Origin of the sequence: uncultured Methanospirillum sp. (assembly GCF_963668415.2) — an archaeon.
Classification (GTDB): Archaea; Halobacteriota; Methanomicrobia; order Methanomicrobiales; family Methanospirillaceae; genus Methanospirillum.
In genome coordinates this window covers 863540-1094225 of record NZ_CAXXDL010000001.1, presented here as the reverse complement: position 1 = coordinate 1094225, position 230686 = coordinate 863540, and the positions used below count along the sequence as shown (strand labels likewise).

General features: G+C 44.9%; 205 protein-coding genes, 2 tRNA genes and 3 pseudogenes (2 of these 210 cut by a window edge). 92 read left to right on the top strand and 118 right to left on the bottom strand.

Annotated features, from left to right (window positions below; genetic code table 11):
- Positions 1-447, top strand: the 3' portion of a protein-coding gene (locus ACHZA2_RS05030; RefSeq protein ID WP_319578791.1) for a Nif3-like dinuclear metal center hexameric protein. Its footprint begins 354 nt before the window's first position; the window shows 447 of its 801 coding nt (coding positions 355-801); the start codon falls outside the window, past its left edge; the stop codon is at positions 445-447.
- On the opposite strand, the gene ACHZA2_RS05025 is transcribed toward ACHZA2_RS05030, so the two are convergent.
- Entirely contained in the window at positions 435-1052 is a 618-nt protein-coding gene (locus ACHZA2_RS05025; RefSeq protein WP_319578790.1) for a flavodoxin family protein, read from the bottom strand. The two genes, ACHZA2_RS05030 and ACHZA2_RS05025, sit on opposite strands and share 13 nt — an antisense overlap.
- A 150-nt stretch (positions 1053-1202) precedes the next feature.
- Between ACHZA2_RS05025 and ACHZA2_RS05020 the strand changes: the two genes are divergently transcribed.
- The 3 genes from ACHZA2_RS05020 (at position 1203) to hmdC (ending at position 4208) form a co-directional block, all read left to right on the top strand.
- Positions 1203-1715 (top strand): UPF0254 family protein, encoded by a 513-nt coding sequence (locus ACHZA2_RS05020; protein WP_319578789.1) that lies wholly within the window; start codon positions 1203-1205, stop codon positions 1713-1715.
- 181 nt (positions 1716-1896) lie between these two features.
- Complete coding sequence (locus ACHZA2_RS05015; RefSeq protein ID WP_319578788.1) at positions 1897-2574, top strand: hypothetical protein; 678 nt, start codon at positions 1897-1899, stop codon at positions 2572-2574.
- 116 nt (positions 2575-2690) lie between these two features.
- The gene (gene hmdC / locus ACHZA2_RS05010; protein ID WP_319578787.1) at positions 2691-4208 is read left to right on the top strand and encodes a 5,10-methenyltetrahydromethanopterin hydrogenase cofactor biosynthesis protein HmdC; all 1518 of its coding nucleotides are present in this window, start codon (positions 2691-2693) and stop codon (positions 4206-4208) included.
- 177 nt (positions 4209-4385) lie between these two features.
- On the opposite strand, the gene ACHZA2_RS05005 is transcribed toward hmdC, so the two are convergent.
- The gene (locus tag ACHZA2_RS05005) at positions 4386-5849 is read right to left on the bottom strand and encodes a response regulator (RefSeq protein ID WP_319578786.1); all 1464 of its coding nucleotides are present in this window, start codon (positions 5847-5849) and stop codon (positions 4386-4388) included.
- A gap of 213 nt (positions 5850-6062) precedes the next feature.
- Positions 6063-6983 carry a DUF4198 domain-containing protein gene (locus ACHZA2_RS05000; protein WP_319578785.1) on the bottom strand — a complete coding sequence of 307 codons (921 nt, stop codon included), beginning with the start codon at positions 6981-6983 and terminating at the stop codon, positions 6063-6065.
- A 199-nt stretch (positions 6984-7182) separates the two neighbouring features.
- Here ACHZA2_RS05000 and ACHZA2_RS04995 point away from each other — a divergent pair, with 199 nt between their 5' ends.
- On the top strand, positions 7183-7815 hold the full coding sequence (locus tag ACHZA2_RS04995) for a type IV pilin N-terminal domain-containing protein (protein ID WP_319578784.1): 633 nt from the start codon (positions 7183-7185) through the stop codon (positions 7813-7815).
- Position 7816: 1 nt separating this feature from the next.
- Positions 7817-8344, top strand: coding sequence for a type IV pilin N-terminal domain-containing protein (locus ACHZA2_RS04990; RefSeq protein ID WP_319578783.1), 528 nt, complete (start codon positions 7817-7819; stop codon positions 8342-8344).
- Positions 8345-8952: 608 nt separating this feature from the next.
- On the opposite strand, the gene ACHZA2_RS04985 is transcribed toward ACHZA2_RS04990, so the two are convergent.
- The 3 genes from ACHZA2_RS04985 to ACHZA2_RS04975 form a co-directional block, all read right to left on the bottom strand.
- Complete coding sequence (locus ACHZA2_RS04985; RefSeq protein WP_319578782.1) at positions 8953-9441, bottom strand: methyl-coenzyme M reductase operon protein D; 489 nt, start codon at positions 9439-9441, stop codon at positions 8953-8955.
- 264 nt (positions 9442-9705) lie between these two features.
- Positions 9706-9861 (bottom strand): hypothetical protein, encoded by a 156-nt coding sequence (locus ACHZA2_RS04980; RefSeq protein ID WP_319578781.1) that lies wholly within the window; start codon positions 9859-9861, stop codon positions 9706-9708.
- A 697-nt stretch (positions 9862-10558) separates the two neighbouring features.
- On the bottom strand, positions 10559-11620 hold the full coding sequence (locus ACHZA2_RS04975; RefSeq protein ID WP_319578780.1) for an alpha/beta hydrolase: 1062 nt from the start codon (positions 11618-11620) through the stop codon (positions 10559-10561).
- 920 nt (positions 11621-12540) lie between these two features.
- Here ACHZA2_RS04975 and mcrB point away from each other — a divergent pair.
- From mcrB to mcrA, 4 genes are read left to right on the top strand one after another with little or no spacing between them, the layout of a single operon-like run.
- Positions 12541-13842, top strand: coding sequence for a coenzyme-B sulfoethylthiotransferase subunit beta (mcrB, locus tag ACHZA2_RS04970; protein WP_319578779.1), 1302 nt, complete (start codon positions 12541-12543; stop codon positions 13840-13842).
- Positions 13843-14379 carry a methyl-coenzyme M reductase operon protein D gene (gene mcrD / locus ACHZA2_RS04965; RefSeq protein WP_319578778.1) on the top strand — a complete coding sequence of 179 codons (537 nt, stop codon included), beginning with the start codon at positions 13843-13845 and terminating at the stop codon, positions 14377-14379.
- A gap of 8 nt (positions 14380-14387) precedes the next feature.
- A complete protein-coding gene (mcrG, locus tag ACHZA2_RS04960; RefSeq protein ID WP_319540736.1) occupies positions 14388-15158 on the top strand; it encodes a coenzyme-B sulfoethylthiotransferase subunit gamma in 771 nt (256 codons plus the stop codon).
- A complete protein-coding gene (gene mcrA, locus ACHZA2_RS04955; protein WP_319578777.1) occupies positions 15155-16861 on the top strand; it encodes a coenzyme-B sulfoethylthiotransferase subunit alpha in 1707 nt (568 codons plus the stop codon). The genes mcrG and mcrA overlap by 4 nt, the downstream gene beginning before the upstream one ends.
- Positions 16862-16926: 65 nt before the next feature.
- Here the strand turns inward: mcrA and nikR are convergent, their stop codons facing one another.
- The 3 genes from nikR to cbiM form a co-directional block, all read right to left on the bottom strand.
- Positions 16927-17385, bottom strand: a complete 459-nt coding sequence (gene nikR / locus ACHZA2_RS04950; RefSeq protein WP_319540738.1) for a nickel-responsive transcriptional regulator NikR — start codon at positions 17383-17385, stop codon at positions 16927-16929.
- A 316-nt stretch (positions 17386-17701) separates the two neighbouring features.
- Positions 17702-18043, bottom strand: coding sequence for a PDGLE domain-containing protein (locus tag ACHZA2_RS04945; protein ID WP_319578776.1), 342 nt, complete (start codon positions 18041-18043; stop codon positions 17702-17704).
- Positions 18040-18681, bottom strand: coding sequence for a cobalt transporter CbiM (gene cbiM, locus ACHZA2_RS04940; protein WP_319578775.1), 642 nt, complete (start codon positions 18679-18681; stop codon positions 18040-18042). Before cbiM ends, ACHZA2_RS04945 begins: the two co-directional genes overlap by 4 nt.
- A 236-nt stretch (positions 18682-18917) precedes the next feature.
- Between cbiM and ACHZA2_RS04935 the strand changes: the two genes are divergently transcribed.
- Positions 18918-19781, top strand: coding sequence for a hypothetical protein (locus ACHZA2_RS04935; RefSeq protein ID WP_319578774.1), 864 nt, complete (start codon positions 18918-18920; stop codon positions 19779-19781).
- A 359-nt stretch (positions 19782-20140) separates the two neighbouring features.
- On the opposite strand, the gene ACHZA2_RS04930 is transcribed toward ACHZA2_RS04935, so the two are convergent.
- Positions 20141-21112, bottom strand: coding sequence for a cobalamin-binding protein (locus ACHZA2_RS04930; RefSeq protein ID WP_319578773.1), 972 nt, complete (start codon positions 21110-21112; stop codon positions 20141-20143).
- Positions 21113-21172: 60 nt separating this feature from the next.
- On the opposite strand from ACHZA2_RS04930, the gene ACHZA2_RS04925 reads away from it, so the two are divergent.
- Together ACHZA2_RS04925 and ACHZA2_RS04920 are read left to right on the top strand one after the other, a co-directional pair.
- Positions 21173-22126, top strand: coding sequence for an iron chelate uptake ABC transporter family permease subunit (locus tag ACHZA2_RS04925; protein ID WP_319578772.1), 954 nt, complete (start codon positions 21173-21175; stop codon positions 22124-22126).
- Positions 22123-23391: an ATP-binding cassette domain-containing protein gene (locus ACHZA2_RS04920; RefSeq protein ID WP_319578771.1), complete on the top strand. Its 1269-nt coding sequence runs from the start codon at positions 22123-22125 to the stop codon at positions 23389-23391. Before ACHZA2_RS04925 ends, ACHZA2_RS04920 begins: the two co-directional genes overlap by 4 nt.
- 14 nt (positions 23392-23405) lie before the next feature.
- On the opposite strand, the gene ACHZA2_RS04915 is transcribed toward ACHZA2_RS04920, so the two are convergent.
- Positions 23406-24383: a hypothetical protein gene (locus tag ACHZA2_RS04915; protein ID WP_319578770.1), complete on the bottom strand. Its 978-nt coding sequence runs from the start codon at positions 24381-24383 to the stop codon at positions 23406-23408.
- A gap of 198 nt (positions 24384-24581) precedes the next feature.
- Here ACHZA2_RS04915 and ACHZA2_RS04910 point away from each other — a divergent pair, with 198 nt between their 5' ends.
- The 5 genes from ACHZA2_RS04910 (at position 24582) to ACHZA2_RS04890 (ending at position 29701) form a co-directional block, all read left to right on the top strand.
- On the top strand, positions 24582-25244 hold the full coding sequence (locus tag ACHZA2_RS04910; protein WP_319578769.1) for a response regulator: 663 nt from the start codon (positions 24582-24584) through the stop codon (positions 25242-25244).
- A gap of 88 nt (positions 25245-25332) precedes the next feature.
- A complete protein-coding gene (locus tag ACHZA2_RS04905) occupies positions 25333-26430 on the top strand; it encodes a transposase (RefSeq protein ID WP_319578768.1) in 1098 nt (365 codons plus the stop codon).
- A gap of 174 nt (positions 26431-26604) precedes the next feature.
- Positions 26605-28446, top strand: coding sequence for a PAS domain S-box protein (locus ACHZA2_RS04900; protein WP_319578767.1), 1842 nt, complete (start codon positions 26605-26607; stop codon positions 28444-28446).
- Positions 28447-28705: 259 nt separating this feature from the next.
- The gene (locus tag ACHZA2_RS04895; RefSeq protein WP_319578766.1) at positions 28706-29068 is read left to right on the top strand and encodes a hypothetical protein; all 363 of its coding nucleotides are present in this window, start codon (positions 28706-28708) and stop codon (positions 29066-29068) included.
- 12 nt (positions 29069-29080) lie between these two features.
- A complete protein-coding gene (locus ACHZA2_RS04890) occupies positions 29081-29701 on the top strand; it encodes a cob(I)yrinic acid a,c-diamide adenosyltransferase (RefSeq protein WP_319578765.1) in 621 nt (206 codons plus the stop codon).
- A 149-nt stretch (positions 29702-29850) separates the two neighbouring features.
- Here the strand turns inward: ACHZA2_RS04890 and ACHZA2_RS04885 are convergent, their stop codons facing one another.
- A complete protein-coding gene (locus ACHZA2_RS04885; RefSeq protein WP_319539829.1) occupies positions 29851-30012 on the bottom strand; it encodes a hypothetical protein in 162 nt (53 codons plus the stop codon).
- Between the two features lie 61 nt (positions 30013-30073).
- Here ACHZA2_RS04885 and ACHZA2_RS04880 point away from each other — a divergent pair, with 61 nt between their 5' ends.
- Both ACHZA2_RS04880 and ACHZA2_RS04875 read left to right on the top strand, forming a co-directional pair.
- Positions 30074-32251 carry a nitrogenase component 1 gene (locus ACHZA2_RS04880; RefSeq protein WP_319578764.1) on the top strand — a complete coding sequence of 726 codons (2178 nt, stop codon included), beginning with the start codon at positions 30074-30076 and terminating at the stop codon, positions 32249-32251.
- On the top strand, positions 32229-33539 hold the full coding sequence (locus tag ACHZA2_RS04875; protein WP_319578763.1) for a nitrogenase component 1: 1311 nt from the start codon (positions 32229-32231) through the stop codon (positions 33537-33539). Before ACHZA2_RS04880 ends, ACHZA2_RS04875 begins: the two co-directional genes overlap by 23 nt.
- Before the next feature lie 224 nt (positions 33540-33763).
- Here ACHZA2_RS04875 and ACHZA2_RS04870 read toward each other — a convergent pair whose 3' ends face one another.
- On the bottom strand, positions 33764-34027 hold the full coding sequence (locus tag ACHZA2_RS04870; protein WP_319578762.1) for a hypothetical protein: 264 nt from the start codon (positions 34025-34027) through the stop codon (positions 33764-33766).
- A 194-nt stretch (positions 34028-34221) separates the two neighbouring features.
- Positions 34222-35382, bottom strand: coding sequence for an adenosylcobinamide amidohydrolase (locus ACHZA2_RS04865; RefSeq protein WP_319578761.1), 1161 nt, complete (start codon positions 35380-35382; stop codon positions 34222-34224).
- Between the two features lie 164 nt (positions 35383-35546).
- Between ACHZA2_RS04865 and ACHZA2_RS04860 the strand changes: the two genes are divergently transcribed.
- The gene (locus ACHZA2_RS04860) at positions 35547-35720 is read left to right on the top strand and encodes a hypothetical protein (RefSeq protein ID WP_319578760.1); all 174 of its coding nucleotides are present in this window, start codon (positions 35547-35549) and stop codon (positions 35718-35720) included.
- 98 nt (positions 35721-35818) lie between these two features.
- Here ACHZA2_RS04860 and ACHZA2_RS04855 read toward each other — a convergent pair whose 3' ends face one another.
- From ACHZA2_RS04855 to ACHZA2_RS04830, 6 genes and pseudogenes are all read right to left on the bottom strand, one after another.
- Positions 35819-36328 carry a type IV pilin N-terminal domain-containing protein gene (locus ACHZA2_RS04855; protein ID WP_319578759.1) on the bottom strand — a complete coding sequence of 170 codons (510 nt, stop codon included), beginning with the start codon at positions 36326-36328 and terminating at the stop codon, positions 35819-35821.
- A complete protein-coding gene (locus ACHZA2_RS04850; RefSeq protein ID WP_319578758.1) occupies positions 36325-37032 on the bottom strand; it encodes a type IV pilin N-terminal domain-containing protein in 708 nt (235 codons plus the stop codon). The genes ACHZA2_RS04855 and ACHZA2_RS04850 overlap by 4 nt, the downstream gene beginning before the upstream one ends.
- A gap of 391 nt (positions 37033-37423) precedes the next feature.
- Complete coding sequence (locus ACHZA2_RS04845) at positions 37424-38749, bottom strand: DUF4143 domain-containing protein (protein WP_319578757.1); 1326 nt, start codon at positions 38747-38749, stop codon at positions 37424-37426.
- Between the two features lie 1433 nt (positions 38750-40182).
- Positions 40183-41082, bottom strand: a complete 900-nt coding sequence (locus tag ACHZA2_RS04840) for an NHL repeat-containing protein (RefSeq protein ID WP_319578756.1) — start codon at positions 41080-41082, stop codon at positions 40183-40185.
- Positions 41083-41145: 63 nt separating this feature from the next.
- Positions 41146-42168 (bottom strand): annotated as a pseudogene (locus tag ACHZA2_RS04835) (NHL repeat-containing protein); the annotation flags it as partial.
- 43 nt (positions 42169-42211) lie between these two features.
- On the bottom strand, positions 42212-43504 hold the full coding sequence (locus tag ACHZA2_RS04830; protein ID WP_319578755.1) for a Yip1 family protein: 1293 nt from the start codon (positions 43502-43504) through the stop codon (positions 42212-42214).
- A gap of 224 nt (positions 43505-43728) precedes the next feature.
- On the opposite strand from ACHZA2_RS04830, the gene ACHZA2_RS04825 reads away from it, so the two are divergent.
- Positions 43729-44556 (top strand): DUF4013 domain-containing protein, encoded by an 828-nt coding sequence (locus tag ACHZA2_RS04825; protein WP_319578754.1) that lies wholly within the window; start codon positions 43729-43731, stop codon positions 44554-44556.
- 1289 nt (positions 44557-45845) lie between these two features.
- On the opposite strand, the gene ACHZA2_RS04820 is transcribed toward ACHZA2_RS04825, so the two are convergent.
- The 11 genes from ACHZA2_RS04820 to ACHZA2_RS04770 form a co-directional block, all read right to left on the bottom strand.
- Positions 45846-46574 carry an ABC transporter permease gene (locus ACHZA2_RS04820; RefSeq protein WP_319578753.1) on the bottom strand — a complete coding sequence of 243 codons (729 nt, stop codon included), beginning with the start codon at positions 46572-46574 and terminating at the stop codon, positions 45846-45848.
- Complete coding sequence (locus ACHZA2_RS04815; protein ID WP_319578752.1) at positions 46571-47554, bottom strand: ATP-binding cassette domain-containing protein; 984 nt, start codon at positions 47552-47554, stop codon at positions 46571-46573. Before ACHZA2_RS04815 ends, ACHZA2_RS04820 begins: the two co-directional genes overlap by 4 nt.
- A gap of 70 nt (positions 47555-47624) precedes the next feature.
- The gene (locus ACHZA2_RS04810) at positions 47625-48416 is read right to left on the bottom strand and encodes an ABC transporter ATP-binding protein (protein ID WP_319578751.1); all 792 of its coding nucleotides are present in this window, start codon (positions 48414-48416) and stop codon (positions 47625-47627) included.
- A gap of 10 nt (positions 48417-48426) precedes the next feature.
- Complete coding sequence (locus tag ACHZA2_RS04805; protein ID WP_319578750.1) at positions 48427-49512, bottom strand: iron ABC transporter permease; 1086 nt, start codon at positions 49510-49512, stop codon at positions 48427-48429.
- A gap of 70 nt (positions 49513-49582) precedes the next feature.
- Positions 49583-53410 (bottom strand): cobaltochelatase subunit CobN, encoded by a 3828-nt coding sequence (cobN, locus tag ACHZA2_RS04800; protein ID WP_319578749.1) that lies wholly within the window; start codon positions 53408-53410, stop codon positions 49583-49585.
- A 27-nt stretch (positions 53411-53437) separates the two neighbouring features.
- Complete coding sequence (locus ACHZA2_RS04795; protein WP_319578748.1) at positions 53438-54565, bottom strand: ABC transporter substrate-binding protein; 1128 nt, start codon at positions 54563-54565, stop codon at positions 53438-53440.
- Positions 54566-54569: 4 nt separating this feature from the next.
- Positions 54570-55664, bottom strand: coding sequence for an ABC transporter substrate-binding protein (locus ACHZA2_RS04790; RefSeq protein WP_319578747.1), 1095 nt, complete (start codon positions 55662-55664; stop codon positions 54570-54572).
- A gap of 57 nt (positions 55665-55721) precedes the next feature.
- Complete coding sequence (locus ACHZA2_RS04785; protein ID WP_394698492.1) at positions 55722-56297, bottom strand: type IV pilin N-terminal domain-containing protein; 576 nt, start codon at positions 56295-56297, stop codon at positions 55722-55724.
- Between the two features lie 11 nt (positions 56298-56308).
- Positions 56309-57070 (bottom strand): type IV pilin N-terminal domain-containing protein, encoded by a 762-nt coding sequence (locus ACHZA2_RS04780; RefSeq protein WP_319578745.1) that lies wholly within the window; start codon positions 57068-57070, stop codon positions 56309-56311.
- A gap of 261 nt (positions 57071-57331) precedes the next feature.
- Positions 57332-59230 carry a putative cobaltochelatase gene (locus ACHZA2_RS04775; RefSeq protein ID WP_394698491.1) on the bottom strand — a complete coding sequence of 633 codons (1899 nt, stop codon included), beginning with the start codon at positions 59228-59230 and terminating at the stop codon, positions 57332-57334.
- A gap of 72 nt (positions 59231-59302) precedes the next feature.
- Positions 59303-60355: an AAA family ATPase gene (locus tag ACHZA2_RS04770; protein WP_319578743.1), complete on the bottom strand. Its 1053-nt coding sequence runs from the start codon at positions 60353-60355 to the stop codon at positions 59303-59305.
- 132 nt (positions 60356-60487) lie between these two features.
- Here ACHZA2_RS04770 and ACHZA2_RS04765 point away from each other — a divergent pair, with 132 nt between their 5' ends.
- From ACHZA2_RS04765 to ACHZA2_RS04755, 3 genes are all read left to right on the top strand, one after another.
- On the top strand, positions 60488-61111 hold the full coding sequence (locus ACHZA2_RS04765) for a hypothetical protein (protein ID WP_319578742.1): 624 nt from the start codon (positions 60488-60490) through the stop codon (positions 61109-61111).
- A 104-nt stretch (positions 61112-61215) separates the two neighbouring features.
- The gene (locus ACHZA2_RS04760; protein ID WP_394698490.1) at positions 61216-61731 is read left to right on the top strand and encodes a type IV pilin N-terminal domain-containing protein; all 516 of its coding nucleotides are present in this window, start codon (positions 61216-61218) and stop codon (positions 61729-61731) included.
- 1 nt (position 61732) lies between these two features.
- Entirely contained in the window at positions 61733-62260 is a 528-nt protein-coding gene (locus tag ACHZA2_RS04755) for a type IV pilin N-terminal domain-containing protein (RefSeq protein WP_319578740.1), read from the top strand.
- A 597-nt stretch (positions 62261-62857) separates the two neighbouring features.
- Here ACHZA2_RS04755 and ACHZA2_RS04750 read toward each other — a convergent pair.
- Positions 62858-63661: a winged helix-turn-helix transcriptional regulator gene (locus ACHZA2_RS04750; RefSeq protein ID WP_319580943.1), complete on the bottom strand. Its 804-nt coding sequence runs from the start codon at positions 63659-63661 to the stop codon at positions 62858-62860.
- 553 nt (positions 63662-64214) lie between these two features.
- Between ACHZA2_RS04750 and ACHZA2_RS04745 the strand changes: the two genes are divergently transcribed.
- Entirely contained in the window at positions 64215-64490 is a 276-nt protein-coding gene (locus ACHZA2_RS04745) for a hypothetical protein (protein ID WP_319539858.1), read from the top strand.
- Positions 64491-64848: 358 nt separating this feature from the next.
- Here the strand turns inward: ACHZA2_RS04745 and ACHZA2_RS04740 are convergent, their stop codons facing one another.
- Entirely contained in the window at positions 64849-65547 is a 699-nt protein-coding gene (locus ACHZA2_RS04740) for a class I SAM-dependent methyltransferase (protein ID WP_319578739.1), read from the bottom strand.
- Positions 65548-65629: 82 nt separating this feature from the next.
- Here ACHZA2_RS04740 and ACHZA2_RS04735 point away from each other — a divergent pair, with 82 nt between their 5' ends.
- The 4 genes from ACHZA2_RS04735 to ACHZA2_RS04720 are packed head-to-tail and all read left to right on the top strand — an operon-like array spanning position 65630 to position 68549.
- The gene (locus ACHZA2_RS04735; protein ID WP_319578738.1) at positions 65630-66070 is read left to right on the top strand and encodes a formylmethanofuran dehydrogenase subunit E family protein; all 441 of its coding nucleotides are present in this window, start codon (positions 65630-65632) and stop codon (positions 66068-66070) included.
- A complete protein-coding gene (locus ACHZA2_RS04730; RefSeq protein ID WP_319578737.1) occupies positions 66067-66813 on the top strand; it encodes a metal ABC transporter ATP-binding protein in 747 nt (248 codons plus the stop codon). The genes ACHZA2_RS04735 and ACHZA2_RS04730 overlap by 4 nt, the downstream gene beginning before the upstream one ends.
- Positions 66813-67643, top strand: coding sequence for a metal ABC transporter permease (locus ACHZA2_RS04725; RefSeq protein WP_319578736.1), 831 nt, complete (start codon positions 66813-66815; stop codon positions 67641-67643). The genes ACHZA2_RS04730 and ACHZA2_RS04725 overlap by 1 nt, the downstream gene beginning before the upstream one ends.
- Before the next feature lie 24 nt (positions 67644-67667).
- A complete protein-coding gene (locus tag ACHZA2_RS04720) occupies positions 67668-68549 on the top strand; it encodes a metal ABC transporter substrate-binding protein (RefSeq protein WP_319578735.1) in 882 nt (293 codons plus the stop codon).
- A gap of 457 nt (positions 68550-69006) precedes the next feature.
- On the opposite strand, the gene ACHZA2_RS04715 is transcribed toward ACHZA2_RS04720, so the two are convergent.
- Genes ACHZA2_RS04715 through ACHZA2_RS04700 form a run of 4 tightly spaced genes read right to left on the bottom strand, consistent with a single transcriptional unit; the run spans position 69007 to position 75198 of the window.
- A complete protein-coding gene (locus ACHZA2_RS04715; RefSeq protein ID WP_319578734.1) occupies positions 69007-69906 on the bottom strand; it encodes a hypothetical protein in 900 nt (299 codons plus the stop codon).
- Positions 69903-70277, bottom strand: a complete 375-nt coding sequence (locus ACHZA2_RS04710; RefSeq protein WP_319578733.1) for a type IV pilin N-terminal domain-containing protein — start codon at positions 70275-70277, stop codon at positions 69903-69905. The genes ACHZA2_RS04715 and ACHZA2_RS04710 overlap by 4 nt, the downstream gene beginning before the upstream one ends.
- Complete coding sequence (locus ACHZA2_RS04705) at positions 70277-72163, bottom strand: type II secretion system F family protein (RefSeq protein WP_319578732.1); 1887 nt, start codon at positions 72161-72163, stop codon at positions 70277-70279. The genes ACHZA2_RS04710 and ACHZA2_RS04705 overlap by 1 nt, the downstream gene beginning before the upstream one ends.
- Entirely contained in the window at positions 72160-75198 is a 3039-nt protein-coding gene (locus ACHZA2_RS04700) for an ATPase, T2SS/T4P/T4SS family (protein ID WP_319578731.1), read from the bottom strand. The genes ACHZA2_RS04705 and ACHZA2_RS04700 overlap by 4 nt, the downstream gene beginning before the upstream one ends.
- Before the next feature lie 438 nt (positions 75199-75636).
- On the opposite strand from ACHZA2_RS04700, the gene ACHZA2_RS04695 reads away from it, so the two are divergent.
- Positions 75637-76002, top strand: a complete 366-nt coding sequence (locus ACHZA2_RS04695; protein WP_319578730.1) for a response regulator — start codon at positions 75637-75639, stop codon at positions 76000-76002.
- Positions 76003-76256: 254 nt separating this feature from the next.
- On the opposite strand, the gene ACHZA2_RS04690 is transcribed toward ACHZA2_RS04695, so the two are convergent.
- The 8 genes from ACHZA2_RS04690 to ACHZA2_RS04655 form a co-directional block, all read right to left on the bottom strand.
- Positions 76257-78710 (bottom strand): hypothetical protein, encoded by a 2454-nt coding sequence (locus ACHZA2_RS04690; protein WP_319578729.1) that lies wholly within the window; start codon positions 78708-78710, stop codon positions 76257-76259.
- A 527-nt stretch (positions 78711-79237) separates the two neighbouring features.
- Positions 79238-79609: a tetratricopeptide repeat protein gene (locus ACHZA2_RS04685; RefSeq protein ID WP_319539871.1), complete on the bottom strand. Its 372-nt coding sequence runs from the start codon at positions 79607-79609 to the stop codon at positions 79238-79240.
- Between the two features lie 313 nt (positions 79610-79922).
- Complete coding sequence (locus ACHZA2_RS04680; RefSeq protein WP_319578727.1) at positions 79923-80465, bottom strand: tryptophan transporter; 543 nt, start codon at positions 80463-80465, stop codon at positions 79923-79925.
- Between the two features lie 687 nt (positions 80466-81152).
- Complete coding sequence (locus ACHZA2_RS04675) at positions 81153-81365, bottom strand: hypothetical protein (protein ID WP_394698489.1); 213 nt, start codon at positions 81363-81365, stop codon at positions 81153-81155.
- A gap of 579 nt (positions 81366-81944) precedes the next feature.
- Positions 81945-83852, bottom strand: coding sequence for a molybdopterin biosynthesis protein (locus ACHZA2_RS04670; protein WP_319578725.1), 1908 nt, complete (start codon positions 83850-83852; stop codon positions 81945-81947).
- A gap of 104 nt (positions 83853-83956) precedes the next feature.
- Positions 83957-84652 (bottom strand): ABC transporter substrate-binding protein, encoded by a 696-nt coding sequence (locus tag ACHZA2_RS04665; RefSeq protein WP_319578724.1) that lies wholly within the window; start codon positions 84650-84652, stop codon positions 83957-83959.
- Between the two features lie 109 nt (positions 84653-84761).
- Positions 84762-85511, bottom strand: coding sequence for a 4Fe-4S dicluster domain-containing protein (locus ACHZA2_RS04660; protein ID WP_319578723.1), 750 nt, complete (start codon positions 85509-85511; stop codon positions 84762-84764).
- Positions 85429-85602 (bottom strand): hypothetical protein, encoded by a 174-nt coding sequence (locus tag ACHZA2_RS04655; RefSeq protein ID WP_319580942.1) that lies wholly within the window; start codon positions 85600-85602, stop codon positions 85429-85431. Before ACHZA2_RS04655 ends, ACHZA2_RS04660 begins: the two co-directional genes overlap by 83 nt.
- A gap of 210 nt (positions 85603-85812) precedes the next feature.
- Between ACHZA2_RS04655 and ACHZA2_RS04650 the strand changes: the two genes are divergently transcribed.
- Positions 85813-86229 carry a 4Fe-4S binding protein gene (locus ACHZA2_RS04650; RefSeq protein ID WP_319578722.1) on the top strand — a complete coding sequence of 139 codons (417 nt, stop codon included), beginning with the start codon at positions 85813-85815 and terminating at the stop codon, positions 86227-86229.
- Positions 86230-87990, top strand: coding sequence for an aldehyde ferredoxin oxidoreductase N-terminal domain-containing protein (locus ACHZA2_RS04645; RefSeq protein ID WP_319578721.1), 1761 nt, complete (start codon positions 86230-86232; stop codon positions 87988-87990).
- 88 nt (positions 87991-88078) lie between these two features.
- Here the strand turns inward: ACHZA2_RS04645 and ACHZA2_RS04640 are convergent, their stop codons facing one another.
- Complete coding sequence (locus tag ACHZA2_RS04640) at positions 88079-88429, bottom strand: hypothetical protein (RefSeq protein WP_319578720.1); 351 nt, start codon at positions 88427-88429, stop codon at positions 88079-88081.
- A 46-nt stretch (positions 88430-88475) separates the two neighbouring features.
- Positions 88476-88679 carry a hypothetical protein gene (locus ACHZA2_RS04635; RefSeq protein WP_319539885.1) on the bottom strand — a complete coding sequence of 68 codons (204 nt, stop codon included), beginning with the start codon at positions 88677-88679 and terminating at the stop codon, positions 88476-88478.
- 112 nt (positions 88680-88791) lie between these two features.
- On the opposite strand from ACHZA2_RS04635, the gene ACHZA2_RS04630 reads away from it, so the two are divergent.
- Positions 88792-89607, top strand: coding sequence for a uridylate kinase (locus tag ACHZA2_RS04630; RefSeq protein ID WP_319578719.1), 816 nt, complete (start codon positions 88792-88794; stop codon positions 89605-89607).
- Between the two features lie 437 nt (positions 89608-90044).
- Here the strand turns inward: ACHZA2_RS04630 and ACHZA2_RS04625 are convergent, their stop codons facing one another.
- The 4 genes from ACHZA2_RS04625 to ACHZA2_RS04610 all read right to left on the bottom strand — a co-directional run bounded on the left by ACHZA2_RS04625 (position 90045) and on the right by ACHZA2_RS04610 (position 93067).
- Positions 90045-90701 (bottom strand): amino acid ABC transporter permease, encoded by a 657-nt coding sequence (locus ACHZA2_RS04625; protein ID WP_319539887.1) that lies wholly within the window; start codon positions 90699-90701, stop codon positions 90045-90047.
- 5 nt (positions 90702-90706) lie between these two features.
- The gene (locus tag ACHZA2_RS04620; protein WP_319578718.1) at positions 90707-91459 is read right to left on the bottom strand and encodes an amino acid ABC transporter ATP-binding protein; all 753 of its coding nucleotides are present in this window, start codon (positions 91457-91459) and stop codon (positions 90707-90709) included.
- Position 91460: 1 nt separating this feature from the next.
- The gene (locus ACHZA2_RS04615) at positions 91461-92138 is read right to left on the bottom strand and encodes an amino acid ABC transporter permease (protein WP_319578717.1); all 678 of its coding nucleotides are present in this window, start codon (positions 92136-92138) and stop codon (positions 91461-91463) included.
- 116 nt (positions 92139-92254) lie between these two features.
- A complete protein-coding gene (locus ACHZA2_RS04610) occupies positions 92255-93067 on the bottom strand; it encodes an ABC transporter substrate-binding protein (RefSeq protein WP_319578716.1) in 813 nt (270 codons plus the stop codon).
- 174 nt (positions 93068-93241) lie between these two features.
- Here ACHZA2_RS04610 and ACHZA2_RS04605 point away from each other — a divergent pair, with 174 nt between their 5' ends.
- From ACHZA2_RS04605 to ACHZA2_RS04570, 8 genes are all read left to right on the top strand, one after another.
- Positions 93242-94039, top strand: a complete 798-nt coding sequence (locus ACHZA2_RS04605; protein WP_319578715.1) for an ABC transporter substrate-binding protein — start codon at positions 93242-93244, stop codon at positions 94037-94039.
- A gap of 148 nt (positions 94040-94187) precedes the next feature.
- Complete coding sequence (locus ACHZA2_RS04600) at positions 94188-96368, top strand: Tex family protein (RefSeq protein ID WP_319578714.1); 2181 nt, start codon at positions 94188-94190, stop codon at positions 96366-96368.
- 32 nt (positions 96369-96400) lie between these two features.
- Positions 96401-97510, top strand: coding sequence for a DMT family transporter (locus ACHZA2_RS04595; RefSeq protein WP_319578713.1), 1110 nt, complete (start codon positions 96401-96403; stop codon positions 97508-97510).
- 15 nt (positions 97511-97525) lie between these two features.
- Positions 97526-99463, top strand: a complete 1938-nt coding sequence (locus ACHZA2_RS04590) for an agmatine deiminase family protein (RefSeq protein WP_319578712.1) — start codon at positions 97526-97528, stop codon at positions 99461-99463.
- A 57-nt stretch (positions 99464-99520) separates the two neighbouring features.
- On the top strand, positions 99521-99829 hold the full coding sequence (locus tag ACHZA2_RS04585) for an MscL family protein (protein WP_319578711.1): 309 nt from the start codon (positions 99521-99523) through the stop codon (positions 99827-99829).
- 146 nt (positions 99830-99975) lie between these two features.
- Entirely contained in the window at positions 99976-101754 is a 1779-nt protein-coding gene (locus ACHZA2_RS04580) for an ABC transporter ATP-binding protein (RefSeq protein WP_319578710.1), read from the top strand.
- Positions 101751-103565: an ABC transporter ATP-binding protein gene (locus tag ACHZA2_RS04575; RefSeq protein WP_319539897.1), complete on the top strand. Its 1815-nt coding sequence runs from the start codon at positions 101751-101753 to the stop codon at positions 103563-103565. Before ACHZA2_RS04580 ends, ACHZA2_RS04575 begins: the two co-directional genes overlap by 4 nt.
- Before the next feature lie 193 nt (positions 103566-103758).
- Positions 103759-104178 (top strand): STAS domain-containing protein, encoded by a 420-nt coding sequence (locus ACHZA2_RS04570; RefSeq protein WP_319578709.1) that lies wholly within the window; start codon positions 103759-103761, stop codon positions 104176-104178.
- A 67-nt stretch (positions 104179-104245) separates the two neighbouring features.
- Here ACHZA2_RS04570 and ACHZA2_RS04565 read toward each other — a convergent pair whose 3' ends face one another.
- Positions 104246-104497: a hypothetical protein gene (locus tag ACHZA2_RS04565; RefSeq protein ID WP_319578708.1), complete on the bottom strand. Its 252-nt coding sequence runs from the start codon at positions 104495-104497 to the stop codon at positions 104246-104248.
- 282 nt (positions 104498-104779) lie between these two features.
- Between ACHZA2_RS04565 and ACHZA2_RS04560 the strand changes: the two genes are divergently transcribed.
- A complete protein-coding gene (locus tag ACHZA2_RS04560; protein ID WP_319578707.1) occupies positions 104780-105400 on the top strand; it encodes a LysE family transporter in 621 nt (206 codons plus the stop codon).
- Between the two features lie 5 nt (positions 105401-105405).
- Here ACHZA2_RS04560 and ACHZA2_RS04555 read toward each other — a convergent pair whose 3' ends face one another.
- The gene (locus ACHZA2_RS04555) at positions 105406-106227 is read right to left on the bottom strand and encodes a methyltransferase domain-containing protein (protein ID WP_319578706.1); all 822 of its coding nucleotides are present in this window, start codon (positions 106225-106227) and stop codon (positions 105406-105408) included.
- A gap of 41 nt (positions 106228-106268) precedes the next feature.
- Complete coding sequence (locus tag ACHZA2_RS04550; protein ID WP_319578705.1) at positions 106269-107537, bottom strand: nicotinate phosphoribosyltransferase; 1269 nt, start codon at positions 107535-107537, stop codon at positions 106269-106271.
- Positions 107538-107786: 249 nt separating this feature from the next.
- Here ACHZA2_RS04550 and ACHZA2_RS04545 point away from each other — a divergent pair, with 249 nt between their 5' ends.
- Positions 107787-108611: a methyltransferase domain-containing protein gene (locus ACHZA2_RS04545; protein ID WP_319578704.1), complete on the top strand. Its 825-nt coding sequence runs from the start codon at positions 107787-107789 to the stop codon at positions 108609-108611.
- 22 nt (positions 108612-108633) lie between these two features.
- On the opposite strand, the gene ACHZA2_RS04540 is transcribed toward ACHZA2_RS04545, so the two are convergent.
- The 6 genes from ACHZA2_RS04540 to ACHZA2_RS04515 all read right to left on the bottom strand — a co-directional run bounded on the left by ACHZA2_RS04540 (position 108634) and on the right by ACHZA2_RS04515 (position 114520).
- Positions 108634-109848, bottom strand: a complete 1215-nt coding sequence (locus tag ACHZA2_RS04540) for an NADP-dependent malic enzyme (RefSeq protein ID WP_319578703.1) — start codon at positions 109846-109848, stop codon at positions 108634-108636.
- A gap of 95 nt (positions 109849-109943) precedes the next feature.
- On the bottom strand, positions 109944-110837 hold the full coding sequence (locus tag ACHZA2_RS04535; RefSeq protein ID WP_319578702.1) for an STAS domain-containing protein: 894 nt from the start codon (positions 110835-110837) through the stop codon (positions 109944-109946).
- Positions 110838-111211: 374 nt separating this feature from the next.
- Positions 111212-111601, bottom strand: coding sequence for a Zn-ribbon domain-containing OB-fold protein (locus tag ACHZA2_RS04530; RefSeq protein ID WP_319539906.1), 390 nt, complete (start codon positions 111599-111601; stop codon positions 111212-111214).
- A gap of 2 nt (positions 111602-111603) precedes the next feature.
- Positions 111604-112767, bottom strand: coding sequence for a thiolase domain-containing protein (locus ACHZA2_RS04525; RefSeq protein WP_319578701.1), 1164 nt, complete (start codon positions 112765-112767; stop codon positions 111604-111606).
- Positions 112764-113816, bottom strand: a complete 1053-nt coding sequence (locus ACHZA2_RS04520) for a hydroxymethylglutaryl-CoA synthase (protein ID WP_319578700.1) — start codon at positions 113814-113816, stop codon at positions 112764-112766. The genes ACHZA2_RS04525 and ACHZA2_RS04520 overlap by 4 nt, the downstream gene beginning before the upstream one ends.
- Positions 113810-114520, bottom strand: coding sequence for a helix-turn-helix domain-containing protein (locus ACHZA2_RS04515; RefSeq protein ID WP_319539909.1), 711 nt, complete (start codon positions 114518-114520; stop codon positions 113810-113812). Before ACHZA2_RS04515 ends, ACHZA2_RS04520 begins: the two co-directional genes overlap by 7 nt.
- Positions 114521-114755: 235 nt before the next feature.
- On the opposite strand from ACHZA2_RS04515, the gene ACHZA2_RS04510 reads away from it, so the two are divergent.
- On the top strand, positions 114756-115232 hold the full coding sequence (locus tag ACHZA2_RS04510) for an Hsp20/alpha crystallin family protein (RefSeq protein WP_319539910.1): 477 nt from the start codon (positions 114756-114758) through the stop codon (positions 115230-115232).
- An 11-nt stretch (positions 115233-115243) separates the two neighbouring features.
- Here ACHZA2_RS04510 and budA read toward each other — a convergent pair whose 3' ends face one another.
- Positions 115244-116032 carry an acetolactate decarboxylase gene (budA, locus tag ACHZA2_RS04505; protein WP_319578699.1) on the bottom strand — a complete coding sequence of 263 codons (789 nt, stop codon included), beginning with the start codon at positions 116030-116032 and terminating at the stop codon, positions 115244-115246.
- Positions 116033-116100: 68 nt separating this feature from the next.
- On the opposite strand from budA, the gene ACHZA2_RS04500 reads away from it, so the two are divergent.
- The 4 genes from ACHZA2_RS04500 (at position 116101) to ribB (ending at position 121658) form a co-directional block, all read left to right on the top strand.
- The gene (locus tag ACHZA2_RS04500) at positions 116101-118653 is read left to right on the top strand and encodes a DUF3536 domain-containing protein (protein ID WP_319578698.1); all 2553 of its coding nucleotides are present in this window, start codon (positions 116101-116103) and stop codon (positions 118651-118653) included.
- A gap of 59 nt (positions 118654-118712) precedes the next feature.
- Entirely contained in the window at positions 118713-120209 is a 1497-nt protein-coding gene (gene malQ / locus ACHZA2_RS04495) for a 4-alpha-glucanotransferase (protein ID WP_319578697.1), read from the top strand.
- A gap of 115 nt (positions 120210-120324) precedes the next feature.
- The gene (locus ACHZA2_RS04490; RefSeq protein WP_319578696.1) at positions 120325-120990 is read left to right on the top strand and encodes a DUF120 domain-containing protein; all 666 of its coding nucleotides are present in this window, start codon (positions 120325-120327) and stop codon (positions 120988-120990) included.
- Positions 120987-121658, top strand: a complete 672-nt coding sequence (ribB, locus tag ACHZA2_RS04485) for a 3,4-dihydroxy-2-butanone-4-phosphate synthase (protein ID WP_319578695.1) — start codon at positions 120987-120989, stop codon at positions 121656-121658. The genes ACHZA2_RS04490 and ribB overlap by 4 nt, the downstream gene beginning before the upstream one ends.
- Positions 121659-121795: 137 nt before the next feature.
- Here the strand turns inward: ribB and ACHZA2_RS04480 are convergent, their stop codons facing one another.
- Both ACHZA2_RS04480 and ACHZA2_RS04475 read right to left on the bottom strand, forming a co-directional pair.
- Positions 121796-123388 carry an IS1634 family transposase gene (locus ACHZA2_RS04480; protein WP_319580941.1) on the bottom strand — a complete coding sequence of 531 codons (1593 nt, stop codon included), beginning with the start codon at positions 123386-123388 and terminating at the stop codon, positions 121796-121798.
- A gap of 443 nt (positions 123389-123831) precedes the next feature.
- The gene (locus ACHZA2_RS04475; RefSeq protein WP_319578694.1) at positions 123832-124569 is read right to left on the bottom strand and encodes a hypothetical protein; all 738 of its coding nucleotides are present in this window, start codon (positions 124567-124569) and stop codon (positions 123832-123834) included.
- A gap of 203 nt (positions 124570-124772) precedes the next feature.
- On the opposite strand from ACHZA2_RS04475, the gene ACHZA2_RS04470 reads away from it, so the two are divergent.
- Positions 124773-125186: a 3,4-dihydroxy-2-butanone-4-phosphate synthase gene (locus ACHZA2_RS04470; protein ID WP_319578693.1), complete on the top strand. Its 414-nt coding sequence runs from the start codon at positions 124773-124775 to the stop codon at positions 125184-125186.
- Between the two features lie 35 nt (positions 125187-125221).
- On the opposite strand, the gene ACHZA2_RS04465 is transcribed toward ACHZA2_RS04470, so the two are convergent.
- The 11 genes and pseudogenes from ACHZA2_RS04465 to ACHZA2_RS04415 form a co-directional block, all read right to left on the bottom strand.
- Positions 125222-125674, bottom strand: a complete 453-nt coding sequence (locus ACHZA2_RS04465; RefSeq protein WP_319578692.1) for a restriction endonuclease — start codon at positions 125672-125674, stop codon at positions 125222-125224.
- A gap of 252 nt (positions 125675-125926) precedes the next feature.
- Positions 125927-125977, bottom strand: a pseudogene (locus tag ACHZA2_RS04460) (hypothetical protein); the annotation flags it as partial.
- A 284-nt stretch (positions 125978-126261) separates the two neighbouring features.
- Positions 126262-126855, bottom strand: coding sequence for a nucleic acid-binding protein (locus ACHZA2_RS04455; protein ID WP_319578691.1), 594 nt, complete (start codon positions 126853-126855; stop codon positions 126262-126264).
- Positions 126848-129253, bottom strand: a complete 2406-nt coding sequence (locus ACHZA2_RS04450) for a hypothetical protein (RefSeq protein WP_319578690.1) — start codon at positions 129251-129253, stop codon at positions 126848-126850. Before ACHZA2_RS04450 ends, ACHZA2_RS04455 begins: the two co-directional genes overlap by 8 nt.
- A 122-nt stretch (positions 129254-129375) precedes the next feature.
- Positions 129376-130284 (bottom strand): cysteine-rich small domain-containing protein, encoded by a 909-nt coding sequence (locus ACHZA2_RS04445; RefSeq protein ID WP_319578689.1) that lies wholly within the window; start codon positions 130282-130284, stop codon positions 129376-129378.
- A complete protein-coding gene (gene nrdD, locus ACHZA2_RS04440) occupies positions 130281-130643 on the bottom strand; it encodes an anaerobic ribonucleoside-triphosphate reductase (RefSeq protein ID WP_319539922.1) in 363 nt (120 codons plus the stop codon). Before nrdD ends, ACHZA2_RS04445 begins: the two co-directional genes overlap by 4 nt.
- A 65-nt stretch (positions 130644-130708) precedes the next feature.
- Entirely contained in the window at positions 130709-131353 is a 645-nt protein-coding gene (gene pyrF, locus ACHZA2_RS04435) for an orotidine-5'-phosphate decarboxylase (RefSeq protein ID WP_319578688.1), read from the bottom strand.
- Positions 131350-132276: a deoxyhypusine synthase gene (locus ACHZA2_RS04430; RefSeq protein ID WP_319578687.1), complete on the bottom strand. Its 927-nt coding sequence runs from the start codon at positions 132274-132276 to the stop codon at positions 131350-131352. The genes pyrF and ACHZA2_RS04430 overlap by 4 nt, the downstream gene beginning before the upstream one ends.
- 50 nt (positions 132277-132326) lie before the next feature.
- Positions 132327-132515, bottom strand: a complete 189-nt coding sequence (locus tag ACHZA2_RS04425) for a 2-hydroxymuconate tautomerase (protein ID WP_319539925.1) — start codon at positions 132513-132515, stop codon at positions 132327-132329.
- Between the two features lie 15 nt (positions 132516-132530).
- Positions 132531-133793 carry a tRNA(Ile)(2)-agmatinylcytidine synthase gene (locus tag ACHZA2_RS04420; RefSeq protein ID WP_319578686.1) on the bottom strand — a complete coding sequence of 421 codons (1263 nt, stop codon included), beginning with the start codon at positions 133791-133793 and terminating at the stop codon, positions 132531-132533.
- Between the two features lie 56 nt (positions 133794-133849).
- Complete coding sequence (locus tag ACHZA2_RS04415) at positions 133850-135244, bottom strand: DUF2079 domain-containing protein (RefSeq protein WP_394698483.1); 1395 nt, start codon at positions 135242-135244, stop codon at positions 133850-133852.
- A 108-nt stretch (positions 135245-135352) separates the two neighbouring features.
- Between ACHZA2_RS04415 and ACHZA2_RS04410 the strand changes: the two genes are divergently transcribed.
- Positions 135353-136270, top strand: a complete 918-nt coding sequence (locus ACHZA2_RS04410) for a transcriptional regulator (protein WP_319539928.1) — start codon at positions 135353-135355, stop codon at positions 136268-136270.
- 52 nt (positions 136271-136322) lie between these two features.
- Positions 136323-137981, top strand: a complete 1659-nt coding sequence (thsA, locus tag ACHZA2_RS04405) for a thermosome subunit alpha (protein WP_319578684.1) — start codon at positions 136323-136325, stop codon at positions 137979-137981.
- 81 nt (positions 137982-138062) lie between these two features.
- Here thsA and ACHZA2_RS04400 read toward each other — a convergent pair whose 3' ends face one another.
- Positions 138063-138572, bottom strand: coding sequence for a chemotaxis protein CheW (locus tag ACHZA2_RS04400; protein WP_319539930.1), 510 nt, complete (start codon positions 138570-138572; stop codon positions 138063-138065).
- Positions 138573-139162: 590 nt separating this feature from the next.
- Here ACHZA2_RS04400 and ACHZA2_RS04395 point away from each other — a divergent pair.
- Positions 139163-141457 (top strand): methyl-accepting chemotaxis protein, encoded by a 2295-nt coding sequence (locus tag ACHZA2_RS04395; protein WP_319578683.1) that lies wholly within the window; start codon positions 139163-139165, stop codon positions 141455-141457.
- 116 nt (positions 141458-141573) lie between these two features.
- On the opposite strand, the gene ACHZA2_RS04390 is transcribed toward ACHZA2_RS04395, so the two are convergent.
- Complete coding sequence (locus ACHZA2_RS04390) at positions 141574-142506, bottom strand: CAP domain-containing protein (protein WP_319578682.1); 933 nt, start codon at positions 142504-142506, stop codon at positions 141574-141576.
- A 117-nt stretch (positions 142507-142623) separates the two neighbouring features.
- A complete protein-coding gene (rimI, locus tag ACHZA2_RS04385; protein ID WP_319578681.1) occupies positions 142624-143088 on the bottom strand; it encodes a ribosomal protein S18-alanine N-acetyltransferase in 465 nt (154 codons plus the stop codon).
- A gap of 74 nt (positions 143089-143162) precedes the next feature.
- Between rimI and ACHZA2_RS04380 the strand changes: the two genes are divergently transcribed.
- Entirely contained in the window at positions 143163-144419 is a 1257-nt protein-coding gene (locus ACHZA2_RS04380) for a DUF1015 family protein (RefSeq protein WP_319578680.1), read from the top strand.
- An 89-nt stretch (positions 144420-144508) separates the two neighbouring features.
- Here ACHZA2_RS04380 and ACHZA2_RS04375 read toward each other — a convergent pair whose 3' ends face one another.
- From ACHZA2_RS04375 to ACHZA2_RS04340, 8 genes are all read right to left on the bottom strand, one after another.
- Positions 144509-145450, bottom strand: coding sequence for a hypothetical protein (locus ACHZA2_RS04375; protein WP_319578679.1), 942 nt, complete (start codon positions 145448-145450; stop codon positions 144509-144511).
- 108 nt (positions 145451-145558) lie between these two features.
- Positions 145559-146497, bottom strand: a complete 939-nt coding sequence (locus ACHZA2_RS04370) for a hypothetical protein (RefSeq protein ID WP_319578678.1) — start codon at positions 146495-146497, stop codon at positions 145559-145561.
- Positions 146498-146619: 122 nt separating this feature from the next.
- Positions 146620-147399 (bottom strand): uroporphyrinogen-III C-methyltransferase, encoded by a 780-nt coding sequence (cobA, locus tag ACHZA2_RS04365; RefSeq protein WP_319578677.1) that lies wholly within the window; start codon positions 147397-147399, stop codon positions 146620-146622.
- On the bottom strand, positions 147392-148279 hold the full coding sequence (hemC, locus tag ACHZA2_RS04360) for a hydroxymethylbilane synthase (RefSeq protein WP_319578676.1): 888 nt from the start codon (positions 148277-148279) through the stop codon (positions 147392-147394). Before hemC ends, cobA begins: the two co-directional genes overlap by 8 nt.
- Complete coding sequence (gene hemL / locus ACHZA2_RS04355; RefSeq protein WP_319578675.1) at positions 148270-149511, bottom strand: glutamate-1-semialdehyde 2,1-aminomutase; 1242 nt, start codon at positions 149509-149511, stop codon at positions 148270-148272. Before hemL ends, hemC begins: the two co-directional genes overlap by 10 nt.
- The gene (hemB, locus tag ACHZA2_RS04350; RefSeq protein WP_319578674.1) at positions 149498-150481 is read right to left on the bottom strand and encodes a porphobilinogen synthase; all 984 of its coding nucleotides are present in this window, start codon (positions 150479-150481) and stop codon (positions 149498-149500) included. The genes hemL and hemB overlap by 14 nt, the downstream gene beginning before the upstream one ends.
- On the bottom strand, positions 150460-151734 hold the full coding sequence (gene hemA, locus ACHZA2_RS04345) for a glutamyl-tRNA reductase (protein WP_319578673.1): 1275 nt from the start codon (positions 151732-151734) through the stop codon (positions 150460-150462). The genes hemB and hemA overlap by 22 nt, the downstream gene beginning before the upstream one ends.
- Complete coding sequence (locus ACHZA2_RS04340; protein WP_319578672.1) at positions 151731-152339, bottom strand: bifunctional precorrin-2 dehydrogenase/sirohydrochlorin ferrochelatase; 609 nt, start codon at positions 152337-152339, stop codon at positions 151731-151733. The genes hemA and ACHZA2_RS04340 overlap by 4 nt, the downstream gene beginning before the upstream one ends.
- A gap of 221 nt (positions 152340-152560) precedes the next feature.
- Between ACHZA2_RS04340 and ACHZA2_RS04335 the strand changes: the two genes are divergently transcribed.
- Together ACHZA2_RS04335 and ACHZA2_RS04330 are read left to right on the top strand one after the other, a co-directional pair.
- Positions 152561-152632, top strand: a tRNA-Gly gene (locus ACHZA2_RS04335).
- 80 nt (positions 152633-152712) lie between these two features.
- Positions 152713-153234 (top strand): DUF308 domain-containing protein, encoded by a 522-nt coding sequence (locus ACHZA2_RS04330; RefSeq protein WP_319578671.1) that lies wholly within the window; start codon positions 152713-152715, stop codon positions 153232-153234.
- Here the strand turns inward: ACHZA2_RS04330 and ACHZA2_RS04325 are convergent.
- Genes ACHZA2_RS04325 through ACHZA2_RS04315 form a run of 3 tightly spaced genes read right to left on the bottom strand, consistent with a single transcriptional unit; the run spans position 153136 to position 158320 of the window.
- The gene (locus tag ACHZA2_RS04325) at positions 153136-156798 is read right to left on the bottom strand and encodes a hypothetical protein (protein ID WP_319578670.1); all 3663 of its coding nucleotides are present in this window, start codon (positions 156796-156798) and stop codon (positions 153136-153138) included. The two genes, ACHZA2_RS04330 and ACHZA2_RS04325, sit on opposite strands and share 99 nt — an antisense overlap.
- Positions 156799-156808: 10 nt before the next feature.
- The gene (locus ACHZA2_RS04320) at positions 156809-157570 is read right to left on the bottom strand and encodes a PP2C family serine/threonine-protein phosphatase (protein WP_319578669.1); all 762 of its coding nucleotides are present in this window, start codon (positions 157568-157570) and stop codon (positions 156809-156811) included.
- 48 nt (positions 157571-157618) lie between these two features.
- Positions 157619-158320 (bottom strand): VWA domain-containing protein, encoded by a 702-nt coding sequence (locus ACHZA2_RS04315; protein ID WP_319578668.1) that lies wholly within the window; start codon positions 158318-158320, stop codon positions 157619-157621.
- 219 nt (positions 158321-158539) lie between these two features.
- Here ACHZA2_RS04315 and ACHZA2_RS04310 point away from each other — a divergent pair, with 219 nt between their 5' ends.
- Positions 158540-158953: a hypothetical protein gene (locus tag ACHZA2_RS04310; RefSeq protein WP_319578667.1), complete on the top strand. Its 414-nt coding sequence runs from the start codon at positions 158540-158542 to the stop codon at positions 158951-158953.
- A gap of 30 nt (positions 158954-158983) precedes the next feature.
- Here ACHZA2_RS04310 and ACHZA2_RS04305 read toward each other — a convergent pair whose 3' ends face one another.
- Positions 158984-161236, bottom strand: coding sequence for a DEAD/DEAH box helicase (locus ACHZA2_RS04305; RefSeq protein WP_319578666.1), 2253 nt, complete (start codon positions 161234-161236; stop codon positions 158984-158986).
- Positions 161223-162293 (bottom strand): ribonuclease H-like domain-containing protein, encoded by a 1071-nt coding sequence (locus ACHZA2_RS04300; RefSeq protein ID WP_319578665.1) that lies wholly within the window; start codon positions 162291-162293, stop codon positions 161223-161225. The genes ACHZA2_RS04305 and ACHZA2_RS04300 overlap by 14 nt, the downstream gene beginning before the upstream one ends.
- 189 nt (positions 162294-162482) lie before the next feature.
- Here ACHZA2_RS04300 and ACHZA2_RS04295 point away from each other — a divergent pair, with 189 nt between their 5' ends.
- The gene (locus ACHZA2_RS04295; protein ID WP_319578664.1) at positions 162483-164351 is read left to right on the top strand and encodes a hypothetical protein; all 1869 of its coding nucleotides are present in this window, start codon (positions 162483-162485) and stop codon (positions 164349-164351) included.
- A gap of 10 nt (positions 164352-164361) precedes the next feature.
- Here ACHZA2_RS04295 and ACHZA2_RS04290 read toward each other — a convergent pair whose 3' ends face one another.
- From ACHZA2_RS04290 to radC, 7 genes are all read right to left on the bottom strand, one after another.
- A complete protein-coding gene (locus ACHZA2_RS04290) occupies positions 164362-164985 on the bottom strand; it encodes a flavodoxin family protein (RefSeq protein ID WP_319578663.1) in 624 nt (207 codons plus the stop codon).
- Positions 164982-165596: a flavodoxin family protein gene (locus tag ACHZA2_RS04285; RefSeq protein WP_319578662.1), complete on the bottom strand. Its 615-nt coding sequence runs from the start codon at positions 165594-165596 to the stop codon at positions 164982-164984. The genes ACHZA2_RS04290 and ACHZA2_RS04285 overlap by 4 nt, the downstream gene beginning before the upstream one ends.
- A 40-nt stretch (positions 165597-165636) precedes the next feature.
- Positions 165637-166296, bottom strand: a complete 660-nt coding sequence (locus ACHZA2_RS04280; RefSeq protein ID WP_319578661.1) for a peroxiredoxin — start codon at positions 166294-166296, stop codon at positions 165637-165639.
- A 1-nt stretch (position 166297) separates the two neighbouring features.
- On the bottom strand, positions 166298-166636 hold the full coding sequence (locus ACHZA2_RS04275; protein WP_319539954.1) for a carboxymuconolactone decarboxylase family protein: 339 nt from the start codon (positions 166634-166636) through the stop codon (positions 166298-166300).
- A gap of 4 nt (positions 166637-166640) precedes the next feature.
- Complete coding sequence (locus ACHZA2_RS04270; RefSeq protein ID WP_319539955.1) at positions 166641-166766, bottom strand: desulfoferrodoxin FeS4 iron-binding domain-containing protein; 126 nt, start codon at positions 166764-166766, stop codon at positions 166641-166643.
- 72 nt (positions 166767-166838) lie between these two features.
- Positions 166839-167069: a hypothetical protein gene (locus tag ACHZA2_RS04265; protein WP_324291963.1), complete on the bottom strand. Its 231-nt coding sequence runs from the start codon at positions 167067-167069 to the stop codon at positions 166839-166841.
- Between the two features lie 412 nt (positions 167070-167481).
- Positions 167482-168153 carry a DNA repair protein RadC gene (gene radC, locus ACHZA2_RS04260; protein ID WP_319578660.1) on the bottom strand — a complete coding sequence of 224 codons (672 nt, stop codon included), beginning with the start codon at positions 168151-168153 and terminating at the stop codon, positions 167482-167484.
- A 133-nt stretch (positions 168154-168286) separates the two neighbouring features.
- Between radC and ACHZA2_RS04255 the strand changes: the two genes are divergently transcribed.
- From ACHZA2_RS04255 to ACHZA2_RS04230, 6 genes are all read left to right on the top strand, one after another.
- Complete coding sequence (locus ACHZA2_RS04255; RefSeq protein WP_319578659.1) at positions 168287-168787, top strand: rubrerythrin family protein; 501 nt, start codon at positions 168287-168289, stop codon at positions 168785-168787.
- Positions 168788-168944: 157 nt separating this feature from the next.
- Entirely contained in the window at positions 168945-169751 is an 807-nt protein-coding gene (locus tag ACHZA2_RS04250) for a cache domain-containing protein (RefSeq protein ID WP_319539959.1), read from the top strand.
- Positions 169752-169955: 204 nt separating this feature from the next.
- The gene (locus ACHZA2_RS04245) at positions 169956-171782 is read left to right on the top strand and encodes a hypothetical protein (protein WP_319578658.1); all 1827 of its coding nucleotides are present in this window, start codon (positions 169956-169958) and stop codon (positions 171780-171782) included.
- Complete coding sequence (locus tag ACHZA2_RS04240) at positions 171779-172750, top strand: hypothetical protein (RefSeq protein ID WP_319578657.1); 972 nt, start codon at positions 171779-171781, stop codon at positions 172748-172750. Before ACHZA2_RS04245 ends, ACHZA2_RS04240 begins: the two co-directional genes overlap by 4 nt.
- Positions 172751-172829: 79 nt before the next feature.
- Positions 172830-173339, top strand: coding sequence for a hypothetical protein (locus ACHZA2_RS04235; protein WP_319539962.1), 510 nt, complete (start codon positions 172830-172832; stop codon positions 173337-173339).
- 54 nt (positions 173340-173393) lie between these two features.
- Complete coding sequence (locus ACHZA2_RS04230; RefSeq protein WP_319578655.1) at positions 173394-174548, top strand: FAD-dependent oxidoreductase; 1155 nt, start codon at positions 173394-173396, stop codon at positions 174546-174548.
- Positions 174549-174591: 43 nt separating this feature from the next.
- On the opposite strand, the gene ACHZA2_RS04225 is transcribed toward ACHZA2_RS04230, so the two are convergent.
- The 3 genes from ACHZA2_RS04225 to tfrA are packed head-to-tail and all read right to left on the bottom strand — an operon-like array spanning position 174592 to position 178932.
- Positions 174592-175857, bottom strand: coding sequence for a DNA methyltransferase (locus ACHZA2_RS04225; RefSeq protein ID WP_319578654.1), 1266 nt, complete (start codon positions 175855-175857; stop codon positions 174592-174594).
- 7 nt (positions 175858-175864) lie between these two features.
- Positions 175865-177310, bottom strand: a complete 1446-nt coding sequence (tfrB, locus tag ACHZA2_RS04220) for a fumarate reductase (CoM/CoB) subunit TfrB (protein ID WP_319578653.1) — start codon at positions 177308-177310, stop codon at positions 175865-175867.
- Positions 177307-178932, bottom strand: a complete 1626-nt coding sequence (gene tfrA, locus ACHZA2_RS04215; protein WP_319580940.1) for a fumarate reductase (CoM/CoB) subunit TfrA — start codon at positions 178930-178932, stop codon at positions 177307-177309. Before tfrA ends, tfrB begins: the two co-directional genes overlap by 4 nt.
- A 74-nt stretch (positions 178933-179006) precedes the next feature.
- Between tfrA and ACHZA2_RS04210 the strand changes: the two genes are divergently transcribed.
- Both ACHZA2_RS04210 and purM read left to right on the top strand, forming a co-directional pair.
- Positions 179007-180398 carry an aspartate kinase gene (locus tag ACHZA2_RS04210; protein ID WP_319539966.1) on the top strand — a complete coding sequence of 464 codons (1392 nt, stop codon included), beginning with the start codon at positions 179007-179009 and terminating at the stop codon, positions 180396-180398.
- Positions 180398-181399, top strand: coding sequence for a phosphoribosylformylglycinamidine cyclo-ligase (purM, locus tag ACHZA2_RS04205; protein ID WP_319578652.1), 1002 nt, complete (start codon positions 180398-180400; stop codon positions 181397-181399). The genes ACHZA2_RS04210 and purM overlap by 1 nt, the downstream gene beginning before the upstream one ends.
- Before the next feature lie 7 nt (positions 181400-181406).
- Here purM and ACHZA2_RS04200 read toward each other — a convergent pair whose 3' ends face one another.
- From ACHZA2_RS04200 to ACHZA2_RS04190, 3 genes are all read right to left on the bottom strand, one after another.
- Positions 181407-181937 (bottom strand): ZPR1 zinc finger domain-containing protein, encoded by a 531-nt coding sequence (locus tag ACHZA2_RS04200; RefSeq protein WP_319578651.1) that lies wholly within the window; start codon positions 181935-181937, stop codon positions 181407-181409.
- Positions 181938-182297 (bottom strand): cell division protein SepF, encoded by a 360-nt coding sequence (gene sepF, locus ACHZA2_RS04195; protein ID WP_109969874.1) that lies wholly within the window; start codon positions 182295-182297, stop codon positions 181938-181940.
- 71 nt (positions 182298-182368) lie between these two features.
- Complete coding sequence (locus ACHZA2_RS04190) at positions 182369-182866, bottom strand: RNA-binding protein (protein ID WP_319578650.1); 498 nt, start codon at positions 182864-182866, stop codon at positions 182369-182371.
- Between the two features lie 141 nt (positions 182867-183007).
- On the opposite strand from ACHZA2_RS04190, the gene ACHZA2_RS04185 reads away from it, so the two are divergent.
- The 5 genes from ACHZA2_RS04185 to ACHZA2_RS04165 all read left to right on the top strand — a co-directional run bounded on the left by ACHZA2_RS04185 (position 183008) and on the right by ACHZA2_RS04165 (position 186683).
- The gene (locus ACHZA2_RS04185; RefSeq protein ID WP_109969872.1) at positions 183008-183235 is read left to right on the top strand and encodes an LSM domain-containing protein; all 228 of its coding nucleotides are present in this window, start codon (positions 183008-183010) and stop codon (positions 183233-183235) included.
- A 14-nt stretch (positions 183236-183249) separates the two neighbouring features.
- Positions 183250-183432: a 50S ribosomal protein L37e gene (locus ACHZA2_RS04180; RefSeq protein WP_319539970.1), complete on the top strand. Its 183-nt coding sequence runs from the start codon at positions 183250-183252 to the stop codon at positions 183430-183432.
- A gap of 2 nt (positions 183433-183434) precedes the next feature.
- The gene (gene purF, locus ACHZA2_RS04175; protein ID WP_319578649.1) at positions 183435-184850 is read left to right on the top strand and encodes an amidophosphoribosyltransferase; all 1416 of its coding nucleotides are present in this window, start codon (positions 183435-183437) and stop codon (positions 184848-184850) included.
- 100 nt (positions 184851-184950) lie between these two features.
- Entirely contained in the window at positions 184951-186537 is a 1587-nt protein-coding gene (gene serA, locus ACHZA2_RS04170; protein WP_394698482.1) for a phosphoglycerate dehydrogenase, read from the top strand.
- A 72-nt stretch (positions 186538-186609) separates the two neighbouring features.
- Positions 186610-186683 (top strand) — tRNA-Val (locus tag ACHZA2_RS04165).
- Between the two features lie 112 nt (positions 186684-186795).
- Here the strand turns inward: ACHZA2_RS04165 and ACHZA2_RS04160 are convergent.
- Positions 186796-187980: an ABC transporter substrate-binding protein gene (locus tag ACHZA2_RS04160; RefSeq protein WP_319578648.1), complete on the bottom strand. Its 1185-nt coding sequence runs from the start codon at positions 187978-187980 to the stop codon at positions 186796-186798.
- A 79-nt stretch (positions 187981-188059) separates the two neighbouring features.
- Here ACHZA2_RS04160 and ACHZA2_RS04155 point away from each other — a divergent pair, with 79 nt between their 5' ends.
- The gene (locus ACHZA2_RS04155; protein ID WP_319580938.1) at positions 188060-189424 is read left to right on the top strand and encodes a mannose-1-phosphate guanylyltransferase/mannose-6-phosphate isomerase; all 1365 of its coding nucleotides are present in this window, start codon (positions 188060-188062) and stop codon (positions 189422-189424) included.
- Positions 189425-189440: 16 nt separating this feature from the next.
- Here the strand turns inward: ACHZA2_RS04155 and ACHZA2_RS04150 are convergent, their stop codons facing one another.
- On the bottom strand, positions 189441-191903 hold the full coding sequence (locus ACHZA2_RS04150) for an oligosaccharyl transferase, archaeosortase A system-associated (protein WP_319578647.1): 2463 nt from the start codon (positions 191901-191903) through the stop codon (positions 189441-189443).
- A 192-nt stretch (positions 191904-192095) separates the two neighbouring features.
- Between ACHZA2_RS04150 and ACHZA2_RS04145 the strand changes: the two genes are divergently transcribed.
- From ACHZA2_RS04145 to ACHZA2_RS04120, 6 genes and pseudogenes are all read left to right on the top strand, one after another.
- Positions 192096-193238: a glycosyltransferase family 2 protein gene (locus ACHZA2_RS04145; protein ID WP_319578646.1), complete on the top strand. Its 1143-nt coding sequence runs from the start codon at positions 192096-192098 to the stop codon at positions 193236-193238.
- Between the two features lie 482 nt (positions 193239-193720).
- A complete protein-coding gene (locus tag ACHZA2_RS04140; RefSeq protein WP_324292162.1) occupies positions 193721-194800 on the top strand; it encodes a glycosyltransferase in 1080 nt (359 codons plus the stop codon).
- Between the two features lie 248 nt (positions 194801-195048).
- Positions 195049-195375, top strand: a pseudogene (locus ACHZA2_RS04135) (GDP-mannose 4,6-dehydratase); the annotation flags it as partial.
- A 16-nt stretch (positions 195376-195391) separates the two neighbouring features.
- Entirely contained in the window at positions 195392-195730 is a 339-nt protein-coding gene (locus tag ACHZA2_RS04130) for a GDP-mannose 4,6-dehydratase (protein WP_319578644.1), read from the top strand.
- Positions 195731-195753: 23 nt separating this feature from the next.
- Positions 195754-195885, top strand: a complete 132-nt coding sequence (locus tag ACHZA2_RS04125) for a hypothetical protein (RefSeq protein WP_319578643.1) — start codon at positions 195754-195756, stop codon at positions 195883-195885.
- Positions 195886-196089: 204 nt separating this feature from the next.
- Positions 196090-197175, top strand: coding sequence for a glycosyltransferase (locus tag ACHZA2_RS04120; RefSeq protein WP_319578642.1), 1086 nt, complete (start codon positions 196090-196092; stop codon positions 197173-197175).
- Positions 197176-197225: 50 nt separating this feature from the next.
- Here the strand turns inward: ACHZA2_RS04120 and rfbB are convergent, their stop codons facing one another.
- Genes rfbB through rfbA form a run of 4 tightly spaced genes read right to left on the bottom strand, consistent with a single transcriptional unit; the run spans position 197226 to position 200613 of the window.
- Entirely contained in the window at positions 197226-198287 is a 1062-nt protein-coding gene (gene rfbB / locus ACHZA2_RS04115) for a dTDP-glucose 4,6-dehydratase (protein WP_319578641.1), read from the bottom strand.
- 3 nt (positions 198288-198290) lie between these two features.
- The gene (gene rfbD, locus ACHZA2_RS04110; protein ID WP_319578640.1) at positions 198291-199139 is read right to left on the bottom strand and encodes a dTDP-4-dehydrorhamnose reductase; all 849 of its coding nucleotides are present in this window, start codon (positions 199137-199139) and stop codon (positions 198291-198293) included.
- Between the two features lie 14 nt (positions 199140-199153).
- Positions 199154-199729, bottom strand: coding sequence for a dTDP-4-dehydrorhamnose 3,5-epimerase (rfbC, locus tag ACHZA2_RS04105; protein ID WP_319578639.1), 576 nt, complete (start codon positions 199727-199729; stop codon positions 199154-199156).
- Positions 199730-199731: 2 nt separating this feature from the next.
- The gene (rfbA, locus tag ACHZA2_RS04100; protein WP_319578638.1) at positions 199732-200613 is read right to left on the bottom strand and encodes a glucose-1-phosphate thymidylyltransferase RfbA; all 882 of its coding nucleotides are present in this window, start codon (positions 200611-200613) and stop codon (positions 199732-199734) included.
- A 190-nt stretch (positions 200614-200803) separates the two neighbouring features.
- Between rfbA and ACHZA2_RS04095 the strand changes: the two genes are divergently transcribed.
- The 5 genes from ACHZA2_RS04095 to ACHZA2_RS04075 all read left to right on the top strand — a co-directional run bounded on the left by ACHZA2_RS04095 (position 200804) and on the right by ACHZA2_RS04075 (position 206740).
- A complete protein-coding gene (locus tag ACHZA2_RS04095; protein WP_319578637.1) occupies positions 200804-201745 on the top strand; it encodes a glycosyltransferase family 2 protein in 942 nt (313 codons plus the stop codon).
- A 104-nt stretch (positions 201746-201849) separates the two neighbouring features.
- Complete coding sequence (locus tag ACHZA2_RS04090; RefSeq protein WP_319578636.1) at positions 201850-203502, top strand: glycosyltransferase family 4 protein; 1653 nt, start codon at positions 201850-201852, stop codon at positions 203500-203502.
- A gap of 64 nt (positions 203503-203566) precedes the next feature.
- Complete coding sequence (locus ACHZA2_RS04085) at positions 203567-204853, top strand: UDP-glucose/GDP-mannose dehydrogenase family protein (RefSeq protein WP_319539989.1); 1287 nt, start codon at positions 203567-203569, stop codon at positions 204851-204853.
- Entirely contained in the window at positions 204834-205739 is a 906-nt protein-coding gene (galU, locus tag ACHZA2_RS04080; RefSeq protein ID WP_319578635.1) for a UTP--glucose-1-phosphate uridylyltransferase GalU, read from the top strand. The genes ACHZA2_RS04085 and galU overlap by 20 nt, the downstream gene beginning before the upstream one ends.
- Positions 205718-206740 carry a UDP-glucuronic acid decarboxylase family protein gene (locus ACHZA2_RS04075; RefSeq protein ID WP_394698481.1) on the top strand — a complete coding sequence of 341 codons (1023 nt, stop codon included), beginning with the start codon at positions 205718-205720 and terminating at the stop codon, positions 206738-206740. The genes galU and ACHZA2_RS04075 overlap by 22 nt, the downstream gene beginning before the upstream one ends.
- Before the next feature lie 25 nt (positions 206741-206765).
- Here the strand turns inward: ACHZA2_RS04075 and galE are convergent, their stop codons facing one another.
- From galE to ACHZA2_RS04030, 9 genes are all read right to left on the bottom strand, one after another.
- Positions 206766-207743 carry a UDP-glucose 4-epimerase GalE gene (gene galE / locus ACHZA2_RS04070; protein WP_319578633.1) on the bottom strand — a complete coding sequence of 326 codons (978 nt, stop codon included), beginning with the start codon at positions 207741-207743 and terminating at the stop codon, positions 206766-206768.
- Positions 207740-210991, bottom strand: a complete 3252-nt coding sequence (locus tag ACHZA2_RS04065; protein ID WP_319578632.1) for a DUF4422 domain-containing protein — start codon at positions 210989-210991, stop codon at positions 207740-207742. The genes galE and ACHZA2_RS04065 overlap by 4 nt, the downstream gene beginning before the upstream one ends.
- Complete coding sequence (locus tag ACHZA2_RS04060; protein ID WP_319578631.1) at positions 210988-212109, bottom strand: glycosyltransferase family 2 protein; 1122 nt, start codon at positions 212107-212109, stop codon at positions 210988-210990. The genes ACHZA2_RS04065 and ACHZA2_RS04060 overlap by 4 nt, the downstream gene beginning before the upstream one ends.
- A 30-nt stretch (positions 212110-212139) precedes the next feature.
- A complete protein-coding gene (gene glf / locus ACHZA2_RS04055; protein ID WP_319578630.1) occupies positions 212140-213267 on the bottom strand; it encodes a UDP-galactopyranose mutase in 1128 nt (375 codons plus the stop codon).
- Positions 213268-213316: 49 nt separating this feature from the next.
- On the bottom strand, positions 213317-215422 hold the full coding sequence (locus tag ACHZA2_RS04050) for a glycosyltransferase (RefSeq protein ID WP_319578629.1): 2106 nt from the start codon (positions 215420-215422) through the stop codon (positions 213317-213319).
- A gap of 202 nt (positions 215423-215624) precedes the next feature.
- On the bottom strand, positions 215625-217739 hold the full coding sequence (locus ACHZA2_RS04045) for a glycosyltransferase (RefSeq protein ID WP_319578628.1): 2115 nt from the start codon (positions 217737-217739) through the stop codon (positions 215625-215627).
- A 155-nt stretch (positions 217740-217894) separates the two neighbouring features.
- On the bottom strand, positions 217895-218902 hold the full coding sequence (locus tag ACHZA2_RS04040) for a radical SAM protein (RefSeq protein ID WP_319578627.1): 1008 nt from the start codon (positions 218900-218902) through the stop codon (positions 217895-217897).
- A 76-nt stretch (positions 218903-218978) separates the two neighbouring features.
- Positions 218979-219659: a class I SAM-dependent methyltransferase gene (locus tag ACHZA2_RS04035; RefSeq protein ID WP_319578626.1), complete on the bottom strand. Its 681-nt coding sequence runs from the start codon at positions 219657-219659 to the stop codon at positions 218979-218981.
- A 643-nt stretch (positions 219660-220302) separates the two neighbouring features.
- Complete coding sequence (locus ACHZA2_RS04030) at positions 220303-222513, bottom strand: glycosyltransferase family 2 protein (protein ID WP_319578625.1); 2211 nt, start codon at positions 222511-222513, stop codon at positions 220303-220305.
- 183 nt (positions 222514-222696) lie between these two features.
- Between ACHZA2_RS04030 and ACHZA2_RS04025 the strand changes: the two genes are divergently transcribed.
- The 9 genes from ACHZA2_RS04025 to ACHZA2_RS03985 all read left to right on the top strand — a co-directional run.
- Positions 222697-223689 (top strand): NAD-dependent epimerase/dehydratase family protein, encoded by a 993-nt coding sequence (locus ACHZA2_RS04025; RefSeq protein WP_319578624.1) that lies wholly within the window; start codon positions 222697-222699, stop codon positions 223687-223689.
- Between the two features lie 120 nt (positions 223690-223809).
- Positions 223810-224589: a radical SAM protein gene (locus tag ACHZA2_RS04020; RefSeq protein ID WP_319578623.1), complete on the top strand. Its 780-nt coding sequence runs from the start codon at positions 223810-223812 to the stop codon at positions 224587-224589.
- Positions 224538-224663, top strand: a complete 126-nt coding sequence (locus ACHZA2_RS04015; protein ID WP_394698636.1) for an SPASM domain-containing protein — start codon at positions 224538-224540, stop codon at positions 224661-224663. The genes ACHZA2_RS04020 and ACHZA2_RS04015 overlap by 52 nt, the downstream gene beginning before the upstream one ends.
- Positions 224664-224780: 117 nt before the next feature.
- Positions 224781-225911, top strand: coding sequence for a glycosyltransferase family 4 protein (locus ACHZA2_RS04010; RefSeq protein WP_319578622.1), 1131 nt, complete (start codon positions 224781-224783; stop codon positions 225909-225911).
- Between the two features lie 2 nt (positions 225912-225913).
- A complete protein-coding gene (locus ACHZA2_RS04005) occupies positions 225914-226660 on the top strand; it encodes a methyltransferase domain-containing protein (protein ID WP_319580937.1) in 747 nt (248 codons plus the stop codon).
- 34 nt (positions 226661-226694) lie between these two features.
- Positions 226695-227489, top strand: coding sequence for an ABC transporter permease (locus ACHZA2_RS04000; protein WP_319578621.1), 795 nt, complete (start codon positions 226695-226697; stop codon positions 227487-227489).
- Complete coding sequence (locus ACHZA2_RS03995; protein WP_319578620.1) at positions 227490-228722, top strand: polysaccharide ABC transporter ATP-binding protein; 1233 nt, start codon at positions 227490-227492, stop codon at positions 228720-228722.
- A gap of 297 nt (positions 228723-229019) precedes the next feature.
- On the top strand, positions 229020-230015 hold the full coding sequence (locus ACHZA2_RS03990; RefSeq protein WP_319578619.1) for a methyltransferase domain-containing protein: 996 nt from the start codon (positions 229020-229022) through the stop codon (positions 230013-230015).
- Between the two features lie 175 nt (positions 230016-230190).
- Positions 230191-230686 carry the beginning of a glycosyltransferase gene (locus ACHZA2_RS03985; RefSeq protein WP_394698479.1) on the top strand. The gene runs 518 nt beyond the window's last position, so the window shows 496 of its 1014 coding nt (coding positions 1-496); its start codon is at positions 230191-230193; its stop codon lies off the right edge, out of view.

Genomic DNA, 230686 nt, shown 5'->3' with positions numbered 1-230686 from the left:
AGCGGACCGATCCTCCTCTCGCGGTTTGTCAGGTATGTCATGAGAGCTCTGAAGATCGGGTCGGTCAGAACAGTGAACTACTCTGAGGATCGGCTGATCTTTACCGTAGGTCTGGTATCAGGGTTCGGCCTTAACCAGGATCTCATCAGGATGGCACAACACCGGGGAATTGATCTCTACCTGTCCGGGGATCTCACTCATCCAGGTGCAATCCTGGCAAAGCAATCAGATCTTGTGCTTATCGATGCATCACATCATGCTACAGAACTTCCAGGCCTCTTCAGACTCGGGGAGGTACTTTCAGGCCTTGGTGTGGAGGTGACAGTCAAAGATACAGGAGTGCCGTTCGGCGTATACTCTGATCATTATCGCCCAGTCTCATACCTGTCCACAACATTGGACCGGGAAAAAAGTTCTGTCTCCTGGGAGACCGGCTACATCTCCTGATCTGATCCGAGTGCTGTAACAGCAGCAGTACCTAGAGCTTTTCCTTTCTGGTAAGCTTCCTGCAGGAGTTCTGGATAGAGTAGAAGGTCTTTTTTGTTGTCCATGTCCCTGACATAGAGTTCGTCTGAAAGCTTGCAGTCGATGATATCGCAGAATGACTCTGCCGAGAGCCTGACCCCGTCAAAGGTATGTGGAAGGTTCAGCCCTGATATCGAGATAAGCAATGTTCTCCGGTGTCTTCTCTTTTCCGCTGACACAAGCCGGTTCTTACGGATGTACTTGGCACAGAAGAAGACCTGGAATCGATCCATGAACGCCTTCAGGGCACCGGGCACCCCCATGGTCATCACCGGAGTTGCGATGATAAGGCCGTCGATCTCTTTGAACAAGGCGTACATCTCGTTCATGTCATCGTCCATCATGCATTGGTCATGATCCTTACAGAAGTAAAACTCCCGGCATGGAGTGAACCCGAGTTCAGGGACATCAATTTTACGAAGATCACAACCTGCATCACGGGCTCCTGCCATAGCTTTGTCAAGAAGAATGGCTGTGTTGCCTTCTGGAAGCGGGCTCCCAAGAAGAGCGGCAAGTACTGGTTTCATTCCATAGTGATTATCTGGATGGGATTTAGTATTACTGATAAATGTTTTATTCATATCAAATCAGAAGTTATTGAATGATCTCCGGAGGCTTCAGTTGGCTCAGTCAGGCCATAGTACAACGGCCTGGGTTGACTATGAAGGATAAATGAGATGGAGAAAAAGATGCCTGATCTGATCACAGTTGCCACAGCAGAGTGCTTCACCCATGGAAAGGTTGCACGTGAGGTTCATGCCTTTGCCAGAGGGTATCCACTCGGATATCCCTGGGAGATCAACCGCGACAAGGCCCGTGTCTCTCTGGTTTGCGGCCTTTTTATTCCCACCATCTCAGGGGTAGAGTCTGTACTCAGGTTCGAGCCGATGAAACCGATATGTGCTCCTGAAGGAATCAAGGTCTATGATCAGAAACGAGATCTTGCAATGGCTGTCCAGATGGCAACTACTGTAAAAAAAATGACCAGATCACAGATCGGAATCGGGACCTCTGCCGGAATCGGAACTGGGGGGATAGCAGTTGTCACCAATGATCTGACAATTACCGCTACCACCGATGTTCATGCAGATCTGAGAACCTCTGATGCTGAGCTCATCATGCGCAGGCAGGAAGCCGGAGTCAATGAAGCATTGCGCCTCTTTCAGCATCTCCTGAAGAACGGATTTTAATCCTCTGGGTCTGCTACCATGGCCCTGACCCCATGAGAATTGAGCGCCGGTGTACTGTTACAATGCTACAAATTTTATGTTCGTAATAAGAAGTGTGATCATATGCGTTATAACAAAGATCGATATCGCTCAGTTCGATACCCCCTTATGCGTATACTGATGAGAGAGGATATCGCAACAGATGGCTGGTGTCACTATGAGTGAGACACTCCCAATTGAAGAGGTTGAGAAGCAGAAATGCCCATGGGGAGAGGTTACACTGATCGGTCTTGGCAGACTCGGACTTCGGACAGCCCTCACACTCATGCAGGCACACAGGGGAGGTCCCCGCCGGATTGTGGCTGTGGACGGTCAGACCATATCGGCTGACGATCTGATCTTCAGAATGATGGGAGGCGGTATCGGTGATTACAAAGTAAAATTCTTTCAAAACCTTGCTCCGGCAGGGTTCTCTAAAGAGATCACCGGGATCGCCTCGTATGTGGCCGATGCAAACATGGCTGATCTGATAGCTGGGGATGTGGTCTGTATCGAGATTGCAGGAGGCGACACCCTGCCGTTGACAACAAAGATCATCAGATATGCCCAGCAGATCGGAGCAGTCACCATCAGTACCATGGGTGTCTTCGGGGTGGGTGATGTCCCGGTCATGGTCTCACGGATCGAGGATGCTGATCAGACCAATCCGATTGTTGCCTACCTTACGGAAAACGGAATAAAAGAACACATTCTGGTCGGTACCGGCAAACTCATCAGGGACTGGGAACCGGTCATCCCTCCGGTGCTCGATCGGGTCTCACTAGCGATCAGCTCAGAGGTTCTCAGGCAACTCAATCAGAGACGGTCTGCTTCTGAATAATAGGATGGATCTGTAAGATCCTATTTTACTTTTTTTACTTTTTGTAAGAAGAAATATGAAATTTTAAATGGATTGCAGACCCATCTCTTCTCATACTCAAATCACCGGAGTTAGGTATGCAGGACATCATCCACGAGGCAGCATGTGATTTAGACTGTGCATGGGAACTCTCAAAGAGGCAGTTTGATCCACAAAAAGTAGTAGAATCGGTATCAGATCTCGATCGCGAACACGCGATGCAGCTCGGGATGAACCTGAAACGGTTTCCGATGGGGTGTGATCTCACTGAAGTGATGGTGGGAACCTGTGCATCCGATATCGAGAAGAAGGATATTCTTGGTAACTGTCTGCTTGCGGATACAATAGGAACTTCAATTCACGTCTGTGCATATGCGTTTGCTGATATTGCAGAGGCTCACGGAATGCGGGGTGTCGATCTGCTCAGGGAGGTCAGGGAGATGACAGAAGTCCCTCTCGATCTCGACCACTTCGGAGCCAGCGGTCCGATGAGGCTTTCAAAAGAGATCATCGGGTGCAAAGGCGACTGTTACAATCAGGGTCCCCCGTTCAGGGGCTGCCCCAGAGATAGGATCCACTCGCGACTTGTGGATAAAGAAGCAGACGGGCTTGCAGACAAGGAAGAGTGGATACGCCTCTCCTCGTCGGTGGCGGTGAACGTCACCTGTGTCCAGGGGGCTGAGGGTCATGCAGCCCCACTGAAAGAGGCCAGGGATGTAGCCAGACTTGCTAAACAGCATGGTAAAGGTGTTGAAGCCATCATGTTTATCGGAGACGGGTACACCGATCTCATCGATGGCTTCTCTGCCGGGCTTGAACTCGGAGCAGATGTTTTTGTACTCGAAGGCGGGCCGTTTAACAGTGCAGAGAACCGGCTTGATGCTTTTTCCCGTGCTGTTGCCATGGCACGTATCCTGGCACCCGGTAAGATCGTGGCAACCAACGGGGCATATGAGGATGAGTGCAGAATCGGTCTTCGATCAGGTATCAATGCGATAATCTCCGGGTTTCCAAAAAATCATCACGGATACATGTGCGGGTATTCCCCCGGTACTGCACGAAGAGGAAACTTCGGACTTCCTCGGATCCTTGAGATCATGAAAGAGGAGATTGCTGCAGGATGGACTAAAGTTCCTGTGCAGAAAGGAGAGCTGGAAGCACTTGCACGTGCGGTAAAGGTCGTGGGTCAGTCAGACGTGTACCCAAAGAAGGTCGGGTATACAACACTCGGGGACGCACACTGGACCTGTCTTCCATCAACGCCGATTTATTCACGCGTTTCAGTGAACAGGACAGTCCGGGATCTTGTATCGATGGCTGAAGGAGGATTTCTCGGAGGTCGTGTCGCCCTTCTTGGCGGTAGGTTCGTCTCCTGGGCAATAGCCAGTGAACTGGACAGATATGTCGATCAGATCATCATCAGCGACATTGATCCCTGGGTCGAAGAGGTGACGGTTGACAATCTCTCGAATGCTCTGAAGACAGAGGTTATCGCAGCAGGTAGTGATGATGCAGCTGCCCATCATGCTGCGAACTCAACAGTTATCAGTACAACAATTCCTGATCTCGCAAGAAAGATATCTGAGCAGCACCGGCAGTCGATCACTCTGGTCTGACTGACTCTTTTTCATCAGGAAGGGGTATTCAGATCTCTCCATGCGTCAGAAGGAATTGTGATGAAAAACTTCGCCCCGTTCCCTTCTTCTCCGCACTCTCTGATCGATATCCCGGTTATTGAAAGGATCTCACGGACGAGAAAGAGACCAAGTCCGGTATGGGACCCATATCCGCGTTCAAAGATCTTCTCTTTGAGACAGTCTGCATGAAGCTTCGTTCATACTGGTCAGATGAACCTCATTCATCAGGCTGTTGATCGCAGCAGGATCATCCCAGCTATGGGAGAAGGCCACGCAATCATCATCACTCATAAGCCTGCGGTATACTCCGGAGTAATCTTCTTCAAAGAGAGCAACCGGCGCATTCTCAAAGATCATCCGGTATCGCTCCTCACTTTGGTTCTTCTCTTCAATTGCTGTATGCCTTTGCTCCTCAGCACTGATTGCACCAATAAGGAGCCTGATAAACGAGTCGCAGAATGATGACTCCTCATCCTCGAAGAAGGCGAGGATCACCCTGCTAGATCCTTCTGAACCTACCGAGTACTCCCTTGTGTACCAACGGGGAGCTGTCTGATCTCTTCTCTCGTGAATATCTCCGGTGATACAGGATCTGAACTCCTGCTTGTCATCCTTGTGTTCATCACAGCAGTAGATACACACACAGTCCGGACGAGTGTTTCCGCTGGATACATATCCTGCCATGGCAGCACCGCAGAACCTGCAGGCAGTAGTCAGGACTGACCTGATATTAGTCTTGAAACTTCCTCCAAACTCGATCATGCAGTCCGCTATGGCAGCGAGCTGTTCCCGCATCACCTTGTTCTGGTTGATGATCGAGCGTCGCATGGTGAGATCCCTGATGATCACCACAGCGCCATCCGCTCTTCCATCTGTTCCTATGATGAGAGAACTCTTCTCCCAGTACGTCTTCAAAACCCCTTCTTCTGTCCGGGATGTTCGTTTACCGATGATCAGCGTGCTGGATGAAAGGGTGATCTCATATCCGTCAAGAGATGAGACATCGCCTGAAAGAAGTGCATGCACCGCCATCTTCCTCTGTTCTCCACCAAATGCCAAAGAACACTGTTCCCAGCCGACACCGATCATCGTATCTGCAGATCTTCCAGTCATCTGAACAGCGGCCTGGTTCCATGCAGTCACAGATCCCTCATTATTAACTGCAAACGCAGGTTCTGGAAGGTGATCAAAGAGATGATTATCCCTCTGAACAGGAGATGGATGATAAACAGAAACAGCCCGGCTCTTCAGTTCCATCTCTTTGTGCAGCACTGCTGCAAGTTCGGTAAACATCGCCCGTGGATTTGCTGTTTTATGGAGATATGAGGCTGCTCCTGCACTGAGCGCCCTGATCATCACGGTATCGTTTCCTCTTCCGGTTAGGAGAATAAACGGGATCTGGACCCCTTTGGATCGAACCGCATCAAGCAACTGGAGGCCGTCCATTTCTGGCATCTCATAATCTGATACGATCGCATCAAACCGGGAAAGGTCCATCTCTGCAGCAATTTTGGGGTTTATTTCAGTCGTGATCTCAAAGTATCCAAGCTTGGCCAGGTACAACCTTGAGATCTCAAGGATCATGGCATTGTCGTCAATGTGAAGTACCCGGATGGGCATGTCTTGTGGTTCAGTGGCAGGTTTCAGGATTCAGCCCCATTATTAATTTTATTATTATTATTCACACTCAATAACACATAATACCAGACAATCCGATCCTGTGCCATTTATATTTCACAAGGCATTTATGAGATAATGAGATTGATGATAAGCCAAAAAAAGTAGTTGATAAACCAGAACTCTGTGAAGGTACAGAGTATATTCAGGTCTCAATTATTCAGAAGGTTTGAAATAATCATCACTGAGGACAAGGGCATACCGGTAAACAGGCCCGACAATACTCTTCTCAGTCGATTTTGCTCCCCTGGGTTCATCCTTCAGTGTGGTGATCCGTGAATCGGTTCCGGTATCTGATTTTATAACCCATTTCCCCGGGGAATCAAGATTCAGAGAGACTTTTCCTTCGGCATTTGAGGTCTCGTTGATCGCGATCTCGCTCTCAGGAGTTCCTGCCTTTGCTGCCTTTGCTGCCTTCACTGCTGCCCCTTCAAACGGTTTGTTCTTGTAGAGAACCTGAACCTCGAATGGCCCGGTTCCTGCAGTTGTGATGTTGCTCAGTGGCACAATCTCCCACTCCTGTCCATATGCTTTGTTTGCACCAGAAAAGTCAGCATCCGGACCTGCAACAAAGGTCTTGGAGTAGACGTACTTCGGGTATGATCGCTCGATGTACCAGTTGTCAGCCCATCCGGTCTTGTTCATGGTATCAAAATTGATCTCCTCGATCGGCTTGTTGATCCATTCCCCACCCTCGATATCTGGAGGATTGGTGACAACATGGGTCCAGATGCCTTCTGTATGATAGAGATCAAGGACATTCAGACCCGGTTTGTTGATCGGGAACTCAAAGACCTTATAGTATCCCATGGTTTTACAGTCCTGTGTCTTGTTGACATCGTCGGAGACCTGCTTGTCAGCAGATCCATCCTGATGCATGAGATCCAGCGTGATGTATCCTGCCGGAACTTCTTCGCTGGTACCAAAGAGATGGCTACTCCCGACAAAGAAATAGGCCGTATCATTGACGTTCACCCATGAGCTTTCAGGAATTGCCCAGCTTTCGTGAGCTGAGACAGATGCCACTCCAAGAATGGAGAAGAGGCATACCAGTACAATCAGAAAATTTTTCAGCATGCAGATAGAGAATGTGTTCACACGATATCTAATATTTTTCATACATTTGATCTATTATCAAAATTTATTGTAAGTTTGTGTATTTAATAACAAATTTGTATCTTAAAAATATACTATAATATTTTTAAAAGTAATATAGTAACACAAATTGAAAATATATATTACATATTTTGAAGTAGTTTAGAATGAAAGGTATAGTATGGATCTTCCTCCATCCTGCCTAATCAGAGGTTCATCAGGGTCGTTTCATCAGAAGGGAAGAGTACCACCAATAAAAACTGAACCTGCAGTCTCTCCGGTTGTAGGGATCATGCTGATGCTGACCGTAACCCTCATTCTGGCTGCGATCATCAGCGGTTTTACCGGTGGGATCGCGAAGAGCCAATCAAAGCCTCCTCAACTCCTCTTCGAGGCTTCGATGGTGCATGATGTAATCATTAAAAGTAACAGTTTCCTTGATATCTGGATTATTTCGGTGAGTGAGGGAATCCCAACCAAGGATCTGAAACTGCAGACCGAATGGCGAAACCAGAGTAATCAAGTTAATAGATGTACTATTACGCCAAACTCCGGGAATGTTGGATCAGATACGTATCCCCGAGGCTTTGGATCTGGTGTCACAGATAAAGCAACCGGATCTTCAAACTTTGGGAATTTTACTTTGCTAGCAGGTACACGACTCAATGTCAATGCCACCGTATCAGGGGCAATGAATGCTGTTTTATCCCCCTACTGGGAAGAAATCACTGATGGCACTCCAATTAGAATTCAATTGGTCCATGTTCCAAGCGGCTCAATTATTGCTGATAAAGAAATAACAGCGGAGACATAATTTGAGAGAAGAGGCAGTATCCCCGGTGATCGGCGTCCTTCTCATGCTGACCTTGACTTTGATCATTGCGGCGATTGTGAATAGTTATGCAGGCGGTCTTATGGAGACCGAATCCAAGGCTCCTTCCTTGACTCTTCAGATGTCGTATAGTATTGTTCATGGAATGGAGATCCGGCACGTAAGTGGGGATCCTCTCCCAATATCAACAGTAAAACTCATGGTTCGCCCATCAGAGACATTTGGGAGAAATGCTTCACAATATTCCTCACATATAGAAAAGAGGTACATTACTAACTCTGATGGAGCATCCTGGGCAGACAACATTACCTCCTTGCGACCTGGAGAAGTGGGTTATATTACAAACAAATCTAACGAGTATAATCTCTCATATCTTCAATATGATCTACTTGATTCCAAATACAAGCCTTATTGGTTCAATCAATCTACTAACGCCGGGAACACGTTCTTCCTAGAAGTATATTACAAAAACACGATGATCTCACGAAATGAGGTATTGATCGAAGGGTAAAATGTGCTTTCCTCCGAATAGATTATTATTGATCTCCTTTTTCCCTCAAAATAATCCTTTTCGTATCACCAAGTGCTTGAAAAAAATTCTCTTTTTAAGTATATTTCTCTCTTACCTCCGGTGTTAGGTGCCATGTTATCTCTTGATAATTTTTCAAGGACGGCGTTGATAAAATAAGAATTACCTTAAAAAGTTATACGTATATTATATTTGATCATACTGATGTATGAAAAGGTAAATAGAACACTCATTGCCGTGCAGTGTTCAGCAGTATAAGTTCCTTCTGCTGCTGAAAAAAGGCTCACTGCCATGGCTCGCCAATTTTGAGTTTCTCTTCTCTTTTCAATCTGTTCTGTACCCTTGAAAAAAGGTGCTACATAGAACGTAATAACGAAAGAGTAGGGCGATACATGAGCAGGCACAGAGGTTCATTGCGAAGAGTTAAACTCCTCATATACCATGACATGCCATTGTATGGAGAGAGATATGGTTCAGAATCACTGACCATTCCTAAACGGATGCCTGCCCATTATCGCCAGGTAAGATCTGTCATTCAATTATTTAGTGATACGGAATGGTGCAATGGTAATATGTCTTAACATCTTGATTCAGGTTTCGCAGGTACAGATGTTCTCATCTGGAAGAATATACGGAAATATCGACTGTTTTGTATCATAGAGACCGATAAGGTCTGTATCCATAGCAACACCGGGCCTGACATAATCAGACTGGGAAGCCTTGGTCTTCATGAATTTTCCGAGAAGGATCTGATAGGCAATATCATCAAAGAACTCATCACAATACATGGCGACCTTCTCTATCACCTGTTCATCTGCAGCTTCAACAATCACATCTCCCATCAGGACATGCATCAGCATAGGCTGTTTTGATACTGTGACAAGCGTTGAAGACGGGAGCGACCGGGTGCAGGGAACACAGGGGTTCTCAATCCCGTCCTTCTGATATCCGGGCCCATGCACGAGGACACGCCTGATCCCCGCAATGTATGAGAGACCATCAAGGAATTTTTCTGCATTCTCGGCTTTGAGCATCTGGATTGGTACAATCCGGCATTGTGGATATGTGGTTGATTCCATTGATTCACCTCTCTGCAGAAATGGTGACTGTTTCAATCACCCAGAGGTCTGCATTGGCAGATAATGGTATTACTAATATATTAAAATTATTACTCGATATGAAAAATATTCGATTTATTAAATTCAGATTCTGAAAAAATGTCCTTTCTCTTTACAATGCCGGGTAGAATGGTTCTTCATTCTGATCTCCATACTGATACTCTCATTCGAGGTCGATACAAAAGCAATTAGAATTTGAGATGGTACAGCGAGTTCAAGAAAAGGTTAGTTGTGATTGTGGCAGCAGCTGCCATGTGAGTGGCTGTGCTCGCCATCATGGATATGCTCATGTACATGAGCCTTACCATCATGTTCATGCTCGTGCTCGTGCTTTGCTGAATCGTGACAACACATCTTCTGTTCCTCTTGATTACAGTCCATCAGACAGGGGATAAACATTTGGCCTTTATTACATATTTCAAAGATGTATTACGAGTTTATCGAGATTCAGAGTGAAATTTGCCAGAATCCCTTCAATCACATCCGGTGTTATGAATGAGAATTTGATTGTACCCCCGGGAGGTGTACTCTGCATGCAGTATGGCTTAGTATCAGTAATCAACCTGATATTCTCCCGATATCAGATTACTCATGCGAGTTGATCCCCGTTCTGTTGCTGATAAGATCACGTATCAATAAAAATGCCGGGGCATAATCAGTGCTTCAACTGAAAAATCCATCTCATTGAGTGATACCAATATCAGGGCCTTCATACTTTTTTGAGCAGAACCTGACCGCTCTACCCTGACCGGATCATTCACGCACAAGAAGGCTGTTACAAATCAGGTATGAGGGATCAGTATTTCGATTAGATTTTCCCAGTCCAAGTAATATCATACCTGTATTTAATGTTCTCAAGTCATAAAAAAAAAAAATTAATAACATTTATTCGAGCATACGCGAGATATAATATGAGAAGGTGAAGGGTGGGGAATATTTCATCGCAGATGCACTTCAGGGCACATCACTATCCGATCTCTTTGAAATACCAATTCTTCGTTGTTCAACTATCACCAACAGGGCAGACACACCCCTTCACCTTTTCATTTCGCGGAAAAAAGAGAACAGAATCTTACAGTTACCCTGATTCTTTCGGTACTCTCTTCCTGATATGGTCATGACCGAGGTGAGAACCCCGTTTCAAGGCTTCCTGCTGGGCTTCATGAACTCCATATATCCGCCTGATGAACGACGAGCATTCTCGTAAAAACCTCTCATCCTGCTCATAAAAGAAACTAGCTCCTGACACCCGGTCTTTCATGTGTCTGCCTATACTTCCCGGCACCATTCTGAACCAGTGATCCCTGTCCTCAAGAATAATACGTTCAGGGGTAGCCACGTTTTTTCGTACTACCTGCTCAATCGAGGTTGCATTCCAGACGGTGACATCAAGATCAGAGGACCCGTGAATGACAAGGGTGGGGGAGGTGATATATCTGAACATCGTTCTTGGGGTCTCATCACCTGAATAAAGATCCTGATTCAGGCGAATCTCTATCTTCTCGTTCAGGGCCTGGAGCTGAATCCTCGATCGCTTTTTCCTGATGGCCTGGAGGATTGCACCCATGTTCTCGGAAATCAGGAGCGAGAGGGAGTCAGGTACAACACTCTGCTCATCACTTCCTTGTTTTTTCTGTAACTCAATCGGGAGAAGATACTTTTGGGAGAGTATAACCTCAAGATCTGAGTAGATACCTCCTGCAAATATGTATCCTCCAGGTCTGATACCATAGGATGCAAGCTGACAACAGGAATAACTCCCCATACCATGACCGATGAAGACCATATGATCAGGAGTCCAGATCACCGGACCTTCAATATCTCTCAAGGCCAGAAGCACTCCGTCATGACCTGCACCCTGTGTGAGGGTGGAATCATCGGGCACACTCCCATTCTCCCTGGATATCAGACGGAGGGTGTAGATCCCCTGGCCGTTGAGATGCGAGGATAATGCATTCAGAAAGGCCTGTTCATTATCCCACAGCGCTTTTCTCGTTCCAGGGCCGCAGTATGGAATCAGCCCGTATGACCAGCCCCCACAGAGGACTGCAAGGATTGGGACAGGCAGAGGCTGTATGGGTCTCTCCAGTACCCATTTGAGTGACAGACATACCGGCCCCGGGATATACTCAAAGGACATATTCCTCTACCTAATTATTAACAAACTACATATTGGTGTGAACTATTGATATTAATTTCTTATTTGTAAATTCTTATCAGAACCCAAAAAAATTGGTTCTAATTTTACTCATTGTTGCTTACATATTTACGTTTCAAGAATCAGATCAAAAGTTGTTACGATATTGTGCATTAGTAATATTTTTGTGCGATGAGATCCAACATCTGAATACGGCATCGGGATGGAATCACACCAGTCATCACATCCCGGGTCGAAATAAGGGAATCGGCGCGAGATTAGCCACCATCAGGATTGATACCACCTCCTTGGACAAGAGAATTGCATCATACTGCTCTGTCACTTATCTCCGATTTTCCTTGGTTTTATTTACAAACTGTGTTCATCTGTAGATGCGCCCGGATAAAACTACAGGTGGGGTGCGATTTTTTTACCGATTCATACTGTCAAAAAGCACTCTTGCCAGATTGTTGCATTTTTGTCTGAAAATATGTATTATTTTCAGAAAAAATCCTCTCATTACATGGGGATATGGTTCGATGATATCCTCTTTGGCATTCTGGGAATTTGCCTCATACGATCAGTTTTTTTTTACAATCGTGCGTGGATCGATGGGTCTTTTGCCCATTGTATGAAAACAACGATATACTAACAGATGGCTATCCCTCCGATAAAATTCAAAAAACCGTCAGATTTACACACTGATTGTCTAATAGCGAAATTGTAACATTTATCCAGAAAAAAACGTCTCCCATTTTTTTTAAATATTAGCAGAATAGTACAATTCATCATATTTGATATTACAAAAATAATAATTTTCATAATTTTTTAATACTGAACTCAACCATCTTTTTTACAGCTCGAACCTACGCGGTTCACGGGCTCTCACGATATTACTACTATCGATCTCACTGGATGAAACCATGACTACGTACAAGGATTCCATCGATCTCTATTCTGATGATGGGAAGCTTCTCAAATCCGGAGTATCACTTGATCGGATCCATCCGCTCATAAACCCGGCGACACTGAAGATTGTTGATCTAACCAAACGAACCATCAACGTCAATCTGGCAGGTATCGAACAGGCACTCAAAGGTGCAAAACTTGGTAAAGGCAGGATACTCGGTCGTGAACTGGACCTCCCAATCATGGAGCACAAGGATGCTCTCATCGAACGGATCCATGACATGGTTCAGTTGGAAGAGGGAGATGACACAGATATCACCGAATTCAACAAAGGCAATCTCCTTCTTGTCAAGGTGCCAACCCGACGGCTCGTTGGTGCATCAACGTATGATGCAGCGATAACCTCGGTGGCATCTGCGGTCACCTACGCAATTGTGGATGAGTTTGATGTCAGTCCTTTTGATGCGTCAACAGTAAAGGCAGCTGCCTGGGGATCTTATCCGCATACTCAGGATATGGAAGCTGCCCTCGTCACTTCAATTCTCACGATTCCACAGAACAATGAAGGGATCGGCTATGCACTCCGCAACATATCAGTCAATCATTTTGTGATGATGACCGGACGAAATGCCCTGCAGGGTGCAGCACTTTCATCAACCCTTGAAACGGCCGCCATATTTGAGATGGGTTGTGTAGGGCCGTTTGAACGAAATCAGCTCCTCTGTTATGCACTTCAGGGCCTGAATGCAAACAACATGGTCTATGATATTGTGAAGGACAATGGGCAGACCGGAACCGTGGGAACCGTTGTCCAGTCCCTCGTAGAACGGGCACTTGAAGACCGGGTTATCAAACCAGGCAAGAAAGGAGGGTACTTCCAGTTCTATGATACTGAAGATCCAGCACTGTGGAATGCCTATGTGTCTGCAGGCACGTTAGCTGCAACAATTGTAAACTGTGGAGCAGGGCGGTTTGTTCAGGCTGTATCAGCGACGCTCCTGTACTTCAACGATATGATAGAACACGAGACCGGACTTCCCAGCAGTGATTTTGGGAGGAATATGGGAACCGGTGTGGGATTCTCATTCTTCAGCCACTCGATCTACGGGGGTGGAGGGCCGGGAATCTTCAACGGAAACCACGTTGTGACCAGGCATGCTGCCGGTGTTGCTATTCCCTGTGCTGTAGCAGCCGCTGCTATGGATGGTGGAACTCAGATGTTCTCGCCTGAAGGAACCTCGAAGATCATGGGGGAGACATACGGGACCATCGACGTGTTCCGTCGCCCTATTGATCAGATAGCAGAAGGTGCCTGAATGAGCGATATCTCGTCTGCCACCCAGGAGATATTTCCCCAGGTGAAGATCGTCTCGATCAGGATGATGAAACCGGAGACAACTGAGAAACTTCTCAATATGATCGTGAAAGTTCCCGGAGTCAGAAGAATTCTTCTCAGGGGACAGAACATTCCAAAGACCGTTCCATACGGTCCTGCCCGGGGAATTGAGAATACCACCGATTTTAAGACCGCCGTTACCGTTGCAGGCACTGATGTTGACATCAGGCTCATGGTCGGCGATGTCATCCTTGAGCTTGAAGACATCTCGGTAGCCGACAGGATTGCCAAGACCTGTGAAGAGTTCTTCACCAACTTCGGATTTTACATCCAGAAAGGGACCTTCATCAAACCACATCCCTCCATGGTTGACTACGCCAAGTACGGACCGAGGATGGAGCCTGATTTGATAGGACTGTGCGATCCCAAGCGTAAAGATAAACCCGTAAATCTTGGCAAATATGAGAGCCAGGTCTCTTTTACAGGGCACTGTGAGAACAACATGCTCGAAGGGTAGGTGAAGAGATGACATATACTCCAAATTACGGTCCCGGAACTTCCAAAGTTGCAATAAACCGCCGTAAACAGATGAATCGCGACCATCTCCTGAAGAAGATGCGTACCATCACTGATGAGGACATTATTCTCATCCTCGGGCATCGTTCACCTGGTGAAGGGTACCGGAGTGTACACCCGCCGATTCAGGAGACAACAGAGCCGGACTGCCCGATGCGCAGACTGGTAAAACCCACCGAAGGTGCTCAACACGGGGACAGGGTAAGATATGTACAGTTTGCCGATTCCATGTACAACGCTCCGTGTCAGCCATATCAGCGTACATACTCCGAGATGTACCGGTTCAGAGGCATTGATCCCGGCACTCTTTCAGGCAGGCAGATCGTTGAGTGTCGTGAGAGGGATCTTGAGCAGTACTGCTCAACCCTGATGGAGACCGAGATGTTTGACCCTGCCCGGGTGAGTCTTCGTGGTGCGACAGTGCATGGCCACTCACTCCGGCTCTCTGAAGACGGGATGCAGTTCGATGCAATTCAGAGATGCACGCTCGGAAGCGATGGAATTGTCTATTATGTAAAGAACCAGATCGGAGTTCCTCTGGATCGCAAGGTACCGGTCGGAAAGCCGCTTGATGATGACTGGCTCGCGGAGAACAGTACAATCTTCCATTCACTTCTGGGTAACCCGCTTCGTGAAGATCCTGAATATATCGAGTACCTGCAGCGAATCCATACGCTCCGCACAAAATACGGATTTATGCCCAGGGAGGTGAAGAAATGACCCGAGTTGAGAAGTCACAGAAGAAATTCCTCAAGGCTCTGAAAGAGAAATTTTCAGGTCAGGATGTCGAGTCCCAAAAGACCAGTTTTTATCACTTTGACGGTGTTCATCAGTCTCCAAGAAAACGTGAGTTCATCAAGATAAATGAGGAGATCGTCAACAAACGTGGTATCTCCATGTATGATCCTGACCACTGTCACCTTGGTGGAATCCCGATGGGTCAGAGGCAACTGATGACCTACGAGGTCTCGGGGACCGGAACCTTTGTGGAGGGTGATGATCTTCACTTTGTCAACAACTCGGCGATGCAACAGATGTGGGATGATATCAGACGAACCATCATCGTCGGTATGGATATGGCCCACAACACACTTCAAAAACGTCTTGGTTTAGAGGTGACCCCTGAAACCATCAACGAATATCTACACATTCTCAATCATGCATTGCCAGGCGGTGCTGTGGTTCAGGAGCATATGGTTGAGACAAATCCGGGTCTCGTTGACGACTGTTATGTCAAGATCTTTACCGGTGATGATGAGGTCGCAGACCAGATCGATCCTCAGTACCTCCTCAACATCGAGAAACTCTTCCCTAAAAAACAGGCTGATGTGCTGAAGGCTGAAGTGGGAAAGTCGATGTATCAGGCTATTCACGTCCCGACTATCGTTGGTCGTGTCTGTGATGGTGGGACAACCAGCCGGTGGTCTGCGATGCAGATCGGTATGTCATTCATTGCTGCCTACCGGACCTGCGCAGGCGAAGCAGCAGTTGCAGATCTCTCGTATGCGGCTAAACACGCCGGTGTTATCCAGATGGGAACTCATCTTCCGGCACGACGAGCCCGTGGACCGAATGAACCGGGAGGCATCAAGTTTGGTCTCTTCTGTGATATCATCCAAACAAACCGGAAGTATCCGGATGACCCGGCAAAGGCAGCACTAGAGCAGGTAGCTGCTGGTGCAGTGCTTTTCGACCAGATCTGGCTTGGATCCTATATGTCAGGCGGAGTCGGGTTTACTCAGTATGCAACCGCTGCGTACACCGACAACATCTTAGATGATTACACGTACTACGGGATGGACTATCTCAAAGATAAGTACGGGTATGATTATACCCAGCCCGGTCCTGATAAGACGATCAAACCAACCCAGGAGATTGTCAACGACATCGGTACTGAAGTGACACTCTATGGTCTCGAACAGTATGAACAGTTCCCGACCCTTATGGAGGACCATTTCGGTGGTTCCCAGCGTGCAGCAGTTCTTGCTGCTGCATCAGGTATCAGTGTCTCAATGGCTACCGGGAACTCGAATGCAGGTCTGAACGCCTGGTACCTCTCCATGATTATTCATAAGGATGCCTGGTCACGGCTCGGGTTCTTCGGGTATGATCTTCAGGACCAGTGTGGTTCATCGAATTCCCTTTCGATTGAAACTGACAGAGGGGCAATGGGTGAACTCCGTGGTCCAAACTATCCGAACTACGCGATGAACGTAGGCCATCAGGGGGAGTACGCCGCCATCGTCGGTGCAGCACACTTTGGACGGGCAGATCCGTTCTGTTATGATCCCAGGGTGAAGATTACGTTTGCGGATCCGTCTCTGCAGTTTGACTTCTCAGAGCCGAGAAAAGAGTTTGCCAAAGGAGCCATCCGGGAGTTTGAACCGGCGGGGGAGCGATCCCTGATCATCCCGGCACGATAACCTATTTTTACTCGTACATGTCCCTATACCGGGGGAAACACCCCCGGATATATACATAAAAACGGTTACCCTTCAAGAGGAATTGTTGTAAGTTTCACGTTCTCAACGCCCTTTTGTGCCATCAACCGCTCTGCTACCTCTTTCACCTCTTTCGCATCCCCCTTGACAAGCAGAACTTCGACACACCGGGAGTGTGAGACATGGGAATGGAGCGATGCCTGAATCACATTCATGTAATCATGCTGGATATCAGTGATCGCCGCGATAAGGTTGCGTTGATGATGATCATATACAATAGTGATGACACCCTGCCGTGGACCAGAGAGATCGGCCATCCATTTGTAGTAGGTGATATACGATCTGATTGCATCACGTATACCTTCAGACCGTGAAGAATACCCGCGTTTCTTTAATATCTGATCAAAACTTGTGAGCAGGTTTGAGGGGAGTGAGACACCTATTCGGGAGAGATCACTCTCCTGGAGTTCGTCCTCTTCATTCAGTAAAAACGGATCTTCGGGCATATACTGATACTATATCTGGCAATGAATATAATTTCATACACCTCATAAGCCCCTTCACTCATACCAAAAGAGTGTTGGTCGGAAAAAGTGGGTCGTCTCTTTTACTGATATCTGGACCAGCAGATCACGGCTATACCGCAGTTTCGTGGTGCTAAAAAATTGATTCCTTCCAGAGCAGTGATCGTTCCCTGGTATGTCTGGCAGAGATTTCGTGTTTCAATGAAATAGATATGTCAGACCCCGAGGGAACAGAGAAAAAACAGAAATTGTTGCCTGTATATATGAAAGGCTGTTCATAGGAGATACTGAGTTACGACTAGGTCTTATCACTGCCCTGTTTTACAAGCCAGGTTGCCCCGGTAACCACTGCAAGCGTCAGGAAGATCCCTACAATGATCGCAATCACACCACCGAGCGGCCCCATCGCCTCACCGAGCGAGTAGTCAGGCATTGGTGATTCATAGGTAAATGTTCCGGTACCGACAGTTTCTGCGTCACCGTCTTCTGGTGCTGCTCCTGTCAGGTCTTTCTGTCCTGAAACCATCAGTGCGGTGCTCTCAAGGCCATCGGGATCTCCGGATGCCAGGAACACTGCAAGCACACCGATAACCAGTGCGATAATAACTCCTACAATCAGGAATGTCTTGTTATCCATCATACAGCAACAACTCCTACTGCCGAGTTCACAAGATCAGGCCGTGCTTTTGAGAGAAGATAGATCACAACTGCCGTGACAATTCCCTCAATTATCCCTATCGCTGCATGGTAGATTCCCATAGCTAGAAGTCCTGGAACAAGCGGGAATGTACCGGCGAAAAACATCTCAACCGCACATGCAAGGGATGGGATCAGGCAGGCAAACCATGCTGCAACTCCTGCAGAGATGAACGGATTCTTCAGAACTCCGTTGAGCCCATGGAATGTGTAGTACCCGACAAATCCTCCGATGACTCCCATGTTGATGATGTTTGCCCCCATCGTGGTAAGACCTCCGTCACCAAAGATGAGACCCTGAATAACGAGCACCAGGGACAGGATAAACACTGCAGCAAACGGAGAACCAAGAACGATTGCTGCAAGTGCTCCACCAACCAGATGGCCACTCGTTCCCATACTCACCGGGAGATTGAATCCCTGTAAAGCAAAAATTCCTGCTGCCAGAACTGCAATCAGGGGGATCTTATCCTCGCTCATCTCACTCTTTGCCCATCTGATGGCGAGGGCCAGAAATATCAGAGCAATAATCCAGTACACTGCCGCTTGCGGGATTGGTATAAATGCGTCTGGGATATGCATACAGTTTCATCTCGTACCGATGTCGGTTTACATGTTAGTACAAAATTCTATTTACGTGTTATCATTTTATCCAAAAGTAATTTTAATCTATTATCTTCTGAACTTTCTGTTGATTTAATCAGATTTTAATAATAATAGTAACACGTTCTGGAGAACATTTCACACGTTTATTATATTCCTCATACGAATCGTACATTGCTGATATCACTATGTCAGCGTCCAGTAGGAGGACATACATGAATTATGGACATATCGTTCTCGTAACCATCGCAGCCGTGATTGTGCTGCCAGGTTTTGTTTCAGCAGACTGGCTTCCAAACCAGACTCCTGAAAACCAGGTCTTTTCCATCGACACTGTCATCGACGCAACCGGTGCAGTGGATGACAAATCAACTATGAACTGGATCATTGCATCCCCGGGCTCTATCCCGGAAGGTGCCGTTGAAGGTGGTCAGTCGATCTCTGTAACTGATTACAAAGATGCAATCATGACTAATGGTGGAAAACTTGCCGAGAACAAGAACTTTGACTTCGACTCCCAGGACAAACAGAGCGGCCTGTACAATGTCGAATCCCAGAAGGTTCTGACCTATGCAAGCACCGAAGGTTCACACCTGGTTGGTGAAGAGGAGTACACGCTCGATGCAGCAGGAAACTACTCAGGCACCGATGACAGCATTCGGTGCGTATTTTCAGAAGGCAATGCAGCAGTGCTGCCAGCATTCTGCAATATTGTATCTGCAAAGAGTGCCCTCGTCAATGTAAACAGCGCACAGGTCTCAACACTCGGTCAGATCCGTTCAGTCACCGATGATGTAGCCAACCCGGCAGAAGTCAACTACCAGATCGCAGTCACACCTGATGCCAACTCGGGAAGCGGATTTGCAGAAGGTACGGTCAGGACAGTATTTGCCGGAAGCATCATGGAAGCACGGGACGGCGACGACGATAACTATGCCCGTGACGGCACAACCGAGGACGGAGAAGCAACCTGGAACAAGACCTCTGCAACCAACACCTGGAAAGATTCAACCACGGTGACCGGGGGTATCAAGACCATGCAGAAGGCCTTTGCATACCAGTCCGGAATATTTGTCTGATTGCAATCCAGCAAAAGAACTCATTACTACTCCTTTTTTAGAATTACAAGAATCTCTCCAAGAAATATAGAACGGGGAAATAATTCACCTAATTTTATACCATATCACGAAAATACTCACCCCTATCATCCATATTTCAAAAATCAGAACCGATGAGTTGAAACAAATAGCCAATCTTTTTAGTCAACTGAATTGTATTTTTTTGATAATCCAATGATGACATTCGATCATACTTATTCCGACCAACAAATGGTTGAAGATATTTCATGGGATGGTAATGATTAGCCATATCAGCGAAGAAAGAGAAGATGTTTCAAAAAAACCGAGCAGTCACCCTAATGGTATTAGGATTAGGTTTTTTATCCCATCTCCCTGATCTTCGGTGCAATCTCTTCAAGCATATCCCAGAGCCTCGGTCCTGCCCGGTCTGCAACATCAGTATTGACCGTGATGATATGGTTCTCTTTCACTGCTTTCAGATTTGCAAGCCGGGGTTCAGATCTGAAGTATGAACTGAGATCGCCTCCTTCACTTCCCATTCCTGAGCCTGTATTGATCAGGAGAATGTCAGGATTGGATGTAACAAACTCCTCAACACTGACAATATGATGCCCCTCTGCATCACCAAACGCAGTGACGCCACCGGCCAGGTGGATCAGTTCATCCTGAAACGTGCCTGAACCACTTACATATATCGGGTTATTCCAGATCACATGGGCAACGGTGGGATGATGGGACAGGTTTTCGCCTTCCTGGTGCACTGTATCGGCTATTGCAGTCAGGTTTTTATTCAACTGTTCTGCCTGCTTTGAAACACCGGTCAGGTCTCCAAGGTTTTTCAGAGTTTTCTGAACATCGGAGAGCGATTTTGCATCTGCGTAGTACACAGGAATTCCCATTGATCTGATCCGATCTATTGTTTCGGGGGTGTTGCCATCAGCGGCAACCACAAGATCCGGGTTCAGAGCAAGAACCTTCTCAAGACTCACAGTTGAGAACCCACCAATCTTCTCTTTTTGAGCAGCCTCTGATGGATAATTACAGTAGTCAGTATCACCCACAATCCTTTCGTCAAGCCCGAGTGCAAAGAGCATCTCAGTGTCAGACGGAGCTAGAGAGATGATCCTCTGAGGAGGAGAGAGAAGGGTGACCAGAACGTGCTGGTCATCAAGAACAGTCCGCGGGTACTCATTGCCAATGGGGGTCCCGGGTTCTGACAGGACCGGTACTGTTCCAAAAATAATGGATAAAATGAGACATAGTGCAAGAATTCTGAGATACCATCCCTGATAGTGAGCGGTATGATCTCCGGGATGCAATGTATCCTTCATGAATATACTTTTTTTGTTTTAAATTAAAATTACTTTCTCAGGATCGTTGAAGGCGATAATGTGAAGAGACGAACTCAATATCTTCTACTACTGGTCTCGTTTGTGATGCTTCTTCTGACCGTATTGGGTTCTGTGACCATTGGACCAGTATCCCTCTCACTCTCGCAGGTTCTAGGTGGAGGAACAGGTTCTCAGATATTCTTTGATATCCGTCTGCCAAGGGCTATTGCAGCAGCACTCGCCGGAGCAGGGCTTGCAGGGGCGGGAGCTGCCATGCAAGCGCTTTTCCGCAATGATCTCGCTGATCCATACATTCTCGGAACCTCGTCTGGAGGAGCTGTCGGAGCTTCGTTGATGATGGCTCTCGGACTCATGATGTTTATTCCACTGGCAGCATTCATCGGATCCATCTCGGCAGTATTTCTTGTCTATCTGTTAGCATCACGAAACGGAAGAATCAATACCAGTGTGCTTTTGCTTACCGGAATTGCAGTATCAACCTTCTTTTCAGCTGTTGTATCCGTCTTCATGGTATTTGCAGGATCCAACGTGCATCAGATCATGTTCTGGCTGATGGGTGGACTATGGAATGCATCGTGGGCTGATATCCCTCTCCTCACCCTGACAATCATTCCCATCGCTCTCCTTCTTCTCTATTCCCGTGATCTCAATATCATCACCTGCGGAGATTCAGAGACACAGACTCTCGGTATCGACCCGAATCGCACCAAACTTCTTTTACTTGGTGCATCAGCCGGACTTTGTGGTATTGTCGTATCAGTGACGGGATCGATTGGATTTGTCGGGCTTGTCTCACCCCATCTGACCAGACTTCTCACCGGACCAGATCATGCAGTCCTGATACCGGGCTCACTCTGTTGTGGTGCATTTCTGCTTCTCATTGCGGACACAATCTCCAGGACATGGCTTGGAGAACTGCCTGTGGGAGTTGTTACTGCCTTTTTCGGTGCCCCCTTCTTTCTCTTTCTGATCAGAAGAAGGGAGGAGGTATGAGCAGTCTTCTTGAGGTGAAGGATCTGGTGGCAGGATACCAGACCCGGGATGTCCTTAAAGAGATTCAACTCCGCGTTGATGAACAGATGTTCATTGGTATCCTCGGTCCTAATGGATCAGGAAAATCAACATTTCTTCAGGTTCTTGCCAGATCATTGAAGTCCACTTCAGGATCGGTTCTTCTTAATGGAAACGAACTTGATACTATCCCATTCAAAGAATTCGGAAAAAAAGTGGGGTATGTTCCACAGGAGAACTCTATTCCGTTCTCATATACCGTTCGTGACATTGTGATGATGGGGAGAAATCCCCATATCCCAAGATTCCGGGCCCCGGGTTCTGATGATGAGAGGGCGGTGAATGAGGCCCTAAAATTAACCGGTGTATGTGAGTTTGCAGATCGTTCGATTACGTCGCTCAGCGGAGGGGAACGGCAGCGTGTTCTCATTGCCAGGGCTCTGGCACAGCAGGTTGACATCCTGTTGTTGGATGAGCCTTTTGCACACATCGATCTCCACCATCAGTACGAACTGATCTCCCAGATCCAGAATAGTGTAAGAGGAAAGAAAGCAGTCATTGGTGTCTTCCATGACATCAATCTTGCAGCAGCATACTGCGATCATCTCCTCCTGCTTTCTGATGGAGTAGTTCGTGCATTTGGATCACCCCACGATGTTCTGACCACTGAGAATCTGGAAGAGGTCTTCAATATTAATCCATACATCGGGGAAAATCCGGTGACCGGTGCTCCATTTGTATTTGTAATGGGTGAGAAGAGAACAGAGAAAGCCAACCTCGAGATGATCGTTCTCATATCTGGGGCGGGCAGCGGGGCCTGCCTGATGACAGCGTTGAAAAGAAGTGGATATTTGGTCAGATGCGGTGTTCTCTCTGAGCAGGATACCGATTTCCTTGTTGCAAAAAACCTTGGCCTTGAGGTTATCAGTGAACCGCCGTTCTCCCGGATATCACTCGAACATGAGGAGGAACTCGCTGTTCTTATCTCAAAAGCAGATCGGGTTATTGTGACATCCATGCCTGTCGGCTGGGGAAATTACCCTAATCTCAAGGTTCTTGAGAGAATGGAAATTGAAAGAGTTATCCTCTACCTGCCAGAACCAGAATCTCATATTCTGGATTGTACAGGGGGAGCTGCTACTGTCCTGCTCAATCATCTGATTGAGCGGGGAGCCTGTAAGGCACACACGATCAATGAGGTTGTCAGCCTTCTGGAGATGGGGCGGGGTTCTGATGGCGACATCTGAAAAAAAGAGTGTTTTTATGAGATTGTCTCCATTTGTGTTCTGATCTTTTCTGTGAGTTCATCGCGTGATCCGGTGATGAACTCGTGAACCAGAATGTCAGGTTCTATAAGTGAGATGATATCGTTACATTCTTTTTGTGAGAAAGGCCGATGCTCATCAATATGTGGGATATGGTGGATCAAGGCTGCCATCTTCTCTCTGTAGGTCAGTGCTTCAAACCCTTCCGGAGGAGGACAGTGAAAGTAGGTCTTTTGGTACATCCCGGATGTGCTGCACTGAAGATGAATGGACCTGATCCGATCTCTGGTTGCAGGTGATAATCTCTTCAGGGTTTTGAGGACTTTGGTTATTCCTTCCTGTTCGGTCCTGACCTGGAGATGATTCATGAGATGGCCGGTGTCAAGGAGGAAGATCCAGTTGTCAAACTGCAGGAGGTCCATGAAGTACTGGAGTTCTTCATCTGACTGATACGTCAGTCCGGGCCACCAGAGATTTTCAAACGCAATAGGAACCGGGGGCTCGCCACCGGGATACGAAGCAGCAACGGCATTCACAAACGATGCAGCAGCAAAGAGTACATCAGATGATTTTTTTCGGAACTTCCTGGTGAAGACCTCATCAAGTTCGACATGTGAGATATGTAATACACCATACGAGGCGTTGAGATCATGTGCCGTGTTGAGAAGCGAAGAGAATCTGCAAAAGAGCCTCTTTGGATCTTCTGCTCCAAAAAAGTACTCGATCTCGGCCGGTTCGGCATTATCAGGGATAGAATGGTGATCGGTCCATGTCCGTGTCCAACCAAACCAGCCAGGAAAATGTATGGTTTTTACAAGATCGGATGGTGGCTGATTCTCTCCTAAATCTGTTCCATACAGGAGTTCAACCCCATCAAGCCCCTCCTCACAGCAAAACTGCTGAACCTCCTTCCAGTCGTTGTTGAACCGCTCCAGATCAACCGCATATGTTGAAAAATTTACAAGTTGCTGCACAGTACTTCAGTACTTGTCATCCGGATAAGTAAGTTTTTTTGTTTTAAAACCAAGAATATTGTAGAAATGGATCGAAACCTCACACGGCTTCCTGAAACCGTACCAGTTCTTGCTGGGAATATTCAGGGATCTTTTAGGGTATTGGGAGTTTGAAATGGTTGTTGATCGTAAACCCGTCAATTCTGATTAGATATCGATATGCTTTCCATACTTTATGTTGATGATGATCCACTCCTTCGTGACCTGACCCGTCGCTATCTTGAGCGTGATGACGGTGTTCATGTGGATGTTGCGCCAGATGTTTTCATCGGGCTTCAAAAGTTCTCATCCGGTCGGTATGATGCAATCGTATCAGATTATGAGATGCCCTTTCGTGATGGTATCTCATTTCTTCAGGAGATTAGGTCATCAGGAGAGACTATTCCGTTCATCCTCTTTACCGGCAGGGGACGGGAAGATGTGGCAATATCTGCACTCAATAATGGGGCTGATTTTTACCTCCAGAAAGGAGCAGGTTCGTGCCAGTATACTGAACTTCTCAACATGATTCATACTGCCGTTGATCGTCACCGTGCGAGAGAGGAGATAGCAAAAGCACACCAGATGATGAAGGACATCATCAGTCATCTACCGGATCCTACTTTTACAGTTGACCTGAATGGGAAAGTTATTGCCTGGAATGAGGCGATTGAGGAGTTATCAGGAATATCTGCTCACGACATGATGGGTTTGGGCGATTATGCATATGCGATCCCATTCTATGGAGAGAAACGCCCTCTGATTCTTGATTACCTCCTACGTCCTCACGATGATATCGGTGAGGCCGTCCAACGAAGGTCCTATTATATAAATAGTTCATAAAATTTCTCGACTCTCCACTCTTTTTTCATTTCGTTAATTGCCGTGGGACCGATTTCGGCACCATTATATACTATTGAAACTGGCCTCTATGCTCGTTGGCTCAAACGAAAAAAGGACATTACATGGGACTGTAAATCCAACAAATAGTGTTTCAATCAGTACATTACTTGGAAAAATGGATCTTACCCAGATTGAAATTGAATTGCACAACCATCTCAATTACAGCCAAACTCGAAAATGGTTATATTCACCAATATTATTATTCAAACTCTTGATTGTCCATTCCTTTCGAAAACAATCCTATCGAAAATTCATCAAATCACTAACACTTGAAGATTGCATTGCTCTTGGAATTCCTGAAATAGAGCCCGGAAGATATCATATTCCCTCTGCAAGTAATTTACATGATTTTGCTTACAATCGTTTGCGATTAGACGGCTTTAAGAAGATCATGTACCTAAACGGAGCCATTGCATGTCAATCTATTCAGAATGGTCACGGAATGGTTGATTCAACCCCTATTGAAGCCTCAAGATATGATAAATATGCTAAATATAATCCCCATTACGCTTGCAGGATGCACAAATATCACATATTTCATTTAAACAACTTTCCACTGTATGGAATATTTTCTGAAGGTAATGCTCATGATTCCCCATATGCAATCCCATTAGCTGAAATTGTTGGTACAATGAATCCAAGCATGATCAAAGTTCAACTTGATGGTGGCTATGATTCCTTCATGATTTATGCGAGATACTGGAAAATTTTCAGAATTCAGCCACTAATCGATCCAAGCAAGAACGCAATTTTGAACATAGAGGGGACAATTGAGAGAATTGATCATTGGGTAAATAAAATGTGGAAGAAAGGGGGAGACATTCGAGATTCTATTGAGAAAAAACTACTATTTCTCACGAATAACGGAAGGGAGAAACAGGTTGGGATGTATCTTCGCAATCAGAACTTACTTAATCCAAATTTCAGAGTTGAATACAAATCAAGGGCAGATTGTGAAAGAACTCATTCACACATGAAACGAATGTTTAATTTCAGTGTAAAATGGATTCAGAAAAGATCTAAAGAATTTTACATGACATTGAATCTCATTTCATATCAGTTTGTATTACTTGCAAATTTAGTAAAAAACCAAGGAAAGGGTCAGGATCTATCAAAATATTACTGAAAAAATAAAATACAGATATCCCATTAAGTAGCGAATGCTATCGAGTTTTTAGTTATTTTTCGTCTTTTAACTGTAATTTTGGGTAGTTTGGATGTTGATTCCCATCCTTTGCAGTGCGTGTATCTTTCATTCTATTGTAAAAATTGGTAGTTCGACAAAAAGCGAATCATTTGATTGACAATCTGTCCAATCTACATCTTCTCATTGGACAGCCTCATCGGTAAAAACTACAAAAAACCAGAAAAAACGGAAAAAGGCTACACCGGGAGTACTACCTGCACCATCAACGGAGTCAAGAGGACGTTCTGGGTGAAGGCTACCCGATTTTCAGATCCCAAGGGAAATCTTTCAGGAGCTATTGAATCCATCCGGGATACAACAAAGCGTGTCAAGCTGCTCCATACACTTCAGAACTCACGGAATCATTTTGAAAATATTATTGAACACCTCCCGGATCCTACCTTTGCAATCGATAAGAATGGATCTGTGATCGCATGGAACCGGGCTATGGAGTTATTCACCGGAAATAGAAAGGCAGAGATTTTGGGCGCAACTGACCGGGCATATGCATCTGCAATCTATGGAGATAAACGGGACACGCTTGTCGATTATCTGGTACACGGAGCCAGTGTAAATTATTCCCGGTATACATCAGTAGAGGTTGGGAGATGCGTAATCAGTGGATATGCCTGTATTCCCTCGTCTTTTCAGACCGGGGATCGGATTGTCTGGGTGGTAGCAGGGATGTTATCAGATCAGGAAGGGCAGCCATATGGTGCAATTGTGACGATTCGGGATATCTCCCACATCATGGCAATTGAAGAGGAATTAAAAAAGAAGCAAGAGACACTTGAGAGTTCATATGAAGAACTGGCAGTTTCGCAGGAGGAATTGCGCGAAAGTTATGAGACACTATATGAATGGAAGAGACTGCTTGAAGAGAGTGAACTCAAGTATCGGACTCTGGTAGAAAACAGTAACGACGCGGTATTTCTGATACAGGACTCCCGGTACATCTACGTAAATCCCACATGTTCAACGATATCAGGGTACTCTGAAGGAGATCTCTACGATCTGGATATCTGGAAGACTATCACTCCGGCTGATAGGCCTGCCCTTCGATCCCAGGTTCAGATGGTTATGAACGGAATTACAGGCCATTTGCGGTATGAGACATCGATTCAGGCGAAAGATGGATCAACAAAGATGGTTGAATTTGTTTTTGCTCGTATTCAGTATAATGGCAGAACAGCCCTTCTTGGTAGGGGAAGAGATGTCACTGATCGCATCCGGGCTGAACGTGCACTTATTCAGGCTAACCAGAAACTGCATCTCCTCTCTTCTATTACCAGACATGACATCAAGAATCATCTGACCTCTCTTCAGGCTGCTCTGTCGATCGTGAACGAATACAACACCGGGGAGGATACTGAAGTTCTCTTAAATATTGCCAATAGGTCAGTGCAGAATATCGATCAGGCGATCTCATTTACAGCTCTGTATCAGGACATCGGGATATCAGAGCCAGTATGGTCTGATCTTCAGGAATCATTTTCTTCATATGCGGACCTGGCTCGTTCTGCAGACATTGAGTTTCACATTCTTCTCACCTTCCCGGTAGAGGTATCTGTGGATCCTCTCTTTTCCCGGGTATGTTACAATCTCATTGAGAATTGTATCAGGCATGGGGGGTCTGTAAAGACCATTACAGTCTCATCCCATATGAGTGGAGATATCCTTCTGATTCATATCGCAGATGATGGGGAAGGAGTGGCCGACGATGAGAAGAAGAAGATCTTTCTCAGAGGGCATGGAAGAAATACCGGGATGGGTCTCTTTCTTGTTCGCGAAATTCTAAAGATCACAGAGATAGAGATTTCGGAGATTGGAAGAAAGGGAGAAGGTGCTATCTTTGAGATGGTAATTCCGTCTGGCAGGTATCGGCATGTCAGCATCTCACAGGATAAAACTGAAAATTCATCAATCATCAATATGGATCCCCTGATATCTGAATAAAGTAAGTGATCCTGAACTATACTATCTTCAACCTGGCAATTGTGCAAATATTTACTTGAAAGGTTCTTTTCATAGGTCTTGCTTCAGGTTACCAATGGGCCACTTTTAGGGTTTATTATCCTGTTTTTTTACATCAGAAGATGAAGCAGGGATTAGGATCAATTATAGGGTTGTCATCTGTAAGAAAAAATAGCTCTAATGGTTTTGTTATGATCAGTCATAGGAAACCATTTTTAGTATAAACAACTTATTTTGATCTATGGCAAATTTTTTTGGCCTGAAGCCTAACTCAAAACTTCGTAGTTCTGTAGAAAAGTTTGAGAACAAAGTTTCCATCAGGAGGAATAACAGGCGTCTTTTGGGAAAAGTGTACGCAGACATCACTGATGATCAGTGGGCGGTCTCGATCGCATACAATCTGGCTGTTGACCCAGGGCTCTGGGGAAAAGAGAATGATCTTGAGGTGAAGTACTCATACAATCCTCAAGGAGAGATGATCGTCAGCCGGATGGATACATCACGCGGGGATGATGTCCCGGTACCAGCGTTTATGTTCCATAATCCGAACGAGTTTGTGATCTGGGCTCTTCGAAAAGAATCTGATATGGCCCATCCAGCGTAACCAGCATTGTCCATGACAGGAAGCACCAGCACACACCATCCACCAGCATACTCCAATACCACCGGGGGGCAGATTGGACTTTCTCAATCCTGCTCCTCATCTCTGAAAGATCGTTTGGCCAGGCAGGGGTATGTTCAGATTTACTGTGGTACAGGGAAAGGGAAGACGACTGCAGCGCTCGGCCTTTCCATGAGAATTTTACTGACCGGAGGTTCGGTCTTCTTTGCTCAGTTCTTCAAAGGGATTAAAACAGCAGAACTTGGACTCTGTGCTCTTTGTGATCGGTTTGTGATAGAGCAGTACGGGACTGGAAATTTTGTGTCAGGACTCCCGGGTCCGGGTGAGATTGCGGCTGTACACCGTGGGATGAAACACTGCCATGATGTTCTCAGATCAGGGTGTTTTGATCTGGTTGTTCTGGATGAGATTCTGATGTGTGTTGCATATCAGGTTATTACTACTGAAGAAGTTCTGGCTCTGATTGAGGTGAGAAAACCCCATGTTGAGGTGGTGTTAACCGGAAGAAAGGCTCCTGCAGAATTGCTTCAAGCAGCTCATCTCGTTACTGAAATGAAAAAGATCAAGCATTACTATGATAATGGAGTCAGAGCCCGGGAAGGTATTGAGTTCTGATACCTATGTTTTGAATGATCGAGCCTAAATTGATTCATATCACTTCATCGACCATTGTGCCCAATACTGATTATTGTTTTTCACTCATGCATTTCTGTGTATCAACAGTTCTTTCTGGAATACCTGCTGAGATGGGCAGAGATTTTCAATCAAAGGGGTATAACCTCAGCAGTTTCCAATAGCATTTCTTCAACTGGGTATATCATGAGGAGGAAATATCGTTCTAAATTATTACCTTGCCAGATGGAGCCTTGTTTTGCACGGCTGATCTCAACTGTTCTTCCTGACCGGATTATCGTTATACCTGGCATCCTCCGCAGATCTCAAAAATTGTTACTGAATTCAGGATTATGAGCCCTGGGATCTAAACTTATGAAGTTTGCAGTATATGGAAAAGGAGGGATTGGAAAATCCACCATCTCGGCTAATATTTCTGCATCGCTTGCTGAGGATGGCATGAAGGTTCTTCAGATCGGGTGTGATCCTAAACATGACTCCACACGCCTCCTGCTTGGTGATATTATCCCAAGAACCGTTATGGATTATGCTAAACAGACAATCCCCGGGCAGCGTCGTCTTGAAGATATTCTTTTCAGAGGATACCGGGGAGTCGCCTGTGTTGAAGCAGGTGGACCTGAACCTGGTGTTGGATGTGCAGGGCGGGGTATCATCACCATGTTTGAACTCCTGTCAAATCTGGGTCTCAATTCTCATCAATTTGATGTTACCCTGTATGATGTCCTTGGAGATGTGGTGTGCGGGGGATTTGCAGTTCCTGTCAGAGAAGAGTATGCCGATGCTGTGGTTATTGTGACATCAGGTGAGTACATGTCTCTGTACGCTGCAAACAACATTCTCAAAGGGATCCAGAATTTTACATCTGAAACAGGGAGAATTGCAGGAATCATCTTCAATGAGCGGGGATTAGATGACGAAGAGGTACGGGTTGTAAGGTTTGCGAACGCAGTATCCCTCCCAATTATTGCTCACATTCCTAAGAGTACTCTATTTGCGCAGGCAGAGAAAGAAGGAAAGACGATCCTGGAACTCTTCCCTGAGTCCAGGGAAGCTTCTATCTTTAGAGATCTTTCTGATCATATCAAAAAAATCAGGACCGGGTCAGGTGACTGCCTGTATACTGGCAGCCCGCTTTCTGATTCTGACCTCGAACACCTGCTCCTTGAGCGAAAACATACTCATACAGCAGAATCCTATGGGCCAATTTTGGCTTCAGAAAAACCAAAGGCTTTAGAATACTCTTCATCGGTTAGGAATAAACGACCACTTATTGGATGCGCATTTGCCGGTGCAGTAGTAGTGACAACTCAGTTTACCGATGCAGCAACGATAATGCATGCACCTGCCAGTTGTTCTCTCATGATCAGGGAGAAGATTATCGGCACCGAGATGAGAATAACCCGAATCTCAAATGTTCCGTATCATGGTTCAAGTGCAGAATCACTGTTTTGTACCAATCTTTCTGACAATGAATTTATCCATGGGGGAGAGGAATCCCTGACACGTGTTTTAGAAGAAGTAATTGACAAAGGATACTCCTGGATCTTCATCATACCTTCCTGTGTACCGGGTCTGAATGGTGACCGGGTCAGATATGTTATAGATCAGATGAAAGAAAAAAAACCTGGAGTCGAGATCATTGTAATTCAGGCTGATGGTAACATAGCCGGAGATTTTACCCAGGGAATGATTCTGACATACCAGGAGATATTTCAGCATCTTCCTCCCATGACACGGACAACAGGTGATCGCTCGGTTACCCTGGTAGGAGAACGAGTCTTTGCTCCAGGAGAAGAACGAAATATCAGGGCGATCGAAAAACTTTTGAATCATCTTGTAGTAACCCTGAATTGCCGCTTACTCTGCCGTTGTTCTGTGAAGTCACTCAGAAAAGCACATGATTCGTCACTCTTTCTTCCTATTGATCATAACGATTACTCGGGAAGTATCAGGACGTTCATAGAGTCAACATATCACCGGCCGTTCCTCAACTACCCCCTTCCCGTTGGGCGTATTGAGACTGAAATCTGGTTACGTGCAGTGGCAGATGTCTTTGATCGTAAGGATTGTGCTGATATGATGATCCGGGATGCATGGATTGAGTATGAAAAGAAGCTCCTCAGGTCAAGGGAGATTCTGAAAGGGAAAACAGTTCTGATAACAACACAACGCCGATCAATCGACTGGATTCTGGATCTGGCTATTGATCTCGGGATGAAGGTTTTACGAGTGGGTATACTGTATTCACCATTTAATGACACATTTCAATCACGATACGAGAAGACGATAGATTTCTGTTATGACTATGATCTACAGAAACGCTTGACAGATATCAGGGTTCTGAAACCTGATCTGGTGCTCTATACCTATCCATCCCTTTCACCAGAAGAACATGCAAAGAGCGATCTTATTCCATACTCTCCGGGTCTCGGTTTTTTTGCAGGAATCAGGTGGGCTGAACGATGGAGTCGGATAATCAAACTCCCGAACAGTGAAGGATGGAGGAAGGATGGAGGAAGGATGGGGGGATGACATGATTGACGATGCAGATGGATTTTTAGGGTCTCTACTAACTATCGAGGGGATTGTTGATGCTCGTGCGATGATCAACGGGCCGAATGGGTGCAGAGGATATCCTGCGTATCTTTCAGATCGCCTCCTGCCCAGGGATACCTGCCTTACCAGGAGAAGTTTTGAAGAACTGTTCTTTTTCGGCCAGTCACGGATTCCCTGCACATACCTGGATGCTGATGATTACATTGCCGGATCGACAGCGAAACTTTCAGCAATTCTGCCACTCATTGCAGAGAAAGGAGATACCCTAATTGCTATCGTCAATTCTCCCGGTGCATCATTGATAGGGGATGATCTGAACCGGTTTATCAGACAGGCAGGTCTTGCCAGGAGATGTATTGCCTTTGAGGATGCATGGTATTCTAAGCCTTTACCCGCAGCATCTGATGAGACGGTGGTAGCGTTACTTGAATGGCTTTCCTTAAACAACCTGCCAAAAGTTAAAAGAGGTGTAAATCTTCTTGGGCTTTCTTTATATCAGCGGTATTGGGAGGGGAATGCTCGTGAATTAATTCATTTGTGCACGTTGATGGGGCTTCATGTAATTTGTAAATGGACTGGTTCTCCTGTTGCAGAGATCAGGGAGTCTACTTCAGCCTCTCATAACCTGGTTATTTTTCCGGAGTATGCCACAAAGACAGCTGCCTGGTATGAAAACAAGTTTGGTATTCCTCCAGTGATATCCCCGGCTGGTGCACCGATCGGTTTTTCAGCAACTGAAGTCTGGATCCGTACAGTGGCAGCAGCTCTCAGTGTCGATCCGGGTTTAGCCCTTGATTACCTGAATTCACAAAAAAACAGGGCTTATCATATTATTAGCAGATCTTCTCATGAAGCATCATCGATCCGGGGGCTCACGTTTGGGATTCGGGCCGACATTTCTGTAGCATTACCTTTGATAACATGGCTCTATTCGTATCTGAATATGCTACCGGTCTGTATAGAGGTTGGACAAGGAGGAGATGAAAAGCAGCACAGATCGCTTATCAGATTTTTAGAGGACCATACTCTTTCTTCAGCGTTAGGAGTGAGTGCAGAGTCTGCATCACCAGATTTTTACTTTGCAGAAGGGATTTTCGGAGAACATTTGGCGTTGTCAGGAGTCTGCAGGAGTTATTTTGATCTCTCTAATAGGATGTATACTGATCTTGAGTTTATTCAGAGAGCACTTATTGGTGGAGTTGGATCATTGATGCTTTTGGAGTATATATTCAGGGATCATATGAATGGGATATACAGTGAATAATCCGTAAAATTCTAAATCCATCAACTATCAGAAGCGTTAATATTTGTTACTGGGTGTATCAAAACACCAATGAGGCGCTGCCTCATTGGTGTTTTATTATGCTCTTCTACCATGTACAATATCCTACGATATGAGATGGTTTTTTATTATCGATAGATATATTTTGAACTCAAACAAGCGATAATTCTTTGCAAAATCCGGATCTAATTCATCAATCCTCCAGTTTATTTTATTGCCGTAATTACCATCATAATCAGTATCAACAGATATGTGATAATAGCAATGATGCCAAAGAAACGGACAACATTCTGTAGTGAACTGTGTTCTATTGCATACGCCTCTTTTTTTCGATGTTCGGAGTCGTGAGGATGGTAGTCTGCCATCATTTTATCATTAACCCATTCAATGGCAAAAGATCCGGAATAACCACACTTACTACAGATATCTTTTGGAAAAGTTGTCCATGGATCAAATGATCTATACTCCATGCGTCCGTTACACACCGGACAGCGCTTAATTCTTCCGGATTGTTGCATCTTGTTGCTTATAAGTATTGAAGTAATAAATCACTTCTTAAATTATCCTGAAGTTAGCATCATAAAATTTGTGTTGATATTCTGTAAGGATTGGATAAAAAATATGGAAAATTTATCTTATTACCTAGATTCTTAAAAAGAAGAGATTAGCCTAAGATATCAGTTCGTGAGAGACATCTCTGTTTAGCCATGTATGCAATAGTAATCTTAAGGTTGTCAAGTATACTCTGTTGATGAGTAAGTGAGAAGCTGCAGTCACCTCCTTGAATTCCCGTCAGGTCAGGTATTGCCTGAAGCAGACGAGACGCAGCATTCTGCCCCGCTACTGCAGGAATCAGCCCCCATGAGATCTCATCATGAATATGAATGACTGCAGAAACTGCTGCGACCAATCCCGGTTCACATGCTATCTCTCTGAGTGCTTCGATGAACCTGGCTCGTCGATTCTCACCATCCAGTTTCGTTGCAGCAGACCAGACCTCTTCTTCAGTGATACCAAACCTGGCCAGTCTGACCATCAGGTTTCGCTGGGATAGAGTGTTCAGGCCAGACTGCCTGTTGAGTGCCTCAGCAGTTGCTTTGATGACAGTGGTCCCAATAAGTTCGCCAAGTTTTGAATGTTTACCGGCATCAGTCAGATGTTGAGAACTTGTAGAATCTGCAATGATAGCGATGCCATCGGTTCCAGATCCAGTAGCAATACCAGACGAGTACTGGCTCTGTGCCATCAGCTGCTGGAGTGCAACACTCTTCGCTTCAGTAGCAGTCATTACAGTCTGAATGCATGTTCGTTCGGGAAGATCTGCATTGATGATGAGGATGGTGTTTATAGTCCCCCCTATTGGTGATATCTTCCCCGATTCCTGGTAATAGGATGCAGGATCTCCTGCACGCCCTCCATTAACTTCTATGCCTGCGGTAATCAGTGCAGTCACTTCCAGGCCACGAAACGACTCTGTTACTACTGCTGCGTGCTTCATCTTTGCTGCGGTAAGGAGTCCGGCTGTAGTATCTGGATCCAGATGCAACCGTTCTGCAGTTATGGCTAGATAGGACTCAACACTGCCTCCCTCAAGTTCATGCGAGTGAATTGCTGCATGAGATAACTGATGATTATATACAGCGGTGAGATCACGCCGGAAACCTCCATTTATCGTTGCAGTTGAGAAGACTACTCTGCCAGCAGAGAGTTTTACAATAATTGAATCATCTGTCCTGGAGACTGACTCTCCTGATGATGTGATGAAGAGATCGTTCGAAGAACTATTATGATGCTCAATTTGCTCAGGGTCTTTGTGATCAGACATGGTTATTCATCTCCTCGTGGTTCAGGTGTGATTGATTGGTGGGTGTGAAAAAATTCCTGTTATTACCCCAAAAAATCAGAGCTCAAACTGTTTGATTCTTTTGAAATATTTCTTCGGCGATCTTTTTTATCCCTATAGGTCTTGTATACTCGTGGTGAAGAACAATGTATGCAACATTGACAGGACAACAACTTGAGAAGGTACAGGCACTGGAGAATGAACTCGGATTGTACATTCTTGCAGCTCCGAAGTACAAACCACTCAAACCTGAACAGGTCCAGGATCTCAATGAGATGGAGAAGAAACTCGGTGCCGTGCTTATTGCTTACGAATCATAACTTTTTTCAGATATTCAAACCCGGTATCCCAGGTATACATGAGCTTAACAAAAATTGACCACGTGATACGATCAAAAAAGGGTGTTGATAATATTGGATTAAGAAATTGTTCCACGGCAGATTGTTGCAGAACTCTTCTTGTCGATGATCATCCATTCATCGCCTTTCTTGAATGAAGCGGAGCCAAAGGCAATAGTAGATGGATCTTTACCTGGTTTATCAGTATACCATCCAAAATCAGTCCCCGATAATACAAGCCTATCCCCTGGGCTGAATGTCGTTGAATCTTTCCCCAATACTTTGAATCCCTTACATATATTGGTTCCAGCATCTGTGGCAGATAACGTAGCTTTGGTATCTCCCTGAATAAAGACCACTGAAATTGAGTCAATTTTTACAGCATCTCCTCCCTTGTGTTGAAATGTCGCATTGTGTGTTGGAAGATCAGTCGATTCTTCGATAGAAGCTTGAGGTGCTTTTGACTGACCACCTGCCAACCCACTTGCAAACCCACTGACTACTGCAGCAATGATAATGGTAACCACAAGCATGAGAAGAATACCAATAACCGGTGAGACTGCATCTTCCAGAGTTCTTTTTGTTATCATTCGATCGTCACCTCTTTGTCGAAGATTGTTTTTCCACTGGGTTTGTCAACAACCTGGACCTTTATCGTTTTTGTTGCAACGAATCCGGTATTCAAATCACTACAGTTAAGGCCAGTTAAATTGTTTAGACCTAGATTTACCTGAGGAGTACTTACACTTGGATTGGTCACATATTCCGAATACATTGCCGAAGTGGTTAAAATATCTCCTGGACGGAAAATCGCAGATTCATTACCAAACCAACCGGGCGCATATTGGTTGCTGGATGTTGCATATCCGAATCGATTCAGATCATTAAGAAATAATGGTGCACAGTATTTAGTATCTATATATCCACCAATCGTCCAATCTGATCTTCCGGGAACGGCCACCTCCCCTTCAAGGGTTCCTTGAGTTAATTCACTGGTTGACTGGTTTTTAAAGAATGTTGTTACTTTCAAATTTTTGGTTGGAAGAACATCTCCGCCCATATGCTTAATAGTAAATGCCGGAACATAATCTCCAGAACTTGTTCCTCCCTGCAATTCTGCAGCTTTTACATGCACCTCTAATGAGGCAGTAGGAGCCTTTGTTGTTCCACCCGTCAACCCCCCAGCGAACGAACTCACCACTGCCGCGATAATAATCGTGACCACGAGCATCAGCAGTACACCAACTACCGGTGAGACCGCTGATTCTTTACTATTTACACGAACCTCTCTCATACAACCATCTCAAATTTACTGGAGCTAAGACAATTTTCTCTTAGCTAAGATCCACATTATTGCCTTAATGTAAAAAAAGTTTTGTGGAAATTATGACAATTCGTTCTCTGCACCAGATTTCATTCGAGACATACAAGAAAAATGGTCAATCGCGCAAAAAAAAAGATTATAAGATCAACACGGTTTTTTGTTTCTATTGAAGTAACGTAAGGTCAACGAGTCGTCATTTTTCATGAAATCATATAAAAAAGGGATTATAAGATTATTCCTGATTAAGAGGAGGAATCATCCTGATTTCAGAATTAGTTCTGAATTTATATACGGTATTCCCTATTTCGGATGACAATGGTTTTGAAATTTTTCAAAGAAGACTCCATCAAATGACTGCTCCTCAAAGATACGCCTTCAGTTTCCAGATAAGGTATAGTGGAATCTCCAGAATATCACCGTATTCGTCCGAATGCCGGGCAATATCTTTGAGACTGGTCCGGACGGCAACACACGGACTAAATTTTTTCCTGTACTCAACAAGACTTCTTGAACGGGTTCTTCTGGCTGATTTAACCTCGATCGGAATGACATCAACCCCTTCCTGAATGATATAATCAACCTCAGCGATCCCGCCGGATTTCCAGAAGAAGGGTCTTTGAAAATCGTTCGCAATTAATTCTGTCAACACAAAATTTTCCGTGAGAATGCCCCTCATGTCTGCGGTAAGCGAGGTGGTATCAAAGATCACATCTGCCGGGAATTTACTCATTCTGCGTAAAAGCCCTACATCAGCAAAATAGATCTTGAAGAATGTACTGTCACCATATGTTGCAACAGGAACATATGGCCGCTCTATCTTTTCGACCTTGTAGATGAGTCCGGCTGATATCAACCAAAGCAGGGAGTCCTCCAGGTCCCGGGCCCGGAGCCCCTGTTTTACGTGGGCGAATATAAATTTCTGATTGTCCTTTGCAAGTTGGGCAGGGATTGCATTCCATATCAGAGAGAGTTTAGGGAATTCGGATACCGATGCATATTTTACAAAATCTTTTTCATACGTATCAAGAATTCCTGTTTGTATCGATTCTACAATCCCTATATCCCTTTCATGTATCCATGATCTGACAACCTCGGGCATACCACCCGTGATCAGATATTCATGATAGGCTTCCTCCAGTTTTCCGGTAAATACAGCGGATACATCCTCGTCCGGGGACAAATTATGAAGATATTCGTAAAGGAGTTCTTCATCCTTTGCAAGGAGAAATTCAGGGAAATTAAGAGGATACATCTTAATCATCTGCACCTTGCCAACGGGAAATGAGATATTTTTTCCCATCTGTGCTATGGCTACTCCTAACAAGGACCCGGCAGCGGCAATGTGGAGTTCGGGCAGGTTTTCACAGAAATATTTGAGAGAGGTTATGGCACGAGGGCAGATCTGAATTTCATCTAATATAAGGAGGGTTGTTCCAGGCTGAAGAGATTTATTCCGTATAATGGCGAGATCTTTGATTATCCTTGAAACATTCAGGTCACCATCAAATATCTTCTCCAGCCGGTTATCATATTCAAAGTTGAAATACGCGATATCTTTGAATTCCGCCTCACCAAAATCCTTTAGAATCCAGGTTTTCCCACACTGGCGAACTCCTTCAATAATCACCGGTTTCCGATCTACACCGTCTTTCCACTTAAGTAACGTATCGTATATGAATCGTTTCATGAAAATGATCTTTCATTTTTAAGTATATATTTTGTGTACTGTGAACACATTTTTACAACTTATTATGTGATCAATGAACACATTAATCCAGCTTGAGGTTAAAAATAGTGGTTATGAAAGAACAATTTAGAGAATAATTACGGGTAAGAAACAATACATATCCCTAAATATCTTGAATTATAGGGAATATTTAGAATAAGACTTTCATCTAATTAATTCATCTTTTATATCCTATAAAAATTACAACGGATCACTAAATTACCAGCCATAAGACCTAAAAATTTTCATGGTTTCAGATGTTAACGGTAAAGCCGTTCATGCGGGTTTTGGAGGAAATTTGATTATATTATCCCCAATGATATCAAATTCTGTTATTTAAAAATTTTTTGTCCATAGGTATTTTGAGATGGGCTATAAATCTGTAACAATTTAAAGTATTTCAGTAAATATTAAGAAAACCATATGAATTATCATCTAATCCAACGTAAAAAAAATGTAGATCATAATGTGCGAAACATACAAGATTCCCAGTATAAGGATTTGTTTCCTTTCAATTTGAATAAGTAATCGACCATATCATTTATGATATCAATCTCGAAAATAGAGCCTTTTCCGCCTTTTCATATTGGGACGTTATGCCCATTTATAGAGATGAGTCGATCATCATATCGATTTCAATTTGATTAGTCATAGCATGCCGCCATAAAACGATATTTGTGCCTTATTTAAATAATGGGGCCTTATTTAAGGTATTTTTTTACTAGTAATATCCACATGCAAAAAATGCGGTGTTTTTAAGAAATAGGCTATTTAATAGCCTATTTTTATAGAGACAATGGGTACTTCACTGACCCTCTAAAATAACGTTAATTTGAGGATGCTTTTTAATTAGTGGGACCGGAATCTAAATATTAGGATTAGTCCGTTAGTACATAATTTGGATAGGGTACTCCATAGTTTTTGGCAATACCCCAAAACATCGGATTTTTAAAAGGTTTGATACATAACTCCTTTGTAGAATTCGGATTTTATAATATCCGGATCGAAATTGATCAGTCAATTTTTAGGAACGAATTTAATTAAGGTGACAGCCCTATTTCCATTTATTTAATTATATAATTATATAAATGAATATTTATCTTAAAATTGATTATTTAAAGATTTGGCCATGTCTGAAAATCAAGTGATTATCCAAACATAATTCGGAGACTATTTCAATAGTCTGCAAAATTAAAACACACTAAACAGAGCTAAATTATATTAACGTCGATAATTTGTCATTGAGTGATTGAGGAGTAACTATACTTATGCAGTCTTTTATCACTTCAATCACTTGATTTTCAGACAGAGCCGGATAATGAGTAAAATATTTGAAATAGACCCTGATTCAGGCTTATTCGTGTCGAAATTTTCATAATATTCTGTTCCCTCATTCATAGCGCCATTAATTTCTCCCATGTTTTATTCCACCATTCATCCATCGATCTGCTGAACCTGGCATATTGTTCATCCAGAGATACCTCTTCTTCTCTGACCGGATTTTTGTTCTTTACCATGGTATTGCCATACCCTGTATCATTTCCATATTCCAGTGAAATGATCTCGCCGGTATAGGTACTGGTTGTTATAAACCCAGAGGGAGTTTTTATCAGCCCGTACATTCTGGGCTTATCATATGGCCCAATATATTCTGGAATAAACTCATGGAGAAATGTTCCGTTTTTATCAAACTGCTGGATTCTGAAATTATTTGTATCAGAAACATACACCGTCCCATCAGTATCAATGATGATTCCGGTTGGAATGAAAAACCGTCCCGGATCATCCCCTTTTGCTCCCCATGTATTTAGCCATGTACCATCTGGTGAAAAGACTTCAACCCGGCAGTTCTGACTGTCTGTAACATAGACCATTCCCTCTTTTTCTACTGCAATACCCCAGGGTTCTCTGAATTCAGTATCTTGTACACCTTCTTTTCCCCAGATTGTAAGAACAGTTCCATTCGGACTCAGTTTAACTATCCGGTTATTTCCTGTGTCAGCAACATATAATGATCCATCCGGTCCGAAGGCAAGGCCGGTCGGCCTGTTAAACTGACCTGGATTGGTTCCATGAGATCCTATTTCTGAAAGATAGTGTCCATCTGGTGAAAATCGTTCAATTTTTCCATATCCCTGGTTTGTAGCATAAATGATACCAGATGAATCGATGGCAATTCCCCCTGGATTTTTATATCTTCCTCCCGGAACTGATGAAGAGTCGATTGAAAAGATGATGTTTCCCTGCAAGTCTGTTTTAATTACCCTATCATTCTCTGAATCTGCTATGAACATCGTGTTATCCGGGTTCAATAGAATAGTAGTGGGAAATTTCAAAGGGGGTGAAATCATTTTTCTTATGTGAAGGTTTTTCTCGGATGACTGAACCGGGGTGACCTGAATACGTGTAATGGAACTGGTTTGTGATTCTCCTAGAATCAGTCCTCCATCCGAATTACATGCAATAATCGGGAAAAAACACATTTTGTGGGGTATTTTTCCCGTGTATACCAAGTTTCCCGAGGTATTTAGGACAAGGATTTCAGCTCTCGAAACTCCTGTAACATAAAGATAACCATCAGATCCGATTGCAATATCTGCCGGATGAAACTCGTTCGGGTGTGTATATTGTGCAAGGTTCCATTCACTGATCAGATCTCCATCCTTAGAATATTTGAAAATAGAACAAGAACCCATGTCAATAACATACAAGGCCCCATCTTCATCAGTTACCATCGGTCCAGGTGATCCAATAATTCCCCCTGTTTTGACAATCTGCCAATCTTTTTCAAGATTTCCTGTTTTATTTATTTTTCTAATAATCTTGTTTATCGGTTCAGTAACATAGATAGTACCATCCTGATTAACTGCTATCTTTTTGGAGCCAAAATGACCAACACTTGTATTTTCCGGGATAATTATTGTCTGAAGAAGGCTTCCAATCGAATCAAATAAATAAATGACATCTTTTCCTGAATCTGGGACATACACCCTATCATTCAACCCCACTGTTATCCCTCCAGGATTAATTTCATATCCTGTTCCGTTTTTCCAACCGCCCCAGGATCGCAGAGAACTACCATTCTTTGAAAATACCTGGATCCGGTGATTATTTGAGTCAGAAACATAGATGGTATCATCCGTTCCGGTTGCTATGTCTGATATTCCATCAAATTCTCCCGGAGATGAACCAAATTGACCCCATTCTTTTAAGATATCGTATTTGAAAGGACTTGATTCGGTATTGGTGATCTGAATCACAAAAGTACTTTCACCGTATATTGGGATGACGAAAAGCAAAAAACTGATTAAAACAAGCAGAATTTTTCTCTGGTACTGTGATACAATATTTCTTCGATAAAAAAAATGCTGAAAATACATATTCATGCTCTGGTGTTTTTTATGTATAAAGCAAAACATGGAATCATTCCGAAGAAAAAGGAAGAGTAAACCTGACTGAATCAAGAATGTCAGAAAACTCCCTGCTATACTGATCATAACCCGCTGCATAGGATGTCATATGGAATGAATATCGCATTCCATTCGCATCAACCCAGACAAGATCTTCATATAGGGAGACCTCAGGCTCACCCTTCATGGTAAAGGGCTGGTTGCCCCAAAAAAACGAGTTATTTCGTTCAGATATCAACTGCATGTGCACGATAGTTCCGATTCTATTGTCAATCCGGATTGGTGATTGGTTAATCAAATCATAGTTTAGAAGAGTCTGCTGGGCAATATCAGTCCTCACTGCTTCTTCAAGGGACCGGGATTCTACCTGACTTCCAGTCACCTTAATCGGCCACATATAGTGATGCGAGCGTTCTGACATCCTCTGACTGAGCATACCCTTTTCTCCGATGGATGAACGTTTTTCTTCTCGTTGATTTGATGAAATAATAACATACGATTCTCGGGATATTTCCTTAGTTTTAGTAGTGTTCACGTTCCAGTCGGCAGGGAAAAGAAATGCAATTCCCATTCCCACATTTCTATACTGCGACCAGTTATGGTCAGGAGTTAAGAAGATTGGCTCACTCTGATTCATAGTTTTCGTTTCCGAGGTCAATCTGTCTGGTGAAAGCCCAACGGATGCTAAAAATCCCTGCATAAAGAGAAACCCAAACCCGAAGATGAGAATAAGCACTGCTAATCCGAGAACCTGATTTCTATTGGTGAGACTGTTAAACGCCTGAAATCCCCTGGTGGCAATGATTGTCATCCAGATGAATCCGATTAATGGTAAACAGGGGAGAATATAGAGTATAACAAAGAACGTGACAAATATACGGGTGATAAGTGCTGCCACAATGCTTAATAAAAACTGACCGATGATCAGAAGAGAGAACGGAACCTGGGCATAACAAAATATGATTATTATATTTTGAATCTCTGCTGGTATTCTGAAAAGTCGAGTTCCCAGGTATGTTACAAGAACAAGAACAAAAATAAACCCAATATAACGCAAAAAAAAGTATACAAGAGTCTGGCCATATCCGGGAAATAAATCCATGAATAACGCTGGAGTCATACGGGGATTCACGAACGAAAAGACTATGGTGGAGAGTGCATAACTGAGCATGACACCCAGTGAAAGGATACCAAATAGTATGAGAGGTTGTTTTACTCCTTCTTTCTGTTTTATGGCAAAAAACGATGCCGGATGAAGAAGCAGTGTTTTGATCTCAAAGGTGGCGGACATATCATTGATACTCATTTTTGTGATATACAATCCTGAAATCTATGAATTAAACATTTAAAAAATATGTATTGAATTAACTCCACGCAAAAAATTTATCCATAATTAAATTTAATTTTAGTTGCGATACATATATGAACATATCTGAACGAATTTCTGAATCATTTCATTATGTCATTGATGGGGTGATTCGACAACCAAGAACATGGATTCTGTTATCTCTTCTCGGAACCGGGGATTTCATGATTAATGTCGGAGAGAAATCACTCATACACAAATATGTACCTGAATTAAAAATTGGGTTTCCAATATTACTCCCTCCGCCTTTCAATCAATGCGCATTGCATATAGTAATCGTTCTGATCTTCGTCGGAATAATACTGATGATAGTGCAGGCAGGATATATTACCAGGATCTATCGGGGTCTGTCACCCGCTCCACAAGTCAGAGACTGGAAAAATCTTTTCAGGGACGGGTTTTCATTCTCGGTAATTGGTCTTGTGTACAATATTATACCCATGTTAATTGCCATCTTTACCGTGATTTTACCATTATACCGGACAATCAAACAATTTAATCATGTCTCATCAACCCCTCATCCTCTCGTGCTCTCACCCGAATTACTTCAGAGCATCGGTATTGCAATCGGTGGACTTTTATTATCCGTGCTGCTGTTCATCGTCTTTAACATTTTCGGGATTATTGGTCTTATACGGTTTAGTAGAAGTGGCAGTATCAGATCAGCATTTGAAATATCGGAAATTTTAAAGAAAATTGGAAATATCGGATGGATTCGGTACCTGTTATCACTCCTCGTATTGCTCTTTGTCGTCTTCTTGTTCTCAGTTGCTTCCACTATAATAGCCCTAGTTCTTACACTCATCGGATTTATAGCGGGATTTCTTATACCTGGGGCACAAGAAATTAAGATTGGCATTCAAATCATCATAACATTCTTTTTTGATGTTTTGATTATGGTATTTAATGCCAGGTATCTCACCGTGTTATATGATAACGGAACCGAGCCAATCCAGAAACCAACAATATGCTCTGGGGAATCAGAATTTTAATTAAAATAAACCTAATCAAGCATTATTTAATCTTTTTGAAAACTCCTTCTAAAAAAGATCCGTACCTTGAGATTAAAAATATGAGTAAAAGTAAGCCGAATAAACAGATTACACGGTCTTGGTTAATTACATATATCAGATCAATGGTGGGACCTGAACCATTTCCTTATGCTCAAAACAGATGGGAAGAAGCAATTCTCGGATTTTCGGTACTCCTTATCTTGATCTGGATAATTTTCACAAATTTGTACTGAACCTCATTTTTCATTAGATGTAAAAATAAACGACCGTGTCTGAAAATCAAGTGATTATTCGAACATAAATTTGGGGACTATTTCGATAGTCTTCATTAATAAAAACACACTTAACAGGGCCAAAATTTAATTAAAGTCGATAATTTGCCCATTAAGTGATTGACGAATAACTATACCTATACAATGTTTTATCACTTCAATTACTTGGTTTTCAGACAATGCCGATAGGAATCAAACAGAAGTATCTGTATCCCAAACTTTGCAATATATTAGGAAATATCTTCGATGGGCTCTGGTAGAAGCTGCCCATTCAGCTGTCAAAAGACCCGGAAAACTGAACGACTACTTCAACAGCCTTCTGCCTAGAAAATGTTATAAAAAGGCAATCGTTGCTGTAGCACGCAAAATTTTACGGATCGTTTGGCATCTTTTAGTCAACGATGAGATGTATATCGATGATATACCCAGAGTAAAAAGATTCAGATTCCAAAATTACCTGAAAGAATCGAGAAAATTGGAATAACCAAGATTCTTCAGCTTCTGTCCAGAGGAGCCGAGTTAATTGTTCAAGAAGAGGGTAAGGAGATTATGAGAATAAATGGATCAAGGCAAGTAGGTTAGTGGAGATTTTCATGGGAATATCTCACATCTCCAGGATAATATTCCGGAGATCCAAAATCAGTACTGGTTCAATCAGTCTCGTAATATCGGCAATTCATTCTTCCTTAAGGTATATTACAAAAATACAATGATATCAAGAAATGAAGTACTTATTGAGGGATAAATAAGGGTATTACATCAAAATAACATTTAACTTTTAAGTATATATTTTGTCATAAATGAACACATTAATCCAACTTGAGATTTAAAACCGTGGTTTTGAAAGAACAATTTAGAGAATAATTTCTGTTCTTCTCTTTTTCATGAAATCAAAAAAAGGGATTCCCGGATAATTCCTGATAAAGAAGAGGGATCATCCTGATTCCAGAATTCGATCTCATTACATGTATGGTATTCCCTATTGATGTTCTATTTTCAAACTTTCACCTTTCTGAATGCATAAACAGCAAAACAGACAACAACCAGGGAGAGACCGGATAAAACCCCGATCTGAGTAACCGGTACCGCACCGCCCTGCATAATCCTGATTCCATCGATTGCAAAACTTAACGGGTTAACATACGCAAACACCCTGAGCCAATCCGGCATCGAATCATACGGCATCATCGCTGAAGATGTGAAAAAAATAGGCATCGAGATCATTGCAGTCACTGCAGCATACTGGTCATGTTCACCAACATAGATCGCCAGTGTTATGGAAAATGCAGAGAGAAGCACTCCGAAAATGACCAATATCAGATATGTAGTCAGTACTTGGAGAGGAGAATAAAGCCGGGCACCAAGCATGAATGCAAATCCCAGAATAATAGTCGACTGAATCAGGCCTCGTATCGTGATGACAAGGATCTTTCCAAAGAGAATCGATTCACGGGGAGGGGGAAGGGCCAGAAATTTATTAAAAAAGCCAAGCATTCTATCCTGAATAATAAGCCCTCCCCCTGAAAGTGAAGCCGAAAGTGTGGTCATGGCAAGGATACCGGGAGTTACAAAATCAAGATAATGATCAGTAAATCTGATCGGAAGTGCAAGCCCCACAAAAACAAGCCATGCAGCAGGAAGAGCAAGTGCTGATACAAATCCCCATCTTCCTCTGATCCATCGGATGAGATCACGCCTGCAGTAAACGAGAATGGGATTCATCATCGCTTCCCCATCATATTTCTAAATGAAATATTGTTGAAAGGCGTCAGATCTTCCTCTGGATCTATCAAATGGAGGAAAACATCGTCTAGAGAAGGCCTTCGGGTTGACATTGCAAGGACCTGGATTCCCTGTTTAGCCAGAGTGTCTTTTATCTGTGGAAGTGCTTCGTCTCCACGATCCGCAAAGAATGTAAGGACACCGTCATCACTACTCACAAACCTGACCCCTGGAACCGATATCGGAAGAAATGATCCAGAAATTGTAATCGTTACAATATCCTGTGCAATCATTCCCTTCAGATTATCAGGAGTGTCGATGGCCTTGATCACTCCTTTATCGATAATAGCGACCCGATCACAGAACTGATCTGCCTCATCCATATAGTGAGTCGTAACAAAGATGGTCATCCCTGAATTTCGAAGAGTCCGAATGTGATCCCAGATCTTCTTCCTGGCAGAGACATCAAGGCCGACAGTAGGTTCATCAAGAAATAATACCTTGGGGTTATGAACCAACGCCTGTGCCAGTTCAAGCCGCCGCCTCATTCCCCCAGAATAGACTTTTGCAAACTCATCAGCACGATCAGAAAGTTCTAAAATATGTAATACTTCATCTGTTTTTTGTTCAGGATTCTTTACTCCGTATAGGTCTGCAAAAAACCTGACATTTTCTCTTCCTGTCAGTCTAACATCTACTGCCATGTCCTGAGGGACGTAACTTATTGATTCCCTGACCTTTGTCGGTTCAGTATGGATGTCATATCCACAGACCTCAGCGGTTCCGCTGGTCGGATTGAGGAGTGTAGTGAGCATAAGAACCGTTGTGGTCTTCCCAGATCCGTTTGGTCCAAGTATTCCGAATACTTCATTACCCACAGAAATGTTCATCCGATGTACTGCACAAAGACTGTCAAATTTTTTTGTCAGGTCATGGATAACAATCTGATTTGTATTATTTTTGTTGGCAATTTCTAAACCCATCACGGTTCCACCAGTTTCCTATTTAGTTTCGTGTCGTCCTCTTCAGGAAAGTAAAATTAGATCTGCAATATTATCCAGATGATAACTTTGGAGTTGCGGGATCCCAGATCGGTAACACATACTTGCCTGCTTCAGTAGCGATGAACTGCATCGGCACCCCATATACTGAATTGATGTTCTCTTCAGTCATCACTTCATCAGCGGGACCGATCCTAACTATATTTCCCTTATCTATCAGCATAACCCGATCTGCATAATGATATGCAAAGTTTAGATCATGGACTGATACCAGTACAGATTTCATCCGTTTTTTTGAAATCTCTCTAATCATAGAGAATACCTCAATCTGATGCTTGATATCAAGAGCACTGGTAGGTTCATCAAAAAGAAAAACTTCAGGTTCTTGTGCTATTGTCCGTGCAATAAAAACCCGTTGTCTTTCACCTCCGGAGAGTTCGGTCAACATTTTTCCGGACATTTGAGAGATATTCAGCATCTCCATCGCATTTTGTACCGTGTCAAGGTCATGTTGTGTTAACGACCACTGCACATGAGGACACCTTCCAAGAATTACTGCTTCAAGAACAGTGGCAGACGTGAGATATTGAAAATCCTGAGGGACATATCCAATACTCTTCGCAACCATATTTTTAGATATCCCGGTGATCTCAACTCCATCCAATGCAAATGAACCTGAATACGAACTGATTATACCAGCAAGGGTCTTAATAAGGGTGCTTTTTCCGGATCCGTTTGGACCTATGATACACAGTACTTCTCCAGATGTGAGATCGAAGGATATCTGGTTTAAAATCTGAATTTTACCATATTTAACCGTCAAATCACGAATATTTAGATTCATGATCTCTCCTTTATGTTATCACCCGGTGCTGTCCCCGAAGAATGAGAATCATAAAGAAGACACCGCCGATGATGTACATGATAACTCCCACTGGTATTTCGATAGGGTCCATTACAGTACGGGCTGCTGTATCTGATATCAGAAGGATCAGAGCACCTAGTAAAGCAGAACAGGGGATCAGATATCGATTATCATTCCCAATGAGCATCCTCCCGATATGAGGGCCCATGAGTCCGATAAATCCGATGATGCCCGTGAATGCCAGGCAAGCTGATGCAGCGAGGGTTGCAACAAAGAGGCCGGATATCCTTAGTCGATTTACATTTACACCAAGATTTTTCGCTACATCATCGCCGGCAGCGAGACCGTTAAGATCCCATGCTTTTGATTCGAGATACAATACACAAATCATGGTGATTGGAGCAACAATCACAACTGCATTCCAATTTGCTCCCCACATTCCACCCATGAGCCAAAGAGTAATCTCACGCAGTTTCTCATCATTGGTGAGATATTTCATGATCATCACTCCTGCAGTGAAGATATACCCAATAACAACCCCGGAGAGGATGAGTGTAGCACTTGATGCCCCTTTCATCCGAGATATCGCATAAATAAGTAGAATAGAGAACCATCCAAGAAGAAATGCAGCGAGAACTATTGTGCCATTCTGATACTGGGGAGGAATAAAAGGGAACAGAACCGGTCCGAACACTATGGCCATAGCTGCTCCAAATGAAGCAGCAGAAGAGAGTCCAAGGGTAAATGGGCTTACTAACGGGTTACGAAGGAGTGCCTGCATGACACACCCGGCAACGGCAAGACTGATCCCGGTAAAAATTGCAAGAAGCACCCTTGGCATACGGAAATCAATGACAATAATCTTCTCAGAATTTGATCCTTCGAGTAACCCGGGACAAGTAATCGCCTGATACAGAATAATGAGAATCCTTTCGAAGGAAAGGTGGAAGGATCCTGCATTCAGTGCGTATACTATGGTCAGAAAAAGGAGGACCAGAAGTGTGAGTATTATTATCACTTTTCGTCTTTTTCCTGATAGATAAAATAAAATGGGATTTTTTTGAGTTCCGGTCATTTCCAAGTTCCATAAATCAGATAATTAATGATTGATCGGGCATTACCGAAAATGAAAATTATAAGATATTTTATGAATTACTCTTCCGAATTGGGAACTTTTCCTGCACTTTAGCCATAATATCCTTCATTGAATCGCCCCAGGCAGCAATGTCATCCTGTGTGTAGATATCTACACTTCCACCCTGGTAATCACCTTCACCAATCTTGTCTTCCATCCAGGATTCGATCTGTAGGTAATTATTTTTCAGTTCTTCAAGAACCTGCTGATCTGCTTGCCAAAGTCCTCTCTGTTCTGCTTCAAGGAGTCGGCGGGCTATTTCTTCCAGGGCATATGGATTGTTTTCTTCAAAAAATTGTCGCATCTCCTCATCGTTCACAAAGGTCTCGGCAATATCATCGAAGATCCAGTCATCAACCTCCTGGGTTGATGCTTCCCAACCATATACATGCGTAACTCTCCGCATGATATCACCGGCTCCTTTGTATCCATGCTCTTTCATCCCGTCAATCCACTTGGGATTGAGTAATTTTGTTCTGACTACCCGACGAAGTTCATCAGCGAGATCACGGACTTCAATCTGTTCCGGTTCCCTTGTGTCCCCGTAATATGGTTTAACCACTTTTCCAGAATAATGACGGGCAGCGGCAGTCATCCCTCCATGAGTTCCGAAATAACAGCAGCACCCAAGGAGATCATACTCATCTGACTGGACTTTGTTGAAGGTGACCGAAACTTTAGAGAGGTTTGTTGCAAACTGCTCATGAGTAACTTCTCCCTCTTGGTCTTTCCTGAGGGCATATCCATTCCATGCCACGAATATTTCAGCCAAATCTGCTTCAGTTTTCCAGGCACTTGCGTATACCGCGAGATCAACACCATTATAATATGTTCCAGGTTTAGATGAGAAAATCCGGAGTGTAGCATCTTTCCACGAACACTGATTCTGTTCCATAATCTCCTGAGCATGCTTTCGAATGAAATTCTGCTCATGAGGTTCATCCAGATCTGCAACTGCTTGAACTGCCTCATCAAGCAATTCATAGCAGTTTGAAAAATTGTCCCTGATAAGGGCGGATCCTCGAACGGTGATATCAATCCGGGGACGATTCAGTTTTTCCAAGGGGATAATGGTAAATGACTTAACTCTTCCATTAGATTGCCAGACTGGTTCAACTCCGAGCAAGGCCATGAGTTGGGCATACATCTCTCCGTCTGCTGACATGATGTCGGAAGCCATCCAGTAAAATGCAACACTTTCCGGGTATTTACCTTCTTCCCGCAGATACTTACTAAGTAAAGACTCGGACAGACGTTGTCCTACACGCCATGCTGCTTTTGTTGGAACCATGAACGGGTCCAGTGAATAGAAATTACGCCCGGTAGGTAGGACTTCCTCATGTCCCCGCGAGATCAGACCGGATGGCCCGGCTGGAATATGTCCTCCCGAATACCCATTAAATAGTGATTCAATCTCTTTTGAGTCATTAATCCGGTTGTTGATATCCTGTATTCGGTCCCGAATCTTATTCAGGTCTGTGATATCTTCTGTAGAAATCGCATGTCCAAACCAAACATTGTATGATTCAAGGGTATCCTCAAGAACCGCACCAATAAAATCCTTTGTTTTTTGCTCCAGTAACTCAAGAATTGCACCGTTTGATAGACCAAGATCCTTTGAAAACCCATCCTGGTTCGTGAGTAATTCTGTGAGATCATGCCCATGAAGCCTGGCAATCGTTCTTCGTGGAGAGGGATCCCCGTTATCGTATCTGATAATAACATTGATGAAATCCAACCGTTTTTCACCTTCAGGTAGTTCTCCGAATGTGTGCATGCCCGAGGGAATCTGGGTATTTCTGATCAGTGACAGAGCCTCATGACAGTGACTAACGATGTCATCCAAGGACATTTCATCAGTAAGATGAATGTCTTTATCGAGATTTACTTCTGCTATTGCATCCCTAATCAGATGCTGGAGAGCATGTGATCTGGCTGGATCCAATTTTGCGGTCTCGTACTGTCTGAGCAGAACATCCAGTTCTTCGAGTCCTTCATAGAGACCTCCCTGGGTCATTACGGTCTGCAAATGATCGACAAGAGTGGCATATCCTCTTCGTTTTGCAATTGTCCCTTCCGGTGGGTTGTCAGCATTGTAGATGTACAAATAAGGAGTTGTTCCAATTGTAACATCAGGGAAACAATTTTCAGATAAGCCAAGCCCTTTTCCCGGCAACCACTCCTGATTTCCATGGGTACCGACATTGACAATGACATCAGCATCAAAAATTTTCTCTATCCAGTAATAGGTTGCCAGGTACTGATGAGGTGGTGGACACTCAGGATCGTGGAGGATCTTACACACCTCTCCATCACACCGTGATCCATAACAGCCTCGTTTTGGTTGGACATGAACGGTTGCATTACCAAACGAAAGGCCAGTGATGAGAATTTTTCCATCAAGGACCATGCTGAGTCCTGGTGCTTCTCCCCAGGTGGCAGTGATCTTTTCTTGTACTGTTTTTGAAAGAATGGAAAAATATGCAGAAAAGGTGTCTACATCCATCGACATTAGAACACCTCCATTCGCAGCAATATCCTGGACAGTGGTCCATCTGAATTCAGACATTGCCTTCTTTTCAAGCATTGTCTTGATTAATTCTTCACCGGATTCGGGATAATCTACATGGTATCCTGCCTCTTTCATCCGTTTAAGAATCCGGGCAACACTCTCCAGGGTATCCAGGTGTGCTCCTCCGCCGATGCTGGCTTCTGCACTGGCACAGGGATTATTGTTGAGGATGAATGCGACTTTACGTTCGGAAATAGGTTTTTTAGATAGGCGAGTCCATTGTTTCACTCGTTGAGCAACTTTTCTACATCGATCAGGAATTGCCTCACGATCATCTCTCCCTATTTCCGGGTTGTTATTGCTTGTTCCGATAATAATTGGCTCGATAACTCCTTCAAACTCCGGCATTGCGACAAAAAAACTGGTATCTGCAGTAAGACCGTTTCCTTCTTTCCACTGTTCTATGGACTGGTAATATGAGATTATTGGTGAAAAAATAGGAACGTTTAACTTTTGTAGAAATCGTGAGGTTGCTTCGAATGTATAGGTATTCTCTTTTTCCTCAGAAGATCCTCCTAAAAGAGTAGGCATTAATTTTATTATTGCATCAACCCGGCATTGTCCATCCAATACCAGAAATTCTTCAATAACTCCGGCCATACCCCTGGTTCCAAGTCCGGTATCCTTAACCGGGTATGAAAAAACCGTGATGACATTCATCCCTTCCAGTTCCAGACTTCTGATAATCTCATCCTCTATGGCGGTATTACTTCCTGAAGCCCATGCCGTTCTTGAAAACAGGATTCCAACCCAGGATCCCTCATGTACACGAGGAGAATACCATTTTAGATATTCTTCAGTGCTATAGAATGTTTTTTCAGAATCAGGATGATAAATTCCATCCCATGGCGTTTTTTCAGGAGGAGAAACAGATTTTGGCTCATTTAATACGAGATTCTGAATATAGGTTACAAGGTTCTCTATGTTTTCTTCCCCGTTGTACGTGACATACTGTTGACAGGTAGATACTACCTCTGGTTTTACTGAAGATAGAATCCAGTATGAAGGATCGTGACTGAGGCAGATAAGAGGGATTGATTTCGCAATATTCTTTATATCATCCTCGATTACATCCCAAAACATTTCGGTTGATCGTGAAAGAAGAATAACATTTGATTCTCTCATTGACGCCTTAACTTCATCCAATTTATCCGGGTTCTGCTCCAGGTACCGAATTTGATAAAATTTCAGATCAACACCACTTTTTTCAGCAGCTCGATGCAGAAGGGAACCTTGAGATCCCATCATAATTGCAGTAATTTTCATAATGATTTAACTCCGAATTTTGTTTCCTTACTTATACAATGATAAATTCCCGCCAGACTCTTGTGATGGAGAGAAAAATTGTTGAATTTTATCAGCATCTGGTTGAAATTTGTCTGCATATTCTTTTAAAACCAAATGAGGATCAATATCAATAAACTTTGATGGATACAATGCTTTAGCGAGATAGAGTATCCCTGCGATACCTCGTGAATTGCTCATCAGATCCTGATTTACCAGATAAACACGATGGTTTTGCACTGCAGAAATAGTGGAATACCCGGTTCTGTCACCAATCTTGTGGTACTCATTCAGAAATGAAGTAGTGTTTTCTCTCAATCCCGTACTCGTTACAAATTTTATGATAACATCAGGGTTTTGCTTTACAACCCATTCGTTGTTAATCGTAGGATAATCAAGGTTGATATCACCAGCGATATTTGTAGCATGAAGGGCCTTCATAATTCGATCGCCCTGAGAATTTTTTCCCTGTGCAATATTGTCTGAAGACCATTCCAGGTATACCCTCAAAGGAGTCGTTGACTGATTTGAGGTTCGATTGTCTATTAAAGCGAGATAGTTAGTCACTAAATCGTTATATTCATCAGACTTACTTTCGTTACCGGCCAGTTGACCAATGATATGTGAATCTTTTTGAATATCGGTGATATAATATGCATTCAGATAGATGATGGGAATATTTGCCATATCAATCCGATCACTGGCCCTGGGTTTGTAACCTGCAAATGCTAGAATAACATCAGGTTTTAATGCAATCATTTGTTCACAATTAACATTGGCCAGGGATCCACCAACACCCACCGCATTTGGAAGATGACTCATGATGATTTGATCACCAAGAACATACTCCGGAACCCCGACAATCTTGTCTCCTGCTCCGTAGGCTATTAGTAAATTTAACACATTATGGTTGACTGAAACTATCCTTTTGGGATAATCAGGGAGGACAACTGTTCGATTTAGATCATCGATAATAGTTATTTGATGAATTGATTGACTGGATTTATCCAATGTTTGAGTAGAATTGCTATTAAGGTTTGAAATACAACCCGATGAACAGATGAATCCGAATAATATCAAAAGAAGAGAGAGACTGCATACTCTTTTGATATTCTGATGGAATTCTCCTGATTTCATTCGTTCACACCAGCATCATTGTGCTATTTGTTGCTCTGCCTGTTTGAAAATTAGGAAATACAGTGGGTATTTCATCAGATCCTAGCATAAATTTCTCTGCATATTCAGTAAGAAACATTTGAGGTTCAATATCAGAAAATTTCTCTGGATAGAGAATTTTTGCCAGATAGAGAGCGCCCGCGGGTTGTCTTGTGAACATTAACAGATCATTATTAATCACAAATACCTGGTTATTCTTCACGGCAGTAAGGTTGGAAAAACCTGATCTGGTAAGTAATGATCGATATGAATCCTCTAGGGTTGTTGAATTTTCCCGTAATGCCGTACTACTCACTGTTTTTATGATAATATCTGGATCTTCCTTCAGAATCCATTCCGGGGTTATTGTTGGATACTCAATTAAATTGTGTGCAATATTTTCAACCTGTAAAAGATTCATGAGGGTATCGCCTTTTGATCCATTACCATAGGTCATATAATCGGTTGAAAATTCCATGTAAACTCGGGGATGGTGATCTGAAAAATTGTTTATGCGTGAGGATAGTATTTCATCGCATGAATTTGTAAAGTTGATATATTCTATAGCCGCCTCCTGATCACCAGTCAGTTTTCCCATTTGAGCAATATTGTTTCGAACTTCAGGAAGATCGAAACTATTAAAATACAGAATAGGAATACCTGCTTTTTCTAGGAGACTATTGCATTTTGGTTTATATTTGATATATTCAATGACCAAATCAGGCTTTAATGCGATGATCTGTTCACAATTCACATTTTGTAGGGACCCGGCAAAGATCTGTGCATTTGGTAAATTTTTTGCAAGGACAGGATCTTCAACTACAAAAGAGGGTACACCGACGATCCTTTCTCCAGCACCAAGAACCAGTAATAGTGGGACAGCACCCTGATTTGCAGTAATAATTCGTCTGGGTCGTTCATTAAAGGTAACTGACCGGTTTAGGGCATCAGTAATTATTACAGACTGGCCTTGATCATTAGAATTTATGCCTTGTTTTAATGAGTTCTCTGTGGATTCAGAGATACAGCCTGCAATGTAACAAAATAGAATTATCCCTAAAACAAGAGGGATAATCGTCATAAATTTGCGTGTTCTGCAGGCAAAAAAAAAATTGTTTCTTGTCATTTTCAAGTTTGATCAGGGAACGATCTTAATTTCACCTTTGCCGATAAGTTGCCCCTGACGGTTTATCACCTGGACGTTGATTGAATTTCCAAGGTTTACAGAATTGTTCCAGCAGGTGTATTCATTTGATTCATGCTGTAGATTTCCGTTGAGATGGAGCGGAGGTAAGATGTATGTGGTAGATCCTACACTCCAGACATTTGCATAGGGAGTACTGGTAGTGCTACTAAAATTACCCACATTACTTCCTCCAATTCCTTTCCAAAACTTTTTTCCAGTTGAATCGGTAAGAGAGGTTTTATTTACGGTAATAACATTTGCTTGAATCCCCACACCAAAGCCTGTTCCCGGTCTCATTGTCATTTCAACTTCAGAAGGATTTATTGAATCTCCCCCAGTGTGAGTTAATTCAATCCCATTTTTTATGCTATATTTTCCATCTAAAGTAAGTTGGGGAATTCGATCCTGTGATTTTGTCAATCCACCTGCAAATGAACTTACCACTGCTGCAATAATAATTGTGACAACCAGCATGAGCATGATGGCAATAACCGGTGATACTGCATTATCCTGATTTTTCTTATACAATGAGGCCATATCTAAGCCTCCACGATAACATCTTTCTTCAGGATGATTTTGCCAGATGGAATATGAAATACAGTTACTGTTACGACGTCTCCAGCCCTAAGATGATACCATAAGTGCCCTAATATTGACTGACATCCATCTGCTTCCATTACGCCATTCGCCAATACCCCTTCATAGACTGAGTAGGGACTGCTTGCAGCATATTCAAAAGGTTGTGACCCATATGCAGTATTGCCATATAGTGAATCTGCTGAGTTCTTCATAACTACGCCTGACATTAACGAGTAATTTCCAAAGAAAGTTCCCGTAGCAGCACTTGCATAATTTATACCATTTTCAGTTACAGCAGCCTGTTTTGTGGTATTAATTCCGGTTCCCCCTGCGATTGGTGCATGTCTAGCAGAAATCGACGTTGAACCAGAACCAGATGTTTGGTAATTACAGTTTGCCATGGTTCCGTTCCAAGGAAGAATTGTAACCTCACCCCGTGTTCCATCTTGAGCAGTCCACTTCGTGGTCATCTTCAGGTCTTTGGTTGGAATTGGTTTGTCTACTCCAGTTACGGTAAAATAAAACCCAGAACTTTCAATCCAGGTTCCGGAATTAGTAATCCGGATATCTGCAGATAATGAAGGTGCTGCCTGCTGTCCGGTGGTAAGTCCCCCAGCAAAAGAACTCACAACAGCCGCAATAATTATAGTAACTACAAGCATCAACAGCACACCAACAACCGGGGATACTGCGCTATCGAATGAAGGATTTGTGTTATTCATAATCTCATCCAGTAAGTTAGGACAATTGAGCGGGGAAATGACCCCTACATCTGACCTCCCAAATATTTTTGATCTAACGCTATTTAATTTGATCAATTTTTTTTGCGTGAAGGTAATAAAAATTGTTTGCACTATATTTACAGTTAAGATACAAAATCAGAAGTTCATTTAAAGGGAAAATAATTCAGCAACAAAAAATTCAATCATTAAAAATTAGAGAAGATTAGTGAAGCGCAGAACATTATAGATTGGGATTTTATTTCATCTATTAATCCCTTTCACGGCCTCTGCAATGGTATCAGCCTGCAACTCCTCAAGTTTCAGATATTTTGCTCCCATACCATCTGATATTTTGTGAGCAAGCCCAAAGGTGATATAACTCTGTTCGGTATCGATCACGACCGAAGAGATACCCGACTCTTTTATGAGGGATGCAACCTCATCTGCATCATCAAGCGGAGCACCGGATCCCATACTCACATTTGCTTTCCCGTCAGAGATCAGGATCAGGCGGGGGATGGTGTAGGCATTGATCATCTTCTCCCGTTGCAGAACCTCAAAACCCTTTGAGAGGCCGGAAGCAAGCGGTGTTTTCCCACCAACCGGAAGAGTCTGCATACATTTTCGTGCAAGTTCAACACTGGAGGTAGGGGGAAGGAGAACCTCTGCAGAGTTACCCCGGAAGACTACGAGCCCAACCCGGTCGCGTTTCTGATATGCATCGATAAGCAGGGATAAGATTGCCCCCTTTACGGCGGTCATCCGCTGCTGGGCCCCCATGCTTCCGCTTGCATCGACCACGAAGAGGACTGTATTGCCCATCTTCCGTTCCCTGACCTTCTCCCTGAGATCAGAAGCCTCAATCTTCACCGCGAGATCACCAACCCGACCCTTTTGGTGAGGAGCTGCAGCCCTGATCGTTGCATCCAGAGCGATGTCCGCAGTCAGGCGATCAGGAATCCTGCTTCTGACATATTTCCCATCCCGTGACTCGGTCACGCTCCGCCTGCCGCTTCCATCCCGCTTGAACGAGTCAATGCGCCTGGGAGCTGAAAGAGGTTTCTGGTTCATCTTGAACGGTGATCCTTCGGCAAACTGGGTTGTCGTGGACCCGTCAGGTGTAGTATTCTCCTGGGGTTTTTGATCCTGCTCAGTCTGCTCTTCCTGTTCCTGAGGTTGCTGTTGTTGCTGCCGGGACTTCTGAATTGACTCTTCTATCTTGTTCTGATCCATCTGCTGATCAGAAAAAGGCTGATTGTGCATCCGGTGTGAGAGGACAAGAACTGCTGCTTCCCTTACATCCTCTTCATTCACGTCTGTTCTCTCATGAAATGCTGCAATGGTCTTCGCAGTCTTAACCATGATAATATCTGCACGGTGTCCGTCAACAGCCATATCCAGGCATATCTGTGCGATTATATGCAGCATCTCATCAGAGATGCATACCTTTTCAAGCAACTCCTGTGCCTTGATTATTCGTGCCTTCAGGGCATCTTCTTCTTCGCTGAACCTGGCGATAAACTCATGCGGATTCAGATCATACATCCTGCGACGGCGGATCACTTCAACCCTGATCTCAGGATCGCTGATACCTTCGATAGAAACACAGAGTCCGAACCGGTCCAGGAGTTGTGGGCGGAGATCTCCCTCTTCAGGATTCATCGTACCGATGAGGATAAATGAGGACGGATGCTTGTATGAGATACCCTCCCGTTCGATGATATTGACACCCATTGCAGCAGCATCCAGGAGTACATCAACGATATGATCGTTCAGCAGGTTCACCTCATCGACATACAGAATATTCCGGTTTGCTTTTGCGAGAACACCGGGCTCAAACTTCCTCTCACCCTTCTTGAGTGCATACTCGATGTCAAGACTGCCAACCACCTTGTCCTCAGTTGCACTGATCGGAAGCTCAACGACATGCATCTGGACTTTTTTTGTAACGTACGTTCCATTTTTCTTCAGACAATCGTCGCAAAGATCACCAGTATGATCAGGATCACATCCAAATATGCAGCCATCTACGACATTTTGTTCAGGGAGCAGATGTGCAAGAGCCCGGGCAGCGGTGGATTTAGCAGTACCCTTCTCTCCTGCGATCAGAATACCGCCGATCCTGGGATTGATGGCATTGAGGAGTAGGGCCTTTTTCATCTGTTCCTGACCAACGATGGCACAAAAAGGGTAAATTTCATCAAAATGATGCATTCAAGTCATCCCTCCGGATTAATGATTATGGGGATGAGCATGCTGGGTTTTTTGGATAGATTGGTCCATTTTGGCTATATCCATTCGTTGTTCAGAAAAAGGTCTTCGTCTCATTCGGTGGGGGAGAACTAACGTTGCCGCCTCACGAACATCTGCTTCTACAACGCAATTTCTGCCATGATATGCAGCAAGTGTTGATGCGGTCTTCATCATGGTGATATCTGCACGGTGCCCATCAACACCCATATCAATACAGATCTGTGCAATTATGAAGAGCATCTCGTCTGAAATAGAAACTGATGGAAGCAATTCCTGTGCTCTGGTGATACGCTCCCGGATTTGTTGCTCTGGTTCAGCCCATTCTTCTAAAAAACCTACCTGATTTTCCTCGAAAGCCTGTCTTCTTTTGATCACATCAACTCGGGTGTCTGCGTCGGTGATCCCTTCAATATCAACACAAAGACCAAAGCGATCAAGTAACTGAGGCCTGAGTTCTCCTTCTTCGGGGTTCATCGTCCCGATCAGGATGAATGAGGCGGGATGAACATATGAGACCCCCTCACGCTCGATGAAGTTCATTCCCATAGCGGCAGCATCAAGAAGAACATCTACGATGTGATCATTGAGAAGGTTCACCTCATCAACGTACAGGATATTTCGGTGTGCCTGAGCAAGAATCCCCGGTTCAAATTTTTTCTCACCCTTCTTAAGGGCATGTTCGATGTCAAGACTGCCAACGACCTTATCCTCGGTTGCACTGATTGGCAGTTCCACAACTCGCATTTTTGTGGTCTTGGACTTGAGGTCTGTTCTATTTTGACATTCAAGACAGAGCCCTTTGCGATCAGCGGGATCGCACCCGAAAATACAACCATCCACAACTTCCCGGTTTGGGAGCAGGCGGGCGAGAGCCCGAGCCGCGGTAGATTTAGCAGTTCCCTTCTCTCCTTTGATCAAAACTCCCCCTATTTTAGGGTTTATTGCGTTGAGAAGCAGGCCTTTTTTCATCTGTTCCTGGCCTACAATAGCAGAGAACGGATAGATATCATCAAATTGGTGTATATGTGGCATTCACCTGTACAATGCAACGCAATAAAATTTAAATTAGATCAAAATAGTTGATATATACGCGGAAACTTTTATAGCCGAATGGTTTAATGATTCTTCGAATGTCATTTCATGAAAAATAAATTGGTTTTTTTGATGGCCTGGATCATCTGGGCAAGTATTATCGGAAGTATAGTAGTGGCTGACATAGAAGATGACATTCAGGAACCACCAAATGGTGTTGAGTTGGTATCTCAGGAACAGAATAGTCCGACCTCCAAGCCGATCCCTTCATCAAATGTGACAGATTGGAATCCATATGAGGTGCTGCCTCCTTGGAAACCTCCGCTTAACCACTCATCAATTTTGAAACAACCTCAATCCCAAACCAATCTTCGTACATTAAATACATCATACTCCGGTTCAGTTGATCTTAATGCGTCTGCAATTGGAAAAGAACTCAATATTACAAATGGTCCATTTTCAATCACATATACGGTGCACCCGACCATCTCATCACCTCGTGATGTCTGGGTGAAGATCACAATCTTTGATCCATGGGAACAGGTTATTACAGATGGGGGATACAACCGTGGATTCCCTAGTGAAGAGACACAAACAATGAAGATCTACCGTGAGGGTCGATATTACATGAGTATTGAAGGCGAATTTGCATCGATGGATTATACAATTAAAACCGCAGATCCCGTTCCAGTGGTATCATCAGTTCCAACTCATATTCCTGATCGAAGATTTGAAGAAGATGGAGAGATGGCATGAGAATAAACACTATTTGTAAAAAAGCAACATCTCACTATTACTCAAAAAAAACTTCCGAGACTGGATTAAAATCTGATCCTGCAGTTTCGCCGGTAGTCGGAATCATGCTCATGCTGACCGTTACCCTCATCCTCGCTGCAATCATCAGTGGTTTCACCGGAGGCATAGCCAAATCTCAGTCGAAACCTCCACAATTACTCTTTGAGGCCTCGATGGTACATGATACTGATACCAACAGTTTTCTCGATATCAGAATCATCTCGGTCAGCGAAGGAATCCCAACCAAAGATCTGAAATTCCAGACCGAATGGCGAAACCAGAGCAATCAGATAAACCGATGTACCATCACACCAAATTCAGAAAACGTTGGAACAGATACATATCCCCGAGGTTTTGGACCGGGAATCACAGATGGAGTAGCCGGGGCATCAAACTTTGGTAATTATACTCTGCTTGCAGGAACACGACTTAATGTAAATGCCACCGTATCAGAGGCAATGAATGATGTTCTGACTCCTTACTGGGATGAGATCACTGAAGGAACTCCTGTCAGGATTCAGTTTGTTCATGTCCCGAGCGGTTCAATCATCGCTGACAAAGAGATCACTGCGGAGACATAAGATGAGAGAAGAGGCAGTATCCCCGGTGATTGGTGTTCTTCTCATGCTGACCCTGACGTTGATCATCGCTGCAATAGTGAACAGTTATGCCGGGGGTCTTATGGAGACCGAATCCAAATCGCCCTCAGTAACACTACAGGTTTCGTACAGTATCGCTGAAGGGATGCAAATTCGGCACATAAGTGGCGATCCACTTCCCACCGAGTCTGTAAAGCTGATGGTCAGACCGTCAGAATCGATGGGGAAATCCGCCCCCCAATATCCAACAGTTGTCAATAAGTCCCTGATCACAAACCTCACCGGAACCCAGTCCTGGACGTCAGGCATAACATCATTAAAACCAGGCGGGATCGATTATATCCTGAATACATCACCGTCGAATAATCTCTCTCATCTCCAGGAGAATATTCCCACGAATCAAAAGCAATATTGGTTCAACCAGTCTGACAATATCGGGAATACATTCTTTCTTGAGATCTACTACAAGAACACCATGATCTCAAAGAATGAAGTACTCATCGAAGGATAATTTTTGTTTTTTTCACCGATATGGGAAAAATTACCGATGTTTATTGCATCAGGGGTCCAAAAACCCGGTTTTACAGGAGTATACCTGCCTATTCATAATACTGGTATATCATGGCCTTCTAAACTCCTCTAAAATCGGGTATTTTTCCGAAATAACCCCAAATTCAGATATTGGTTCAACTGATAAAAACCCCAACCTAAATTCGGGATATTCTTTACGGAATGTCAAAAAAAGTCTAAAATTCCGTTTTTATATGGTCCTTCTATTGGTCTTCATGATTGACCCGATATACCTATTGCCTGGATATGAGATCCAGCGATAGCGTTGCGATATAACAATAGATCAAATATGTCAATATTCGCCTTAATTTTTAAAATACGGGTGTATTATCATTAATTTAAGATCTGCCCAATAATCATGAGAATTGAACATCTTGTTTGAAAGAAGATCACCTGATATAAAATTCGAGTCGATTCATGACAGGTTGTCATCTTTTGTTGTATAAACCGGGATCCGCATATTGTCTACTGTATTGCCTGTATCTTCCCATACCTGACAGTAATTTTATTTCAGCCTATGTTCTCCTTCACAATCCTGTCATGTTTGAATGAGATCATGGATCTCGTAACTGAGGTCTGCCTGCTCAAGTTGCCGTAAGAAATCGGTAAAAAATTCATCTACGATGACAATCGCTGAAGGAATTCCATGAAGTGCTGCATCTATGGCACCCTCCCGGGATCCAAAATAAAGGTCAGGGACACGTCCGATCTTTTTGAGAGAGACCCATGCTTCAAGACCGACACAGGCAACAAAAGATACAGTTTTGATAACCTCTTTGAGTTTTTCCAGTTCAACATTACGTGACCCTCCCCGTTCAACTCGTGGAACCTTACAGACCTGCACAACAGATTCTGAATGTTCGATGATCCCGTCAAGTCTGAGAACTCCTGTCTCTTCTCCCTTTGGAGTATCCATGGCAACTTCTCCATTTGCAGAGGTTTGCCTCCTAGAGGCATAGAGAATACCGGATTTCATGTACACACCGACCCGGTCACCCGCTTTCAGATCCTCATCAGCAATTGCAGTCCAGACCGTGATCTGATGGATGATATCATGCCTGACATGTTTGGCAAAGTTTTCGAGCGTCTCTGCATTCTGGAGGATCCATTCGATACCCTCACGGGTGACTTCATATCTTCCTCTTCCTGAAGCCTTTATCATCCCTTCATCGATGAGATCACGAATATACTCCGATATCGCCTGTGGCGTAACTCCAAGCATAACTGCAATCTCCTGCTGACGAATTGCAGGTTGATGTTCAGCAATTTCTACAAGGATCTGGAATCGCGAAACATTTCGTTTGCTGTGGAGGATAATGTATCCTGGATCATCTTCGATCATCATACAGGGTCACCTATACCGGATGCAATGGTTAGTCCAAGAGATACTTGTGACACATCGATCATAAATTTTTATTGCCCTTACTCAGAATTTATTGAGATAATCCCTCTTAATACAATGCAAGATACATGTGAGGTGGTATGGTATGAGGCTTGGACAACATCCTGGTATAATCGGCACCAAGTGTCAATCGCCTCTTAAATTTCAATATCGTTTTAATGGGAATTACTCTCATATTTAAGTAGCAAAGAACACTAGGTGTGTCTGCTAATTGTTCTAAATAATTATCAGATTCATCAAAATTTTTGCTTTTAAGCATTTTGAATCATCCAAGTTACTGAGATAGCCTGAACTCATCAGATATTTTTAAGAGAAAGAAAAAATGAATCTATAATTTATATTTGAAAAAGTTCACTAGACCTGTTACATCTTGTTTTTTTGATCTAACTTATTTAAATAGGAACCCAAAAACCCAGGTTGTCATTATGAGTAATTATAACTCCTGAATCTATTCTATTTAGAGTTATAATAAACAACAAGGCAGAAAGAAGTTGTGAAAGAATCTTATTCTTCTGATTTAGATGAAGGGATTGTCGTAGATTCTTGGGATGAGATCGGTGTATTTTGTGCAGTTAGTGAGAAAAAAATAGAACATCCTACTGATATTAATCCAAGAATCATAAAAAGAATTACATCTTTCACTTGTACTGTTACCTTTACTGGTTCTGATACAACTCCAACCTTTATTTGTGATAAAAATATGACAATAGACATTACAATTATTACTAAAGGTATCAATGCAATAACAGCACTCTTTTTTCCCTTATAATAAAATGCACAGAAACAAGAAAATATTACAAACGCGAAGAAAGAGATACCAGTTAAAATTGTCAGTTTAATTGCTACACTAAGAATAAAAATCAATAAAATAAGGGCCGTTATACCAAACTCTTTTATCATTTATCTTCAGAAAAAGATATACGAATTTATGATATAATAACATTTTGAAATGAGATTTTTAAGACTATCCAGTCTCGTTTCTGCAGTCTCTAATCTTCAATATCATTAATGAGAGAAGTTACTCTCAAATTTAAATGGCCCGGGACACTAGGATAATCTCCTAGCTCTGTTCAGAAAACCTAAATCCTCAAACCGAGGTTCTCCTAAAAAAGGGGCTTAATTGTACGTTATGCCTTAAACCCAACAACAACAACCGATATTTCATGACGATATGGCATGAGCACCACAGAAAATCCTGCCCGCCTCATCTTATCAATAAGCGTTTCGACACGCTCCATTTCGCCATAATTTGTTATTCTTGAGTTGACAATGGAGGTGATCTCCTCTGATGATAACCCGGCTGACTCCATCGATCTGATCCATCGGGACCGGTAGATCTCTTCTGCCACATCTGATTCAGGTCTGATGATATCCCCACAGATAAAGATCCCTTCCGGTGAAAGGGCTTCATGTACCCGGGATAGGAGGGCCATCCGATCATGCTCAGGAACATGATGGAAACAGAGCGTAGTCAGGATGACATCAAACTGACCGGCTGGCCAGGGATCTCTGATGTCCTGCTCCAGAAACGTAACCTGATTCAGGTGTGGTTTCTGCTGTGCACACCGGATCATCTCATCCGAGTGATCTATTCCGATTATCTGAAGGGTATTAAAACGGCTTTGAATCTTTTCTGTCGCATACCCGGTACCTGATCCCAGTTCCAGAAGTTTTTGGGCCTGAACAGGGATAAACGAAAGAACCTCTGCGAAAAATGTTTCACTTTCTGGGAGGATGGCTGATAGTCGTGTATCATACGCCGATGCCATTGAGAGATAGTGTTCATTGTCTGAACGATCTACATTATGATTCATATCTGATTTCATACATTAATTCACGATTGTTACAATCGTATTTCAAAATACATATGAATGTCATTTTTGTATTATTAGATAGATAGTGATCACTATGAAGTGGCACGACCATTGCCAGTATATGGAGATCCCCCGCGATTATTCAGTACAGGATCTTGCCCGGTTTCACGGCCATCTCGGACCGTTTATCGTTCTCGGGTATCGGATGGGAAGACATGCCCTCAACGCATTAAAAGCGAATCCATTCGAGCTCAAAGCGCAGGTCTTCTGCTCGGGAGTCACTCCTCAGTCCTGCCTTGCCGACGGGGTTCAACTCGGCAGTGGATGCACGCTGGGTAAAGGAAATATCGAAGTTATAAAGTCTGAAAGTGTCTCCTGCACTTTTTGCGCAGGTGAAAAGAAGATCAGAATAATACCAAAACCACTGAAAACCCTGAATCAGAATGATCCTGATTACGAACTTGCAATTGAGCGGTACGCAGAATCATTGTACCATCTTCACGACGAAGAGATCTTCCAGGTTGATAGCCTGTGAGTTGTGGCAAACCGGACTGTCTTGTCCATCTTGAGAACGTATGGACCACCTATGAAGGAGCTGACTGCCCGGTCATAAAGGATGTCTCATTTGAGATAAGAGCAGGAGAGTTCGTGGTTATCGGCGGCCCGAACGGAGCAGGAAAAACCACCCTCCTTGAAGCCATCACCGGTCTGCTTCCCATCGTGAAGGGATCAGTTACCGTCTGCGGAATGGGTATTCCACATGACAGTACCAGGGCCCGGTGCAGTATCGGGTATGTCATCCAGAATTTTGATTTTCATCCGTTTACTCCATACACTGTCGAAGAAGTTGTCAGAATGGGAAGGTATGGCAGAATCGGATGGTTCAGGCGTGAGACCAGAGAAGATATCGAGGCAGCAAGGGATGCAATGAGAACTCTGCGAATTGATCATCTGAAAGATGAACTCATTGGAAAACTCTCTGGTGGCCAGCAGCAGAAGGTGTTGATCGCCCACAACCTGGCTAAAAAGCCATCACTCCTCCTCCTCGATGAACCATACAGCAACCTGGATATCACAACTCGAGATGAGGTTTCTTCTATCCTCTGTCAGATCTGTGATTCCGGTGTTCCGGTCATGATGGTCTCCCATGCATTTGATAGTCTGCCAGATCGCGACATCCGGGTAATTGTTATGCAGACCGGAAGGATGGTTATGAATGCTGTCTCCCGGCCGGATGGAGTAGCAGGGCTTATCCGTTCGGTCCCGGTGGCTGGCTGATGATTGAATTTCTGATCCAAAACAACGTTCTCTGTCATGCCATTGAGGCGATGTTCTTTGCGTCGGTCGGGTGCGCTATTTTGAGTGTACTGATAACCCAGATGAACATCTCATCCATCGGGTTCACCATGTCCCATGCAGCGTTTGCTGGAGGTGCTGCAGGAGTGTTCTTCGAGCTTCCGATGATGCTCTCTGCTATCGTAATGAGTATGCTGACCGCGGCAATCATGGGGCCGCTCAGTTACCGGACACGGATGCATACCGATACCACTCTCGGCGTTCTGTTTGGGACAATGATGGCACTTGCCATCTTTTTTATCTCCATGATGCAGTCCGAAGGGCGGGGATTTGATGCCAGTGCCCTGCTGTATGGAAATGTCATCTCTCTGTACAGGGAGGAGATCTATGGCCTTTGTATCATCACACTTGGAATCATCCTGAGCATTATCGTCTTCAACAAAGAGATTACTGCCATAACATTCCACCGGAAGATGGCAGAAATTAGTGGTATCCGTGTGCAGCCGGTCTATTACCTCTGCCTCTTTCTGATAGCCATCATGGTTGCACTCTGCCTTCCAATTGTTGGTGGTCTGCTCCTCTATGTCTGGCTTGTTACCCCGGCAGCAGTTGCATACCAGTATTGTGGGACAATCAGGCAGATGTTTCTTGTAGCTCCGGTTGTTGCTGCCACCATCAGTGTCATCGGTGCCTGTGCCGGGGTGACCTACTCACTCCCGGTCGGACCACTCACCGCTGTACTCTTTTCAGGTGTCTTTGTTGTTGCAGTGGCACTTTCACCAAAAAGAAGAGTGAATAGTCAGACATATTAACACCGATATCAAATTGGTAATACCATGAAACAGTTCATTTTTGTTTGTGCTGTCCTTGCACTCCTCCTGGGTGTGCCGGCAGTATCTGCTCTTGACGTGGTAACAACGACCAGTGTTCTCTGGGATCCGGTCAGTCAGATTGGTGGGGATGCAGTCAATGTAGTATACATTGCTGATCCAACGGTCTGCCCTCATCTTCAGGGGGATATCCTTCCAAACCTGATCCAGAAACATGCCGATGCCCTCAAATCACCCGATCTCTTCCTTGCACATAACAGTACTATGGACTTTACCACTATGGCTGCCATTGAGAAGTTCAGGGACTCAAACGGATACGGGAAGACGAACTGGAAGATTCTCAAGCCTAACACCGAGTGGAACACCCCGGAGACGGCCGAAGCTCTCGCTGACAGCGTTCTGGACTGGCTGAAAGCCGCAGATCCAAAGAATGCGACAGCATACACGGAAAATGCTGCTAAGTATAAGCAGGCGATCGCCGAAGCAGGAGATATCACCTCTGATGAACAAGCAGTGCTTTCAAAGAAGAATGTCATCGTGATGGCATGGCAGAAGGAACCGGTAGAGAAGTGGCTCGGTGCCAATGTCTATGACTTCTTTGCACCAGAGTTCGCATATGGCGGGAACAAAACTCCAGCAAAAGTTGTTGATTCAATCCAGAAGAACAAGGACAAGATCTATGCTCTTGATCTCGTTTCAGGCGGCGGAAAGATGTATATCATCGAGAATATGCAGTCCGGGGAGATGGCAAAAGGGATTGAAGAAGCGCTGACTGACATTGCCGTGAACAATGACCGGATCACCTTCACAAACTTCCCGAAGTCAGTTGATGGGGTTAATTCAATTCCAGATGTTCTCAAGTACAACAAGAACCTGCTCCTGGCATAATATAATCCAGGAATAATCCTTTTTTTGATACTCTCAATCCGGACTGGTATGGGTACAGTTCTGTTTATTTGCTATTCAGATCTCCCATAGATCGGTGGGAACATCAAATCTGCAGCCTTTGAAATCCCCCGATAACGATAGAAAAAGTTTGGTAATGACTCCAGGGGATATCTTTTCTACCCCATTCAGAGTCCGGTGACACAAAAGATCATAAAGGAGAAGAAGTGGGGAAGCGGTGGTGCCGGTGTAAGATGTACGCAGTGCCTGCCAGTTACCTGATGTGAAAGGTGGATCGGATTGACTTGGTTAGAATGGATTGGAGTGCTTATCAGTGATAGTGGGATCTTCTTCTCTCAAGGCACCAACGCTACAGATATGTATGTGATATTTTTATTTTAATGTTATTGAATGTTATAGAAACTAGAAAATTATTACTCGCCTTTATCCGGTATATCATTCATCCTGCAATTACTGATAGATTCCATAACGCAAGAGTGAGATTTGGGTACTCCTTCTGATTGTTTTCAACGATATTCAGAGTATAATTATCGCTCTCCCAGATTGATTGATTACTACTCGACCACTGGGAAAATGTCTGGTTAATTCCCGATTTGAATCCGATGGCGTCTTCATCTGATCCGGAAAAAATGAAGGTGAGCTTGTCAGTTGGTTTTAATGGAATGGTTCTTTGTGATGACTCCTTCATCTCTACCCTGATGGTAGCGGCTCCATTGCTGCTGACAGATCTGTTTCTCCCGATATCTTCATTCTGCACAAGATCTATCCTGATTGTAGGGGGTGTTGATTTCAGATCAATTCGGGGAGCAAACATCTTGTAATATCTGTCCCTATCATCACCGGCATTTTTGTCAGATTCATCGGTATATTCAAGGTATGTCTTCCGGTTTCCTTTTGTTACATTCAGCACACCATCTCTCCATTCATACCCCTGATTGACCCAGAAGTTCCCAACCGGTCGAAAGAGTATTTTGGAACTGTTCAGATGAGACTCGATCACATAGTTTGAGTTCACTGAAAGACTGATCTGAGAGAGAGGTTTCTCCTGCAGACTTGTGTTCACTTCCAGGTATCCGGAAGACCGCAGAGATGAAAGTACAACATCACCTCCGCCAAGATCTACCGGTTCCTTCATGGTAATATTCTGCCTGAATGAAAGCACCTGCAGAATATCAGATGATATTTTTGAGAAACTCTCTTCAACAGAATGAAGATGCTCCACCTCTGCCTGCTGCTTGAGGGATGGAATATAATACGCATTCAGTACCGAGATGAACGACACGATGATCATGAGAAGCAACATAAAGGCAATGACCGGAGAAACAGCCGTATCCTTCACGATCCAGCCACTCCACTGAAAAGAACTGCGTTGTGAACAACCAGACTGATCCGTTTTCCTGATGACATACCCGAGAGAGTCAGATTGTCCCCGAGATCAAACGTCTGATTCGGAATCTTCCAATTCTTTTCTTCAGCCCCGTCAACGGTGACATGTATCTGTTCTCGTTTGACCCAGTCTCCCCCTTTGTGATACAAATGTATATCACCTGAAGAACTCACCGAGCCCATTTTTATCGTAACTGAAGGAACCCGGTCTTCTGGCATCTGATTCAAAAGATACACTGTCACCATGGGAACCAGAATTAAGACCAACGAGATCATCAGAACCTCCCCGATGACCGGGGAAACAGCCGGGTCTCTTTTCATCATCAGGCACCTGCCGTTGCATTCGCTGCAGCTGCTGCGGCTGCAGCATGAAGGAGATCCATCTGGTATGGAATCACGTACATAAACAGAATAAAACACCCAATTACGAGGAGAATAGCATGTTTTAACCCTGCTAAGATACTGTTTGCAGATAACTGACCGGCCATCAGGCCGGAGAAGAACCCGAGCACGAGGCCAATTCTGAACATATCGGTAAGATTTGATGCAGTATCGAATGTTATATTAAACGAATTGAAGGAGGAGATGAACGAGACATTGAGAGAGTACGCGGTGTACATGTAGATTCCTACTGCAAGATACACGATCATCACATAGGTGATCGCGATATTGAACCGGTCTTTTTTCAGTTTCAGATAATGCTCAAAGTCGTTGATGGCAATGATCAGAACATCCTTGATATAATCGGTCACCTCACTCGCTTTCACAAGCAGGGACATTGCACGTTTGACAGAGACGAGCCCGATCCGGTCCTCCATCCTCACGAGAGCGTTGATGGTTGTAGAACCTCTTCTGATATCCTCTGAAGTCATCACCAGTTCCTGCGAAAGAAGACCCAGTTTCGAGTTTGATATGAGCCCGATTGCTGTCTGGAGCGTGACACCAACATCCTTCATATCAACCAGTTGTCTGAGAAACTCGGGCGTATGGCTCTCCACATTATTGACAAACCAGCTTCGTCCTTCATATGACAGTGATACCGGAGTCAGAGCCGCAACTATCAACAGGCTGATGAAGGCTTCAAGACACATTCCCGGAATCCAGGCAGATAACTGCCCGAGATAGTACAGAGCAGAAACAATCCCTGCACATGATACTGCAAGAACGATACTGTAATCATACTTTGAAATGTATGCACGAAGCGGATTTTTCAGGAGATTCTCAAGTTTGAACCGTTTTCGCTTGGCCTCTATCTTCTTGAGAAAACTCTGATCTACTCGTGAGAACTCGGTAGTATCAATGGCAATATCCCCGAATTCTGTCTCGTTCACCGGCTTTCTGGTGATATCCATCTTGATCGTCGGGAGCATCAGGTACAGGATATAGATCATCCCGATGGAGCCTAGAGCAAGCCCGAGAATAATAATCGGCATATACCCTGCGAGATCAGACTTTCCACCAAGATTCTGTGCGACAATGATGATGATCATCGTGATGGGACCGGCGACAAAGGCGGTAACATACACCTCTGCCATGATCTCGATCGTCTTGAGAATGTTCTCAAGCTCACGTGCTGCAGACTCCCTGAAATACGCTGATCGTGACGAAAGAAAGTTTGTTACATCACCCCCACTGTTTGAGAGGAGGAGCAGGTCGTTGAGGAACTCTTCCAGATTTTTTGATGGTGTTACTCCCTGCAGGTTCCTGATTGCTGTATAAAGATCGTCTCCAAATACCTCAACATCGCGGACGATAAGCCCGAACTCTTTCCCAACCTCACCGAAGAGATCATCTGCTTCGTAGATCTTCCTGATGACATTATACAGGGTCATTGTCATCGAGAGAGCCTGCATATAGGTGATTGCGTACGGCAGGTCGAGATCAATTGAGGATTTTCGCCCGGCAGCCGTCGTCGATGGATAGGTGTATATTGCTAATATGACTCCCGGAACAAGCAGAATGAAAAGAATTGCGATGACAAGGATGTTGTTGTTCAGGATGTTGTCAGGTTTTGCAGGAACCAGTTGAAAATTTGTCGTCAGAAGGAATACTGCGATTACTACAAATACCAAACCTGAAAGAAGACTGCATTTGAGCATCATCATAACGTACGAATACTGCGAATACGGAAGATGAGAGGCCCGAATCGACCTGCGTAGATTTGTATCTTTCATCCAGGTATCGATCTGTCTGGGAGTGATCAGGCTCATGCCAGTCTCCTCAGATCCGTTATCATCTGGATCAGCACTTCAGGGTCAGTACTATGCTGGTTTTTGAGTCTGGTTAGAAACGCTGACCGAAGATTGAGCTGGTATACGATCTCCTCCTCACTCCAGTTATGCATGTACTGAATCGTCTGAAGAGTCTTTGATTTTTTATACACTCGTTTAAACGAGTCGTCTTTGGGGTCATACTCAAAGAGTGTGTTCCATTTGACCTTGTCCCCCTCGCCAAGAACTATCTCATGAATGGCATCACATCTGCGGATCATCCGGCCATCCCGGTAATGAAACGTCTGAATCACCATCAGGTTCAGGGCTCCAAACATGGCAGCAGGAACATTGATCGGCTCGTTGGTCAGCCTGTTTAATGCTTCTTCAATATTTCCGGCATGAAGTGTGGAGATGGTAGTATGACCGCTGTTCATCGCCTGAAAAAGGGTCTGTGCCTCGTTTCCTCTCACTTCTCCTACAATAATGTATTCAGGCCTCTGTCTGAGCGAGGCCTTCAGGAGATCAAAGAGATCCACATTTCCCCGGTCATTAAATGAACTGCTTGTTCTGGTCTGCACCGGCAGCCAGTTCTTCTGGGGAATCTGGATCTCTCTGGTGTCCTCCAGAGAGACGATCTTTGAGTTGTGGGGAATGAAAAAGGAGAAGGCATTCATCGCAGATGTCTTGCCACTGGCGGTTCCTCCCACAACAATCAGGCTCTGTCTGTTCTCAAGTGCCAGCCAGATGAAAGCAAGGAGTTCATCGCTGTATGTGCCAAAGGAGAGGAGTGTTGCAGGAGTCATCGGGTCAGATCTGAACTTCCTGATCGTGAATGAACTCCCTTTGGTTGAGACTACATCCGAGTAGGTGATCTGAGCTCGTGATCCATTCGGAAGTGAGGCATCAAGGAGTGGCGAAGTGAGGGATACCTGTTTGTCTGCTTTCTGGGATAATTTGAGAACAAACCGGTTCAGTTCTTCTGACTCAAACCGTATAGAGGTTGGAATGCTGCCATAATACCGGTGATGGACATATACCGGGAGATCATGGCCGTTGCATGAGATATCTTCCAGTAGTTCATCATACATCAGGGGATCTATCTTGCCGTACCCGTTCAGATTCCGTCGCAAATAGTAATAGAGAACTAACAGCCGGTCTTCCGAAATCTTTGGATCATATGTTTTGACAACCTTGGAGACTTCTTCAAACTCAAGAACAAGATCCCCTTTTGTCACAGGTTTATCATAAACCAGGACATCTCTGAGCGTCTCATGGGTCTCTTCCAGGATTATCCGCTCACGGGGTGAGAGTTCTGGTTCTACTACCTTGTACGTCCGTTCCTTGTCTTTATCAAGAGTTATGGCAACGTATGAATGCGGTTGATAGAGCCAGTATGCCTCTTCGGCAGTCACACCGTTCTCACTCTGAATATTCAGAACAGATGGAACCTGAAGCGACTCGGAATCTGTTGGTTCAGGGTTGTCTTTCTTCTTTTTTGTAGTAAAGGAGATGAGCGACTGAACACCGTTTTTTATCGGCTGAACTACTGCATAGAGGCCTTTTAACGATCCTTCATTCTGTTGGTGTGAGCTATCTGATACTTGAGGATCAGCCTTCGGGGTTTTTTGCTCACGAAGAAATATGCTTGCGACAAGTTCTTCAATTCTGGGATCAGATGGCAGGGGTCTGTATTTATGTACTGTTTGTTTGTTCCGTTTCAAATCTGGTTTTTTAAGAGAGCTGGATTTATCAGATCCGTTCGTGTGTTTTTTGAGATCGATGCGGTAATAATGTCCTCTATCGTCCCATATCCGGTTGAGTTGCACCTCTTCCCCGGTTTTGAATTGAAGGGTGATCTCATTCTCATCCGGATTGATAGTCTGCCCTGATGATTTTATCAGGAAGTCTGCAAATCTGTTCAGATCTGACCGTTTTGGTTTGAGACATCCGGTCACCTCTCCTGGTACTGCTTCATGCCAGATTTTGATGTATGACCCCGGGTGTGTGCACCTGAACCTGGTGATCCTCTGGTCAGAAACGAGCAGGCGCAGCCATCTGACCATGTCCTGAGTGAATAACAGTGAAACATAGAGAAGATGATGACGTTCTTCTGGTATGAGAGGGAAAAACTCAGTCAGATATCTGGCAAATTCTTCAGACGTAAGTCTTGTTTTTCTTCCTCCGGTAGATGTTAATCCGCTTTTTTTCTCATCTTCCTGTCTGGCTTTATGAACTGCGCATTTCTCATCAGAACTCAGGGGAATTACACCTATATGATAAAAGAACTCACCTTTGTCTGATTTGAATACCTTTACTGCAATTAATTCGTGATACAACCGGTATTCAGTGATACAGGTATCAGCAGAAGGTATGGTGGAATGGTTATCTAATGGTGATTTGCTCTGAGTCTTTTCAAGGATTAATCCCCTGGATGAATCATCTGATGTTCCGGTAATTGTTACATGCAGGCCTGATCGGAGAGTAAATGTATGGGGAAGGGTTCCGGAGTTTACTGTATTGTCTGCCCGGTTACGAAGTTTGGTTGTTAGTTGAGATATCTCTGATTGAGTAAGAGATAATGTGGAAAACAGAGTCCCTTGGCCTGAATGGTCCAGGGTGATGATCTGATCAGGACCTGAAACGGAGATCAGCCTGACCTGTTCATCATCAATCAGCGGTTGAATCTTTCCAAGTCCTTTTGCGTCCCTGTGTATGTAATAGGCGATTCGTCCTATCGTTTCATCATCCAGGTCTGGGTAAAGATCTTTAGCAATACGATAAAATTCGGTTTTAAAATTCTTTGAAAATCGTGCTTGAAAAGCCTTGTCTGATACCTGTGATTTAATAATCCTGCGTACGGCAAGCAGTTTCTCCTTTTCATCTGATGTCAGTTCTGGTTCCAGAATCTGGTATTCTGATATTGAACCATTGCCTGTCGAAATAAGTATTCGGACCTGATCGTCTGATATCTGATAGCCAGTAAGAGGAGAGATAATGATTCGTTTTTTACTTCCAATCTCTGCCTCATCCATATAATAACTCACGATTTACACTCGAAATGATGACACTATCATGTACTGTAGATGATACATTATTTGATATGTTGAAATGTTTATAAGATAATACTTAGTGGGCGTCATTTGATTTTAGTATTACCAAATTATTCTTAATCTGTGAATAATAACACCTGTATCTCGAAATAATCAGAGAATTATTGATTATTTTTTGGTATTGGATAAGTCACACCAGGTTAAAACTTTAGAGACATATTTTTTGTTCTAAAGTAAAAAAAGTTATGCTTAATGCTGAATGATACCATAAACAATAGGGAGTATACCCAGATGCCACCTTACCATCCCCTACGTAGTCCACCAGTCAGTAAATCTCATATCCACAGCATCCTGGCACTGGAAAACGTAATCTGGTTCTAAATTTTCAGGGATAATTGAGTTTTATGTAATGGTTGTGTGATGAAAAGAATTCTCATCATAGATGATACAAGCCGAGACCAGGAGATAGCCACCAAAATTCTATCCTCTTCCGGATATCAGATCGTCGGTATTGCATCCGATGGTGAGGGGGGACTCGTCGAGTACCGGAGGTTAAACCCAGATCTCACACTCATTGATGTCATTATGCCTGGATTGAATGGTATTGAGACATTACGCGAGATCAGAACAATCAACCCTCTGGCAAAGGTAATTCTCTGCACATCTGTGGGTCAAAGCACTGTTATTGATCTTGCCATGCGGGTTGGAGCAAATGGATATGTTGTAAAACCCTACGATGCAGATATATTGACCACATCAGTCAAGAGAGTGCTTGAGGTCACCTAGTGCTTGTCGTCTCTTAATTTTCAATATCATTTCCAAGGGGAATTACTCTCAAATTTAAGTGACGAGGGCGCCCTCGCTCGAAAGAATCCTCCGCGGCTCTTTCATCATCTACGAGAACCATTGAGGGAAAGATCGTAAGACAGATTCCGGATGTGGCCGACCATGGCAGCCGTGAACACAGCCGTAACTCAGAGCACCAGGAATGCAACAATCACTGGTCCGAATAGGATCGTCTCTGTCATAATCGGGCCGACTTATGATGGTTCAGAATTGTGTAATCTGTATGCATGGACAAATCTCTGGCCTGAATATCCATCCTCATCTGCTGTCTTAGCGGATTTTCCGGCCAGGAATATGATATTATCACCTTTCCATCTCTTATCCTTTGTCAGAATAACAGCCCCTTCTGTCTTTCCATATGCAGTAAGACTCGCATTTTCAAATACGAGTGATTCTGCGATTATTCCAGCACGATGTCCATAGACCTCATTCTTGCCAAACAATTGAACCTCACCGCACGGCACTGTTATCCCGTAACTCTCGCCGGTGATCATAATCACGCTATTTGTCTTCAGGTTCCCCTTTTCTATCACAATACCACACCCGCCTGAATCCGTCATGCGTGAATTGGTAATGGTGATGAACCCCATCAGATTCATTGAACCTGACTGGAGGAGTATTCCATATTCATCAGCAGTAATTTCAAGAACTCCTTCATTTAGATTTAAATTCCCATTTTCAGAAACAATCCCTCCAAACTGCCCCGTTATTTCAAGTTTACCACTATTGATATTGATATCATCAGAGGTATAAACCCCGACGTTTCCTGTCACAGTTAATACAACTGAAGGACCAATCACCAGATCTCCACTTCTCACGCAAAGACCGATCTCATCACCAGTTATCTTCAAAATACCCCCTTTCACAGATATCGAGTGACCTACAGAAAACCCGACGCATCCTGAAGCAGATACCAGAGGAGAATTTTCAATAAGAGCAGTTTCAGCAACAACTAGGCCTGTTTTCCGACCCGCTGCCGTAAGAGATCCCCCCATTATTTGCATATGTTTTCCGAAAATCCGCATCCCGTCTTCAGATTCACCAAAAAAGCTTATGGTTCCACTTGTTTGAGTATAGGTACCTTTTATCTCAACTCCACAGATCTTCCCATTCGCCATAATGAAACCTTCAGAAATATTCACATTTCCGGAAACTTTCATAGCGCTATCTCCCGAGAGCATCATATTATTTCCGAGGTAATCTAGATTACCACCAATAGACAGCCCCGTCTCTCCTGATCCAGTGATACTCGCTTTTGTGATATGCAGGTCTAGTCCGACAGCGATACCGGTCTTCCCATCTGATTCAATTGTGGAATGGAAAATTTCCAGATCCCGGGATATAAATAATCCGTAATCTACTCCTGAAGTGTGAATAACAGCCATCCGAATACTGGCTGATCCGATTATCTGCACCCCGGATAATCCATTCATTGATCCCCGCACGGCATTACAATTGAAGTTGCCGTTTTTAAGATAGATGCTTGTACCACCACAGGCGATATCCAAGATGCATTCGGATAATTCCAGCGAACCATTGTGTAGTACTATCCCGTCTCCCTCGGAACTTTCAACCTGGTTAATTCCTCCTGAAGAGTGTAAACCTCTTGAAAGAACAATTCCTGCATGTTCTCCTTTTATTTTTAGGACGAACTTATTGGTTGAGGTTAATCCACCAGAGAGAGATTGTATGGCGATGTTATGAGAATTTATATCGAGAACACCGTAGTTCATGACGGAAATATTTCCTGATACTACGATCCCGTCTCCCTGCGTCCGAATATAAATAGCAGAATTATCAATTAGCAATGTTCCAGTTGCAACAAAAATTCCCTGCTCTTCACCCTGAATGGAGAGAAAACCACGACCGGTAATTTTGAGGTTCCCCTGGTAAATATGGATTCCTGGTCCATGAGCACTTTGGATCTGATTATCCATTTGTGTAATGTTAAGAGTGATATCTCCATAGGCTTTAATCGCAGATCCATGATAGTTAAAGAGGGTGAGTGTACGTGTTATCGCTATCCAGCTCCATCCGATACCACCACAGTCTTCTTTGCCACAGTATGATTTTCCCCAAATTATAAACTCCTCATCTCTTCGATCCAGGTTTGGAGCATATAATTCACTGTTTGAGACCTCAAGCGTTGTGTGCTGTTTGCTGTCCCTTTTTTTTGCACAACATAGTTCGAATTCAAGTCCGTTTCGTAGAGGTGGTTTTATATGGGGTATAAGGGTGGTGCATTGCGCAATCACTGTTGTAAATTCTTTGCAACGCCGGATTGTATCCAGGATAGGTACCCACATTTTTGAGGGGATATCATCAAAGGTTTTGTTCTCTGAAAAAATTAGGGATATTGCTTTTTTCCGACATGAAACAGCTAAATCATCACAAAATATACTGTCGGCACACCATGCAGCAAATATGTAATATGAGATGGCTTTTTCCGGTTTGTTCTCAACGAGCTTAATTTGTGCTGCACGGAGATACAGGGATGGATATGGTGGTGTTTCCGGATTTTGGAGGCTAATAAACCCGGGAGATTGCAGAAGTTCTCGTGTGACTGACGTTTTCTCTCTGATATCTTCAGCAATATATCCACAATGTGGACATAATTCAAGGGTATTATTGAGGATTAACTCAGTCAATTCTTTGGGACGACCTTCCAGATCAATTATCCCTGAAGGTCCCGCAACATAAGGAGGTACAATTATCGAACTTTTTTTTTGATTCGATCTGTTATGGCAGACAGAGCAGATTTTAGTATTGATGTTTGTCTGGGGCATGGAGTAATGGATTCCCTGTTATGCATCGAATGGATTCAGCAGATATATTGACCTATCAGTAATTATCTTACCTTTTTTGTCCGCGTAACCATGTTGACTACATTTTTTTATGTGAGGCTCCGTTAACTTCTATAATTGGGCCGATATCTGTTATTTCGCATGAATCCGGTACCATGTATCATCAGCATATTCTCCAAACAGAAATAGGAAGAATTTTCCAAGATAGTAATATGGTTCTATGCACCCTGGTGCAGGTACATTGAGACACTGAAGGATTTACAAGTAATTCAGAAGAGTAACTGAAAACAAGAAAACACGATATCTGGTAGAGATAACGGTCTTCCTGCGATGAGTGATGGTTCTTGACGATCCTCTTTTTTCCGATCGTTTTACATTGCTCCCGTTGCCATGGATATTCCCCTCTGGATGCATTCGTTGCCTTCTTGGGAAGATCCCATCTTGGAAAGGGTAACCCCTTTGTTATACCACGTTTCTGCATTAAGCGGATCACTATCAAGGGCAGATTCATAGCAGACGATTGCTTCTTCATATCTGCCAAGAATGTCGAATACATTCCCCTTCGAATGTAATCCTTTTGCATTACGAGGATCAAGTTCCAGGACCTGATCATACATAGTGATGGCCTTCTCATACTCCTGGCGATGTTTCATCTCATTCGCCTGTCTTAGGATAATTTCCACATGGGGATCCTTGACCTGCATAATCCGGTTTTCAATACCGGATTTCTTTGTTCCTCCCATAAGGAAATACTCATTCATTATTTTATTTATAGTTTTTGCAATAAAAAAATTAATACTATATATTTTATTCCAATATTGTGGGTGGACACGATAATCTCGTTCTCTTTCACATCAAAGCATTGCTCGCAACATCCTCACCCAGATTAACCAATAATGCCAGAACAACAAAGATCAGAACGATCCTGAATATCTTTCTGCAGCATCCGGTGAGTTAAAGATCAGCCTTAAGTAGAGTATTACCATCAGGTTATCCCGGAACCAGAACTCTTTTAGGGTGCAATTGAAGAGAATTTCAAATATTCTGTGAGGATTATTACCTGGATCGTGAAAGCACCCGGTTTGCTGGTATGTACAGGATCTGAGCCACAACAGCATTCAGTACGGCCGTAGGAATGACGATCGTTATCATCATCAGAGTGAAGAATGCATAGATACTCGAATAGCTGAAAGACCTATACAACAACCCAGGCGCCCCCATCACGAAGATTATGACAATAGACAGAAAAGTAATTCCGCTGACGAGGGTCGCTGCAAGGGTAGCAGTTGCTGGAGCCGCCACGGTCCTCTCCCTGGTGATCAGAAATACTCCGAGGCAAACGACGGCTCCGAGCGTTTCACTTATCAGGTTTGCGGGGGGGAAGAGCCCATGGCTGATCAGAGTGCTGACGATTCCCACAACCACTCCGATACCGACTGCCTCATGGAACTTAGGCACGATGAGCATGATGGCAAGGCAGTACAAGATTATCACAAAGTTCGGGCCGATCGGGGTTGGGATGAGACTAGACCCGATAATTCGGGCAAGGACTCCCAAAGCCAAAAAAATACCGACAATAGCAATATCCTGTGATCTCATGATATCTGGTGTCAATGGCAACGAAAAATTTCCAAACTCTGGCGGAATGTTATTCCCTAGGGTGCTTAAACTTATCGTAAACTGATAAATTCTTATTATCGAGGCTGTCCGACGAAGGGAGTACATTTTCCTTTTTATAATCTTGCGATTATCAGCCCAATTTTCGTTTTGTTAATTGCCGGGGCACATAATTTCAGCACTGATGCATAAAATTGAAATTGGCCTCTATGTTCGTTGCTCTTATCGGGCTTGAGAAAGGGGTGATCGAGCAACGCGTATATGTTACCCTGGTCTTATCCTAAATAGAAAATTTTTGATCACTATGAAACCTTTACGTCATCATATTCCTCCCATTATCAACATTAAGTTGATTTGGAGATATTGGGCTGTGATCAATGGTTCACTATGTGAATGACGATAAAATATTATGCAATAGCCAAAAATTTAAGATATATCAATAATATGAAATTATTCATGCTGTAGAATAAATCCCCGGGTGATCATATCTACTCTGTTCAGGTCTTATTGTCTCTTCTCAATACCCTGGTTACACCAATAATTTCAATAACTGGCTATTGAAGCCAGAAACCAAAACTGGTTTTTAGAGAATAACTGGGGAGGGGTTGGTCCTTAAATTTTTTAACTTAAAAATTCTCTCTTTTACAACTGCTATCACCAAAAAATATATCAACTGATATAGCAACAATGGATGTGCCACTCTGCTCTACTCATCATATCAGCTATGGTGGTGGACTTTCCAGTAATTGGGAGATCTGATAGATTACCTTCCATTCTGGAGAGTTCTTTTTGTAATGCAATGATGGTGTTCGATTTTGCACAATGAAAAGTAAGGATGTGAACACTCGGCTCGAAGGAAAGGATGACGAGAACCAGGTTCATCAGATCTCTATGCGAAATTTCTCTTCTTCTGTTGTTACTGTCTCCCACGTTTTCAGTTCAGGCTCTGGTTTTTAATTCTGAAGGGATTGAACTCAATAGTACCGAAATTCAGGATCTTCTGGCAGATTCATACGCTATTTATACAGGGCCTGCTATCCTCTTTTCTGATAATAGTTGTGCCCTGTGTCTTCCCGCTATACACTATCTCAATCAGTACCTGATCTCTCACCCAGAAACTGATCTTATAGGACATACCACTTCATCACTGGAAGAACAGTGGCAGCTGGAAATATTCGCAACCCTCCATAATCGCAAGGTTGTCAATCTCCCAGTCATCTTCATTGGTCCGATAGGAATCGAGAGAACAGATGACATTATCAGATATTTTAATGAGATTTATGCCTGGTACATGCACCAGGATGTTTTTTGCGCTGAAAATTATCCTCTAATAACAAGGAGATGTAGTCTGAAGGGCTTGATGTTTAAAGGTCTCTTTGCCATACCGCCTCTCCCAGGGAATAATACGTGATATTTACAATTCGGCTGAACTCTTCCTGATTGCATGGCGATTCAGAAATTTTAGAGAATTTTCTTCCCCGTATACCTCTTCTTGGTACATTCACGGATCGTACCGGTAAACTCCATCTCATAACCACCAAGATGAGTCAGAATCTCTTTAAACCGTTTTGAATTAATCAGTTCCACAATCTTTCTGATTCGCCAGTCCTCTTCAAACAGTTCCTTTGTAGTAACGAGTTCATATCTCTCAAGGGCCAGAGGAATAAACGGAAGAGAAAATGCACGGGCTGCACCATATATTGTCATGCCGATGTCAGCGTCACCATTCTGAACTGCAAGACAGACTCCGTAATGGGTAGAAACCTCCTGGTCATACCCATCAACATCTTCTGGTCTTATATTGTTCTCATGGAGAAGATGATCCAGAAGCATTCGTGTCCCTGATCCATTTTGACGATTGATAAACGTATGAGTAGTAATAGCGTCAAAACCAAGAACATCGCGTGATACAACCCCCTGCATACGTTCTGCAACAGAGATCAGGACCAGGTCTTTCTTTGGAATATACTGCCGTAAATAGGGAATATTGTACTCACCATCATCTGCAAGCAGATGCATCGGAGCAAGATGGCAGTATCCTTCTTGTAAGGTAAGTAACCCGTTCATGCTTCCCACATGAGAAGATGCAATAAGAATCCCTTCTTCCCTGGCGAGATCGGCAAGATAATCGATGGCGAGATCATGAGAACCGGTTACCAGAACCGTCTGTTCTGCGATCTCTTTCTGAACACGTAAGGTCGTGGGCAATCGGGTGCCTTTTTCTACCTCCTCTGTATCTGATGGAACTTTCAGATAGGCATTGGATCGGACAAGATTCATCTGCACACCTGATTTATTTGATAGAGGTGTCGCGACCCAGTTATCCTGAACCTTCCCGATGATTGCCAGAATAAACTCATCCAATCCAAAAGAGGATCGAATTGACTGGGTTAGATATGCTGATACGGTATCAGGATAGGAGAATGGAAAACCGTACCACTCAAGAATTGGCTGGACAATCTCACGCAGAACAGTGTAAAATGCAACCGGATACCCGGGCATACCAATGACAACCTTTTGATTGATATCTCCGAGAATGAGTTGCTTGGCAGGTTTTATTGCAATTCCATGAACAAATACCGTTCCTAATGTGTCAATTACCTGAGAGGTATAATCCATGGTACCTTTGGACGATCCTCCGGAGATCAAGATAAGATCATGATCCTCTGCTGCGATCGTGATCATGTTGCGTATCTCATCGATGTTATCGACAACGATTGGGAAATTGGTGACCGAAGCCCCGACAGACCGGATCATGGCAGCTGCCATGTGCATATTGCTCTCGATAACCTGATCGGCACGTGGCATCGAACCGATGGAGATGATCTCACTGCCAGTTGAGATGAGTGCAACCTTAAGATCGAGCACCGGAACTTCGGTTATTCCATAACTGATCATTGCCCCGATATCAGGTGCCGAGATCTGACTATATCTTGGAAGAACCATCTCTGACCGTGAGATGTCCTCTCCAATTGGCCGGATATGCTGCCATGGGGATGCAGATGTTCGGATTATGTATGAACCGTTATTCTCTTCTGTATCCTCGATCTTAATTACTGCGTTATATTCTGGAGGAATAACATTCCCGGTGTTCACCAGAACAAAATCGGTCAGCCGAACAGGTGTCTTATCGGTGGCACCAATGGTATCGTGTTCTTTCACCGCAATTCCGTCCATAGCCGACAGATGAACCGAAGGAATAGTCAGAGGAGAGTATAATGCTTCAGCGGTTATCCTTCCAACAGAATCCTGCACAGAGACTTTGACAATTCTGGGAGCAAATGAAAACCTGTTCTGTATTTTATACAGAGCATCATCTAATGAGATCAGTTCGGGTTCTTCTCCCTTTTGGGTTCTTCTTTTTACCATTGATTGCCCCTCAAATCTGATTGTATCAAGTAAGACCCGAATTTACCCGATGATATATTGATCAAAGAGATCTTGTCTATTCTGGTTTCTAAAGGATAATGTAATTAATCACGTTTTACCAGGTAGAACTGCCCATCCCTTTCATCCACAACAACCACCGGTTTTCCAAGAAGACGGGATGGTTGCGGAAATTTTTCAATAAAGACCAATCCTTCAGTTACAATCTTCCCATCTAATGTCATAACCTTGTCTATCCCGGTATCCAAAATCTCCTGAACTGTTCTTTGACCTCTTTTTTCCCTGATAGAACCTAATTGAAGATATCTTCCATCAGATCCACTTGCAGCAAGTCCAATCCCGCCCACTGCGCCAATCACCCCTCCTTCAGTTCCACCAAGCCCCTCAAGCAATATCCCTGCATGATGAGCAATTCCGCGGGCACGTTCCTGGGTGACAATGGTGCATTTTGCATCAAATCCGAAAGCAACCATTATCGGACTTACCTGGTCAGCACCTACAAGAGCGATACCTGGATCACTTCCTTCCACAAATCGCTCTCTCATAATCTGTTTGGCCTGTTCAAATAGGGAAAGATAATCAGATTGAGGAATATCAAACAGATGAATGACTGCACAACTATTATGTGAAGTATAGGGGATATCGGGATGAACAAGCAACTGATGACGGGTGATACAGTCTACCGGATATTTTATTTTTAGGAGATCTGCGATCTCTCGTGCAAGACGACCGGTTCCTATTGAATCGAGACTATCTGTATCATCAATACCGAGGTAAATCATTGTATCTCAATTATTTGTATCCCAATTTGAAATAACCAGTTGATAAACTATTTTTGATAATTTGTATGAGCGGTAAAGGTGGCTGAAAACAAAGAGGAGATTCGTGAATTTAATATCCGGTGATAATCTCATCCTGTGGAAGAGTTTTCACAACATCTTCTCTGAATGTTTCAAACCCGATATCATCAAGTTGATCAGGAAGAAGAACATCGCCCCATGCACGACGATAAATCCAGTACACTATCTTCTCTATACAGAGATCAACTGTTTCAGGGCTTTTCACTGTAACAAAGTGGTGTCCAACTTTTGGATGTCTTCCCCTCCTGCCTCCAACCGTGATGTGGTAGGCTGGCGGGTCTGATTTGATGATGTGAAATGGACAACAGTTGATGCACATTCCACAATGAACACAGGCATTATCATCCATCACAAGTGCCCCATTTCTGATCCTGATGGCATGCTCTTTACAATAATGAACACATGTCCCACAACCAGTGCAGGTCCCGGGCACACGGAATGGTCGTACTACACCGGTAATTCCTATCTCATTCAACCGTTCGCTCATGCATGAGTTCGGACATGCTGATATGGCTATGCGGGATTTGACTGGCATCTCTTTACCAAAATGCTTCTTATCCAGGGCAAGTGCCAGGGATATCGAATCTATCTGTGCGAATTTACATCGGTCAGTACCCGGGCATGCTGTTACGTTGACAATCTCTGATTTTTCTGTACCAAGAGGTGTTTCATTGGCTGCAAGTTCTTCTACAATGAGTTCAAGGGAAGCAGGATTGACATGAATCAACTCTGCAGTCTGTCTGTTTGTCAGGGTGAAGCCCGGTACCGAATTTTTCTGCAATTCTGCAGATACCCATCATCTTTTCCGGAGTAATTATTCCTGCAGGTATCCGGATTCTAACAGTGCAGAGGGAACCATCAAGTTCATTTATGATACCTCCTTTCTCATGGAGGGCATGTTTACACAGTATGTATGGACAGGGATGATCAATGAACTTGTTGGAGATCTATCCCATCTTTGGTACATTCATTGTATGGGCTTTAATTTTAAAAATAGGGGCTCTAAAAGTGTTCATCCCTGTGTAGAACATTGATCTCATCGCACCCAGAATACATATACTACTTCTACTGAATTCTCATTCATGTCCACCCGACGTCTTGCTGTGATCGATATGGATCGGTGTGTCGGTTGCCAGTGTTGCATGTTTGCCTGCAACCGACGACTTGGATCAGGTGGTTTGTCACGATCTGCAATTCACATCTCTTCAGTTGGGGGGATTTCCAGAGGATTCTCTGTAAAAGTCTGCAGAGCTTGTCAGGATCCACCCTGTGCTGATGCCTGTCCAACCGGGGCAATGAAACCCAGGGAAGGAGGCGGAGTAAAGTTTCATTCTGATCTCTGTACCGGATGTAAATCCTGCGTTGATGCGTGTATATTAGGTGCAATTACATGGAATCATGAGACTAATTCACCAATTGTATGCATATATTGTGGAATTTGTGCCAAATACTGCCCATATCAGGTTATTGAATTGGAAGAGATTTCAGAGGTGAGCTGAATGGATCAGAATCTGGCACGGGTTTTAATCATCGATCTCTCTTCAAAGACATATCGGATAGAAGACCGGCAAACACTTTTTGAAGAGAGGATTGGAGGAGCAGGTGTTGCAATACGCCTGTTATTTGAGTTCTGCCCAGAGGGCGCCGATCCACTTGGCCCTGATAATCCAATAATATTAACAGTTGGAGCGATATCTGCCCTGTTTCCCCTCGCATCAAAGTGTGTTGCCATGTTTAAATCTCCTCTGACAGGGAATCTTGGGGAGAGCCATGCAGGAGGGAGAACTGCAACATCTATGAGAATGGCTGGGTATGGGGCAATTGTGATCACCGGAAGATCAACACAACCGACCTTTTTGTCCATCACACATGATACCGTTCAGTTTCATGATGCCCGGACTCTCTGGGGGATGGCCCGGGGAGATACTGTCGCACGGATAATCCGGTTGGTTGACGGGAATCCGGGAACCCGGACAATTCTCCGGATTGGAAGAGCAGGAGAGCGACTTGTCCGGTATGCAGCAGTAACTTCGGAGACCTATCGTCACTTTGGAAGAATGGGTCTTGGAGCAGTATTCGGTTCTAAATTATTAAAGGCACTCGTGATATCGGGTGATTCATCAATTCCTGTGACAAATGTCAAAGAGTACCGATCGATGTATGATCAGATCTTTGATGCTGTGACGAAATCGTCTGCAATGAAGAAGTATCATGATGTAGGAACTGCGGTTAATGTTCTTCCTCTCAAATCCCTGGGATCAATTCCGATAAAGAATATGACTGCCTCTCAATTTGAGAGTTCAGACCAACTTACCGGGGAAGAGTTCGCGAGCAATTACCTTGCACGAAGAGTTGGATGTTCTCATTGCCCGGTTAGTTGTATCCATCTTGCCCATCTCCGGATATCATATCCTCATGATCCGTATTTCTTCAAGACTGTCCCCGTCTGTTATGACTATGAACTCATTTACTCTCTTGGATTTATGCTTGGGATTGCAGATCCAAAACAGGTCCTGACACTGATAGATGAGATCGAAGGAACCGGAATGGATGCCATGTCTTCAGGAGTGGTTGCAGCGTATGTAACCGAAGCGATGAAGAATGGTCTCATCACTCCTGAAATGACAGATGGGATCAGTCTTGAATTTGGAGATACCCCTGGTTTTATACGATTTTTTCAGCATCTTGCTGACCAGAAGACATTATTGTATCAGAACCTCGGTAGGGGTGTTGATTATGCATCTGAGCAGTATGGAGGTTCTGAATATGCACTTGCTTTCGGAAAGAATGAGATGCCAGGGTATCACACCGGCCTTGCAGCCATCATCGGGTACCTGACCGGGGCACGACATAGTCATCTTGATAGTGCAGGATATAGTATTGATCAGAAGCCGAAACAAATTACACCCGACGAGATCGCATCACAACTGTATACAGAGGAAGCCTGGCGTCAGATCCTTGCAAGTCTGGTGATCTGTTTCTTTGCCCGGGGAGTGTACTCTGAAGAGGTGGTTCAAAAATGCCTTGAAACAAGTGGTATTTTTAAAACATCTGACGAACTGGTTCAGTTGGGAAGACAGATTCTCTATGAAAAATATCAATTTAAATTTCGGGAAGGGTTTACCTTTGATAATGTCAGAATACCCTCAAGAATAACAACTCATCCATCAGGAACAGGAATCATATCAGAGAGTGATATCCGGCAGGGTGTTGAAACGTACAAAAAATTACTTCTTTCCTCTGGGAACGAAGCCATATGAATTTCGCCGATTGGAATTGGCGAAAAGGAGTATTCAGGGGAAGAGGAGTAGTACCGGGTTCCCTGATACGATTTCAAAAATTTAAAATTTATCTGGTATCAATTCGTTTGCAGATCTGCTCAAATATTTCAGGACCGAGAAGAGCTATACTTTCATCAGCGAACTCTTCTCTCATTATCCTGATGATCTTCATAGACCCTTCATTAGTTGTGTGAATGCCAACTCTCTCTTCCCTGGTAACCAGTTCCTGCTCTTCCATCATTGCAAAATATGGGAGAATATAATAATGGGGGGCTTTGAGATACTCTGCAAGTCTCCTTGTTGTAGGAAACCGTATCCTGATTCCATCTGCAGTAAAGGTCAGGGTGATTGCGTGCTCTTCAGAAAAAAAAAGTTCCAAAGCAGTTCTGAATAGTATATCGACCGAAAGAGTAGGCATACCTCTCTCACTATTTATTATACACAGATACAATAGTTCCGAAAAATTAGTGTTTCTTCTTCTGATCCTCGGGTACCTCTGCGAGGTACACAAGTTCAGCGCCGACGTCCTTTGCGATCATCTCGATCTCAACTTTTCTGAAGTGGGTTGCTTCGATCTGTATCTGACCGCCGGTCACCGCAACAACTCTGAATTGTGGCTGTCTGACACCTTCTCCGACCTTCTGACGCTCTCTGATATAAATTTTCATCTGCTTCACCCCTAGCGGATAGCATTGAGCATAATCAATTGGATATACCAACTGCTATGCCAGCAAATGTATCTATATTACTTCAATATACTTAATACTATTGAGGTGAGGAATGCACGAGAGACATGATATTCCAAACAAACTACAAGGCGAAACTCTGGTCAGAAAACAGTTATTTGAGAAGTATAAAGATCGCCCTCTGGTAAGAATCCTTCCTGAATTAAATGTCGTCAAGATAGGTGGGCATGGAATCATCGATTATGGACATGATGTCGTTCTTCCTCTCGTTGATGAACTGGGCACACTCTCCGAGCATCACCAGATGCTGATTATTACCGGCGGCGGAGTCAGAGTCCGGCACATGATGGACATCGGTCTAGATCTTGGTATGCCAACCGGTGTTCTTGCCGAACTCACCAGCAAGATCTCTGAGCAGAACGCTCTCATGATGGCAACACTTCTCTCTCCATGGAAGGCAAAGCGAATCCATACAACTGATCTCTTAGAACTTCCAACACTGCTGGCAATGGGGGCACTTCCGGTAACTCATGGAACTCCACCATATGGTCTATATGAGCATCCGTCCGAACGCTCGAACGGAGGAATACCACCACACAGGACCGACACCGGAGCATTTTTGGCAGCTGAAGTGCTCGGAGCCAAACGGTGCATTCTAGCAAAAAATGTAGACGGGCTGTATGACAAACATCCTCTCAAGTACCCTGATGCAGAACTGATACCCGAGATCACTGCGAGTGAACTTATCGAGATGGATATGGAGGATCTCGTTCTTGAGAGAAAACTGCTGGAGATCATGCTTGAGTCTCGAAATATCCCCTGTGTTCAGATCGTAAACGGTCACAAAAAGGGCATGATAACGCGGGCTATTATTGGGGAGAATGTTGGAACAATTATCTGGGCAAGATAAGGTAGTGGGATAAGAACAGCAAAAAATGTACTTTTTTTACAGACGTACACGATATCTCTGATAATTGGGTTTCTGTTACAGATAGCAGGAATCGCCCTCTCTAATTAACTAAATAGCATTACCTTTTCCCGGGTCTTGTTTCGGGCGACCATGGTGGTTCTAAAATCACTGAAATGGGCTTCTTTTTTGATTTCAGGGGACATTCCAAGTGCGTAGATCCGGTAAATATCTCTCTCTAAAAACCACGTCCATTTTATGCTCTAATGGGACTATACTCAATAATTAGCGTTTTTATACAGGGTCGCTATTGATCAGATCTGGTTAGATGAACATTCATATGATCCCGATGTCAAAACTGGAATCTCGACAGAATATGGGCCCGGGAATTTCGAGGGAAAAAGCGAATAAATTGGGTTGATTATCGCAAAAAAAGCGTTTTATCCAGGTATTGCAAACTTTCTCTCTATTGCATTGGCCCCGAATGTTGTTATGGTCACTAATGCCAGATACACTACTGCGAGTGCAAAAAACGTCTCGTTGTAAGCAAAATATTTTGTTGCAATGAGTTTCCCGGCGCCGGTCAGTTCAATGACCGTGATCATGTATGCCAGCGATGAATACTTTATCAGATAGATAAACTCATTCGATATTCCGGGAATTGCCCTCCTGAGAGCCTGGGGAAGAACAACATATCGTATTGCCTGGTTTCGTGTCATTCCGAGGGCCTTTGCAGCCGTGAGTTGTCCCTCTTTTACTGAAAAAATTGCACCTCTGATATATTCAGAGTTGTATGCACTGTTACAGAGTATAAATCCGATTATCGATGCGACAAAGGGACTCAGGGTGATTCCATATGGTGGCAATCCGAAATAAAGAATAAATAATAACAGCAGAAGCGGGCAGCCCTTGAAAAAAATGGTATACCCATGGAAGAATCCGGACAATACTTTTCCTCCATACACTCGCCCGCAGGCGATTACTATACCGAGAGCAAGTCCTATCGGTGCCGTAACTGCAATGAGGGCAAGAGTAACAAGCAGACCGTTCCAGAAGGCTGGAACGATTATGTCAACAAGGAAGGTTATGGTCTCCATGATCTCTACTGTGAATACTCCCTGAACTGTCCGATGAATGCCTTACACCGTTCAAACTTAGGATCGTTCATAAGAACCTGCGGGCTTCCCTGCTCTTTGATTATACCATGCTCCATGAACAGAATCTGGTTCGCAACCGAACAGGCAAAACCCATCTCATGGGTGACAACCAGCATCGTCATCCCCTGTTGTGCAAGTTTCTTCATGACCTCAAGAACTTCACGCGTTAACTCAGGATCGAGAGCACTCGTCGGCTCATCAAAGAGCATGACATCCGGATCCATGGCTAGAGCCCGGGCGATGGAGACTCTCTGTGCCTGCCCGCCTGAAAGTTCAGCAGGGTAATGATCAGCCCATTCGGCCATTCCGACCTGCCTGAGTTCTGTCATCGCCTTCTCCCTGGCCTCCTTTGCATTCATCCCTTTGACTTTGATCAAAGCAATCTCAACATTTTTCACCGCGGTGAGATGATCAAAGAGGAAGAAATTCTGGAAAACCATCCCGATCTTCTGCCTGAAGTGGTTGATCTTTGAACCGGCATGAGTAACTTCTTCTCCGTTCAGAAGAATCCTTCCGCTATCCGGAATGGTTAACTGATTAATACACCTGAGTAGTGTACTCTTCCCGGTTCCTGAAGGGCCGATAAAACAGATCGTCTCCCCTTTTTTGACATTGAATGAGACCCCTTTAAGGACTTCCGAACTGCCGAAGGATTTGTGTATATCCTCAACCTTGAGAATGAACTCTGATTCTGACATATTAAGATGAATTCCCCGGACCAAAGCCAGGTATGGCGATCCGCTTTTCAAGTCTCTGGATAAGGCTGGTTCCTGCATAACTGAGCAGGATGAAGATCACTGCACAGGCCAGGTAGATGGGCATCGTGACATATGTTTGTGAGACAATCTGTGATGAGCGTGTAAGAAGTTCTGCCACACCTATTGCATAACAGATAGACGATTCTGTGAGGATTTCGGGATATTCATTAGACCATCCCGGTAACGCTATTCGCATGGCCTGCGGGAGAATTATTGATCTGATCGCCTGAGTTCTGCTCATTCCAAGAGACCGTGCTGCGGTCATCTGTCCCTCGGATATTGACTGGATTGCCCCCCTGAAGATCTGTGACTGGTACGCAGCTCCTCTCAGTCCTAATACAACGGCACCAACGACAAAGGCAGGAAGGTCGAGTCCCAGACCCGGAAAGATACCAAAGTAAAAGAGAAACAGCAAAACAAGCACCGGAAGACCACGGAAGAACCAGACATACACAGATATTGCAGATCGCAATGGCAGTTTTCCATACACCTGTCCAAGGGCCATTGGAAGCCCCAGCACCACTCCGATTATCAGGGCAACTGCAACCAGGCCTACTGTGATAAAGATACCTGTAAGCAGATAGGGGAACCAGTCGATGAGAATCGTCAGTGGATCCACTATTCTCCTCCTGGTGGTCGTCTCTTAGGAGCAGTGGGAACAACCTGATTCTGTCTGTCACATATGAGCATAAAAGGATTCAAAATAGTGTATGCGTTCAAAAGAGATGAAATGAGTTATTCCATCTTGTACTTCTTCTTCAGAACTGTCCAGTCAGGTGACTCATGGAGCAGATCCAGTCCCTTATTCATGGTGTTCAGAAGCTCAGTGTCATCCTTGCGGATAGCAACTCCGTACTCTTCACCGGTATCGATCTCTCCGATGAGATGGAGTGGCTTGTCAGCAATGGCATCCAACATTGGTGGGCGATCATAGATTGCAAAGTCAATGCGCTTATTCTGGAGATCAGTCGTTGCCAGTGGGAAGTTGTCATAAGTGACAAGTTGATCTGCCTGAATGACACTCTTATTGATGAGATTCTCTTCTACCCAGAATGCTCCGGTTGTTCCACGCTGTGCACCAATTCTTCCTTTCCCTGCCTTAAAATCATCAAGAGTTAATATGCTGTCGTTGTGAGCTGCAACTGACTGATTAATTTTCAAGTACGGGTTGCTGAAGTGTACCTGCTGCTTACGCTCGTCGGTAATGGTCATTCCTGAATAGACCATATCGATCTTCTTTGCATTCAGGGCAGGTATGATGCCATCCCATGCGATAGGCTGGATCTTTACAGTAAACCCGAGCTTATCTCCGATCCACTGGACAGACTCCACATCAAGTCCCTGGGCAGTCCCGTTTTTATCAATAAAACTGTATGGTGGGTATTCCCCGTCAATACCTACAATATATGTCTTCTTCTGGTCTGCAGATGCATTATCTGTGCTTTTTGCAGATTTATCAGCGGTATTGGCACTTTGGGTACAACCACTCAAACAGACTGCACCAAGTACTATAAAAATTACCAGGATTGATATGAATTTCCGATCCATTGAAGATTGTTTGATCAACACTGTTATAGAAATTGTGATCTGTGAGCACCACAGAAAGCGAATCATTTATATGAATCAAAGATTGGGAGAATCAGAGAGGATCCCGGTTCTGTTTCTATGATGCAGGTAATGATTACATGTCTGGTTTTCTAATCTGATACGATGAAAGGAGCGATGGTATCTCTGGCCTGTCTGGGGCTCGTCCTGCTGCTTTTGGTGGCAGGGTGTACCACTTCAAACCCGCCGGGTGTACAGGAGAAAAAAGACTCATCCGATAATTCTTCGGTAGCCAAACAGGTATACCGGATTGGTATCGATCCGGTTTACCCTCCATTTACCATGATGAGTGAGAAGGGTGAGCCAACCGGCTTTGATGTGGAGTCGATCAGATGGATAGCAAAAGATCAGGGATTTGAACCTGATTTCCAGGCAATAGCATGGGATGGAATCATTCCCGCCCTGAATGCAAACAAGATCGATATGGTCTATGCCGGAATGACCATCACCGATGAACGGAAAGAGAAGGTGAACTTCAGCAAGCCATACTGGACTGTGAACCAGATGGTTGTTACCAAAGAGGGATCACCTGTCACTCTGGATCAGGTAAAAACCGGAAAGGTCAAGATCGGAACCCAAAGGGGATGCACTGCAGCCATATGGGTTGAAGACAACCTTGTGAATAAAAGCCTCATGTCTGCTGATGACCTGAAACAGTATGATAACACGCCGCTTGCTATAGAGGATCTGGTCGCAGGCAGGACTGATGCGGTCATCTATGACAGCACTGTTATGAATGATATCATCACAGGAAAACCTGTCCAGAAGATCGGCGTGATAGAGACCAATGAACAGTTTGGAATAGCAGTCCGCAAATCAGATGCAGAACTGCTCATGAAACTGAACACCGGTCTTGATCACCTTATGGCATCTCCCGACTGGCAGGCTCTGGTTCAGAAGTATAACATGGAATAATCTTCTGAACAACCTTTTCCCTCTTTTTTCTGAAAAATTCATCGTCCCTGGGTCCTGACCGGGGCCCACAACGGTGCACCGGTGGGGTCTATGACCGATCTGTTTTCTGGGTTGCCTCCCTATCTGTATAGAATTATCAGGCAGGAAGATGGGAGAAGTCAGCGAATTATCTCAGTCAGTTCACCATACCTGGCGTATACAGGAACTGGTCGGAGCAGCACTCGGAATACCGGTGAGACAGGCAGCTGCCTGTATCGATCTGCTCGACAGTGGGGCAACCATTCCGTTCATAGCGCGGTACCGCAAAGAGGCCACCGGTTCGCTGGACGATGCGGTTATCTTCTCACTGTCAACACATCTTGAGAGGATACGAAGGCTCGAGGAACGAAGGGATGTAATTCTCACGAAAATTTCCGAGGCCGGGCATCTCAGTCCTGACCTCAGGCAGAATATTCTGCAGGCAGGAACCCTTGCTGAACTTGAGGATCTGTATCTTCCGTATAAGCCGCGGCGCAAGACAAGGGCTGACAAGGCACGTGAGCAGGGTCTTCAGCCCCTTGCTGATCTCCTTCTCACCCAGCATTCACAGATCGATCCGCTTACAGAGGCCACGCGGTTCATTAACCCTGATCTGGATGTCCCGACGGCACAGGTCGCACTCGCCGGAGCTGAAGATATTATTGCAGGTGAGGTGAGTGAAAATCCTGAGGTACGTCAGAAGATCAGGGAAGTGTTTCATACAAGTTCCAGGCTCGATGTATCTGCAGCCCGGGGGACTGGTGGCGATGCAGGAAAATGGAAAGAGTATGTAGGCACATCCGAATCAGCCGGATCTATCCCGTCCCACCGGATCCTTGCCATCTTCAGGGGTGAAGAGGAAGCTCTTCTCTCTGCAAAGATCGGCCCTGATCCAAAGGTGGGTATCGGTCTTATTGCTGAAAGATATCTTTCAGGTTCCGGCCCGGCAGTTGAATGCGTTAAGGATGCGGTGACAGATGGCTACCACCGTCTGCTTGCCCCTTCACTGGAACGTGAACTCCGGAATGAACTCAAAGAGCGTGCTGATGAAGAAGCAGCCCTGGTTTTTGCCTCAAATGTGCGTTCACTAATCCGCTCTCCTCCTCTTGGTTCAAAGCGGGTTCTGGCGATCGATCCCGGATTTCGTACCGGATGCAAGGTTGTTGTCCTCACTGCAGAAGGTCTCCCTCTTGAGACCGCGACGATCTTTCCCCACGATCCGAGACCTGATCCCACTGGATCTTCCCAGATAGTCCGGGATCTGGTCACCAGGCACCATGTTCAGGTCATCGCAGTCGGTGACGGGACCGCAGGCAGGGAAACCTGGCAGTTTGTAAGGAGTCTTGGTCTGCCTGAAGATATTGCCGTGGTCTCTGTGTATGAGCAGGGTGCTTCGATCTACTCTGCATCAGAACTCGCGAGGACAGAACTGCCTGACATGGATGTGACCATGAGGGGTGCTGTCTCGATCGGCAGACGCCTTCTGGATCCGCTTGCTGAGATGGTGAAGATCGAACCGCGTTCAATCGGTGTCGGGCAGTACCAGCACGATATTGATCCTGATATGCTCAAAGCACGGCTTGAAGAGGTGGTGAAATCGGTAGTCAACGAGGTCGGCATTGATCTCAACTCTGCTTCTCCCTCACTGTTATCGTATGTTTCTGGTCTGAACCACCGGCTTGCAACAGAGATAGTCCGGCACCGGGAAAAAAAGGGGCCATTTACAAGCCGTGAAGAGCTCAGGCTCGTGAAAGGTATCGGTGAGAAGACCTATGAACAGGCTGCAGGGTTCCTTCGGATTCGTGATGGAACGAACCCGCTCGATAGCACAGGCGTTCACCCAGAGCGATACGCCCTGGTGGCTCAAATGGCAACGAGCATCAGCGCGAAACCTGTAGATCTTATCGGTAATGAATCACTGGTACGGCAGTTAAACCTTGAATCGTTTGTCTCTGAAACATGCGGAATTCCCACACTGCATGATATCTGCGAGGAACTTATTCGCCCTGGCCGGGATCCACGGGGCGTCTTTGAACCTCCTGTCTATGCAGATCAGGTCACGACATTTGATGATCTCAAAGAAGGAATGATGCTTGACGGTGTCGTAACAAACGTAACGAAGTTTGGGGCATTCATCAACATCGGATTATCAGAGAGTGGCCTCGTTCACATCAGCGAACTTGCTGACCGGTATGTTCAGGACCCTGCCGATGTCGTAACAATCCGTCAGCGTGTCAGGGTAAAGGTAATTGAGATTGATAGTCAGAGACGTCGTATCTCCCTCTCGATGAAGCAGGCTGGGTCCGGGTAACCCCGAATGACGGATTATCTCGTGGAGTTTATGTGACCCCCCTCTCACCAGATCGTAAACCTCTCTTATACGCGGTGTTATCGGCAGTTCTTTTTGGCAGCTGTGCACCGATGACCAAATATTTCGTTGGCAGTACCGAGCCGGTGATGTTGGCCGCCCTTTTTTATATTGGAAGCGGGACCGGCATGCTGCTTCTGATCCTGATTGGGAAGATAATCCGTCGCGACCCATCAGCCCGCGAAGCGCCTCTTACACGATCTGATGCTCCGTATCTTGCTGGTATGGCCATATTGGGTGGTGTCCTGGCCCCGGTCACGCTAATGTACTCCATGATAAATACTCCTGCTGCGACCGGGTCTCTCCTCCTGAACTTTGAACCTGTTGCGACAGCAGTACTAGCAGCACTCCTCTTTCGTGAGTCTGTGGGGAAGAGGATCTGGATTGCCATGGGACTTATCACCGGTTCCTGTCTCATCCTGAGTCTGGACCCTGCAGGTGAGTTCGGTGTGTCATTAGGTTCGGTCGGAGTATTGCTGGCCTGTTTTTTCTGGGCCCTTGACAACAACATCAGCAGGCATGTATCAGGTCGGGACCCGCTCTCAGCAATCCTGGTGAAAGGGTATGGAGCAGGGATCATCTCTCTGGCAATCGCACTTTTTATCGGTGAATCCCTTCCATCGGCAGGATCTCTTCCTCTCTACATGATTGTCGGGTTCTTCAGTTTTGGAGGGCTTGCCAGTGTCTTCTTTCTGCTTGCGCTCCGTTCCATCGGGACTGCACGCACCGGATTATTTCTCGCACTCTCCCCGTTCTTTGGAGTCTTCTTCTCATTTCTTCTCTTCTCCGAAACCCCACAGTTCCTCTTCCTTGTAGCACTCCCTGTCATGGTTCTCGGAACCTGGCTGCTGGTTTCAGAGCGACACGCCCATCTGCATTACCATCCTCCCCTGGTGCATAACCATCGTCACCGACATGATGATCTTCACCATGATCATCAGCATGTCAAAGATCTCCCTCCCCTCTCCCGGTCTGGCGAACATACGCACCTGCACTCACACGATGCCGTTACCCACGAACACCAGCACAGGCCTGATCTCCATCACCGGCATGATCATAGGCCCCTGACCTCTGGAAAGAGATAACCTCGAGTGAGTAGTATGATCGGAGAAGAAATGGAGAGCCGCCCTGTTATGCTTGGTCTGATTCAGGCATCAGCATCCCTGGATCCGGATGAGAACATCAGGAAGATGGTCTGTAAAGTCACTGAAGCGATCGCTGCCGGTGCCAGGATTATCTGTCTTCCTGAGTTGTACCGCACCCGGTACTTTCCCCAGTACATCGGCCGTGACCAGGCCCCGCTTGCAGAGACGATACCCGGAGAGTCAACCCGGGTGTTTTCAGATCTTGCAAAAGAGTATGAGGTAGTGATCATCGTCCCGATCTTTGAGCATGCGAAGACCGGAGAGTATCGCAACGCAGCAGTGATCATCGATGCAGACGGTTCCCTCTCTCCTCCGTACTATAAAGTGCATGTCCCCCAGGATCCATCCTTCTTTGAGAAGGGATATTTTGCCGAGGGGAACGAGATCAGGGTTGTTGATACCAGGTTCGGAAAGATGGCAGTTCTGATCTGTTATGACCAGTGGTTCCCGGAAGCTGCACGTGCAGTAGCCCTGGCAGAAGCCGAGATCATCTTCTATCCAACTGCTATCGGTGATATCATCGATGCATCTCCGGTTGAGGGAGAATGGCAGGATTCGTGGGAGACGATCCAGCGGAGCCATGCAATCGCAAACAGTGTGCATGTCGCAGCAGTAAACAGGGTCGGTACAGAGGACAGGGTCCGGTTCTTTGGTGGTTCGTTTGTCTCTGATGCATTCGGCTCCGTCCTGGCACGGGCAGGTTCAGAGGAGGAGATCCTTCTTACCACGATCGATCTCGCAATGAACAGAACTGTTTCTGACTCCTGGGGTTTCATCAGGAACCGGCGGCCTGAAACCTACCATTCCCTCTGCACACCGATCCGCGGAGACGGACCTGAAAGGGTCTCTCCGGCACTCGGGGATACTCCCCGGAACCGGGGTTTTCACATGCCTGCAGAGTGGGAACCCCATGAGGCGGTGTGGCTCTCATGGCCGCACAACACCCTCACATTTCCGTTCATTGAGGCGGTTGAAGAGAGTTACATCAGGTTCATCAAAGCAGTTCACCTCTCTGAAAAAGTGTGTTTACATGTACCTGAAGGAGATGGATCAGGTCGTATCACACATCTTCTCAAGGAAGCAGGCGTTGATATGAGCCGGGTGACGTTGTTTCCTGTTTCATACTCTGATGTCTGGATTCGTGATTACGGCCCGACTTTTCTTGTAAACCGTGGGGAACTTCAGGTAGCGATGGTCAGATGGATCTTCAATGCCTGGGGTGACAAGTACGATGAACTTCTTGCGGATGGGGCAGTCCCAGGGTTTATGACCGAAGTACTTCGCCTTCCGGTCTTTGAACCTGGTGTTGTTCTTGAAGGAGGTTCCATCGATGTCAACGGGAGAGGGACGGTTCTGACAACACGATCCTGCCTGCTGAACCCGAACCGCAACCCATCCCTCTCTCAGGATGAGATCGAGCAGGTACTGCTGGAATACCTGGGTGCTGTGAAGGTGATCTGGCTGAATGAAGGGGTTGCTGGTGACGATACTGATGGGCATATCGATGATATCGCACGCTTCGTCGATCCTGTAACGGTTCTCTGTGCGGTTGAAGAAGATCCTGCAGATGAGAATTATGCAGCATTACATGAGAATTATCAGATCCTCTGTAATGAGACCGATCAGGATGGCAGGCCCCTCACAGTGATTCCACTCCCGATGCCGAAGATGATAACCGGAGAAGAGGGCAGGTATCCTGCAAGTTATTCGAATTTTTACATCGGCAACGGGGTGGTGATCGTGCCGGTGTTTGACGATCCCAATGATGAACGTGCATGTAATATCATTCGTCAGGTTTTCCCGGACCGTGAAGTGATCGGCATCAACGCCCGTGCCATGATCGAAGGGTATGGAACCTTTCACTGTGCGACACAGCAACAGCCCCGCCTGTAACCAGCCTGACGGCGAAAGATTCATCGTAATAGGATTCAAATCACCAGCCGGGTACACATGACCGGGTTAATAGGAGAATTTCTGGAATTTCTCAAGGAGTACAAGGTTGTTGCACTGGCTGTTGCGTTCATCATGGGTGTTGCAGCAACGAGCCTTGTCAAGTCTCTGGTTGATAACATCATCATGCCCTTTGTGGGTGTGCTGGTACCCTCCGGCGACTGGAAAGCTGCCACCCTCAACCTTGGACCTGTTCATCTTGGGATCGGTCCGTTCGCGGCAGAATGTATCAACTTCATCGTCGTTGCCTTCGTTGTCTTCATGATTGCAAAGTATGTAATGGCAGAGGAGAAGGTAGAGAAGAAGTGAGTGTTACACTCACAAGTTTCGTTTTCTGACCACCGCAATACTGCTGTTTTTCCCACCCTGCTGGTGCTGATTTCTGCCCGGTTCGGTTAATTTAAATAGTTAGCTGCCGGAGGATGGTATCTGATGATCTCACGGGAGCTGGCATAATGACAATATCAAATTTCAAACGCCTCTTTGAAGTGTTTCATGGATACGAGCGGTGGTTTCTCTTCTCAATTCTGCTCAATATCGTGGTTGCCGGTGGCACTCTTGCCATTCCTGCCCTCTCTGCCGATCTGATCAACAACGGGATCCTGAAGAACAACTTCTCATACTCTCTTGATGTCGGGGTTCTCATGCTCCTGGCTGCGGTCATTGCAGGAGCATGCCAGATCGGAAATGCAGCGATCGCGGTCTGGGCATCAGAATATTCTGCCCATACGTTGCGCACCCGCGAGTTTGAAAAGATCCAGACCCTCTCATTCGGGAACATCGACAGGTTCAGATCCAGCGATCTGCTTGTCAGACTGACAACAGATGTTCAGAATATCAAGGTTGCGATACAGCAGTCGGTGATGAACCTCATGCAGGCCCCCCTCCTTCTTCTCGGCACTGTTCTCATCATGGCTGTCATGGCCCCTGCCCTTGTCTGGATAATGGTTGTGCTTCTGGTGCTTCTGACTGTTCTGCTGGTTGTGTACTTTGTCATCGTCGAACCTGCATTCTCCCGCAAGCAGGCAGAGATTGACCACGTGAACAAAGCCCTTCGTGAGACCCTGACCGGCATCAGGGTTGTCAAGGCATTTGTCAGACAGGAGTATGAGATCACAAAGTTCGGGCAGGCTGCAGAGAGCCTGAAGCATGCGGCTGTCAGGCCGCAGATGGTCATGTCCTATCTCATGCCGACTGTGTTTGCGATCGCTATCCTCGGGTTCGGGGCAGTCTATTACTTCGGAGGTATACAGGTTCTCGAAGGAACAGGTCTTATGATCGGTGACGTGACCTCGGCTGCACAGTACATCCTCATCCTCATGATGCCTCTTCTGATCATCGCGATTGTGCTGCCGTTTATCACCCAGGCTAATGCATCATTGAAGAGGATCTTTGAGGTTCTTGATGCGGTTCCTGAAGTCAGTGAACCTGACGTTCCTGCTGTAATGGACATCGATCAGGTAAAAGGTCGTGTGGCGTTCGAGAATGTCTCCTTTGCATACCGGAATGCTGATGGAGAGCCTGAAGGTGAGGTCCTTACCGGTATAAACCTGGTTGCACAGCCTGGCGAGACGATCGGGTTTCTGGGAGCAACCGGCTGTGGCAAATCATCGCTGGTCTCACTTATTCCCCGGTTTTATGATGTCACCGGTGGCCGTGTCACCATCGATGGCGTGGATGTCCGCTCCATCTCCCTGGAAACACTTCGGAGCATAGTCAGTGTATGCCTCCAGGAGTCAGTCCTCTTTTCAGGTGCAATCAGCGAGACGATCCGGTTTGGAAAACCTTCCATGACCGATGATGAGATGATCGTGGCTGCCCGTTCAGCAGATGTGGACGGGTTTGTGCAGAATATTCCTGAACTGTATGACGGAAAGGTTGCCAGGCGTGGCTCCAACTTCTCCGGTGGCCAGCGTCAGAGGCTCTCGATCGCCCGTGCCCTCGCACAGAAACCAAAGATCCTGATCCTTGATGACAGCACCAGTGCCTGCGATGTTGCCACCGAGGCACGGATTCAGGATGCGATCACTGACATGATGGCCGGCACAACCAAGTTCATCGTGGCCCAGCGAATCAGTTCGGTCATCACCGCTGATCGGATCGTCCTTCTGAACCAGGGAACTATTGAGGCGACCGGGACACATGCAGAACTCCTCTCCTCAAGTCCTCTCTATCAGGAGATCTATGAGTCACAACTCGGGAGCGGCCTTCAATCAAGGGGGAATGCATCATGACAATGACTCCAAAACCGGTCTCGGTCTCAGGGACAGATCAGAATGACCAGTACGAATCCATAGGGCTGACGCTGCGCAGGCTGCTCTCCTACCTGACCAGGTACCGGTTCAGACTCGCCCTGGCTATTCTCTTCATGATCGGGTTCTCTGTCACGATGGGAATCCTTCCTGCCCTTATGGGGTATGCAACGAATATCATCGCCGGCCATGGATCACTGGAGGATCTCAAACAGGTCCTTGTCTACTTCATCATCGATGCCGCTGCCCTCTGGATCTTCGGGCATCTGACCCAGCATCTCCTCTCAAAGATCTCACAGGAAGGTCTCTACACCCTCAGAACCGAGCTCTTCAACCATATGCAGGCACTCTCTCTCAGTTTCTTTGATCGCCAGCCGATCGGCGAGCTGATGAGCAGAGTCTCGAACGATACCGATGTTATCGATCAGTTCTTTTCAAACGGGATTCAGCAGGTTCTCCAGTCTGTTACCACGATCATCGTTCTCACCCTTGTGATGCTCTGGATAAACCCGGTTCTCACCCTTCTTGTATACCTGGCGGTCTTCGGGATGCTGGCAATCTCATCCACCATCGCCAGGATATCAGGCCCGGCTTTTGAGAGGATGCAGGAGCTCCTTGGTGAGCTGAACGGGTATGCAGAGGAGCGGCTTGCAGGCCAGAAGGTTACCATCGCATACAACCAGCAGGGAAACAGCGGCGTGGGATTCTCAAAACTCTCGGGAATCGTTGCCAGGACCGGTGGCCATGCCCAGTTTGTTGCACTCACATCCATGCCTGCTGCAACGATCATGGCAAACCTGCAGATGATCCTTCTTCTGATCGTCGGTGGTGCCATGGTGATGGAAGGTCATATCCAGCTCGGTGAACTGGTTGCATTTCTCGGTCTCTCATCAAACATCTCCTCGCCACTCTCACAGATATTCTCTCAGTACGCCCTGATCATCGGGGCAAGCGCCGGAGCGGCACGGGTGTTCAGGATCCTTGACGAACAGCCGGTGGTTGCAGATCTCCCTGAAGCAAAACCGATGCCTCTGGTTGATGGAGATGTGAAGTTTGACGATGTTGATTTCGCATATGTTCCCGGCAGAACTGTCCTGAAGAACAATACGTTCAGGGCTCTTCCTGGTCAGGTATTCGGGCTGTGTGGTCCAACCGGGGCCGGCAAAAGCACCATCATCAACATCCTGACCCGGTATTATGACATCCAGTCAGGAGCGATCACCATAGACGGAGTCAGGATCGATGAGGTAGGACAGGACAGTCTCAGGATCCAGATCGCCCAGGTTCTGCAGGAACCCTTCCTCTTCTCAGGCACCATTCTGGAGAACCTGCGGTATGCACGGGGTGATGCTACTGATGATGAGTGTATCGCGGCTGCGAAACAGGCCGGAGCATACGAGTTCATCATGGCCCAGCCTGAAGGGTTTGATACCTTCCTCAATGACGGCGGCTCGAACCTCTCACAGGGCCAGCGGCAGATGCTTACCATTGCACGGGCCATGGTGTCAGAACCCCGCCTCCTGATCCTGGACGAGGCGACCAGCAATGTGGATACCAGAACAGAGAAACTGATCCAGTCCGGTCTTCTCAGCCTGCAGCAGGGGAAGACATCGTTCATTATTGCTCACCGGCTGTCCACGATTCGCCACTCTGACTGCATCCTTGTCATTAATCAGGGAGAGATCATCGAGAGGGGAACCCATGATGACCTGATGGCTGCACAGGGATTCTATTACAACCTCTACATGAGCCAGTTCAGGGGAAAACTCAGTTCCATAACCGGGATTGCATGAGTACACGGTATCCTGTGTCAGGGAAGAATAAACCTGACACTCCGGATTTACCAGGACTGACGAATCAGGAATCGTGAATCTGTTGTCCCGTTCTTTCCTGGCACTCCTCTTCGGTATACAGAATAAGAATCACGGGCAACATAATCTGGAGTTCAGCCAGTCCTGTGTTTAAAACTCAACCCGGTGTTATTCGATGACCAATGATGAACGTTCAAAAGGAGAACTCGTCTCATATCTGATCCGTGATGAGATGGGAGACTGTATGCCGATAGACATCTGGTATGATGAGGATATCTGGGTATTCAGGCCGTTTGGTAAGATTGATACCGGCCATTCTGTTGATCTGGATACTGCCCTTACTGAAGGTATCGGGCAGGGTATGAGGTTCATCGTTGTTGATCTCACTGATGTACCATACATTGCAAGTTCAGGTCTTCGTGCCCTGCTCAAATCTGCAAAGGGTGTAAAACCTGATGGAGGCTGTATTACAGTCTGTGGATTGAACGATGTTGTTCACGAAATTTTGCAGGTATCAGGACTCCTTCATATCTTTACGGTGTATCCTACCGCGAAGGAAGCAGTTGCTGCAATGAAGACTGTTGAAAGAAAATAAACAAAATATTTGTAGACCAGATCTTGTTTTTTACAAGTGCTGGCTACCTGCTGTAACGGCTTGAAATTTAAATGGTGGTTGCGTTAGCAGCTGAAGTGTTTGCACCGGTCTCTGCAAGTGGGCTGACGTTGGTCAGGTTCATTGCATTGTCAACGGTGGTGTTGTTTGCATCGAGGGTTACGTTTGCAACTGCATCGACGAGTTCAGTGGTGTTGTTTACTGCTTCTGTTGCAGTTGCGGTCTCTTCTGCTGCAAAACATCCGGGTGCGAGCACCAGTGCTGCAACCAGGAGGATAAGGAACTTAGTCATCCGATCCATATCACATGGTTGGAGGTTCCTCCCTATGAAGCTAAGTGGTTTAACCTTCTCAAGATGCGGTGCCACATGGGTTTTGACAGATTCCTCAGGAGCTCACTCCCGGATCGCGGATGAAAAATTCTCTTATGTTCACGTTTTAGATCTGTCTCAATGGTGTGGCCGCGCTTTCAATAGGCCTGATCCAGCAATCATTATATACTGGCTTTAGGGCGGAACATAGAAACAGACAGCAGGTCTGATCGGTTAGTATCTATCTCTCTGTGATCAACGACTCAGCCTCACATGTCTCTCGTTGAATTGGGTATCCTCGGGTTTGTGATCGGCCTCACCGGTGCCCTTGCACCCGGTCCTACCCTCATCGCAACAATTCAGTCAGCCATCAGAGAGGGGTGGAAGAGCGGACCCCTCGTTACCGGTGGTCATATCATCGCAGAACTCCTGGTGGTGATCCTGATAGCGGCGGGAATACCCTTCCTCCCTGAACAATCATCACTCCTCATTGCCGTTGCAGGTGGCACTGCGTTGATCATCTTCGGTGTTCTGACAATTCGATCAGCCAGGGGTGCCACTCTGTCCATGGCATCCACTGCTGCCGGATCCGGTTCCCCGTTTGTTGCCGGACTCATAACCAGCATCTCAAATCCGTACTTCTGGATCTGGTGGTTCTCGGTTGGCAGTGCCCTCCTGATCAGTTCTCTTGCAAGCGGTCTGGCCGGGCTTGTTGCTTTCATCTTCGGACACTGGTTATCAGATCTCAGCTGGTTCACGCTGGTCTCGCTAAGCATCCATAAAAGCCGGGTGTTGCTTGGTGACCGCGAATACATGCTTATCCTCTACGCATGTGGTGCAGTGCTGGTGATATTTGGGATATGGTTCGTTGTATCAGGTGTTCACTCGGTGTAAGGAAATCACCGGCATTTCACTCCTGTTGCCTTGAAGAAGGTGTAACAAAAAACGCCATCTGGCTCACAGGTCCGGTATAATCCCTGTATTCCTTCCTCAAATCTCTCCTCTGATATCAGTGCTGCAGCGACCGCATCCTTCTGCACTCCTTCAATCATCGCTGTAAATGTTTTTCTCGTAAATCCGTCAACAAGTTCCGGCTTGCTGGCATCCACATACACCATACGGGGAGAGACCCTGACCTCAGAAAACCCGCTCTCTGCCAGAAGCGGGTAGAGTCTTCTTCCTATGCATGCATCCCCGCCTGAACGGTGCTGCAGTTCGATCTGGGTCTGAACGGCATCGATGGCAGGCTGACTTGGAGGATAAAAATAAACAGATCCGTGATCTCCCTCAATCACCATGATCGATCCCCCGTGTTTTAAAACACGTTTCAGTTCGTTGAGTGCCTTTGTGGGTTCTGGAAGGTGCTCGAGTACGAAACAGAGGAAGATATGGTCGAATGTCTCGTCATCGTATGGGAGATCCCTGATATCTGCCTGTTCAAATGTGACCTGATTAACACAGGTGCCAACTTCCTTTTTGAGTCGTTCTTCTGCCGTATCCAGGGACGACTGTGATATGTCTATTGAATGAAATCTGCAATCCGGATTTTGTGTCGTTATGATACCGGTCTGGGCACCTGTTCCGCATCCGGCTTCAAGAACCAGACTTCCCGGAGGGAACCGGGTATCATGATGAAGGATCTGTGTGAGGGTATTCGCCTGATCGGCCAGGCGGGCTGCTTCGCGTTCAGAGTATCCATGAACATATGCAGACTGAATCATCTGCTACCCGTTGTCACACAGAATAGAGAAGGTTTCTTCTTTTATCTGATAATTACCCGGTACCGATTTTGGGTGAGTCCTTTCATCCCTACCGGAAGCCGGTTAACGTCATGTCTGAATCGCTCCCTGCTTTGTTCAAGCGAGGTATCAAACCCAGTCAGATTCCCGTTCTGGATGACTGTCTCAAGCAGTTTCTCACCAGACTTCCCTGTGGTTTCTGTGGATATCTCATCGTGATCCATCAGGCCTTCATCGTTATAATATCGGTAAATTTCCCGTCTTCCTGGTATGGTCACCTTCCCCGGACTTGTCTTTGATCTGGGTATTCCTTCGTACTCTACGAGTTTGTACGTCATGTCAAGGAACGGGATATCTGATGAGGTCAGCAGTTTTGTCCCGACTCCGAACGAATCGATCGGGATTCCAGCCTGCAGCCAGCGATCAATGTCATGTTCGTCAACCCCTCCGGTTGCGATGATACGGATATGGCTGTGGCCATGTTCATCCAGGTACTGCCGTACCTGTGGAACGATACTGGCAATATCACCACTGTCAATCCTGACTGCTGAAACAGGCAACCCTTCTGTTGCAAGCCGTGCAGCGGTGGCAACTCCGGCCATCGTATCATACGTATCTATGAGGAGAACGGGGTCATCCGGGAACGTTTTGATATATGCTCTGAAGGCTTCTTCTTCAGATGGAAAGACGAGGACGTATGAATGGGCCATCGTTCCTGATACCGGAATCCCGTATAGTCTCCCGGCTTCAACATTTGACGTCCCAAGAAATCCTGCGATGTATGTGGCACGGGCAGCATACGTTCCTCCTTCGGGTCCGTGAGCTCTTCGAAGTCCGAAATCAACCAGACCATGCCCTCTGCTGACAGCCATCATCCGGGCAGCCTTTGAAGCGATCACTGTCTGATGGTGGATCAGGTTCAGGGCTATTGTTTCAAGAATCTGTACTTCAGGCAGTGATCCCTCTATTCTGACGAGCGGTTCGCTCTCAAATACAATTCTCCCTTCCGGGACCGCAATGACATCTCCTGAAAACCTGAACGATGAGAGCCAGGTGAGAAAATCATCAGTGAATTTGTCGAGTGATCGCAGATAGGAGATATCTTCTGCAGTGAAGGTGAAGGTTGTCAGGTACCGGATCAGGCTGTCGAGTCCGCAGGAGACTAGAAAATTCCGCTCCGGTGGCATCGTTCTGACCGAGATGGAGAATACGGCACGACCTGTCTTACCATGCTCAAGAAAACTCTGTGCCATGGTCAGTTCGTAGAGATCAGTAAGTAATGCGGTTGACATTGTATGGGTACTCCGGAGATCCCGTCTCATGATATATCAACAGTCAGGATCAGGTACAGATAGTGTAGGAACTTCTGCTCTGATCAGTGATAGTGGTGCCAGTTCTGGTTTCTCATTATAAGTGTTGTCTGGTCATGGAAACCTGTGTCGTATCTATCTTTTAACATGAGTCCTTTTCACCGGTCCTAACTGGGGCCCCCAACGGATCATCGTTGGGGTTTTTATCTTTCTCACTACCTATTGGTACATATGGCCTTTCTTGCAACCGGATTTCAGGAGTCAGATCTGGATAAAACCGGCAGTCTGATCAGTTGTCTGGATGCAATCAGATCCCATCCCTTCTTCAAAGAGGTAAAAGAGGAGAGTTTCAGGCTCCTGGATCTGCATGCCGGAGATCGCCTCCTTGAGGTTGGATGCGGTACCGGTTGGGATGCCTGGAGCCTTGCCAGCCTTACAGGTCAAAAAGGCCTGGTAGCTGCGATAGATCCCGGGTTATCGATGCTTCGAGAGGCACAAAATAGGTCTTCCTGTTCTGTTTCATCCACTCACAAGGGAAACTCTCCTGTTTTTGCAAGGATGGACGGGCGTTTCCTTGGTTTTGGCAATGCAGTCTTTGACGCGGTCAGGGAGGATCGTGCCCTTCAGCATATTGAGTATCCTGAAACTGTAGTTTGTGAGATGCTGCGTGTCCTGAAGCCTGATGGAAGGTTTGTGCTGTTTGAACCAGACTGGGAACTTTTTATCATCGATCATCCGATGCCGGAGATTACCCGCACGATCCTGAATTTCTGGGCAGATCAGTTCATGAACGGATGGATCGGACGAAGACTATGCCGGATATGTCTGGATCATGGTGCCCGTGATCTCACCGCAATTCCCCGAACTCTCATCCTTTATGATCTTGACACCTGCGATCAGATATTCGGGATTAGGGACACCATCCTCCATGCCAGAGAGGCTGGCCTGATCTCAAAAGATGATGGTGAAGATTGGCTCTCGGCTCTGAAAGAATTAGATAAAACTGGCAGATTTTTTTCATCGTTTACCGGCTTTCTGGTAACAGGAAGAAAATGATCTATGCCATCTCTCTCTTGTTTCAGGTATGGGATCTGGCTACTCCGCATGCAATTGCTGCCAGTTTTACTGCTTCAGCCACAGCGGTGACAACTCCCCTGTCAAGAGGATCAGGGAGGATCTTTTCAGGGGTTGGGCAGCTCACACAACCCGCGATTGCATGGGCAACTGCGATCTTCATCTCATCGGTGATCCGGGTGGCACGTGCATCGAGCGCTCCTCTGAATATCCCCGGAAATACAAGGACATTGTTGACCTGGTTGGGATAATCACTCCTGCCTGTGCCGACGACTGCTGCTCCGGCATTACGTGCTTTGTCAGGCATGATCTCAGGAACCGGATTTGCCAGAGAGAGGACGATCGGATCAGGTCCCATGGATCGTATCATCTCTTCTGAAACCAGGTTTGCAACAGAAACTCCGATAAAGGCGTCCGCCCCTCTCATTGCGTCAGCGAGTGTCCCGGTTCTGTGTACTGAATTCGTCTCGTCACCGAGGATGAATTTGTATTTGTTATCATACAGCCCGGGCCTTCCCCTGTAGATTATACCGATCGTGTCACAGGCAATCAGTTCCTGAACAGGTGTACAGGATTGGGTGTCATACCCGATGCATTTGAGTAACCTGCATATCGCATACCCTGCAGCACCCGCTCCACAGACAACAACTTTCAGATCTTCAAACCGCTTTCCGGTTACTTTGCAGGCGTTAATCAGTGCTGCAAGAACTGCCACCGCTGCTCCGTGCTGATCATCGTGCATTACCGGGATCCCGAGATCCTGAAGTTCCTCCTCGATCTCAAAACAGGCAGGTGCAGCGATATCTTCCAGGTTGATCCCTCCAAACACCGGAGCCAGACTCCTGATGATTCGTACCAGATCCTCGCTCATTGCGTCGAGACAGATTGGAAATGCGTCTATACCTGCAAACTCCTTGAACAAAATAGCCTTTCCTTCCATGACCGGAATTCCGGCAGAAGGACCGATATCACCGAGGCCAAGAACCGCCGTTCCATCAGATATAATGGCGATCGTGTTAGATTTCAGGGTATATTTCCAGACCGACTCCGGATTTCTTGCAATCTCCCTGCAGACCTCTGCCACTCCTGGCGTGTATGCCCTGCTCAGGTCTACCCGGTTTGTAAGCGGAACCTTTGATCTGATCTCCAGTTTCCCAGAATGAGCGGCATGCAACGCCAGTGATTCACGTCCGATATCTGATCCTGTATCCCCGTCCATATCTTCATAGTCCGGGTCAGAAGGAATGAATCTTTCGTAGCGGGAAAAATATTCAGGAAGAGGCTGAATAAAAGAATGAGTAACCGTAATCCGGTTTATGGTTCGCGGTACGGGCTGATGAGCCGGAGAGTTGATTTCGGCTGCCGGTCTGAGTCACGTGAATTTGAGATCTGCTGTTCTTCCCTGATCGATCCTTTGTGCATAATGAGGTATCCGCGTGATTCAAGAGCAAACTGGACCCCTTCCTGCAGTGTCGCACGTGTCTGAATATCACGTAGTTCAATACCCAATTGAACCATCGTCATGGCGACCTCAGGCTTGATGCCGGTCATGATGACGTAGGCACCGAGGAGTTTGATTGCAACAGTAGCCTTGATGATATTTCTGGCACCGGTCTCGTCCATGCTCTGAACAGCAGTTCCGTCCATGATGATGTACCTGGCTGATTCTCTTCTTATTGCATCAAGAAGCTGGGCTATCATCTTGTCTGCGCGAATGGTATCCAGGGTACCGATGAGCGGGAGGATCAGGATCTCATCCCAGATCTTTGATATCGGGGTTGAAAGTTCGAGAATTTCCTGGGTCTTCTGTCTGATTGCACGTTCAGCTGCAAGTTTCTCAGTGATATCGATGAACCTGATAACCATCTGTTCGCTGGTGGCACTCCCATAGCGTCTCATCAGACTTGCATTGATGGTAAAGGTACGTCTGCCTGCCTTCGGGAAGATGTGATCCAGTTCAAAACTCTCAAGCGCTTTCTTCTCTCTGAAAACAAGTTCGAGTTTCTCCTTCATCACCGGAAGATCAAGCATTCCTCCACCGATGGAGTAGATGGACTTTCCCTCAATATCTGCCCTTCCGACACCGAACGTGGTATCAAATGCACGGTTTCCAAAGACGATCTCATAGGATTCATTAAGCACAAAAAGAGGTTCATCAACGGTTTGAATTATTTCAAACGGATCGACATTCGTTGCCCGGTTACTCATACTATCTCATATCCCCTGTGTCCGATATGATACTTTCGACATAATCTTTACTCCCGCAAAATTTCGCAAAAACGGTTCAAATTTTAATTCGCACTGAATGCATCGTCGATAAGGAGAGACTATGTTGCAGTTCGTTGAAGCGGGGTTTTACCCCCGCTGAAATTTAGGAGGATTGTAGGAGATTACTCTCTGTTTTCGTACACAGATTCTGCTGATGAAGTCCCTCTCCTGCCATCCTTTGAGGGGTGGCGGTGTGATGAATAGTAGTAGTACCGCCATATGTATATAATTAACGATGATCGGTTCGACAGTTCACGTAATTATGCGGAACCGGTCTGTTGAAAAAGAAGCTGATAAAAAAAGGCCTGAAAGATTCAGGCCGGTACAAACTTTGTACCGTAAAATATTGCGCCGCTTGATCCCTCTTCAGCGAGTTTACGGAAGACCGGCCTGACCCGCATTCCGATATGGATCTTATCAATCTCACAGATCACATGGGAGGTCAGCTTGGTCCCCTCATCAAGCTCGATGATGGCGAGGGCATAGGGTGTCAGGAATTTGAACTGATCCCCGGCGCTCCTGATGATGGAGTAGGTGATCACTGTTCCGGTTCCCTTGAACTTGTGATCTACGATCTTTCCTTCACGACGGCAGTCAGGACAGAATGGTCGTGGCGGGTAGAAGTATCTGCCACAGGTTTCGCAGTGTGTACCGATCAGATTGTATCTGTTCTGCTGCTTTCTCCAGAAACGTGCAACACTCATGCTTAAGCCCTCCCGAAGATATGACAGACCACAGTTGCCCCTGTTCCTCCCACGTTCTGGGTCATACCAATGTCTGCATCAAGTTGTCGTTTTCCGGCATCGCCACGAAGCTGCTTTACAACCTCGTAAACCTGTTTGACTCCGGTTGCTCCGACCGGGTGACCACATGCTTTCAGTCCACCGCTCGGGTTGACTGGAAGTTTTCCTCCAAGGGCCGTGTATCCCTCTTCGGTCAGTTTTCCTGCCTCTCCCTTCTTGCAGAATCCGAGATCCTCAATGGCACAGATCTCTGCAATGGTGAAACAGTCATGCACCTCAACAAATCCGATATCCTTACGCTCGACCTTTGCCATCTGGAACGCCCTGTTTCCTGCGGCAACTGTTGCATCAAGAGTGCAGATGTCCTTTCGGTCATGAAGTGCGATGGAACTTGATGCCTGGCCACAGCCAAGAACCTTGATCGGAGTATCCGTGAACTCACGTGCCCGCTCAAGCGGGGCAAGAATGACTGCAGAGGCCCCGTCTGTTACCGGTGAACAGTCAAAGAGTCTGAGCGGATCTGCAACCAGGGTTGATTTCATTACTGTTTCAAGAGTAATTGGCTTCTGGAATTGTGCGTTAGGGTTCAATGCACCGTTCTCATGGTTCTTCACCGCGACCTGGGCAAGTTGCTCGCGGGTAAGGCCGTACCGGTGCATGTACTGGGTTGCGATCATAGCGTAGAGACCGGGGAATGTAATTCCTGCAATCCCTTCCCACTCCCTGTCTGCAGCAGCAGCAAGCACATCGGTAGTGACACTGGTATCAACATCGGTCATCTTCTCGACTCCGGCTGCAACGACGATGTCTGACATTCCTGACGCAACTGCGGTGTATGCCTGTCTGAATGCAAGTCCACCTGATGCACAGGCTGCCTCAACACGCGTTGCCGGAATGTTATCAGTTGCAAGACCTGCATAATCTGCGATAAGGGCTCCGACATGCTCCTGCTCGACAAATCTGCCTGCACTCATGTTGCCGACAAAGATCTCGTCGATGTGTTCACCTGAAAGATTTGCATCCTCCAGTGCCAGGGCACCAGCCTCAACAAAGAGATTTCTGAAAGAACTCTCCCACTTCTCACCGAACTTTGTGCAACCGACTCCGATAACTGCGACTTCTCTCATTCCATCATCACCACTTTGCCTTTGTGTTTGGCATATACTGCATAGTCAACGATCTTCTTGTCAGCCAGGAGGGCTGCCACTGACGGAGCTGCCTCACGGTGGAAGAGATCAGAGGTGATCACATCGGTCACGGTCATGTCAAAAGAATCGCTTCCAGACCCGGATCCGTAACTGGTCAAAAAGATCCGATCTCCTGGTTTTGCAACATCGAGGACTGCAGAGAGTCCGACCATAGATGCTCCTGAATACGTATTTCCAAGGTAAGTGACTGCAAGTCCCGGTTTGATCTGGTCCATTGAGAACCCGAGCATGCCTGCTGCCTGAACCGGGAATTTTCCGTTCGGCTGGTGGAACACAGCGAAGTCATAATCAGACGGCTTGGTTCCCATCTTTTCGAGCATCATCTTCGATGCACCGATCACGTGCTTGAAGTATGCAGGCTCACCGGTAAACCTTCCACCATGCCGTGGGTATGGTTTGTTCTCCCGTCTCCAGAAGTCTGGTGTATCTGTGGAGAATGAACAGGTGTGATTGATCTCGGCAATCGGATCATCGTTACCGATAACAAATGCGGCTCCTCCGGCTGCTGCCGTGTATTCAAGTGCATCGCCGGGCTCTCCCTGAGCGATATCTGCACCAACGGCAACAGAAAGTTTTACCATACCTGATTTGACAAGACCCATCGAGGTCTGAATCGCTGCAGTTCCTGCTTTGCATGCAAATTCGTAATCTGCTGCAGTCATCACAGGTGTTGCCCCAATAGCTTCTCCGACTGTTACTGCAGTAGGTTTGACCGCGTACGGGTGTGACTCGGATCCGACATATACTGCTTCGATATCAACCGGGTTGATCTCACGCCGTGCCATTGCTGCACGGGTTGCCTCGACTGAGATGGTGATGGTGTCTTCGTCCATGTCAGGAAGACTCTTCTCAAACACTCCGAGACCCTTTGAGATCTCGGCACCATTCGCACCCCATACCCGTGCGATCTCTTCTACCTTGATACGGTAGCGTGGAATGTACGCCCCGTATGAGATTATTCCTACCATTTTTCGTCCCTCAGACTCTCCACGATCTCTTCAATATCCTTCTCGGTACACATCAGGGTGATGTGATCCTTCTCTGCCATCTTTGGCACGATCGGATGAACATCCCCTGCTGAAATGCCGTGGAGTACTACGCACCGGGGTTTGAAGGGGGTAACCCGGATCGCCACCATTGGTGACTTTCCATTGGAAACTCCGGTGAAAATGAGCGCCCGTTCGGTGCTCCACCCGTATATCCGGTTGAACTCGTTCGATGAGAGGTTCATAATCGCCTTGATACTGTCGATGATCGTATACCCGTAGATCGTCAGATCTACCGGCCCTGTGAGGAGTTCTCCCCCAATTACCCTGCAGAATGTCTCCAGTGTGATTGGGTTTGAATAATCATGGAGATCATAGATGACCCCTTCCCCCATCTCCGCAAAGAGCAGCGAGGCAAATTTTTGTATATATCTGCCTCCCCTTCCTTCATCAATGGCGAGAATACTATCTACAATCCGTCCGATAATCGCAGTACCAGGACTCTTCCTCCTCCCGCTTTCATAGTCACTGATGACTGAAGGCGAGACGCCGAGAAACTCGGACAGGTGTCCCTGAGAGATGTCAAAACTCATTCGCCATTTCTTCAGGGTCTTCCCCGGAGAATCAGAGAGGGTTATCTCCCCCGCCATCTTCTCTGCAAGCCGATGGCGCAGTCCCGGTTCCATGCCTGTACAGTGAGGGAGGGGGAAGTTAAATAATTAACGAAATACAGTTCGACAAAGATCGAATTATGGTATTTTAGGTTTCTGGTTATTGCCCCGCATGATATCCGGATTGACGTATTCTGAAGTGTCCGGTTTCTGATACAATTGTGTCTGAAAGGTGCCTGGCAAAATTTTATGTTCTCATATTACGTAGGGGAAGCGTACCCGTCTTCGTGACGTACCGGAGGTACACCAAATGGCAATCATCAAACGTGAACGTGACCCCTTTGATGCATTCAGAACAGAGATGGACTCTCTCTTCGCTGACATGGAAAGTCGTTTTCACAACCTGCTTCCATCTTTTCCATCTTACAGTCAGAGGAGCCGTGACCTGCCTGCACTGGCTGCAGGAGGTTTCTCAGTGGATATCAGGGACGAAGGTGAAGAGGTGGTGGCCCGGGCAGATATACCGGGATGCCAGAAAGACATGGTGAAGATCAGGCTCCTGAGACCGAATCTCCTTCAGATCACATGCGAACGGAAAGAAGAGAAGGAGGAAGAGGAGAAGAACTACTTCATCAGGGAGCGGTTCTACGGGTCAGTGAGCAGGAGTGTTCCCCTCCCTGCAGAAGTAACCGAAGAAAATGCCAAGGCAACCTTCGATAACGGGGTGCTCGAAGTACATTTCAAAAAATCACCCCGGGAAATTTCAGGAGATATTCCCATCTCCTGATCTTTACTTATTTACTGTTCTTCAGTTTCTGTTTTGAATGAATGTACCGGATCCACCAGGGCAGTTCCGTTCTCTATGGTGAAACCGAGGATATGTCCACCAGATGCCCGATCTTCAGAAATATAGTGCAGATGGTATCCTGCGTAGTTCACGCCCTGCATCCACGCCGGGAACCAGAATCCTGATATTGTGCCGGTTGTATTGGTGAGATTAAAGACGCTCTGGTTTGCGATAACTGACGACAGGGGAGGATATGGTTTCTGCTGCACCGGAACACTTCTGACCGTCATCTCCGGGAAAAATCCGTCTATCCTGATCGCGTATATGCTGTCCTGGGATGGGAATGACTGCATCAACTCATCCTCAAGTTCGGTAAGATTTTCTGGATTGGAAAATTCATGGCTCATTTCAGGATTGAATTTGACTGTGTTCATGAATGTAACTCCTGTATCCCCCGGTGGTGTGTGCACAACCCCGTCTGAAGTCACCTGGTATATTGTACCGTTGAGCTGGATCAACTCTCCATCCATATTTTCAAATCCGCCCACTCCCAGATCGCCCTTTTTATTCATCTCATCCACGGTGGTTATGCGATCATAACTGCCTGCTTCAAGAACAGAAAAAACTCCTGCCTGTGAGGTGAGATCATCATCAGTCTTCCCGGCTGCCATACCTGGCACGATGGTAATACCTATCAGTAGTATCAGAACAAAGCATTGAAACAGTGTAGGGATCAGTCTCATGGCATCATATCTCTCTTCAGAAACTGATGAAACCTCCTTTTTCTCTGTTCCATCCAAAATTTTATCTGGATTAGTTCTCGTATGGATATCAGTGATCCCCAAGGTTGATCTGCACCAGCAGCAAAATGAGAGGGCCAGTCCTAGCCCTGGAGGCGATTCATATTAACCGGCATATCTGTATTCACGGACACTTTTACCAGCCCCCCCGGGAAAACCCATGGCTTGAAGAGATCGAAAATGAGGGTTCTGCATCTCCGTATCATGACTGGAATGAACTGATCACTGCAGAATGTTATGTTCCCAATGCTTCATCCCGAATCCTAGGGTCAGGGAGAAATATTCTGGATATCGTCAACAATTACGCCAGCATCAGTTTTAATTTCGGTCCAACCCTCCTCTCATGGATAGAAGACCACAATCCCGGACTCTACGCTCAAATAATCGAAGCAGATCGCGAGAGTCAGAAACGGTTTTCAGGACACGGCTGTGCGATTGCCCAGGTCTACAATCATATTATTATGCCTCTGGCTTCACGACGGGACAAAGAGACCGAGATCATCTGGGGCATACGTGACTTCGCCTTACGGTTTAGCCGGATGCCGGAAGGAATGTGGCTTGCTGAAACCGCTGTTGATATCGAAACCCTTGAAATACTGGCAGAACAGGGCATCCTCTTTACGATCCTCTCTCCGTATCAGGCACGCCGGATAAGAAAAATTGCCGGAGGGTCATGGGAGACTACGAACCAGGAGAGACTTGATATTGGCAGACCCTATCTCTGCAGACTCCCATCAGGAAGATCGATAGCCCTGTTCTTTTATGATCATGCCATAGCCAGCGAGATCGCGTTCGGCTCCCTGCTCAGCAACGGAGAGCAGTTTGCAGACCGGATGATCTCAACCTTCAGAGGGATTGACTCCCCACGGTTGCTCAGTATTGCCACCGACGGTGAGACCTACGGGCATCATCACCGGTTCGCTGATATGGCCCTTGCATATGCTCTCCATCTCATAGACAAACAAAAACTGGCCAGAATTACCATCTTCGGGGAGTACCTAGCAACCCACCCTCCTGAAAACGAGGTTGAGATCTACGAGAACTCCTCATGGAGTTGTAATCATGGTGTCGGACGGTGGCAGAGCGATTGTGGATGCCGGACTTATCATGCCTGCCTGATCTCTGATCCGGGTGAGTGTGTCTCACTTACAAACACCACTCCTCCATATAATCCCAGGCTGTGGAATCAGAAGTGGCGTGGCCCACTCAGGGAAGCAATGGACCAGTTGAATGCCTCTCTCACCGCGTTGTACGAGAAAGAAGCAGGTCTTCAGTTTTCAGATCCCCGGGCTGCACGCAACGAGTACATTGACCTGATCCTTGACAGGTCTGATGAACGTCTCGACTGGTTCATCACCAGGCATATGATTCGGGGATTCTCTTCTGATCAGGTGGCGAGAGCACTGAAACTTCTTGAAGTTCAGCACAATGCCCTGCTCATGTACACCAGTTGCGGGTGGTTTTTTGATGAACTTTCCGGGATTGAGACAGTTCAGGTGATGATGTACGCCTGTAGGGCTATGCAACTGGCACAAGAGCTCACCGGCGTCGATTATGAACCTGCCTTCACCAGGTTACTCAGCCGGGCGGTCAGCAACATTCCGTCATCAGGCCGTGGTGCGGATATTTTTGAGAGATATGTGAAGACAGCCATGGTTGCGAGGGATCAGATCGCCTGTTTCTATGCCATCACTGCCCTTATGGGCGATCATCAGGATGCAACCTCCCTCTATACATACAAGATCAGATGTGACCATTGCAGGCAGGAAAAAACCGGAAATCTGGGACTCATGACCGGATCTGCAACCTTGACATCTGAACTGACTCGTGAAGAGTCCCATCACATCATCGTCTCTGTCTGGCTCGGAGATCTTGTGTATATCGGTGGCACAGGGACCTTTGTCTCTGAAGATGCTTTTGCACAGATGGAGCAGGATCTCTGGAATGCGTATAGCTGGCAGGATATTCCTGGATTGATATGTTGTATGAGGAAGACCTGCAAAACCACAATTCCACTCAAAAAGATCTTCCCTGATGGGAGGAGGAAGATTCAGACATCAGTTCTTGCAACCACTCTTGCTGATCTGGAGTCTCATCTCTGTCAGATCTCCACGAGGAATGCGGCTCTCATGCAGGCTATGAAAAAGGAGGGGACTACCCCTCCTGCGGTCCTTGACTCTCTAAACCAGTATATTCTCAATGCTGAAGTCAGAATCTGTCTTGAGACCGGTAATGGTGGTATCCGATCACTTCGAAAAGCAGTCACCCGGCTTATTCAGAGCAGGGTACCCCCTGATACCCTGAACCTGAGCATTGTTGCAGCAGATCGGATCTATAGGGAAATCTGTGCCATCACCCGTGAACCTCAAACCCTGCAGAAGATCCGGGATGTAAACTCACTATTTGTTGCACTAAAACCTCTCTCTCTCCAGATGGATCTCCGCAGTAGTCAGAACCAGTACTATGCCTTCCACTCCCGTTACATGGTTCCGGCAGAAAAAAGAGCACAGGATGGTGATGAACACTCACAGGAGTGGGTAGAGGCTGTGCAGGAACTTGGGAGACATCTTGATGTCATCTATGGTGGCACATCCTCATCCGGTGAAGATCATCTAAACTGATCCTTGCTGATTATCGGGAATATTTTTCTCTGGGTCCTTCATATTACTCAGATCGATTCATGAGAACGAGGGGAAGCGGAGTACTTCTGCATATTACATCGCTGCCGTCCAGGTTTGGAATCGGTGATCTCGGGCCGGGGGCGTATAACTTTATCCGGTTTCTCAAAGACTCCGGGCAGCGGTACTGGCAGATTCTTCCGATCCATCCGACTGAATATGAGTATGATAACTCCCCGTATCATGCATTATCCGCATTTGCCGGAAATCCCCTTCTGATAAGCCCGGAAGTCATGGTCTCTGACGGGTTTATTGATCCAAAAGATCTTGAACCGGTACCGGTTTTCACCACCGGAAGTGTTGATTTTTCACGGGTTATCGCATACAAGGAGGAGGTATTCGCCAGGGCCTTTGAACGGTTCAAGGGTAGTGAAAACCGGTCAGAATTTGAAAAATTCTGTAACAAAAACGCGAAATGGCTGGATGATTATACTCTCTTTCAGGCCTTGCGAAAGAAATTTTCTCCTCTCCGGTGGGGTGACTGGCCTTCTGATCTGAAACTCCGCAGTCCCGAAGCCCTTGACAGGATACGTGCTGAAGAAGCAGATTCCGTACTCAGGGAAAAATTTCTCCAGTACCTTTTTTCCCTTCAGTGGAGTGCCTTCAGAACAAAATGCAGGGAAGCCGGAATTCTTCTGATTGGTGATATCCCCATCTATGTCGACTACGACAGTGCTGACGTCTGGGTGTACCCGCGATTCTTTAAACTTGATGAGAGTCTGAAACCAGAGGTGATAGCCGGGGTCCCTCCTGACTACTTCAGTGAAACCGGGCAGATCTGGGACAGCCCGGTCTATGAATGGGATGAGATCCAGAGTACCGGGTTCTCCTGGTGGATTCAGCGGATCGAACATCTTGCATCCCTGGTCGATTATATCAGGATTGATCACTTTCGCGGCCTGATAGGTTTCTGGGAAATTCCTGCCGGTTCAGAGACCGCAGTGACGGGCAGATGGGTTCCTGCTCCCGGTTATGATCTTCTGAATACTCTTGCAAAACGCTCCGCATATTTACCTATCATTGCTGAGGATCTTGGCATCATCACACCTGATGTGAGAGAGGTAATGCGTGAGTTCTCCCTTCCCGGAATGAAGGTGCTGATCTTTGCATTTGGGGCAGGGATAGCGGGAAGCCCGTATATTCCCCATAACATCCCGCGTGACTGTGTGGTCTATACCGGTACTCATGATAATGCCCCGATCTCCGGGTGGTTCAGGGCAGAAGCCTCTGAAGAAGAGAGGAGAAACCTGTCCGCATATCTCGGTCATGAACTCCGGGCTGAAGAGGTCACCTGGATGCTCATCAGGCTTGCGATGATGAGTGTTGGAAACACGGTGATCATCCCTATGCAGGATCTTCTGAATCTGGGCAACGAATCGCGGATGAATACTCCGGGGAGTAAAACCGGCAACTGGTTGTGGCGGGTGAAAGAAGAACAGATACCTGACACTCTCTCTGGATACCTTCACGACATGACTGCACTATATTCCAGGCTGTAAGTCGATCCAGAAATCTGATTCATATCGATCCGTGAGGTACTGGATCAAAACACAATTTTGAGATCGATCTCACCAATGATAACGCATTAATAATATCCTCCTCATATATGGTATCATGACAGGGCCTGAGGATCTTGAGTGCCTGAAGCACATCGCTCTCCTGGGCGGACTTCATGATCCGGTCTTTCTTAACTCGCAGGGTCTTGGTGGGGAGCTTGGGATGAGTCCGCAGACCGCTTCACGGCGGCTCAAGTCACTGGAGCAGCAAGACCTGATCAGACGGACCATCATCGCAGACGGCCAGCACGTGACCATCAGCGAAGAGGGTGAGTCTGTACTTCGAAAAGAGTACTGTGACTACTACCGACTCTTTGGAAGAAAAGAGAAGCAGTATCAGTTCCCGGGAACAGTTGAGTCTGGCCTTGGAGAAGGCGCCTACTACATGAGTATCAGCCAGTATGTGCACCAGTTTGAGAAGATCCTCGGGTTTGCACCCTATCCGGGTACATTGAATCTCCGCCTCTCACCTGTGGCAATCCAGCGGAGAAAAAAACTGACGCTTGCAGACTGGTTTGTAGTAGAAGGGTTCGAGTCCGAAGGCCGGACATTCGGCAAGGTTCGATGTCTACCCTGTATGATTGGAAATATCCCCTGTGGGATCGTTGTTCCCGGGAGATCCCATTATCCTGATGCCCTTGTTGAAGTGATAGCACCGGTTGGGCTGCGTCGTGAACTGAATCTGAAGGATGGAGATGAGGTAATGATTGAGGTTTCATTATGATTCAAGAGGCCCTTGATGCACTCAGAAAGGGTGAGATGGTACTGCTCTATGATTTTGACAACAGAGAACGTGAGACCGATCTCACAATGCGATCTGATCGGATCACCCACCGGGATATCTGCCGGATGCGTCATGATGCCGGTGGTCTGATCTGTACCGCAATTCCCTATGCATCAGCAAAGAAACTGGGGCTTCCGTTTGCCAGGGATGTCCTCAAGAACTGTGCCATGGTCGAGCAGCTCGGAGATATTCCGTATGATCCCTCGAACAACTCTTCATTCTCACTCTGGGTTAATCACCGGAACACCTTCACCGGGATCACAGACAAGGATCGATCCCTCACGGTGAACGCCCTCTCGCAGGTTGTCCAGAATACTCTCGATGGGGAGCCTGTTGTGTTCAAGGAGCAGTTCAGAACCCCCGGTCATATGCCTGTGCTCATCGCCGCAGAAAAACTATTGGATCAACGGCATGGCCAGACCGAACTTTCGGTTGCCATGGCAGAGATGGCAGGTATAAACCCGACGATCAGTATCTGTGAGATGCTTGATGATGAGAGCGGGCTTGCCTTGTCAAAGGAAGAGGCGATCAGGTATGCAAAGAAATACGGGCTGGTCTTTGTCGAGGGTTCAGAGGTTCTTGAAGAGTGGGATAACCGTCAGACATAAGGGGGAAAAATCCTCCTGATTGTCTGCATATTTTTTGAGATTTTTTGAGATTTTTAGTTCAGGTTGATGAATAAGTCTTACCCTGATCGTCTGTTCTTGTATCAATAGGTTCGGTAATAACCTCACCTCCCGGATCCTTAAGCACATAAATTAAGTGCCTCTAAAATCTCCCTGTTTTTCTTACTGACTTCAGATTTCATGATTTCCCCCTGAGATAGTTCGAATAATTTGATCTTTTCGAGTTCTAATAGTAGTTTTTCGACCGAATATTGTTTCGCAAGCCCGGTCACTTTCAAGATCATTTGAAGCCTCATTCGAATAATTAGGGCTATGAACACCATGAACAAATATCCTTTCACTGAATCCTCTCTCCGTGCATTGAGTGGCAGTGTTTCCAAATCATTTTTCATCCGCAGGAAGCATTTTTCGACTGCATCTCGCTGACGATACATGGTGAGGCAGGAAAGCCAATCCATCTCCCCGCTGTAAAAAAGTATGAATCGTCCCATTCGGTTAAGACGTTGTGTCACCGCTTTTTGTTTTATTGAGACCTCAAACTGACCATCAACAAACTTCCAATTCAGATATCTGACGTATTTTTTTGCCACTCCCTGAACAACCGTTTCCGGTTTTCTCCAGTTCTGTGGCCGACACCCTTTGAGTTTTTCAAGTGCGTCAAATAACTGTTGGTAAAATGAATCCCGTTCATCCTGTTCTCTTTTAGGGTCATAAAAACAATATCCATTGACTTTAAGGATTCTGGGTCTATCATCTAGATCAAATTGATGCTCAAGAGTTACAGGCATTGCAAATATTGGTCCTTTCTCGTGTTTCTGAAGATATTCAGCCTGTTTAACTCGCGTTTGAGCTTTACTCATCAACTCCTTAACGGAAGTGAGTTGGATCGTAGCTGGGATGATAAATGGAATTTTTTCGTCAATCAGTTCTGCAAGGGTGGTTTGCGAAAAAAATCCCCTATCCATAACCAAGCGAAATTGCTGCGAACCGGCATCTTTTAGCCGAATGATAGTATTTTTTAGTGTTGAAATATCTGCAATGCTTCCAGGATATACATCATAACGAACAGGTATTCCCTTGTCCTTGTCTACAACGAGGGAGAGATTTATCTGGGGAAGACCGTCATTATCCCGATTATATCCATATTCGAGGCACTCTAATAGTTTTGAAGAACTCGACAGACTGGTGATGTCGTAGAGAAGAGTTGCGTTTGGTTCGATTTGAGCGGCAAACCGTTCCATAAACTCTTCAGGAATGTTACTTTGACCAATATTTGATAGGAGCTCGCTGATTCGCTGTCCACTCAGCGGTAACTTATTGTTATTGATCCAGAGAGAGGACCCTTCGTACCAAGACTGAATATTAGACATTGCAGTAGGGCGTAGGATACGGTTGTACACAAGAGATAAGAGCGTATCTGTCTCAATTTCAGTCAGAAATTCTTCAAGAGTAGCCTGAATTGAGAGTTCCTGGGTGATGTTTTGAAGAGGGAGCAGATTCCCATGAAAATACGCAGCTTTTGGAGCAGAAGATACGGACAACCGAGCAGGAATCATTTCATCACTACGGACCTTCACTGGCTGCCCGTCGATATTTTTCCCCAGGTACTTTGACTTGTGGCGGATCTGTTTTTTCTCTTTGTCATAATACGGGGTGTCTTCGTACCAGTACTCCTTCCCATTAATCTTCTTGATACGTATGGTGGACTTCATTTCTGCCACTATGATATAAGCGCATAATAAATTTATATTTAATTGTTAAGGAAAAGTGAAAGAATCGCTTTATAGAGGAATATCTTGTATCAGGAATAGGAGGATAGAGTTTTTCACAACCTTATGCGCTTATGTGTCGGGAGGTGAGGTAATAAACAATCGAATATCAGTCACATGAAATTTCAGATTTTCTATGAATGAATCCTGAAAAATGGATTGATCTCTATGTGTTACGTTCCTCCTTAAACTTTCGATAATTTCTGGCAATTATGCAAAATTGAAGGTCAAAACCACTTAAGGGTTTAGAAACTGTGGGAAACCTGAATGGAAGGGCTAATACTGAGCCTGTTCTGAAAATAGGGGGATAACTCCGTATCCACCGCCGTGGCTATTGTGGACGGTGCAATTATCCCCTAGATCCTGGAAAAATAGGAGTGATTGGTTTACCATCCGTGACGAGGAGGTGCATCTGTAATAGGTTGAGCGACATTACTTCCATCACTCGAATCCCCGGAGTTTGCATAACAGTCTGGTCCTCCAGTACATGATGTTACTCCTGGCATTTCCGCCAATTCTACTTTTAATTGTGCTAATAATTGGTCCGATGGTGGTACGGTTATTGGTGATTGTTGTATTGTAGGGGGGGGTAGTTCTCCAGCACCTAAAATAATATTATCTGACCCTGATCCCTCTTCTGGTGATACCCCTCCACCCCAAAAACCACCTGTCCCTGATGGTAATTCTCTAACTTCATTTGATGCTAAAAGAGCGGCGACAAGAATGTCCGAATCACTTGTTTTGGTTGGAGTAGCCGCAATACTACTAGGGCGATCAGTACCTTTACCTGTATCTTTTATCAGGTTCAGGTTATTGTTAATCTGACCTTGAGAATATCTATTTTTAATGGAATTTCCAATTCCGTTTAACTTTGCTATTAGGGCTGCGGATTCATCCCTGGTCATGGTCAAATCCGGAGAAAATCCTGGATCATGGTTATCCTCGGTTACCTTATCTGAAGCCTGTTTATTTGGTGCATCATATGACCAATGTTTGGCCGGCACGTCCACAAATGGATTGGCTGCCGCTTGGGCAGTTGGAAAAAGGAAGACTACAAAAATTGCTAGAACAATTAGAATCCGCTTCTCTTTATAATTCAACATGATTGAAACTCTGTATTTCATTCATAAATAAATACCTGTAATGCCCCTAACTTTTAATTCGTAGGCAGAGTGCGAATATCCTGATTGTCTCTCTTCAAAAATATTACTTTTAATGGTTTTAGGACACTCCATGATTATGGGAGATCTGCCTGTACCGCAATTCCCTTTACATCGACAAAAAAAAGGGTCTTCCGTTTCTCAGGTTTTTCCTCAAGGCCTTTGCCATGGTCGAACATCTCAGAGACATTCCGTATGATCCTTCGAACAACTCTTCATTCTCACTCTGGGTTAATCACCGGAATACTTTCTCTGGGATTATTGACAAGGATCGATCCCTCACGGTGAACGCCCTCTCACAGGTTGTCCAGAATACTCTCGACGAGGGGCCTGTAGTGTTCAAGGAGCAGTTCAGAACCCCCGGTCACATGCCTGTGCTCATTGCCGCAGAAAAACTGCTGGATCAACGTCATGGCCAGAGTGAGTTCTCGATAGCCTTGGCAGAGATGGCAAGCATATATCCGCCGATCAGTATATGCGAGATGCTTGATGATGAGAGTGGACTTGCCTTGTTAAAAGAAGAGGCTCAGGTATGCAAAGAAACACGGACTGGTCTTTGTCGAGGGTTCAGAGGTTCTTGAAGAGTGGGATACAGTGCGATGACAAGAAGACAAAATCACTCTTCTTCAAAGTAATCCGTGTCCACTCTTTTGATGGTGTACGTGGCAATTGGTGAAACGCCGACATTATATTCGATCATCAGATTAGCCAATTGTTTCCCATCGATCAGAACAATCTTTTTCTCAATACCTTTTACATAATTCAAAGCATCTTGAGTAAATCCGGATGTTGTAATAAATATCCCCTTTTTTGCTCTGACCCCATCCAATGCTCCTGCGAATGACTGGATCTCAGGTCTTCCTACGGTATTTTTCCATCGCTTTGCCTGCAAATAGATGGCATCAAGACCAAGCTTGTCCTCTTTGATGATCCCGTCAATCCCTCCATCACCAGTTCGACCGACTGATTGAGCAGCGTCGTTGTGGGAACCCCCATATCCCATTGAAACCAGAACATCAAGTACGAGAGTTTCAAAAAAGTGGGGTGAACAGTTGAGTACCTGTTGCATCAGTTCAGAGACAAGTTCGGTTTGAATCTGCTGATATCCTTCAGTAAGGATCTCCTGAGGTGTTCTTGTATCTGGTAAGTCAGGAAGTGAGATTTCATCATGTTCCGATTTCGAAGGATGAAAACTTCTTTTAAATGCCCTGAAACCTTCAAATTGTTCTAAATATTCATCACTGAGATCTGTCAAATTTTGTTTCAGGGTTTTTCTTCCCTGAACCGTTATCTGGATAATTCCCCGCCCTGGGTTTGTTATGAGTCCTGCCTTTTTTAAATATGTCTTAGCCCAACCGACTCTGCATGAAATTACCTTTTGATTGCCTCTTGGCAGGACTCTGTTTCTTTCTTCCTCGTTCAGATTTTATATTGTTCAATGAGTTTGTCGACCAAATCACGGATTCCATGTTGTTCTCCATCACTCAAATACTGAAGGAGCGGATACATGAGCATATGATAAGTAGGTATTGGCATCAGTCCACCAGGAAACGTATGGTATGTTTGGATACAGCATCAGAAAAGATAAATGGATTGGTTTTTCTCAAGCCCTTTGAGGTTTTTAGTTATTATTTACGGTAAAAACGTAGTGAGAGGTTAGATCTCAATTGTTTTCAGGGCTTCGTGAACCATTCGTTTCCAGACATCTGATGTCTGTTTATAGATCTCTTTTGCCTTCACCGTATCAGGAGTCTCTTCGGTCTTCTCAAGCCGCTCAAGGGTCCGTGTGGCAGTATCAAGAATCCAGCAGTCATGTACCTCCTTGCTGACAGCAGCCACCGATTCGGCCCTGACTGATACCAGGGTCCGTCCGTCCGGTGCATTAAACACGTTCGGCTTTCCGATCACTGCAACGTAGGTAGGTTTTGCCTCGACGGTCGGTGTCTCGATGGATGCGATCTGGTGCATCGCTTCCGGCTGATAACTCCCTGCACTCACAAAGAAGAACCCACTCGGATCCTTCACCTTGATCTGGTAGAAGACCGCATCACCCTCTGACTTCTTCTTGTCAGCCAGGAGGCCTACGAGAAATACCCTGTTACACCGCTCACCGGTCGGGAGCAGCACGAAGGTCGGGCTTTTGTCCTCACTTCCCTCCTTGAAGTGGTATGATGTCTCCCTGAACTCTGCCGCGAAAACCCTCTTTGCCGGTTCGCGCTCATATCGTTGAAAGGCAGTCTGTTCACTCATGACTGGTCACCTCCGAACGGTTGAGCAGATCCGCATGACGTGCCGAATCAAAGGTGAGATACGAACATGATGATGAAAAGAGCCTGTTTTCGATGACTCTTCCCTGGCAGGAGATATATCTGCCAAGCAACTCTTCACAGAGGTGATAATACACAGTCTCAAGCCCGAGAGGATTGTTCTCTGCCATCTCCTTTGCACTATCCAGTGTGAGTCCGAGAAGTTTCTCCACACCTTCCCGTGAAATGATCGTGTCCCAGGTCTGCCGTCCGTTGTCAAGCCACCCTTTGATCCTGAGATCGTACTGAAAATCAGGCTGGATCTCATGGATCTGACAGTAGTTCTGTCTCGTAAGCACCCTTCCGCATCCTTCAACCGGGCAGCGCTTGATGAGACCTGAACCTGGCGATATATGAACAAGTGCACCGATGACCTCATCACCTGATGCTTTCACTTCGATGGCCCCGGCATCATCCGCGATGACGGCTGATCCGTTGAGGGTCAGGGACGGGCGTCCGTTATATTCGTCCGCTGCTGCATACTGAATGGTGTAGATCTTCCCAGGAATCAGCCTTTCAGTGGTATCATCTTTCCAGGTCACGAACCTGATGGTTCCGGTCTCATCACCGAGTATTCCTGACTGGAGGATTCGTTCGCTGGTACTCTCATACTCCTGAACCACTTTTACATGCAGAGAGACAATTCCTGGTTTTATCTCTGCAACCTGTGTGATCGCAGGTTGAAGAGTCTGGTCTCCCGGAAGTGGTGAGATTCGGGTCACTGCATTGAGCTGCAGGTTCATGGCTCCTCGATACAGATCAGCGATAGCGTAATCGAACCGGTACCATCCTCCTGCCTCGATGTCTGCCACCTGCTCCCCCTGCCTGATGGTGAACCTGATCCCGCCGGTATTGTCAGCGATCACTCCTGCTGCCCTGACTGGCCCTTCTGCATGAGGTGTGTAGGTAATTACCTTTCCTTCAAGACTAACGAGTCCCTGTTTCAGATCTGATATTGGTGAGACAGCGATCTGTGGAATAGTCTCACCTGAAAGTGGTGTTACAACCGTTCCTGATGTGACCTTGATATTTTTCTGTGAGTTGTATTCATCAAGGACTGCTGATTCCAGGCGGTACCATTCCCCCACCTGCAGAGTCGGTGCATGGGCGTTTGCCCATACAGTAAGCCGCATGACTCCGGAATCGTGCGCGAAGATCCCGGTCTGGGCTATAGAAGCAGTGCGGGGAGGGAAAAGAACCGTAACAACTCCTTCGAGAGTGGCAGTTTCAGGTGCTGATCGTTCCGGGATGGGAGTGACGTTGATCGCCGCTGCGTCATCAGGAAGACAGGTGGCCCCGTTCAGGGTTAGTGACAACCGGCCGTTGAACTCATCCGCAGATGCGTAATAGATTGTGTACGCCATCCCGGGTGCAAGCCGCTCTGCAGACTCATCCTTCCAGGTTACAAATCTGATAGTCCCGCTCTCATCTCCAAGGGTGCCTGACTGGAACATCCTCTCACTTGAGCTTGCGTACTCCTGGAGAACCTTTACCCGTATGCAGATAATCCCGGGTTTTATTCCTGCAATTGGTGATATGGCCGGGCGAAGGCTGCGATCATCTGATATCTGGGTTATTCTGGTACCTGCGTTGAATTGCAGGTTCATTGCTCCCCGGTAGAGATCAGCAACAGCGTACTCGATCTGGTACCACCCTCCCTCTTCTATTTCTGGTGCAGTGTCTCCTCTTCTGATCGTGAACCTGATCGCTCCGGTTCCGTCAGCGATGACCCCTGCTATGTGCACCGGCCCTTCAGATCGTTCTGTATATGATACCACTTTTCCTTCAAAGCTGACCACTCCCCGTTTTAGATCTGCAATCGGTGTTGTCTCAATATCTGGGAGTTGATCATGCTGAATTGGGAAGATTGCAGTTCCTGAGTGGACCTGAAACCCTGGCTGGCTGTTGAATTCATCAACCGCAGCGGACTCAAACCGGTACCATTCTCCCAGTTCGAGTGCCGGGGCCTGTGCCTTTGCCCAGACCGTGAACCGGATGCATCCCGACTGATCTGCGAGTATGCCACTCTGTGCGACTGAAGGAGAGCGTGACTCAAAGAGAACTGTCACCACCCCCTCGATGGTTGCCCAGTCTCCTATCTTGACCTCTGCAATAGGGGTTGCATCAGGTGCATCAGATGCAATAGCCGCAGGATGGATCTGTTCGTCAAGGCCAAACTCGCGTGAGTAATCACTCACAATTGAGCGTTCAGCTTCTTCTTCAGGAACCCCGAACTCGTTGATCATCCGGGCGAGTTTCTCCTCTACCTTTGCCGGTTCGATCTGATGACCCAGCGCAGCAAACTTTTCGGAGATCCTTTGTGTGATTGGTGTCAGGTCCATATGTCATCTCCAATCAGCTCTTCAGATCAGGATGTATATAAATCCTGTAGGGCACAGGGCGAAAGTGAACAGTTGAAAAATAATCTGTGATGTATATCTGTGGTGCAATACTCACAAGGTCTTTATTCGTGTGGATAATGTAGAAGAAGTGCTTTCAGTTCCGAACTGGTTGCTTCCGGGTTGCGTCGCAGATGATGTACCACTGATAACTGGTGATTGAGTGTGCATGGGACGCAGCTCCATACCCGTCCGCGGGATCCAATTGTCCATTCACCAAGGGTTTCGTCTTCGCAGGGATAGAGCGGGCAGTAACAGAGATCACACCGTTGTCCTTTGAAGTGACAAGGGTAGTAGGGACAACCCTTCTTCTGCCATTCTATCCATCGATCCCCCCCGATGGTGGAGTGAATATGAAATGACGGCCAGACATCGGAATGGTCAGGTCCCTTTGAAATATGTTCTATAACATCTGCAATCCCGTATCGTACGGCCTCGCGGATCTTCTCATCCACGTTGTGATCCTCACCCCGGGCTGTGGCGTCCCTTTCTGCGCCGATGATGATCCCTCTTCGATCGAGGCCTGATATCCTGTCATCACCTGCAGTTGCCTGTAATTCTGCCTCGTTTACTGATGTCAGTGCTGTGAGGAGATCACCATCGGTCAGGTCTCCACTGATAGTGCAGATGATCCTGATGGCGCCTTCTATCTGGGGATCTGCTGTATCATGTTTCTCATGCCCGGCGGAACCTCTGGTTTTTCCGGCGGTGATGAACACCGTCACCTGATCATATCTGAAGACTGCGTGCTGTGTGACTTGTGTCGGTATGAGTAACCCGAAGGCTACTGCAGGTGATAGGCCGTTGCGAAGTGCAGCATTCCTGATCACCTGCTCATTATCAGGAGAATTGGGTGGGTGAACCGGATGGGTCAGAAGAGATGTGACATTTCTGATGCCCCCGCTATCCCCGGTACTGCAGGCCCGGAATGCACCCCTTACAATAAGGGTATTGTTAGCGAGGTAATACCTCATACAACTGAGTAGCGTTGTCTGTCTTTGAGTTCCTGCTGTTTTCCTGCGTTCCAGCCTGATACATCCTGCAGGTATCCGGTTACCCTGCTGATCTGCACCACATCATGCGAGCCGCATTCAGGACAGACCGCCTCGCCACAGAGCGGACAGTACTCGATGGTTGAGGATATCTCATGAGCACAATCACAGGTGTCAAGCGGGCACATGATCTCCATGTTCCGTTCGCCGCATGCCGGGCATGGTGTCTCATCCACAACAAGATGGCAGGAATGACATTTGTATCGCCGTTCTGCAATTGGTATATCATCTTTTGATGAGTACAGTGCTGCGATCTTCCGCTGCTGCTCACTCCATATCATACACATACATACTGAACCGGATCATATCAGACTATCTGGGAGTATTGGCAGTTATCCTGTTGTCTTCAACTCCGGGTTCCGCGAATTCCGGCATATCCTGCCGCTGCTGCTGCCGGGTCATCAGCCTCGTAGATCGCCCTGCCAACAATAATGCCGTCTACCATCCCGGCTATCGAATGTGGATCTCCACCCTGGGCTCCGACCCCAGGTGAAAGGATCTTCCGTGTTCCGATGATCTCACGCAGAATTCGTGTTCTCTCCGGTCGTGTTGCCGGTGCGATTATTCCGTCTGCCCCGGTTTCGATGACCATCCGGGCGATCCGCTCTGCTGTGCCTCCCTGGAAGAACTCGGCGCCGCCGGGATGGCTCATCTCGGCAACCACATAACACTCGCCCCCCTGAGCATGTGCAACGGTTACACAAGCTTTGACCGAATCAGATCCCGTAAATCCGTGGCATATGATCCCTGAGAATCCTGCAGCGAAGACCTGCTCTGCGATGAGCTGGTTGGTATTGGGAATATCTGCAACCTTGAAGTCAGCAATGAGCGGAAGCCCGAAGTCAGCGAGATCTTTTGCAATGCCAAGCCCTTCGGCAAGGATGAGGGGGTACCCTATCTTTATTGCATCAATGTGCGGTGATGCCGCTGAAGCGATCCGTAGTGCATCTGCCCTGTTTGTCGGGTCCAACGCTAGGATGAGATCAGTCATGAAATTCTCTCCAGGGCTGTTGCAACAAGGAGTGGGAAGGTGATGGTGGCGTCGCCGTATACAGTAACGGTCTCTGCATCCTCTTCCACCTTACCCCATGATCGCGCTTCATCAAGGGTTGCTCCCGAAAGTCCTCCGAGATCAGGACGGTCACCGGTCAGTTGAATCGCGTACGTAAAACCCTTCGGGGTCATCAGCATGCTCTGAAGGATGAAGTTCTTCGGGACTCCTCCCCCAATGAAGAGGGCCCCGGCCCTCTCGGACTCAAAACAGAGATCGATGATCTTTGTCATATCAGCAAAGGCATCCACCGTGACCTTTCTTCCCTGTCGGAAAAGCCAGTACTGCAGGCCGATCATCGAATCCTGGATGGCAGGACAGAATACCGGAATCTTGTGCTTTGCTGCGGTTGCTAGGATACCTGTCTCAAGTTTTGAGCCGATATGGGCAAGGAGATCACTGATAGAGATAGTACTCCCATCTTCCAGATCGCTGTAGACTCCCTGCATAAACTCTTCAAAAGAGATGAAGGCATCATTCGGGAGGTAGACATCATATATTCGGTTTATCTCCTCGTGCCTGAGATCCACATCATTGCAGCGCTCGGTTCCCTTGAAGTGATGGCAGCCGATAGCCTCTATCACGTCATGAGTGAGGTTTGCCCCGGTTGAGACCAGAGCATCTATCTTTCCATCCCGGATAAGATCGCTCACGATCCCTCCCATCCCTGCAGGAACCATTGCCCCTGCAAATCCGAGGAACCGGGTTGTTTTGGTATCGGTCAGCATGGTTGTGTAGATGGAGACCGCCCGCGAGAAGGCGCCTCCGTTATACGCACCCGCCTGCCCCATCACCGTAACCAGATCGTTGACACTCATTCCCGGCCTGAGATGAGCCTGTCTGACCGGAATATCGCAGTCCATGTGTATGTATGTACCTTTGCGCAACAAGTAACTGGTGATGAGTGGATCCGTTATGTGGTTTCTGAAAGGAATACTCCTGATTTTGCGATCTGGTCACGTCCGAGTTCGTAGATGTACACGGTGATCGCATCAGGAGCCACACCAAGTTCTTCGACAAGTACGTCAGTAACCCGCTTTGCAACGGCTCTCTTCTGTTCCTGTGTTCTTCCTTCAGCCATGGTAATCTGAACAGCCGGCATTGTTCAAGAGTTAGGTCATCCGGTGAAAAAAATGTTAGCAGGCCCTTCTTTTCTTCTGATGAGGGGTCGTGCAAGGTGTCTGCGGGCTGATGGTGGAACCTCGTACCAGCCGGGGAGGATCTCCCGTCTGTGTGTCACTATTTCTGGTTCATGGGCTTTTTCTCCGCACTTTCTGCATTTGTACCCCTTCCCTGTTCCAGCGCTGGTCATCTGTTTATGACAGGTCTTGCAGTACGGTGCAGTCCTGCGTTCATCTTTCTCACTGGAACAGAGACAGAATTTCTCAAGGTTTAGTGTGCTGTTCAGGTATGATCCGACTGCGATGATCTGATCTCCCGGAATGAGGAGTCTGATCTGCTGTCTGAATGTTTTTGTGGGTTCAAATGCCATACAGGTGAGTTCTGCTCCCTCATCCCCGATGACCAGACTGACATGCCCCCCGGTCCCGGTGACCGGCTGTTTCAGAACCGTTCCATTCACCCGGTATGAGGATCCTTCTTCCAATGATCCGATCGTTCCGGTGACCAGATGTGCATCGGTTCCCTGGTTTGTGAGCCAGATCTGCCCCCATGGGTATGACTCTGATCTGATGCATGATGCTGCACGTGCTACGGCGAATGGTGAATCTCCCCTTATTCCATAGAGGACCGGGTCAGAAGAATGCGGTACACAGACGACAGAGTTCTGTATCCAGTCAACGGTGTCCCATGTATGCGGGGTCGTCACCGCTTCTGAAGTGAAGAGACTTTCAGGATCGACCTCACGGGGAGTTGTCCATCGTGATTCGTCCCGGTACGCCAGAAACTCCCAGGTGTGGTCCGGAAGAACAGAGGCGATTGCAGCTGCAGCTCCGATGAGTCCCCGGCCGAGTTTAAACCCCTTCCATACCCTGGCATGTTTTGTGAGTAGTTCCTCAACTTCAGAGATGGTGCAGATAGAAGTGACTGCCTTAAAATAAAAATCCGGGGGTAATTGCTCATCTGCTACTACCACACCGGGGTGTGTCTTTTCACACCTGAAGTCTGCATAGGCGTGGACGAGAGTACAGGCATGTGCAAATGCCACATCCGGATCTCCAGAGGCCCTGATGGCGATTGCAGCATTCCCCCGTGTCCGGTACGGGATTGTCGGGTTCAACCTGATGAGGCGTGCTTCTTTTACTAAAAACCCTACTGCACGAAGATCTCTGATGAGCCTGGCTCCAAGCCAGGTTGTGCACATCCCCTCTGCTGAATCGGTGTCGTCAAGACCGATCCAGAATTCTTTTTTGCTCAGCACCAGATCACCGTTTTAAAGAAAGAGGAGGATATCATCATGGCACCGGTATCTGAAGATTACGAGAGACTACTTCGTTTGAAAATATATAGTCCGTTTTCTCTGTAAATGCATTTGTATGAGCGGGAAATCTCCTGAACCCGATCCACGTATGACTTTGAGTTTACGAATTTTGTTAAAAAAACCACGTAATCTGCGTTATTGATCTGATCTTCATACAGGTACATTCTTTCTGAAAAGAATGGCACCAGGTTTGCCTGGGTGGACACTGAAGCGTTACCCGGTATCTGCGAGACTCCTTTTATGAACCACTCTGAATCTGCATGCATATCCTCTGACGCCTCAAGAATCGGGTTGATGGTTACTGCCGGGGAGTAGAGACAACATGAGATGATATTGCTAACAAGGAGAGCGAGGAGAAGGATCTCAAAGAGATGATGTGTATTTCCTGCGACTTTTTTCTGAATCTTTTGAAGTGAGAAGATGGTTGCAAAGAAAAGTGGCACGATGAGTAAGGATGAGTATTGCGCCCCGATGTTAAAAAACCCTGATTGCGAAAGAAAAATTTCTGCAAACGGAGGGATCGAGATCACCAGGATTTCTGGTGATAATAACGGCAGGAACAAGAGGGGGATGAATATTTCTATAAGATACACGATCCTGGGAATCAGGTCAAAATTGGAATCTGCACTTACCTGATAGTATTGTGAAATAAATGTTGTAGAGACCAGTTCATGCATCGGGCTGAAGGCAGGCATTATCACAAAAAATGCAATGATAACCCAGATAGCGGATACGATAAGCAGGGTAAGATATGTGCGGAAACTATTCTGGTCCTGATTCCTGTATAGATACACCCCGTATAATGACGCAAAAAGGATGATCACTGCAACATCCTCCTTGATCATGAGACATATCAGTCCCAGAATCAGGATTGCGATGTTTCTTTTAAATATACATGCATAGGCAAAAAAACCCAGAAGAAGCGGCAGAAATGCGATCTCATGAAAATCAGTCAGGGTCACTCCGTGCAGGGCCGGGTACAGGAAGTATATAAGCGAGAGTACAACAGCCCCCGACTCTCCGATGTATTTTTTTGCAGTGATATAAATCGGCACTGCACCAAGACCGAGAAGGATAGTCTGGACAACCAGCAGGGTCTGTGCTCCTGGAAGTATTGCGTAAAGGGGGAGGAGAACTACAAGTATCGGAGAGGTATGCACACCGAAATGGGATGTCACTCCGTTGTTGATCGAGTTTTCAAGTGAGTTGAAGAAGAACCTCCCTTCAAATGCTGTTGACCAGAGGGCCTGGCTGAATATCCCCAGGTCATGATTCATCTGAAAGGTGTTCATCTTGAGTATTGAGTACCAGGAGAAGAACAGAATATAGATTCCCAGGCACAATAGGAAGATGATGTCAAATCTTGTTACATTGACTGATGACGTTTTCATATCTTATAGTAAATACTAATATATCTTGGATTATTGAATAAACCTGTTCAATTCACCTGATACCATATTCTTATTACTGTTTTGGCCCAATACAGAGTAACTACAGGCATGTCACAGGACCGTCTGCTCCAGAATGTCATCAGCGTGATGATGATGGCTGGCTATGATGTATCAGAACTCTTTGCAATGCGGCCGAAGAGTTTTGACCTCATCGCCAATAATGGCACTCAGATAGTTGTCCTGAAAGTAATCTCACATATAGACAGTATCAGCGAAGATAACGCACGTGATCTGGATCAGATCTCACGAAATCTCGGCGGTACTCCGCTTGTAGTCGGAGAACGGGCACGCGACGCTGAACTGGAGCGTGGAGCGGTGTACGTCAGATACGGCATATCTGCGATAAATTATGCCACTCTCCATGATTTCTTTGTTGACGGCTCGCCCCCTCTAATCTACGCCTCACCTGGTGGTCTCTATGTCAACATCAGCGGCGAAAAACTGCGTGAGCTGCGTGAGGTAAGCAACCTCTCACTCGGCGATCTCGGCCAGATGCTCGGAGTTTCCCGCCGTACCGTGGCAAAGTACGAGGCCGGGATGGGCACTACGATCGATATCGCCATCAGGATCGAAGAGACCTTTGACAGCGGAGTTGTCGAGCCGATCGATCTGCTGAGTTATTCACCTCATATTCCTCACGATTTCTCTCTCCCTGAAGAAGACATCCCTATCCAGCCGTTTATAGAGGAGATGGGGATGCACCTGCAGATGATGAACCGTGCGCCCTTCCAGGCCCTGATCAGGTATGAGGATCATACAATTCTCACCGGTTATGGCAGATCCCAGAAATTATCAAAAAGGGCCGGAATTATCGGCAATATCTCACAGGTAACCCGTTCCCATGCCATGTGCATCATGACTGATGATCAGCGCAAGCGTAGAATCGGCAAGACCCTGATGCTTGGCGAGGAGGACCTTCTCTCAATGGAAGAGGCGGATGATCTCCTCAATCTCATTCTGAACTGACATTTTTATATAGAACCACTAAACAACCTTATCACACACGTGGTGATTCTGTATGTCTACACAGCTTGGAGGACAACCAATTCTTATTCTTAAAGAAGGCAGTTCACGCACCCGCGGGCGAGATGCCCAGGGAATGAACATCGCCGCCGCAAAGGCGGTTGCCAACGCAGTCAGGACAACTCTTGGGCCAAAAGGTATGGACAAGATGCTCGTGGACAGCATCGGTGATGTCGTTATCACAAACGATGGTGTCACGATCCTCAAAGAGATGGACATCGAGCACCCGGCTGCAAAGATGATGGTCGAAGTTGCCAAGACCCAGGATGATGAGGTCGGCGACGGTACCACCACCGCAGTCGTAATTGCAGGTGAACTGCTCAAGCGCTCTGAAGAGCTTCTCGAGCAGGATGTTCACCCAACCGTTATCGCCCACGGATACCGGATGGCAGCAGAGAAGGCGCAGGAACTCCTGAAGGGCTTCGCAATTGATGTCAAGCCAAAGGATGTAAAGATCCTCAAGAAGATTGCCGAGACCGCAATGACCGGAAAGGGTGCAGAAGCCTCAAAAGACAGCCTCTGTGACCTTGTCGTCAAGGCAGTCACCATGGTCGCAGAGACCGATGGAACTGTTGACACAGAAAATATCAAGGTCGAGAAGAAAGTCGGCGGGTCAATCGAAGACTCCGAGATCGTTCTCGGAATGGTCATCGACAAGGAGCGTGTCCACCCAGGTATGCCAAGCAGCATCACCAAGGCAAAGATTATGCTCCTCAACGCGGCAATCGAGTTCAAGAAGACCGAGGTTGACGCCGAGATCAACATCACCAGCCCTGACCAGCTTCAGGCATTCCTCGATGAGGAAGAGCGGATGATCAAGAGCATCACTGACAAGGTGATCAAGAGTGGTGCAAAGGTCGTCTTCTGCCAGAAGGGTATCGACGACATCGCACAGCACTACCTCTCAAAGGCAGGCATCCTTGCAGTCCGCCGTGTCAAGAAGAGTGACATGGAGAAACTTGCACGTGCAACCGGAGCAGCAATCGTCTCCAGCATCGATGCAATTTCAGACTCCGAACTCGGGTTTGCAGGAATTGTTGAAGAGCGCAAGATCTCAGGCGAAGAGATGATCTTTGTCGAGGAGTGCAAGAATCCCAAGGCAGTCTCTATCATCATCCGCGGTGGGACCGAGCACGTTGTTGCAGAACTTGAGCGTGCCTTCGAGGATGCAATCCGCGTAGTCGGCGTTGTCCTTGAGGACAAGAAGTGTGTAGCCGGTGGAGGAGCACCTGAAACCGAACTTTCACTCCGTCTCCGTGAGTACGCAGCAACCGTCGGTGGCCGTGCACAGCTCGCAATCGAAGCATTTGCATCAGCACTCGAGATCATCCCCCGCACTCTTGCAGAGAACGCAGGTCTTGATCCGATCGACATGCTGGTCGAGCTTCGTGCAGCACATGAGAAGGGTCAGAAGACCGTCGGTCTCAATGTCTTCGAGGCAAAGCCCTCAGACATGCAGAAGGAAGGAGTTGTCGAGCCGCTGCGTGTCAAGACCCAGGCAATTGCCAGTGCTGCAGAAGCAGCAATTATGATCCTGAGAATTGACGACATCATCGCCTCTGCAAAGTCAGCAGGCCCGGCCATGCCACCAGGCGGCATGGATGAGATGGGAGGCATGGGCGGTATGGGTGGAATGGGCGGCATGGGGATGTAATTCCCCATACACCAACTATCCAGATTATTCCCAATTCCCAAAAATCAAGTATTCTTTTTTCGTTTCGAAGCTGAAAAAAAGTTATTCTTGCCGAGTTCCTGAACTCTCGATCGTCTCTATCAGGATCTTCCTGACATCGATCCAGATGATCAGACGTTTCTTACTCTCTACATCAGCCTCTTCAGTCTCGGTCCTGGTCCCGTCATCCTGAGAGAGTTTGATGATACCATGAACATAATCCGCGAGCTCTGCATTCACGCCTTTCACATTGGTATCGATGTCTTTATCCTCAACGGTGAGGACACTGTGGACCTCGTCAACAATCATCCCGACACTTGTATTCTCAAATGCGTCAGGGACCAGCACCATGATGTTCTGTTCTTCCCGCTCTTTTGCAGGTTTTATTCCCAGAAGATGGTGAATATTAATTATTGTTGTGATCTCACCACGCAGATTCAGAAGACCTGTGACATGGCCGGGAGCTCGTGGGATTGGAGTTATGGGGAGCATCTCCACGATCTCACGTGCAATCTGTATATCCATGGCATATGATTCTCCCCCCAGATTGAACTCAAGAATATCGACAGCCATCTTATAGTGAGTGAGTTTACCGTGAGAAGGTTTCAACCTTTGTGATCCAGGTGCATGGAAAAAAGCGTCTCTCCCATATATCAGGGAATGTGGAAAGGCAGGAGAAATAACACCTGCCTATATGTGTTCAAAACCCCCCGGATATCTCATGCCTGATATGTCCACAGAAGTTTCCCTGACAATTAAAAGATTTTTCCGTCCAATATATAATACTTTTTATTTTAATGCGAAATATATCCGATTTTCACTCCCTGATACCAGATCCAGATGTTATAATCATCTTTGAAGCCGCTTCGGGGAATTATCTTCTTCAGATTCTAAACTCTTTAAATCTTGGTTTTAATTAAAAAATATCCCTGAATATTACCTTTGAACGAGATATTTACGAAAAAAGATATTTTCTCTGTATACCTGAAATCAGGATCTCCGTCTTCATATCGCGCAAAGCTTCCTCCTGAATACTTGATCAATAAGAAGGTGCCGCATCATCCACGCTTCCCGATAATAAAAAAAGTCTTTAATGTAAGTCGTGAGAGATTATTATTATTTGCGCTGCGAGAGTGTTGATCAACGGTGACTCAGGGATAAAGATGGCAATAGATCAATTGCGTGTCCTCTTGATAGAGGACAATGAGGATCATGCATTTCTGGTGATGCATGAACTAAAAAAAGGTGGATACACGACAGATCTCTTGAGACTGGATACACTGCAGTCTGTCCGTGAAGCATTTGACACCAAGGAGTGGGATGTTGTCCTCTGTGATTATTCACTCCCCGGGTTTACCGGTCTTGATGTTCTTCAGGAGTTCAACAAACGTGGTCTTGACATTCCTTTCATCATTATTTCCGGAGAGATTGGTGAGGATACTGCGGTCTCACTCATGAAGAGCGGTGCCCACGATTACATCTTTAAAGGTAACTTAAAGCCCCTGATCCCGGTCATTCAGCGTGAGATCCGTGAGTCCGAAAACCGGAAGAAGAGCAGGGAGAATGATCAACTCCGGGAGGCAGAGGCAAGAAAATACCGCGCAATGATAGATGCGGCGTATGATGGCATAACCCTCTTTAACAAAGATATTCTCGTGGAGTGCAACGCCACAACATCAGAGATTTTTCTGATCCATGGTGAAAAGATCCTCGGGAAGAGTCTGCGTGATCTCTCTCCTCCTACACAACCGGATGGCACTGAATCGGTTTCCTTCTTCAGCAGGCACTATGACGATGCAGCCCGGGGGATTCCTCAAAGCTTTGAGTGTGTCCTCAACAGGGGCGATGGTACTTCGTTTGATGCAGAAGTCACGCTCAAGGTTCTGGATCTTCCTGAAGGTCAGAGGACGCAGGCGACATTCAAGGATATCACAGAGCGCAAGCGTGTAGAACGTGAGATGAAAGAGCAGATGGAGACAATCCGTGAGCTTCAGCAGCAGGAGATGACGATGATCAATCAGAATCCCCTTCCGCTCCTCCTCATGGATCTTAATCTGCGGATTCTCAAAGTGAATGAATCGTTTCTTCAGATGAGTGGCTATTCTGAGAGTAAACTCCTTTCAATGAGGGCTCATGACTTTAAAGTTCTTGAAAAGACAGGCATGGGTCTCAAGGAAGCCCTGAAGACAAAGAGAGCAGTTACCGGTCACCTTGTTGTTGAGTTCCCTGCAGGTGTTCATCATATTGAACAGGATATCATCCCGCTTCTTGACAAGCATGAGCAGGTGGTCAGCGTGATGTCCACGTACAAGGATCGGACCGATGAGATCGGCAAGGAGAAAGAGATCCAGCGGATGATCCAGGAGTCTAAAGACCATGCATCAGCACTGGACATCAGCGCAAAGGATCTTGCTGGTGCGTTTGAGAAAGTCTCAGCAGGAGATCTCACTGCTGACATCGTCATACGTGAGAGCGATCCCCTGGGTGTGGTCAAGAGTGATGCCGTCAAGACCGTAGAGGCCCTCCGGAATGCACTTCTTGAAGTGAACAGGGTATCTGGCGATGTTTCAGACACAATGAATGAGATCAGCAAAGGATCTGAATCAATTGCAAAGGCAACCCTGCAGGTGGTCCAGACCGTTCAGCAGTCAGCCGAGACCGGGAAGGATCTCATAGCCCATATCGAGGATATCACGGATCAGATCTCCACCCTCTCCGCGTCAAATGAAGAGATCACCAGCACCTCACAGGAGATTCTCAGACATGCCCAGGATGTGACTGTGCGGGGAAGCGAGGCTCAGACCCTTGGAAACGAGGCGAACGACCGGATGGATGTTGTAAAGCGGATCGCCCAGGAGAGCGTTGAGGATATTGATGAACTCAACAACCAGATCCGTGAGATCAACAAGATCGTGAAGATGATCAATGACATCGCCGGTCAGATCAATCTGCTCGCCCTCAATGCTGCAATCGAGGCTGCCCGGGCAGGAGATGCAGGCCGTGGATTTGCTGTGGTTGCCGGTGAGGTCAAGAACCTTGCTGCAGACGCCAGAAAAGCCACAGATCATATCTCTGATGTCATCAACGCCATCCAGCGGAGCAGTGAGAAGACATCAACCGCAATCCGTTCATCTCACTCCGAGATCGCACATGGGGTGGAGAGTGTGACCAAGACGATAGAGGCCCTCAATCAGATGGTGAATGGTGCTTCTGAAGTCACCCGTGATATGCGGGAGATCGTCAAGGCGATAGAGGATCAGGCAAACATCTCTACCTCGGTTGTGAACACGGCACAGGAAGGAATCAGACTGACCGGTGATAACCTGAAACAGGTCGAAGAACTCTCAACCCTGGCCGAGCAGGTCAGTGCATCGGTAGAAGAGATCAACAGTGCGATCATGGAGGTCGGCGATCTCACCAGCGAACTGAAGAATGAGATTCATAAGTTCAAAGTGTAACTTGTGGTCCTCACAAATTTTTCGGGGTCCTCTTCTGTGACCACGCTATCTCGAAATTCCTATGAAAACATTTCATCAGTTCTGGGTGGGGCCCCCAATGGGCACCATTGGGGTTTTTAAAAGAAGTTCTGGGTGATGTAGTAACTTGACCCGTCAAAGGAAGTCCCAAGTCCTATCACTCTGAATTCTGGAAGCAGCAACGTTGTCTTGTGAGATATACTGTTCATGAATGATTCTATTGCGACCTTTGCAACCTGATCCGGATCATCAGGATTGATCTTCCCGAACTGGTAGACATCACCGATTGGAATCTTCACAATGTTCTCGCTTATCCCATAGAACTTCTGCCCGCTCGGGAGATACCGTGTCTGGTTATATCCGTGGCGGGTTGCCCGGTCGATCGGATTCTCGCCCGATGGGTTGACATGGTCAAAGAACTGGCGATCTGCCATATCCTGACTCTGATCCTGTGCAACCACATCGAGTGCAGAATCCCGCGTTAACTCTGAAAGATTTCGTTTCGCCCGCTCCTCATTTGTATAGTTCAGTACGAGGTCAGATATCCGTTCGTCATACCAGTTTTGCGGGCGGGTATAGGTGTTGTTGATGGTGACCTGGTTGCCTGTGATGCTGTTGTCGCTCTCATTTTCATCGTTGATGAGGGTAAACTTGATCGTGAGCAGGGCACCTGCGTAATATTTTCCTGCAGGGATAGTGTCAGGTACTTTTCCGATAAGTCCGGTCTCAACAGACTTTCCCGGTCGTATGAATGAGACTTCAGTCTCGCCGACCGGGTAGTCAGCGGTTGTGATGTTCTTGTCTGTCGAAAGGTACACCGTCACCGTATCAGTCATTGAGATCCTGGTGCCCTTGTTCACCACTGTAAACCTGGTATAGAGTGGGCTTCCCGGTGCGCCGGATGGGGCCGAGTGAAGATCAGTGATGGCAAGATCAAAGGTGGATGATTCATTCGTGGCAGCTGCCACTGGTAATGAAATGGTGAGAAGTATGCTCAGGGAGATAAGAAACAGTCCGATTCTGAGTATCATGATATATCACTCCTGCCACCGGTCTGGTGATCAGGATAGTTAGAAAAGGTTCAGGTTAAGAGAATAATTAGTTCACGGTGAAGGTCTGCTTTCACAAGAGGCAGAGGCTGGCACCTGTTAATACTTGAACCACCGCATCATCACTATGGCATCCTCGGTGTTTGCATAGTACTCTGCATACTGAAACACCGGTTCATACCCGAGTTTTTTGTAAAAAATCTGTGCTTTCTGGTTTGATATCCTGACCTCAAGTTGCATTGCAGTGGCGCCCTTGAGCATGACCTGATACTCTGCCCGCTGTACCAGGGCTGATCCTATTCCTGACCCGCGATGAAGTGGCGATACCGCAAGGCTGCAGATATGGCCGTACATGTCTTCACCGGTATCCTCCACCCCGCAGATGATATACCCGGCAACTCCGTCCGATGCTTCAGCGATAAAATTAGTATCAGGAAATATTTCCAGAGCCTCCTCCAGAGTATCCCTGCTCCACGAATCTGTAAATGATCTCTGTTCGATAGACTCAACTGCAGGAATATCAGCCTCTTTCATCCTGCGGATCTGCAGATTCCTGGTCTCCATATTTGCAGTACTGGTTTGTCACTGCCCTCTTATAGGGGCAGGGGGATACGTATAACCAGACTGGTGCCAGACATATGGTTCATATATATCCTTTTGCAGCGGTGCGGCCTGCTGATGGTAAGGCTCAGGAGATAACTGCAGTGCCTTATGATGTGGTCAGTGCCTCAGAAGCACGTGAGATCATCGCCGTTCAGCCACTCAGTTTTCTCCGGATCAGCAGAGCAGATGCACTACTTCCTGACTCCGATCCGTATGCAGATCAGGTCTACTCCCTCTCAAGACAGATATTTGATGAGTATCTCACTGACAAGGTTATTATCCAGGAATCCGATCCTGCTCTCTATGTATACCGGGTTCTCCATGATGGACGGTCATACACCGGCCTTTCATGTTGCGTTGATGCCCGTGAGTACAAATCCGGTATTATTCACAAGCATGAGCTGACACGGTATGACAAGGAAGAAGACCGGACCCGGCACATCGATGCGATGAATGCCAATACCGGCCCGGTTGTCCTGCTTCACCTGAAAAACGAGGACGTGGCAACCCTGCTTCAGAAAGGAACAGCCGGTGCACCCCTCATGGAGGTCACTGCAGCAAACGGGAGTATTCATCAGATCTTTGCTATCCGTGATCCTGATCAGATCCAAATTCTTGCAAAGGCATTTGGAGAGATCCCGGCCCTTTATATCGCTGATGGTCATCACCGGTGCAAGTCTGCCCTGAATGTTGCAGAGCGAAGGATTGAAAGGGGAATCAGCATCCCTGAAGAGACCTGGCATGTAATGGGTGTCGTCTTTGCAGAGGATGAGGTGAAAGTTCACGGGTACAGCCGGCTGCTGACTTCGCTTGGTGAATATACACCACAGACATTTCTGACCGCACTCCGGGCGGTTGCAACAGTAACACCATTTGATGGAGTTGAGCCTTCTGCCTACTCGATCACGCCAAAGCAGAAGAAAGGCGAGCTTCACGTATTTCATCTCTACCTGGAAGGAAGATGGTATGAATGTGCGATCCAGATCTCCGGTGCGGTCTCCCGTATTGATTCGCTCGATGTATCGGTTCTGCAGGATCAGGTTCTTGTTCCGTTCCTGGGAATCACCGATTCCCGGGGAGATGCCAGGCTCCAGTACTTAGGTGGTGCCCGGCCCATACGCGACCTGATGGCGAAGGTAGACTCTGGAGAATATGTAGCCGCGATTGCCATGCAGCCGGTGGATGTCCAGACCGTCTGTGCCATCGCAGATGACGGTGGGATCATGCCCCCGAAGTCCACCTGGTTTGAGCCAAAACTTCTGAGCGGTCTTCTTGTTCACCTGCTCGAATAAAATTCTATACCTTTTTTAGGCGATGTGAGGCTCGTTCTGCCTCGTGACTGTTAAAAAGAGAAAATGGGTTACCGGGGGTAGCCGGCACCTTACGTTGAGCCCAGGACACTGACCGGGGCTTCGATGTCTGTTGCAGTGCTCATCATCGAGACCATGTCAGGTTTTGCCATCATGGCGATGACATCATCCTGGCACTTGTAACTGCGTGCATGGAGGGTGTATGCTCCGCTGCCGTTCTTTGCATAGACCAGTGCGTAATACCGGGAACCGGTTGTCGGGTACGTGATTCCGACGTACTTGTTTGATCCGCTGCTGGTATCAGCCCTGGTTGCTGCACAGTTACTGTACCGTGGGTCACAGTCTTTGTAGACGTAGAGTGAGAAGTCTGATCCGCAGTATCCTCTCCTCATCGTGCTGACCTGATCTGCTGACATCATCGCCATCGGGATGACCTGATCACCACAGGGACCTGAAAGGATCCACTCGATGTAGTTCCGGTCGCCCATGATCTGATAGGTGTAGGTCTTTGCCTCACCTGCATTCAGGTACCCGGTCTTGACATCATCAGCTGCCGGGGCACAGTTGGTCCCGCCGCAGTTTGGATTACCATAGCATGGGCTTGGACCTGATGGGTTCGGTCCGGTGCAGGTGTTGGATGCATCAAGTGTGAACTGACCATATCCGGATGAGGAGTATACAACCACGTACCATGAGCCCTGATCAAGGTTCAGATACTTCACCTGATTGTATGAAGTTTCTGACTTGTCGTAATGTGCCATGATGTAGTTCTCATTCGGCCAGCTTCCGACCGGACTTCTCATCGCGTAGATGTCGAAGTCAGCTCCGTATGGCGCATTTAAAACCAGCTGGGCCCCGCAGTCCACCTGGATTTCGTACGTTGAGGCCTGCCCCTGATAGAGGTAGCCACTCTTTGACCAGAAGTACCCGGAACTTGCCGACCCGGGTGCAATGCATGCTGCCATGACCACAAGGATCACCACAGCAGCCAGATATCCTGAAATGTGTTTCATTTTCCACTCCCCTTTACATTGAACAATGCTCTGACAGTATGATCTTACTCAAGGTTCCTAATCAATCTTCTCCATTTATACGGAGGCGTTTCTTTGGCTGATTTCCCATCAGGATGGTGGTACAACCGAGGTTGCCGTATACATCATCGTTGTGATGTCAGGCTTTTTCATCATCATGACCACATCGTCCTGGCAGGTATAACTCCGGCAGGTCAGAGTGTATTGTCCGCTTCCCTGCTTGGCATATACCTGGGCATAGTAGGTTGCCCCGGCCTGTGGGTATGCGACGCCTACGTACCCGCCAGATCCTGATCCAGTATCAGCGTAATCTGCGTACCATCCCCAGTTTCTGCGATCCCCCTGTTTGTAGATGTAGAGATCAAAGTCTGTACCACAGAATCTGGTCCGCATGGTCTGTACATCACCGGCAGACATCATGCTCATCGGGATGATCTCACTGCCACATGGCCCGGCGAGGATCCACTCAATGTAACTTCGCTGGGCTGGGATGTAGTAACCGAACGTCTGGCTCTGCCCCTGATAGAGGTGTCCGGTCTTGACATCAGTCTTGAACGGACTGCAGCCGGGGTTACACTGATCACCGCAGCAGGAATTCCCAAAGCAGGGATCCGGGTGCGAGTACGGAGGAACCGGGCAGGTACTGCTCCCTTCAAGCAAATACTGGCCGCTCCCTGATCTGGCATAGATCGCGACGCACCAGGTACCAGGCTCAAGGGTGAGCGAACTTATGCCGCCGCTCCCGATAGAAGCCCGGTCATGATGAGTCCTGACATAGGAGACTCCCTGACAGGAATTGAACTGGTTGTAGTTTTTCATCGCATAGAGATCGAATGCCGTCCCTGCTGGGGCCTGAAGCACAAGCTGGGTACTGCAGTCGATCTGCAACTGATGCACGATCCCCTGTCCTGAGTACAGGAGTCCGGATTTCGTCCAGGAGACCTGAGATGCAGCTGATGCTGTACTCACGGCAAGGAGAAGGACGAGAAACAGCGTAATTAAACCGCTGTATAACCTGGATGAATTCATTTTACCTCTCCTGCAGGGTGCTCACACCCTGTCATGATCGATACTATCCGGGTAGTGGGTGATAATCCTTCTCCTGTCAGAAAAAGAATTGTATGCTGAGTTTTACAAAAAGAAAAGGGGTCTTACTGGCTTTTTGAGGACTGCGGCCGGACCATCCGCTCCTCGTCTGATCGGTACATCTCAACAACCCCGCCGACGACGATAACAGCAGGTGGTCTGACACCTGCCGCAGTTGCACGCTCAGCAATGGTGGCAAGTGTTCCGATCGTCTCCCGCTGATCAGGCCTGAGTCCGCGTTCAATAACTGCGACCTGAGTCTCCGGTTCCCTTCCGAATCTGATCAATGTTTCTGCTATCGTTGGGAGGTTTTTCACGCCCATGAGGATCACGATCGTTCCACGGCTGCGTGCAAGCCACTCCCAGTCGATGGCAGACTCTTCTTTCGTAGGGTCCTCGTTCCCGGTGATCACCGTGACCTGTGATGCCCATTTCCGGTGCGTGACAGGTATCCCGACCGATGCAGGTACCGCTATTGCACTCGTCACCCCGGGAACCACCTCGACCGGGATGCCATGTTCCCTGCAGGTCTCAAGCTCTTCCCCTCCCCTGCCGAACATGAATGGATCACCGCCTTTCAGCCTGACAACTCGCTTTCCTTCTCTGGCACGCTGAATCATGAGGTCTTCTATCTCACCCTGTTTCCTGGTGTGCTTGTCCCCGTACTTGCCGACGTCTATCAGTTCAGCAGTCTGTGGGAGGGAGGCAAGTACTTCATCCCCGGGGAGCTGGTCATACAGAATTACTTCAGCCTGATCGATCACTTCACGGGCCCTGAGTGTGAGCATCCCGCACCCTCCCGGTCCGGAACCGACCAGGTATACTTTTCCTGTTGTTTCAGTCATGTGAAAGTCCCAGCCTTTCATAGGCTTCATCAATCAGATCGCGTCCGCTCTCCCTGACCTCATCACCAAACTTCTGTGCCTCTTCCGGATCGCTGATTGTTCGCTCAAGTCTGAAGATCCGATCACCTTCAAGCGAGAGGACTTCTGCGATCAGGTACCGGTTTTTACAGTAGATCCCGAGCGGAGTGTAGCAGCCCCCACCGATCTTCTCCATGACTGCCCGTTCGATCATGGTGTCAGTCCTGGTGACCTGATCATCGATACACTCAAGGGCTCTGGTGACTGTGGGTTCATCCCTGCTCACCACTGCGATCGTCCCCTGGTTAGTTGACGGGACATGGACTGTCGGTTCAAGTCTGAATCCGGGAAGTGTGAGTGAGAGCCGCTGGAGTCCGGCCTCGGCAAGAACGATCGCGTCGTACTCCCCTGCTCTCAGTTTTCCAAGTCGTGTGTCAACATTCCCCCTGAGCGGACGAATCGATATCCCCGACCAGTGGCGCTGGAGCTGGGCGGTCCGTCTTGTACTCGAGGTGCCGATGACTCTGATGGCATCTCGATCCTTCTCTGTCACGACATAATCAGCAGGAGAGTCACGCTTCAGGATCGCTGAGGTCACGATCCCGGCAGGCCGCTCTGCAGGGATGTCTTTCATCGAGTGAACTGCGAGATCGATCTCTCCTCTTTTCAGGGCATCATCAAGAGCCCTGACAAACACTCCCTGCCCCCCGATCTCATGGAGAGGTACACCGGTCTGCTCATCACCGGCAGTAGAAATAAAGACGGGTTCTGTCGTTATCCCCTCATTCTGCAGGAGGCCGGCAACTTTCTCTGCCTGTGCCCGTGCAAGCATCGATCTTCTGGTTCCGATCTTCAGATGCATGCCTTGTATGCCTGGCTGATCGCCTCTATCTCGCGGTCTGAATGTGCATTTGAGATGAAGTTGGTCTCAAACTGTGAGGGTGGGAGGAAGATACCTGCTTTGAGCATCTTCTCCCAGAACACTCTGAATGCAGATGTGTCAGCCTCTTTTGCCTCTCTGTAATTCCTCGGGGGCAGGGGTCTGAAGTAATACTTGAACATCGACCCAAGTCTGACAAATGATCCTCCCTTCCCGGTGCAGGCCTCTTCAATTGTAGCAGCCTTCTTCTCCAGCTCGGCATACATTCCCGGATGCTCATGGATCCAGGTGAGTGATGCAATCCCTGCCGTGAGTGAGAGAGGGTTACCTGAGAACGTCCCGGCCTGATACACCGGTCCCGCCGGGGCTATCAGGCTCATGATATCCTTCCTGCCTCCGAATGCACCGATGGGGAGACCACCACCCAGGATCTTTCCGAGTGTGGTAAGATCCGGCTTTATCCCAAAGTACTGCTGTGCTCCCCCGATACCAAGCCGGTACCCGGTGATCACCTCGTCAAAGATCAGCAGAACATCGTGTTCGGCTGTAACTTTTCTGACTTCAGCAAGGTACCCTGGATCTGGAAGGATAGGGCCGATGTTCCCAAGCACCGGTTCCATGATAAGGGCAGCTATGGATGATGCGTCCTTATCCAGAAGGGCAGTGAGTGACTCGATATCGTTGTATGGGATCTGTCTCGTATGCTTCACGAGGTCGGCAGGCACTCCTGCCGAATCTGGTTGGCCGAGCGTTGTACACCCTGACCCTGCCTGCACGAGGACTGCATCGTGTGCACCGTGAAATCCCCCTTCTATCTTGATGATATCAGTCCTGCCGGTGAATCCCCGTGCAAGCCTGAGTGCTGCCATGGTTGCCTCTGATCCTGATGAGACAAACCGCACCATATCCATGGCCGGATGATCCCTGATCACCTGCTTTGCGAGTGTTATCTCGGCTGGAGCAGGTGTCCCGTACAGCCAGCCGTCAGCGAGCTGATTCGTTATCGCCTCCCTGACTGACTGGTGTGCATGGCCGAGGATCAATGGGCCGTATGCACAACAACAGTCGATCAATTCAGTGCCATCGGCGGTTGTAATCCGGGGGCCGTGTCCTGAAATTGTGTAGAACGGGTACGGCTGTATGGCCCTGACCGGGCTTGAAACTCCGCCGGGAATTATCTGCTTTGCAATATCGTAGTATTCACTGCTCTTCATCGATCCACCTGCATACCGATTCAGCAAAGTATGTGATGATCAGATCTGCCCCTGCCCGCCTGAGCGAGATAAGACTCTCCATCACGATACGTCTCTCATCAAGCCAGCCATTCATGGCTGCAGCCTTGATCATCGAGTACTCACCAGAGACCTGATAGGCTGCAACCGGGAGACCAAGTGTTGCCACATCAGAGATAATGTCACCAAACCATCCTGCAGGTTTGACCATCAGGATGTCAGCCCCCTCTGCAGCGTCAAGTTCAGACTCCCTGAGTGCTTCACGCCGGTTTCCGACCGGCTCCTGATATGTGGTCCTGTCACCGAACGAGTATCCTGATCCAGCCGCATCACGGAACGGACCATACAGGCTGCTTGAAAACTTGGAGGAGTAGGACATGATCGGGATCTCGTCGTATCCGTTCTCATCAAGTGCTGACCTGAGGGCGGTCACCATTCCATCAAGCATGCATGAAGGGGCGATGATATCAGCACCTGCAGCAGCATGGGAGACTGCGATCTTCTGCATCAGGGCGAGTGATTCGTCGTTCTTCAGATCTACTCCATCTCTGCAGTCACCGATGATCCCGCAATGCCCGTGTGATGTGTACTCGCATGCACAGAGATCGGTGATGATCACCATGTCAGGAACCGCGGCCTTGATCGCTTTTATCGTCTGCTGGATAACTCCGTCAGGGGCGAAAGCTCCCGAGGCAGCCTCGTCCTTCTCTTTTGGAATCCCGAAGAGGAGCACAGCCCTGATCCCAAGTGATGCCAGACTCCTGCATACTTCACCGGCCATTGCCGGTGGATATCGCATCACTCCCGGCATTGAGGCAATGGCAACCGGGGATGTTGCTGTCTCATCAAAGAAGAGGGGAGCAATAAGATCTGTCTTGGCGATTCGGGTCTCATTCAGAAGCGGGCGAATCAGCCGCCTCCTCAGTCGTCTCATTCTGATTTGCGGGAACATAATCCTTCTCCTCTGGTAATTGCCGAGACGAGTTCCTCTGCACGGGCAATCTCGCCCCGTTCAGCACAGAACCGTATCGACATGGTCACATCAGCCAGGAGTTTTCTGGTCAGAGCCCGGCTCAGATCCTCTGCGATCTCGCGAACATGATCATCACATCCCTGCAGACGGGCAAATGCCCGGTCACGCTCACGGACCCTGACCGTTTCAGCCCAGGTATGCAGGGTTGCAAGCGTCTCATCTGCTGCCCTCCTGTTATACAGCCTGATGAACTGATCCAGTTCCTCTTCAAGAAAGATCCTGGCCCGGGTTGCTGCCTCCTGTCTGAGCTGGGTCGTTGTGTCATTGACCTGTCTGAGATCATCGATGGTAAAGAGGCAGATCCCGTCGATCGTTCCAACCTCCTCTTCCACATCTCGCGGCTGGGCAATGTCTACAATGATAATGGGTTTAACCTCACCGTCGAGCGGCCAGGTCCTCCCTTTCATCGCCTCCCTGACATCATTTGCACGGACTACCGGGTGAGGAGCAGCTGTGCAGCAGATCACCACATCCGAAAGGGCGAGGTACCGGTAGAGATCATCCATCGGCACTGCGGTCCCGTCGATCTTGTGAGCAAGAACCCGGGCCCTGTCAAGTGTCCGGTTTGCAACATAAATGGCAGAGAGTTTCTTTGCTGCGAGTGCCTGGGTAACCAGCACTCCCATCTCGCCGCTGCCAAGGATGAGAATCCGTTTCCCATCCAGTGTGTGCAACTGCTCTTCGGCAAGGAGCACTGCTGCGGATCCGACAGATATCGCACCATTATTGATCCCGGTTCTCCTTCGTGCTTCGGACCCGGCATGAATCGCCTTGTTGATACAGAGAGCCAGGATAGGACTTGCAACACCAAGCTCTTCCGAGAGGGTGAGAGAGCGTCTGAGCTGGCCCAGGATCTGATCCTCTCCGATGATCAGCGAGTCTATCCCTGCTGCAAGTTCGAGCAGGTGAGAGAGTGCTTCCTGGTCCTGGTAAAGTCTGAACCTGGTTCTCCCCCTGCTCTGGAGAAACTCTGTCAGGATGTCAGGCTCCCCGTGAACGATAACTTCAACGCGGTTGCACGTCTGCAGGAGAGCGACTCCCTTGAACCATTCCCGTGCGGTGGTAAGAAACTCCTCTTCGTCAGGAAATCTGAACTCTTCTATCTCCGGAACTGAGGCGGTGTGGTGTGATATACCTGCAATAGTCAGAGGAGCGAAGAGGGTTGGTCTCATGCGAGGTACTTCTCCCTAACCTGTGTGAGTGCGTCCTCTGTTCCATTCTGAAGGTTCTTCCACGCTTCAGCATCATGAAGAACTGCTGTCAGAATTTCTCTGCGTCGGGCCTGTGGGATCTGGCGCATCTTCAGGTCCTTTCTGAGTTCTTCCTCCAGAGCGATCATCTGATCGAGATCAGGCCAGGCAGCCTCTATCTGTTCACGGATGAATCGGGAGACTGCCGGACTCCCTCCCTGAGTACTGACTGCGATGGTGAACCTCTCGCCTGAGAACTTTGCCGGGAGTGTGACGTCAGCAGGCGGATCGGTTGCATTGTTACAGAGTATCCCGTCGGTCCTGCATCTGTCTGCTATAATCTGGTTAAGATCAGGATCCGAGGTCGCCGTGACAACCAGGAACGCGCCTCTGATGAGATCTGAAATTTCGGTTTCAACTCGTGGTATTGCGGTTCTGATCTGTTTCACCGGGAGTGACTCGAATGCAGGTGTGAACGTTCGGCTGTAGACCGTAACATCAGCTTCACCAGCAAAGTACCTGGCCTTGCGTTCTCCCACTTCTCCCCCTCCGAAGATGGTCACCGGTTTGTGAGAACAGTCAACCATGAGGGGTATCATTGTAAGAAATTGGGAGATGAAAAATATGAATCTGTCTAAAATTTACCCTGATTTATTGTCAATTCCTCTCATTTTTAAAAATTTTATACTCTGATATCCTGGTTAGTATTATGGGCGCGTGTTATGTTCCTGAATGATGGTGGTACTCCTCAACAGAGTAATTTCAAAAATTATATATGGTGATGAGTGCCACCTTGTAGAGCACTTACGCATCGATAGTGTAGTGGTCATCACTAGGCGTTGCCAACGCCTAAACCCGGGTTCGAGTCCCGGTCGATGCACTCGTTTTTCTATTTTTTAATATGATTCTGTTACTCTCTCTATCGTTATACAGAAATAGCGATTGAGTAAATATCAGTCCATGGAGTTTGTCTGGATCTCATCACCGCAGAATCAGCGTTCATCCGGTCTGGTTGCGCTGATCATCGGTATCATCATTCTTCTCTTTGCCCCGTTTGTCACCAGCCTCATCGGGGTGGTCCTTTCCGCGGTTGTGCTGGTGATCTCAATTGGTATGATCATTACAGGAGCGATGATGCGGGGTGCCGGGTTCGGGCTTCCCCTGATCCTTCTCGGGATACTTGGGCTTTGCCTTGGCATAACTGCACTCGTCTCTCCCGATCTTGCCGTGTCAGTACTGGGAATATTTCTAGGTGTCTGGATGTTCTTCCTTGGTGCCGGTCAGCTTCTGTTCGCCTCCCGGTTATCGGCAGATAAACTGTATTATATCCTTGCACTTCTTGGGGGAACCCTGACGGTGATTGTCGGTCTGTTCCTGCTCGTCTCACCGGTCCAGGGAATGCAGATCATGGTCTTCTTCCTTGGCTGCTACCTTCTGGTACTTGGTCTGCTGAGCATCTTCAGACCCAGGTACACGTATTGAACCGGACTCATCTGGCTCACAAGAAGGTTCTTCTGATTCGGCTACGCCGATAAAGTCCCTGAGGAGGGTCTGAAGCCTTGCCCTGATCCTCAACCGTTTCCTTCTTTTGTGTGACTGTTCTCCCTGATTCGGGAGAACCTCCTCTGATACCTCAATCTCCCCGCTTCTGTTTTCGGTGAAAGGAAGATCTATAGGAAAGAGCATGATCTCCACTGGTCTTTTCCGATGTGTTATTTCGTGGGTTTTAGTTCTGCGTTTTTTCCCTGTCTGACCGATCCCTTCTCCTCTGAGCCTGTCCATTGCGCTGACCCAGATCATCTCATCGATAAGCGTGATCTCATCCATACCCGGAGTCGGCGAAGGGATCATTTCAGGGATACAGGATATTGGAACCAGGTGGGTCTCGTCCTGATCACCTTTCGGCTTTTCTGGTAGATGGATACATACGATACATGATCTGGTGTACCAGACTGGCTGGAACTGCTGCCCTTCCCCTGAACTGAGGGTGGGTCTGCTGCACTGTCTGGGAAGCAGGGTGTAGATGATGCGTTCTGGAGGAAGTGGGATAGTTGCCCAGCGGGATGATTCTGTCCGTACGGGATTCCTGGTCCGCCTGCGTCTGTATCGCTCCTGCAACAGTCCGGCAACTTTTGGAGCCATGAGGAGGAGAACGATAGAATATCTGCTCTTCTGCGGGGCCCTTATATGCACGATTTCTGCTGTTGTGAGTTTCTGATTACACCATGGACATTCATCAGAACCTGAAAGGTACCAGTGATCGGGATCTCTAGTACAACAGATCAATCCCCGGTACACCTGATCAAATACCTCAAACCAGGTCTCCATTCTGGTATGATCTGTTCCGTCTCCCTTGCGATCTTTAAACTCTTCTTCAAAGAGATCTACGAGAGGTTTAGGCAGCGTTTTGATCGATGGTGCTCCTGATGGGGGTCGAAGGGTAGGATCTTCGTGAGTCCATGGATAGAGCCCTGATGCCATCCGCCGTTCGTTTGATCCTGATCCTGTTGTTCTGCTCCCGGTTGCATGGAATGGATGGTACCCGTCCATCAGCATTCTGAAGATGAGGACTGAAGGCGGCACACCTCTCTCAATATGAGAATCGTTCTTTGTCCACCCAGGCAGGCAGAGTATTCTGATCGATGCATCAGGCCCCACAAAGACGGTTCGTTCAGACAGATTTTTCACCTGTATGCCATGTTTTCTTGCAGAGATGAGGGTAGCCATCAGGTTGCGACATGTAGCGATATGATGGTTGAAGTGGAATTTTCTCCAGTTTTTATCTGTTCTGCTCCCTGGATCGGAAACCATGTGCCAGGGTTGATATCTCCCGGGATCGATCGCCGGGATTGTCCACCCCACAGGAAAGCTATCCCTGATTACTATCTGAAGAGGAAGCACCAGTGACCGGGGAATTCCCTGGACACGTTGCACCTCTGAATCTGGTATCCGGATACCTTTGTTTACCAGAAATACCTGTGTGTCTTGCCCGAACGAGGTGATGATTCCAGTTTCTGTACGAAACAGTATCCCTGCGTTGCGGGTCTCCGGTGAGTCCTTGTCACTCCAACTGCCCAGTTCAATCCGGTCTGGTCTTTGCTTATCAATGGAGTTCTGATCTATTGTCTTTTGCAGGCTTTTTTTATCCTGGAGAATGAGTGAAGAGAGCACGGTTTCCCATCTTGCAGCACCAGGCCTGATATGGGGGGATCGGAGTCCTGATACAAAAGTCTCCTTGAAGAGTGTCCGGACATGGGATGGAAGGGATGAGTATGGGGGTGCATAGTCTGGCGGTGAGATCCCATTCATCCGGCTCTCGAATGCAAAGTACCCGAGCAGAATCTTGTCGGTTGTTGCCGGTGCATCCCTGACAAGCGGACCTTTTGCCTGGAATGGGTGCACACCGTCCATCATAAACCTGAAGATGAGAACTGCCAGTGCAAAGTGATCACCGTACCTGCGATCACACCCTGACTCAGCAAACGACCCGTCAAGATGTTCAGGAGGCAGATACTCGCCGGTTCCAACCCGGCTCCAGAATATCCGCCTGCATTTTTTGTCACTGATCTGAAACGAGTCGGTATCAATGAGAACGAGTTCGCCGCGGTCATTAATCAGCAGGTTGTTCTCACGCAGATCTCCGATGACGTGCCCTGCTTTGTGTATTCCTGCCACCAATCTGGCAAGCTGAAGGGATGCTGCCATACGTCCATGCGGGTTTCTTCTCCCTGTCTCCTGGGGTTCATCATACCAGAGGTGAACAGATCTGAACTCCTCTGGGATACGTCGCATAATGTATCCGATGATCCTGCCTCCTCTGGGTAGATCGGTAAGCGGTTTGAGTGGCCATGTCAAAAATTGCAGCAACTCATTGTCAGGAGGTGAGGCAACCATTGTGCGGATCTTATCATCTATCTCCTGGGTCCTTCGATGGGGATGAAAGATCTTGGCACACCTGGAATCATCACCCGCCAGAAAGTAGATCTCTCCCTCTCCTCCGGATTTCCCTGTTGAGATCAGGGTGCATACCCTCCCGTCAGGTTCATAGGCTGTGAGCCTGGCTCGTGGCTGTTGTCTAATTGATGCCCGTGTTTTCCTGACCTGCACCGGCGTGCGTCTGCCGGGTACAACTTCAAGGGTGAGGATCTGCATACCCGCGTTGGTTATGATCTGGATCGGTACGCTCATGCTCCGATCCGGTTCGAGCATCCGGGTATCAATTTTAAACAGAATCTTCGTGCTTTTTTCAACAGGGAAGATTGATGGCAGGATCTTAATCCAGGGAACCGGTGCAGGGATTGTCCCTCTCAGAATTCCTGTACCTTCGTTCTGGATGGTGAGTGTCTCTTCGATGATCCCTCTCTTGTCCCATATACACCTGATCCGGGATGGTGAGAGTTTCATTACCGGACCATCACCGCTCCTGAAATTGATCGATACGGGGACAACCAGTTCTCCTCCTGTGCTTCTTATCCTGATTCTTCCGGTAGGCTGCCTTGCACCTGGCGCCTTGGAAGTTTTTATTATGACCTGAACTGCCTGTATGCTCTGTGTCCAGAGTGTTCTGGTTTTGACTTCTATCCAGTCCGACTCTGACTCAACAGTGCCACTAAGAAGTCCGCTTCCCGTGTTCCGGACCATGAGATCAAAGGAGAAGTCATCACCTTTACGGAGGTTACAGAACTGAAACTGGCGTTCATCAAGTGCAATACCAGGCTTTGCCGCAGGATGGGCAATATATTCAACGTTGATCTTTGCCGTTCCTCCGTTGGTGATGATGGTTACGGCCCCTTTTTTTGGGCTGGCGGTAGAAGAGCGTTCAGGTGTGATCTCGATTCTGAAAGGAACTAGAAATGGTGTCTCTATACGTGGGTTGGGGATTCTGATCCATTTCACATCTGAAATGGCAGTTCCCTTGAGAATGCCTCCCCCTTCGTTCATGATCGTGAGGATCTCAGTCTTTACACCGGCTCCACTCTGAACCGGTATTAGGCTCCGATCAACCTGCAGCCGTGGCGGGCGGTTTCCGGTAAAAAGTGCAGCCATTCGTAATCCTTCACGATTCTCTTTGAGAAACTTGTTCCCTGAACAGAATCACCATGGTCTTGTCATCACCTGAAAGTTCCTGCATTTTTCTGGAAGAGAGCAATGTGGTGATGTCAGGTTCAGGATTGTGTCCGGTTTGAACTTTTTTTTCTATGAACGAGAGTAAAGGAAGAATGAATGGCTCATGAGGCTGATATCCGCCACCACGTTTTACTGCAACTGCTCCCTGGCATCCGTCAGTTACGATGACTGCGTGATCTATCTCAATCGTAGGAGTAATGCGGAGTTGTCTCTCCCAGTCTGCCTGCATAAGGCTGGCCGTCTCGTTTGCATATTCACTCTCGCCTGGTGGTGACAGAATAACCACATTCACCTCTCTGATACCTACGGCAATCCCGTCTCCGATATGTCCTATGGTGATCTTTTTATCAGAGTAGCAGGCAACGATCAGTGTTGATGCAAACTCTGCCGGAGCCATCCCCTGCTCCTCTGCCTCCGCAAGCACAGCCTCCCGGGATTTGAGAAATGCCTGTTTTATCCGCTCTTCAGGCTGGAGATCAGGTGATTCAGGATCAGCGACTACTGCACGAGATGCAGTTTCCACCGCAATTCGTGCTCCTGTATCGGCATGCTCAGCACTTCCAAGTCCGTCAGCTACTGCAACTCCCCAGGTGTTTCCTGAACACAAAGCCGCATATGCATCCTGGCATGGCTGGCCGGATTGTATGTGTCTGCTTCCCCGGACTGAATCTCCAAATATCCTGACACTCATGTTACTGCCCGGGAGTTCTGGTTCTGTTTTTGTGCTGCCATCAGAAGATCAGAGGGGTACAACGCCCCACCCGTCTGGACCTGTTGGGTTTTCAAGACTGATCTGTTCCCCGATACGTGAGTCTGATATTTTGGCCAGACTTCTGGAGAGCCAGAGAAACATGTCTGACCACTGTGCCTCTTTGAGCTGGAGTGGCGTGCGGTTCGGGGGAGAGAGTTCACGAAGGACTGTCATGTTGGCCTGGTCCACGCCAAGTGCCCAGAAGAGGAATTTTCTATCTGCTTCTCCACTGTGGATCACCTGAATAACCTCCTGCCACCTGGCATCACCCCGGGACATGTCTGTCGGCTGTCCGTCTGTGACCAGAAAGATCCAGGGACGATAATAGTCCACTCCGGTCTCACGGTATTCAGCCTTGCGTTTCTCAATAAGTGAAGCAGCCTCAAGTATCGCAGCTCCCATCGGTGTGTACCCGCCTACTTCGAGTTCAGGGGGTTCGAACTGGCTTATTCCGGTGAACTGTTGTATGACTTCAACAGTCCTCCCAAAGGAGATGATGGCAAGATCGATCCTCTTTGCAGCCAGATCATCCTGAATAAGTTCATCAGCCAGGATTTTTAGGCCTTCATTCAGTTCAGCTATCTTTGCCCCTTTCATTGAAGCCGAGGTATCAAGTACCAGAACCGTTGCACAATGAGGATGCTGTGGATACGGAATATCAACCAACTGCTCAAGGGTATCAGAATCCATCAGTATTCTCGTCAGCAGACCGGGTATATAATCCTGTGGCAAAAATGTTGAAATTATCAGATCTGAAAGAATTAATTCATTGATCCAGTCGTCAGAATGGATCTGAAACCTGTTTGATTCAATATCGTCTTGCCCCTCCCTGACTCCTGGTACTTAACAATCTTGATGTATCGTGAATGAGAAAGATAATACAAATTCTCTGCATCGGAGGTGGTATCCGTGGATTACGATACAATTAACAGCGCTGATATGGCAGAGCAGGCACTCTCACAGGCAGTTGACGAGCACATTGATAACAGTAAGGAGGTTATTGATTATATCGAAAAGCTTGAGGTGAAGATTCGCTCCTGGAATATGGAAGATATCAGGGAGTTCAAGGCGATGATCACTGAGATGCGTGCTCTTCTTCAGAAACACTTCCAGGTACAGATTGACAACTTCATGAACATGAACCGGATTCCGTCAGCAAAAGTTCCTGATGTTCTCAGAAAAGCATACCGGATTGTGGGTGTTGACAAACGGGGTTATGCCCTTTACGGCCCAGAAATGGATAAGATAGCCCACATCAATAAAATTACTGAACACTATAAACAGAGGGTTGCAGCCTGCCAGCCACAGCCTGAAAAGAAATAACTCTTCTTCCGTTTTGAGATATTTGCCTCTTCACAATCCTGCCAGTTTTTTAAGCAGCATGATCGTCCCTGCTTTGTCAAGGGGCTGGTTGTCGTTACCACACTTTGGTGAGTGGATGCATGCCGGACATCCTGATGCACATCTGCATTCTGCAACAAGATTCGCAGCAATTCTGGATATATCTCCGAAGAGTTCGTATGCACGCTCCGCAAGTCCCACTCCCCCTTCATATCCATCATAGATGTAAATCGTTGATGATCCGGTCTGGTGATCTATTGCGGTTGAGAGACCTCCGAGATCCCACCGGTCACAGAGGACAAAGAACGGGGTCATGGCAATCAGGGCATGTTCTGCACCGTGAAGGGTCCCAGGGATGTCACAGGTTTCGTTGCTGATCTTTGCTATGATCTCCTGATCAATAACCATCCATAACGCCGTGGTCGTAAAAGTTATCGGTGGAAGAGTAAGGGGTTCTGATCCAATTGTGGTCTGCCTGATGATCTTGCGATATCCGCTGTAGGACTCTGATACCTCTACCTCTCCGAAATGGAGCAGTGCACCAGGAATCGGTTTTGATGCAGAATCTTTTACGATCGTTACTGTTGTCTGCTGATTTGGCCTGGTATAATACTCCACATCTGCTGCATCTGCAAGGATCCGGTGATGCTCATGATCCCATCTGTTGACCAGGTACTTCTCGCCCTGGTGCATGATGACCGCCCCCGGATGGGCCTCTCTACAGGCCTGGCCGAGATCCACCGTCTCAAGCACTCTTCCCTTCTCTTCTATCGTCCAGGTCTCCCCGGTACCGGAGAGAGAAACCAGTTCAACCGCACGTTTTCGCCCTGAGTACACAAAGCCACGGTTGGTTCTCGTCAACAGACCTGCACCGGTAAGAGCATCGAGGTGACTCTCAATCCCGTTTCCAAACCACTTCTGATCATTGTCAGGAATTAGGGGGAGTTCTGCAGCAGCACAGAGAAGTTGTCCAGATAGAATATACGGATTTTTCGTTGTGATGATCGCGTGCTCGTGTGATGAGCCGAAGAACTCCTCAGGATGATCCATAAAGTATTGGTCGAGAGGGTTCTGAAAGCTGACAAGTATTGCAAGCGACGGGCCAGCCCCTCGTCCTGCCCTTCCGGTCTGTTGCCAGGTCGACATCATGGTCCCGGGATACCCTGTCATCACAACCGCATCAAGGGATCCGATATCGATACCGAGCTCAAGGGCGTTGGTTGAAACAATCCCTTTCAACTCTCCGCTCTTTAGTCGATGCTCAAGGTTTCTCCGCTCTTCAGGAAGATAACCGGCACGATATGCAGCAATTTTTCCGGTCTTGTCGGGTCCACCCTCACTCAACCGTTCTCTCGCCCAGGTAGTCACTACCTCGGTCATCTTCCGTGAACCGGTGAAGCAGAGGGTCTGGAGCCCGGTCTCTACCAAAGATGCGAGCAGAGTTGCACTCTCGGTGTAGACTGACTTTTCAGCAAATCCTCCGGTGTACGGGTTGTAGAGTATGAAGTACCGAACCCCTGCAGGTGCCCCTGATTCATCGATGACCTGAAATTTGCGCCCGGTCAGTTCCTTTGCAAACTCATGAGGGTTTGCAAGGGTTGCAGAAGAGAGGAAGAAGGTCGGGTGCGATCCGTAATGTGCACAGATCCGGAGCAGCCTTCTGATCAGGAGTGCCATGTGACTGCCATAGATTCCGCGGTACTGGTGTGCCTCATCTATGATGATGTATTTCAGATGTGAGAAGAAGACCGACCACTGGTGATGCCAGGGCAGAATATGGTGGATCTCATGGGGGTTGGTAAGCACGAGACCTGCCTTGCTCCTGATGGCAGGCCGGTCATGGCGGGGGGTGTCTCCATCATAGATCGCTGGATACAACGATATCCCTGTGGCTTCACTGATTGCCTTTGCATTCGCGAGTTGATCCCTGGTAAGTGCTTTTGCAGGGTAGATGGCTAGTGCGGTTGCCGATGGATCCTGTATCCTCATGTGGCAGAAGGGAAGCATAAACGCGAGAGTCTTTCCCGAGGCTGTTGGTGTACAAAGGATGGTATCCTGCCCTGTACCGACTGCATCAATGGCTTTTGCCTGGTGAGCATAGAGACGTATTCCGATATCGTTGAGGTACTTTTGTAATGGCTCATTGAGTTGGTCTCTCACATCTCCGAATACGGGATCATGCCCGGGAATGATCCTGATATGTGCAATGTAGCGTGAAAAACGTGGATTTTCTGCTATAAGATCTAGAAAGTCAGCAACACTCACGTGCTTTGCTCCTGAGCAGATTGAGGAGAAGAGGAAGACTGGCTATATCCTGCTCGTTATGTCTGACTATCGGTACCAGCGGACCACAGTTCCCGGTATCACGGTACTTCAGGTACCACTCCGGGACCAACATGCCGGGAAGATCGTGTTCACGCTCTACACCAAGGAACCCTCGTTCTATCGTCGAGAGCCTGCAGTCCTGAATCTGGTTTTTCCACATCCTTCGTGTGTAATGGAGTAGATCGATATGAGGGAGTTCAGGCAGGGGATCAAATCCGTAGTATGCATACCGCTCATTCAGGTACGGCAGATCAAAACTCCTCCCGTTATAACTTACGAGGGCATCGGCACCATCCAGAAGTTCTCTGACTGCAGTTAATGCAGCAGGCTCCTCTGTGATGTCCCTGAGCACGAACTGGTGGATGACAAGTCCCCCGGGGCCGGGGCACCCGATACCAAAAAGAATGACAGGCCTGCCAAAGATGCCAAGGGTCTCGAGGTCCAGGAACCTGATCTTTTCAGGTGTAAACCCTTCTGATGCAATAAGGCCGAGGGGATGTGATGGGCCGAGCCGTGATCTGATCAGGTGCGTAACTCCTGCAGGGCCTGCATTGAGGACCTCAAGTACATGAGTAGCACCCTTCTGATACCTGCGGTGGTGAGAGAGTTCGGGTATTGTTCTACAGCTTCGTTGCTTGAGATTTTCTGCTCCCTTTGGACCGATACCCCTGATGAGCCTGAGTTCATCCAGAACTTTCGGGTCTGGCTGGCTACGGGAAGAGAGGTATATCGGCCGGGTATGCTGTACATGGTAACATTCTCCGTCTTCATTTATTACCGGCGAGCCGGGGATGGCATCTTCAACTGGAACTCCGGCATATCTGCTAAAGAACTCACGATAGTACTGCCCGAACTGATCATAGACTGATTCGCCGATCGCTGAGGCATGAAGCCCCATTCGGAATACATTGTCATGAGGCACAATCACGTAGTCTGGTGAGGCAGTTATTCGTGCCTGCCACCTCTGGCTCACAGAGACGAGGTCTGTTCCCTGCATCTACCGATACCTCATCGTGGTGGTATATAAATTAGGAAGGGCACAGGGCGAAAGTGTTCGGAGATCATACAATGAGATGTTTGTGCTCCTGATGACTAGATAAAAATAAACTCAATGTTTATATTTATCCAGATGTATTTTCGTTCAAATCTGATAAATCTAAATAATTATTTTATTGCTAACATCCGGATGCTTACACTGTTTCTGATTATTTTTTCATCATGTGTTCTTCTTGTTGGAGGATTTTTGTTTCATCCGGCAATCAATGGAGACGGAAATGAATATGTAGGGATGACGATTTCACTTTTTAATCATTTGTCTCCTGATTACAGGATTCAAGATGCAGAGTTAAAGCAAAAAATATATGATGAAAATGGTATTACTGCCAATTTAACTGCGGGATACATTGCATCACTAAAGGGAACTCTAGAAGCATCTCATCTCTGGTTTTATTCTCTCTTTGTATTGCCTTTATTTTATCTCCTGCATATTTTTTCCTTAAATGAATTGAAGGCATTTCAATTTTTCAATATTTTTTTGCTGATTATAACGATGTTTGTTATGTATCGATATGATACAATAATAAAACCCAAACATTTTTGGTACATCGCTATATGCATCTCATCACCTGTTCTTTTGTATATACACTGGACTCATACCGAAGTATTTTCGTTTTGCTTTGTTACGTTGTCTCTGTTCTTTGGATTTCTATCAGATAACAAAAATTATTATCTGGCAGTCCTCTTTTCCTCATTGGCTTCGTTACAGAATCCTCCACTTGCGGTTCTATCATTGGCTTTGACTCTATCTGGCTGGAGATCTTACACCTTTAAGATTAAGAGTTTGATCTGTCTCATTGCAATATCTTCTATCTCCCTTCTCCCCTACATCTACAGTTATTATTTTTTTCATACGACCAACCCTCAAATGTTTATTGGTGCAGCAAGTTTCTCGCTGATATCCTGGGAGAGGGTGTTAGGGATATTTGGTGATTTAAACTCTGGAATCATAGTATATCTTCCACTAATTTTGATAATTTCAGTTATTCTGGTCCCCTATTCTATCATAATTCAACATGATTCACGCATATTATTTATTTGGGGGATTATTCTGGCTCTTGGATTTGCCAGCACAACAACAATAAATTGGAATTGTGGGATGATGTACATCTTCAGGTATGTTGTCTGGATAATCCCGCTATTATTTGTAGTTGTGGCATTGATCACCGAGTACAATTCAAATTATGTGGTCTCTCTCATACTTCTGATCGCACTTTTATCAACAGGAAGCACCACAGTTGGTTGTCTCATGGATCATAGAGGCGATAATTATCTGACCTTTAATCAGTTATCCAAATCAGTAATGGTAACCTACCCAAGCCTATATAATCCCGATTATGAAATATTTGGGGAAAGATCACTTTATACAGAGCATGCCTATGAGAAAGGATTCCCATATTTTATGATTTATAACAATACTATTCGAAAAGAATTATCTGGTATTGATTATATTTCTCTTCTTGATAAAATTGATAATAACGCCTTTATCGATCAGAAAAAGGCTGTCATCCAATATGGGAAAGGATATATAAATGGTGATCTGGACCTTTCAGCGCTTCCTGTAAATTTGAACAATGTTCACATATTTGCAAAAAATACTTTTAATCCTGATATTTTTGATTCATCCATACAATTTATAGATTACACAACTGGCTGGAGCCAGATCAAAGATGAGAATGGAAAGGCATTTCGGTGGATGGAAAATAATGGTACGTTTGCTACATTATCTCCAAATGACAGAGTAGTTGAATTGAGATTTCAAGGGAGAAGCAATTCTCAAAATAGAACTCTTAATATAATCTCTGAAGGACAGATCCAAGGAAACATCATAGTAACACCAAATCAAGGTAGTTATGCTCACGAGATCAGTCTGAAAAAGGGGTTGAATATAATTCAATTCAATATTCCTGATCTTGAAAAAATGCCGTTCTGGAGAACTATGGAACGGTACCCGATTATTGGGTTCAATAACATTTCCATTTCAGATCAGGTGTATTAAATTTTTAACCTTACTTTACTATATTGCACGGCTCTTTTGCCAGTATGCCTCTCACTGCATCATTTCCACTCTGGTACGCAGAGGCAAGGATATCAGGGTTTCCTATAATGCCTCCGTATCCATCCATATCTTTTGCCAGGATGTTATCGCAGTACGAAAACCCGAATATGTTAAACAGTGCTGTCATCATGGGGACAGCAGTCGAGAAGACATCATCACGATCCATTCCTGCGGTTGAGAGAAAGTATCCCCTGTGAAGAATTTTCTTTTCTGAGGGAAGTGGATGGGTTTTAAGTTTAAAATGTCTGACCCAGATGTAGTGGGCACGGTCAATGAACCCCTTCAGTTCGGTGGTTATACCCATGGTATAGATGGGGGACGATATTGCAAGGCAGTCTGCACTCAGCATCCGCTCAAAAATCGGATGAACATCATCTTTCAGAATACACTCTCCCGTTTTATGACAGGCATTGCACCCTTTGCATGAGGAGAATGATAATCTGCTCAGGATCACCTTCTCTGTCTCGGCTCCAGCTTCTGTTGCACCCTTCAAAAAGGTATCAAGCAGGATCTCAGTATTACCATTCCTGTGGGGACTTCCTAGCACTCCGATGACTCTTATCTCCCCGGTCATGCAAAGAGCCTCTCTTTGAGTATGGAGATTATCTCAGTGCCTTTCTTCATCGCATCCTCTTGCGCAGTCGGATGGTGCAGCACTGCCCCTTTCTCATCTACGTGATTTATCATCAGATATCCGATGTCACGATCCCTGACCTCGATCACATGAAAAAAGCATTTTATTACCGGTATGGCGGCATCGAACACGTAACTCCAGTCCTGTCCGGCTGTAGAGATGAAGAGACCAAGTCGTTTTCCTTTCCGTTCTGGTGGAACAACCGGCAGTTTTAGTACATACTTCCGGGATCTGAATACCTGTGCCCGGTCAATGAGGGCTTTTACCTGGGAACAGACACTCATGCAGTAGATAGGTGATGATACAATGATGCAGTCAGCTTCAAGGATCTGATCATGTAGTTGATCCATACCATCCCGGATGACACACTGGTTTAACCGCTCACATGCATTGCAGCCCCGGCATGGCCTGACATCTGCATCTGCAAGGGCGATCTTCTGGACTGATACATCTGGTTGGTTACCCATCGATGAAAGAACCCAGTCCAACAGTTGTTCTGAATTGCCATGTCTGCGAGGGCTTCCAGAAATGGCAAGAACCCTGATCCCCATATCATCCAGTGTTGGTGGTTTGCTGATAAAAGAAGAGGGGTCAGGATTCTTTGAAGCAGAGGTAAAAATCTTTGTAATCGTATCCTTCAGTTATCCTCTTATCTGCCTCTTCTACGGTCTTTGGAGGTGGAACAATGACTTTGTCCCCTGGCTGCCAGTTGGCCGGTGTTGCTACTCCTTCTTTGTCAGAGGTCTGAAGGGCTTTTACAAGCCTTACTATCTCTGGGATTGATCTCCCGTTACTGAGCGGGTAATAGATCATTGCCCTGAGTATCCCTTTGTCATCGATGAAGAAGACTGTCCTCACCGTTGCTGTGCTACTCTGACCCGGGTGAACCATCCCATACAATGTTGCAACTTTCATATCAAGATCTGCAATCACCGGGAATGGGATCTCAACACCCATCTTCTCTTTGATATTTCTTATCCAGGCAATATGGGAATGAACACTATCAATTGATAAACCAATGAGCTGCGTGTTCATCGCCTTGAGTTCATCATAAACCTGGGCAAAAGCGATGAATTCAGTTGTGCAGACCGGTGTGAAATCGGCAGGGTGGGAGAAGAGTACAATCCACTGTCCCTGCAGTTCTGATAAGGTAATAGTCCCCTGGGTGGTAACAGCCTCAAAGTCCGGAGCCGGGGCACCGAGTATGGGAAGGCTGATACAGTCGCATTCAAACTCTTCATCGCAGTTCATATCACATGACCTCTTCTTCAATGATCTTGCCATTCACATATGCCGGCATACCGGCAAGCATGTATGCGACTCTGAGAGCCTCTTCAACTTCATCCTTGGTTACTCCAAGGCTCTTCGCGCCTGCCATCTGTGCCTTGATTGCATGCTGATCTCTCATTGAGGTGGCAATTGCAATAGCAATCAGTTTCTTTGTCTTTCGCGAGAGTGCCCCGTCATCCCAGATATACTGATCAAGTTTGAGAATCATCTCGTGAATATCAGGATCTGTTTCAGCCAGTTTTTTGAATATTCTGGGTACTTTTCCGATCTTCTTCTCAAGGTCATCCATTCCAGTTGTCATTGGATCACTCCTGCAGGACCATCGGCTCACCGCAACAGATCAGCTCGCCGCCTCCGACTTCGATAACCTTTACCACGTTTCCGCAGATCTCACATTCAAAGACCTGTCCTTGCTCTGATACATTAACCATTTATGTTCCTCGGGGGGTGGGGGATATTCATAAGGCAATACCTGAGTTCCTGCCGGGACAGGCTGAAGCCGGTTACGAGCGCTTCGGTGGGTGTGTAGCATCTTCCGGGGTTTTTACATCGTCCCTGATATGAGTAATCGGGAAGCAGTCGTACATCTCACAAGCACATGCAGGGCAGTGACGAAGATCCTGTTCTGCATCGGTCATCTCGTATGTCTTTCCGCAATCCACACAGACGTATTTTCCCGGACCGACCTTCTCTCCTGCTTTTACTCGCTTCTGTTCACTCATGGTTTTTACCATATCTTTACTCATCATCATCGTTATTTAATGATTCGGAAGAGAATATTTCGAATTGATGAGGCATTTTCCATTTCCGGGTAAAATTTTCCTTTACTACATTTCTAAACCTAGTTTGTTACTACTATCATTCTTCGGAATTCAACGAAAAAGCGGGTATGGGCTCCCGGCCATTGCGCTGCCTGGAAGACCGTTTTCTTTGGAAAAAAAGCCCAAATTATTAAACCTCTATCCCCTGTTGGAGCAGAAGGATGTGATGTCTGATTATTCGGGCCTGATACTTGAACTGACTGAAGGAGGTTCGGTGTGTTCACGAAACTATATTATAACCGATGATGTCAGAAAAAAGCTATATTAATCGAATTCATTATCAGATGGTATAGATCGGGGTAATCTTGTTTCAATATAAGTGTGGTTACAGATACCCTCCTTCCTTCAATGAGGTGATCCCGGTCTTTGAGATTATTATATGATCCAGAAGGGGTATGCCCAGAATTTTTCCAGCCTGTACAAGCTGGGTCGTGATCTGGATATCCTGTGAACTTGGTTCGAGGTTTCCTGATGGGTGATTATGAACACAGATGATTGAGGCAGCCCGGTCTGATATCGCATCACAATATACCTCACGGGGATGCACAAGACTGTGATTGAGCAGACCCATTGTGATAGTTCTCGATTGTATCACTTCTGATGCCCCGTTCAGGGTTACAACCAGGAAATGCTCCTGCTTTTTATACCTGGTCTCAGTGATCTCCGGCAGCTGAAGAATGTCGTCAGGCCGGGTTATTTTACGTGTGGGCTCATCTGATGGCTTCCCGTATCTTCGGGCAATCTCAAAACATGCCAGAAGAACACATGCCTTCGACTGCCCAATACCTTCGACACTGATGAGCTGATCGTAGCCTGGAAGGTCCTCCTTCTGTAAGAGATCTGCAACCTCTCTTGAGATTGAGATGATGTCACGGTTCGGGGTCCCTTTTCCCAGAATAGCAGAGATGAGTTCATGATCTTCAAGAGACACTGCTCCTTTGAGCACCATCTTCTCCCTCGGACGGTCATGAACGTCAATGTCCCGCATCCGCCTCATAGTATCTCTGTTGTCACCTCATCCATAAGGATGTGAATGGTATGGTTGTCACGATGCATCCTCATGTGATTCTGCCGGTACGAACATTCGGATATCAGAACTAATTTATGGCCATCTGTAATACTGATCCGGTATGGCAACCAAGGACAATCTGAAAGCAGGCTTTGCCGGAGAATCTCAGGCAAACCGCAAATATGCATCATTCTCTGAGAAGGCAACAGAAGAAGGATTTCCTCAGGTAGCAAAACTCTTCCGTGCTGCATCAGAAGCAGAAGCCATCCATGCACGCCGTCATCTCTCAGTTCTAGGCATCGGTTCTACTGCTGAAAATCTCGCAGTCTCTGTTGCCGGAGAGACTGAAGAGTTCACCGAGATGTATCCCGGATTTATAAAAGAGTCCGAGGCTGAAGCGAATGCAGATGCTACCAGGTCGTTCACCTTCGCAATGAAGGCTGAACAGGTCCATGCCGGTCTCTATGAGAAGGCCCTTACTGCAATTAAGTCAGGAATAGACCTTCAGGCAGATCATATCTATCTCTGTCCGGTCTGTGGAAATGTTGCTCTCGACAAAGCCCCGGGAAATTGTCCCATCTGTGGTGTTCCTGGATCCAAGTGGTCAGAGATCACTCTCTGATTCAGATCATTTTTATCTAAGCCGGGTCGACTTTTTTAAATCAGACTGTACCCCTGCTAATTTTAGCCGGAGTAGATCCTTTCTTTTCCCGTGTATCTCTCACGTTGCTGAGAGATGACAATCATTCATATATACCTTCGTAGAGAATTATAGGTGCATGAGATCAATCTTCTGGATTGGATGTGTCCTCACGGTTCTCGTCTCCCTGCTCGTCTCCGGAGCATTTGCGGAGTCTGTGAACAATTCTACTGTAAAGGCAACTGGTGCCCTTGATGTAAACAAGACTGTTCCCGCTCAGGAAGCAACCAGTGTGAATGTTACCGATAAGGCAGTCAATGCTACCTCTCCGGCAGCAAAGGTAAATGCAACCAGCGGTAAGGCAGCAAATGTCACTACAACAGAACCTGACCTTGTGAATGATACCCTGGTCAAGTTTGTGAATGATGCAAGAACCTTTGCACTTAACAGCGGCAAGACCACTGCTCTTGCAACCTTTAACAGCCCATCAAGCCAGTTCTCCAACGACAAGATGTACATCTTTGCCTATGACACTGATGGAAAGGCACTTGCACTTCCATATGATCTGGGATCAGTTGGCAAGAATATGATCTCCGCCACTGACTCAACCGGTCTTCGCTACGTTCAGCAGATGGTTGACGTAGCAAAGATTCCAGGCGTTGGATTTGTCAAGTACCAGGAAATAAACCCGCTGAAACAGGGAACTATCATGAACAAGGTATCCTACGTTGCAAGCGTAGATGGAACCTACTTCATTGGTGCTGGCGTCTACATGACCAAGGATGACAAGAAAACTCCAGCAAAGGCCGAGGTTACAGCAAACATTACTGGCTCTGCAGTTAATGCAACCAATGCAACTCTGCCTTCAGATACTCCTGTCAAGACAGCAGTAAAAGAAGCTGTAAAAGAAGTAGTAAACAAGACGGTATCCAATCTCACCGCGTAAATCTAGAGATACTTTCTTCTTTTTTTTGTTCGCTTAACGAACTCCTGTTTCAACTGTAATTCTTCCGCGGCTTCTGAATTGCTACTTATATAATCAGCGGGATACAGCCGAACATACCTTTTATGGATCCCTTCACGAAACCTTGATATTAGTTTTTCCCATATATCCTCAGAACTATCTTTTCAGGCGTGGGGTAATGGGTCTATGAAACAGGTGTTCGTAGGATTTTTAGTATGTGGGTTGCTGCTGCTCATGCAGATTGTCTCTGCAGCCCCGGGAGAAATTATCTGGCAGCAGACTCTGGGTGGTCAGGCCGCAGAGGAATGGGGTTACAGCATAGATACAACCTCTGATAACGGGATGATCATTACCGGGATTGCGTACTCTGAAGATGCCAATATCTCCGGTGCGAAGGGTCAGGGGGATCTCTGGGTTGTGCGGTTTGGCCCTGATGGCAAGCCACTCTGGAACCATGCATATGGCGGAAATGGTTCTGATTATGGTCTTTCAGTGAAAACCCTCAGTGATGGTGGTTCCATTATTGTCGGGACAACCGGGTCAACCAACGGGGATATCTCGGGTTACCATGACAACGGCGATCTCTGGGTCATAAAACTGTCATCTTCTGGAGAGCCGGTCTGGAAACATGTGTATGGGGGGAATATGACCGATGAAGGAGGAGACATTATTCCGACTCCTGATGGCGGTTATATGGTGGTCGGCTATACCATGTCCAATGACGGGGATGTAACAGGTCATCACGGGGGTGGAGACCTCTGGATGATGCACCTTGATCAGGCAGGCTCCCTCGTATGGCAGAAGGTGTTAGGAGGATCAAAGCGTGACAGTGGCAGCAGCATCATCCGAACATCAGACGGGGGGTACGCCATGACCGGCAACACCTACTCCAGCGACGGGGATGTGACCTCCAACCACGGCAGCAGCGATCTCTGGGTCGTGAAGACCGATGGAAACGGGACCCTGCTCTGGCAGAAGTCATATGGAGGTTCGAAACTGGACTGGGGTCATTCACTGATCGAACTCCCGGGAGGCGACCTCCTGGTCGCCGGTGTGACAGCATCATCTGATGGTGATGTTCATCTCAATCATGGCGCAGGAGACATCTGGGTCCTCCGTCTTTCATCCCAGGGTGGTCTGATCTGGGAGAAGACGTATGGAGGAAATTTCAGCGACAATGTCTGGAAAGTTGAGCCATCACCGGGGGGTGGTGCTTTTCTTGTCGGTGAAACCTTCTCTGTGGACGGTGATATCCCGGGCAACCATGGTGATGCAGATCTTTGGACCTCTGAGATCGACGGGAACGGAACACTCCTCTGGCAGCGGACACTCGGTGGAAGTAATTATGACAGCGGGTCCTGGGGCAGGCTGATGCAGGATGGAAATCTTGCTGTTGTTGGGACAACCCGCTCCTCTGATGGAGATGTTCAGGGAAGCATTGGCAATGGAGATCTCTGGGCAGTAAAGATCAATACCGGAGGTGTCCCCTCAAACGGATCTGCGAACTCATCTGTTAACACCTCCGTTCAGACACATCCGGTGAACCTGAGTAACGTGAGTGCGAATGGCACAACTCCTCTCATTGCCGATAATGCTACACAACTGCCACTGTCTCATCCAATAAACAGTACTAACACAACAGGGAATGTCACACCCTCCCAGGTGACTGTGTTCTCTGGAAATAGTTCTGAAAACCTGACGATGCCCATTCCATCCCCGGCTATCAACCTGACTGCAGGAAATAATACTGTGAATGGAAGTGCAAATCTATCGGTAAACACCACCCTGGTTCCGATTCCAGGGTTTGTTCAGATCCCGGGAGATCCTGATAGTGATGGAAAATATGAGGACCTGAATGGAAATGGGAAGATTGACTTGCAGGATCCGCCTATACTTTTCAATAACTTCGACTGGATAAAAGCAAACCTTCCGAACCAGGCATTTGACTTCAATGGAAACGGGGTCCTGGATTACGGGGACATCACCGCATTGTTTGAGGAGGCATCCCGATGAAAAAATTGTGTCTTGCGATATTAATTGTGCTTCTTACAGGGTTCTGCTCTGCAACTGGCAGTGCATCAACCATCAGCATCTCACCGGCGTCGATATCAGGAGTCGGAATGAGCAGTACTGCAACAATCTCTCTAGATTCTGCAGATCAAGGCCTTTCAGGGTACATTCTGTCGGTATACCCGGTTAATCCGCAGATTTCAACGATAAACGGGGTAACCTTCCCTGACTGGGCAACCCTTTCTGATGCAACCCATGGTGAAGGTGCGACATACATCATCAGGGCCCTGGACATGAATGAGGCAGTAGGTCCGGGAGCGAAAAATGTCCCGCTCGCTACATTGACCCTGAGTGGAGTAACTCCTGGAAGCACACAGATCATGATCGAGGTAAAACAACTCGATGATGACAACGGGAACGCGATCAATTCTCCGGTAATTCCAGGACCGGTCACGGTAGGCAACAGTGGCGGTGATCAGATCCTGAACCTGCAACTTGTACCGGGCTGGAACTTCATAGGGATCCCAATGATCATGCAGCCTGGAACAGATACCGCAGAAGTGTTCAGAAATGTTCCAAGTGCCGGACACTCGGTCTTCACCTACGATGCACAGAAAGGATGGAGTATCGTAGGCCCGAAGGATACTCTCTCTCCAATGAATGCATACTGGATCTATACAGAGCAGGCACAGACTATTCCACTCAGGGTTCAGGGACCGGCAACATCCCCCAGAGCACTCGGTTCAGGCTGGAACATATTCGGTGCTCCGGGACTGGCACAAAAACCTGCATCTGACATCCTTGCGTGCCTGACAGACTGGACATATGTCGTTGGATTCGATTCAACACACCAGCAATATCAACAGTCGATCATCAAAGGCGGCTCCGGACCAAACTCTGACAAGACCCCGTTAGTTCCGGGAGCAGGGTACTGGATCTACCTCTCTGTACCTGGACAACTGAACCCCTGATGGGGACAAATCCATTTATTTCTCCGTGCCATTGTACTAATGAGACTTGCCGTTTGGCAAAGACTCGGACGCTGATATCATGTATCTGAAAGCCGGAATAATTCTAGTCTCACTGTTCTTCATAATCAGCAGTGTGTCTGCAATCCCCCCACTGCCGTATGAGTTCTATGGCAACGCCACGATCAATGGTGCCCCTATCCCTGCAGGAACTGTCATTTCAGCAAAGATTGGCGAAACCGAAGTTGGGAACATCACTGTTGGCGAGGCCGGAGTGTATGGAGGTTCAGGCACCTTTGACAAGCGTCTCGTGGTAAATGGTGATGAGAAGCAGATTGGTCAGTATATCACCTTCAGTGCTCAGGGCATGGAGGCAGCGCAAAAGGTCAAGCTCTATGCAGGCGAATCCCAGCGTCTGGATCTGACTTTTGCACCTGGTGTATCAGGAAGCATTGATGCATCGGTGACCCCTTCTCAGCAGACCAATACTCCTGATCTTCCTAAAGCAGAACCCACAAAGGCAGCACCCATGATCGGTGCTCCTATTGCTGCAGGTCTTCTTGCCCTGGTACTGTTTGCGCGACGATCATAACGGTAACCCCCTTTTTCCCGCATCTTCATATCTTCCTACTGCATATCTGCCTGTATGGCACAGGTGACCGTCTATTCAACGCAGAACTGCCCGTACTGCCGTCTTGCAAAGGCCTTTCTTGACCGCTACGGGGTTGAATACCGGAGTATTGACGTTGGTGTCGATCGCAAGGCAGCAAAAGAGATGGTTGAGAAGTCAGGCCAGTACGGGGTGCCGGTGATAACTGTCGATGACGAGGTTATCGTTGGGTTTGACTCGAACCGGCTCTCTGAACTGTTTGGAAGCGGTGAGACATCTTCGGTCTATGACGTCATCATCGCTGGTGCAGGTCCGGCAGGAATGACCGCGGCCCTGTATTGTGCACGTAAGAATCTGAAGACGATCGTCATCTCTGAAGACATCGGCGGGCAGGCTCTTGAGAGCTGGAATATTGAGAATTACATGGGTTACCGGATGGTCACCGGTGATGAACTGATGTCAAAGTTTGAAGAGCAGGTGAGGCAGACCGATATCAGGATCGAACTTGATCAGATTACTACCCTTCTGCCTGTATCAGGCGGGTACCAGGTAAAGACCACATCAGGTCAGGAATTCAAAGGAAAAAGTATCATCCTTGCACAGGGGAAGCGGCCGCGACGGTTAGGACTAGATCGCGAGGAGGAGTTTACCGGCAGGGGTATTTCTGTTTGTGCCACATGCGACGGCCCCCTCTTCAAGGAGCGGGTTGTTGCAATTGTTGGTGGTGGGAATTCAGCCTTGCAGACCGCTATTGAGATGAGTAACATTGCCACAACTGTGCACCTTATTGTGAGGAGTAAGATCAGGGCTGATCCGATCTACGAAGAGAAGATAAAGAGCCATTCAAACATCATCATTCATCTTGGCTGCGAAGTCACTGAACTTAAAGGAACAGATCGCTTAAATGGCATAGGGATCAAGGAACGACTATCCGGGAAGAGTGAGGAGTTGCAGGTTGATGGTCTCTTCACCGAGATAGGCTGGGTTCCAAACACCAGTTTCCTGGAAGGGCTGCTTAAACTCAATTATCTGAAAGAGATCGAGATCGATATCAACTGTCGGACAAATGCACCTGGCATTTTTGCTGCCGGCGACGTCACTGCTGTTCTTGGCAAACAGATCATCATCGCTGCCGGTGAGGGAGCAAAGGCTGCTCTAGCAACATTTGACTACCTGATGATGAAACAGTAAAACCGGAGGGCAGACGAACTGACAGTCCCGGGTTCCGGAACGGTCAATCCTCTTTTTGAAACAATACAATCCGGTTGGTGTTGGTTCCGATTTCCATATTTGACACACCCCAGATGTTTGCAGTTTTGGTAAACTCCTGACTGTTCACCACGATCCCCCTGCAGGTAAAACCTGCATTCAGCCCGACCGGCACAATCACCTCATCAAGCATGACCGTACGGTTCCTCACTTCCCCAACCTCAAAGGCTACCCATCCGCCAGGCCGTGTGATCCTGAAGAGTTCATAAAAAACCTCCTGCATTACGTCTGTCCAGTCACTCACCCGGGGGAGTTTGGTTATACGGGAGCCTATCTCCTCTTCATCAATGCCGTTGAACCAACACCTGAGCCAGTTGTCAGCAGAGTACTGGACAATATCCAGAAATGGTGGCGACGTGACCGTGAGGCTGACTGAGTTATCCTCAATCGCAGGTGTCTTCCGTGCATCACCGGTGATGAACTGAATAGTGTCACCTGCCTCATGGAGGTTTTTGCTCTCCTGTCTGGTCAGATCTTTTATAAGACTCCGGGATTTTTTCAGAATTATATCTCTGGTACTCCGATATGGGGGCTGTTGCCCACGCGTCTCATTGATCCGTACCTGCCGGTCAGGTGAGACCGCCTGGTTTGGCGGGAGAGTATACACTGAAAAAAAACCTGGTGAATGTCCGGTCAGTCTGTTGGTTGCAACCATCCTGATCCACTGATCGAGGTGGTCAAGGCTTTCTGTCTTCTCACGTTCAAGAAGATACCTCCTGAGCGAAAGGATCTCCGCCTCAGTCTCCGGGTGGTAGAACATGGAGAGATCGCGTTCAGCCCTGAGTCCTGATGTGTACGGGATTGCAAGAAGCCGTGCCTTTACCTCTCCTGGATCAGGAATAAAAAACCGTGGAACAGTAAGAATTCGCGAGAGAGGATTGATGTCATTTGCAACAACCCTCCTGCCAAGGAGGCCCGCCTCAAGTGGTGTCGTTCCCCTTCCTGCAAACGGGTCGTATACGAGGTCTCCTGGCTCGGTCAGGAGTGTGATAAAAAACCTGGGAAGCTGGGGCTTAAAGCAGGCACGGTATGAGATCTCATGGATCTTTGCTGCCTGTCGTTGCCGCGCAGTCCAGAACTCGTTTGTGTACCTGACTATGTGGTTCCCTGATACTGTAATGGTATCAGGAAGGGTAGTCCCCTCTTGAAGCGTCCGCTGACCGGATGAATCATCTTCAAGGATAAAAGACCGGAGGTATGTATCCACATCAGCAGGAGTTCGCCGGCTCATCTCGAAGTTACTGACCCTCTTTTTTTCTGTATCCTTCAAGGAGGAGGGTCATCAGGTTCTTAACCGGTTTGTCTGTGTGTTCCTGAATGTGGTACTCGCAGAACGGGCAGATCGTGATGACTGAATCAGCACCGGTCGCCTCTATAACACTTCGACGTAGTTCTCCAAGTGCTGCAGCCTCTTCAGGGATTCCTGATCTGACTCCCCCGCCTGATCCACAGCACTGTGATGGCATCTCCACAAATGTTCCTGCAACTCTCCTGATCAGTTCCCGGGGCTGCTCACTGATCCCCTGGCCGTTCATCAGGTGGCAGGGATCGTGATATGTGACCTTCTCATCGAGGCGTGACGGGTCCGGGATCTCCATTCCTGTCAGGATTTCTGTGACATCTTTTACCGTGAACGGGGTTTCATAGTCGTGCTTGAGGGTTGATCCACACCCGGCGCACATCGTCATCACCGTTGTGATCCCCCGGCTTGTGAATGCCTGGATATTCTTCTCTTTGATCTCATCGAGAAAGGAGGTCTGGCCTGTTCTGATGAGAGGTGAACCGCAGCAGATCTGGTCCTTTGGAATAATGACCCTGATCCCGACACGCTTCATGACCTCAAGCAGGTCAAGCGCACGTTCCGGGAGTCTCCCGTTGAACATGCAACCGACAAAGAACCCGACCTCACCTTTCACCTCACCAAAGGGTTCGATGATATCAGGGACCTGGTCAAGAAACGTTTTATCAGATGTCTCGACACTTCGCCCTGTTCGTTTTACGAGGTCTGCAACTGCCTGATGCCTTGGAAGGGTCAGCCCTTCGCGGTTTGCGATCTCACGGAGTTTTTCAATCGCCTTCCCCGGAATCTCGATCTTTTTCGGACAGACAACCCGGCATCTCTGACAACTGGTACAGGTGAAAAGACCCAGGGTGATTGCATCCCTGATCCTGTTCCCTGTTTCACGGGGATCAAGAGCGATGCGCATCTCTGCACGCATCGAGGTTGGGCCTATGAACTCTGTCACATTCATCGCCGGGCAGACTGAAACACATGAGAGACATTCGATACAGTCTCTGAGTGGTTTTATTTTTGCGATCTGCGCCAAATCAGGAATCTCGTGGCAGTCGCACGGGCGGATACGTGGAATGTTGTTGATGCCCTGAACCAGTTCAACAGTGAGATCCTTGATCACCGGAAGGTCCAGAGGTTCGATGAGCATCCCGTCTGTTGCTTCAGTCATGCATGCAAGCGCAGGCTCACCGTTGACTCTCACTGCACAACTCCCACACTGGCCTGCACGACAACTGGATCTGAACGTGAGTGTCGGATCCAGGATCTTAACAGCCTGCAGAGCATTGAGGATACGTGCTCCCTCGTTCACATCCACGGTGTATTGTTCAATGTGCGTATTCTGATCACGTACTGGATCAAACCGTGAAATCCTGACAGTCAGTTGGATCATGCTGCCTCCCTGTGCTCTATCGAAATTCCCTGCTGGCTGATATGGGTGTGACCAAACGGTGAGGTTGCATTATCCCAGTTCTGTGAGATATCAGTCCTGACATGAGCACCCCGTGACTCCTCTCTGGCAAGGGCTGAAAGCACGATCAGACGGGCGGTTGTCAACATATTTTTTACTATTGAGCATTCTGCATATTCACTAGGAATCGTGGCCTTCATCCTGACACAATCAAGCGAGTCTATCTCGCTCAATGTCTGCTGCAGTGCATCCTTGTTTCTGAATATTCCAGCCCCGTTCCACATCGCTTCCTGGAGTCGTGATCGTACCTCGTGAGCAGGAGTATCTCCATAAGAGAATTCCATAAGTGTTCTGATCACCGGCTGAATTGCAGAATCACTCATATGCTTCTCGCGAGTCTGTTCTTTTCCTGCAGAACTTCCCGCTCTTCTGCCGAAGACCTGTGTCTCTGCGAGGGCGTTACCACCGAGCCGGTTTGCGCCATGGACGCCACCTGCGACCTCTCCACATGCGAACAGACCCGGCACCGAGGTTCTGCATTCTACGTCGATACGCAACCCTCCCATGATATGATGTGCAGTGGGTGCGACTTCCATCGGCTCTTTCCGTATGTCAACACCGAACATCAGGAACTGTTCAAGCATTGTTGGGAGCCTGGTCTCGATCTCTTCAGGGGATCGGTGTGAGATGTCAAGCCAGACACCGCCATGTGGTGTTCCGCGCCCCTCACGAATCTCGGTGGCTGCAGCCCGTGCGACCACATCACGTGTTGAGAGTTCCATCCTCTGGGGATCATACCTGGTCATGAACCGCTCGCCGAGCGCGTTCTTAAGAACCCCTCCCTCTCCCCTGACTGCTTCAGTCACCAGGCGACCCCTTGCGTCCCAGGGATATACTGCACCGGTCGGATGGAACTGGACCTGTTCCATGTCGATAAGTTCTGCACCCGCCCGGTACCCCATTGCGTACCCGTCACCGGTCCCGCTGGTCGAGTTGGTGGAGATATCATACGTCCTGGTCCCCCCGCCTGTTGCAAGAACCACCGCATCTGCAAGAAATGTGATGAGTTCACCGTTCCTGTCAAGGCCTGCCGCACCGATCACCCGCCCGTTCTCGCAGAGTAGAGAGATGATCGTCACTTCATGGCAGATCCTCACGTGTGTTGAGGCAAGGCGATCCATCAGGGTGATCATCATCTCATGGCCGGTCCGGTCACCAGCAAAGCAGGTTCTTGGGAAACATTGTCCTCCGAAGGGTCGTTGTGCTATGGAGCATTCTCCGGTAACATCAAAGACCGCCCCCCATGAGATGAGATCTCTGATCCGGTCAGGAGACTCAGTAACGAGTGTCCTGACCAGCTCGGGGTTATTGAGAAAGGCCCCTCCTTTCATGGTGTCAGTGAAGTGATCATCAGTCTTGTCATCGCAGTTCAGTACCGCGTTGTAGCCACCCTCCGCCATGATGGTGCATCCGCCTTTTCCTGCAATAGTCTTTGAGACCAGCACACACTCGCCGTGTGCCGATGCCTCGATGGCAGCCCGGACTCCGGCGCCACCACTTCCTATAACCAGAACATGGGAACTGATGATCTCCCTGACCTTCATCTTATTAGTAGGGTGCATCCTAAAATGAGATAAAAAGTACTTAGTATGAGAGTTGCGGCTGAATGAAACTCATAATGAAATTTGGGGGGACTTCTGTCCAGAATGCTGATGCCGTTGGTAAGACCATGGATATCATCACCAGCCACCTGGCAAAAGGGGATCAGATGGTGGTTGTGGTCTCGGCACAGCGCGGTGTGACTGACCGGATTATTGAGACTGCTGAGCAGATGGTCAGCTCCCGGGATACCTCAGCAGTGAGTGCCCTTGTCGAATATCTTACTACTACTCATCTGACCACTCTTCAGGCGGTTGCTCCTGATTACTATTCTGAAACGAGCGAGATCATCATCAGGAGAATTGACAGTCTCCGTGATTTCCTCCATGCGGTCTTTCATCTGCGGGAACTCACCTCCCGATCACGAGACTATGTGATCTCATTTGGTGAACGGCTGAATGCACCGGTGATCAGTGCAGCACTAAGGCAACGGGGGATCTCTTCGCTGGCTCTGGACGGTTGTGAGGCTGGTATCCTGACCACCGGGAATCACGGTGATGCTATAGCGCTGCCAGCGGGAGAAACACGGATACGTTCCCGGCTTGAGCCTCTAATCGGCAGTTCGGTCCCGGTGGTTATGGGATTTATGGGCTGCACAGAGTTGGGGGTTGTAACCACACTTGGGCGGAGTGGGTCAGACTACACAGCCGCAATTCTCGGAGCAGCGCTCATGGTGGATGAGATCTGGATCTGGACCGATGTGGATGGAATTATGACCACCGATCCGAGACTGGTCAAAGATGCGCGTGTTATTCCACGGATCTCGTACATCGAGGTGATGGAACTCTCCTACTTTGGCGCCAAGGTTATGCACTCGCGCTCGATCGAACCGGCAATGCAGAAGAATATCCCGGTATGGGTGAAGAACACCTTCAATCCCACCTGCACGGGCACCTGCATCGAGAAGGGTGAGCGTCGTGAGACGCGGGTGGTCAAGGCGATCACCTTCATTGACAAGGTGGCTGCGATCACCATCACCGGTGCCCAGATGATCGGAAGACCAGGTGTAGCCAAACATATCTTCTCAATCCTTGCCGAGAATCAGATCAATGTTATGATGATCTCGCAGGGCTCTTCTGAAGCTAATATCTCGCTGATCATCGAGGAGAGGCAGGTCAAGACCGCGATGGACGCTCTGCAGCCGCTAAAAGAGCGGTGTGTCTTCAGGGAGATCACTGCAAATGAGGATGTCTGTGCAGTTGCCGTTGTCGGATCAGGAATGGCGGGTATGGCAGGTACTGCAGGACGGACGTTCTCGGCTCTTGGAAAGGCCGGGATCAATGCCATGATGATCTCGCAGGGCTCATCTGAAGTGAACATCTCGTTTGTGGTGAAACAGGAGGACGGCCCCCGGGCAGTGATGGTCCTCCATGATGAGTTTGAACTATCAAACAAGTGTGAGGAGTGCTGATGACAGACAACAATAAGGATGCATACCGGGAAGCCGGGGTAGATATTGACCTTGAGGCACAGGCTGTAAAGGCTCTGGTCTCCCAGTTGACCTTCAGACGAAAGGGCGAGTACCAGATGGCTTCAGACATCGGTCACTTTGCAGGTTTTGTCAATTTTGGTTCCCATGTTCTTGCACTTGCAGTTGACGGGGTCGGCACCAAGATGCTCATCGCCGATGAGCTGAAAGACTGGTCTACCGTCGGGATAGACTGTATCGCCATGAATGTCAACGACCTCTATGTCATGAACCTGGAGCCGGTCGCGTTCGTCGATTACGTTGCGACAAATGCTCTCTCTCTTGAGCAGATGAAGCAGATTGGAATCGGCCTGAACGAGGGTGCCCGCCAGTCCAATATCTCGATCATCGGTGGTGAGACCGCCACCCTGAAGGGGCTTGTGCAGGGGCTTGACCTCGCCGGTGCCTGCCTTGGAATCCAGGAGAAAGACAAGGTGATAAGCGGTGATAAGGTAGCTCCGGGAGATTTTATCGTTGGGATTCCTTCGTCAGGCATCCACAGTAACGGTCTGACCCTTGCCAGGAGGATGGTGACTGAGCATGGATCCTATGATGAAAAACTCAGTGATGGCAGGACAATCGGAGAGGTCCTTCTGACTCCCACCCGGATCTATGCAGAGGTACTGAAACTCACTACCATGGCCGAGGTTCACGGTATGTGCCACATCACCGGTGGTGGCCTTCTCAATCTTACCCGTCTCTCCGGGTACGGGTTCTCGATCGACACACCGCTGGAGCCCCAGGAGATCTACCGCTGGATCCAGGAGAAGGGAAAGATCTCTGACTGCGAGATGTACCGGACCTTTAACATGGGAATGGGATATGTCTGCATCGTACCAGAATCAGGTGTGGCCGCGGTCAGTTCAGTCTTCCCTGATGCAAAAATTGTTGGTACGGTTACCCGGGAACCTGGTGTATTTCTGAAAGGAAAAGAGATCCGATAACTCTTATTCAGAGTGAATCGGTACAGATCTCATAGGACTCTTTTTTCGCGCGATCTGAATCGATCAGGGAGTTACCCATCGGGTCAATAATGATCAGGGTTATCGGAAATGTTCCGCTTCTGACCTGCGTGATCTTCTCCTTGAGATCCATTGCATTTCTGCGCTGTTCATCATCGCCATCAATGAGCGCACTATCAAGGACCTTGTCGATCCGCATGAGGATCCCCTCTACATTGGAGACAAACCCCTGACAGGCAGGGCCTGGTGAGATCTCGACACCAAGTTCGGGCACCAGGATCTCTCCCTGTGTACTTCTAACAACCCGGACCATCAGATCATCCTCTGATGTTACGGGGAACTCTATCCGTACCGGCTCCTGGGAAGTCAGAGACTGGACATCGGAGAACCTGTACCCGCAGAGCGGACAGGAGCACGTGATGATCAGGATCTCGGAGAAATAGGGTATATTTTCTGTCTCATAGAGATATTCGACCTCTTCACCACAGGCCGGGCAGGTTCCCCTGACCTCCTGTCGCACTCAGGCACCGCCACCGATCCGGTCGCGTGATATCTTGACATTGCGGGGCGTGATGATCACGTACTGCTGATCCCCGAGCCCGACGATATCTCCGTCAACGTCACGCGCGACCTGGTAAAAGTCCTTCATTACCCGCTCATAGTTGATCTTGTCCATCTTGAGCCGGTTGATATCAACAATCACGATGTCGCCATCATAGATCTGATCCTTGACGATCTGGCTCTCCCGCAGGCTTGTGACGGTCGCCACCTTTACGAGCAGTGCAGGATTCTCGCCCTCGTAATCTTTTAAGGGGAGTTCTTTATACTGGTCAGGATCACTGTTATCTTTTGGCCTGAAGATAAGGTCACGAAGTCCCATAACAAAACCTTTTTGTGTGCTCAATATTAAAGATGCTGGTTTCCGTGGTATTTTCGGTTTAATTTCCAGTATCAGAGTTCAACAGTCCAGATCTCATCCCCGACATGATGGAACGTTTTGATAACCTTCCCTTTCTCCTGTGCCATGAGTTCTTCGGCATCGAAGAGGGCAATTCCGAGGGCAAGTGGTTTTCCGTGCCGCTCATCAACGATCTGAACCGGTCTTCCTGCTTTCACATCAGGGTTTACCGATTTGATTCCCGGGCGCATGATATCTGCACCGTTTATGACAAACGAAACCGCACCCATGTCAACTACGATGCGGCGTTCAGGAAAGGGTCTTGCAAGTGCGCCCTTGAGACTTGGAAAGAGAATACCATCTTTCTCAAGAAGCAACGGTTCTTTATCCACGAGATAAATGTGGAGCTGCGTTCCGGTCTCAAGCACTTCGATGGTCTTCGCGGTAAAAAGTTCAGCAGATGCTCCAATCTCCTCCTTCAGGGATCCGATGAGCTCAGCAACCTGTGACTTCCTGATCGGATGGCGCCGTTTTGCAATTATTTTCCCCATATATCAGGTATCATTTTGATGATCAAACCCATATATGTCTGTAGATAACGGGCACAAAACCTGGAGGGTGGACTCGGATAATGTTTAAGTATCGTCCACTCTCAATCTATTCACTCATCTCGAGTTACACAGGGTAGTAATATGACCAAAAGACCTATGGATATTTTAGATCAGGTCCTCAACCGGCAACCGGTACTGGTATCTCTGAAAGGCGGACGTGAAATCCGGGGCGTCCTACAGGGATATGATGTCCACATGAACCTCGTCCTTGATAAGGCTGAGGAAGAGATAAACGGGCAGCCTGCAAGTATCGGCACCCTGATTATCCGCGGCGATAATGTCATCTACATCTCCCCGTCAGTTCAATAAGAGGTAACGAGTCTATGTCAAAAGGTACACCATCACGCGGAAAGCGTCAGACGCAGACCCACATCACCTGCCGGCGGTGTGGAAAGATGTCCTACCACAAGAGGCACAAGATCTGTTCATCATGTGGATTTGGACGAAGCCCGAGACTTCGCGGATACCGCTGGATTAACAAGCGTCCAAAAGTAGCAACTCATTAATCATGTGCGGTATCGTTGGCATCAGTAATTGTGCCGACGTCTCCTTTTCTCTTTATTATGCGCTGTATGCGCTTCAGCATCGCGGTCAGGAAAGTGCCGGGATTGCCACCTTTAACGGAAGCGGACTCTGTAAGTTCAAAGGCAATGGTCTTGTATCAGAAGTCTTTTCAGAAACGACACTAAGTTCACTCTCTGGTTCAGTAGGTATTGGCCATGTCCGGTATCCGACAACCGGAGAGAACCGGCCTGAGAATATCCAGCCGTTTCTTTTCAGTTTCCGCGGGCATGTGATTGCAATAGCCCACAATGGCAACCTGGTCAACTACCGTGATCTTCGGACAAAATTCGAGGATAAGGGGCAGATATTCTGGTCTACCTCTGATACTGAGATCATCTCAAAGATCATAACAGAAGAGATCAGGAAGGGCGGCACAATAGAGGACGCAGTTCGCAAGTGCATGGAGTGTCTGAAAGGCTCATACTCGGTTGTGCTGATGTATGACGGGGATCTGTATGCGTTTCGCGATCCTCATGGTATTCGTCCACTCTGCTTTGGCAAGGCCGGTGATTCGTATGTCATCTGTTCAGAGAGTGTTGCCATTGATGCACTTGCCGGAACACTAGAGCGCGATGTGTACCCTGGTGAGATGATTCATATCAGTCAGGATGGTGTCAGGTCTAAGCAGATCGCCGAGGCCCGGCACCGGGGGCACTGTGTCTTTGAGTACATCTACTTTGCCAGAGCTGACTCCCGTCTCGACGGTTCACTTGTGTATGATGTGCGCAGGAAGATCGGTGCCCAGATCTCTGACGACGAACCTGTGAAGGCCGACGTCGTCTGCCCGGTCCCAGACTCTGGAACCGCCTATGCAGTGGGTTTTTCTGAGCATTCAGGGATCCCGTTCAAAGAGTGCCTGATAAAAAACAGGTACATGGGCAGGACATTCATTATGCCTACCCAGAAGAAGCGTGAGCAGGCTGTCAGGATTAAACTTAATCCGATCCCTGATCACCTGAACGATCGCTCGGTGGTTCTGGTCGATGATTCTATTGTGCGTGGCACCACCTCACGTCGGATCATCGAGACGATGCGGGATGCGGGAGCACGGGAGATCCATATGCGGATCGGTTCGCCGATAATCAAAGCACCATGCTACCTTGGTGTTGATATGCCCACCAGGACTGAACTAATCGGGAGTGACAAGGATGTTGAGGAGGTACGCAGGAGTATCACTGCGACTTCACTGCATTATCTTTCAGTTTCCGCACTTGTGGATGCAGTTGGGATCCCACAGGAAGATCTCTGCCTGGGCTGTCTCACTGGTTGTTACCCGGTTGAGATCTCAAATGAGGTATGTGATAACCGGTGTGTCACGATCGTTGACCGTGATTTTCAGACTAACCTCTTTCACCACTGACCTTTTTTTGTCTCTTACATATCCCGCTTTTTTTTAATCCTGAAACTGCTTTCAGATGACAACCATCAAGTCATCATCAGGCGACCTACTAATGAGTACTGTGAAATTTAACGTTCTTGTCAGTGACGATCTTGCGGAAGAGGGTATAGAGATTCTCAGAGAGCAGGTGATGGTTGATGTGCAGATCGGTTTGTCTGAGGATGAACTGGTAGCAACTATAGAGAACTACGATGCTCTTCTGGTCCGCTCAGGTACGCAGGTGACCGCGAGGGTCATTGAGGCAGGCAAAAAGCTGCGGTTCGTTGGACGGGCCGGTGCCGGAGTCGACAATATTGATATGAGTGCCGCAACAAAACGCGGAATCATCGTTGCAAATGCACCTGAAGGAAATACTCTGGCTGCAACCGAACATACCATGGCAATGATACTCTCTCTCTGCCGTAATATACCGCAGGCAAATGCCTCAATGCAGGCAGGGGAGTGGAAGCGTTCCAAGTTTATGGGTGTTGAACTGAACGAGAAGACCCTTGGTATTGTTGGTCTTGGCAGGATTGGAAGAGAGATTGCAAAGCGTGCCTCTTCCTTTGATATGAAAATTATCGGATATGATCCATTCATCACTGCGGAAAAGGCCGCAGCGATGGGTATTCAGTCGATGAGCCTTGAAGATCTTTTCAAGCAGGCTGACATCATAACAGTTCACACCCCCTTAATCAAAGAGACCCGTCATATTGTGAACTCACAGACCATCAAGACAATGAGAGACGGGGTCAGGATCGTCAACTGCGCGCGTGGAGGTATCATCGATGAGCAGGCACTTGCAGATGCAGTAAAATCAGGGAAGGTTGCCGGTGCTGCGATCGATGTCTTTGAGTCAGAACCGCCAAAGGACTCCCCGCTCCTTGGCATCCCGGGAATCATAACAACCCCACATCTCGGTGCAAGCACGGTTGAGGCACAGAAGAATGTCTCGATATCTGTTGCCAAGCAATGCCTGGAAGTCCTGAATGGTGGCAGTGCAAAGTATGTCGTGAATGCACCAATCATCCCGGCAGACCTTCAGGATTCCATTCAGCCGTTTGCAATCCTTGCCGAGAAGATGGGTCGTCTCCTTGTCCAGATCGCTGAAGGAAGAATCCAGAAACTTGAGATGGTCTATGGCGGAGAACTTGGATCGATTGGACAATCATCAAAACTGATCACCCACATGGCGATCAAGGGCCTGCTTGATCCTATTCTCCGGTTCCCGGTGAACATGGTCAATGCGGCAGTTGTTGCACAGGACCGTGGTATTGCTGTTTCAGAGACCCAGACTGCCGAGTCTGCTGGATACAAGAACTTCCTTACCATGAAGGTGGTGACTGATACCGGAGATCTCAGTATTGCAGGTTCTATTCTGTATCAGGGTGGAAGTAGGATCGTCTCCATCGGTGGTTACACAATGGACATGATCCCTGAAGGCGCGGTCATCATCTCGCGTCACCTGGACAAGCCTGGAGTTATCGGACGTGCTTCAACGATCCTCGGTGAGAGCCAGATTAATATTGCTGGAATGCAGGTCGGACGATTCAAAGAAGGAGAAGAGGCGATCATGGTCCTGAACGTGGACAGTGATGTTTCTGAGGGTGTTATGGAAGCCATTCGTGGCATGCCTGGGATATATTCTGCAAAATTTGCACGGATCTAATGTGTGAATACAATAACTCTGAAACAATAATTTTTATATAGTCGTCCCCCCTACATTGTAAGGCACAACCGGGGGCTCGTGGTCTAGCTGGTTATGACGTCGCCTTGACATGGCGGAGATCCTGAGTTCGAATCTCAGCGAGCCCACTTTTTTCAATTTTTGTTTCATCAACTTGTATCTTATCTTGCTGGATATTTCAGGTAGATAAGTCGGCAGGGTTTACTCTGAACTGTGTAAAAATAGTCGGGTGAAAAGAGTTCAGGTGAAAAGGGGAATTCGTGACAATGCCATTCCCCCATAATTTTTATTGAGTTCCTCAAAGATCGGCTCACCATAGAGAAACGCGTAGATGTAATCTGCCATCACTTTCGGATCCACATCGGTGAATTTCTCAGGGTAAAGTGCCTTGCCGATAACATACGCATTGATCAGATCTGATTCATGATCTTCACCATACAAAGCAGTTGGCAGGAGGCCGTATACCTCATCCTGCCGTACAGCCGGGAGTCCGTTAATCGACTCGCTCTTCTCTATATCAGCGACTGCACTCTCCTTCAGTGACCACGTGGTCATGTCAAGGAATATGGCATCTGGTGCCATCCTGATGAGAGCCTCTTTGGGAATACTAAAGGCTCCTGAAAGACTGTTCTGGTTTCCATACTCCTCTGCCATATTGTGTGCCGGTATCAAACGCAGGGGCATATAGATGGAAGTAGTCGAGAACAACCCTTCAGGATTTGGAGTTGAATATCCCCCAAGATATGATTTTTTCTGTTGAAAATCAGAGATCGTTGAGGTTCTTGCCTGAAGATTTTCTGTGACCTTATCGAAGAATCTGATCACTTCTTCTGCCCGCTCTGTCTTCCCCAGAACGAGGCCCATGATACGGAGTGAATAATTCATCGCGTTTCTGCGGTATGAAAGATCACCATCCTGAAGTACTATTACTGGAATTCCTGTCCGCCTCTGCAGTTCATCTGCAGAAATCTGTGGATTGTCTCCCATCAGAATGATTAGATCCGGACGAGAGTTCAATCCGGTAACTCGTGATGGTTCAATCGCGTCCGTTACTTTTCCGGCTGCAGGAAGGGTTCTGATCTGCGGATTTGCAACAAGGTATGGAAGAGGAGCCGGTGATACGGTATCCCGCTCTACCTGATCTGCTGCTACTGCTTTTTCGGTTTCCCGGAGATATGAAAGGTATCGCATGCAACCGGGTCCTGAACACAGGATGTGAGTGATGTTTCTGGGCACCGTAACTTCTCTGCCAATAGCATCTGTAAGTACAATTCCGCTGTTGGTTGCGGCAATGTCTTCAAGATCAATTATGGATGGACCTGGTATAGACTCAGGAGGCTGTGCTTTTTCTGTTGAGGCACATCCGGATATTAGGACTCCGATAATTATGAGTAACCCTGCCATAATCCCGATATGATAATCCATCGTTACACCTGTATCTATCACTTCAGTGTGTGAGGATTTGAGTATAAGGGAGAAGAGTTGATGATTGTACGTGACAGATATGTCAGAGATGAGTGCCGTCTTTTCAGTCATCCTTGCCGGAGGTGTTGGAACCAGGCTCTGGCCCCTCTCCAGAACCCAGTACCCGAAACAGTTTCTCCAGGTTCAGGGTCACTCTCTTTTCCAGGAAACATACCTGCGAGCATTACGCCTATCAGATCCTGAACATATTCTCATCGTCACCAATGAGATTCACCAGTACCTGGTAAGAGATCAGGTTACAGAACTTGGGTTTACAATTGCTGATGAACATCTGCTCCGCGAAATTGAAGGACGCAATACCCTCCCTGCTATAGCCTGGTCAGTACAGGAAATCCAAAAAGAATCTCCTGATGCAACGGTTGTAGTGTTCCCAAGTGATCACAAACTTGATAATAAGGCGATTGATGAAATACGTGCTGCAATAGATCTCGGAAAAGACAACCTTGTTACGTTTGGAATATGCCCAACTACCCCTCACACAGGATATGGATATATTGCTCCAGGGGATAAGATAGGTCCGGGGTTCCGGGTCAAACAGTTCAAGGAGAAACCAGACAAGGAAACCGCCGAGACCTATGTCTGTAATGGATATCTCTGGAACAGCGGAATGTTTCTCTTCTCTGTCGGTGTTTTTCAGAAAGAGTTGAACCAGTATCAACCAGAAATATCCGCAGCATTTGAGTCACCTGATCTGGTGTATCAGGATCTTCCCTCTATTTCCATTGATTATGGCCTTCTTGAACATTCTTCCCGGGTGGTCACGGTCCCCCTCACTGCTGATTGGACAGATCTTGGCACATTTGCAGCATGGTACGATGTTTCTCAAAAGGATGAACATGCGAATGTGGGCTCCTATCAGGGGATTGATTCATCAGGGAATTTCATCAGCACCGGTGATCGGGTTACAGCCCTTATTGGAATTGAAGATACCATCGTTGTAGATACTGAAGATGCCCTTCTGGTCTGCAAACGGGATATGGCCGAACGGGTTGGGGACCTTGTAAAAAGGCTGAAAAAGCAGGGTAATCCTATTACCGAGTTTCACCGGACAGTATTCAGACCTTGGGGATCTTATACGCAACTGGAGGAGACGGTGGGATATAAGATCAAACGTCTGAATGTCAACCCTGGAAAACGGCTCTCACTACAACGTCATCATCACCGTTCTGAGCACTGGGTGGTAGTTCATGGAACTGCCGATGTGCAGCTTGATGGAACTCACCAGTTTCTTCGGCCTGGTGAGTCTACCTATGTTCCTGCCGGTGTGATGCATCGGCTTTCAAACTCGGGAAAGATCCCTCTTGAGGTTATTGAGGTTCAGATAGGAGAGTACCTTGAAGAGGATGACATTGAGCGGACAGAAGATGATTTTAAGCGGGTTTAGTACCCAAAAAAGTTTTTTAAGAGATCTGTTTTTCTGAAACCTCAAAAATTTCCCCGGTCTGGAGATTCTTGTATGGTCCGGTTGCATGAACTCCTGTTGTCTCCCTGTCGGTTGAGTAGGGTACGGTGAATGTACCGTTGGCACTCTCCTGCCGGTATGTAAATATGCGTCCCTGGTTGGTGACAACCGGGAGTTCTATTGTCCCGGTTCCATTGATCTGGTATCCTGAAACCCTCTCAAATATTTTCACACTGTGCATTTCCGCGAGTTCATCTGATGCCGTAACTGTTGGAGATTCATAAATCAGGCGATAATGAGTGAGGGCAGGGATTGTGGTTATCGGGTGTGTATACTGGATTGAGACGAGATCAGTACCTGGATTAAGTGGTTCTGAAGCTGCTTTTATAGCTTGTTCCGGAGTGAGGGTTGTTATTTTAGAGATAGCAGGAACTTTCTGGCTGCCGGTCTGCATCTCTCCATACTGGACAAGACTGCCCCCCGTGCTGTTTGTCTCTGTACCATCAAAGATGTAAAGACGCGATACCATGGACGTGAAGAACTCTGGCTTTAAGGTAAGAACTGGATCGTACTGGTTCGGGTTGTTTTTTGATTGCTGATAGTAGTACTTCTGATATTTGTCTCTCTCATTCTGTCCATGCGCCCAGAGTGGCAGCGATGGGTACTTGCTGTTGATCATCTCATAGTCGATGATCACATACTTCGCCCCCATCTTTTCCGCAAGAGAATCTGCTGATTTTTCATCTGTTGAAACCAGGAATTGTGCGACAGGGGGGACATTATTCTGGAACGGGGTTGTGATGGGAATGCGCTTGGCAAGGTAGGTAATCCAATGTCCATAATCCCACCATGATAACACTCCATACGAGTTGTTCGGATAGGAAAACCCGTCTTTGTTATATATTTTCAGGTAATCAATTTCTGTATCCGGTGAGTTCTTCTCAAGCCAGGTCAGGGCACCAGCCCAGTCATCGTTCATCCCAATCATCTGGATTTGTTTTGTTCCCACTTCCCAGGTGATCTGGGCTGAAAGGGCTGTAATAATCAGGATGATAAGGCCAACAACAATCAAGGGCAGGTTCTTCTGAACCAGACTATTACCCAGTGTCTTCTTCCCTTTTCCTATGCTCTTTGGTTCGACGGTTTGCCTGGATATGAGAAGATCCCAGGTAAATGCCAGGGCAATCGATGTGAAGAGGACCACGATTACTGCTGCGTAGTACTCATATCTGAGATGAAGAATTGTTGATATCAGGATGACGAAGGCCCAGATGAGTATGCAGAGTTTGATGGCATCATATTTCTTGTATGTCTGATATGCAGTCAGAATGAGGCCAATGACCATGAAAAGCAGGGCGATATTGAAGGAGTGGTAGGCCCGGGTAAGGTCCCACATCTGCATCTCATTAATATAGGTGTCTTTGTAGGAGAAGAAGAAAAAGTAAGAGAATCCCGTGGATATCGTCTGAACAATAGATGGTACTATGACCGAGGCGATTGCGAATACTATTGTTGGAGTTCCAATAACGACTCCCCAGAGATACGGCGCCGGTTTATTATGAGTTACATGGATTGATACGGTCAGGAAGATTGGTTCGATGATGAGTGCGAGAGCTAGGAGAAGGTGTGTTGGCGTATACTGGGCTAAACTCATCCCTTCGTTGTGGATCCCGGTGAGGGCAAAGAGGATGATGAAGACCCCAAATAGTATTACATGAGCGATTGTCAGCGATTTGAGTGACTGTTTGTCTCTTGTCAAAAGTGCATGGACTGCACAGAATCCCCCTATGATTCCGACAAAAAGGACCATCGTCGGGATATTCATGATCCCAAGGTAATACATGAGACCCGCAAGCACTGAGTAAAGGATAAGATTGTGAGATTGCCTGCCTGACTTCTCGTGTTCAGCCTCTCGTATGATCAATACATAGCACAAGATAAAAGCGGTTGAGAAGAGTACTTCCATGAAATGGTGATCGAGGTACCCGTAAAATGATCGGTACAAATATTCTCCAGCGATCACTGATATGAGACATGCCGCGATTAGCCCTGTTTTGCGATCTGCCACGGTCTTTCCGATCATGTAAAGAATCGGTATCATAACCAGAGAGAGTGCTGGTGGTATCCATGATACCACTGTCATGATCTCATTGCGGGTTCCCGCTCCGAGGAGCATAGCGATAGCAGCTGAAAACATCGGGTAAAGGGGGCCCCAGTCATTGTCTTTTCCAACCGGGAACCCGTTCATGGGATCAAACCAGGGGTACGAAGGAAAATTTGAAGTGATAACTTCGATCAGTCGCATGTTATACCAGGGATCCATGAAGATGAGTTTTGGTACCGGACCGCTGGTGAGTTGCTCCATAGGAAGGAGACGGAGCCACAGGCCGAAAAGAGCAAATATAATAATAATTGCTAAAATGATGACAGTATTATTCTGTTTTATCCTGGTGAGGTCCATGTTATTCCAGTGAATTATGATACTGATTGGGGGAAATAAGTTTCAGGATAGAATGCATGTAACCTCGAATGGACAGTTCAGAATAACTAATAGCATCGGAAGAGAGAAGTATAGTAATATCAGAGATCAGGATTCTGGTCTTTGAGTATCCTGCCATTGTGGGGGATATTATTTTTAGGAGTAATCCAGCCAATGAGTCCGGTTCTATCGATCATTATCCCTGCGTTAAACGAAGAAAAAACAATTGGGGCCTGTATCAAAAAAATAAATGAGGGCTGTGAATCTGCTGGTATCTCTTATGAGATCATTGTTGCGGACTCTTCAACAGACCAGACTCCAGTCATCGCTTCAGAGATGGGAGCCCGGGTTATTTACCCACTAAAACGAGGATATGGGAATGCCTACCTGGCCGGATTTGCACATGCAACAGGTGACATCGTAGTCATTGGTGATGCTGATAATACCTATGATTTTCGTATTATTTCTGACTTAGTGCGACCAATCAGGCAGGGAGATGCGGACATGGTCATTGGGTCCCGGATGACTGGTACAATTTTACCAGGTGCGATGCCTGCTCTTCATCAGTACCTGGGCAATCCCTTACTTACGCGGCTTTTAAATTTCGCCTTCGGAACCAGGTTTTCAGACTGTCACAGCGGGTTTCGTGCTATTAGGAAAGATGTTCTTAAGCAGCTATCTCTACATACTGGCGGAATGGAATTTGCATCAGAAATGATGATAGAAGCAGCAAAAAAGAATCTGAAAGTTGCTGAAATTCCTATCACATATTATCCCAGGGAAAGCCCATCCAACCTCCACAGTTTTGCTGATGGTTGGCGACATGTCAGGTTTATTATGCTTGAGAAACCACTCCCGTTTCTCGCTGTTCCGGGGGGACTCTTTGCCATCTTCGGTCTTGTAATGATGGGTTTTGTACTCCTGAGTTCTCATGGGTCAGGCTTTCATTCGTTTATTCTGGGTGTAGTTTTCTTGACTGGTGGATTTCAACTGGCAATGATGGGTATAACTCTAAAGGCATATGCTGTGACTAACGGCTTTGATGTCTGTGGAAAATGGTTCAGACCAATGCTCCGGTACAGGACCCTTGAGTATCTTTTATTTGGAGGGGGCATTCTAATCGTTTTAGGACTTGCTAATGGAATAGGAATACTGTATGACTGGATTCACCGTTCCTTTGGGGAATTATCCCAGGTTATGAGTGCCCTGATAATTCTCTGTAGTATAATTCTCGGTCTTCAGATGGTTTTCACTGCAATACTGGTGAGTATGATGCTCCTCCGGTGTGACAGGGATGGGTGTGATTTGATCCCGTAAAATAGGATTAACTTATACGAACACTTGCCTGCGTCAGGTCCAAATTATTAATTCGTCTATCTCTGTATGCGTACGACTCACCATTTTTTCATCCGTTCTGGATTCCAATGAATTGGATGAATATTAAATGCGTTTCTGATTGCTCTACAAATTACCGATTTTTATAGTCTGGGTTATCTCTCTATTAATTATCTCTATTTATGGTTATTTTTGCTAAATAACCCCCATCTGATCATAATATTTAGTCGATTAATATCAGGGGGTGAAATGGCATTTATTTAAGGAAAAAGGTAAAAAAATCGTTTTTATATGGTGGTAAAATAACAATATCCTGATGAGACGTATTCATACCTACCCTGGATGGAGATCGACCAATCTCGTCATTCCATTTTAGCAAGCATTTCTGGGATCCATCTCCCCTTTGGATGCGTAGTAGGGTTTCGGATCAAGTATTACCCTGCTCTACCTATATGTAAGAAACCATGCGATGTGCTGTATTCCATGATTATTTTAGCTCAATTGGTGGAGGTGAGCAGGTTGCAACTATGATGGCATACTGTCTCTCAGCTGATTTGATCACAACAGAGTGTAAAGAAACAGCGTTACCTAAAAGTCTTGGGATCTCTATTCATTCGATTGGAAAGATTATTCCCTTTCCGGTTTTGAAACAGATGTCTGCTGCATGGCGTTTTTCCAATGCAGATTTGACCAGGTCATATGACTTTTTTATATTTAGTGGGAATTGGGCCCCGCGTGCATCTAAATTGCATCATCCTAACATATGGTACTGTCACACTCCTGTACGTGCTCTCTATGATCTTGCTGAACTCTTTGAGCAACGGTTGCCTTTTTTTTTCAGACCTTTTTATCGTGTATGGGTAAAACATCAACGTATTATTGACCAGAATGCGATTGCAGAAGTTAATGAGATAATAACTAATTCTCACAACACTGCATCCAGGATCCGCCGTTATTATGGCCGTGAGGCACGGGTTGTTTATCCTCCTGTTGATTTGGACCGGTTTTCATTTAAGGAATCTGGGAAATTCTGGCTATCAGTAAACCGGTTGTACCCTGAAAAACGTATAGAACTTCAGATAGAGGCGTTTCGTCAGCTTCCTAGGGAGTCACTCGTAATAGTCGGTGGGGCAGGAAGCGGTGATCATGCAATACGCTATTCAACAAGAATTGTGGAGAACCTCCCGAGGAATGTGAAGATACTTGGATCTGTACCATCAGAAACACTTACCGATTTATATGGCACATGCCGGGGATTGATCTGCACAGCAATAGATGAGGACTTTGGAATAACACCGTTGGAGGCTATGGCCTCAGGTAAACCTGTGATTGCAGTTTATGAAGGTGGATTTAAGGAGACTATTATTCATGGAGAGACCGGCCTACTCATTGAGCCAACAGTACAAGCCATTATTGTAGCAGTTCAGGTCGTCGGGAAGGATCCGACCAAATATAAAAATGCATGTATCCAGAGGGCGAAAGAGTTCGGTGGAATTGAGCGGTTTTGTAGGGAGATTCAAGAAATTGTCTCCACAATTATATGAGTTGATGGTGAGATTATGGAAAAATCACCGTTTTAAGAATGAAAGGTTTTTGGTTTCTCAGTGTTGATGTGTATTCGAGAATAGATAGAAAAATTGCGTTCATTATCGACATCACCGGACAGGATGGTCATATCTGGTAGAGCTGCTGTTATCAAAGGGATATGTTGTCCATGTGCTCGTTCGCCGGTCGTATTGATTATTTTTATATTGATGAGCACGACCCAGAGAAATGATTATTCTTTCATTATGGGGATTTTTCAGACTCTGAAATGATCTCCCATATTCTCTATAATATCAAACCCGATGAGATCTATCATCTGGTTGCCCAAAGCCATATCCGTGTGAGTTTTGAGATATCGGAGTGCACTGGAAATGTGACCGATCTTGGCACAACTCGTCTGCTGGAGGCTATACGGCGGAGTAATCCGGATGTCAGATTCTATCAGGCATCCTCATGTGAGATGTTCGGGCATATTGCTCCTCCCCAGAATGAGGAGTCGATATGGCTTGTGCTAAAGTGTATTCATACTGGATGGCTGGGAATTACCACGACGGACATGGTATGTTTCATGTAAGGGATTCTTTTTAATCATGAATCACCATGGCGGGGAGAAATTTTTCCCAAGAAAAATCACCCAGGGGATTGCGGCAATTCTAGCTGGGAAAGAAAAGTATCTTTCCCTTGGAAATCTTAATGCCAAACGAGATTGGGGTTTTTCTCCTGAGTATGTAGAATGTATGTGGCGTATTTTGCAACCGGAAAAACATGATAATTATGTGATTGGGACAGGGGAGATCCACAGTGTGCAGGAATTTGTGAATGCTGCGTTTGTGTATATCGGACTTGAGGCAGAGGAGCATGTCCGCATTGATCAAAAGTATTTCCGACCAACTGAAGTTGAAGCGCTTCAGGCTGATTCACGCAAATAAGAGCAGAATCTTGGGTGGAAACCATGATTAAATTTCCTGAATTGATGAAGATCATGGTTGATGCTGACATGCGTGCTTTTGGGCTTGATCCGATTGGAAAAAGTGATTCGATCATCAGGTGGGAGCTTCCAGACCGGTGGTGGAAGAAGGATTAATTGCGTTGTCTTGTTAGAGATATTATTATTCTGTAACCATTCCATTCAACTTATTTTTGTTTCCCTTTTTTAAGGTGATGACTAGAATAGAGCAAAAAACCGGTAGATTTTCCAAAAATCTTAAGATAGACTAAATGTTAATAAAAGTGATATTTGTTCGTAGTAATCTAATATGATACGTTTTTATTTTAGAGAGAGTGTTGCATGAAAATTGGGATATTTCATGACTATTTTGGAGCAATAGGCGGTGGCGAAATTACAGTTCTCAATCTTGCACAAATACTTCATGCGGATATTATAACAACAGATACAGAGGCACTATCGATTCTCAACCCTAAAGTTCCTGTCTTGTCTATTGGTAAAACAATAAGAAAAAGTCCATTAAAGCAAATCTCTGCATCTGTTCTTTTTTCAAAAATTAATTATCTGGATGATTATGATTTTTTTGTTTTCACTGGTAACTGGAGTATCCATGCGGCTACCCTACATCATCCAAATCTGTGGTATTGCTATACACCTGTCCGAGCTTTTTACGACAATTATCATAAATATTTACATGGGATGAGTTTTAGTCAAAAACCTTTTTTTGCCTCATGGGTTGCTGCTCACTGTCGATGGAATATAAGGGCTGTAAAATCTGTTGACTCAATAATCTCAATTTCTCACACTGTTGCAGAAAGAGTTGCTTCATACCTAAATCGAACGAGCTCTGTAATTTACCCCCCTGTTGATACAAAGAAATACTCATGTAGTGAATATGGTGATTTCTGGTTATCTGTTAATCGAATATATCCTGAAAAAAGGCTTGAACTCCAAATTGAGGCGTTTCGTTCACTGTCAAAGGAAAATTTGGTTATTGTTGGTGGGTATTCCAAAGGTGATCAGACATCGCATTATGCTAGAAAAATATTGAGTGACCTCCCAAGTAATGTCACGTATTTAGGTGAAATTGAAGAAGAGGAAGTACTTTCACTTTATGCTCATTGCAAGGGTCATATTACTACAGCGTATCATGAGGATTTTGGTTTAACTCCTATAGAATCAATGGCGAGTGGAAAACCTGTGGTTGCAGTAAACCAGGGTGGATATCGTGAAACAGTGACTGCCGCAACAGGAGTACTAGTTCCTCCATATGTGTCAGATTTAGTTGAGGGAGTTAAAGAAATATCCAGAGATCCCGAATCATACCGGTCAGCTTGTCTTGAACGGGCGTCAGAATTTGATATAGGCAGTTTTTCGACTCATATTCAGGATGCAGTGAACCACCAGATCAATAAGGTTTTATTCTAGTTAACGTGTTTTTTCAAAGAATATTGGTGTTCTATTAAAATGAACCGAAATCATCTGGATTCATAATTTAGTTTGTAAAACTCTTTATACTCCCCTGATACAATCCTCTCCAACCAATTCTGATGGTGAAGGTACCATGTGATAGTCTCTCGGATTCCGTCTTCAAACCTGGTATTTGGTTTCCATCCCAAATCTGTCTTTATTTTTGATGCATCGATTGCATATCTTCTATCATGTCCCAGGCGATCAGGTACGTGAGTTATTAATCCTTCATGAATCGCAGGTTCTCCTGTTATTTCCTGTAATACTTTTAGGATCATCTTTACAATCGCAATATTTTCCTGTTCATTTGATCCTCCAACATTGTACGCTTCTCCAATCTTCCCTTTATGAAAAACGAGATCAATCGCATGGCAATGGTCGTTTACATAGAGCCAGTCACGGATCTGTTTGCCGTCGCCATATACTGGAATGGCTTCATGAGCAAGGGCACGAGTTATAACAAGAGGGATAAGTTTTTCAGGGAATTGGTACGGACCGTAGTTATTTGAGCATCTGGTTATTACGGTTGGCATTCCAAAGGTGTCGTGGTACGCCTTTACTATGAGATCAGATCCGGCTTTGCTTGCTGAATACGGACTATGGGGATCAAGAGGGGTATTCTCGGAAAATACGCCATCCGGGCCAAGGCTTCCATAGACTTCATCTGTTGAAACCTGAAGGAATTTTACACCCTCTTTCCACTTTCCATTAGAATACCAGGCTTTGTGCGATGCCTCAAGAAGGATATGTGTGCCGAGAATGTTTGTTTTTATAAATATCGATGGATCATGAATTGAGCGGTCAACATGTGATTCTGCAGCGAAGTTTATCACTCCCTGAATATTCCACGTTGAAAAAATTGAAGAAACATCTGAAGGGTTCATAATGTCTCCTCTCACAAAGACAAAGCGTGACTTTGCCTCTGATGGTAGTTCTTCAAAATTTTCCAGGTTACCTGCATATGTCAGGGCATCTAATCCAATAATTGTATGATCTGGGTGGTTTTTCAGATAATTGTAAACAAAGTTCGCTCCAATGAACCCTGCTACTCCTGTTACCAGAATATACATAGATTAGATCCTCTCGATTTCTTTCAGGAATCGTTCAGTTGCATCCTGCCAGTGAGGGAGATCGTATCCAATGGTTTGTTTCGTTCCAAAATTATCCAGAACAGAAAATTTAGGGCGTGTAGCCGGGGTTTTAAAGTCATCACTTTTTCCAGGGTTGAGTGTTCCGGTCCATCCTATAAGATTGAGAATGTATTTTGCCCATTCAAACCGGGAGCAATATCCCGTGTTTGTAATATGATAGAGTCCAAATTGTTTTGAATTCACTATGTCCATTGTAGCACGAGCAAGATCCTGGGTATATGTTGGTGATGAAACCTGATCATCAACCACAACAATTTGATTGTTGTTATCGCTCCACTCAAGCACTTTCTTTACAAAGTTTATGTTTCCGGAGCCAAATACCCATGAAACACGTATGAGAAAATACTTTGTTGAATGCCTCATGACCATCTGTTCGCCAAGAAGTTTACTCTCCCCATATCGACTGATAGGGGTAGGACATTTGTCTAATGTGTATGGATATCTGGCTGTTCCGCTGAAGATATAATCTGTAGAGTAATGAATCAGGATGGCATTTACTGCTGATGCTGCTATAGCCAGATATTTGGGGCCAAGCCCATTAACCGAAAATGCCTTTTCCCAGTCGGTTTCAGCCTGATCAACGGCATTATATGCAGCACAGTTGATGATAATATCCGGTTTTTTCTCCTGAATTTTCCTGATCACGTCTTCATATTGTGTGATATCTAAACTATGAGATCCATATGTTGTCACCAAATGGCCTCGTTTTCTACAGGTTTCCAAGATGTCCTTACCTAACTGTCCAGATGCACCTGTAATCACGATTCTCATATTAGTCTCCCTTATTATTGGTGATAAATGAAAGGGGATTTAAAATCTCTGAGATTTGGGTGACACATATCTTTTTCAGAAAGAATCGGGGTTTCAATTCCATATTCCTTTAATGGCCAAGATATTTTTAATTCGGGATCATTCCACAAGAGCCCGGCATCACCTTGTGGGTAATACCAGTCTGTAACTTTGTACATCACTTCAGTGTTATCTTCAAGGACCAGGAATCCATGGGCAAAGCCGAGAGGAACAAATAACATTTTTGGTGACCGTTCGTTTAATAATACACCAATATGCATTCCATATGTGGGTGATCCGATTCTAATATCAACTACGACATCGTAAATGGAACCTTTGAGAACCCTGACTAATTTTCCCTGGGAGTGAGGGTATTGAAAGTGCAGGCCTCTGAGAACTCCTTTTTGAGATTTTGAATGATTGTCCTGGACGAATTCATCGATAATTCCGGCAACAGAAAAGTCTTTCTTATTATAACTCTCTACAAAGAAACCTCTGGAATCGATGAAAAGTTGTGGTTCTATGAGAAGGACATTATCAAGGTTAGTGCGTGTTACAATAATTTGCCCCATACTTACCACTCCACTCCGTTTGCGAGGTCTATTAGGTATTTACCGTAATCCGTTTTATCAAGGCATTTAGCGAGTTCAAGAAGTTGATTTTTGTCAATGTATCCATACTTATATGCAATCTCTTCGATACAGGCTACATAAAATCCCTGACGTTTTTGGATAGTTTCGATAAACTGTGCGGCTTCGAGAAGGGAATCATGGGTTCCTGAGTCAAGCCATGCCATCCCTCTTCCGAAGAGTTCCACATTCAATTTTCCCCTGTTAAGATATGTTTGATTAATATCTGTTATTTCGATCTCCCCTCTAGCCGATGGGGTGAGTCCTTTCGCAATCTCCACGACATCGTTATCATAAAAGTATAATCCAGGAACAGCGTAATGGGATTTGGGAATTTTTGGTTTTTCTTCGATTGATATTGCTTTTCCTTCCGAATTGAATTCTATGACACCAAATGCAGATGGATCCCGGACAAAGTACCCAAAAATTGTCGCACCTGATGTCTGGGCTGCAATACGTTTTAGAGTCTCAGAAAAATGTTGGCCATAGAATATGTTGTCGCCAAGGATGAGTGCAATCCGGTCATCACCTATAAATGATTCACCTATAATAAATGCATCAGCAAGACCTCTTGGTTGTTCCTGAACTGCATAAGAGAAAGAAATTCCCAGTTGTGAACCATCTCCAAAAAGTTCTTTATAGAGTGGTAAGTCCCGGAGTGTTGAAATAATCAATATATTCCTGATTCCTGCAAGCATCAGGACGGATAGAGGATAATAAATTAGAGGTTTGTCGTATATGGGAAGAAGATGTTTGGAGATCGTTTTTGTGAGAGGATAGAGGCGTGAGCCAGATCCTCCTGCAAGAATAATACCTTTACATGTCAATAAGTTCACCTGTATTATGTTATTATGGAATGTTATCTTTTGTGCATAGTTGTAAAACCTAAATCTCTTATTGTTTGCTATACCATTTAATAGTCATAATTGATGATAACAAGCTTTTTAAATCACATCAATGTATCATGTATTTGTGCATTAAATGAATAATATGGAATAGTTCGTTTTTTAAAATAAAATGCTCCAATTTAGTGTGATTATAATTAATTATAATGGTATTTCGTTCCTTACTGATTTACTTGATTCCCTATATGCTCAGACCTATGATGATTTTGAAATAATTCTTGTAGACAACGCATCAACAGATGGCAGTGTTGCGTTCATTCAAAGTTTCTCTCCTGATATTCATCTCATTGTGAACCAATTTAATCGAGGGTTTGCAGGTGGCTGTAATGATGGAGCAGATATTGCAAAAGGTGAGTTTTTTCTTTTTCTTAATGTCGATATTATCTTATGTCCTGAATTCTTGGCTACCATGTATGAAGCGATTCAAAAGTATGATGGGTATGGCATGTATGGTCCGAAAATGAAATATCCTGATGGAAGGATAAATTCAACAGGAATATGCATTTCTCTTTCAGGGGCTGCATGGGATAGGGGCTTGGGGGCAGAAGATTCAGGACAACACGATCAATCTGAAGACATACTTGGTCCCAGTGGAGGTGCTGCGTTATTTAGACGAGTAACTTTTTTTGAAGCAGGAGGTTTTGATGACGATTTTTTTTTGTATATGGAAGATCTTGATCTAGTAATCCGTGCACAATTAGCTGGATGGAAATGTCGGTATATTCCACAAGCTGTAGTTTATCATCATCATGGAGGTATTGCAGGAATTGAATCTGATATTTCTGTGTATTATGGGAACCGAAATATTCTCTGGTATCCTGTGAAAAATTATCCCTGGTGGTTATTACTATTTGTTTTTCCTTGGACCGTTGGAAGGACGATTGGTGTAGTTGGGTATTATGCATTAAGAGGGCAAGGCAAGGTTGCAGTAAAAGCAAAATGGGATGGTATTTGCTTTCTCCCATCTATAATTAAAAAGAGGAAAGGTCAAATAAAAAAGCCCTATATCTTTGGTATTTTGCGGTATATCCATGGTATTGCGTTTAGTAATTAGTGAATATGTCTATTCTCTTCTGTTCTAAAAACCTATGATAGATGAATAAGAATGATTATAGAAAATATTCGTTTATTCATTAGCAAAGATGATACGGTGGTGTTATGGGAGTAACCAGTTTTAGAAAATTTCAAAGAAAGAATAGAAAACACACAATAAATAATGCAATAAAACTATTATATAAATATTTTAGAAAAATCAATGGCCTCTTATCACGTTACCCATATATATTAGCATGTTGGATTTTTGTCTTTTCTTGCACAATTAATTCCATTACAAGGGTTGTGTTAAAACATGAGTATCAATTAATTAGAAGATCAAATTTTTTTGATTCTAATTGGTATCTCTCTTACTACTCTGATATACAAATAACTGGTTTAAAACCGATCACTCACTATATCTGGTTTGGGTGGAGGGAAATGAGAGATCCAAGTCCATTGTTTTGCACCTCTTACTATCTATCTCATAATCTCAACATCTATGATGAAGAAGTGAATCCCCTGGTTCACTTTATTGTGAATGATACAAATGATTCATGGCCTCGTTCCTCCCCCGCAGAACAAAAATCCTCCATTATAAAAAATAATGAGTCAAATTCTTTTAGATCTCAAAAAAATCAAAAAATAGATTGTGGTAAACGATACCCGAATATTTTGTTTATTGGCCACGAGGCTACATATACTGGGGCACCTTTGGTTCTTTTGTATTTAATCCAGTGGTTATCAGCAAATACTCTTTCAAATATTTTTTTGATTTTATTACGTGGTGGTTCGCTTCTTCCTGAGTACAGCAAGGTATCTCATGTATTGTGCTTAAAACAGGGTTTTGTTCCTCCTTTTGAAGTAATAAAAAACTTTGTTCAGGATCCCGGATTTATTTATGTAAATACTGTTGTTTCTGCCGAACTAATTGAAATTTTAACCAAATTCAACAAACCAATAATTACTCATGTACATGAACTGGACAAACTAATCCGGATGGCGGTGGATAATCAAACTATGATCAGTCTTGCAAAAAATTCCTCTTCAATTATTGCAGTATCTGATCCAGTAGCTCAGAATCTTGTGCAGTCATATGGATGTCAGGAAGAAAAAATTGAAATCATCCATGATTTTATTAAACTAAGTTCAAAATCAAAATGTGATAAAGAAGCCTTGCGTTCTTTTTTAAGCCTTCCAATTGATGGCAAGATTGTTGTGGGTTGTGGTTTGGATGTATGGAGAAAGGGGGTTGATATTTTTGTATCTGTTGCTCAGGCCGTTCTTTCAGCATCAGGAAAAAAGGATATTTTCTTTATTTGGGTTGGTGAGTTGTCTCCTCCTCTTGAAGGGTCATCACTGGGAAATCTTGTAAAGAGTAATTTGTATAAAGAGCAGATATTATTTCCGGGTTTTTCTAAAAATCCCCGGGATTATTTCAGTGCAGCTGATATTTTCTTATTACCATCTCGCGAAGATCCATTTCCATTGGTAGCACTTGAGGCATGTGAATGTTCTCTTCCGGTTATCTGCTTTGAAAATTCAGGTGGGATGCCTGATTTTATTCGAAATGGAGCTGGATATGTGGTTCCATTCGAAGATGCTGAAGCTATGGCAAAGAGGGTTATATTTTTACTTGCACATGATGAAATCAGAATGTCCATAGGAAATTCAGCACGTGAAAAACTCCTCAAATCACACATATCCGAAATTGCGATCCCAAAGATACTAAAAATTTGTCAAAAACATTTGAATTTCCATTTAATCAAGGAATACTAAATTTTATTCCTTGTGAATGGGTTTCGCAATCATTTATGAATTTGCTCAATCAATATCATAATGAATGTCAGCAACTTTTTCAGTTTCGATAATTGGTGGGGGGTATGTCGGACTTGTAACCGGGGCCTGTTTTGCATACCTTGGAAATAAGGTTACAATCATTGAAGTTGACGAACAGAAAGCCTCTTCAATAAATATGGGAATTCCCCCTATATATGAACAGGGTTTAGAAAAAATTCTTAAGGATACTGTTGGAAACCGCTTAACTGCTACGACTTCATATGAGAGTGTATCAACCAGTGATATTGTGTTTATCTGCGTAGGGACACCACCAAATAATGATGGTTCTTCAAATCTTCAATATATCAGATCTGCAGCAATATCTATCGGGACTTCTTTGATGAATCATCCAGGCTATCCTGTTGTTACGGTGAAAAGTACTGTTCCTCCAGGGACATGTGAAAAAATAGTAATACCTGAAGTACTAGGCAACTCATTAAAAACTGCAAATTGTGTCGGGTTTTGCATGAATCCTGAATTTTTACGTGAGGGAAGGGCGATTGAAGATTTTCTACACCCTGATAGGATAGTTATTGGATCTAGTGATAAGAGGGCTGAAACAATTCTTCGCACTCTCTATACATCTCTAAATGGAAACGTGATTTGTACCTCTCTGACTGCAGCAGAGATGATAAAATATACTGCGAATGCCTTTTTAGCGACAAAAATATCATTTTCAAATGAAATCGGCAATATCTGCAAAAAACTGGGAGTGGATGTGTATGAGGTGATGAAGGGAGTTGGTCTTGACCATCGTATCGGACCTCATTTTCTGAATGCAGGGGCCGGATTTGGAGGTAGTTGTTTTCCCAAGGATGTTTCAGCGCTGATCAGTTTGGCAAAAGAGGTAGGAGAGGATCCGATATTATTACGCTCCGTTATTGAAGTAAATGAACAGCAACCACTAAAGATGGTTAATCTGGTCAAAAAGAAACTTGGTTCTGTAAAGGGGAAGAAAATTGCGATTCTGGGCCTTGCATTTAAAGATAATACTGATGATATTCGTGATTCCCGCTCAATTCCGGTAATCAACGCTTTGATACAGGATGGTGCAGATGTTCATGCGTATGATCCAATGGCATCTGAACATATGAAAACGATTATTCCCTCTATATCATATGCTGAGTCAGTGTCTGCTGCCCTCCAGGATGCAGATTGTTGCCTGGTAATGACTGAATGGCCTCAGTTCTCCCATTTGTCAGATGAATTTTCTCTCATGAAACAACCTGCTGTCATTTTGGAAGGAAGGCGTATGCTGAACCGGGATGATGTTGAAGGAATCTGTTGGTAACATGAAAAACACAGTAAATAAGGTAGTGATTCCTGCAGCAGGTCTTGGAACCCGTTTTCTTCCGATCACCAAAGCTCAACCCAAAGAAATGCTCCCGGTAGTGGATAAACCTGTTATCCAGTATGTCGTCGAAGAAGCGATTCGATCTGGTATTGATGATATCATTATTATCACTGGGAGAAATAAGAGGGCTATTGAAGATCATTTTGATCGGTGCATTGAACTGGAGAATAAATTTTCGCTGAATACAGGTAGCGAGGCCTCTGATGCGTTCATTGATTTGAGTGACATTCCCAATATTCATTATATTAGACAAAGGGAACCAAAAGGTCTTGGAGATGCAATTCTCCTGACTGAAAAACATTGTAATAATGAGCCTTTTGTTGTACTACTCGGAGACACCATCACAATAGCTCCTGATGGTGAGAAAACTTGTACCTCGCAGATGATCCAGGCTTATGAGAAATATGGAAAGTCAATTATTGCAGTAGAACCAGTGCCTGAAAAAAAAATACCCGATTATGGAATTATTGACGGTACACTCATCGAAGAGAATATCTATCAGATTAATAACATTGTTGAAAAACCTGCTGTTAAGGACGCACCATCAAATTTAGGTGCTATTGGATGTTATCTCTTTACACCAGAAATTTACACCCATCTTAAAGAGATCAAACCGGGAAAAGGGGGGGAGATTCAACTTACCGATGCCATAAAAAGACTCTCCCAGTCTCTTGGAATAACTACGAATTGCCGGAGATATGACATCGGGGATAAGATTGGTTGGATGAAGGCCTTTTTTGAACTCGCTTTATCCCGGGACGAGTTCCATGATGATCTGATTTCGATTCTTCAGGAAAAGGTATGCACCAGGAGGAGCCAATGAACGAGCATTATTCAGATGAAGAAGATATGAACCGGATTCTTGCTGGTTTACAAGATATTGACTACCAGGGGATGAAAGTAATAGTCACCGGGGGTTCAGGTTTTCTTGGATCCTGGATGTGTGAAACGCTATTGGGTAAAGGTGCCGATGTTATTTGCCTGGATAATTATGCGTCCGGAAGACCTGAGAATACAGATCACCTTCTTGATCACCCAGGTTTTACCAGAATCATCCATGACATATCAGAACCGTTTGATCCTGAGTGCCCGGTGGATCTGGTCTGTCATCTTGCATCCAGAGCTGGACCACTTGAGTTTGAACATTATCCGATCCAAATTCTCAAGTCAAATACACTTGGAACTATGCATGCATTGGGAATTGCTAAAAAATACAATGCACGATTTCTTTTTACTTCCACGAGTGAGATCTACGGAGAAGCAGAGGTTTTTCCGACACCTGAAACCTACCGGGGGAATGTAAATACTCTCGGTATCAGAGGATGCTATGACGAAGCAAAACGTGCTGGCGAAGCATATTGTATGGCATATCATCGGCAGCATAAACTTGATGTCAGAATTGTCCGGATATTCAATACGTATGGCCCACGAATGCGAAGTGATGGGTTATATGGGAGGGTAATCCCCCGGTTCCTTGATCAAGCCAGAAAAAACCTCCCTATTACCATTTTTGGTGATGGATCACAGACCCGGAGTTTTTGCTATGTAACTGACCAGGTTACCGGCCTTCTGAAACTTGCCGGTTATGATGGGATAAATGGAGCCGTGGTCAATATTGGAAACCCTCTTGAGATGTCAGTTTTGAGTCTTGCAAAGAAAATTATTGAGATTACAGATTCAAAGTCTGAAATCAGTTATCACCCTCTGCCTCCAGATGATCCTTCACGACGGTTCCCGGATATTTCGAAAGCTGCTAAAGTGTTGAAATGGGAACCAAGGGTGGATCTTGAGTATGGGCTTCGGGCGATGATTGAAGCGTCATAACCTTCAATCATCTATTAAATGGAAATTATCCTCTCCACGCAGTTCGGATTATGTCCTCAAGATTTGGAATCGTTTGTTTCCATCCTAATTCTTTTATAATTTTGTCGGCACTTCCAACAAGAGCCGGGGGATCCCCTGGACGCCGTGGACATTCCCGAACTACGATTTCTTTTCCGGTCACCCTTTTTGCTGCATCAATTACTTCCCGTACTGAATATCCAGTTCCATTGCCAAGGTTGTAGACCTGACTCTCTCCTCCTTTGAGTAAATATTCAAGCGCAAGAACATGTGCCTGTGCCAAATCTGTGACATGAATATAATCTCTAATGCAGGTACCATCAGGAGTGTCATAATCCGTTCCAAAGATCTGGATCTCCTTTGTTGGATCTGCAGCGGCATGAAGAACCAGAGGAATAAGATGAGTTTCAGGGTCGTGTCGTTCGTGGGCCCTTCCTTGTGGATCCTCTCCGGCTGCGTTGAAATATCTGAGTGCTACAGTTTTCAGGCCCCAGGCAGCGTCACAATCTGACATGATTTGTTCAGCCATGAGTTTACTCCAGCCGTAGGGGTTGACTGGTTTCTGTGGATGTTTCTCATCTATTGGGAGGTAATTTGGGTTTCCATAGGTTGCACATGTGGAGGAGAAGATCAGTTTGTTTACGTTATGATGCTGCATACATTCAAGGAGTGAGATCATGCCCCCGAGATTGTTGTTATAATATTTGAGAGGCTCATGAACTGATTCCCCGACATAGGCATATGCAGCAAAGTGCATTACTGCAGAATAATGATGTGAAGAAAAAATTTCGTTTAGGGTTTTTTTATCTTGAATATCAACTTGGATAAAATCATCATGCAAAATTGCTTCCTTGCTTCCCCTGATAAGGTTATCTAGGATTAACGTGGAGTAACCCTGATCACGGAGGTAAAGATCGACGTGAGAGCCAATGTATCCTGCACCACCAATTATGAGAATTGAATTGGAGTCTTTTTTTACTTTCATTTTTTATTACTTAATATTTTGTGAAAGAAATTTTCGGTAAAAAAACTTTTAATAAATAAATTATTGGTCCGTATCTTTTGATAGGCACAATCCCTGAAATAATTTGGTTTCTTAAAATTCACCTTTTCAATTGGGTTTATTGATTTATTATTTGATAAAAAAAATTGTTTTAATAAAACTTCATAATATGGAGATTTCCGTGCATACATCCAGAAAATTTCACCGAAAGGGACCGAATCATTAAGCCATGGTTTATTGTATGGTGCAGCATAATGAATTATTGCTGGATTTTCAAGTGCTTTCTGATATTCAACCTCGTATTTGTAAGGAAGCTGTGAAATTGCTCGTGACTTGCATAAATGAACTACATTCCATCTTTGTTCTAAAAAAATAATTTTATTATTAAAAGATTTATTTAAAATATCCTGATCAACCAAAAAGAAATTTTTTAATGAATATAATTTTAAAAACATTTCTTCTAAATTTTCCTCACGGATTTTATGTAAATTTAAGAGCATAAAACCTGCATTGAAATAGTTATCAAGGGTATTTTCATTTAAGCCAACTTCATTAATAAAATAATCCTCATAGGTTAAGTTGTTATAAGGAATACCTACATTAAGATTTGCCAACCGATGTTCCAGCGTATTTAAACACCGAACAACTCCAGCATAACAATTATTGAGATTTGTGAAAAAAATTTCACTAATATCCTCTCGAATTATAACATCTGGATCTATATATATTATTTTATTGTATTCAGGTAAGATACTGGGTAATTTTAATCTGAAAAAGGTTGATTTAGAAAAATGTGGTTCAATTTCAAGGTTTTCCTTGTTTAAGTATTGATTCATTTCAAAAAATCGGATAGATATGTGACTAATAGTTTTTATTTGAGAAATAAGTCTCTTTTTATGTTCATCTGAAATTAAATCCGATAAAATAATTAGATCATAATGATACCGTGACGACGAAGTTGAGATTAATGATTCCAAAAAAACACTATATATCGGTGCAAAGTTATTATCAAAAGCTGATACTATTGGAATAACTTCAAATTTATTATCAAGGGCTGGCAGCGAGGAAATATTAGGTGATGTATCCTCAATCATTATCCACGGAACTTCTTTTATCACAAGTTCAGGCTTATTTTTCTTTAGCTTTTCAATATATATATGAAATAACCGTTCAGCTGCAAATGCAGGCTCTCTGATATTATATACATTATTATTTGAAAAATCTGTGTTTGGATATATTTTTTCAAGCAGAGGAAATAGCCAGTTACAGTATGCATCCAATATTTCACGCCGCATTACAAACATATGTCCGGTAATCATATCTTTACCATTAAAAAAATTCTGTAGATAAGGATAATAATCAGGTGCATGAATTTTGATTCCTTCGCAAAGCCTATTATATGAGTCAGGACCGTGCATGATTTTATAGTGATTTTTTTGCGACCCCCTCATAGGTCTTTTCCAAGGACGAGGAACAATAATATCTGTTCCAACTACAAAATTAAGAATAGAATCAGGAATCCAACCATAATCCTTAATCTGTTCATTATTTAATCTAGAAATCACTTTATAATCGCTTTTAATTTTTTGAAAGTGTGATGGGTTGAATATCAGAATTCGACGATAATGACATAACCCCAAATATGTATGAACTTTATCATTTTTCCACATCCAATATAGTCCTGTCAATTCAGCATATGTCACATTTTTTTCGGAGATATTGTCTCCAGTATTATCACCCAAAATGCCTAGAGGCACATTAGAAATTTCTTTTCCAAGTTGAATCGGTTGAAATATTTCATTTTTGATATAGGTTGAAGGTTTATGGCAGGCTTGAAATATCTTGACCGTAATATCTGGAATACTTTCGAGATTAACCTGCTTTTCAAGTGGATATACATCTTGAAGGTTAACAAATTCTGGGTTGCACAACAGTGAAGAGGCACGGAGAGAAAAAAAACTAAATAGGTCTTTTTTATCTTTTCTATAATAATAGTAACATCCAGGATTGAAAACAAAGTGTTGAATATAATCCCTTGGATCCCCTTTTAAATAATAATTAGATAGAATGATTATAAAGTCCTTACAATGAACCTTTTCGGCAATTTGAAAAATATTGGCCTCTTTTCCATATTCTGATAGATTAATTGTCGGAACGATTTCTGATTTTAACACTATTTCTTGTTCTGAATTTGAAATTATGAGGAGATCGATCTTTGTTAATAACTGATTTTTTTGAACAAGATCCAAGCAATCCGATGGTTCACTATTTCGAAGGTCCATCCAGATAGAAATACTTCGTGGTTCAAGTCCACCATTCCCATTAGCTAGACGCTTATGTTGATCCTGAAGATATGGAAGTGATTCACAAATAATCGAATAATCATTCGCATTATATGATGATACATTAAATGTATTGACCTTACCTTGAAGAAATTTGGGACTCTGAATTTTTTCCAGCATATTACACCACACCGGAGATGCATCATCAATTTCTTTATTAGCATCACGTTTTGGCATAGGCAGAGGGGCACTGCAGAGTTCACACCACCGAAGTTGATCTCCAAAATTTGATGGATCCCTTAACCACCAACCAGGTTCAATTGGCCATCCTCCAGGACCATCGAATAACAGATCAAGAGCTGCTGCCACTTCACAAAAAAAGGCTCCTTTTGGGGTAATACTAGCACTCCACAGAGATTGAATCCAGCAATTATCACGAAGCAGGTACCACTCTTTATCCGGAATTCCCAATTCCTTTCTGGTTACCATCAGGGTTTCATGCAAGCTTGAAAAACTATGATCGTTTAAGGCCTGGTATCCGAAGGTATCCTGAATAAGTTCGAAATATTTATAGTATCGATGGCCCATTGAGCTCCATAACCCACGCTGATTTTTCGTTTCAATATTAAACTTATTTTTACAGATATAATCAATGAACCCTGATTCCGGCCCGCTAAATATGTTAACTGGTGATTCATCGAGACCAAAATGCTCTTTAAAATACCTAACAAATGTATCAAATTCAGGATGTAATGTTGGCTCTCCCCCCATTATACCAACAATCCCGGAAAAGCCTTTCATCGAGTCAACGGCTTTTTTGAAGGTTTTTAAATCCATGAAAAAGGGTTTTTGATGATGTCCACAAAACCGTGTGCAATTGGCACACCGGTTACTGCAGGCATTTGTAATCTCAATCTGGATTATTTTCATTTCTTTTGGAGATTTCATTTTTTTCCCTTCATATAAAATTTTAAATTATTAGTCCATTTATTTAGTGAAGAAACAGTAGGTATGATTTTAAATTTATTCTGGATTTTTAAAAGGTTATTTAGTTCAGGATGTGCATCAATGAAAAGAGAGTATACGTCAGACATATTATTGCGTTCCATTTCAGATTTAAAAGCCATTATGTAATGTAATATAAACTCCTCAGAACCTTCAATATCTGGATTAGGAAATAATGATTTGTAATAATTGACTGCTTGTCTCATCTCATCTGGAAAATGACCACCTTTTGCAAAAAACTCGTATGTTCCCCAGAGGTACCGAAAATAAAACCGAGTTAGCCACTTTTTCTCCTGATTGAATAAACCGTGTTTTAGTAACAAATTTTGGATTCCTTCAAAAACAAAAGGGAAATCAATGATGTATTGCTTTTGTCGATTTAAGGTAGCAGCAATAGTATTAGTTCGATTATAGTAATAGAGATAATTATTTAGGAGCATTACTTTTTGACTGAATAACAATTCTGCATAACTCATAACAACATCTTCAAATAATGTATCGGGATTACGAAGATGGTATTTTTCAATAAGATCTCTCTTAATAATTCGCCCCCAAGGTTCAACAGGGATCCAGAGATCATCTTTATATATATTGAAATATCGTTGAAGTGCCTCCTTTCCTGATAATAATAGTTCTTTTGTTGAATAATCATGTAAAAATATATTATGAGATTCCTCCCTATCAGGAAATACCCAAATGGAATTACATATTGCAATATCAGCATCATATTTTACAATTCCATCACGAAGCGATTCTAAATAATTTTCGGGTATCGAATCATCTGCATCAATATAAAGAATATAGGTTCCTTTGGCATTATCTAAACCTGTGTTACGTGCTACTCCCTGGTACCGGTTTTCTGAATGGTGAAATATTTTTACACGGGAATCTTCTGATGCTATCTTGTTGAGAATTTCTTCAGAATCATCGGGTGAGCAGTCATTGATAAAAATTACTTCAAAGTCTTGCTCTGTTTGTTTTTGAAGTTGTTCTATCAATGGTCGCAAGTATTGGGCAGCATTGTAAACAGGAACAATAATACTGAATTGTGGTATAGTCAAATTTTACCTCATCAAATTTCTACCAAATTATTAATGAATTTTTTCCACTAATGTAAGAGCTTGATCCACGGCCTGATCCATATTTAAATATCGATACGTCCCCAATCGGCCTGCAAAGAATACCTTTTTTGAAGATTGACGGATCAAACATAAATACTGTTGATATAATCTTTCATTATTTTCTTGAGAAATGGGGTAGTATGGAATATTTTTACCAATTATATACGGTTGCGGGTATTCAATTTCAACTGTTGTCATCTTGTTTCGATAAACTTTATTGAAATGGATCATTTCTGTTATCCGCGTATATTGATGATCATTAGGATAATTAACTTGAGCGACAGGTTGATGAATCCTTTGTTGATATGATTGAACATCAAAATGAAGACTCCGATATGGAAGTTCACCTAGTTTATAATCAAAATATTCATCAATAGAACCGGTAAAAATAGTTTTTTCAAAACTATTACAATTTCTAACATCATTATACTCAGTATTCAACGATAAAGTAATATTGGGATGGTTGAGAATTCTTTCAATTAATTTGGTATACCCATCTTTGGGCATCTTTTGAAATTTATCCTGAAAATATCTATCGTCGTAAGAAATATGAACTGGAACTCGTTCAGTTACAGAAGGTGAAAGTTCCTCCGGTTTTAATCCCCATTGCTTTGTAGTATAACCTATAAAAACATTCTGATAGATGAAATCAGCCAAAAATCTAATCTTCTCATCAGAGTTTTTCATCATCTCTAATATTGGGACTTTTATATTTATGCCGTACGTATGCAATAGGAGGTTTTTTAAGTCTTCAGCCTCTTTTTGAGAGAACAATATTTCAATTGAAGTTAAATTGAAGGGGATTGGAATAAAACGGCCCTTAACTAACCCTACAACTCGATGTTCATAGTTCTTCCAATCAGTGAAGTGTGATAAATATTGAATCACTCTGTCCGAATTAGTATGAAAGATGTGTGGCCCATATACATGGTATAGTATATTATGCTCATTAATTGAATCGTATGCATTTCCTGCTATATGATTCCGACGATCAATTACCCATATCTTCTGATTATATACGGATGCAAGTCTTTCTGCAATAATTGCACCTGTAAAACCTGCACCGACAATCAACCAATCGTACGAATATCTCATCATAACCTTGTTCCGTCACTACATCAATAACATTTAGGGAAAATTAGGAAACTTACTGATTTAGTTTAATAAAATGTTTAAGAAAAAACTGTAGAAGTTTAGAAAATCCGAATTCGTCAATCTTGATATAAAGAGATTTATAAAGGTTCAATATTACCTCATCAGAAGGAGAAAGGGATTTATCCTTAAATAAATATAACTCTCCGAGAAAAGAGAAATCATATTTCTTATGCTTTTCGAGAATTTTTGCTAGAATTGCAAACTCACGAGGAGTTGATGACTTTTGTAAGATATTCCCCTCTTTTAGTGCGTAAAGGGGTTCCGGATTGACTGAAATTCTATACTGGGATAAATGTAGATCTAATAATAATGACCACTCAGACATACCAGAAATATACGGTTCTTGAATTTGACATATCTCATAAACTGATCTTTTTACCAAGATACATTTACCTCCATAAAGATTGTTAAAAATGCTTGTAGCAAAAAAATCTTTTTGAGCCCCCCCTCCTGCTGGTATCCAATATGAGTTTGAACCATTTTCAGATATACAATTTACAGATGTAACTACACAATCAGCATTCTCTAAAAGAGTAACATTTAGGCATTTTTCTAAATATTCAGGATCTAATATTACCGTTTCATCTAAAAAGAGAAGATAATTTCCTTTAGATTTTAATGATACTATATTTCTGGTATTATTTTTGGAGTAGTTTTTTGATTGGAAAAAGGTTACTTCTTGATTAATTGATTTATTTTTTTTCAAATCTAATATTCGATTTTTTAATGATACTGAAATATTTCCAATAATAAAAATGTCGTAATTATTATATGTTTGATTAAATATTGCACAAATAACATCCAGTATTTCTTTTTTGTCATCAAGCATTGTAATAATGATTGAGACATGAGATGTAGGATATTTCAGATTTATTGTAATTTTTCTTTGCGCCATTTCAACATAGGAATTAAAAACCGCAAGATTGGTTTTAGATGCCTCCATCAGATCTTTGGAAGGTTTTGGGATTTCATAATTATCGTTAGTAAGGATTTCTACCAGTTTCTCAGCTAACCTTTCTGGTATCGGATTAAATAAACAATAGTTGTGATAATCCTCATGAATTAATTCTGATTGGCCCCCATTATTCGCACAAATAAAGGGAACATTATCTATTAAACATTCATAAATTACACAAGGGGAATTATCTGCAGGTGAAGGCATTATTGTTAATCTACCTGGCTTCCGGAGATATTCTCTTACTTGATTGTAATCTTCATAATAAATCCAGCGACACTCATTTATTGGAAGATCCAAAGCCTTTAATCTCTCTATCAATTCTGTTCTTTCAATAATTTCTCGACCAAGAAAAGTAATTGTTTTTCCGGATAAGAGATAAGAAGGTACATATTTTAAGGCATCAAGAAAAATAAAAATTCCCTTTCTAGACTCAATCCGACCGAAAAAAATTATTTCATCAAATTCATATGATAATTTCAATTGATTATCAGTAATTAACCACCCTTCAATTGGTTCCATGGCATGAGGGAGAATTTGAACGTGATCAGGTAATGGCCATCCTTTTCTTTTCATCCAATCAACCATATACCTTGAAGGAGATATAACAAAATCAGCCAAACCAACACATTGACGTTCTAATTCTGAATGGATCGCAAAATAATCACCAATGTTATATCCATGCGATTCTTGAATCCATTGGTGTGAACTATGACAGATCACACCCAAAACTGTTTGTTGAAAACAAGGCATTATAGACTTACATTTAAGGCATAAATATCCATCATGCCATAATTCGTGAAACAAAATTACGTCATAATGAACATTTGAGGATGAAAAATAATCTAAAACTGCTTTGGATCGACGTAAAAAATCAGGGTTCCAATTACTATAGAGAGATAATACTAAAAAATCGACATCTAAACCATATGTACTTGAGAAATGTCTTTTATACAGATCAAACTTTTCAAATTCTAAGCGCGAACTTGTGAATAAAATTTTTACTGAAAAGTGGTTTTTTTTCAAAAAACGAGCTAAAAATTGTGTAGCTGTTCCAACACCTCCACTCGGAGGAATATCCATTAATTCATCTGTAACCAGACAAATGTTTTTTTTTTCTGAAACTGGCATTTTCTCAGTCATAATATAAATTCGGGATTTTAAATAAAAATCATAAAACTTTCAATAATGATTAATTTCTGAAAGCAAAACGATAACTACTCTACATCTAGGGATAATATTTTCTATACACTTACCTTTCCTGTGTTTTACTATTTTTTTCATGATTTTGAATAAATAATCCATATTTGATAAATTAATGAGGCTTTTCCAAATAATTCCAAAATTATGTCTTCGAAAACCTACTAATCAAATGAATCAAATATTCACAAATTTTTTGCAGATGTAATCTCTTGATTAGATAAGAAAGAGAATTTAGTTTTCTTTCAATATCTGGTGAGACATTAAAAATCCGAGAAATATTTCTGGTTTCTCTAAATAGAATAATTTCACCAAGAAGAGCAACATCAATTTTTTTGTGTTTTTCAAGAGTGTCCTTAATAATATTATATTCCCGAGGAGTTTTCGGAGTTAGATTCATTTGTCCGCTTTTTGATGAGTAGAGAGGATTTGGATATATGGAGATTCGGTATTTAGAAAGATGTAAATCCATTAAAAATGACCACTCTGATATCCCCACGATATAGGGATCTCTAATTGGATTTATAATGTAAACGGATCTTTTAACCATCATGCATCTATCACCATACATATTCTCATAAACACTTGAAGCAATGAAATCTTTTTCACTTCCTCCACCAATGGGTATCCAGTATGAAGGTATATCCTCTGAAATAATCTCTTTAGTAGCAATTACACAATCAGAATTAGAATTATGCATAATGTTAATACTAGTTTCAATAAAATCAGGGAGAAGAGTGACATTATTATCCATAAATATTATGTTTTCACGGTTATTTTGTAAAATCAATGAATTTCGAAAGGAATTAAGTGAACTTTTTTTTGTTGAGTGTATATTTATCTTTCTTTTACTACTTTCATTTTTCACAATTTCCATAAATTTTTTAGTATAATTATTATCACTATGACCAATAATATCGATTTCAAAATTCGAATATGTCTGATACAACACTGATGAAAGTGTATCACAACCATCATTATTGTTATCCATCATGATAATAACAGAAACTATCGGTTTATCGAAAGTAAATTTGGTATTATGTTTGCGTTTTGAATAGTTTCCTAATTCAGAAAAGAGGTTAATAATTTCAGATGATGCTTGTTTAACATTTAAAGAGGGTTTTGGAATTGAATAACTCTTGCATTTAAGGACTTCAATAACTTTTTCAGCGAGTTTTTCTGGATTCGGATCAAACAAGCATTTATTGTGCCCATTTGGATTAATTAATTCCGGTTGACCACCATTGTTACTGCACAAAAAAGGAATTTTATCAATCAGGCATTCATATATTACACATGGTGAATTGTCGGCCGGTGAGGGCATTATTGCAATTTTACCTGATTCTTGCAGATATTTTCTAGCACCTTCAGAATTCAAATGAATCCAACGGTATTCTTTGACAGGTAACTTCATTTGATCCAATTTTTCAAGTAATTCAGATCTGGGAATAATTTCCAGACCTAGAAAAGTGATGATTTTTCCAGATAATATGTGATAAGGAATTAGTCTTAACGCATCAATGAAGATATAAACTCCTTTTCGTAATTCAATACGGCCAAAAAAGACAATTTCAGCAAATTCAGGTGTATTATTAGAGGGGATCGATTCTTCGCTTTGCCACCCCAACTCCGGTTCAATAGGATAAGGTATAATATGAATTGAAGATGGTAAGTTCCAACCTTTTTTTATCATCCAATCAACCATATATTGAGAGGGTGAAACTACAAAATCGGCCATTGCCATACAATGTCGTTCTAATTCAGAGTGGAAAATTAAATTATCTCCAATATACACTCCATGTGATTCCTGAACCCATTGAAATGAGCCGTGGCATATTATACCCATGAGAGTATTATTAAATCTTTGAGTTGATGTTTTACATTTTAAGCACAAATAGCCATCATGCCATATATCATGAAAAAGAATAATATCATATGATAATTTTGATAAAGTAAAAAAATCATAAACTGCTTTGGACCTTTGTAAATAATTCGGATAATAATTGGAATATGTATCAGTTGATAAAAATTCAATATCCAGATTATATGTATTTAAATAATGTCTTTTTATTTCCTTAATCTCTTCCTCTTCCTTGTTATGTGGATTAGTATATAGAATTTTCACTTGAAATTTATTCTTTTGTAATATTTGCGCCAAGAAATGGGTTGCAGTACCTAATCCTCCACTAGGTGCAATATCTCTTAATTCATCAGCGACAACACAGATAGAGATGATGTTATTATGATTAGTAGTAAACACATTAATTTCCCCCTTTTTTAAGCAAGTAATAAAACTCCAAATTATTATTCGTTAGTAAAAATGAGATAATTAATCATAATAATCTGTTTTGATGCCCATCAGAATTTTATCTTTATCTTTTTTGTTGTGCAGTCCTGTCGATTCAGGAATTGGGTTTATACCGCGTTTTTTGCTTCAATACAAAAATCTATCGCGGCGTTAATCATTTCATCTGAAATAGTCGGTAAATTAGCATCTAAATCGAAATATACGGTTTCCAATTTTAATCCTGCCATAATATTAAGAAAATCAATAAAATCATTTAGGTTCTCAGGAAGAAGTATGTATTTAACCCTAATATTATTATTTGGATAACACTCTGCAATTTTTAAATAGTATTGTAAATTACGCATTACATGTTGAAAAAAGGGTTTTCCTTTAATTTTTAAGTATGAATCTTCATTACCAGAATCTATAGAAATCATAAAAGAAACTTTTGAAGGTGTTTTCATGATCTCAACAATATCTTTTGAGACAATGGTACAATTAGTAATAAATGCAAACGTTAAATTTGGACTATAATCGAAAAATTTTCGGCATGTTTTTGAAAAACTTGACATAAGGGTAGGTTCTCCTCCTGAAAAAGAAACACTACCATATGGATTTAAGAGTTGATGATCTAGAATTTCACAAATTAATGAAAACATTTTTTCTTCTTTATCATAATTCTTTATTGCAAGGTCTGGTTTAGGGATATAACAATAAGTACACCTTAAATTACAAAATGAAGAAAAAGCTAGATCTATTGAGTTAAAAACCCATTCATTTTTATCGTGATAACCCACATTTAAAAATGAACAACCACAACAATCACCACATTCCCCCTTTTTTAATTCATTTTGTTTAATAGCTCTAGATTTTAAGAAATCTTTAAGATTAAAAGAGTCAATGTCAGTGGATCTATGGGGGAGAAATGGCCTACAGAAACCAACTCTACCTAAATAACTTGTTATCAAAGCATTATCTATATAGTGACACCAATAGGTTTTTTTTTTAATTAAAAAAAGTCTGGGTCTAAAACTGTCCTTTAATGTATTTAGAGATATACAAAATTGATTGAACAAGTTAGCACAATTACTCTGATTGGTATGTTGATTCTGATTTCTATTTTCAAATGGTTTCATATCATCTTCTCTTATAATAATGTAACTACTACTTTCATCTTTTTCTTATATATATGATATTGATAATTTTGTGAGGTTAATTCAGGTCTCTACTCTTCTTCCCAATTAATCGGTAAACACTTGCTATAGATTGGACCTTATAATGGGAGTGATGACATTTATATTTAATATATGGATATAATAGAAATTTCAAGAAGAAATGTTCGATTGTATTTTTCGATTCTAACCATTCAAAAATTATCCATCCAATTGTAGAATAAACTGAATGAATATTTTCAACTTGAATTACATCAAACCCACTATCTATTGCAATCTTTTTTATACCATCAATAGTGTACCGTTGAAAGTCCCTGGGATCAAGATGCTCAGGTTGCATAAAAGGAATAGCAAGAATAAGAATACCATCTATTTTACATACCCTGTTAAATTCTTTCATGACCTCATGGGGATTTTCTACATGTTCTAATACTGCATTACAAATTATTGTATCGAAAAAGCCGTCTCGAAATGGTATCATATGCAGTGGAGAAAATATGTGAGTATTTTTATTGTGATAGCCATTAGAAAGATCCTGATTTATTATGACTCCATTACACATATTAGAAATGTCTCGACTCCCGGATCCGGCATTTAAAATATATCCATTGAAATATTTTTTACAAGGAGCGAATTCCTCCTCAATTGATGGAAATAATTCATCAGAGGATAATTTAGGTGTAATTCTCAGTAATTGTTCCTTTATTAAATCGATTTTCATTCGCTCACCTGACAATGTTTTACCCTAAAAGTTACAATAACCTTAAATCTTCTGACTCCAGATTATGTTATACTTTTGATAGGTTGTTTTAATTGTTGGGGTTTGTCCAGTGAGATAATTCAAATTGGACAAGATGGTTCAATAAAAAACTCAACATCTCTCGAAGAACAAAAAAGTCACTCACTTTTTTGCTTCTCATCGATAAGATGCAATAAAAGAGGAAAAAATTATCAATTTTTTGCTAAAAAACCTCAAGACCCTCGATAGCTTCAATAACGGTGAGTGTAGTAACCCAAGTTTGCCACTTAACATCAGACACTCGATGAGATCATCCCCAATTTTTGATCAATATTTTCCAGAATTTCATCGGGAAACGGTATTTGACAGTTGAAGATTCTCTCCTCAAAATTGCATATAATCACCCAATTTTGTAAAAAAACATGGTGTTGATTGTATCAAAATTGGAGTCAATGAATCGTATTTGTCTTCCTCATCTACGAATACAGCGTAACTGTCAAATTCAATAGCGCTATTTTTGATGAATTTCGTTGATGTATGCTTTATTTTTTGGTCGATCCACAATCAATAGGAACACTTTTTGTAAGTGGCAAACTTGGGTAGTAATTCATTCTCTCTATTCGACTCAAAATTTCTTTCCCCCTTTATCTGCAATTTTCTTTACTAAAAACAACTGTAATCGTAGAAATAATGAAAATAATGGAATATCATAACCTCTCATTTTAAATGATAATGTTTTATTTAAATCTACTAATTGTTCATTTTGATGTGTTAATTGTTCATTTTGAAGTGTTAATTGTTCATTTTGAAGTGTTAATTGTTCATACTCATGAATAAATTTTAACCGAACATGTTCTTTTTCCGGGGTTTCACAAAACCTAAATAATTCACCAAGAAGTGAAACATCAGTTTTCCCATGTTTATGAAGAATATGAGAAAGTATTTGAAAATTTTTATATGTTGGGTTGCTGTGTATCATTGAATTCGTGGACACCAAGTAATGATATAACGGTCTGGGATAATATGAAATTTTTACGTTTGAAAGATGAAGATCGATTAAGAGTGCCCAGTCCGTCCATCCTCTTTTATAGTACTCTAAAAAGGGAAAATCTAAGCAAACACTCTTTTTTATTAACATTCCTGCATCACCGTAATGATTTTCCAGTAAACTACTTGCCATAAATTGACCTGGGCAACCTCCTCCTGCTGAAGACCAGAAAAATATTGATGGATCTGAATGACTAAAACGTCGCATTGCAGGCAACACACAATCAGAACCTTCTTTGTTGAGAATTTGAAGACATATTTCTACGAAATCAGGAAAAAGAATATTATCATCATCTAAAAACACCACAAAAACACCATTCGCTGCCTGGATTCCAGTATTTCTGGCTGCACCAAGGTAGGCATTTTCTTTCCGAATAATATGTATTTTATTTTTTTGTTGAAGTTTTTCCAGCAATGGAGGGAGATCTGGATCAGTACTCCCATCGTCAACGATAATTATTTCCACATTCTGATAGGTTTGTGCCAAAGCAGATTCTACTGCTTGTACTAATAGTTTTGGACGATTGTATGTGGGGATAATCACTGATACGAGGCTGTTAGTAATTTTACCATCAATTGATGGTTTTTCTCGAATTTGGTTTACAAGATTAGTGATTATAGTACAAATATTATCAAATGAGGTAAGAACCTGTTCCGATAGTAATGGAGTAGAAAGGTTTTCTTGTTGCATCACAAATTGAAATTGATTGACTAAAGATTGCGGTCTCGGATGAAAGAGAGTCTTAAAATGATCCATTGGGTCGAATAATTCTTGTAATCCTCCACTATTTGTACAAATGAATGCGATATCCTTTTCTAAACAAGCATTAATCATATGTGGGAAAATATCTGTGGTTTGATTTATTACAACAAATTGACTATTGTCAGTAAGACATCCAATTGCTTCTGCTGGTTTTTTAGTATCAATAATTCGAAATTGAGTTAATTCTGATAATTCCAAACAAATTATTTCGTTAATTTTATTAATCTGTTCGTGAGAAAAATTCCCCAGAAATGTAATACTAGTATTAGTTAATTGTGATTTGGGGAAGAGTTTCAATCCAGTTATCACGACAGAAAAATCTGACTGGTTATAAATATCTCCAGCAAAAACAATTTCATCGATATATTTGATAGAAGTTGTTTGGTTTAGGTTATAATTCCATTCGTTATCTGAACGCAAGATCGGAGGATGTACTATTTTAATTTCCGGAATTATCCAATTTCTTTCCTCCATCCAATCTATCAGATATTGATATGGCGATATTACAAATTCAGCCAAACCCATGCAGGCACGTTCAAAATCTAATTTTATCGCATTATTATAACCAATAGGTTCCTGCTGATGTTCGTTGATCCACTGCGTTGAACTAGTACATATTATACCAAGAAGACTTTTGTTAAAACAGGGCATAGACTTTTTACATTTAAGGCAATAATATCCATCAAACCCGGAGTTTGGAAAGAGAATAACATCAAATTTTTCAGAAGAAGTCATAAAATATTCATATACGGCCTTAGGGCTTCTAAAATATTCTGGAATCCAGTTCCAATATTGACTAATGTCGAGAATATCTATATTAATACCGTGTTTTTTAAAAATCGTGTACTGAATATCATGGATATTATTACTATCAATTCTAGAGTTACTATACACAATTTTGACTCGAAATTGACAATTGATTAGGGTTTTGGCTAAAAAAGACAATATAAACCCAGTTTCCCCGTGAACTCCGACATCAGGGAAATCATTAGCGACGATGCATATTTTTAGTGGGTCATCTTTCATCTTATTTCATATTGTTTTTTCAGCAATAATGAATATGGTAATTATTCGTTGTATTATTTAAATATGGGAACCTTTATTTCATGATCTGACAAATTAATAATACCATTTAAACTTCATTATCAATCAGAACATACAAAAGAACTGCTACGGTATTAGTAAAAGTCAAATTATTGTTTTGTGAATATGCAACAGAAAATACTGATAACAGGCTGTGCTGGATTTATTGGAAGCCATCTTGCCGAAAAGCTTCTTGCAGATGGAAATTCAGTCATTGGGATTGACTGCTTTCGGGATTATTATGATCCTACGATAAAAGAGCGAAATATTTCCGGATTTGTCAATCATCCTAACTTCACCCTCATTCGAGAAGACATCTGTCAAATGGACTCTTTTCCGGACGTGGAATATGTCTTTCACCTAGCGGCCCAGGCAGGAGTCCGGGCATCATGGGGTAGTTCATTTGATAGGTACACTCATGATAATATCATAGCCACCCAGCGACTTCTTGAATGGTATAAAGATAAGAAAGAATTAAAAAAGTTTGTTTACGCTTCTTCATCTTCGGTATATGGGGATGCTTCGGTTTACCCGGTATCAGAAAAGGTTATCCCCCAACCGATTTCTCCTTATGGTGTTACAAAGCTGGCAGCAGAGCATCTTTGTCACTTGTATTATGTGAATTATGGGGTTCCGACCGTTTCTCTTCGGTACTTTACCGTATATGGTCCCCGGCAGCGACCGGATATGGCAATCCATAAGTTCATGCGTGCGATTGTTGATGGAAAAGAAATTGAAATTTATGGCGATGGGACCCAGATGCGTGATTTCACGTATGTTGATGATGTAATCCGGGCAAATATTCTGGCCGCTGAAAAAGGAGTGCCTGGTGAGGTTTATAATGTTGGAGGGGGGAACCGGATTGAGTTACTTGAATTAATTCGAATAATTGAAAAAAATGTTGGTCGAAGAGTAATAGTTACTAATATCAGGTATCAAAAAGGGGACGTTAAAGATACATGGGCAAGTATTGTTCATATGAAAGAGATAAATTGGAGTCCCCTTATTAGCATAAAATCGGGAATTGGTTCAATGTGGGATTGGTTTACTCAAATATCCAATAATAATTCTGATTTATCAGACCAAAAAACACTATTGCATGATAAAGAAAAATTTTAATGAAGAATTTCTGAAATTAGTTATTTCCCTTATTATTGTTATGAATTAATAACAAAATCGCTGTGGTAAAATTTTCTTTGCATAATTATTGTTTAATCTTATTAAGGAGATGCATATTGTATGTTTTATGAACGACTTGGATTAGTAAAACGAAGTCATGTTTCAATAAGGAATGAAGAAAAAGACGACAGTAAAGATGAGGCTGAAATCAAATATTATTCAAATCAATATTCTGTGAATGGACAAGTTGAACTTTTTCAACAGGTAATAATTGAGACACAAAGTAATTGTGATAATAATTGTCCTTTTTGTCCTCAATCACATACTCAACGCCAATATTCTAGAATGGAATGGGAGACTTTTACAAAGATAATTGATGAGTTCTGTGCTATTAAATATTCTGGAAGAGTAACTTTATTTATTACTAATGAGCCTTTATTGGATGAGAGAATCGAGGCAATGATTCAATATTGTCGGCAGAAATCAAGTCGAATATTTATAGACCTGAATACTAACGGGAAAATTCTTTTAATAGACCTTCTTGATAAATTTATACAAGCCGGGTTAGATAATATCAACATTGAATTATATTATCCACATGGGGAGGAATCAAATCTTCCATATATTCACACAATTCAAGAAATTCGTCAATCATATAAAAATAATCCTAAAATTGATATTCACACAAGGAGTCTGGAAGAACAACTTTCAAACAGAGCTGGAAATACCAAAAAGGCGGTAACTAATCTTCCTCTAAATTGGTTTTGTAATTATCCCTTTAGAAAAATTGCGTCGGAACAACAGGGGATGTTATCTTATGTTGTATGGATTTTTTATATTCTGAGAAAATTGGGAATATCCTTGAAACCCCATTACATGAAATATGGTACAATCCAATAATGGAAAATTATCGCCGTAATTTATTACACAGACATAGGATTGGGCTCTGTAGTAAATGTGATTTTGTTCCATAAAATAAAATCTTATTTCGGGGTGAATGCGTTAGAATTATTCTACTTAAAAATGTTGTGGTGAACAGACTTCTGATATTTTAAGCCGATTATTCAGATCTAATATATTTTTACATAAACATGAATCTAAATTTGAATCTCTTTTTTACCGGTGGTATCAGCCTTCAGACCTGGAAAGAAACTGGATTAATAAATCGCGAACTCGCAATATATCGCCGATTGTTCTCTTCAAATATTCGCACAAGACTCATAACTTATGGGCACCCCTCGGATCAGGAATTTAAGAAAGAAATTTTCCCGCTTAATGTAATAACCACCCCATGGTTATCCACAACGGGGAATACAACCCGAAGATTATTTATTCGGCATTTCCCTTCTTTAATCACTGCTGATGTATTAAAAACGAATCAAATTATCGGATCAGAAATTCCGGTAAATGTTAAGAAAATCTTAAATAAACCTCTTATTACCAGATGTGGCTATTTACATAGTATTTTTACTCAGGAACATACTTCAGACAGAAATCAGATCGAGGCTGCAATTGCAGTTGAGGTTGCTGCATTCCGGAATTCTGATAGGTCTATTGTTACATCAGAACTACAACGACAATATGTAATCGACAATTATTCGATAAATCCGGATATTATTTCCGTTATTCCGAATTATGTTGATACTGATCTTTTTTCTCCTCTAAATAATGAGGATAAAAAATGGGATCTCATATATATTGGTAGGAGTGACTCCCAAAAGAACCTGATTAATCTGTTAAAAGCAATACAGATGTTACGCGACAGGGGAGAAGAAAAGAGCCTTCTCTTAGTGGGGGGGGCCGGGTCTGATCCTGTGATCTCCGACATTATTCATAAAAATCACCTTCCCGTAACCCAGATTCCAAACCTTCCAAATGAACATCTTCCCCACTATCTGAATGCATCTCGGGTATTTATTTTGCCTTCATTGTATGAAGGACACCCAAAAATTCTTCTTGAAGCAATGAGCTGTGAAATCCCTTGCATCGGGACTCCTGTACCCGGCATTCAGGAAGAGATCATCTCCGGAAAAACTGGATTTTTAGCTTCTGGAATTTTTCCAGATGATATTTCATCGATTATTTCATATGTGCTTGATGATGAAAAAACATCTTCTCAGGTAGGAAAGAATGCACGGGAATTCATTCAAAACAATTATGGTCTTGATCATATAAGTAAGATTGAATCACACCTTATTCAGGATGTGGTGAATTCGTGGTGACAATGAACTTTATAAAAAAAATCTGGAACAAAAACGATCCTTCTACTATTGATTCAATCATTGAGTTGATTGATCAAAAAGTAAGTTCATGCTCTCCTGAAGAAGAAATTCGTTTTCTTTTAGAACTGGATAACCGGTTATATCCCTATATTGGACAGGCAGCAATAAGATACGGAAATGGAATTCATACGAAACATCAGCATATTAAGTATCATGATTTTTTTATCCGAAATATTCAACCCGGTGAACGGGTCTTGGATCTTGGATGTGGAGATGGCACCTGTGCCTATGACATCGTTACTCATGTGCCTGGATGCAAAGTAGTAGGCATTGATCTAAATGAAAAATCGATCACTTTTGCGCAGAATAATTATGCTCATGAAAACCTTATGTATATCAAGGGAGATATTGTCAATTATAATTATTCAAATCAATCAGATGTGGTTATCCTCTCGAATGTTCTTGAACACATTGAGGATAGGATTTCTTTTTTAATATATATCCGAGAGACAATTAATCCTGAAAAATGGCTTATCAGAGTTCCGGTTTATGAACGTGACTGGAGGGTACCTCTGAAGGATGAACTGAGTATCGATTATCGGTTGGATCCAACTCACTTTACCGAGTATAAAAAAGGTGAGTTTGAACAGGAGCTCATAGAAGCAGGATTAAAGATTATGGATGATGAATATGGGTGGGGTGAAATGTGGTGTGTTGTTAGTAAAACAAATTTGGACTATAAATTATAATATCTTTCTTAATAAAATCTAAAAGGTGAAATGAGTGAAATCAAATCTGTCAATATATCACAATCGGATGAAAAACCATATTATCCCTCTTTTTATTACTCTAGCCAAAAGGGATATATTTGGAAAATATCGTAGGGCAACAATGGGTTCATTGTATGCAATTATTCAGCCTCTTGGATACATGCTGACCTTTTTGTTATTAAGTAAGGTTGTTGGACTAACATCTGGGGGGATTCCCTATGTTATCATGTTATTAACAGGATTAGTACCCTGGTTGTTTTTTAGTAATGCAATAACCTGCTTTGCATCTATTATACAGGTTAATAGTGATTTAATAAAGAAAATGCCAGTTACAAGGGAAGTTTTTATATTAGAGGGATTAATGACTTCCTTTTTTGATTTTATTATATCATCATTGATTCTTTTTTTGTTTACAATATGGTTTCATATTCCATTTTCTATATCTTTAATCTGGTTACCTGTAATAATACTTATTTTATTTTTAATAATGATTGGACTAGGGTTTTTTGTTGCAGTTCTTGGAGCAATCAGGACAGATCTACAGTTTTTGCTACCTTTTCTTCTTCAATTATGGATGTTTGCATCCCCTGTAATTTATCCATTGTCGCAAGTACCGGAATCTATGAGATGGATTTATTCAATTAATCCAATGACTGGAATTATTGATTCTTATCGAATGGTAATTGCCTACGGTATAAATCCTGATCCTCTTCTACTGGGTATTTCATTATTTTTTGGTATTATATTGGTGCTATTAGGATGGCCTTTTTTCAGATATTATGGACAATACTTTGCAGATGTGATTTAAATGAATGATATGGATGATGTTATTATATCTGTTAATAATCTATGGAAAAAATATGGAGTTATCAACCCTGTATATATATCACAGATTTTCCAATCTATATCGTCGAAGGTTAATCGATATCATGACAATAGTATTTGGGCCCTGCAAGATGTTTCATTTGAAGTAAAAAAAGGTGAAGTTTTTGGTATTGTTGGTCGTAATGGAGCAGGGAAGAGTACTTTACTTAAAGTTATAAGTGGTGTTACGCCACCAACTAGTGGAACGGTTGACATACGTGGTACAATTTTTCCAATGATTGAATTAAATGCTGGAATGCATATTGATTATACTGGGAGGGAGAATGTTCATCTTCTTGGTACGATAATGGGACTTTCTTCAAAAAAAATTGAATCCTTAATGAAGGAAATCGAAGAGTTTTGTGAATTGGGTGATTGGTTTGATCGACCTGTCCGGCATTATTCAAGTGGAATGATTGCTCGTCTAGGCTTTAGTGTGGGGGTATCTGTTCAAACTGATGTTTTAATTGTTGATGAAGTATTATCAGTGGGGGACTTGATATTTCAGAATAAATGTTTTTCAAAGATTAAGGAAATGCGAAATAAAGGAGTGACGATTTTGCTAGTTACTCATTCTTTAGATCAGGCTCAGTACTTATGCGAGAGAATGATATATCTTGAAAATGGAACTATATTCAGTGAAGGCGATCCTGTTTCAGTGATAAATGCCTATGAAAATCAATGTAACGTCTACAGCATACGGAGACGTAAGAAAAATACTGGTGTCATAACTTCCTACTATAATTTTGACGAAAAATCTTTTAGTATAAATGATTCTTGGTTAGAAAATGCAATCCATGAGAAAAACGGTGAGATAGACTTTAAATCTGGATTTAGTGTGTTTTTTTTAATAAACTCAAAATATAATTTATCAAAACTTTTGTTCACTTTTGCAATCCGGAATGATAAAAATGATAACTGTGTTTGGGATATGTACGAAGGATATTTAATTCAAGGAAATTGCGGTGAAAAATTTACGATTTCAGTTAATATTCCTCCGTCTTCTCTTAGTGGTGGTCAATACAGTATTAACTTTGTAGTCCGAGACTCTGATAGTTATCGCCAATTAATTCGGTACACGGGATTACTCCCCTTTTATGTTCCAAAAAAAGAAAGAGAAAGGGGAATAATTAATATACCCCTTCATTGGGAGGTATTGATCGATGAAACAGCTTGAACAATTGGGTTATCGTGTAACATGAAAAATTTCACACAACTGTATATATATTATTTACAATGGGGCTCTTTATGGACTAAATTTGTTTAGAGCCATGTTTTAAGGTGATAAAATAGAACTTGATATAGTCCCTTTTTATAGTACATCATTTCTGATTTGGTAAGAATACACGATGCAAAAGTTATAGTAATTTAAATAAAAAAAATTTATAATACTATGAGATTCAAAAACAAAAAAATGAGTAATATAAGTAGTTCTTCAATTTATTTATTCATCCTAATACTGCGAATCAAACTGATGACGAAATTATTAAAAGGATTTGATAAAAAAATTATTTTTAATTTAATTAATTTCCTCGTTAACAAGGATTTAGAAAGTGCAATAGCATATTTCTCATGTAATTATCAAAAAATATATGATAATAACGATAATCTATGTATATTTTATAATGTCGTTAATTCGTGTTATATTTTTAATTTATTTCAGAGTTCTAAGAATAGATATCAACTATTATATTGGGCCTTAAAAGGGAAGGGATATACCGACTCAATATTTCATATTCCAATAAATTATTTATGTTATATATCTTTAAACTCTATTAATTATCCCAGTGAGATATTAATTGATAGGTTAGAAGAATGGAAAATTTTATACTTAGCAAATGAAATTCCATTTAATACCAAAAAAATATTAGCCTCTTATTATATACAGAAAGACAATGATGATAATCTTTTTAAAAACCATGTTGAGGCATCGCCATTATATTTTTTAAGAAAAATGCAGCAACCAAATCTTGTTGATTTTTTAAAATTAATTGAAATTTTTCCGTATCTTTCAATTACTAGTAAGATACTTGATTATGGGTGTGGTTCAGCGGATCTTAGTTTATTATTAGGAAAAATGGGATTTTCGGTATCAATTTGTGATATTGATGGTGGAAATTTAAACGGTGCTTTGAAACGTTTTTCTATACGAGGTATTAATTTAGAAAATGTTTACAAATCGACTCCAGAAAAACCAATTCCAATTATTTCCATGAAATTTGATTTAATAATTGCATTAGAAGTAGTTGAACATGTGAGAGATCCACTTCAATTGTTGGAGACTTTCAACTCTTCTTTAAATAATAAAGGTATCATTATTTTGGGTTCTTTTCCCTTTAATTCGACTGACGATACTGGAGACCATCTTATTGAATCAGTGTCACTTCAAAACGAATTATTAAAATGGATAAATACTCACTGGATAAGAATGCCCGGAATTCAGTATGGAAATATATTCCGGAAAAATTAGTCATTTCTTACGTTCTTCCTTAGCTCCGAGGGGTCATAACGAGCATAAACAGATATATTTATCGGGTTTAATTAGATTTATAGCGCAAAATCAAATAATTTCAATTTTAATAAATAATCGATTAGAATATTTCTATAGGATATGAATTATGACTTACTATTATAATGTTTTGATTATGGATTTTCAAGATCCCGAAATTTTCGGCTCAACGAGAATTTGGAGGGATAATTTATCGAAATGGTTAATGAACAGTGGGTGTAGTGTGACTCAAAATTGTTGGGATCGCTTAGAGTCATATGATATTATTATTTTTGGTAAATATTCAAACCCTGATGATATCATTCGTTGCATATCTAAAAACCAACTTATTGGGTTGGTAAATCCTCCATTTTTTGATAAGAGATGGAGGCCCATTTTGAGAAAATTAGATTTTATTATTGTTGGATCTGTTGAGGAAAAAGATTACTGTTTACAGTTTAATACAAATGTTTTTATTATTCCACTAGTTGAAAGAATGTTTATAAAAGAAAAAATTCATGTCCCAAATGTTGATGGCATGGTAACCTTAGGTTATCATGGAAATATGGAACATCTTCACCAATTTTATCCAAATATTTCAGCAGCTTTGGATGAGTTATCCGATTTTCTCCTACTTAAATTAAATGTAATAT

Excerpts from the sequence above, each read along its gene's own strand:
- ACHZA2_RS04670 (WP_319578725.1), bottom strand. The coding sequence starts at position 83,852 with ATGGTAAAAAGAAGAACCCAAAAGGGAGAAGAACCCGAACTGATCTCA.
- ACHZA2_RS04860 (WP_319578760.1), top strand. The coding sequence starts at position 35,547 with ATGTATGCAACATTGACAGGACAACAACTTGAGAAGGTACAGGCACTG.
- ACHZA2_RS04255 (WP_319578659.1), top strand. The coding sequence starts at position 168,287 with ATGGCAACCAAGGACAATCTGAAAGCAGGCTTTGCCGGAGAATCTCAG.
- ACHZA2_RS04515 (WP_319539909.1), bottom strand. The coding sequence starts at position 114,520 with ATGGAACCGGGACTGCGCCATCGGCTTGCAGAGAAGATGGCGGGGGAG.
- ACHZA2_RS04240 (WP_319578657.1), top strand. The coding sequence starts at position 171,779 with ATGAAAAAATTGTGTCTTGCGATATTAATTGTGCTTCTTACAGGGTTC.
- ACHZA2_RS04410 (WP_319539928.1), top strand. The coding sequence starts at position 135,353 with ATGTCACAGGACCGTCTGCTCCAGAATGTCATCAGCGTGATGATGATG.
- ACHZA2_RS04805 (WP_319578750.1), bottom strand. The coding sequence starts at position 49,512 with ATGACCGGAACTCAAAAAAATCCCATTTTATTTTATCTATCAGGAAAA.
- ribB (WP_319578695.1), top strand. The coding sequence starts at position 120,987 with ATGATTCAAGAGGCCCTTGATGCACTCAGAAAGGGTGAGATGGTACTG.
- ACHZA2_RS04455 (WP_319578691.1), bottom strand. The coding sequence starts at position 126,855 with ATGAGTGAACAGACTGCCTTTCAACGATATGAGCGCGAACCGGCAAAG.
- ACHZA2_RS04085 (WP_319539989.1), top strand. The coding sequence starts at position 203,567 with ATGTCAGCAACTTTTTCAGTTTCGATAATTGGTGGGGGGTATGTCGGA.
- ACHZA2_RS04140 (WP_324292162.1), top strand. The coding sequence starts at position 193,721 with ATGCGATGTGCTGTATTCCATGATTATTTTAGCTCAATTGGTGGAGGT.
- ACHZA2_RS04590 (WP_319578712.1), top strand. The coding sequence starts at position 97,526 with ATGATCGGAGAAGAAATGGAGAGCCGCCCTGTTATGCTTGGTCTGATT.
- cobA (WP_319578677.1), bottom strand. The coding sequence starts at position 147,399 with ATGACTGAAACAACAGGAAAAGTATACCTGGTCGGTTCCGGACCGGGA.
- ACHZA2_RS04185 (WP_109969872.1), top strand. The coding sequence starts at position 183,008 with ATGACCAAAAGACCTATGGATATTTTAGATCAGGTCCTCAACCGGCAA.
- ACHZA2_RS04430 (WP_319578687.1), bottom strand. The coding sequence starts at position 132,276 with ATGGACTGCGATATTCCGGTCAGACAGGCTCATCTCAGGCCGGGAATG.
- ACHZA2_RS04740 (WP_319578739.1), bottom strand. The coding sequence starts at position 65,547 with ATGAAATCAGATATGAATCATAATGTAGATCGTTCAGACAATGAACAC.
- ACHZA2_RS04065 (WP_319578632.1), bottom strand. The coding sequence starts at position 210,991 with ATGAAATCTCCAAAAGAAATGAAAATAATCCAGATTGAGATTACAAAT.
- ACHZA2_RS04490 (WP_319578696.1), top strand. The coding sequence starts at position 120,325 with ATGACAGGGCCTGAGGATCTTGAGTGCCTGAAGCACATCGCTCTCCTG.
- ACHZA2_RS04230 (WP_319578655.1), top strand. The coding sequence starts at position 173,394 with ATGGCACAGGTGACCGTCTATTCAACGCAGAACTGCCCGTACTGCCGT.
- mcrA (WP_319578777.1), top strand. The coding sequence starts at position 15,155 with ATGACCCGAGTTGAGAAGTCACAGAAGAAATTCCTCAAGGCTCTGAAA.
- ACHZA2_RS04760 (WP_394698490.1), top strand. The coding sequence starts at position 61,216 with ATGCTCATGCTGACCGTTACCCTCATCCTCGCTGCAATCATCAGTGGT.
- ACHZA2_RS04550 (WP_319578705.1), bottom strand. The coding sequence starts at position 107,537 with ATGTCAACCGCATTACTTACTGATCTCTACGAACTGACCATGGCACAG.
- ACHZA2_RS05005 (WP_319578786.1), bottom strand. The coding sequence starts at position 5,849 with ATGCCCATCCGGGTACTTCACATTGACGACAATGCCATGATCCTTGAG.
- ACHZA2_RS04575 (WP_319539897.1), top strand. The coding sequence starts at position 101,751 with ATGACAATGACTCCAAAACCGGTCTCGGTCTCAGGGACAGATCAGAAT.
- ACHZA2_RS04885 (WP_319539829.1), bottom strand. The coding sequence starts at position 30,012 with ATGCCAGGTATAACGATAATCCGGTCAGGAAGAACAGTTGAGATCAGC.
- ACHZA2_RS04790 (WP_319578747.1), bottom strand. The coding sequence starts at position 55,664 with ATGACGATTATCCCTCTTGTTTTAGGGATAATTCTATTTTGTTACATT.
- ACHZA2_RS04935 (WP_319578774.1), top strand. The coding sequence starts at position 18,918 with ATGAATTATGGACATATCGTTCTCGTAACCATCGCAGCCGTGATTGTG.
- ACHZA2_RS04610 (WP_319578716.1), bottom strand. The coding sequence starts at position 93,067 with ATGGATCGGAAATTCATATCAATCCTGGTAATTTTTATAGTACTTGGT.
- ACHZA2_RS04985 (WP_319578782.1), bottom strand. The coding sequence starts at position 9,441 with ATGGAATCAACCACATATCCACAATGCCGGATTGTACCAATCCAGATG.
- ACHZA2_RS04725 (WP_319578736.1), top strand. The coding sequence starts at position 66,813 with ATGATTGAATTTCTGATCCAAAACAACGTTCTCTGTCATGCCATTGAG.
- ACHZA2_RS04330 (WP_319578671.1), top strand. The coding sequence starts at position 152,713 with ATGGAGTTTGTCTGGATCTCATCACCGCAGAATCAGCGTTCATCCGGT.
- ACHZA2_RS04680 (WP_319578727.1), bottom strand. The coding sequence starts at position 80,465 with ATGAGATCACAGGATATTGCTATTGTCGGTATTTTTTTGGCTTTGGGA.
- ACHZA2_RS04190 (WP_319578650.1), bottom strand. The coding sequence starts at position 182,866 with ATGGGGAAAATAATTGCAAAACGGCGCCATCCGATCAGGAAGTCACAG.
- hemB (WP_319578674.1), bottom strand. The coding sequence starts at position 150,481 with ATGTTCCCGCAAATCAGAATGAGACGACTGAGGAGGCGGCTGATTCGC.
- ACHZA2_RS04695 (WP_319578730.1), top strand. The coding sequence starts at position 75,637 with ATGAAAAGAATTCTCATCATAGATGATACAAGCCGAGACCAGGAGATA.
- ACHZA2_RS04920 (WP_319578771.1), top strand. The coding sequence starts at position 22,123 with ATGAGCAGTCTTCTTGAGGTGAAGGATCTGGTGGCAGGATACCAGACC.
- rimI (WP_319578681.1), bottom strand. The coding sequence starts at position 143,088 with ATGGAGACCAGGAATCTGCAGATCCGCAGGATGAAAGAGGCTGATATT.
- ACHZA2_RS04545 (WP_319578704.1), top strand. The coding sequence starts at position 107,787 with ATGGCCTTTCTTGCAACCGGATTTCAGGAGTCAGATCTGGATAAAACC.
- ACHZA2_RS04040 (WP_319578627.1), bottom strand. The coding sequence starts at position 218,902 with ATGAAACCATTTGAAAATAGAAATCAGAATCAACATACCAATCAGAGT.
- ACHZA2_RS03990 (WP_319578619.1), top strand. The coding sequence starts at position 229,020 with ATGACGAAATTATTAAAAGGATTTGATAAAAAAATTATTTTTAATTTA.
- ACHZA2_RS04565 (WP_319578708.1), bottom strand. The coding sequence starts at position 104,497 with ATGGATCGGATGACTAAGTTCCTTATCCTCCTGGTTGCAGCACTGGTG.
- ACHZA2_RS04375 (WP_319578679.1), bottom strand. The coding sequence starts at position 145,450 with ATGAAACACATTTCAGGATATCTGGCTGCTGTGGTGATCCTTGTGGTC.
- ACHZA2_RS04395 (WP_319578683.1), top strand. The coding sequence starts at position 139,163 with ATGGCAATAGATCAATTGCGTGTCCTCTTGATAGAGGACAATGAGGAT.
- ACHZA2_RS04290 (WP_319578663.1), bottom strand. The coding sequence starts at position 164,985 with ATGACCGGGGAGATAAGAGTCATCGGAGTGCTAGGAAGTCCCCACAGG.
- ACHZA2_RS04035 (WP_319578626.1), bottom strand. The coding sequence starts at position 219,659 with ATGAAAATCGATTTAATAAAGGAACAATTACTGAGAATTACACCTAAA.
- ACHZA2_RS04075 (WP_394698481.1), top strand. The coding sequence starts at position 205,718 with ATGCACCAGGAGGAGCCAATGAACGAGCATTATTCAGATGAAGAAGAT.
- ACHZA2_RS04995 (WP_319578784.1), top strand. The coding sequence starts at position 7,183 with ATGGATCTTCCTCCATCCTGCCTAATCAGAGGTTCATCAGGGTCGTTT.
- ACHZA2_RS04560 (WP_319578707.1), top strand. The coding sequence starts at position 104,780 with ATGTCTCTCGTTGAATTGGGTATCCTCGGGTTTGTGATCGGCCTCACC.
- ACHZA2_RS04650 (WP_319578722.1), top strand. The coding sequence starts at position 85,813 with ATGTCCACCCGACGTCTTGCTGTGATCGATATGGATCGGTGTGTCGGT.
- tfrB (WP_319578653.1), bottom strand. The coding sequence starts at position 177,310 with ATGATCCAACTGACTGTCAGGATTTCACGGTTTGATCCAGTACGTGAT.
- ACHZA2_RS04625 (WP_319539887.1), bottom strand. The coding sequence starts at position 90,701 with ATGGAGACCATAACCTTCCTTGTTGACATAATCGTTCCAGCCTTCTGG.
- ACHZA2_RS04535 (WP_319578702.1), bottom strand. The coding sequence starts at position 110,837 with ATGAGTAACCGGGCAACGAATGTCGATCCGTTTGAAATAATTCAAACC.
- rfbD (WP_319578640.1), bottom strand. The coding sequence starts at position 199,139 with ATGAGAATCGTGATTACAGGTGCATCTGGACAGTTAGGTAAGGACATC.
- ACHZA2_RS04675 (WP_394698489.1), bottom strand. The coding sequence starts at position 81,365 with ATGAACCTGGTTCTCGTCATCCTTTCCTTCGAGCCGAGTGTTCACATC.
- ACHZA2_RS04095 (WP_319578637.1), top strand. The coding sequence starts at position 200,804 with ATGCTCCAATTTAGTGTGATTATAATTAATTATAATGGTATTTCGTTC.
- ACHZA2_RS04645 (WP_319578721.1), top strand. The coding sequence starts at position 86,230 with ATGGATCAGAATCTGGCACGGGTTTTAATCATCGATCTCTCTTCAAAG.
- ACHZA2_RS04340 (WP_319578672.1), bottom strand. The coding sequence starts at position 152,339 with ATGGTTGACTGTTCTCACAAACCGGTGACCATCTTCGGAGGGGGAGAA.
- ACHZA2_RS04580 (WP_319578710.1), top strand. The coding sequence starts at position 99,976 with ATGACAATATCAAATTTCAAACGCCTCTTTGAAGTGTTTCATGGATAC.
- ACHZA2_RS04555 (WP_319578706.1), bottom strand. The coding sequence starts at position 106,227 with ATGATTCAGTCTGCATATGTTCATGGATACTCTGAACGCGAAGCAGCC.
- ACHZA2_RS04225 (WP_319578654.1), bottom strand. The coding sequence starts at position 175,857 with ATGAGCCGGCGAACTCCTGCTGATGTGGATACATACCTCCGGTCTTTT.
- ACHZA2_RS04705 (WP_319578732.1), bottom strand. The coding sequence starts at position 72,163 with ATGAGCCTGATCACTCCCAGACAGATCGATACCTGGATGAAAGATACA.
- ACHZA2_RS04295 (WP_319578664.1), top strand. The coding sequence starts at position 162,483 with ATGCTTACACTGTTTCTGATTATTTTTTCATCATGTGTTCTTCTTGTT.
- ACHZA2_RS04830 (WP_319578755.1), bottom strand. The coding sequence starts at position 43,504 with ATGAGTATCAATGATATGTCCGCCACCTTTGAGATCAAAACACTGCTT.
- ACHZA2_RS04870 (WP_319578762.1), bottom strand. The coding sequence starts at position 34,027 with ATGGAGTATAGATCATTTGATCCATGGACAACTTTTCCAAAAGATATC.
- ACHZA2_RS04750 (WP_319580943.1), bottom strand. The coding sequence starts at position 63,661 with ATGATCGAAGATGATCCAGGATACATTATCCTCCACAGCAAACGAAAT.
- glf (WP_319578630.1), bottom strand. The coding sequence starts at position 213,267 with ATGATGAGATATTCGTACGATTGGTTGATTGTCGGTGCAGGTTTTACA.
- ACHZA2_RS04530 (WP_319539906.1), bottom strand. The coding sequence starts at position 111,601 with ATGAGTGTTGCACGTTTCTGGAGAAAGCAGCAGAACAGATACAATCTG.
- ACHZA2_RS04585 (WP_319578711.1), top strand. The coding sequence starts at position 99,521 with ATGACCGGGTTAATAGGAGAATTTCTGGAATTTCTCAAGGAGTACAAG.
- ACHZA2_RS04640 (WP_319578720.1), bottom strand. The coding sequence starts at position 88,429 with ATGCCTACTCTTTCGGTCGATATACTATTCAGAACTGCTTTGGAACTT.
- ACHZA2_RS04765 (WP_319578742.1), top strand. The coding sequence starts at position 60,488 with ATGGCCTGGATCATCTGGGCAAGTATTATCGGAAGTATAGTAGTGGCT.
- ACHZA2_RS04145 (WP_319578646.1), top strand. The coding sequence starts at position 192,096 with ATGAGTCCGGTTCTATCGATCATTATCCCTGCGTTAAACGAAGAAAAA.
- purF (WP_319578649.1), top strand. The coding sequence starts at position 183,435 with ATGTGCGGTATCGTTGGCATCAGTAATTGTGCCGACGTCTCCTTTTCT.
- ACHZA2_RS04400 (WP_319539930.1), bottom strand. The coding sequence starts at position 138,572 with ATGGCTGTCGATATTCTTGAGTTCAATCTGGGGGGAGAATCATATGCC.
- mcrG (WP_319540736.1), top strand. The coding sequence starts at position 14,388 with ATGACATATACTCCAAATTACGGTCCCGGAACTTCCAAAGTTGCAATA.
- ACHZA2_RS04880 (WP_319578764.1), top strand. The coding sequence starts at position 30,074 with ATGAAGTTTGCAGTATATGGAAAAGGAGGGATTGGAAAATCCACCATC.
- ACHZA2_RS03995 (WP_319578620.1), top strand. The coding sequence starts at position 227,490 with ATGAATGATATGGATGATGTTATTATATCTGTTAATAATCTATGGAAA.
- purM (WP_319578652.1), top strand. The coding sequence starts at position 180,398 with ATGACAGACAACAATAAGGATGCATACCGGGAAGCCGGGGTAGATATT.
- ACHZA2_RS04755 (WP_319578740.1), top strand. The coding sequence starts at position 61,733 with ATGAGAGAAGAGGCAGTATCCCCGGTGATTGGTGTTCTTCTCATGCTG.
- ACHZA2_RS04890 (WP_319578765.1), top strand. The coding sequence starts at position 29,081 with ATGACAGGAAGCACCAGCACACACCATCCACCAGCATACTCCAATACC.
- ACHZA2_RS04465 (WP_319578692.1), bottom strand. The coding sequence starts at position 125,674 with ATGCAACAGGTACTCAACTGTTCACCCCACTTTTTTGAAACTCTCGTA.
- ACHZA2_RS04685 (WP_319539871.1), bottom strand. The coding sequence starts at position 79,609 with ATGGGAGGAACAAAGAAATCCGGTATTGAAAACCGGATTATGCAGGTC.
- ACHZA2_RS04945 (WP_319578776.1), bottom strand. The coding sequence starts at position 18,043 with ATGATGGATAACAAGACATTCCTGATTGTAGGAGTTATTATCGCACTG.
- ACHZA2_RS04720 (WP_319578735.1), top strand. The coding sequence starts at position 67,668 with ATGAAACAGTTCATTTTTGTTTGTGCTGTCCTTGCACTCCTCCTGGGT.
- ACHZA2_RS04630 (WP_319578719.1), top strand. The coding sequence starts at position 88,792 with ATGCACGAGAGACATGATATTCCAAACAAACTACAAGGCGAAACTCTG.
- hemL (WP_319578675.1), bottom strand. The coding sequence starts at position 149,511 with ATGAAGAGCAGTGAATACTACGATATTGCAAAGCAGATAATTCCCGGC.
- tfrA (WP_319580940.1), bottom strand. The coding sequence starts at position 178,932 with ATGAAGGTCAGGGAGATCATCAGTTCCCATGTTCTGGTTATAGGAAGT.
- ACHZA2_RS04570 (WP_319578709.1), top strand. The coding sequence starts at position 103,759 with ATGACCAATGATGAACGTTCAAAAGGAGAACTCGTCTCATATCTGATC.
- ACHZA2_RS04635 (WP_319539885.1), bottom strand. The coding sequence starts at position 88,679 with ATGAAAATTTATATCAGAGAGCGTCAGAAGGTCGGAGAAGGTGTCAGA.
- ACHZA2_RS04270 (WP_319539955.1), bottom strand. The coding sequence starts at position 166,766 with ATGGTTAATGTATCAGAGCAAGGACAGGTCTTTGAATGTGAGATCTGC.
- hemC (WP_319578676.1), bottom strand. The coding sequence starts at position 148,279 with ATGCATCTGAAGATCGGAACCAGAAGATCGATGCTTGCACGGGCACAG.
- ACHZA2_RS04025 (WP_319578624.1), top strand. The coding sequence starts at position 222,697 with ATGCAACAGAAAATACTGATAACAGGCTGTGCTGGATTTATTGGAAGC.
- ACHZA2_RS04620 (WP_319578718.1), bottom strand. The coding sequence starts at position 91,459 with ATGTCAGAATCAGAGTTCATTCTCAAGGTTGAGGATATACACAAATCC.
- cobN (WP_319578749.1), bottom strand. The coding sequence starts at position 53,410 with ATGAAAATTACTGCAATTATGATGGGATCTCAAGGTTCCCTTCTGCAT.
- ACHZA2_RS04850 (WP_319578758.1), bottom strand. The coding sequence starts at position 37,032 with ATGAGAGAGGTTCGTGTAAATAGTAAAGAATCAGCGGTCTCACCGGTA.
- ACHZA2_RS04500 (WP_319578698.1), top strand. The coding sequence starts at position 116,101 with ATGAGAGGGCCAGTCCTAGCCCTGGAGGCGATTCATATTAACCGGCAT.
- ACHZA2_RS04010 (WP_319578622.1), top strand. The coding sequence starts at position 224,781 with ATGAATCTAAATTTGAATCTCTTTTTTACCGGTGGTATCAGCCTTCAG.
- ACHZA2_RS04300 (WP_319578665.1), bottom strand. The coding sequence starts at position 162,293 with ATGCAGGGAACAGACCTCGTCTCTGTGAGCCAGAGGTGGCAGGCACGA.
- ACHZA2_RS04315 (WP_319578668.1), bottom strand. The coding sequence starts at position 158,320 with ATGGATTCTGATACCCTTGAGCAGTTGGTTGATATTCCGTATCCACAG.
- ACHZA2_RS04250 (WP_319539959.1), top strand. The coding sequence starts at position 168,945 with ATGAGATCAATCTTCTGGATTGGATGTGTCCTCACGGTTCTCGTCTCC.
- ACHZA2_RS04825 (WP_319578754.1), top strand. The coding sequence starts at position 43,729 with ATGATTAATGTCGGAGAGAAATCACTCATACACAAATATGTACCTGAA.
- ACHZA2_RS04770 (WP_319578743.1), bottom strand. The coding sequence starts at position 60,355 with ATGCCACATATACACCAATTTGATGATATCTATCCGTTCTCTGCTATT.
- ACHZA2_RS04895 (WP_319578766.1), top strand. The coding sequence starts at position 28,706 with ATGGCAAATTTTTTTGGCCTGAAGCCTAACTCAAAACTTCGTAGTTCT.
- ACHZA2_RS04265 (WP_324291963.1), bottom strand. The coding sequence starts at position 167,069 with ATGGTAAAAACCATGAGTGAACAGAAGCGAGTAAAAGCAGGAGAGAAG.
- galE (WP_319578633.1), bottom strand. The coding sequence starts at position 207,743 with ATGAAAGTAAAAAAAGACTCCAATTCAATTCTCATAATTGGTGGTGCA.
- ACHZA2_RS05025 (WP_319578790.1), bottom strand. The coding sequence starts at position 1,052 with ATGAAACCAGTACTTGCCGCTCTTCTTGGGAGCCCGCTTCCAGAAGGC.
- pyrF (WP_319578688.1), bottom strand. The coding sequence starts at position 131,353 with ATGACTGATCTCATCCTAGCGTTGGACCCGACAAACAGGGCAGATGCA.
- ACHZA2_RS04415 (WP_394698483.1), bottom strand. The coding sequence starts at position 135,244 with ATGAAAACGTCATCAGTCAATGTAACAAGATTTGACATCATCTTCCTA.
- ACHZA2_RS04845 (WP_319578757.1), bottom strand. The coding sequence starts at position 38,749 with ATGAAACGATTCATATACGATACGTTACTTAAGTGGAAAGACGGTGTA.
- ACHZA2_RS04130 (WP_319578644.1), top strand. The coding sequence starts at position 195,392 with ATGAATCACCATGGCGGGGAGAAATTTTTCCCAAGAAAAATCACCCAG.
- ACHZA2_RS04735 (WP_319578738.1), top strand. The coding sequence starts at position 65,630 with ATGAAGTGGCACGACCATTGCCAGTATATGGAGATCCCCCGCGATTAT.
- thsA (WP_319578684.1), top strand. The coding sequence starts at position 136,323 with ATGTCTACACAGCTTGGAGGACAACCAATTCTTATTCTTAAAGAAGGC.
- ACHZA2_RS04975 (WP_319578780.1), bottom strand. The coding sequence starts at position 11,620 with ATGTCCTTTGAGTATATCCCGGGGCCGGTATGTCTGTCACTCAAATGG.
- ACHZA2_RS04050 (WP_319578629.1), bottom strand. The coding sequence starts at position 215,422 with ATGACTGAGAAAATGCCAGTTTCAGAAAAAAAAAACATTTGTCTGGTT.
- ACHZA2_RS04905 (WP_319578768.1), top strand. The coding sequence starts at position 25,333 with ATGCTCGTTGGCTCAAACGAAAAAAGGACATTACATGGGACTGTAAAT.
- malQ (WP_319578697.1), top strand. The coding sequence starts at position 118,713 with ATGAGAACGAGGGGAAGCGGAGTACTTCTGCATATTACATCGCTGCCG.
- ACHZA2_RS04510 (WP_319539910.1), top strand. The coding sequence starts at position 114,756 with ATGGCAATCATCAAACGTGAACGTGACCCCTTTGATGCATTCAGAACA.
- ACHZA2_RS04855 (WP_319578759.1), bottom strand. The coding sequence starts at position 36,328 with ATGATAACAAAAAGAACTCTGGAAGATGCAGTCTCACCGGTTATTGGT.
- ACHZA2_RS04320 (WP_319578669.1), bottom strand. The coding sequence starts at position 157,570 with ATGAGTGTCAGGATATTTGGAGATTCAGTCCGGGGAAGCAGACACATA.
- hmdC (WP_319578787.1), top strand. The coding sequence starts at position 2,691 with ATGCAGGACATCATCCACGAGGCAGCATGTGATTTAGACTGTGCATGG.
- rfbB (WP_319578641.1), bottom strand. The coding sequence starts at position 198,287 with ATGTATATTCTGGTAACAGGAGTAGCAGGGTTCATTGGAGCGAACTTT.
- ACHZA2_RS04150 (WP_319578647.1), bottom strand. The coding sequence starts at position 191,903 with ATGGACCTCACCAGGATAAAACAGAATAATACTGTCATCATTTTAGCA.
- ACHZA2_RS04450 (WP_319578690.1), bottom strand. The coding sequence starts at position 129,253 with ATGGACCTGACACCAATCACACAAAGGATCTCCGAAAAGTTTGCTGCG.
- ACHZA2_RS04540 (WP_319578703.1), bottom strand. The coding sequence starts at position 109,848 with ATGGACGGGGATACAGGATCAGATATCGGACGTGAATCACTGGCGTTG.
- nikR (WP_319540738.1), bottom strand. The coding sequence starts at position 17,385 with ATGCCCGAAGATCCGTTTTTACTGAATGAAGAGGACGAACTCCAGGAG.
- ACHZA2_RS04710 (WP_319578733.1), bottom strand. The coding sequence starts at position 70,277 with ATGATGAAAAGAGACCCGGCTGTTTCCCCGGTCATCGGGGAGGTTCTG.
- ACHZA2_RS04795 (WP_319578748.1), bottom strand. The coding sequence starts at position 54,565 with ATGAAATCAGGAGAATTCCATCAGAATATCAAAAGAGTATGCAGTCTC.
- ACHZA2_RS05000 (WP_319578785.1), bottom strand. The coding sequence starts at position 6,983 with ATGCTGAAAAATTTTCTGATTGTACTGGTATGCCTCTTCTCCATTCTT.
- ACHZA2_RS04520 (WP_319578700.1), bottom strand. The coding sequence starts at position 113,816 with ATGGTAGGAATAATCTCATACGGGGCGTACATTCCACGCTACCGTATC.
- hemA (WP_319578673.1), bottom strand. The coding sequence starts at position 151,734 with ATGAGACCAACCCTCTTCGCTCCTCTGACTATTGCAGGTATATCACAC.
- ACHZA2_RS04245 (WP_319578658.1), top strand. The coding sequence starts at position 169,956 with ATGAAACAGGTGTTCGTAGGATTTTTAGTATGTGGGTTGCTGCTGCTC.
- ACHZA2_RS04325 (WP_319578670.1), bottom strand. The coding sequence starts at position 156,798 with ATGGCTGCACTTTTTACCGGAAACCGCCCGCCACGGCTGCAGGTTGAT.
- ACHZA2_RS04235 (WP_319539962.1), top strand. The coding sequence starts at position 172,830 with ATGTATCTGAAAGCCGGAATAATTCTAGTCTCACTGTTCTTCATAATC.
- ACHZA2_RS04605 (WP_319578715.1), top strand. The coding sequence starts at position 93,242 with ATGGTATCTCTGGCCTGTCTGGGGCTCGTCCTGCTGCTTTTGGTGGCA.
- mcrD (WP_319578778.1), top strand. The coding sequence starts at position 13,843 with ATGAGCGATATCTCGTCTGCCACCCAGGAGATATTTCCCCAGGTGAAG.
- ACHZA2_RS04480 (WP_319580941.1), bottom strand. The coding sequence starts at position 123,388 with ATGAAGTCCACCATACGTATCAAGAAGATTAATGGGAAGGAGTACTGG.
- ACHZA2_RS04370 (WP_319578678.1), bottom strand. The coding sequence starts at position 146,497 with ATGAATTCATCCAGGTTATACAGCGGTTTAATTACGCTGTTTCTCGTC.
- ACHZA2_RS05020 (WP_319578789.1), top strand. The coding sequence starts at position 1,203 with ATGGAGAAAAAGATGCCTGATCTGATCACAGTTGCCACAGCAGAGTGC.
- ACHZA2_RS04470 (WP_319578693.1), top strand. The coding sequence starts at position 124,773 with ATGGTCGAACATCTCAGAGACATTCCGTATGATCCTTCGAACAACTCT.
- sepF (WP_109969874.1), bottom strand. The coding sequence starts at position 182,297 with ATGGGACTTCGTGACCTTATCTTCAGGCCAAAAGATAACAGTGATCCT.
- ACHZA2_RS04475 (WP_319578694.1), bottom strand. The coding sequence starts at position 124,569 with ATGAAATACAGAGTTTCAATCATGTTGAATTATAAAGAGAAGCGGATT.
- ACHZA2_RS04120 (WP_319578642.1), top strand. The coding sequence starts at position 196,090 with ATGAAAATTGGGATATTTCATGACTATTTTGGAGCAATAGGCGGTGGC.
- ACHZA2_RS04390 (WP_319578682.1), bottom strand. The coding sequence starts at position 142,506 with ATGATACTCAGAATCGGACTGTTTCTTATCTCCCTGAGCATACTTCTC.
- rfbC (WP_319578639.1), bottom strand. The coding sequence starts at position 199,729 with ATGGGGCAAATTATTGTAACACGCACTAACCTTGATAATGTCCTTCTC.
- ACHZA2_RS04875 (WP_319578763.1), top strand. The coding sequence starts at position 32,229 with ATGGAGGAAGGATGGGGGGATGACATGATTGACGATGCAGATGGATTT.
- ACHZA2_RS04380 (WP_319578680.1), top strand. The coding sequence starts at position 143,163 with ATGGTTCATATATATCCTTTTGCAGCGGTGCGGCCTGCTGATGGTAAG.
- ACHZA2_RS04030 (WP_319578625.1), bottom strand. The coding sequence starts at position 222,513 with ATGAAAGATGACCCACTAAAAATATGCATCGTCGCTAATGATTTCCCT.
- ACHZA2_RS04125 (WP_319578643.1), top strand. The coding sequence starts at position 195,754 with ATGATTAAATTTCCTGAATTGATGAAGATCATGGTTGATGCTGACATG.
- ACHZA2_RS04445 (WP_319578689.1), bottom strand. The coding sequence starts at position 130,284 with ATGAGGTATTACCTCGCTAACAATACCCTTATTGTAAGGGGTGCATTC.
- ACHZA2_RS04210 (WP_319539966.1), top strand. The coding sequence starts at position 179,007 with ATGAAATTTGGGGGGACTTCTGTCCAGAATGCTGATGCCGTTGGTAAG.
- ACHZA2_RS04160 (WP_319578648.1), bottom strand. The coding sequence starts at position 187,980 with ATGGATTATCATATCGGGATTATGGCAGGGTTACTCATAATTATCGGA.
- ACHZA2_RS04005 (WP_319580937.1), top strand. The coding sequence starts at position 225,914 with ATGAACTTTATAAAAAAAATCTGGAACAAAAACGATCCTTCTACTATT.
- ACHZA2_RS04865 (WP_319578761.1), bottom strand. The coding sequence starts at position 35,382 with ATGTCTGATCACAAAGACCCTGAGCAAATTGAGCATCATAATAGTTCT.
- radC (WP_319578660.1), bottom strand. The coding sequence starts at position 168,153 with ATGAGGCGGATGCGGGACATTGACGTTCATGACCGTCCGAGGGAGAAG.
- nrdD (WP_319539922.1), bottom strand. The coding sequence starts at position 130,643 with ATGATATGGAGTGAGCAGCAGCGGAAGATCGCAGCACTGTACTCATCA.
- mcrB (WP_319578779.1), top strand. The coding sequence starts at position 12,541 with ATGACTACGTACAAGGATTCCATCGATCTCTATTCTGATGATGGGAAG.
- ACHZA2_RS04930 (WP_319578773.1), bottom strand. The coding sequence starts at position 21,112 with ATGAAGGATACATTGCATCCCGGAGATCATACCGCTCACTATCAGGGA.
- ACHZA2_RS04600 (WP_319578714.1), top strand. The coding sequence starts at position 94,188 with ATGGGAGAAGTCAGCGAATTATCTCAGTCAGTTCACCATACCTGGCGT.
- ACHZA2_RS04700 (WP_319578731.1), bottom strand. The coding sequence starts at position 75,198 with ATGGATGAGGCAGAGATTGGAAGTAAAAAACGAATCATTATCTCTCCT.
- ACHZA2_RS04275 (WP_319539954.1), bottom strand. The coding sequence starts at position 166,636 with ATGACAACTGGAATGGATGACCTTGAGAAGAAGATCGGAAAAGTACCC.
- cbiM (WP_319578775.1), bottom strand. The coding sequence starts at position 18,681 with ATGCATATCCCAGACGCATTTATACCAATCCCGCAAGCGGCAGTGTAC.
- ACHZA2_RS04280 (WP_319578661.1), bottom strand. The coding sequence starts at position 166,296 with ATGAACTGCGATGAAGAGTTTGAATGCGACTGTATCAGCCTTCCCATA.
- ACHZA2_RS04090 (WP_319578636.1), top strand. The coding sequence starts at position 201,850 with ATGGGAGTAACCAGTTTTAGAAAATTTCAAAGAAAGAATAGAAAACAC.
- ACHZA2_RS04780 (WP_319578745.1), bottom strand. The coding sequence starts at position 57,070 with ATGAATAACACAAATCCTTCATTCGATAGCGCAGTATCCCCGGTTGTT.
- ACHZA2_RS04980 (WP_319578781.1), bottom strand. The coding sequence starts at position 9,861 with ATGGACTGTAATCAAGAGGAACAGAAGATGTGTTGTCACGATTCAGCA.
- ACHZA2_RS04155 (WP_319580938.1), top strand. The coding sequence starts at position 188,060 with ATGTCAGAGATGAGTGCCGTCTTTTCAGTCATCCTTGCCGGAGGTGTT.
- ACHZA2_RS04815 (WP_319578752.1), bottom strand. The coding sequence starts at position 47,554 with ATGGGTTTAGAAATTGCCAACAAAAATAATACAAATCAGATTGTTATC.
- ACHZA2_RS04910 (WP_319578769.1), top strand. The coding sequence starts at position 24,582 with ATGCTTTCCATACTTTATGTTGATGATGATCCACTCCTTCGTGACCTG.
- ACHZA2_RS05015 (WP_319578788.1), top strand. The coding sequence starts at position 1,897 with ATGGCTGGTGTCACTATGAGTGAGACACTCCCAATTGAAGAGGTTGAG.
- ACHZA2_RS04840 (WP_319578756.1), bottom strand. The coding sequence starts at position 41,082 with ATGTTCATAGCAGATTCAGAGAATGATAGGGTAATTAAAACAGACTTG.
- ACHZA2_RS04820 (WP_319578753.1), bottom strand. The coding sequence starts at position 46,574 with ATGATGAATCCCATTCTCGTTTACTGCAGGCGTGATCTCATCCGATGG.
- ACHZA2_RS04525 (WP_319578701.1), bottom strand. The coding sequence starts at position 112,767 with ATGAGAGAAGTCGCAGTTATCGGAGTCGGTTGCACAAAGTTCGGTGAG.
- ACHZA2_RS04665 (WP_319578724.1), bottom strand. The coding sequence starts at position 84,652 with ATGATTTACCTCGGTATTGATGATACAGATAGTCTCGATTCAATAGGA.
- ACHZA2_RS04285 (WP_319578662.1), bottom strand. The coding sequence starts at position 165,596 with ATGGGGATCAGGGTTCTTGCCATTTCTGGAAGCCCTCGCAGACATGGC.
- ACHZA2_RS04810 (WP_319578751.1), bottom strand. The coding sequence starts at position 48,416 with ATGAATCTAAATATTCGTGATTTGACGGTTAAATATGGTAAAATTCAG.
- ACHZA2_RS04775 (WP_394698491.1), bottom strand. The coding sequence starts at position 59,230 with ATGAAAAAGGCCCTACTCCTCAATGCCATCAATCCCAGGATCGGCGGT.
- ACHZA2_RS04425 (WP_319539925.1), bottom strand. The coding sequence starts at position 132,515 with ATGCCGGCTGTTCAGATTACCATGGCTGAAGGAAGAACACAGGAACAG.
- ACHZA2_RS04020 (WP_319578623.1), top strand. The coding sequence starts at position 223,810 with ATGTTTTATGAACGACTTGGATTAGTAAAACGAAGTCATGTTTCAATA.
- ACHZA2_RS04180 (WP_319539970.1), top strand. The coding sequence starts at position 183,250 with ATGTCAAAAGGTACACCATCACGCGGAAAGCGTCAGACGCAGACCCAC.